This is a genomic window from Ruegeria sp. AP12 (assembly GCF_056540025.1).
Genome location: NZ_JBQFVZ010000005.1, coordinates 1 through 230,686, shown reverse-complemented (window position 1 = coordinate 230,686; position 230,686 = coordinate 1). Strand labels below are relative to the sequence as shown.

Here is a 230,686-nt window from a genome sequence, read left to right as displayed (position 1 = left end):
CCGATGAATACAAGGACAAGATCCTTGCGATCCGGCAGGGGCAGGGCGAACAATTGCGCAGTTCGATGAACGGTATGTTCCTGCCGCTGTCGCCGGATATCTATATCCCTATGCTGCCGGTTCTTGAAAACGCGCTCTACGGGCGGATCTCTCTGACCGCCGGCGTCCATGCGGGCGAGATCGAGGACGTTGTGGCCGAGGCTATGAACCAGGCCGGACTGCGGCGCCGCGCGGCGGCCATTATCTACGATCTGCCATCGGGTCTGGGCGGGAACAACCTGCCAACGGTGTTTCAGGAACGCGCCGCGTTTTCGCGCGCCGGTATCAAGCGGCCCGATGTTCTGATCCTCGACAAAGCACTGGCCAGCCACGATTCGGAAAGCCGCCTGCGCACCCGCCTGAAACTGCGCGAGCTGCTGCCGGACTCGATCATGATTTTCATGGAGGATCACTTTGCCCATCCCGAAGCCTATGATCTGTTCATCGAGATCAAGGATGGCCGGATTGACGGTGTGTCCCGCACGCAGACCCTGCACGAAGAAAGCGTCTCGGCCGATCTGAGCCGTAAGCTTGAAATCATATCGTCGACCGAGCTGTTCTCGGGCATCGACGCGCGAAACCAGCGCCTGCTGGCATTTTCGGCGCAATGGTATGATGTCGCCGCTGGTCAGATGATCTTTTCGCGCGGGCAGGTTCCGGATGCGGCGTATCTGTGCATCAAAGGCAAGGCCAATCTGGATTGGTCCGACGAGGATGGAAACCGCCGCACGATCTCGATCATCGAACCTGGTCGTCTGATCGGTGACCTGTCGATCATCACCGGAGATCTACGGCAGCTTGATCTGACCGCCACCGAGGATTGCACCTTCCTGCGCATCGGCGCGGAAGAATTGCGTGCCGTGATCGAAAGCGACGCCGGGGTTGCCGTGCAACTGTTGCAGACTGTGGCAGGTTATCTTTCCACGCTGTCCACGCGTATCAACAACGCCAAGGACCCATCGGAAATCTTCCCGGAAGTTGCGACGACGCTTCAGGATGAAAGTGCGGGCCCTGATGCCTGAGCCAACGGCCTATTCCGCGCATGCGCAACTGGTCAGCGATGCCCGTGACCGGCCCGAGCTGTGGCGGCTGCTGGCCGGGCTGGTCATCGTCATGGCGCTGTATCTGGCACTGAACTCGGTGTTGTTTGCCTTGATCGGGGGCCTGATCCCACCGTCCGAGGTCGAGGGGTTCTTGTTGGGAACCTCGACATCCGGTGCGCTTCTTTTGCTGGCCAGCTTTGGCTTTCTGACCCTGGGCGTAGCCGTTGCAGCCCGGGTGATGCAGCATCGCCCGCTCAGCGCGATTCTGGGGCCGCGACGTTTGGCCGTTCATCAGTTCTTGCGCGTGTTTGTGGCCCTTGTGCTGCTTGGAATTGCGATGGCTGTCCTGCCGCCTTATGGCATGGGCGATCCACTGACGCCGAATTTGCCATTATCTGTCTGGCTGATCGTGCTGCCTTTCGCCGCCTGCGCTGTACTGATCCAGACCAGCGCCGAAGAGATCCTGTTTCGCGGCTACCTGCAACAATCGCTTGCCGCGCGGTTCAGGTCTCCGCTGATCTGGATGGGGGTGCCATCGGCCCTGTTCGCCGCCGGTCACTACGCCCCGGGTCTTGCCGGTGACAACGCCCTGATCGTGGCAGTCTGGTCTTGTGTCTTTGGCTTGCTGGCCGCTGACCTGACGGCCCGGTCCGGCACTCTGGGCCCGGCTATCGCCTTGCACTTCTTCAACAATGCGGTTGCGCTGCTGTTTATCTCGCTGCCCGACACGCTGAGCGGGCTGGCCCTGTACCTGCTGCCTTATGACATGTCCGAAACCGGCATGTTGCGACAATGGCTGCTGGTGGATTTCGTCGCAATGTTTGTCGGTTGGCTTACAGCACGGCTTGCCATCAGGCGCTGATTGCATTTCTTTCCGTAGCGTCTTATTTGACGTCAACGCCGCACAAGCAAGGTTCCGACATGAACTGGATCACAAACTACGTCCGCCCCCGGATCAACTCGATCTTCTCGCGCCGCGAGGTGCCCGAAAACCTGTGGCACAAGTGCGACGAATGCGGCACGATGCTGTTCCACCGCGAGCTGGCGGAAAACCAGAATGTCTGTACCCAGTGCGGTCACCACATGGCGGTCACCCCGCGTGAGCGGTTCACCCATCTGTTCGACGGCGGTATCTTCACCGAGGTCGACGTGCCCGCACCCAAAGACGATCCGCTGCACTTCCGCGATCAGAAAAAATACCCCGATCGCATGAAAGCCGCGCAGAAAAGGACGGGCGAGAAAGAGGCGATGCTGGTGGCTTCGGGCGAAATCGGACGTACGCCGATCATTGCCGCCGCACAGGATTTCTCGTTCATGGGCGGGTCGATGGGCATGTATGTCGGCAACGCCATCATCGCCGCCGCGCAAGAGGCGGTGAAACTGAAGCGCCCGCTGATCCTGTTCTCAGCCGCTGGCGGCGCGCGGATGCAGGAGGGGATCCTGAGCCTGATGCAGATGCCGCGCACCACCGTCGCGGTCGAAATGCTGAAAGAGGCGAACCTGCCCTATATCGTCGTGCTGACGCACCCGACGACGGGCGGCGTAACCGCGTCTTACGCGATGCTGGGCGATGTGCACATTTCGGAACCCAACGCCCTGATCTGCTTTGCCGGCCCGCGCGTGATCGAACAGACGATCCGGGAAAAACTGCCCGAAGGCTTCCAGCGCGCCGAATACCTGCTGGACCACGGAATGCTGGACCGTGTGACCAAACGCACCGAGATGCGCGAGGAACTGATCACCATCACCCGGATGCTGATGAAACAGCCCCCCGCGATCAAGGGCGATCTGCCCGCACCGGACCCCGAAGCACCGGCGGCTGATGCCCCGGCTGAGGATACGGACAAGAAATGACCGCGCAGACATCGGACGCCATTCTCGACCGGATGATGGCGCTGCACCCCAAGATCATTGACCTGACCTTGGATCGCGTCTGGCGTCTGCTGGACGCGCTGGATAACCCACAAACCAAACTGCCGCTGGTGATCCACGTGGCCGGAACCAACGGCAAAGGCTCGACCCAGGCGATGATCCGCGCGGGGCTCGAAGGGGCAGGGCTGTCGGCGCATGCCTACACATCACCGCATCTGGCACGGTTCCACGAACGCATCCGTCTGGCCGGAGAACTGATCTCGGAACCCGATCTGACGGCCGTGCTTGATGAATGCTACGCGGCCAATGGCGGCGAAAACATCACCTATTTCGAGATCACAACCTGCGCCGCCCTGCTGGCCTTTGCCCGCGCGCAGGCGGACTATACCCTGCTTGAGGTCGGCTTGGGCGGTCGACTGGACGCCACCAACGTGATCGAACAGCCCGCGGTCACGGTGATCACACCGGTCTCCATCGACCACGAACAGTTTCTGGGTAACACGCTGGCGAAGATCGCGGCGGAGAAAGCCGGGATCATCAAGCGTGGTGTGCCCTGCATCGTCGGCCCGCAAGACGATGAGGCGATGGAGGTCATCGAACAGACCGCCGCCCGCCTCGGCGCGCCGCTGATTGCCCATGGCCAGCACTGGCACGTGGCCGAGGAGAACGGACGCCTGATCTATCAGGACGAAACCGGCCTGCGCGACCTGCCGTTGCCCAATCTGCTGGGCGCGCACCAGATCCAGAACGCGGGCGCCGCGCTGGCAGTTCTGCGGCACCTGAACCTGGGCGACGATGCCTATGAGGCTGCGGTGACCAAGGCCGAATGGCCCGCCCGGATGCAGCGCCTGAAAACCGGACCGTTGGTCGAAGCCGCCCCACAGGCCGAGCTTTGGCTGGATGGCGGGCACAACGCCGCCGCAGGCATTGCATTGGCGGATGTGCTGGCCAAACTGCCCAAACGCCCGACCCACATGATCTGCGGCATGCTGAACACCAAAGACGTGACCGGCTATCTCGCCCCGCTGGCGGCGCAGGCCGAAACCCTGACCGCCGTGTCGATCCCCGGTGAAACCGCCACGCTCAGCGCCGAAGACACCGCTGCGGCTGCGACGAAAGTCAGTCTGCCCGCCACCACAGCCAGCAGCGTTGCAGATGCGCTCAACTCCATCGTGGCCCAAGACCCGCAAGCCCGCATCCTGATCTGCGGCTCGCTCTACCTTGCGGGCAATATCCTGCGCGAAAACGGCTGAGGCGATCCGCCCGCAGGGCTTCATCTGGCTAAAAATACCTCGGGGGAGCCGCCAAAGGCGGCGGGGGCAGAGCCCCCTAGGCCCCCCAATCCTCAGCCTGCATCTCTCTCAGGCGCGAGGCGGTACGTTCAAACTCAAACGTCCCTTCACCCTCGACATACAGCATCTCGGGCTCGGCAGCAGCGGAACAGATCAGCCGCACCTTCGCCTCATACAAGGCGTCAATCAGCGTGACAAAGCGCTTGGCTTCATTGAAGTTGTTGCGCGACAGGCGGGGGATGTCTTCCAGCACCAGAACCTTCACCTCGGCGGCAATGGCCAGATAGTCCGCGGGGCCCAGCATCCGTCCGCAAAGATCATAAAACGAAGCCCGAGCGATCCCGTTGCGGAACTGCGGAAGCTCGACCGCCCGCCCCTTGACCTGCAACACCAGCGGATCGGCCGGACCACCGGCCAGATCGCTCCAGACCGCGCGGATGCTCTGCCGGGCTTCGGGGCCAATCGGCGTGAAATAGACCGGCGCACCTTCCAGCCGGTTCTGGCGGTAATCGGTGGGTGAGACCAGTTCCCACACCTGAAGCTGTTCCTTGATATGAGCGATAAACGGCAGGAACAGCTGCCGGTTCAGCCCGTCCTTATACAGATCATCCGGATGACGGTTCGAGGTCGTCACGACCACAACGCCGCCCTCATGCAGCAGATCGAACAACCGCCCGACGATCATGGCGTCGGTGATATCGGTGATCTGCATTTCATCAAAGGCCAGCAAACGCACGGATTTCACGACCGCTTGCGCGACAGGGGCAAGCGCATCCTCAACCCCGTCCTGCCGCGCCTTGTGCATCCCGGCATGAATTTCCTGCATGAAGGCATGGAAATGAACGCGCCGCGCGGGGATGTCCTGCAAACTGTCGACGAACATATCCATCAGCATGGACTTGCCACGCCCGACGCCGCCCCACAGGTACAATCCCTGCGGTGCAGGTGGCGCCTTGCGAAACAACCCGCGTTTCACTGGTGCGGCCAGCGCGGCACGGATCCGTTCGAAATGTGGCAGAACAGCCTCTTGCGCGTCGTCGCGGGTCAAAATGCCTTCGGCAATGCGGGTGTCGTAAAGCGAGATCAAATCCGTCATAAACCCGAGCCTTACCTTTGACCCCCAGGCTTGAAAAGCGTCATTTCGGACAATGCATCAATTTTGCGGGATCGTTGTGGTGCCCGGGTGAATGGCCCGTCCAATTGCCAGACGGTCACGGCGCAGGCGCAGGAATTCTGTTTCAGGCCAACATAACCCGACAGGGAAGAAATACCGAAACTACAGGTTTCGAACCCCGTCCGAAGTCAGGGAACTGACCAGATCGGCATAGTCTTCGCGGGCTTTTGGCCCCGCGCCGGAATTCCACATGTAATACCAGTTCAGCATCCCAAAGACAGACATGGTGGCCCCGCGCAGCTTGTCCTTGTCATCGCCAAAGGATTGAGGCGACAGGTCCCTCAGAATGTCGCGCATGAAATTCACCAAATCCTTCTGATAGCCGCGTAGCCGCTTCTGTTGATCATCGGTCAGGGCACTCATGCCGCTGATCTGGACCCGGTGTTCGTCATCCGCACCCTGATAGGCAAACAGGATCTCGCGCACGGCCTTGTGCAGCTTTTCCTCAGGGTCCAAGCCGTTCAGATCGACGTTGCAAATCCGGTCGCGCAGTTCCCGCAGATAGGTTTCAAGGATGTCATACAGGATGGCATCCTTGCCGTCGTAGTAATGATAGATGTTGGCCTTTGAGATCCCGCATTCCTTGGCCAGCAAGGTCATCGAGGCGCGGTCAAACCCCTGATCGGCAAACACTTTGGCCGCCATTTTCAGGATCTGCTTGCGTTTCTGGTCGTGGTCTTTGGCAATTGTCCGGGCCACGGCTTATTCCTTGTCGCGATTGTCGATGACGCGCTTCGCCTTGCCCTGAGAGCGTTCGACGTCGCCGGGGTCACCTACAACAATTTCCGTGGAAACGCCAACGACGTCCTTGATCCGCTTGGTCAGCATTCGCGCCGCGGCAGTCTTGGACAGCTCATCGGTGGAATCCAGCGCCGCCTCGACAAAGACACGCATGGCGTCCATGCGACCGGATTTATAGAGTTCGATCTGGTAGTAGGGCGCAAGGCCGCCGGTCGCCATCACCTGTTCCTCGATCTGGCTGGGGAAGACATTGACGCCGCGCAGGATCATCATGTCGTCGCTGCGCCCAGTGATCTTGGCCATCCGGCGCATGGACCGCGCCGTGCCCGGCAAAAGGCAGGTCAGGTCACGTGTGCGATAGCGGATCATCGGCAGACCTTCCTTGGTCAGGGTCGTGAACACCAGTTCTCCGGTTTCGCCGTCGGGCAGGACCTCGCCGGTTTCGGGGTTGATGATTTCGGGCAGGAAATGGTCCTCCCAGATCACCGGGCCATCCTTGGTTTCAACGCATTCATTGGCGACACCGGGACCCATGATTTCGGACAGGCCGTAGATATCGACCGCGTGCATGTCAAAGGCGGCCTCAACCTCGGCCCGCATGGCGTCCGTCCAGGGTTCTGCGCCGAATACACCCACCTTCAGCGAGCTTTCGCGCGGGTCCAGCCCCGCTTTGTGGAACTGTTCGAGGATATTGAGCATGTAGGACGGCGTCACCATGATCCCGTCGGGCCGGAAATCATGGATCAGGCTGACCTGCTTTTCGGTTTGCCCGCCTGACATGGGTACCACGGTCGCGCCCAGCCGTTCGATCCCGTAGTGGGCCCCAAGACCGCCGGTGAACAGCCCATAGCCATAGGCATTGTGCACCATGTCCCCCTTGCGCAGCCCCGACGCGCGCAGGGACCGTGCGCCCAGATCGGCCCAATTGTCGATGTCGGATTTTGTGTAACCCACCACGGTCGGTTTGCCCGTCGTGCCGGATGAGGCATGCAGGCGAATGATCTCGCTGCGTGGGACGGCGAACAGGCCAAACGGGTAATTGTCGCGCAGGTCGTTCTTGTAGGTAAACGGAAACTTCGCCAGATCGGAGAGCTGTTGCAGATCGTCAGGATGCACGCCCGCCTCGTCAAAGCGCTGCCGATACATCGGAACGTTGTCATAGGCGTGGCGTACCGACCATTTCAGGCGCTCAAGCTGTGTGGCGCGGATTTCGTCGATCGAGGCGATCTCGATCGGGTCCAGGTCCGCCCGGTTCGGGGAAAGGTCTTCCATCGCGTGCCTCCTCTGGTCGCGAAGCTATTCTTCGAAATTCTGACCACCAATCGCGCGGGACATGCCACGAAACTCGGCGATCAGAGTGTTGTCCTGGTTGGTAACGCGGACGTCGTAGATACCGTTGCGGCCCGCAACGGTGACTTCGGTCGCGGTCGCGGTCAATTGGTCGCCCTTTTTTCCGGGGGCGAGAAAGCTGATCGTCGTATGCTGCGCGACGGTTGCCGTGTTGCGGCTGTTGCAGGCAAAGGCAAAGGCGCTGTCGGCCAGCGCATGGGTGACGCCCCCGTGGCACATGCCGTGCCCGTTACAGTGATGGGGCGCGATGGTCAGGGTCAGGACTGCGCGGCCTTCATCGACCTCGGCGATCTCCATCCCGAACCATTTGCTGGCCTCATCATTGGCCCACATTGCGGCGGCGGATTTTTCGGCGCGTTCCTTTGGGGTCATCCTTAGCGTCCTTGAAAATTCGGTGCGCGTTTTTCCAGAAAGCTGGAAACACCCTCGGCATAATCCGCGCTTTCACCGCAGGTTTTCATCGCATCTGCTTCGATCTCAAGCTGATCGCTCAGGGATGTGGTGGCCGCAGTTTGAATGCAGTGTTTTGTCAGGCCAAGTCCAAGAGTGGGGCCGTTGGCGAGTTGCGCGGCAAGTGCGCGCGCCTCGTCCATCAGTTGGTCATCGGGCAGCGCCTTCCAGATCAGCCCCCAGTCTTCGGCCTGTTTCGCGGTAAGCGGTTGCGCCGTCAGCGCCAGACCCTTGGCGCGAGCCTCACCCAAAAGACGGGGCAGGTGCCAACTGCCGCCGGTATCCGGGATCAGCCCGACTTTGGAGAAGCTTTGGATGAATTTCGCGCTTTCCCCGGCCAGAACCATGTCGCAGGCCAGTGCCAGATTTGCGCCCGCGCCTGCGGCGACGCCGTTCACGGCGCAGATCACGGGAAAGTCCATCGACCGTATTAAACGGACCAGTGGCGCATAGAAACTGCGGACCGTTTTGCCCAGATCGGGCGGGCCATCCATTTTCGACGGGTCGCGGTCGCCGAGGTCCTGACCAGCACAGAAGCCACGCCCGGCTCCGGTCAGCAGGATCGCCCTCGCCCCGCTGTCGCGCGCAGATTTAATCGCGCCCTGCAAGGCAAAGTGCATCTCTTCGTTGAACGCATTCAGCTTGTCGGGACGGTTCAGGGTTATTTCGACCCAGTTCCCGTTGTCTTGCACAAGAATCGTATCGCTCATGACTGTCCTGCCCGGTCCCGTTTCAACTTAATCATTGCATTAACCGAACGGTTGGTCAATATATAAACCCGAACCGATTCCGGGCCGATCAAAGGAATAGCTCATGTCGCTGGTGCGTGTTGATTTCAGGGGGGACGTGGCCTGGGTCACGGTTGACAACCCGCCGGTGAACGCAACCTCGACCGGGGTGCGGCAGGGGCTGTCCGGCGCGGTTGACGCGGTCAAAGGTGCGCGCGTGGCGGTGCTGTGCTGCGTAGGCAGAACCTTTATCGCGGGCGGAGATATGTCCGAATTCGATGCGCCGCCGGTTGAGCCGCATTTGCCGGATGTTGTGCAGAAAATCGAAGACAGTCAGGTGCCGTTCATTGCCTGCATGCACGGCAATGTGCTGGGCGGCGGTTTTGAGGTTGCGATGGCCTGCGCCTGGCGGATTGCCGCGCCGGGTACAGGCTTTGGTCTGCCCGAGGTCAATGTGGGTCTGATCCCCGGCGCAGGGGGCACGCAACGCTTGCCGCGTCTTGTGGGGATGCAGGCTGCAATCGACATGGCCTGTTCTGGCAAAATACTGAAAGCCGAGGCTTTGGCCGAACTTGGGGGCGTGGATCTTGTCGCAGGGGACCCCAAGGCCGCGATCCCCGATTTTATCGCCAAGCTGCCCGAACGTCCGATCCCTGTCAGCCAGCGCCCCGTGGCAGATTTTGCGCCCGACCTGCTGGACATCAGCCGCCAGACCCTGAAGAAACGCGCCAAAGGGCAGCAATCGCCGCTGGAGAACCTGACCGCGCTGGAATGGTCTGCCGAGCCGTTTGCAACAGCACAGCCGAAAGAGCGTGCCCGCCATCTGGACCTGCGTCAAAGCGCAGAAAGCCGTGCCCTGCGCCACGCCTTTTTTGCGGAACGCAGCGTGGCGAAACCCGCGGTGATCAAAGGCGCAACCGCGCGCGACATAAGCCGGATCGCTGTTGTCGGCGGGGGGCTGATGGGGGCCGGAATTGCCACCGCTGCCCTGAACGGTGGCCTGTCGGTCACTTTGATCGAACGGGACTCGGTTGCGGCGGCAACGGCGCACAACCGGGTCGAGGGTTTGCTGCAGGGGGCCGTCAAACGGGGTAAGATGACCGAGGTGCAGCTTCGGGATCGCCTTGCCGCCTTCCGTGCCGTGGACAAGTACGCCGAGGCCGCCGATGCAGAACTTGCGATCGAGGCGGTATTCGAAGACCAGTCCGTCAAGCAACAGGTATTCGCGGAACTGGCCCGCCATATGCCCCAAGACGCAATTCTGGCGACCAACACGTCCTATCTGGACCCGCGTGAGATCTTCGAGGGCATTAAAAACCCGTCTCGCTGCATTGGTCTGCATTTCTTTAGCCCTGCCCATGTCATGAAGCTGTTGGAGATCGTGAAGACCCCGCACACCTCGGCCGAAGTGATCGCAACCGGGTTTGCGCTGGGTAAAAAGCTGCGCAAGATCTCGGTTCTGTCGGGCATTTGCGACGGGTTTATCGGCAACCGCATGCTGGCCGCTTACCGGCGCGAGGCCGATTATCTGCTGGCGGACGGGGCGCTGCCCTATCAGGTGGATCGGGCCATGCGGGCGCTTGGAATGCCCATGGGGCCGTATGAGTTGCAGGACTTGACCGGCCTTCAGATCGCCTGGGCCAATCGCAAGCGCAATGCTGCAACCCGCGATCCGGGCGAACGCTATGTGACCATCGCGGACCAGCTGTGTGAAATGGACCGGCTTGGCCAGCGCACGGGAAAAGGGTGGTATCGCTACGAAGATGGCAAGCGCGAGCCGATCCGCGATCCAGAGGTTGAGGCGCTGATCGAAGCCTATTCCGCGCAGCAGGGCATTACTCGCCGCGCTTTTTCGGATGACGGGATCACCTCGCGTATACTCGCCGTGCTGGCCAATGAGGGGGCGTTGATCCTCGAAGAGGGGATCGCGGAAAACGCCGAGGCCGTCGATATGGTACAAATCCAAGGATACGGCTTTCCGCGCTGGCGCGGTGGGCCGATGGCCTATTGCAAAGAGATCGGGCCGGACGTCACCCGCGCAACCATGGCAACCGTCGCTGCAGAAAGTCCGGGGTCTTGGCGCATCGCGGAAGGGCTTGAGGGTCTTTAACATGTTGATGGTTACAAAAGCGACCATTAACGCATTTGCGAGTCATGTTTCACAGGGAGGAGACAGAACCATGAAACTTACCAAGTTGAGCACGCTTTTGGCCTCGGCCGCGCTGGCCGTTTCAGGCACCGTAGCGTTGGCGGCGGATTACACGCTGACCATTTCCAGCTGGGCCCCGCCGACCCATGGCATCAACGCCAAGATGTGGCCGAAATTCGTCGAGATGGTTGAAGAGGCCACTGATGGTCAGGTGACTGCCGAATTGAAACTGGGTCTTGCCCCTCCGCCTGCGCAGATGGACCTGATCATGGACGGCGCGGCGGATGCCTCGATCATCTTCCACGGCTATCAGCCGGGCCGGTTCGTCACCACCAAGATGATTGAACTGCCCGGATATGAAGGCTCGGCCGAGGATGCCTCGGTTGCCTATTGGCGCACCTATGACCAGCACCTCAAGGCAGCGGATGAACATCGCGGTGTGAAAGTGATCGCCCTGCATACCCATGGCCCGGCGCAGCTGCATTCCAGCAGCCCGGTGACCGCGCTGGACGAGGTCTCGGGCCTCAAGGTTCGTATTCCGGGTGGTGTTGGCGGTGACGTCGGCACGGCGCTGGGGGCGACCGGTATTCAGGTGCCTGCGCCGAAAGTATACGAAACGCTGGCCTCGAAAGCGGCCGATGGCGTGGTCATGCCTTTTGAATCCCGCAAGGGCTTCAAGCTGACGGAAGTGGCGCAGAACGTTTACGAGGTTCCGGGTGGTCTGTATCGCGGGTCGTTCGCTTTCATCATGAACGAGGATACCTTTGCCGATCTGCCCGCCGACCTGCAGGCCGCGCTGGAAGAGAACGTCTTTGGCGAACCGCTCAGCCGCGAGATCGGCAAGATCTGGGATGAGATTGACGCGATTGGCCGGGAAGCCACCGAAGGGACCGAGGGCAACGCGATCAACACAGCCTCTGCCGAGGATCTGGAAAAGTTCAATGCGATTGCAGTGGATGTGCGCGCCAAGGTGATTGATGAGGTCAACGGCACCGGCGTCGATGCGCAGGCCGCCTATGACATGATCGTCAATGAAATGGCTGCGCAATAACGCGCTTTGGCTGGCGGGATCGATCCGCCAGCCAGTTTCACCCACCGGGGACCAATCATGCAATCTCTCGTGACCTTTGCGCGTCGCGTCAGCATCATTCCAACGGTGCTGGCCTGTGTGGCGCTGTTCATCCTGATGGTGATGACCTTTTTCGACGTCATCCTGCGCTCTGTCTTCAATGCTCCGATTGAGGCCGCGACCGAGCTGACGCGGATACTGATGGCGATCCTTGTGTTCTCGGTTCTGCCGATGATCTCGGCGGGGAAGGGGCAGATCGCGGTGGACTTGACGGATGGGATATTCTCGCGCCTGCGGCTGAGCCGGGTGCGCGATGCGATTGTCTATCTGGTGTCCGGCATCATGCTGATCTGGCCGATTCAGCGGGTCTGGGTTCTGGCGGAGCGCGCGCGGGATTATGGTGATGTCACCGAATACCTGTCGATCCCGGTTTTCTACGTGGGTTGGTTCATCGCCGGTTTCACTGCGATTACCGCCGTTGCAATGATCATCACCGGCCTTTTGCAGATCTTCGCCCCCCACGCCTTGTCGGAGCACGCCTGATGACTGCCGCACTGATCGGTTTTGCCCTTGTTCTTGTCCTCGTGCTGCTGAGGCTGCCCATCGTGTTTGCAATGGGCCTGGTCGGGACGCTGGGCTTTGCCTATGAACGCGGCGGCAGCATCCTGTCCGAGCGCGGGTTGAAGGCCGCGATGTCGATGGTTGGTCGCCAAATCACTGACACGGCGCAGGATTACGGTCTGTCGGTTGTCCCGTTGTTCATCCTTATGGGCCTGTTCGTGAACAAAGGCGGTCTGGCGCGTGAACTTTATGCGGTTTCGAACGCGTTTCTGGGGCACTTTCGCGGTGGTATCGCCATGGCGACCGTCGCGGCCTGCGGCGGGTTTTCCGCCATTTGTGGGTCTTCACTGGCGACGGCTGCTACCATGTCCAAAGTCGCCATGCCGGAAATGCGCCGCTACCGCTATTCGGATGAGCTGTCGACGGCGTCGATTGCGGCGGGCGGCACGCTGGGCATTTTGATCCCGCCGTCGGTGATCCTTGTGATCTATGGCCTGTTGACCGAAACCTCGATCGGCAAGCTGTTCGTCGCGGGTATCATTCCCGGCGTGCTGGGCATCCTGTTCTACCTGTTTGCCGTGCGCTGGACGGTTTGGCGCAGGCCCGAGTCCGGCCCGGCGGGCGAACGCCATGGCTGGGGCGAACGTCTGTCGGCGCTGCGTTCGGTCTGGGCCGTGTTGTTGCTGTTCTTTCTGGTGATCGGCGGCCTGTATGGCGTGTTCGATTTCTACCCGCTGAACCTGACCTTCAGCCCGACCGAGGCTGCGGGTATGGGTGCAATGGGCGCGTTCCTGATCGCTCTGTCCCGTGGTGGGCTTACGCTGGCGTCCACCTTTGAGGTGCTGAAAGAAACCTCATTTACGGCGGCGGCGCTGTTTTCGGTTCTGATCGGGGCGCAGATCTTTTCGAATTTCATCAACCTTGCCGGTCTGCCCGAAGCCTTGATCGCCTTGGTCACGGCGTATGAGGTGGATCCCTTCGTGGTCATCCTAATGGTCCTCGGGATCTACATCATTCTGGGCTGCGTCTTTGAATCTCTGTCGATGCTGCTGCTGACAGTGCCGATCTTTTTCCCGCTGGTCACGTCGCTGGGCTATGACCCGATCTGGTTCGGTATTGTCGTCGTTGTCGTCACCGAGATCAGCCTGATCACACCCCCTGTCGGTTTAAACGTGTTCATCCTGAAAGGCGTGGTCGGCGATGTGTCGACTGGGACAATCTTTAAAGGGGTCACGCCGTTCTGGGTGGCGGACATCTTCCGTCTGGCTCTGATCGTTCTTGTGCCCTGGCTGGTTCTGGTTCTTCCTGAACATATGGGGGCGATGGGTCACTGATGTTTTCCTTGACCGCATTGCCACAAGGGTTTCACGCGGACCCGTATCCAACCTACGCCACGCTGCGCGAGGCTACGCCGGTTTGCTGGCAGCCCGACGGATCTGTGGTTCTGTCGCGATATGATGATCTGGATCTGGTGTATCGGGATACGGACCGGTTTATCTCGGACAAAAAGGCGGTTTTTGGTCCTAAATACGGGATCAACAGCCCTTTGTTTGAACATCACACGACCAGCCTGGTGTTCAACGACCCGCCCCTGCACACCCGTGTCCGCAAAGTGATGGTCGGCGCGATGAACCCACGCGCTTTGGCGCAGATGGAGCCGGGCCTGATCCAGCTGGTCGACGGGTTGCTGGACGCGATGCAGGCGAAGGGCTCGGTGGAGTTGATCGAGGATTTTGCCGGTGCGATTCCGATTGAAATCATCGGCAACCTGCTGGGCATTCCCCGGTCCGAGCGGGGGCCGCTGCGCGATTGGTCTTTGGCCATTCTCGGCGCATTGGAGCCCAAATTGACGCCAGAGCAGGAAGAATGGGGCAATCGCTCGGTATCCGACTTCAAGAATTTCCTGAGGCATATCGTAGAAGACCGCCGCGCCAATCCCGGAGACCCCGCGACGGATGTCCTGACGCGGCTGATGCAGGACGACACCGATGGCGGGCTGACCGAGGTCGAGCTGTATCAGAACTGCATTTTCATCCTGAATGCGGGGCATGAGACCACCACCAACCTGATCGGCAACGCGTTGGAGCTGCTGGACCGCCACCCCGACAAACGGGCCGAGTTGCTGGCTGACCCCGATCTGATCAATACCGCAGTGGATGAGTTTCTGCGGCTGGAAAGCCCGAACCAGTTCGGCAATCGTTTGACCACCCAAGACGTGTCGTTTCACGGAGAAACAATCCCGGTCGGGACCGACATTCACCTGTGCATCGGCGCGGCCAACCGCGACCCGCGGCAGTTCGACCGGCCCGATGCTGCCCTGTTGAACCGCCGCCCCAACAAACATCACGCCTTTGCCGGTGGACCCCATACCTGCGTCGGCCTGACTTTGGCGCGGATGGAGGGGCGCGTTGCCGTTGGGCGGTTTCTGGCTCGCTTCCCCAACTATCGTATCACGGAAGGTGCCGAACGCGGCGGGCGGATCCGGTTTCGCGGCTTCGCACGACTGCCCGCGCAGGTTTGAGATGCTTGGTTCAGGGGTATCGGCTCGGGAGTTTATTGACCGACCGTACGGTTTAAAATATAATTTCGTCAGACCGGCAAAGGGCTGCGCGAAGATCGCCATGCAGATGAGGAGACGCTCATGACCATCCAACAGATTTCCAGCTTCGCCGCCGGTGAGTGGGTTTCGCCCGGCGAAGGGGCCCGCACCATTGCCAGTGCTGTCACGGGCGAGGTGATCGCCACGGCGGGCAACAACGCGTTGGACGTGCAGGCGATGTTGGACCACGCGCGCAACGTCGGCGGCCCGGCCTTGCGAAAGATGACGTTTCACGAGCGGGCCAAGATGCTCAAGGCGCTGTCTCTGCATTTGGGTCAGCACAAGCAGGCCCTTTATGACCTGTCCTTCAACACGGGTGCCACGCAGTCGGATCACCTGATCGACATCGACGGCGGTATCGGCACGATGTTCGTCTTCGCCTCGAAAGGCCGGCGCGAGATGCCGGACGGGCATGTGTATCTGGACGGTGAGGTCGAGCAGCTTTCGCGCAATGGCACCTTTCTGGGTCAGCACATCTGCACCCCGCTGCATGGCGTGGCGGTTCATATCAACGCGTTCAACTTTCCTGTCTGGGGGATGTTGGAAAAGCTGGCACCGACCCTGTTGGCGGGTGTTCCGGCGATTGTGAAACCGGCGACGAATTCCTGCTATGTGACTGAACTCTGTGTCCGGCTGATGTTGGACTCGGGCATTTTGCCAGTGGGCGCGCTGCAACTGGTCTCGGGCGGGCTGGGCGATATGCTGGATCGCCTGACCATGCAGGACGTGGTCAGTTTCACCGGATCTGCCGATACCGCTCTGAACCTGCGGTCCAACCCTGTGATCTTGCAGAACTCGGTGCGGTTTGTGGCGGAACAGGACAGCCTGAACTGTTCGATCCTCGGCCCCGATGCACAGCCGGGCACGCCGGAATTTGACCTGTTCGTCAAGGAAGTTCAGCGTGAAATGACCACGAAAGCGGGTCAGAAATGCACCGCAATCCGCCGGATCATCGCGCCCGAGTCGCAAGTGCAGGCGGTGATCGAGGCGCTGTCCGCGCGGCTGGCCAAAACGGCCATCGGAGACCCAAAGCTGGAGACCACGCGCATGGGCGCGCTGGTCTCGACCAGTCAGAAACGCGACGTTCTGGAAAAGGCCGCGATCATCGGGCAAGAGGCCGAGCGTGTCTTTGGCGACCCGGATGATTTCACGGTCGATGGCGCGGATGCCGAGAAAGGCGCGTTTCTGCCGCCCATGCTGTACCACTGCGCCAACCCGGACACGGCACAGCGCGTGCACGACACCGAAGCCTTTGGTCCGGTCAGCACAGTGATGGGGTATCGCGATCTCGACCATGCGATCGAACTGGCGAACCGGGGGCAGGGGTCGCTGGTGGCGTCGGTTATCACCCATGACCCGGATGTGGCGGGGCAGGTTGCGATGGGGGCGGGGGCCTATCATGGGCGGCTTTACTTCAACAATCGCGACTCGATGACCGAATCCACCGGCCACGGCTCACCCTTGCCGCATATGGTCCATGGCGGACCCGGTCGCGCCGGGGGCGGCGAAGAAATGGGCGGCGTGCGCGGTGTGAAACACTATATGCAGCGCACCGCCATTCAGGGTTCACCCGATCTGCTGACTGCGATCGGCGGCAAATGGGTGCCGGGTGCTGCTGAAATCGAAGGTCCCGCACATCCCTTTACCCGCAGGTTCCACGACCTTGCGATTGGTGAGACCATCCACACCGACCCGCGCACCATCACGCTGGAGGACATCGAACATTTTGCCCATTTCACCGGTGATACGTTCTACGCCCATATGGATCAGGCCGCAGCGGAACGAAACCCGTTCTTCCCGGGCCGTGTCGCGCATGGCTATCTGCTGCTGTCCTTTGCTGCGGGGTTGTTTGTTGAGCCGAACGAAGGGCCGGTTCTGGCCAATACCGGCCTGGACGGGTTGCGCTTCATGAAACCGGTCGAGGCGGGGGATACGATCAAGGTGCGCCTGACGGTCAAAAGCAAGACCAAGCGCAATGACGAATATGGCGAGGTTCGCTGGCATGTCACCCTGACCCAGCAGGATGATGATATGGTCGCAGAGTACGAATTGCTGACCATGGTCGCCTACTAGACCCACAAGGCCGGATGGAAATTCCGTCCGGCCCGATTATACTTGGCCTATGAAAGATACGGCTCCTGATTGGTTCGAAACCTGCGTCAGCCAACTGACCAACACGGGCACGCAGCGGGTGTGGTCGGTTCTGGTTACGATTTTTGGCGATCTGGCGCAGAACGGGTCGGATCAGGTGAGTGGTGCGCTGATTACCACGCTCACCGCTCTGGCCGGGATCAAGGCCGAAGCGACGCGTGTCGCGCTGCACCGGTTGCGCAAGGAAGGTTGGATCGAAAGTACGCGGGTGGGGCGGAACAGTGTGCATCGCCTCACCGAATTCGGCCGCAGCCAAAGCGCGGCTGCCGCGCCGCGTATCTATGCCCGCGAAACGACTAAGCCTGATGTGTGGCATGTGCTGATTGCCAGCAATACCGAGAGTTCCCGGAAAGAATTGTCGGATTTGATGCTGACCGGAGATTATATCTCGGTGAATCCCACAACAGCCATGGCGCCCGGCCCGATCCCGGACGGGCTGGAGGAGTTGCTGGGCATCGAAAGCAGCACCATCGCGGCACCCGATTGGCTGCGTGATCTGTGCGGGCCAGAGGCCCTGAAAACGGCGTATGACCAGTTCTGGAACTCGATTCAGGGTGTCGAACACCTTCTGCCCGCAAAAGGGGTGAACGATGTGCTGCGAACTGCCGTGTTGCGCGTTTTGATCGTGCACGGGTGGCGGCGTCTGATCCTGCGCCACCCGGCCCTGCCACCTGCGTTTCTGCCTTCGGATTGGAAGGGGGAAGAGTGCCGCGAGGCGGTCTTTCGGTTGCTGGACAAGCTGCCCCGCCCCGATCTTGCAACATTGGAAGCCGCGCTGGACGATTGACGCAGGGCCGGTTGCCCAGACCTGTGAAGGCACAAAACCAGCGGCTTGGGTTGGTTCGACCATTGTGGCGGCATAGGCATGGATAATCATGTTACACAATATGCGAAGCAGGCGATGATATGGTAACATAAGGCTTGCCTCGAATCGGATCTGCATTTATTAACCGACCAGACGGTTAATGACGGTTCCTGCGAACAGGAGACATTACAGATGGACGCATTCATTTGCGACGCGACGCGCACTCCGATTGGACGGTATGGCGGAGCGTTGTCTTCTGTGCGCACGGATGATCTGGCCGCCATCCCGCTGGCCGCCCTGAAGGCCCGCAATCCCCAGGTTGACTGGGCCAGCGTGGATGATGTGATCTATGGCGACGCCAATCAGGCAGGTGAAAGCAACCGCAATGTGGCACGCATGGCCGCGCTATTGGCCGGGTTGCCGATTGACGTTCCCGGAACAACGATAAACCGCCTGTGTGCAAGCGGCATGGATGCGGTCGGAATGGCCGCGCGCGGGATCAAGGCGGGGGATTACGATCTGGCCATTGCGGGTGGTGTAGAAAGCATGTCTCGCGCGCCGTTTGTGATGCCCAAGGCGACGTCCGCCTTCACGCGCAGCAATGTGGTGTATGACACCACGATTGGCTGGCGCTTTGTGAACCCTAAGATGCAGCAGGATTACGGGATCGATTCCATGCCGCAAACCGCTGATAACGTGGCCGAGGATTACGGGATCAGCCGCGAGGATCAGGATGCCTTTGCCGCGCGCAGCCAGGCCCGTTGGCAGGCCGCGCATGCCGCCGGAGTGTTCAGCGACGAAATCACCCCGGTCTCGATCCCGCAGCGCAAGGGCGATCCGATCGTCTTGGACACCGACGAACATCCGCGACCGGGAACAACGGCAGAAAAGCTTTCGGGCCTCAAGGGAGTGAACGGACCGGACAAGACGGTTACGGCGGGAAATGCCTCGGGCGTGAATGATGGGGCCGCTGCGATCCTGATGGCGAATGAGGCGGCAGCGGCAAAGAACGATCTGACCCCAATGGCCCGCGTGGTAGGCATGTCGGTCGCGGGGGTAGAGCCGCGTGTCATGGGGATCGGTCCGGTGCCTGCCAGCCGCAAGGTTCTGGCCCGTGCGGGGCTGAGCATCGATCAGATGGACGTGATAGAGTTGAACGAAGCCTTCGCCTCTCAGGGGTTGGCGACACTGCGGGAACTGGGCGTGGCCGATGATGCACCGCACGTCAACCCGAATGGCGGCGCGATTGCGATTGGCCACCCCTTGGGAATGAGCGGCGCGCGGCTGGTACTGACCGCGGCCTATCAGTTGAAACGAACCGGGGGCCGCTATGCGCTGTGCACCATGTGTGTGGGTGTCGGGCAGGGCGCAGCCCTAATTCTTGAACGCGTGTGACGGAGGAGACGGAACATGTACGCTCAGATGGTAAAATCCGAAGCGTCGGACGACGATCCGGAAAAGCTGGCGGAATTTCAGGCGCGGATCGACGCGGATATCAAGATCGAACCCAAGGATTGGATGCCTCAGGCCTATCGCAAGACTCTGATCCGCCAGATCGGGCAGCACGCGCATTCCGAGATTGTCGGTCAATTGCCCGAAGGCAACTGGATCACGCGCGCGCCAACGCTGGAGCGTAAGGCGATCCTTTTGGCCAAGGTGCAGGACGAAGCCGGGCATGGCCTGTATCTGTACTGCGCTGCCGAAACGCTGGGCGTCAGCCGCGACGAGATCACCGAGATGCTGCTGGACGGGCGCATGAAATACTCGTCAATCTTCAACTATCCGACCTTGAACTGGGCCGATATCGGGGCGGTCGGGTGGTTGGTCGATGGGGCCGCGATCATGAATCAGGTGCCGCTGCAGCGCACGTCTTATGGCCCCTATTCCCGCGCCATGATCCGCATCTGCAAGGAAGAAAGCTTTCACCAGCGTCAGGGCTATGATGCGATCCGCAAGATGGCCGAAGGCACGCCCGAGCAGCGCAGGATGGCGCAGGACGCGCTGAACCGGTTCTGGTTCCCGTCGCTTATGATGTTTGGACCGTCCGACAAGGATTCCGTGCATTCGGCGCAGTCGATGGCGTGGAAGATCAAGATCAACACCAATGACGAACTGCGCCAGAAATTTGTCGACCAGACCGTGCCGCAGGCCGAGTATCTGGGCCTGACCATCCCCGACCCGGACCTGAAATGGAACGAGAACCGCGGGCATTACGATTTCTCGGAACCCGACTGGTCCGAGTTCTTCGACGTGCTCAAAGGCAACGGCCCCTGCAACGTGGATCGTCTGGCCGCGCGCAACAAGGCCTGGGATGACGGCCAGTGGGTCCGCGACGGGCTGCTGGCCCATGCCCGCAAGAAACGCGCTGGCAATCTGGCGGCGGAATAAGCTTGCCCAAAGGAGGAAACCCGATGAACAACGAATGGCCCCTGTGGGAAATCTTCATCCGCGGCCAGCATGGGATGAGCCACCGGCATGTCGGTTCGCTTCATGCGCCCGATGCGGAAATGGCGATCAAGAACGCGCGGGATGTTTACACCCGCCGCAACGAAGGCGTTTCGATCTGGGTGGTCGAAGCCAACAACATCTCGGCCTCGTCACCTAGCGACAAAGGCCCGCTGTATGAACCCAGCGAAAGCAAAGTGTACCGCCATCCGACCTTCTTCGACATTCCCGAAGACGTGGGGGCGATGTAATGAGTGTTTCGGTTTCCAACGACGCTTTGCTGCAATTCCTGCTGAGGATGGGGGACAATACCTTGATCCTGGGTCACCGCGTCAGCGAGTGGTGCGGCCATGCGCCGGTGTTGGAGGAGGACATCGCGCTGGCCAATACCGCGCTGGACCTGATCGGACAGACCCAGATGTGGCTTGGCCTTGCGGGCGAGGTTGATGGCGGCAAAAGCGCCGATGATCTGGCCTTTCTGCGCGATGCCTGGGATTTCCGCAATGTGCTGCTGGTCGAGGTGCCGAACGGCGATTTCGGTCGTACGCTGATGCGCCAGTTCCTGTTCGACGCGTGGCACTCGATCATGCTGGGGCGTCTGATGACATCCTCGGACGAGCGGGTTGCGGCCATCGCCGCGAAGGCCAGCAAAGAAGTTACCTATCATCTGGAACGCTCAGGCGATACGGTGGTGGGCCTTGGTGACGGGACCGAGGAAAGCCACGCAAGGATGCAGCAGGCGCTGGATTACCTGTGGCCTTACGTGGGTGAGATGTTTGTCAGCGACGATATCGATGCCCAGATGGTTGCAGCGGGGATCGCGCCGAACCCGTCCGATCTGCGCGCCGAATATGACGCTTTGGTTGAACTTGTTTTGACCAAGGCAACGCTGACCATTCCGGACAGCCGTTTTACCCATAAGGGCGGGCGCGATGGGCGGATGCATACCGAGCATCTGGGCCACCTGCTGACACAGATGCAATGGCTGCAACGCGCCTATCCCGGCGCGAAGTGGTGAGATGTGATGCAGGCCTCGACCGACCAGATCTGGGGCTGGCTGGATGCCGTTCCCGACCCCGAAATCCCGGTAATCTCGGTCGTCGATCTGGGCATTGTCCGTGACGTGCGGTGGGAGGCTGAAACGTTGGTCGTTACGGTCACACCAACTTATTCCGGCTGTCCGGCGACGTCGGTTATCAGCATGGATATCGAAACCGCCCTGCGCGATCACGGGATCGGGGATGTCCGGATCGAAACCAGCATCGCCCCCGCCTGGACCACCGATTGGCTGAGCGATAAGGGCCGTGCCCGGTTGGAAGACTATGGCATTGCACCGCCGCAACCGGCGGGCGGCCCGGACCGGTGCCCCCATTGCGGCAGCAAGGCGGTCGAGAAGGTCAGCCAGTTCGGCTCGACCCCCTGCAAGGCCCATTGGCGCTGCACCGATTGCCTGGAACCCTTTGACTATTTCAAGTGCATCTGAGGAGGAGCACCGGATGGCACGTTTTCATGATCTGAAAGTCACCGACATCCACAAGACCATCCGCGATGCGGTAGTGGTGACGCTTGAGCCCGTAAACGGTGCGGCGGATCAGTTCGACTTTACTGCAGGTCAGTACCTGACCTTCCGGCGTGATTTTGACGGTGAGGAACTGCGCCGTTCGTATTCGATCTGCGCGGGCAAGGATGACGGTGTTTTGCAGGTTGGGATCAAACGCGTCGAGGGCGGTGCCTTTTCAAGCTGGGCCAATGCAGAACTTACCGTTGGCGACGTCGTGCAGGCGATGCCACCTATGGGCAGCTTCCACGCGCCCATCGATGCCGATGCAGAGAAACAGTATATTGGCTTTGCCGGCGGCTCGGGCATCACGCCGGTTCTGTCGATCCTGAAAACCACGCTGGCCCGCGAGCCCAAATCCCGTTTCACGCTGATCTATGCCAACAAAGGCATCAACACGATCATGTTCCGGGAAGAGCTGGAGGACCTGAAAAACCTCTATATGGGCCGCCTGAACGTGATCCACATCCTCGAAGCCGACGCGCAAGAGATTGACTTGTTCACCGGTCTGGTCACGCAGGACAAATGCGGCCAGCTTTTCAAGCATTGGATCGATATCACAAACGTGGACACCGCTTTTATCTGCGGACCGGAACCGATGATGCTGGGGATTGCCGCCGCTTTGCGCGACCACGGGCTGGAAGACAGCCAGATCAAGTTCGAGCTTTTCGCCAGCGCCCAACCGGGCCGGGCCAAGCGCAAGGCAAGCGCTGCGCAGGCGGGCACGCAGGCCAACCAGACCAGTGCGTCGATCACGCTGGACGGGGCCACCCAGACCATGACCCTACCCAAGGATCAGTCCATTCTTGAAGCCGCGCTGGAAAACGCCATGGACGCGCCATACGCCTGCAAGGCAGGAGTTTGTTCCACCTGCCGCTGTCGCGTGCTCGAGGGCGAGGTCGAAATGCTCGCCAATCACGCGCTTGAGGATTACGAGGTCGAAAAGGGCTATGTCCTAAGCTGTCAGGCCTATCCGGTGACCGACCGCGTCGTCGTCGACTACGATCAGTGACAGGAGAGGAGTGATGAGCGATACCATGACACTCGACAGCTATCTGGCCGCAGGCGGGGTACTGACCAATCCAACCAATGTCCCGCCGCGATACCGGGCCGAACTGATGAAGCTGATGGCCACTTTCGTGGATAGCGAACTGGCCGGGGCCGCCGGGTTTGCCGACATTATCAATCAGGGGCCGGGCATCAAGGAACGCATCGCGGCCGCCAAGATCGTGCTTGAAAAAACCGACAACGCGGATCGCGTCCTGAAGATTATGGGTGAGTTCGGGGCAGACACCGAAAGATACGCCACCCATCACCCCTGGACCGCGCGTCTGGACCGTGATGCCGACATTGGCGCGACCCGCAGCAAACACGACATGCGCCTTGCGGTGTTCAACTACCCGATCAGCGGCTGGACAGATGCCGTCGTCATGAACCTGCTGATGAGCCGAGCCGTCGCCGAGCAACTGGCCGAGTTTTCGACGATCTCGTATCAGCCGCTGGCCGAGGCTTTCCGGATCATCGCGCCTATCGAGGCGAACCACGGCGATCTGGCCTTGGAGGGCGCAACCAAGCTGATCGCTGCGGGCGAGGCGGACGCGATGCAAAGCTCGGTCGATTATTGGTGGCCCCGCGTGGCAGCCTCGTTCGGGGGCGATGATCCGAAACGGTTCGAGCTTCTGAAATCCATGAACCTGAGACGCACCGAAAACCACATGCTGCGAGAGCGGTGGAACCATGCGATGGGCGAGACCTTGGCGACGTTGAACCTTAGAAAGCCCGTCTAGACCCTGTCATGCGACCTGGCCGCTCGTAATTCGCGACCAGACGGCCCTTTGCTTTCGAGGTTGGTTAGCGCATCAATATTTCTGATGCGTAACCGCAAATCTGTTGAATTGACGGGCCGTCTGAATCCGCTAACGTCTGCCGGATCAATGCGCCCCGAGGTCCCCATGCCGCAATCCGCCCGACTGTTGAATCCGATCCTGATCGTGGGGTGTATCATCATCACGGTCAGCTTCGCTGTGCGCGCCTCGTTTGGGGTGTTTCAGATCCCGATTGCGGATGAGTTCGGCTGGCTGCGCACCGATTTTTCCCTGGCCATTGCGATCCAGAACCTGGCCTGGGGCATTGGGCAACCGATCTTTGCTGCGATTGCCGAAAAGATCGGTGATCGAAAGGCAATCATCCTGGGTGCATTGACCTATGCCGCAGGTATGGTTCTGTCGGCCTGGTCGATCACGCCCTTTGGGCACCAGATGTATGCATGGCTGGTCGGCTTTGGTATCGCAGGCACCGGGTTCGGCGTTGTTCTGGCTGTGGTTGGCCGCGCCTCATCCGACAAGAACCGGTCGATGTCTCTGGCGATTGTGACTGCTGCGGGCAGTTTTGGTCAGGTGATCGGCGCGCCAACTGCGGAATGGTTGCTCACCTTCCTGCCGTGGCAACAGGTGTTTATCGTGTTCGCCGTTGCGATCCTTGCGCTTGTTCTGACGCTGCCCTTCATGCGCGCGCCGCAACCGGTCAGCAAGGCCGAGCTGGAAGAAAGCATGAGCCAGATCCTGGGCCGCGCCTTCCGGGACCCATCCTACGCTTTGATCTTCTTGGGTTTTTTCAGTTGCGGCTATCAACTGGCCTTCATCACCGCCCATTTCCCGGCTTTCGTGACCGAGATGTGCGGCCCCATCCAACCCGGGGGTGTTCTGCATTCGCTGGGCATTACCACCACTTCTGCCTTGGGTGCGGTGGCGATTTCGCTTGTGGGTCTTGCCAATATCGGCGGTACGCTGTTGGCGGGCTGGGCGGGCAATCATTTCCCCAAGAAATACCTGCTCGCCGCGATCTACACAGCCAGAACCCTCGCGGCTGCGGCGTTTATTCTGATGCCGATCACGCCAACCTCGGTGATCGTCTTCTCAATCGTCATGGGATCGCTCTGGCTGGCCACGGTGCCGCTGACTTCGGGCCTTGTCGCGCATCTGTATGGGCTGCGCTACATGGGCACGCTTTACGGCTTCATCTTCCTCAGCCACCAGATCGGAGGATTCCTTGGCGTCTGGCTGGGCGGGCGGATGTATGACGTCTATGGCGACTACACCATGGTGTGGTGGATCGGCGTCGCGGTCGGAGCGTTCAGTGCTATCGTCCACCTGCCGATCCGCGAAAACCGGGGCGCAACACCCGCTGCAGCCTAGCGGGCTTCTTCTTCGGTCAGCAAGCCTTCGGCCACCAGGCGATCAGCCCAGACTTGCGGGCCGATGAAGTGATGCGTCTGCCAACCGCGGGACCGCGCGGTTTCGATGTTGTCGATCCGGTCGTCCGCGAACAGCAATGTCTCGGGCGGCAGACCACAATCGGCCTCGACCTGCGCATAGATCGGCACATGGGGCTTCACCATCTTCATCCGGCCCGAGACATAGTGCCGGTCAAACTCGTTCAGAAACGGATAAACGGTGGTGGCGTAGTCGAAATTCTGCACACCGAAATTCGTCAGTGCAAAAACGGGCACGCCCTTGGCGCGCAATGCCCGTTGCAACCGGACCGAATGCGGGATCTCGGGCGCGGCAAGCTCGATCCATTTGTCGTGCCACATGCGAATCTCGTCGCGCCAATTGGGATATTTCTCGGCCCAATTGTAGATTGTATCGGTGAAGTGATGGCCCTGATCCACCAGATCGTTCATGCCGTGCAGATCGACCTCGTCGAACATCGCGCGGCGGCGATCCTCTCCGATCACGCGGTCATAGTAGCGCTCGGGCTGCCATTCGATCAGTACATTGCCGATGTCGAAAATGACCGCTTGGATGGGCATGTTGTGTTCCTGCTTCAAATTCCTGCTGGGCCGACTGAACCAAGCTCGGCGTCCAAGTTCAAGCACCAACCGCCGCGCGCAGTGCTGCCCGGCCCAACCGGAGAAGATGCATCCTTGATGCATCGCCGACGGGCGGGAGGGCTATGCCCGTTTTGCAGCCCTCAGTTCCCGTTCCAAGGCGTCCAGAAACCGGGACCGGTCGGCCTTGCCGAAGGGTTTGCCGCCGCCCCCTGCACCCAACGGGTTTGCCGCGCGCAGGTCGGCCATCAGGTCGCGCATCGCCAGTTGCTGACCAATATTGGCGGCGGTGAACGCCTCGCCATTGGGGCGCAGTACGCGCGCGCCGGCCTCGACACATTTTGCGGCCAAGGGGATGTCGGATGTGACCACCACATCTCCCGGCCCGCAGCGTTCGGCGATCCACTTGTCGGCCTCATCAGCCCCTTCCGAGACAATGACCACCTGCACCAAAGGGTTTGCCGAAGGCCGCAGCCCGCCATTCGACACCAGCGCCATCGGAACCTTGTGCCGGGTCGCCACCCGCTCGGCCTCGGCCTTCACGGGGCAGGCATCGCCATCGATATAGAGCGTTGTCACGCCTTCTTTGCCTCTTTCGTCGCCGCTGGCTTCTTTTTCACCTTGAACTCTTCCGGGATCGGCATCCGGTTGAACGCATCCAGACCGGCGATCTTGTAGGCTTCGGCCAGCGTTGGATAATTGAACGTGTTCTGGACAAAGTAGTCCACGGTGCCTTTCAGGTTCAGCACGGCCTGCGCGATATGGATCAGCTCGGTCGCGCCTTCACCGACGATCTGCACGCCCAGAACCCGGCGGGTTTTCAGCGAGAACAGCATCTTCAGCATGCCATGTTCCAACCCCATGATATGCCCGCGCGAGGTTTCGCGGAACCGCGCCACGCCGACCTCATAGGGAATGCCACGCTCCTGCAACTCCTCCTCGGACATGCCGCAGGTGGAAATCTCGGGTACCGAATAGATGCCATAAGGATACCAGGGGCTCTCAGGCAAGGTCGGTGTTTCCAGCGCGTGACAGGCGGCGACCCGACCCTGTTGCAAAGACGTAGAGGCCAGCGAGGGGTGCCCGATCACATCGCCGGTTGCGTAGATATGCGGCACCGAGGTTTGATAGGTCTTGCGATCCACCTTGATCCGGTTGCGGTGGTCTGTTTCCAGCCCGACCGCGTCCAGATTCAACGCCGAGGTCGCGCCCATGCGGCCCGCTGCAAACAGCAGCATCTCGGCCCGGACGTGCCGCCCGTTTTCCAGCGTGACTTCAACGTGGTCGCCGGTGTCTTCGATTTTCTCGACCGCAGAGCCCAGCCGCAGATCGACACCGTTCTCGCGGATCTGATGGGTGAAATCGTGGATCAACCGGCTGTCGATGAAATCGAGGAAGGTTTCCCGTGGTTCGATCAACGTCACCCGCACATCCAGCGCCGAGAACATGGTGGCGTATTCCACCCCGATCACCCCAGCCCCGATGACGACCAGCGAGCGTGGAATCTCGGCCATCTCAAGAAAATCGTCACCATCCACGACGGTCTTGCCGTTGAAGGGCACATAATCGGGGCGATAGGTTTTGGTTCCGGTGGCGATCAGAAACTTGGCTGCGGTCAGGCGCGTTTTCTCACCGGCATCGGTGGCAACTTCGATCTCATGCGGGCCAACGAACGAGGCCAACCCGTTCAGGGTTTCCACGTGGTTGCGATTGAACTGGTGTTCCAGCACATCGACCTCATGATCCAGCGTCATATGCAGACGGGCCTTGAGGTCTTCGGCGCGGATCTGGTCCTTGACGCGATAGGACCGCCCATAAAAGCTGCGCTCGCGCCAGCCGGACAGGTTCAGCACCGTCTCGCGCAGGGTTTTCGACGGGATGGTGCCGGTATGGACCGACACGCCGCCAAACCGATCCTTGCGGTCGATCACCAACACGCGGCGCTTCAGCTTACCGGCCTGAATCGCGGCGGACCGCCCCGAGGGACCGGACCCGATGATGATCAGGTCGTAGTCATAATCGCTCATGCCTCAGTCTCCGTACAGCGCTTCGGCATGGAAGGTGATGTGGTCTTCCATGAAGGTGGACACAAAGAAATAGGAATGATCATAGCCCGGTTGCAGGCGATAAGTGGCCTGCTGGCGACGCTCGGCGATGGCGGCGGCCAGCGCTTCGGGGCGCAGCAGGTCGATGAACTGGTCGCTTGCACCGGTGTCGATCAGGATCGGGCCATCAAACCCCTTTTCCTTCATCAGCAGGGACGCATCATGTTTCGCCCAGGCCGCTTCGTCATCGCCCAGATAGGCGCTCAGTTGTTTGCGGCCCCATTCGGCCCCGGTGGGGTTCGAGATCGGCGCAAAGGCCGACACCGACCGGAAACGTCCCGGCAGGTTCATCGCCAGCGTCAGCGCACCGTGGCCGCCCATCGAATGACCGGTGATGGCTTGACGGTCCATGTCGATGGCAAAATTCTCGGCCACCAAGGCGGGCAACTCCTCGGCCACATAATCCCACATGTTGAAATGCGGGGCCCAGGGGGATTGCGTAGCGTTCACATAGAACCCGGCACCCTGGCCCAGATCGTAATCCTCGTGATCGGCCACGCCTTCGCCGCGCGGCGAGGTGTCGGGGAAGATGACTGCGATGCCCTGTTCAGCAGCCCAGGCTTGCGCCCCCGCCTTGGTCATCGCGTTTTCATGGGTGCAGGTCAGGCCCGACAGATACCACAGGATCGGAACCGGGCCGTCCTTTGCCTCGGCCGGAAGAAACAGGCCAAAGGTCATGTCGCATTGGCACGCGGTCGAAGCATGGCGGTAAACGCCCTGCACGCCACCGAAACAGGCATTTTCCGAAAGGGTTTCCATCAGGTCTTTTCCTTACGTTAGGGTTCGCCCATGGCTAACGGTCCAAGGCCCCTACGTAAAGTCCGGGCACCTTCGTCGCGCGTATTTTTCGAAAAGGTGAAGATCAGAAGGTGCCGACCCAGGCAATGACCACGGGGACGGTCAGGATGCTGGCCACAGTAGACAACAAAATCGCGGCTGACGCGCGGTGCGGAGCGACATTATAATGCGCGGCCAGCATGTAGACATTGCCCGCCACGGGCAGTGCCGCCGCAGCGATTGCGACCGCCGCCGGAAAGGCTTCGACGGGCACCAGCCATATTGCGGCCACGGCCACGCAGGCGGGATGGATGACCAGCTTGCAAAAGCTGAGCCAGGCGGCGATGTGGACGCGCTCGGCGGATTTTCCGGCCAGAGAGGCTCCGATGGCGAACAGCGCGCCAGGCGTTGCGGCCCCGCCCAGAATGGTCAGGAAATCATTCAGGGGGCCGGGTACCGGCACTTGCAAGGCTGACCAGATCAGACCGGCGGAAATGGACACGATCATCGGGTTTTTCAGCAATCCGATCCCGATCAGGCGCAGCGTTGAAGGGGTCAGTTTCCCGTCCCGCCCACCGTTGATCAGTATGACAATCAGTGAGGAAAACACCACCAGATCAACCGCCAGCACCAGCATCACCGGGCCAATTGCGGCCTCGGTCAGCAGCAGGGCCAGCATCGGCAGGCCCAGAAATCCGACATTGCCAATGGCGGCACATTGCGCCTCGACCGCTGCGGTGGGGATGTCCATGCCGCGCAACCACGCGACAAAGGTGGCAAGGGAATAGACCGCCAGCGTTCCGATCAGGTAACCGATGATCAGGCGGCCGTTGAAAATCTCGGCAAAGGGCAGGGTGGCTGCGAACCTGAACAGCATTGCCGACAGTGCGAAAAAGAACACGAACTTGGTCAGATAGGCGGTGGCCTCGGCCGAGAAAAACCGGGTGCGCCCGGCCCAATAGCCCAGGCCGATGATCGCAAAGAAGGGCAGCGTGCGCAGAAAGACCTCGACCATGGGTCTTGTCCTAGCATGGTTTGGGCCTGCTGCAAGCCCGGTCTTGGGACAGGGGTGACCGTGCTGGGAGTGCCGGATTTCACAGGATCGTGACGTCAAACTGCGCGCAATGGCCAAGAATCCTTGTATCTGAACCGAACGGTTTATAAACTCGGACCACCTCAAGCATCAGGAGACGACATGACCCAGACCGCTACCATCCTGCGCACCGGCCGAAAATTCGACCAGGTTCTGCGCGGGGCCCGAGAGGTTTTCATGGCGGATGGGTTCGAAGGCGCAAGTGTGGACGACATCGCCCGTGCGGCGGGTGTGTCCAAGGCGACGCTGTACAGCTACTTCCCGGACAAGCGGCTTTTGTTTGTCGAGGTGGCACAGACCGAGTGCCGGCTTATGGCCGAGCGTGTTCTGTCGATGATCGATGAAACCAAGCCAGCACGTGAGGTGTTGACCATCACCGCAACACAGTTGGTCGGGTTTTTTGTATCGGACTTTAATCAACAGGTCTTCCGGGTCTGTGTCGCAGAACGGGATCGGTTCCCGGAACTGGGGCAGGCATTTTATGAGGCCGGACCTCAGAACGGACAGCGCAAGATTGCAGAGTATCTGGAAAAGGCCGTTGTCAGAGGTGAACTTGCGATTGAAGATGTCCAGATTGCCGCCGAGCAATTTGCCGAACTGTGCAAGGTTCGGCTGTGGGTGCGCGCTGCCTTTGGCATCCAGAAAGAGTTCAGCCAGGCCGAGATTGACGAAGTCGCGCTGCATGCCGTGGATATGTTCCTGGCCCGCTATGGTGCCTGAAAATTGATGGCCTGCACCGGGGCTTGCGGTGCAGGCCATCCTTCACTCATTAAAATGGCACTCGGTAAGTATTGGGTCTAAGGCACAGGTCTTTGGAAATCCTTTATTCGATGAAAGTTCGTGCCAGCCGGTCGCTGATGGGTTGCGCCAGATAGGCGATCACCGTGCGCTCGCCGGTATTGACGAACAGATCGGCAGGCATGCCCGGAACAAGATCGAGCGCGGTAACCGGCGCGGGTTGATCCGCATCCAGCCTGACGCGGGCCTGGTAATAGGGCTCGCCCGTCCGTTCATCCTCCAGCACGTCCGCTGATATATCGAAGATCTGGCCATGGGCTTCGGGTACATCGGCCTGCGCAAAGGCCGACAGGCGGATGCGCGTGGATTGTCCGACATGCAGCTTGTCGATGTCAGCGGTTTTCACCCGCGCTTCGACGATCAGCGCTTGGTCGGCGGGAACAATGTCCATGATATGCTCACCCGGCCGGATCACACCGCCCGTGGTCGAGGCGGTCAGGTTCACCACGCGCCCGCTGGCCGGGGCCACAAGCTCGATCCGGCTGCGTCGTTCGGCGGTGCCTGCATATTGCGGGCGGATCAGGTCCAGTTGCGCCTCGACCACCGCAAGTTCACCGGCAATGACCTCATCGCGCAGCTTTTGCTGGCTGAGCAGGGTCAGTTGTAGCTCATGAATCTGGTTCTCAGCCTGCGCCATCTGCGTCCGAAGCGAGGCATCGACGCCCGAAAGACGCTCAAGCTCGATCTGCCGGGCGCTGACACGGGTTGCGGCAACCAGACCCTTGTCCAGCAAGCCCTGCAGGTTGTCCAATTCGACCTGCGTGATCGTGATCTGGTTTTGGGTGCTCAGGCGCTGTTCGCTCAGCCCGGCGATCTGATCGCGCAGCCCTGTGATGCGTTGGGCATTGATGTCCGCCTCGGTCCGGCGGGCGCGGGCTTCGGCGTCGAACAGTTGTTTCTGGGTCAGATAGGCCGGGAACCAGTGCAGCCGGTTCATGTTGGTCGAGAACTGGGCAAGGGCTGCGGCCTCGTCAAAGCTGGTCTCGCCTGTCATCTGCGCGATCAACCGCGCGCGGCGGACCGACAGCTCGCCCAATTGGCTGCCCAACACGTTCAGATCGACTTCGATCTCGGTGCTGTCGAGCCGGATCAGAGGCTGTCCCTGTTCGACGAAATCCCCGTCCGCGATCAGGATCGAGCGGATGATGCCGCCGTCCAGATGCTCGACCGTCTTGCGGTCGCCCTCGACCACGAAAGAGGCCGGGGCCACCACCGCCCCGTCGAGTTTCGAGGCAAATGCCCAGTAGACGCTACCAGCCCCAAAAGCCACCATGGCCAGCAGTCCAAACAGGACATAGCGCGCAATACCGGGCGATGTTTCGGTGATGTCGATCATCTGCCCGTCATTCAGGGTCAGAGTGTTCTGCGATTGGGTGTGTGGAAAAAGCTGTCTCATTGTGCGGCTCCTGTGACTTGGGGGGCTGGGGCGGGCTGGGGTGTGGGTTTCGCTTGCGTCTCCAATACGTTGCGGCGGTTGACCTTCAGCACATCCTCTTTGTCACCAAACTGAGTCTGGGCCCCGTTGCGCATGACCATGACCTTGTTTGCGGCCTGAAGGGTGGCGGGGCGATGGGTCATCACGATGGCAATGGCACCGCGCGCCTGAGCGGCCAGAATAGCCTCACGCAATGCGTGTTCGCCTTCGGCATCCAGATCGGAATTGGGCTCGTCCAGGACCAGTACAAACGGATCGCCATAGAGCGCGCGGGCCAGTGCCAGACGTTGCCTCTGACCGCCGGACAGGAAGAATCCCTGACCGATGCGCGTTTCATAGCCGTCGGGCAGGGCGTTGATCATCTCGTGAATGCCCGCCTCGCGCGCGGCGCGCAGAACCTCGGCATCGTCGATGGCGACCGAGAAGCGCGCGATGTTTTCGCGGATCGTTCCGTCGAATAGCTCAACGTCTTGTGGCAGATAGCCGATCTGCTTGCCCAGATCCTCGGCATTCCATTTGGCCATCGGGCTGCCGTCCAGCAGAACCTCGCCCCGTTGCGGATGCCAGATGCCCGCCAGCATCTTGCCCAGCGTGGTCTTGCCCGAGCCGCTATGGCCGATGACCGCCAGCACATCGCCCGCGTCCAGGGCGAAATCGATCGATCGGATCGTGGCGTTGATGGCGCGGGGCGGCCCGGCCTGCGCGATGCGGACGTTCAGGGATTTGAACGCGCGGGGCAGATGCAGGTTGGGCGGGGTCTCGGCAAATTCGTCGGTCAGGGCCTTGATCTTGGCATAGGACCCGCGCGCCGCCAGAAAGCCGCGCCATTGGCCGATCAACTGGTCGATGGGCGACAGGGCGCGGGCCAGAACAATTGTGGCGGCGATCATCACGCCTGCGGTGGATTCGCCGGTAATCGCAAGGGCGGCCCCCAGTCCGAGAATCGCGGATTGCAGGCCCATGCGAATGGTTTTGGACATGACCGAAAAGCTGGCGATCCGGTCAGCGGCCTTGGTCTTGTGCCTGTGCGCATCGATCTGCAGCGCGGTCCAGCGGCGCACCAGATCGGATTTCATCCCCAGCGCATGGACCAGTTCCGCGTTGCGGTCGCTGGTGTCGAACAACGCATCCGACCGTCCCCGCGCCTGCGCGGCGTTTTGCATCGGAGTATGGGCGCGGGCGTTGTTGATCAGCGCCATGAGGGTCAGGGTTACGGCTCCGGCCAGCCCCAACAGACCCAGCAGCGGGTGCAAGACGTAAAGGACCAGCAGATAGATCGGGATCCATGGCGCATCAAAAAAGGCAGTCAGGGTGCTGCCCGAAATGAATTCGCGAAATCCGTTGACGTCTTCGACCAGATTTTCACCGGCCTGACCGTGGCCCTGAACCCGGCGGCGCATGGCCGCACCAAGGACTGGGGCGCCGACAGACATCTCGAACCGGGCGGCAAGACGGCCAAGGATGCGCATCCGCATCAGGTCGAGGCAGGCGATCACGACAAACACGCCGCCCAACAGCAGGGTCAGTGCGATCAGCGTGTCAATGTTCTGGCTGGTCAGTACACGGTCATAGACCTGAAGCATGTAAAGCGGCCCGGCCAGCATCAGCAGATTCAGAAACAGGCTGAACAGCGCGACGGCGACAAAGCCTTTGCGCAGCGCGGCCCAAGCGGTTTCGACGGGGTTGGATTTCTTGAACATCGGATAGCCCTTTCCGGTTGATCAAAAACGGGGCGACCCGAGGGCCGCCCCGATTGGAGTTGGTTACGCGACGAAGTCGTCGTCACTCAGGTCGGTGCTGTTGACACCGGCCAGACGGACCGAGCCTTCGCCTCCGAACGAGATGACAGCGTCGTTGCCATCCTGCGCGACACTCAGCGCGCCGCCGAAGTCCGGACCGAAGTCACCGAACTGGAGCTGGTCGAGACCAACTTCGAAGTCCTGGATCACGTCGTTGCCGAAGTTCGAACCGAACGAGAAGGTGTCTGCACCTGCGCCGCCGATCAGGATGTCATCGCCACCCTCACCGTTCAGCAGGTCGTCGCCTTCGCCACCGTTCAGAACGTTGGACAGATCGCTGCCAAAGATCACATCACCATCGTCCGAGCCGATGACGTTCTCGATGGATTGCAGGATGTCTGTCTCGATCTGGTTCTCGATGACGTCCTGACCGATGACACCGATGCCACCCACGGCATTGACGTCCAGCGTGGCGCCCGCGTCCACCAGCGTGTCCTGCACGACCGGGCCATTCGCGCCCGCCGGTGCATTGTGCAGGTGGATGGCAGAGACAACACCCGGGATCGGCGTGTTCAGGTCGGCTTCGTTCAGACCCACAACGCTGAGTTCGCTAGAATAGGTGACCTCGCCTGTCGCTAGGTTCTGGGTGATGACAACGGTTGCGTCACCAGTGGCGTCGCTGTCCGAGGTCGGCCCAGGCTCTTGCGCCGCGTCCAGACCGCCGCTCAGAGATACGGTACGGATGCCGTTCTCGGTCACGTCGCTATCGACCAGCAGTTGCCCGCGGATTTCACCGCCCGGGAACTCAGAGGTGTGGATGTTGTAGTACAGGTTGCCCTGAACCGCTTGTTCCACGAACTGAGCGCCATCTTCGATAGCCGACCCGAACTGACCCGGTGCTGCGACAACCGCATCGACGACCGAGATGTTGAAGCCCGTATCGCGTGTGGCGGTGCCGTTGCCGTTGGCGTCCAGACGAACCTCGACCGCGACATCCAGATCCGAGAAATCGGCTGTGTCGATGCCGTCGCCACCGTCGATGAAGTCATTGCCCAGACCGCCGGTCAGAACATTGTCCCCATCGCCTGCGATCAGCACGTCATCCCCTGCGCCGCCAACGATGTCACCGTTGGTGGTACCCAGATCGACAAAGATGTCGTCGCCATCGCTCAGCAGAACGTTGCCGTTGATCACACCTTCGTCGTCGTTGACGATGGTCACGCTGGCTGCGTCCGAGGCGTCGATTGCATTGACCGTGCCGCGAATCTCACCTTCGTTCAGGATCGCACCCAGCAGGTTCAGGCCGCCATCGATACGAATACCGGCTGCCGCGTCCGAGTCCTCGGACCCTGCGATCAGGCCTTCGTTGACAACAACACCGGCGAAAGAGGCATCATCCTGGCTGGTGAACAGGCGCAGACCGTCGCCGACCTGATTGCCCTCGACCGCGTCGCCACGACCTTGCAGCGTGCCTTCGTTCAGGATCGCGGCCGAAACCACATCGCCCGAGACGTCACCGGTTTGCAGCGAAACGGCAGACCCGTTGTTGCCGTCACCCGCATCCACCAGACCGGAGTTGTTGAAGGTGTAGTTGTCGGCGGTGCCATCAGCGTAGACAGTCCCGTTGCGCTGGTTGCCAGTGCCGAGGATTTCGCCTTCGTTGACAACTTCCAGACCTTCACCATCGATATTCAGCGCGCGGCTGTCCGAGGTGACGGTGCCACGGTTCACAAAGGAACCGCCTGTGTGATCACCGGTGCCAAAGTACACACCGTTCTGGCCACCTTCGAACAGACCGCCTTCTTCGTTGATCAACTGACCTTGGAAGTTGACGTTGTTCACCGCGCGGAATGCGCCGACGGTGCCGTTAGCCCCTTCCGAGGCGACCACGCCCGCGTTGGTGATGGTGCCCGAGAAAGTCCCGGCGTTGCCAACATTACCAATGCGGATACCGTCACCGGCTGCGTTGGTGCCTGCAGCGGCGTTGCCACGACCCTGGATGGTGCCGTCGTTGTTCAGCTCGAACGAAATCTCGCCTGCAATCTCAGCGCCAAAGCCCGAGCCTTCGTTGCCTTCGCCTGCATCAACAACACCGGTTTCCAGGTTGTTGAAGGTGAAGTCTTGCGCGGTGCCATCTGCGTAAACAGTGCCGTTGCGCTGGCTGTCGGTGCCGACGATGTCACCGGCGTTGTTCACTTCAAGGCCAATGCCATCGATGTTGAACGCCCGGCTGTCCGACGAAATGGTTCCGCCTTCCAGGTTGTTGAACACACCGCCGGTGTGATCCGCGCCTTCGCCTGCGACCGGGTTGCCAAAATAGACACCGTTCTGAACGCCCGAGATATCGCCCGAGTTGTTGAACTCACCCTGGAACGACACACCGTTTACGAAACGCACACCCGCAACAGTTCCGTTTGCGCCTTCCGAGTCGATGGTGCCAGTGTTGTTGATGATCGCGTCGGTGGTGCCGACATTGCCAACATTGCCAATCCGGATACCGTCACCAGCAGCATTTGTACCTGCTGCGGCATTGCCACGGCCCTGGATGGTGCCGGCGTTGTCCAGCGTGAAGGAGTTCGCGCCGTCCGCAGCTCCGCCGATTTCAACACCAAAGCCCGAGCCCTGATTGTGCTCGCCAGCGTCGATGGTCCCGGTAGCCAGGTTGTTGACCGAAAAGTCGTCTGCGGTCCCGTCGGCATAAACGGTGCCGTTGCGCTGATCGTCAGTGCCGAGGATGTCGCCGCCGTTGATCAGGTTGACACCGGTGCCGTCGATGTTCACCGCGCGGCTGTCCGACTGGATCGTGCCGAAGTTCAGCACATCCAGATCATGCGCGCCCTGACCGATATACAGGCCATTTGCAGCGCCTTCGATCACACCGGTCGAGGTGTTCAGAATCTCGCCTTCGGTGTTTGCACCGTCAGCGATACGGATACCAGCAGCGGTGCCTTGGGTGCTTTCCGAAGAAATCAGGCCGCTGTTGACGATCTCGGTGTCCAGAATGGTGCCTTCGGCGCCATTGTCGATGCGGATGCCGTCGCCCGCCAGCGCAGTGTTCGACGCCGCCTGACCCCGGCCCTGAATGGTCGCGCCAAAGCCGTTGAATACATCGGTTTCCACACGGTCGCCGATCTCATCACCGATCTGAAGCGAAACGCCTGCGCCCTGATTGCCTTCACCGGCATCCACGGTCCCGCCCGCGAAGTTCGAGATCGAGATATCCTCGGCCGTACTGTTGGTATAGATCGTGCCATTGCGCTGGTCGCCGGTGCCGAGGATGTCACCGAAATTGCGCACATCGATGCCTTGGCCCTGAATGTCCACGGCACGGCTGTCGGAACTGATCACGCCGCCCCGGAAATTGTCCAGGCTGCCCGAGCTGTCTGCGCCCAGGAATTGAACACCGTTGAAGTCGCCCGAGATTGCACCAAAGTTGCGCACTGCGGCGCTGCCGGTGACCTGAATACCGGTTGCCAGCGCGTCCGGGCCGCTATTGGCGTCGATCACGCCCGAGCGGAAGTTGAAGATGTCAACATCCTGCCCCTGCGCCTGAACAGCCGCGACGGCGTTGTTGGTGACGATCTCGCCAAAGTTCAGCAGGCGCGAGAAATCATTGGCCAGAACAAAAGCGGGTGTGTCATCGACCACCGTGCTCTGGAAGAAGTTGTTGAAAAGGGTTTGGCCGTCGCGGGTCGTCTCTTGCGCCAGGGTTGACGTGGTCAAGAGACGGGCGCGCAGGCTTTCTACGAATTGGGACAGCATGGGTCACTCCGTCAGGTTTGTTGCGTGGTGCAGGCGGCCCGAATGCTTGGGCAGCCGACGCATCAAAGGAGTAGGCCCCACCCCGAGGCGGCGGAAATTCATGGTCCAAATCGGGGCTATAACCGATGCAAATAGTCACAAAACGCGTGAGGTCTGAAACCTTCAAACCCCGAAAAACAAGGCGCTTCACGCATACACGCCACGCGGTTTGCCCTATTCATTTTCGAAAGTTGACAGATTTGTTAACGGAAGTGAGCGTTTATCCCCCCGGATTTCGGGCGCAGGTCTTCTGAATCCGGCCCCTCAGGCGTATTTTGACGGCATGATTGTTCCCATTTCCAATTGTGACGTTTGCCAAAATGAATATCCGTGATCTGGAATACGTCCTTGCGATTGCCAAGCACGGTCAGTTCAGTCAGGCCGCGCAGGCATGCAACGTGTCTCAGCCGGCGATGTCCAACCAGATCAAGAAGCTGGAGAACGAGCTTGGCACTGAATTGTTCCTGCGGCTGAACAATGAAGTACGCCCGACCGCCTGCGGTGCGCGGATCGTGGACATCGCAGCGCGCATTCTGGCCGACGCGCAAAAGATCCGCGATACCGCGACCGAGTTCCGCGACCCCGAGGCTGTGCCCTTCACCATCGGCATGACCCCCACGCTGGCCCCCTATCTGACGCAGTATTTCTCAGAGCTGTTCAACACGTTGTTCCCGCGCATGCGTGTCACCATGATCGAGGACCTGCCGCAGAACATGCTGCAAATGGTCGAAGATCATGCGCTGGACATGGCTTTGGTGGCCAAGATCAACAATAGTGCCGCGTTGGATTTCACCTCGATCTGGTCCGAGCCGCTGTTTCTGGCGCTGCGACAGGGGCATCCGCTGTGCACCTTACCCTCGATCGCACCGGAAGACGTGCCGCCGCATGATTTCATCCGCCTGCCGCACAGTTTTGGCTATGAGCTTGAGGAGCGGTTGCCCAAACATGACCCCTCAACCCGGATCAGCAAGCGCTTTGACCTGACTGCCCTGCGGTTCGAAACGATCTGCCGCCATATCTGCCATTCGGATGACTGCACCATTGTCTCGGCTTTGGCGGCCGAACAATTCAAGCGCGACAACTGGCCGTTGTGCTTTATTCCGTTCGACGCGCCCGGTCATCTGCGCGATCTGGGGGCTGCTACACGCCCCAATTGCCCGAGAAAACCGATGTTGGCGCGGATAGGGGAATACATCCGGGAAAAGCCGCCGGTTGGGGTTATTCCGACCTATCGGTCCGAGCTTCCCGCCGATCAGGGGCAGTGCCCCGCACTTGCCCAAGCCTGAGTTTTCTCGAAACCGATTGTTGACGCAGGGCGGAGGGCAGTTCTATCCGTTGACCCGTGGCAATTGGGGTAGGCAGATGGCAGTGGACATTCGGAACGAAGGCATGCGCATCGGCGGGCAGGTGGTGTTCTCTGAGGCCACCATTCCGGTTCATTATCCCTACACGAACAAGGTCGTCGGCACTGTTCCCGCAGGCACGGTCGATCACGTTCGGCAGGCCTTCGAGATTGCCGCCAATTACACACCCCACCTGACCCGCTATGAGCGCAGTCAGATCTTGCAGCGTGCAGGTGACCTGATCGGTGAGCGGCGCGAGTACCTCGCGAAATGGCTGACGCTGGAGCTTGGGATTTGCCATCAGCACGCGATCTATGAGACCAAACGGGCGCAGGATGTGTTTCAGTTCGCTGCCTCTGAGGCGCTGCGCGATGATGCCGAGGTCTTTTCCTGCGACCTGACCCCCAACGGCAAGGCCCGCAAGATTTTCACCAAGCGCGAACCCGTCCGCGCGATCAGTGCGATCACGCCGTTCAACCACCCTTTGAACATGGTCGCCCACAAGATCGCGCCGTCGATTGCGACGAATAATTGCATGGTCTGCAAGCCGACCGAACTGACCCCCCTGACCGCGCTCAGCCTGGCCGACATTCTGTATGAAGCCGGTTTGCCGCCCGAGATGTTTCAGGTTGTCACGGGCTGGCCGCAAGAGATCGGGGATGAGATGGTCACCAATGACCATATCGACATCATTACCTTCACCGGGGGCGTTCCCGTCGGCAAAAGTATCGCGGCCAAGGCGGGGTACAAACGGCAGGCCTTGGAACTGGGTGGAAACGACCCGCTGATCGTGCTGAACGATCTGGGCGACGCCGATCTGGACAGGGCCGCGGCCATCGCGGTTGCCGGGGCAACGGGCAATTCCGGGCAACGCTGCACCGCCATCAAACGTATTCTGGTTCAAAACAGCGTGGCAGATCGTTTTGTGCCCTTCGTGCTGGACAAGGCCAAAGCCATCCGTTTCGGCGACCCGCAGGACCCGGAAACGGAACTGGGCTGCGTGATCCATGCCGAGGCTGCGGCGCTGTTTGAAACCCGCGTGATGGATGCCGAACGGCAGGGCGCGCAAGTTCTGTATCACCCCGGACGACAGGGGGCCTTACTGCCACCAATCGTGGTTGATCACGTGCCTTATGGCAGCGCCTTGGTGATGGAGGAAACCTTCGGCCCCATCATCCCCATCCTGCGTGTTCCCGACGACGATGAAGCGGTGATGGCGATTTCCAATGGCACACCGTTTGGCCTATCCTCGGGCGTTTGCACAAATGATCTGAACCGCGCGATTGCCTATATCAACGGGCTGCACGTCGGCACCTGCAATATCTGGGAGCAACCGGGCTACCGGATCGAGATGTCTCCGTTCGGGGGAATAAAGGACAGCGGCAATGGTGTGAAAGAAGGCGTCATCGAAGCGATGAAGTTCTTCACCAATGTCAAAACCTACTCGCTGCCCTGGCCTCAGTAAGTGGTTCGCATCTGGTATCCCTGATGGAACGTCATGCGCACGAATGTCACCGGTTTGGCCTGAAACCATGTCGTGCGCTCCAACTGGAACAGGGGCGTTCCGGGCGGGACGGACAGGAAATCTTGCAAGTGCCCCGTGGCCGGAACCGCCGACAGGGCGATCTCCGCGTTTGAAAAGGGCACCTCGGCCAGCAGCCATTCGTTGGGTCCGGTTGCAAGGAAATCCTCGTCCACCACATGGGGGACCGCCTCGACATTGATCCAGCGTTCCTCGAACTGAAAGGGGCGGTTGTCGGCGTGGTGCATGCAGTGCAGGTGAAGGACCTGAGCCCCCTCGGCCAGACCCAGCTTGGCCTGCAACCATGCGGGACAATCAATCAGGGTCCGACTGACCAGAGCATAGCGGTATTCGGCATTCATATCCTCGATGGTTTGGCGAACCACGGTGATCGGCAGCTTGGCCTGCTTGACCGGAGTGGTCACGACCCGCGTGCCACCCTTGCGCTTGCGGGTGATGATCCCTTGCTCGGACAGTTCCCGCAAGGCGCGGTTGACCGTCGCGCGGGCGCAACCGAATTCGGCTGCAAGTTCCAACTCGGTCGGCAACAGGCTGCCTTGTGGCCAGATGCGGGTTTGGATGCGGTTCAGAACCTCGTCGCGGATGTCCTGAAAGCCCATTGTCTTTGGCACGGTCACGGGTTGCTCACTTAATATCTGCCTTTATTCATATTATGTCCGGATTAAATCTGGATGCAAAGCTATCAACCTAATCACAGCGCGGACAAAAGCCCCGCTATCGCGGTTCGGTAAGTGGCGATGATCTGGTCGCGATGGATATGGCGACCGTTGCGCACCTGATGCCGCCCGGCGGACCAAAGGTCGGTCACGACCGAGTCCCTGGCCGCAAAGATCAGCCCGTCCAGCACCTGATCGGGTCGCAGTGCACACAGCGCCGGGTCTTGACTGTCTATGGCGACCAGATCGGCCAGCTTGCCCTCGGCGATCTGTCCTGCATCGCGATCCAAAGCCTGCGCGCCACCCATGGCCGCGCCGCAATAGAGCGTTTGCCCGACCGAGCCTTCACCCACAACCAGCACATTGCGCGACAGATCACGCAGCCGCTGGGAATATTCCAACGTGCGTAGTTCTTCGGTCAGGGAAATCAGCACATTGGAATCTGACCCCACGCCGAAGGCCCCATTGGCTTGCAGATAGGTGGGGCCGTTAAACGGACCATCACCCAGATTGGCCTCGGTGATGGGGCACAGGCCTGCGACGGCCCCGCTGGCGGCCATGGCGCGGGTCTCGGCCTCGGTCATATGCGTGGCGTGGATCAGGCACCAATTGGCATCGACGGGGGCATTGGCCAGCAGCCATTCTACCGGGCGCGCGCCCAGACCGGCCTGTACTTCGGCCACCTCTTTGGGTTGCTCGGCGATGTGGATGTGGATCGGACCAGTGCCTTGCGCTGCCACAGCCTGTGCCAGATCGTGGGGAGATGTGGCGCGCAGGGAATGCGGCGCAATTCCAATTCGGCAGTCCGGTGGCAGTTCACCAAGCGCGTCGCGCGCCTGATCGACCAACGCACAGAACCGGTCCACATCATTGCCGAACCGGGCCTGTCCGGCCTCAAGAGGTTTTTCCCCGACGCCCGCGTAGCTGTATAGCACCGGCAGGTGGGTCAGCCCGATCCCAGTCTCACCAGCGGCAGCCATGATCCGGTCGCTGAGTTCGGCAAGCCGGTCATAGGGCTGCCCGCCGGGTTGGTGATGCAGATAATGGAACTCTCCGACTGCGGCATATCCGGCCTCCTGCATCTCAAGATACACGAGCGCGGCGATGGCCTGCACCTGATCCGGGGTCAGATGCGCGGTAAAGCGGTACATCAGCTCGCGCCAGGTCCAGAAACTGTCGCGACCCGCCAAACGGTATTCGGTCATCCCGGCCATCGCGCGTTGAAAGGCGTGGCTGTGCAGATTGGACAGCGCGGGCAGCAGAGTATCGACGCGGGTGTCTCCCTGCATGGCCGCCGCGTTTGGTGTCAGGCGTGAAATGCGCCCGTCCCGAACCTCCAGCCGCAGATTTTCGGCCCATCCATCCGCCAGCAGGGCGCGGTTTGCGAATATGGTGGTCATATTTGCCTCCGGCTTTATGGATAGACATAAAACACAAACACCTGTACCAGAAAAGAGAGAATTTCACGAGAGGGATTCGAATGCAGGCCCGCGACCACCTGTTCACCGATCTGAATGCCGCGACCATGGTGGGTGAGGCCGCGTACGGGCTGATCCATGGGGCCGCGATTGCCGTTCAGGGCGGTCGGATCGTTTGCGTTGGTGCTCAGACGGAATTGCCTGCCCAGTATTCGGCGCTGCCCAGAACCTCACTGGAGGGCCGTTTGGTGACGCCAGCACTGATCGACTGCCACACCCATGTGGTGCATGGTGGCCATCGCGCGGCCGAATTCGAAATGCGCCTGAACGGGGCCAGTTATGAACAGGTCGCGCGGGCCGGGGGTGGCATCATCTCAACCGTGAAGGCGACGCGAGCGGCCAGTGTCGATGACCTGATCGCGCAGGCGCTACCCCGCGTCGACGCGATGCTGGCCGAGGGCGTTTCGGTGATCGAGGTCAAATCGGGTTACGGGTTGGATCACGAAACCGAGTTGACCATGCTGCGCGCGGCCAGGGCTTTGCCCGAACACCGCCCGGTGCGGGTTGTCACCAGTTTTCTGGGTGCCCATGCTGTGCCTGCGGACTATGCCGGTCGGCCCAAAGATTACATCGCCGAAATCTGCATTCCGACCCTGCGTGCCGCCCATGCCGAGGGTCTGGTCGATGCGGTGGATGCGTTCAGCGAAGGAATAGCCTTCCTGCCCGACCAGTTGGTGCCGTTGTTCGATGTGGCGCAGCAGCTTGGTCTGCCGATCAAGGTTCACGCCGAGCAACTGTCCAATCTGGGTGGTGCAAAGCTGGCCGCCTCATATGGCGCGTTGTCCGCTGATCACATCGAGTATCTGGATGAAGACGGCGTTCAGGCCATGGCCGAGGCAGGCACCGTGGGCGTCATCCTGCCCGGAGCGTTCTATACGCTGCGCGAGACACAGGCCCCGCCGATCGACCTGCTGCGCAAATACAATGTGCCGATGGCGCTGGCGACCGATTGCAATCCGGGCTCTGCCCCGATGACGTCTTTGCTGCTGGCGATGAACATGGCCTGCACCTTGTTTCGCATGACGCCCGAAGAGGCATTGCAAGGAGTCACCACCAACGCTGCCCGCGCGCTGGGTCTGAGCGATTGCGGCCAGATCTCCCCCGGCCTGCGCGCCGATTTCGCGGTCTGGAACGTCTCGCACCCGGCGGAACTCGCCTATCGCATCAGCTTCAACCCGCTTCACGCCCGCATCATCGGAGGTGCATTTTGACCCCGCTGACACTGACCCCCGGCGCTGTCTCGCTGGCGCAATTGGAACAGGTTTACCGCGAGGAATGCGCGGTGCGGCTGGACCCTGCCTGCCGCCCCGGAATCGAAGCGGCGCAGGCGCGCATCGCCGAGGCGGCGGCGGGTGAGGCTGCGGTTTACGGGGTCAATACCGGCTTCGGCAAACTGGCCAGCGTCAAGATCGCCGCTGAGGATACCGCGACCCTGCAACGCAATCTTATCCTGTCTCATTGCTGCGGAGTGGGTCCGGCGATCCCGCGCGCGGTCGCGCGGCTGATGATGGTGTTGAAGCTGCTCAGTCTAGGACGGGGTGCCTCGGGTGTGCGGTTGGAACTGATCGACCTGCTTGAAGCCATGTTCGACAAAGGCGTCACCCCGGTGATCCCGGCACAGGGCTCGGTGGGCGCTTCGGGCGATCTGGCGCCGCTGTCGCACATGGCCGCCGTCATGATGGGTGCGGGTGAAGCCGAATATGGCGGCGAGGCGATGCCCGGCCACAAGGCGCTGATCGCCGCCGGTTTGACCCCGGTGGAACTCGGCCCCAAGGAAGGGCTGGCGCTGATCAACGGCACGCAGTTCTCGACCGCTTTTGCGCTGGCGGGTCTGTTTGGTGCGTGGCAGGCGGCGCAAAGCGCGTTGGTGACTTCGGCGCTGACCACGGATGCGATCATGGGGTCCACGGCCCCATTGCAACCGGAAATCCATACGTTGCGCGGCCATCGCGGCCAGATCGAGGCCGGGGCCACCATGCGCGCGCTGCTGGCCGGGTCGGTGATCCGCGAAAGCCATCGTGAGGGCGACACACGGGTTCAGGACCCTTATTGCATTCGCTGCCAACCGCAGGTGGTGGGCGCGGCGATGGATGTGCTGCGTCAGGCGGCCACCACGCTGGAGATCGAGGCAAATGCCGCCACCGACAACCCTCTGGTCCTGTCCGGGGCCGGGCTGATCGTCTCCGGCGGCAATTTCCACGCCGAACCGGTGGGCTTTGCCGCCGACATGATCGCGCTGGCCGTGGCCGAGATCGGGGCGATTGCCCAACGCCGCATCGCGCTGATTGTCGATCCGGTGCTCAGCTTTGATCTGCCGCCCTTCCTGACGCCCAATCCGGGGCTGAACTCGGGCCTGATGATTGCCGAAGTCACTACGGCCGCGCTGATGAGCGAGAACAAGCATCTGGCCAATCCTTGCGTCACGGACTCAACGCCAACCTCGGCCAATCAGGAGGATCACGTCTCGATGGCCGCCCATGGCGCGCGGCGTCTGGGACAGATGGTGACCAATCTGGAACGCATTCTTGGGGTCGAACTGCTCTGTGCTACGCAGGGCGTTGAATTCCGCGCGCCGCTGCCCACCAGCGAGGCCCTGCAGTGCGTGATGGCCCGGCTGCGCGCGGTGGTGCCGCCCCTGGGCGACGACCGCTATACCGCACCGGATATCGAAGCCGCCCATGCTCTGATTGCCCGCGGTGAGATTGCCCATGGCACAGGCATAGACATGCCGGAGCTTGGCGCATGATCGATCCGGTTGAGGTCACGCGGGGCGACAGCCCCATCGTGCTGGGCCTGCCTCATACCGGCACCTATGTTCCGCCCGAGATCGAGGCCAGGTTGAATGACCGGGGCAGGGGGCTGGCCGATACCGACTGGTATATCCATCAGCTTTATGACGGGTTGCTGCCCGGTGCCACAACGGTGCGCGCCACTTTCCATCGTTATGTGATCGACGCCAACCGCGACCCGTCGGGCGTGTCGCTTTACCCCGGACAGAACACCACGACGCTGGTGCCGCTGACGGATTTTGACGGGCAGGATATCTGGGATGATCCGCCGTCCGAGGCAGACATCGCAGAGCGCCGCGCCGCCTTCCACGCGCCTTATCACGCCGCCCTTGAGGCTGAACTGGCGCGGGTCAAGGCGATCCACGGTGTTGCGGTGCTGTATGATTGCCACTCGATCCGCAGTCATATCCCCTTCCTGTTTGACGGAACGCTGCCGGACATGAACCTGGGCACGAATAACGGCACGACCTGCGCGCCCGAGATTGAGGCCATCGCCCATGAGTTTGCGGCCTCATCGCCCTATGGCACAGTGCTGAACGGGCGGTTCAAGGGCGGCTGGACGACCCGCCATTATGGCCGCCCTGCCGAGGGGCTGCACGCCATTCAGATGGAATTGGCCCAATCCACCTACCTGACCGCCGAGCGCCCGCCGTGGTCCTATGACGAACGCAAAGCCACGCGCCTGCGCCGCTGGTTGAAAGATATTCTCGACGCTATCCACGATACCGCATTGGAGCTTGCCCGATGACTGACCCTCGCAAAAACACCCGTGACGTGTACCCGCCCACCGGGCCTGAACTGAACGCCAAAAGCTGGATGACCGAGGCTCCGCTGCGGATGTTGATGAACAACCTGCACCCGGACGTGGCCGAAAACCCGCATGAGCTGGTGGTCTATGGCGGCATTGGCCGCGCGGCGCGGACGTGGAGGGATTTCGACACCATCGTCGCCAGCCTCAAGGATCTGGAAGAGGATGAAACGCTGGTGGTGCAATCCGGCAAGCCGGTGGCGATTGTGCGGACCCATTCGGATGCGCCTCGGGTGCTGATCGCGAACTCGAATCTGGTGCCGCATTGGGCGAACTGGGATCACTTCAACGAGCTCGATAAGAAGGGTCTGATGATGTACGGCCAGATGACCGCTGGGTCGTGGATCTATATCGGCACGCAGGGCATCGTTCAGGGCACCTACGAGACCTTTGCCGAGGCCGGGCGTCAGCATTATGACGGCGACCTGACCGGCAAGTGGATTCTGACCGGCGGTTTGGGCGGCATGGGCGGCGCGCAGCCTTTGGCGGCGGTCTTTGCCGGGGCCTGCTGTCTGGCGGTCGAGTGCAACCCGGACAGCATCGATTTCCGTCTGCGCACCAGATATCTGGATGAGAAGGCCGAGACGCTGGACGAAGCGTTGGAAATGATCGACCGCTGGACCAAGGCGGGTGAGGCGAAATCGGTCGGCCTGCTGGGCAACGCAGCCGAAATCTTCCCCGAAATCTATCGGCGGATGCAGGAAGGCGGCATGCGCCCCGACATCGTCACAGACCAGACCAGCGCCCATGATCCGGTCAACGGCTATCTGCCGCTGGGCTGGACCATGGCGCAGTGGAAAGACAAGCGCGAAAGCGATCCCAAGTCGGTTGAAAAAGCCTCGCGCGCGTCGATGAAACAACACGTGGCGGCGATGGTCGATTTCTGGAACGCAGGCGTGCCGACGCTGGATTACGGCAACAACATCCGTCAGGTGGCGCAGGATGAGGGGCTGGAAAACGCCTTTGCCTTCCCCGGCTTTGTCCCCGCCTATATCCGCCCGCTGTTCTGCCGTGGCATCGGCCCGTTCCGCTGGTGCGCGCTGTCGGGCGACCCGGAAGATATCTACAAGACCGACGCCAAGATGAAAGAGCTGTTCCCCGAGAACACCCATCTGCACAACTGGCTCGACATGGCGCAGGAGCGGATCGCCTTTCAGGGCCTGCCCGCTCGCATCTGCTGGATCGGCCTGGGCGACCGCCACAAGGCGGGTCTGGCCTTCAACGAAATGGTGCGCACTGGCGAGTTGAAAGCCCCCGTGGTGATCGGACGGGATCATCTGGATTCGGGCTCGGTCGCAAGCCCGAACCGTGAGACCGAGGCGATGAAGGACGGCTCGGATGCGGTTAGCGACTGGCCCTTACTGAACGCGCTGGTCAACACCGCCTCAGGGGCGACATGGGTGTCGCTGCACCATGGCGGCGGGGTTGGCATGGGGTTTAGCCAGCACGCGGGCGTGGTGATCTGCGCCGACGGTACGGATGAGGCCGCAAAACGCCTTGAGCGGGTCCTGTGGAACGATCCGGCCTCGGGTGTCTGGCGGCATGCCGATGCGGGGTACGAGGATGCCAAAGCCTGCGCGCGCGATCACGGGTTGCGGCTGCCGGGCATTTTGGGCTGACACCCTGTTTCTCAATTGCGTACGAGATCGTCACAGAAAGACGATGCGTCATATTGGGGTGATTGGCGTATAGAGTGTTGCGTCAACACATTTTATCGATAATAACTCCAAAGCAACGCAAGCTGCAGGAAATTTTATAGATAAAATGATCATCCCCCACTCCGGCTGGACCCGCAAAACTGCGCAAGCTGTCTATGACCTTCCGTTGATGGATCTTCTGTTCCGGGCACAAACCGTGCATCGCGAGAACTTTGATCCCAACAAGGTCCAGACCTCAAAGCTGTTGTCGATCAAAACCGGCGGCTGCGCCGAGGATTGCGCCTATTGCTCGCAATCGGCCCGCAACGGCTCGACCCTGCCGGCGTCGAAACTGATCGAGATCCAGCGCGTTCTGGCCGAGGCGAAGAAAGCCAAGGATGGCGGCGCGACGCGGTTCTGCATGGGGGCGGCGTGGCGCGAGCCCAAGCCCCGCGACATGCCTGCGCTGGTCGCCATGGTCGAAGGCGTCAAGGCGATGGGTATGGAAACCTGCATGACGCTGGGCATGCTGGATGACACTCAGGTCGTACAACTGCGCGATGCCGGGCTGGACTATTACAACCACAATATCGACACGTCGGAACGCTATTATTCCGAAGTCATCACCACCCGCACCTTCAGCGACCGGATCGACACCATGAACCGGGTGCAGGAAGCCGGGATCAAGGTCTGCTCGGGTGGTATTCTGGGCATGGGTGAGCATTCGGGCGACCGCATCGACATGTTGCTGACGCTGGCCAACATGCAGCCCGCACCGGATTCGGTTCCGATCAACATGCTGATGCCGCAGGCGGATACGCCCCTGGCCGATGCCGAGCCGATTGACCCGATTGAGTTTGTGCGGATCATCGCTCTGGCCCGGATCCTGATGCCGAAATCCTATGTGCGTCTGTCCGCCGGTCGCAGCGACATGAGCGATGAGATGCAGGCCATGTGTTTCTTTGCCGGTGCGAACTCGATCTTTGTGGGTGAGACGCTGCTGACGGCCGAAAACCCCGAAGAGGATGTGGATTCGATCCTGTTCGCCAAGCTGGGTATTCAGCCCGAGACGGCAGAAGATCACGCGCAGACGGAAGCTGCCGAATGACAGCAGTCGATCGGCTGGAGTCGATGCTTGGCACGCTGGATGCGCGCCATCGTCGTCGCCATTTGGCGGCGGCGAAAGGGCTGGACTTTGCGTCGAACGACTATCTGGGGCTGGCGAGCTCGCAACTGTTGCGGGACGCCGCGCAGGACGCGGTGGCGCGTGGCGTGCCAGTGGGGTCCGGCGGGTCGCGCCTGCTGCGCGGCAACCACCCCGAACACGAAGTGCTGGAGCATGAGGCCGCCGCGTTTTTCGGTGCCGAGGCTGCCCTGTTCATGGGCGGCGGGTTTCAGGCCAATCAGGCGATCTTTTCCACCCTTCCGGCGGCAGATGATCTGGTTCTGCACGACGCGCTGGTCCATGCCAGCGCCCATGAAGGGATGCGCGCCAGCCGCGCGGATCTGCGATCGTTCCGGCACAATGATGTAAGCGATGCCTGGGCGGTGGCTGCAGAATGGCGCGCGGCAGGGGGCACCGGGCAAATCTGGCTGGCCGTCGAAAGTGTCTATTCGATGGAGGGTGATCTTGCCCCGCTATCGGACTTCGCGACCCTTGCAAAGGAGTTCGATGCGGTTCTCGTTGTGGACGAAGCGCACGCCACTGGCGTCTATGGCGCGCACGGAGAAGGTCTGGCGCATGATCTGGACGCGCAACTGTTGACATTGCACACCTGCGGCAAAGGGTTGGGTGTTGCCGGGGGGGTGATCTGCGGACCTCGGGTGATGATCGACGCGTTGATCAACCGCGCACGACCGTTCATCTTCGCAACCGCTCCTTCGCCGCTGAATGCAGCGCTGGTGCGCGCGGCTTTGCAGGCGCTGGTCTCGGACGAAGGGCTGATACAGGCCGCGAAGAACCGCATTCGCCATACGCATTCGGTTGCGCGCCAGCAGGGCGTCGCCGAAACCGCGCTGAACAGCCAGATCATCCCGGTCATTCTGGGCGATGAGGCGCGCACGATGGCTATGGCCTTGGCCCTGCAAGAGCGAGGCTTTGACGTGCGCGGCATCCGCCCGCCCACCGTTCCGCGCGGCACGTCACGCCTGAGGATCTCGATCACCGGCAATGTGGATCATGCCGACATCTCGGCCCTGTTCACCGCGCTGGCCCAACAGCAATCGGAGGCCGCATGAGCGCGGTGATCGTCACCGGCACCGATACGGGTGTCGGCAAAACCGTCTTCTCTGCCGGGCTGACCGCTGCCTTGGGTGCGACATACTGGAAGCCGGTGCAGTCGGGGCTGGAAGACGCGACTGACACCGACATCGTTCGGGACCTGTCCGGTGCCGAGGTTCTGCCCGAGGCGTATCGCCTGAACATGCCCGCCTCGCCCCACCTGTCCGCCGAGGATATGGGGCTGGAAATCGATGCAAAGCGCCTGTCTCTGCCGCAGGTTGACGGGCCCTTGGTTGTCGAAGGGGCAGGGGGCCTGATGGTGCCGCTGAACCGCAAGCTGTTCTATCTGGACCTGATCGCGCAATGGGAGGCCCCGGTTGTACTGGTCGCGCGGACCGCTTTGGGCACGATTAACCACACCACTTTGTCTCTGATGGCGCTGCGAAATGCAGGGTGCCGCGTGGTGGGCGTGGCTTTTGTGGGTGAGCCCGAGCCGGATGTGGAACAGACCATCGTCCAGATGTGCGATGTGCGCCATCTGGGGCGTCTGCCCATGCTGCCCGACCTGTCGCGTGACGCTCTGGCCAACGCATTCCAGGCCATCGATGTCGATGCCATCCGGGGGGCGCTATGACTCCGCTGGATTTTGACGCCCGCCACCTGTGGCACCCCTATACCAACGTGGCCGATCCCGGCCCGATGCACCTGATCGACCGGGCCGAGGGGGTGTATCTGTACCGCGAAGACGGGGCGAAGATGATCGACGCCATGTCCTCATGGTGGTGCGCGATCCATGGGCATAAGCACCCCGATATCACCTCGGCCATGCAGCACCAGCTGGAGAAGATGCCGCATGTGATGTTCGGCGGTCTGACCCATCACCCGGCCATCGATCTGGGGCGCAGGATGGTTGACATGCTGCCCGAGGGGTTGGACCGGATATTCTACTGCGACAGCGGCTCGGTCTCGGTCGAAGTGTCGATGAAAATGGCAGTGCAGTATCAGATGGCGCATGGCCGCACCGGCAAGGTCGAGTTTGCGACCGTGCGGGGCGGCTATCACGGCGACACCTGGAAAGCGATGAGCGTCTGTGACCCGGTCACCGGGATGCATGGGCTGTTCCGAGGTGCCTTGTCGATCCAGCACTTCCTGCCGCGTCCGCATGTGCGGCTGGATGAAGACTGGCCTGAGGATTCGGCGCAAAACGGGCTTGAGCCGTTGGAACGCCTGCTTGACGAAAAGGGCGACCAGCTTGCGGCACTGATCCTTGAACCCGTCGTGCAGGGCACTGGGGGGATGTATTTCTATCACCCCGAATGGCTGCGCGCGGCGCGGGCCTTGTGTGTCGCCCACAACGTTCTGATCATCTTTGACGAGATCGCAACCGGCTTTGGCCGCACCGGCAAGCTGTTTGCCATTGATCATGCGGGTGTCACACCGGATATCCTGTGTCTGGGCAAAGCGCTGACGGGCGGGCATATTTCGTTCGCGGCGACGGTGACCAGCGAGAAGATCGCCTATGGCATCGGCAACAGCGAGGCGGGTGTGTTCATGCACGGTCCAACCTATATGGCCAACCCGTTGGCCTGTGTCGCGGGTTCGGCCAGCCTTAGCCTTCTGGCCGAAGGTCAGTGGACCGGGCAGGTGGCTGCCATCGAAAACCAGATACGGGCTGAACTGGAACCCGCCCGCCACTTGCCGGGTGTTGCCGATGTCAGGGTCCTGGGCGCGATTGGTGTGATCGAGATGAAGGATACGGTTGATCCCCGGGTCGCGCACCGCCTTGCCCCGCAAACCGGCGTCTGGCTGCGCCCCTTTGCGCGCAACATCTACACGATGCCGCCTTACATCATCTCGGCTGATGACCTGAGCCGCGTCACGGCGGCCATGGTCGCGCTGGCCGGAGGTGCGCAGTGAAGCATCAGTGGCTGTCACGCTTGGACGGGACCGACCTGACCCTTGTCTTCGGGGGCTGGGCACTTGGGGCTGCGCCTTTCGATGGTCTGACCGATGCGGACAACCTGTTGCTTGTTCAGGATTACACGCAAATCGATGCGCCACTACCGTTGGATGGGTTTGATCGCGTTCGCCTTTTGGCGTTTTCTTTCGGGGTTGCCTCGGCAGCGCATTGGCTGGCGCAGACCGGTTTCCGGCCTGACCGGCTGGTTGCCGTCAGCGGGACGCTGAACCCGGCCAGCGCCGAATTTGGCATCGCACCCGACCTGATCCGCGCAACGGCGACCAACTTGTCAGAGGCGAGTTTCACCAAATTCTGCCGCCGGGCCGGATTGATTGGGCAGGCACCCGCGCTGGACATTGCCGCCGCACGTGCCGAACTGCTTGCCGTGATCGACAGGGGCGCGGCCCACGATCCCGGCTTTGACCGCATCTGGATACCGCAGCGGGATCGTGTGATCCCCACCACCGCGCAAGAGGCCGCATGGGCGGATCGGTCAGACATTGTCCGGCGCGTCGATACCCCTCATGTCCCGTTTGCGGCGGGTCAAAGCTGGGCGGGGTGGTTTGCATGACAGCCCATCTAACAGACAAGGTGCAACGCAGTTTCAGCCGCAGTTTTCACACCTATCACGATGCGGCAAACCAGCAGGCCTGGGTGGCCGAGAAGCTGGTGGACGAGTTACACCGGCTGGGCGCGCCCAAACGGTATCGGGCGGGCTTCGAACTGGGCTGTGGCACCGGTCATCTGAGCCGTTTGTTGCGCGCGCAGTTCTCGGTTGATCACCTGAGCCTGAACGACATCGCCCCGCAGGCCCGCGAAACGGCACATGCGGTGGATGCCGGGTTTGTCGAAGGTGATGCGCGGCAGGTATCCTGGCCCGCGCATATCGATCTGTTGGTATCTGCCTCGATGATCCAGTGGATGGAGAACCCGGCTGATCTGTTGCGCAAAGCGGCCAAGGCTCTGGCCCCCGGCGGTTGGCTAGCCGTATCGGGTTTCGGCCCGAAACAGTATCAGGAGTTGCGGCAGATCGGATCCGCTGCGCAGGCACCGGGCCTGTGTGGGGCGGAGGAAATGCGCGCAGCTATCGAAGATGTACTGATCGTCAAATCCGCCGGTGAGAGCCTGCGGCCCTCCTACTTTGCCACCCCGCGCGACGTGCTGCGGCACCTGCGCAACACCGGCGTGAACGGTCGCGCGCAACGTGCCTGGACCAAATCAACGCTGGCCCGGTTCGAACAGGACTATTGGACAGAATTCGGCGATGGGCAGGGTGTGCCGCTGACCTACCATCCGGTCTGGATCATTGCCCAGAAACGCGAAGGCTAATCCTTTACCACCAGATCGATTTCGTTCTCGGCCAACATGTCGCGAATGCCCTGCGACGGCTGGGTGTCGGTGAAAAACAGGTTGATCTTCGTCGGAACCTCAAGCGTCACGGGCGCCCGTTTGCCCAGCTTTTCGCCATCGGCCACCACCACACGCACCTGAGCGTTGTCGATTGCGATCCGCGCCAGGTTGGCCTCTTGCAAATCATGCAGCATGAAGCCCAGATCGGCGTTTACCGCCCCAACCGACAGGATCGCAAAGCGGACGTTCAATCGCCTGATCAACTCCTGCGCTTCCACCCCGAACGCGCCGCCGTCGTGGGGGCGCAACTCACCCCCGGCCATGAACACGCGGTTGTTGTTATGCGCGGCCAGCGTGTTGGCCACGACAACTGAATTTGTCACCACAAACAGGTCCTTATGATCCCGAAGGGCCTGCGCCACATAGGCTGTCGTCGACCCGATATCGAGGAACAGGGAATCCCCGTCACTGATGATCTCGGCGACGGCTTTGGCCAGCTTTTCCTTGGCGTCGACCTTGCTGTCCAACCGGCTTTCCAGCGAAGGTTCCAGCAGGTTTTCGACCAGATGAACGCCGCCATGGACTTTGCGGACGATACTGCGCTCTTCCAGATTGCGCACATTGCGGCGGATGGTTTCCAGCGTCACGCCAAGTTCATTGGCCAGCACGCTGACCCGACAGGATCCGCCCGACCGGAACAGGGCGCGCAAAATCTCATCTTCTCGCTGATTTGTGGTTTTCAGGTTCATTGGGTCCATGGTGATGGCAGTAGTTGGCACTAGGGGTACCACAACTACCACATAAAGCAACGAAATTGCCAGAATTTGCGCGGTTAGGTTTTAACTTGAGAGTAATTGTGTGGCTTAACGTGGTTTTTATTGACACAAAACCCCACAATGTGGTCGTCTTTCAATAATACCACCGATTCACAAAGAAAAACCACGACAGGGAGATGGTATAATGCAACTCAAACTGGGACTTAGCGTATTGGCTTTGGCGGTTGCGGGCGTGACCTCGGCGGGGGCTGTGGAATCCTCGGACCCGATCAAGCTGACGCTGCATGACTGGTCAGGGCAATTGATCAACACCAAGATCATGGGCTCGATCCTGCAAGAGGCAGGGTATAACGTCGAATATGTGCAGGCCGACTACATCGCCCAATTTGCGGGTCTGAAAACCGGCGATCTGCATCTGGCGATGGAGATCTGGGAAACCACCGGGCGCGAGGCGCTGGATGAGGCGACAGCCTCGGGCAATGTGGTCAATGTGGGCGAAACCGGGCTGATGGCGATCGAGGAATGGTGGTATCCGACTTACATGAAAGACCGCTGCCCTGGCCTGCCGAACTGGGAGGCGCTGAAAGACTGCGCCGAGGAATTTGCCACCGCCGAAACCGCGCCAAACGGGCGCTATGTAGGTGGTCCTGTGACCTGGGGCGGGTTCGACGAAGAGCGTGTCGAAGCGCTGGAGCTTGAGTTCGAGGTTGTCCACGCGGGCACCGATGCGGCCTTGTTTGCCGAATTGGAATCCGCCTATCAGCGCGAAGATCCAATCATGCTGTGGGTCTACGTTCCTCATTGGGCACCGGCAAAATACGACGGTGAATTCGTTGAATTCCCGCCGTTTTCCCCGGAATGCTACGCCGATCCGTCCGTGGGGGTGAATCCCGATCTGGCCTATGACTGCGGCAAGCCGCGCGGCCCGATCTGGAAGGCGGCCTGGTCCGGTTTGCAGGAAAAATGGCCGGGTGCGTATGACATCATCGAAGCCTACAGCATCAATAACGATGAGATGAGCGCGATGGTCGGCAAGGCAGATCTGGACGGTGTCGAGATTGATACCGTTGTTGCAGATTGGATGGGGGCCAATAAAGACCGCTGGTCTGGCTGGATCTCCAAGTAATCTGCATTGGCCGGAGCGGTCACCCTGTTCTCCCCAACCGCTCCGGCTTACTCGGCCTTTCAATCGGACGTCCCAGATGACCCCCAAGACCAAATTGTCCTGCCGTAACGTGTGGAAACTCTACGGTCCGAATGCGGATGCGCCGCTGCGGCAAAATCCGAACCCGTCGGCTGATGACATCAGAAAGGCGGGTGTGATCGGCGCGGTGCGAAACGCCAATATCGACATCGCTGAGGGTGAGATTTTCATCATCATGGGCCTGTCCGGCTCGGGCAAATCCACTCTGGTCCGCTGCCTGTCGCGGCTGATCGAGCCCACGGGCGGAGAGGTTCTGTTTGACGATGCCGATCTGCTGCGCGCCAGCGACAAGGAGTTGATCGAGATCCGCCGCCACAAGATGGGCATGGTGTTCCAGCATTTCGCCCTGCTGCCGCATCTGACCGTTTTGCAGAACGTGATGTTCCCGCTGACCATTCAGGCCACACCCAGGGCTGAGGCCGAGGTCAAAGCCCGCGATGTGGTGGAACTGGTCGGGCTGAAAGGGCGCGAGGATTATTATCCGCGCGAGCTTTCGGGCGGTCAGCAGCAGCGCGTTGGCATCGCCCGCTCGCTGGTGACCGAACCGGACCTGTGGTTTCTGGACGAGCCGTTCTCGGCCCTCGATCCGCTGATCCGGCGCGAGATGCAGGATGAGTTTCTGCGCCTGCAAGAGCGGCTGCACAAGACCATCGTCTTCATCACCCACGACTTCGAAGAGGCCGTCCGTCTGGCCGACCGCATTGCCATCATGAAGGACGGCGAGGTGATCCAGATCGCCACCCCGGAAGAGCTGGTGATGCACCCGGCCACCGATTATGTGGCTGAATTTACGAAACATATACCCCGTTCGAAGGTTCTGACCGTTGGCGGGGTGATGACCCCCGGCGCGGAGGGCGAGGGCGACCCGATCCCGCAATCCACCCGCGTCTCGGACGTGGCGGAACGGATCATCGCCGCCGATGCGCCGATCCCGGTTTCAGACGATACCGGCCAGATCGTCGGAGCCATCGACCGCAAGGCGGTGGCGCATGTGCTGTTCGGTGACGGGGACGCCGCATGATCCGCCCAAGCCGCAGCCAGATCGTCATCTTGTCGCTTGTGTTGCTCACGGTCCTGCTGGGTTGGTTCGGCCGCGATCTGGGCAAGGCTCTGGATGCGCGCTGGTTGACCAAATTCCCTTCGGCCTGGGTGATCCCGTTCAAGACCTATATTTCGTCGGCAATGACCTGGCTGATCGAGGATGCCGCGATTGGCCAGGTCTCGTTCACCGATGTCACTCGCGCCATCGCGTGGCTGATCGAGCAACCCTATAATCTGGTGCTGGCCCTGCTGGCCGATGGGTTTGTCAGCGGTCAGGGCAATGACGCGCAGATCATCCTGCCCGCGATCAGCTGGATCGTGGTGATCACCGCCGTGATTGCCTTGGGTCAGTACTGCCGCGATTGGGGACTGGCCGCGCTGGTCGGGGCCTGTTTCATCTATCTCGCCGTCTTTGGACAATGGGACAGTGCGATGGTGACGCTGGCGTCAGTCCTGATCGCCGTGCCGATTGGCGCAGGCGGAGGGCTGTTGCTGGGCATTCTCGCCTATCGCCATCCGTTGTTCGAAAAGATCATCTCACCCATTCTGGACCTGATGCAGACGATCCCGATCTTTGCCTATCTGGTGCCGATCCTGTTCATGTTCGGCTTTGGTCCGATCTCGGCGCTGGTTGCTACGATCATCTACGCCACCCCGCCGATGGTGCGGATCACGACGCTGGCGCTGAAGGGCGTGGACCCCGAGATTTTGGATTTTGGCCGCATGGCAGGTACAACCCAGCGGCAGCTGATGTGGCGCGTGCTGGTGCCCTCGGCCAGTCACAGCCTGATGGTGGGCGTCAATCAGGTGATTATGCTGACGCTGAACATGGTCATCATCGCCTCGATGATCGGGGCCGGAGGGCTGGGGTTCGACGTCCTCGCCGCGCTGCGCCGTCTGGATATTGGAGCGGGGTTCGAGGCAGGGATTGCCATCGTGGTTCTGGCCATTGCCGTTGATCGACTGAGCCAGGCTTTCGCCGAGCGCATGGGGCAGGTGCATCATGAACAGCTGGGCGCGTGGATCGCGCGCCATCGCCGCACGGTTCTGGTGCTGATCCTGCTGGTGCTGACATGGGTGCTGGGCCAGTTCTCGCCATTGCTGCTGGAATATCCCGAAGGTCAGACCATCACGACGGGCGCGTTCTGGGACAACACGGTCGAATACCTGAACGTCAACTATTTCGACATGTTCGAGGCGATCAAGGTCTTTTTCCTGACGTGGTTCATGATCCCGATCAAGACGGTGCTGCTGGGCATCCCGTGGCCCTGGGCGATCGCGATGCTGACCCTGCTGGGCTGGCACGCAGGCGGCTGGCGGCTGGCGCTGCTCTGCGGTGGCATGGCCTCGCTGATCCTTGTGTCGGGTCTGTGGTCCAAGGCGATGGTGACGGTCTATCTGTGCGGCGCGTCGGTGATTTTGGCGACGCTGATCGGGGTGCCTTTGGGCGTGCTGGCGGCGTTGAACAAACGGGCCGGGACGGTCATCAACCTGCTGATCGACACGCTGCAAACCCTGCCCAGCTTTGTCTACCTGATCCCCGTTGTGATGTTGTTCCGGGTCGGCGATTTCACCGCCCTGATCGCTATCGTCCTCTATGCGCTGGCCCCGGCGGTGCGCTATGCCGCGCACGGAGTACGTTCCGTCAGTGAGGAACTGATTGAGGCCGGTCTGGTCTCGGGTTGCACCCGTGCGCAACTGTTGCGCCATATCCGTCTGCCGATGGCCTTGCCCGAGATTCTGCTGGGCATCAACCAGACCATCATGCTGGCGCTGTCGATGCTGGTGATCACCGCCCTCGTCGGCACCCGAGATCTGGGGCAAGAGGTCTATATCGCGCTGACCAAGGCCGATACAGGCCGGGGTCTGGTGGCCGGTCTGTCGATTGCCTTCATCGCCATCATCGCCGACCGGCTGATCAACGCCAGCGCCCGTCAGGCCCGCATCCGCTTTGGACTGGAGAGTTGACATGAACCATTCCGACCTGATGACTCGCATCCGCGCTCTGCCGATCTGGCAGGGTGAGATCGCAGCCGAACCGCTGACCGGTGGCATCACCAATGTGAATTACAAAGTGACGGATACCAGCGGATCTTATGTGGTCCGTGTCGGCGACGACATCCCGCTGCATCAGGTGATGCGCTTCAACGAGCTCGCCGCGACGAAAGCCGCCCACGCCGCAGGTCTTTCCCCTGCGGTGGTCCATGCCTCGGGCGATCTGACGGTGCTGGAATTCATCGAAAGCCGCACCCTGACGGAAGAGGACGTGCGCCACCCCGACATGCTGCCTCGTGTGCTGGATCTGGTAAAGCGATGCCATATCGAGGTGCCCAAATACCTGCGCGGCCCGTCACTGGTGTTCTGGGTGTTCCACGTCATCCGCGACTATGCCGCCACGCTTGCGGAACGCGGCAGCGCCCACGTGGCCCTGATCCCGGAGTTGGTGCAAACGGGTAACGATCTGGAAACCGAGGCCGGGCCATATGACATGGCCTTTGGCCATAACGATCTGCTCTGCGGCAACTTTCTGGACGATGGCACCCGCCTGTGGCTGATCGATTTCGACTATGCCGGGTTCAACTCGCCGCTGTTCGATCTGGGCGGGCTGGCCTCGAACAACGGGCTTTCACCGGATCAAGAAGATTGGATGCTGGAGGCCTATTTCCAGACCCCCGTCACCGACGACCTGCGCCACCGCTATACGGCGATGAAATGCGCCTCGCTGCTGCGCGAAACGATGTGGAGCATGGTGTCCGAGATCACCTCGGATATCGACTTTGACTATGCGGCCTACACGGCTGAAAACCTCGCGCGGTTCCGCGCGGCCCTTACCGATTTCAAAAATACCTGAGGACAGACATGACCGACCTTCCGACAACAGCCAAAGCCGTCATTATCGGCGGCGGGATCATCGGCTGCTCGACCGCGTATCACCTGGCCAAGCTGGGCTGGACCGACACGGTGCTGCTGGAACGCAAGAAACTGACCTCGGGCACCACCTTTCACGCCGCCGGGCTGGTGGGGCAATTGCGTTCGAACGCCAATATCACGCAATTGCTGGGCTATTCGGTCGATCTGTATAACAAGATCGAAGAAGAAACCGGCCTCGGTACCGGCTGGAAAATGAACGGTGGCCTGCGGCTGGCCTGTAACGAGGAACGCTGGACCGAGGTCAAACGACAGGCCACCACCGCGCATTCCTTTGGTCTGGACATGCAATTGCTCACGCCCTCCGAGGCGCAGGAACTGTGGCCGCTGATGGACGTCTCGGACGTGATCGGTGCGGCCTATCTGCCGACGGATGGGCAGGCGAACCCCTCAGACATCACGCAGGCGCTGGCCAAAGGTGCCCGCATGGCCGGAGCGAAGATTTTCGAGGACACCAAGGTCACCGATATCGAGATCGAAGATGGCAAGATCCGCGCCGTGATCACCGAACATGGCCGCATCGAATGCGAAAAGGTAATCTGCTGTGCCGGTCAGTGGACCCGCACCTTTGCCGGGCGCTTTGGGGTGAACGTGCCACTGGTGCCGATGGAGCATCAGTATATGGTGACTGAGCCCTTTGACGTGCCCGGTAACCTGCCGACCCTGCGCGACCCCGACCGGCTGACCTACTACAAGGAAGAAGTCGGCGGGCTGGTCATGGGCGGGTACGAGCCGAACCCGATCCCGTGGGCCACGAAGGGCATTCCGCAGGGCTTCCACTACACGCTGCTCGACAGCAATTTCGACCATTTCGAACAGTTGATGGAACTGGCGCTGGGTCGTGTGCCCGCTTTGGAAAACGCAGGGGTCAAAACCCTGACCAACGGGCCGGAAAGCTTTACGCCTGACGGCAATTTCATCATCGGCGAAGCGCCCGAATTGAACAATTTCTTCGTCGGCGCGGGCTTCAACGCCTTTGGCATCGCCGCAGGCGGCGGCGCGGGTATGGCGCTGGCTGAATGGGTGCACAAGGGCGAGCCGCCGTTCGACCTGTGGTCTGCCGATATTCGCCGCTTTGGCCGCCCGCATTTCGACACCGACTGGGTCCGCACCCGCACGATTGAGGCATACGGCAAGCACTACACAATGGGCTGGCCGCATGAGGAGCATGACTCGGGCCGCCCCTGCCGCAAGTCGCCGCTCTATGACACGCTGAAATCACAGGGCGCGTGTTTTGGTGAGAAACTGGGGTGGGAGCGTCCCAATTGGTATGCGGATACCTCGCTGGGTGAGACGCCCAAAGACGCATACAGCTTTGGTCGCCAGAACTGGTTCGCCGCTGTGGGCCGGGAACACAAGGCAGCGCGGGAGGCAGCGGTGCTGTTCGACCAGACCTCATTTGCCAAATTTGCCCTGAAGGGGCCGGATGCACTGGCCGCGATGAACTGGATCTGCGCCAATGACGTGGACAAGCCGGTGGGTGCGCTGACCTATACTCAGATGCTGAACGACAAGGGCGGGATCGAATGTGACCTGACCGTGGGCCGCGTCGCGCATGATGAGTTCTACATCGTCACCGGCACCGGCTTTGCCACCCATGATTTCGACTGGATCAGCCGCAATATCCCCGATGGCATGAACTGCCAGCTGTTCGACATCACTTCATCCAATGCAGTGCTGTCACTGATGGGACCAAAGGCGCGGGATATTCTGGCGGCAGTGACGCGGGATGATGTCTCGAATGACGGGTTCAAATTCGGCACGGTCCGCACCATCGGCATCGCCGGTTGCCCGGTCAAAGCCCTGCGCGTGACCTATGTGGGCGAACTGGGCTGGGAATTGCACCTGCCGGTGGAATACGCCCAGACGGTATACGCCGCGCTGATGCAGGCGGGTCAGCCCCATGGTCTGGTCAACGCAGGCTACCGCGCCATTGAATCGCTGCGGCTTGAGAAAGGCTATCGCGCCTGGGGGGCCGAGATTGGGCCGGATCACACGCCGTTCGAAAGCGGGCTGGGTTGGGCCGTGAAACTGCGCAAGGATGTCGATTTCAAAGGCCGCGCGGCGTCTGAAAAACAAAAATCCGCGGGCGTCAAAAAGATGCTCGCCTGTTTCACCGTCGATCCGGATGTAGTGCTGCTGGGGCGCGAGACGATCTATCGCGACGGTAAACGCGTCGGTTGGCTGACCTCGGGCGGCTATGGCTACATGGTGGGTAAATCCATCGGCTACGGCTATGTCCGCAATCCGGATGGGGTCGATGCGGAGTTTGTCACCTCTGGCACCTATGAGCTTGAGGTTGCGACCCGACGCGTGCCGTGTCAGGTCTCGCTACAGCCGCTTTACGATCCGAAAATGGAGCGGATCAAGGCGTGACCCGAATGCAGTCAAAAGGAACCTGACATGCTGGATGCCATGGCGCTTGAAGACCACGCAAAGGCGATCTCGGATATCGCGTCGCAGGCGGCGATGCGGTATTTCCGGGGCACGCTGGGGGTGGAATTCAAACAGGATGAAAGCCCTGTTACCCAGGCCGACCGGGGCGTGGAAGCCGAGGTGCGGACCTATCTGCGCCAGCACTTCCCGGATCACGGCATATTCGGTGAGGAACAGGGCAAGGAAGACGGTGATGGGCGGCATCTGTGGGTGATTGACCCGATTGACGGCACACGTTCGTTCCTGTCCGGGCATCCCCTGTTCGGGTTCCTGCTGGCGCATCTTGTCGATGGTCAGCCGCAGCTTGGCATCGTTGGTATGCCCGCGATGAATGAAACCTTTGTGGGCGCGCGTGGCAGCGGGGCCACGCTGAACGATCGGGCCATTCAGACCTCGGACGTGACACGTCTGGAACAGGCGATCCTGTATGTGAATGAGGGCGACAAGATATACCGCGATCAACCGTCGGTCTTTGACCGTCTGATGCGGGCCGGGCAGACCCGCCGCTTTGCGTATGATTGCTACCCTCATGCGCTGTTGGCAGCCGGGCATGTGGATGCAGTGGTGGATTATGAGCTTCAACCCTATGATTACCTTGCACTCTGCCCGCTGATCGAGGCGGCTGGCGGGGTGATGACCGATTGGAAGGGGCAGGCCCTGACCATGCAATCCGACGTGGCGGTTGTGTCAGCCGCAACCCCCGAATTGCACGCCGAGCTTTTGAGCCTTTTGAAAGCCTAACCGATGGAGCCGAGAATTGAAAAGCCGCCCTACTGTTGAGATCATTAACCCCGATGGGGCGGGGCGCGTGGTGTTGCTGTGCGAACATGCCAGCGCGTTTATCCCGCCGTATTACGACGAGTTGGGACTGGCCGAGGCGGATCGCGAAAGTCACGCTGCCTGGGATCCCGGTGCGCGCGACCTGACAGTACGGTTATCACAGGCGCTGGATGCGCCCGCTGTGGCCTCGACCGTGTCGCGGCTGGTTTATGACTGCAACCGCCCGCCCGAAGCCGCCAGTGCCATGCCGGTGAAATCCGAGCTGATCGAGGTGCCGGGCAATGTTGATCTGAGCCCTGAACAGCGCAGGCTGCGCACGGCGACCGTGTATGATCCGTTCTGCGACGCCGTCGCGCGGGTTCTGGGCGTGCGCGGGCCTGATACGGTGCTGGTTACGGTCCATTCGTTTACGCCCATTTATTTCGGCCAACCCCGCGCCGTCGAAATCGGCTTGCTGCATGATGAGGACAGCCGTCTGGTCGATCTGATGCTGGATCACGTGGATCAGGTTTCGGGCCGCCGGATCGAGCGGAACGAGCCCTATGGGCCGTTGGACGGTGTAACCCATTCCCTGCGCCTGCACGCGATCAGCCGGGGACTGGCGAACGTCATGATCGAAGTGCGCAACGATCTGTTGCGTTCGGATCAACAGGTTGCCACGGTGGCGGATGAATTACTGGCGCTGCTCAGACCCGCCATTCAGGAACTCAGGGAGGACGCAACTTGACCGCAACACTTACCTTCGAACATCTCAAGACGCAGGTCGCTGCGGGCGAAGTGGATACGGTTCTGGTCTGCATGGTCGATATGCAGGGCCGCCTGATGGGCAAGCGGTTCCATGCGGGCCACTTTGTTGCGGGCGCGTGGGAAGAGACCCATTGCTGCAATTACCTACTGGCGACCGATCTTGAGATGGGCACACCGGACGGCTACGCCTCGACCAGTTGGGAGAGGGGCTATGGCGATTATGTCATGAAGCCGGACCTGAGCACGCTGCGCCCGGTGCCGTGGCTTGAGGGCACCGCAATGGTTATGTGCGATGTGCTGGATCATCATACGCATGAAGAGGTGCCGCACGCGCCGCGTTCGATCCTGAAGAAACAGGTGAACCGCCTGAAAGCCATGGGCTATGAGGCGATGTGCGCGACCGAACTGGAGTTTTTCCTGTTCGAAAAGAGTTTTGACCAGATCCGCAAGGAAGGCTTTCGCGATCTGGAGCCAATCTCGGGTTACAACGAAGATTACCACATCCTTCAGACCACCAAGGAAGAGCATGTGATGCGCCCGATCCGCAACCATTTGTGGGATGCGGGCATTCCGGTCGAGAATTCGAAAGGTGAGGCCGAGACCGGGCAGGAAGAGTTGAACATCAAATACGCACCGGCGATGGCGACAGCGGAATATCACTCGATTGCCAAAAACGCGGTGAAAGAGATCGCGTGGCAGCATGGGCACGCAGCGACCTTCCTGCCGAAATGGCATCATGAAAAGGTGGGCAGTTCTTCGCATGTGCATCAGTCGCTGTGGAAGGATGGGCAGCCTGCGTTTTATGACCAGTCGGATGCGTTGGGCATGTCGGCGCTGATGAAAAGCTACATGGCGGGTCTTTTGAAATACGCCGCCGATTACACTTATTTCATGGCGCCTTACATCAACAGCTACAAGCGGTTCATGAAGGGGAGCTTTGCGCCGACGCGGATCATCTGGTCGGTGGACAACCGCACCGCCGGATTCCGTCTGTGCGGCGATGGCACCAAGGCGGTTCGGGTGGAATGTCGAATTCCGGGCTCAGACATGAACCCCTATCTGGCGATGGCCGGGATGCTGGCCGCCGGGATTGCGGGGATCGAGGAAGGATTGGAGTTACAGCCGCCCGCCACAGGTGACGTCTATCAGGGCGATACGGGCATGATCCCGGGCAACCTGCGCGCGGCGCGGGATGCGTTGCATGGGTCGGCCATGCTGCGGGCTGCTATGGGGGATGAGGTGGTGGATCACTATGCGCGCGCGGCTGAGGTTGAGATCGAAGAGTTCGAGCGTGTGGTGACCGATTGGGAAATTGCGCGCGGGTTTGAGCGGGCGTAAAGGGCAGGAGCGAGGGGCCAGCCCCTCGCGCTCCCCGAGGTATTTTTGAACAGAAGAAGCAGGGGACCCTGCGTTTCTGGTAGATGGAGTGGATATGGGGCAGATGTTGCGATGTGTCTCGCCGATTGATGGGTCAGTTTTTGCGGAACGCGAGGTGCTGTCGCCGGAGGCGGCGTTTGAGGATGCTGGCCGGGCACGGGCGGCGCAGGCTGGCTGGGCGGCGCGACCATTGCAGGAGCGAATTGATCTGGTGATGGCCGGTGTCGCCGCTGTCGGCGCGATGAATGAGCAGATCGTGCCGGAACTGGCGCATATGATGGGCCGGCCGGTGCGCTATGGCGGTGAGTTTGGCGGCTTTAACGAGCGGGCCAGCCATATGGCGGAGATTGCTGAAGCGTCTCTGGCGGATATCGCGGTGGGCGAGGATGAGACGTTCAGGCGCTATATCAAGCGCATTCCGCATGGGGTGGTGTTTGTGGTGGCGCCCTGGAACTACCCTTACATGACCGCGATCAACACGGTCGCTCCGGCGTTGATCGCAGGCAATACGGTGGTGTTGAAACACGCCACGCAGACCCTGTTGGTGGGTGAACGTATGGCGCAGGCCTTCCATGCGGCGGGTGTGCCCGAGGATGTGTTCCAGAACGTGTTTCTGAGCCATGACGTGACCAATGATCTGATCGCAGGCAATGCGTTTGATTTTGTGAACTTCACCGGCTCGGTCGGTGGTGGTCAGGCGATGGAGCGCGCGGCGGCGGGGACATTTACCGGCGTCGGAACCGAGTTGGGCGGCAAGGACCCCGGCTATGTCATAGAGGATGCCGATCTGGATGCTGCGGTCGATACGCTGATTGACGGGGCGATGTTCAACTCGGGCCAGTGTTGCTGTGGGATCGAGCGGATTTACGTGCATGAGAGTCTTTATGATGATTTTGTCGCCAAGGCGGTTGAGATCGTAAAGGGCTATAAGCTGGGCAATCCGCTGGATAGTGAAACGACGCTTGGTCCGATGGCCAATGTGCGCTTTGCCGATGAAGTGCGGGAGCAGATTGCCGAGGCCGTGGCCGATGGCGCTGTGGCCCATATCGACACTTTCGCCGAAGATGATGGCGGCGCCTATCTGACCCCTCAGATCCTGACCAATGTGACCCACGAGATGCGGGTGATGCGGGATGAAAGCTTTGGTCCCGTGGTGGGCATCATGAAAGTGTCTGGCGACGAAGAAGCGATCGCGCTGATGAATGACAGTGAGTTCGGCCTGACCGCCAGCCTGTGGACCCGCGACGTGGACCGCGCGGCACGGGTGGGGGACCAGATCGAGACTGGTACCGTGTTCATGAACCGGGCCGATTATCTGGACCCCGGCCTGTGCTGGACCGGTTGCAAGAATACCGGGCGGGGCGGTGGCCTTTCGGTCATCGGCTATCACAACCTGACCCGCCCCAAATCCTACCATCTGAAGAAGGTGACATCATGAGCCTTGTTGGAAACTGGTCCTACCCGACCGCGATAAAATTCGGTGCTGGCCGCATCCGGGAGCTGCCCGAGGCCTGCGCGGCGGCCGGGATGAAGCGCCCTCTGCTGGTGACCGACAAGGGGTTGGCTGATCTGCCGATTACCGTCGCAACGCTGGATATCATGGAGGCCGCCGGTCTGGGGCGCGGGTTGTTTGCGGATGTGGATCCGAACCCGAATGAAAAGAACCTCGACGCCGGGGTTGTGGCCTATCAGGCGGGTGGCCATGACGGGGTGATCGCCTTTGGCGGCGGTTCGGGGTTGGATCTGGGCAAGATGGTGGCCTTCATGGCCGGTCAGACGCGGCCCGTCTGGGATTTCGAGGATATTGGCGACTGGTGGACCCGCGCCAATGCCGACGTGATTGCGCCGATCATTGCGGTACCGACCACCGCCGGGACCGGGTCCGAAGTGGGCCGCGCCAGCGTCATCACCAATTCCGAAACCCATGTGAAGAAGATCATCTTCCATCCCAAAGTGCTGCCCTCGGTGGTGATCTGCGACCCGGAACTGACCGTGGGGATGCCCAAGTTCATCACAGCAGGTACCGGTTTGGATGCCTTTGCCCATTGTGTCGAGGCGTTTTCCAGCCCGCACTACCACCCGATGTCTCAGGGTATTGCGCTGGAGGGGATGCGGCTGGTCAAGGACTACTTGCCGCGTGCCTATGCCGATGGAACCGATATCGAAGCCCGCGCCCAGATGATGAGTGCGGCAGCCATGGGCGCGACCGCATTTCAGAAGGGTCTGGGTGCGATTCACGCCATGAGTCACCCGATCGGCGCGCATTTCAACACCCATCACGGGACCACCAACGCCGTCTGCATGCCCAGCGTTCTGGAGTTCAATGCCCCTGCCATTGCTGACCGGTTCCAGTCGGCTGCAGCCTATCTGGGCATCGAAGGCGGGTTCGACGGGTTCAGGGACTTTGTGCAGGAATTCAACGACTCGCTCGGCATCCCACGCACGTTGTCCGAACTGGGTGTGACCGAGGCGGTGATCCCGGAACTGGTCGAAGGTGCGATCATTGATCCGTCCTGTGGCGGCAATCCGATCAATCTGACCAGGGAAAACCTGACCCAGCTGTTCAAAGCGGCGCTGTAAAGCACAAGGCCCGGCGGGGAAACACGCCGGGCCTTTCATGCGATGCGGTTATTCCGCTGCGATGGCGTTTTCGCTGATCTCGGACTTCACCATAGGGACCCATTCAAGGTCTTTCGTGTAGCGCCAGGCAAGATCGCCGTTTTCGTCCATGGCGATCAGGTGCAGCCAGCGGTTGTCGAACAGCTCTTTGACGCTTTGATGGCGTCTCAGGATGTCGTTCATTGCTTCACGCGGGGCTTCGATGACCACCGACAGGCGCAGCGGGTCGTGCTGATAGGTTTCGCCATCATGCACCGATTGCCAAGGCAGGCCGTGGCGCAGCGCACCGCCATTGCCTTCGACCACGCCGATGCCTCCTACCACGTTGTGCAGCAGCTTGTTGCCGCCGCCGAACAGGGTCGGCGCAACGGTCGAGCCATAATATTGCAGGCTGATCCAGCTTGCGACCACGACCGGGGCGGTCATGATCAGTTCCAACACGCCAAACCCGGTATCGTCCCGCCAGTCATAGCTGTGCAGGAAGGTTTGACCTGACAGGCCGGTTCCATCCGTCCGGGACCGGGGTGCGGCGATGAAGGCCCGGCATCCGGCCAGACCCCATTCGGGGCGCAACTCGGCCCAGTCTGTGGCGCGGCGGGCGATGTCGCGGGCCCCTCGGGCCCGAGGCAGACGTGCTGAGCGTTCGGTCCGGGCAAGCCGCCCCGCCGATTGCAGCCACATCTTCAGTTGCGCGATATTCTGCGCCCATTGCCCGGTTGGCTGGTCCTGTTCGAACAGTGTCACCTCATCCGTCGTCGTGTGGTGCATGGCGGCCAGGAACAGCGTGTCCCTGGGGATATCGATCCCTTCTTCGCGCAGCCCGTTGCGCACGGCTGGATCGTTCAAAAGACCTGCCAGAAGGCGGGCGCTGACATCTCCGGCATGGCCGCCGCACGCGCCGCATTGCAAGGCGCTTTCATGCGGGTTGTTGGTCACATCCGCGCCATGACCGGTCAGCATGACGATGTGGCCAAAGTTACTGGTCAGGGACATGGCACCAAGGATGGCTTTTGCCGATGCGATCCGTGTGGGCAGGTCAATTGATGGATCCAGCTTGGGTGCAGGATCGAACGCAGCCCCTCCATGCCTTTTCCCCAGCGCATCCCGCAGCAGCTTTCCGGCATAGACCGGCCCCGTCGCTTCGACAAAGGCAAAAGAGGACACCGCGGCCAGCTTAAACCGGCCCCAGGCGCGCTTGGCCCGTGCGGAGTAGCGGCGGTTGAGGTCGGCCTGCGTTTCCTCAGCCGCATGCGAGCAGACACCGGGGTTTAGCAGCACGGGCCCCCGCAATTCGGTCACATCAGAACCCGCCGCCTTGTGGGCGCTGGCGAGGCCGAAGAAGCCTGCGAAACCGAGGGTTTCGATCCCTTCGCCCTGCGCTTCCAGGGCGCGGCGAAAGACCTCTGACCGGACGTCGATGCAGAACGCGGCCTGAACCATCGGGCGGCCCGCGATCTTGCGCGGTTGCCGCTTGGCAAGCGACTGTCCCAACTGGCGTTGTTGCGCGCGTTCAGCGGCATCCTGCAGCACTGCGTCGATCACCATATCGCGGGATGGTGTAACCGGAGTTTCGTGTTGCGCGACGGTCTCGGCCCAGCGTTCGGCAATCTGATCGCGATAAAGGTCGAACAGCGCCTCTTCAAACACCATGCGGATGGCCAGCAACTCGGTCGTGGTGGTGTCGGTCTTGCCTTCAAGCTCGGCCTGCCACAGCAGATAGCGCGCATATTGCGCCCATCCGCCCAGCGTCATCAGCCAGCGGTGGAAGGCGGTTCCAGCGGCTTTGGGCGTCACCCCCAGCGCCTCGGACGCCCGGCCAATCGCCCGCCATTGCGAGCGGTTGGTGCCGGCGACAAAAGCACCAAAACCTTTCAGGCCGTGTATCTCGAGCGTCAGATCACGTGTGGCGAATTCACGCCAGGCAATATAGGCCCCGCCGGTGCGGTTGGCCTGCCACAGCGCCTGACCCTGATCAAAGTGGCTGGCGGCCCAGGCTCCGATCCGTTCGTCAATCAGGCCGGGCCAGTCGATCCCCGAAACTTCTGCGGCCAGATCAGCGACAGTGGGCAGAGGTGCGGGATGTGCCGCCTGGGTTTCAAGCGCTGCTGCCAAATCCTCTGGCGACGGTGTGTCAAACGGGCTGTCGATATGGGCCAGTGCTTCAAGCAGATCACCCTCGGTGATCTCTCCGGCGTTCAACTTTTCTGCAAACGCCGTGCGATCCGGCATGATCCGCGTTCCCGCAACCCGGCCAAGTCGGGCGGCGGTGACGGCCAAAGGCTCGTTGGTTTGCCCAAGAAACGGGTTCACCGCAACATTCGAGGACAGGGGAAACAGCGGCGGGATCTGACGGGCCGCGTCATTGGCCAGTGCGACCAGTTCCAAAAGGGCTGCGGGATAGCTTTCGTGTTTCATGTACATCTTGGGGAACCCCTCTTACACAGTCTGCCGCTTGGACCATCCGTCCAGCAGCCGATCAAAGATTGCATTGGCATAAAGCCCGTTCGACAAATGCACCCGGATGCCCGCCGCAGCAGGATGCGAGGCCCAAAGCGGGAAGGTGGATTGCGCCAGCGCGACCGCGCCAAAGCTGATCAAGGCGAGGATGATCAGCGCCCATTCCAACGGTCCCGGAGCTGGGGTCGCGGGCAGGGTGCCTGCGGTCAGTTTTTGCGCGATGATCTGAAGCACGAAGTAGCTGACCGAGGTGACGCTGGCGTAGATCACCGTGCGACGGGTCAGTGCTCCGGGCGCTGCATCCGCGAAACCCTGCGCCAACAGGTAGGCGACGCCGAAGATCAGGATGACGCCAAGCGCAATGGCCTGGACCGACTTGCCGTCGATGCCAAACACCGCCGCCACGATGCCGTAGATCAGAATGCCCGTGGCAAAGGCCAGCACCACATTCCTTGCGCTTGGCACCGCGACCGGGCCGGGGCGGCGAATTGCGGCCACGTTCCGCACGGCCTCACCCGCGCTGAGAAAGGCGTGCGCCTTGTACAGTGAGTGCGCCACGATATGCAGCAGGGCCAGCGGGAACAGGGCCAGACCGCACTGCATGATCATGAAGGCCATCTGCGCGATGGTGGACCACGCCAGCGAGGTTTTTACAGCCGGTTGCGTCAGCATGACCAACCCGCCGAACAGCGCGGTGAATCCACCCAGCATGACCAGCATTGCCATGATCCCCGGGGCGACCAGCATGACGTCGGCGAAGCGGATCAGCAGGAAGCCACCGGAATTGATGACGCCTGCATGCAACAGGGCGGATACCGGGGTCGGGGCCTCCATTACTTCGGTCAGCCAGCCGTGGATCGGGAACTGGGCCGAGGCCATGACCGCAGCCAACGCGATCAGCAAGGCCGCGACGATGGTCAGGGCGTTTCCTTGGGCCGAAGACAGGATCGTCGCAATGTCGGTGGTGCCGTAGCTGGCAAGCAGCAGTACGACCGCAACGGCCAGCGCACCTTCGCTGATCCGCGCCACCACGGCCTTTTTACGAGCAGCACGTCGAGCGGTGGTGCGTTCTGGATAAAACAAAAGCAACTGGTGCAGCATCAGGCTGGTCGCGATCCAAGCCGCCAACAGTTGGACCAGATTGCCCGACATCACCAACAGCAGAACGGCCGCAAGCGTGGCAGACATCCAGCCTGTGAACGCACCTTGCCGTGCTTCGCCGTCCATATAAGTGGCCGAGTAGCGCAACACGATCCAGCCGATAAAGCTGACCAGAACCAGCATGATGGCGCTGACTGCATCCAGTCGCACTGATAACCCTAAACCCAAAAAGCCAATCAGCGGCGATGTGCCGGAACCCTGCGTCACCAGCAGCAGCGCCGAGATAGCAGCCACCGCAAAGGCGGCCAGGGCGGCCCATTCGGACAGTTTCGCGACATTGCCCGGCCGTAACCCCGGATGACGACTGGCGTAATACGCCGATGCCAGCAGAATCAGCGGGCTCAACAATGGAAGAAAAAGATGAAGCATTTTGCGCGTCCCTTTTGGTCTTGGGCTGACTCGGCCCGTTTCGCAGGACATATTGCGCGTGCAGCTCAATAAAAAATTCATTGTTCTGAGGTTTTCGTTCATTTAAATAGAACGATATGCCGTTGAACTATCATCACCTGCGCTATTTCTGGGCCGTCGCCCACGATGGGAACCTGACCCGAACAGCCCAGCGACTGAACCTGTCGCAATCGGCGCTTTCGGTTCAGATCAAAGAACTGGAGGAGAGGCTGGGCCACCCGCTATTCGAACGACGCGGGCGCAAGCTGCACCTGACCGAGGCCGGGCACATCGCCCTGGACCACGCGGACGCAATTTTTGCGGCAGGGCAAGAGCTTGTGGCAACGTTGCAGGATGCCGGAAACGCCAGGCAGGCGCTGCGTGTCGGCGCACAGTCGACCTTGTCGCGCAACTTTCAGATCGGGTTTCTGCGGCCCATTCTGGCCCGTACGGATGTCGAGGTCATCTTGCGTTCCGGCAGCCCCAGTGAGTTGCTTGAGGGGCTTGAGACACTGAATTTCGATCTGGTCCTGATGAGCCACGAACCGGCCAGTGACAGCTTGACCAGCTTCGTCACCCATCATCTGGCGGAACAACCGGTCAGCATTGTCGGCACCCCGGCGCGGCTGGATCCCAAGCGCCCCATCAAGGCGCTGCTCGAAGAACAACCGTTCATCTTGCCGACCAGCAAAAACAGTGTGCGCACGGCTTTTGACGCAATGGCCAGCCGGATGTCCGTTCGTCCACAGGTGGTGGCCGAAGTGGATGACATGGCGATGATGCGCCTGCTGGCACGTGAAGATATTGGGCTGGCCCTTGTGGCCCCGATTGTGGTGCGGGATGAGTTGTCCTCGGGCCGGTTGATCGAAGCGCAAGAGCATCCGCGTATCAAAGAGAACTTTCACGCAGTCACGTTCAAGAGACGGTTCCCCAATTCGCTTGTGCAGGAATTACTGTCGAACAGTCAGGGTCTGGACGGCGCAGCAGTGCGGGAAAAGGCCGGGGGTTAACCCGGCCATTGTCCAAATCGTCTAAAGGCTGGCGCGACACCAGACGCAGTCATGATCGGACAGCGGCGTGCCCTCATCCGAGATTGATGTCAGCAGCCCTTTGTCGATGCAGCTCAGATCCCGGCCTGCGAGCCAATCAAGTTTCATCACCCGCTGCGGGTGCGGGGTGATCAGGCTGGGCCGTGTGGTGGGGCCATCGATCGTAAAACCCCAGTCGTATCCGTGCGTTTCGGCCAAGCTGAACAGGCTTTCGTCCTGCCAGTTGAAATCCGGGGGCAGGTGGTTGCCGGTGTTCAGGTCGCCACCGATCAGAACCGGCAGACCCGGTGCAAACCTGTCGATTGCATCCAGCAGAAGAACGAATTGGGTGTGCCGGTGCGCAGCATCCGCATTGCTTTCCAGATGGGTCGAGATCACACAGATTGGTCCGTTTTCCGTCGGCACGATGGCAGCGAGTGCCATACGGCCCCCGACGCGTGGCTGGTCGGGGTCGGCAGCTCCTTCGTCGCAGGAAAACCAATGGCCGTGATCGTCCAGACGGATCAGGGCTGTGCGCTGGAACGGAACCGAAGACAGAATGGCGTTGCCATGCCAACCCAGCGTGTTGAAGTCGTCTTTGCAAAAACTGCGTTCGGTCGGGCCGCCAAGGTCCAGTTCGTGGAATTCGACACCAAAGGCATAGACCATGCCCAAGGCCTCGGCCATGGCTTCGGTCGTGTGCCGTTGCGAGGTGCGGGCCATGCCGTGATCAACCTCGGACAGCAAAACAATGTCCGGTCGGATCGGGCGCAGATGGGCTGCGGTGGCCTCGGGGAAGAGGCACCGTTCCACATTCCATGCCGCGACATTGAATTGTGCCGGCAAACGCGTGGCGGTTGCCTGACCGCCCATTTGCAATGCGTTCATCGCGGGTATGTCACCCAGCAATTCGCGATGCGCGGCAGCCGTGCGGGGTGCCGACAGGATGCGCGCCCGTTGATCCGCTGTCACCGCGGGCAGGGCGTCCAAAACGTCTGTAATCAAATGACTTTTCCCGTTTCCACATCAAACAGACGCAGCGCGTCGGGTTTCAGGGTGATATGTGTTTCGCCTGTCTGTGCATCGTGGTCCTTGCTGACCAGAACGGTAAAGGGCTGCCCGCCCAACTGACCGTGCAGCAGCCGGTGCGCGCCCAGTTCTTCCAGGATGTCGACCTGAAACGGAACCGAGCCCTGACCGTCGAGTTCAATATCTTCGGGCCGGATGCCCAGCGTCACAGGGCCATTGGCCGAGGCCGGGGCAGTCATAATCCCGTCATAGCCATTGATCCGCACCTGCCCGTGATCCACTTGCGCCTCGATCAGGTTCATTGGCGGCGCGCCCATAAACGAGGCCACGAAGGTCGAGGCCGGGTTGTGATAAATCTCGGACGGGGTGCCGATCTGTTCGATCTTGCCTGCGTTCAGGACGATGATGCGGTCGGCCATGGTCATGGCTTCGACCTGATCGTGGGTCACGTAAACCGCCGTCGTACCAAGGCGGCGTTGCAGGGCCTTGATCTCGATCCGCATCTGATTGCGCAGTTTGGCGTCGAGATTGGACAGAGGTTCATCAAATAGGAACAGCGCCGGATCGCGCACAACGGCGCGGCCCATGGCAACGCGCTGACGCTGACCACCGGACAGTTGCGCCGGTTTGCGGTCCAGATATTCGGTCAGATTCAGCATCTTGGCGGCGTCTTCGACCTTGGCCGCAATCTCGGACGCGGGCGTGCCCCGGTTTTTCAGCCCATAACCGATATTCTTGCGCACGGTCATATGCGGATACAAAGCGTAGTTCTGGAACACCATCGCAATGTCGCGATCCGCTGGGTCCACATCGTTCACCACCCGGTCGCCGATTTTCAGCGTGCCTTCGGTGATATCCTCCAGCCCCGCGATCATCCGCAGAAGCGTGGACTTGCCACAGCCCGAGGGGCCGACCAGAACGACAAACTCGCCGTCCTGAATGGTGAAATTGGTGGTCTCAACCGCCTGAAAGCCGTTGGGATAGACCTTGCGGATGCCCTCTAACGAGACCTGAGCCATGCGCGTGTTTCCTTATTTATCGGATTCTGTGAGGCCCTTGACGAACCAATTCTGGAAGAAGATGACGATGGCCACCGGCGGGATCATTGCAACGATCGCCAGCGCCAAGGCCTGCCCGTGTTCGGGGATCTGACTGTCGGTATAGGTCAGCACGATCTGCTTGATGCCCCGGACCAGCGTGAAGAAGCTTTCATCCGTAGTGATCAGCGTTGGCCACAGATACTGGTTCCAGCCGAAGACGAACATGATGATGAAGATCGCGGCGATCATCGTCCGGCTGAGCGGGACGAGGATGTCGATGAAGAACTTCCACGGCCCCGCGCCATCGATCCGGGCGGCCTCGGCCAGTTCCTCGGGGACGGACATAAAGAACTGTCGGAAGAAGAATGTGCCGGTCGCTGACGCGATCAGCGGGACGATCAGGCCGGTATAGGTGTTCGTCAGGCCCAGTTTCTGGATCGCTTCGTAGGAGGGCAGAATCCGCACCTCAAGCGGCAGCAGCAGCGTGGTGAAGATGATCCAAAAGGCCAGCGTGGCAAAACGCAGGCGGAAATAGACAATGGCATAAGCGGCCATCATCGAGATGATGATCTTGCCCACGGCAAAGCCAATGCCAAGGATGAACGAGTTCATTAGCATCAGCGTGCCATCGACGGTTTGGGTAAAGCCGCCTTTCTCGAACATGGCGGCGTTGAAGTTCTTGCCGAGATCATCGCCAAGGCCCAGTTGAATGCCCTGCCGGTGGATGGTCACCGCATCATGGCTGGCCGTGGTCAGCGCCAACAACGGCGGCAGCATCATCAGCAGCGAGCCCAGGATCAGGACGGTGTGATCGCCAACCGCGCTCCATTTGATCTTGCGGGGGCGGCGGGTGGTTTGGGTTGTCTCAAGGGTTGTGTCAGCCATTTTGCGCCCCCATCACGTGTAGTGAATCCGGCGTTCAACCAGCCGGAACTGAAAGACGGTCAGGATCAGAACAAGAACCATCAGGACAACGGATTGCGCGGATGAGCCGCCAAGGTCATTGCCCCGGAACCCGTCCAGATAGACCTTGTAGACCAGCGTCATCGGGTTGTTCCCCGGCTCGCCCTTCATCAGCGCATCGATGATGCCGAACGTGTCGAACAGTGCGTAGGTGATGTTGATGATCAGCAGGAAGAAGGCGGTCGGGGCCAGCAACGGGAAGGTCACCTGCCAGAACCGACCGGTGGCCGAGCGGTTGTCGATCATCGCCGCCTCGCGGACCGAACGCGGGATGGATTGCAGGCCGGACAGGAAGAAGATGAAATTGACCGGGATCTGTTTCCAGACAGCCACGATGATCATCGCGGTTGCGGTGGCGTTGTAATCCACGCCCAGCTTGAAATCCCAGCCAAACATCTGGAAGAACTTGGTCATCGGGCCGGTGCTTTGGTCGAAGAACAGGATGCCCAAGAACCCGGCGACCGGTGGCGCGATGGCGTAGACCCACATCAGAAGCGTGCGATAGGATTTGGCACCCCGGATCACCTTGTCGGCCTTGACCGCCAGCAGCAGGGCGATGGACAGCGAAAAGAATGTGACCAGGACCGAGAAGACAATCGTGAACCACGCGATGCGCTTGTACTGATCGTTACCCAGCAACGAGGTGTAGTTATCCGCCCCTACAAAGGTCGAACCGAAGCCAAACGGGTCCTGCAGAAAGAAGGACGATTGCAACGCCCAACCCGCAGGCCAGTAGAAGAAGATTGCGATGATCATCAGCTGTGGCAGCAGCAATGCCACAGGAAGCCAGATAGTGTCGAAGCCCGCGCGTTTCATGACCCGTCCAGTTGCGAAAATGGGGGATGGCCGCGCCCGAAGGCGCGACCATCTTGGGGGTGATCCCGGGGTTTAGCCCTGGGTTTTTGCGAAGCGGGCCAGCAATTCGTTGGCTTCGTCTTCGATGTTCTGGAACGCGGTGTCCACGTCGGTTTCACCAGTCAGGATACGGCCATATTCGCGGTTCATGATATCGCGGATCTGCACGTAGAAGCCCATGCGATAGCCTTTGGTGTTGTCACCGGCTTTGGCCTGCAACTGGTTCACACCGACTTCGGCTGCCGGGAAACGCTCATAATGGCCGTCTTTCTTGGCAACGTCATAGGCGGCCTCGGTGATCGGCACATAGCCGGTTTCCTGATGCCAGAAATACTGGGTTTCAGGCGCGGTCAGGAAACGGAAGAACTCGGCAGTTGCCTTGTTTTCTTCGTCCGATTTGCCGGCCATCGCGAACAGGGCGGCACCACCGATGAAGGTCTGGGTCGGCTCGGGCGTCACGGCTTCCCAATAGGGCAGTTCAACCGCGCTGAATTCAAAGCCCAGATTTTTCTGCAACAGGCCACCGAACGAACCGGACGAGCCCAGCCACATGGCAACTTTGCCCTCTTCAAACGGCTTGGCGTTGTCACCCCAACCGGTGCCGTACCACTCGAACAGGCCATTGTCCTTCCACTCGGTCACGGCGGTGAAGTGCGCCTTGATCGCGTCGTTGTTCACCAGAATCTCGGTATCCATGCCGTCATAGCCGTTGTTGTTGGTCGCAAACGGCAGGTTGTGGCGCGACATGAAGTTCTCGGTGAAGATCCAGGGCAGGTGCGACTGGCTGAGCGGGATATAGCCCGCCTCTTTCAACGCCGGGGCGGTGGTCGACTGGAATTCTTCCCATGTCTTCGGCGGGGTCACGCCAGCGGCTTCCAGCGCGTCGACGTTGTAGTACAGAATCGGGGTCGACGAGTTGAAGGGCATCCCGATCATCTTGCCATCGCTGTCGGCATAGAAATAACGCACACCGGCGATGTAGTCGTTGATGTCGAACTCGACACCGTTTTCGGCCAGCAGGTCCTGTACCGGAACGGTTGCGCCCTTGGCGGCGATCACGGTTGCAGCGCCCGCGTCAAAGACCTGCATGATGTTCGGCTGCTCACCGGCGCGGAAGGCCGCGATACCAGCGGTCAGCGTCTCTTCGTAGCTGCCTTTGTAGATCGGAGTGATTGTGTATTCGTCCTGCGACGCGTTGAATTTCTCGGCCACCTTGTTGACGGTCTCGCCCAATTGCCCGCCATGTGCGTGCCACCAGGTGATTTCGGTTTCTGCAAAGACTGTGGTCGCGGTGAACGCGAGTGCGGCAGCCGTTGCGCAAAACTTCAGTTTGGTCATTTCGATCCTCCGGTTCGGTGTCGGCCCCTTGCAGCTAAGGGACCGGTGGCAAATTTGTGCCAGGTTATTGTGCAGGCTCCCCTGCGGCGTTTGATGCGCGCAGCCTCCGACCTGCATCATGGACCCGTCTGGAATCTGCACACGTGCCCACATAGTGTTAACGTATGACAGTTCGGTGAAAGATTTCTAGCAATATTGACAAATTCCACCAAATCGAAGGACAGGTTGAGCGTGGTTCAGGATCGTGACAAACCCGCCGAAAGGCGCCGCAGGGTCACTGCGCAGGCCGTCGCAGACGCGGCTGGGGTGTCTCGTTCGGCCGTTTCCCGCGCTTTTACGCCCGGCGCGTATCTTGATGAAAATAAAAGAAAAATAATCGAGGATATGGCTGAACGTATGGGCTATCAGCCAAACGCTTTGGCCGCTGGTCTGAAGGACGGACGCTCGCACCTTGTGGCGGTGTTTGTCGGCAATATGCGCAGCGATTTTGATTCCGAATTTGTCCGCGCTTTGGTCGGCAAACTGAACGCGTTGAACAAATGGCCGATTCTCATTGACGGTGGGGATCAGCGTGCAGAAGACGCGATCGAGCAGGTTTTGCGCTATCCGCTTGATGCTTTGATCCTGCGCGGGGGCAGTATGCCTCAGGCGCTGGTCAAACGATGCAGCAAGCTGGGCGTGCCAATGATTTCTGCCGGGCGCATTGTGAAGGCGCCAGGGGTCGACAACGTGTGCTGCCGCAATGCCGAAGGTACGCGACTTGCGACCGAAGCGTTGATCCGGAAAGGTCGGACACGGTTTGGATTTCTGGGTGGTGCGCCCAGTTTCTCATCCTCGGCCGAGCGCAGGGCAGGTGTGATCGAGGTGCTGGAACGCGCGGGCCTTGGACTGGTGGCGGAAGAGACCGGAGATTTCACGGTCGAGACCGGGCGGGACATCGCGCTTACCTTGCTGGGTCAGCACAGGCTGGACGCGCTGATCTGCGCCAATGATGCCAGCGCAATCGGGGCGCTGACAGCGGCGCGCGAGATGGGTCTGGACGTTCCAAACGCGCTGTCGCTGGTCGGGTTCGACGACATCGAAATGGCCAGATGGCCGATCTTCAACCTGAGCACGGTCAACAACCCGATTGCTGAGGCTGTCGATCAGGTCATTGCGCAGCTGGAACGCAGGCTGGCCGATCCCGCAAAAGCCAGCGAGACGATCATGGTCGATCCCTATTTCGTACCACGCGGCACGCACTAGGCTTAGTCGTTTCGGGCGGATTTGAACAGGTACAGGAAGACGAACAGCGATCCGATGGATGTGGTGACGATGCCCACCGGCAATTCCTGCGGGGCCAGCAGCAAGCGTGACAGGATGTCAGACAGGGTCAGAAGGATCGCGCCCACGATGGCCGAGGTTACCAGCAGATTGCGGTGCAGCGTTCCGGCAATGCCTCGGGCGATGTGAGGGACCATCAGGCCGACAAAGCCAATGACGCCCGCGACCGAGACAAAGCTTGCCGTGGCCAAAGCCGCAACAAAGAACATCCGAAACCGCAGGCCCTGAACCGGGATACCCAGCGTCGCGGCTGTGAAATCCCCGGTCAGCAACGCGTCCAGCCAGCGGCTGCGGTAGAGCGAATAGCCCAGGATCATCGCAAGCCCGATCAGGACAAGGGGAAAGGTCTCCCACCGCGCGAGGCCAAGACCGCCCAGCATCCAGAAGATCACCGAATGCGCAGCACGACTGTCGCCGGAAAAGATCAGATAGTTGGTGATGGCAGAAAACAGGAACGAGACCGCAAGCCCCGCAAGGATCAGCTTTTCCGGCGCGCTTGTGCGCAGGCCCTGAACCAGCGCGAGAACGATGCCTGACGCGATCAAGCCGCCACAGAAGGCAGCAAGCGGCAGGGTCCAGATGCCAAGCACGTCCCCGGTTACCGTGATGACCAGAACCGCCCCGGCGGCTGCGCCCGAAGACAGGCCAAACAGAAACGGGTCGGCCAGATCGTTGCGCGTGGTCGTTTGCAGCACCACGCCGACCACACCCAGACCAGCGCCAATGACCGCCGCGAATAGGGCGCGGGGCAGGCGCAGGTCGAACACGATCCGATGCAGGGGGGACATCTCGCCTTCGGTCAATCCGGTGCCCAGCATGATCGCTGTCGCCACGTCGGCGACGGGAATGGATGTCGTGCCATAGACGACCGACAGCAGCAAAAGGGCGGTCAGAATGACCGCCCCCAGCAGGACCGCGCGGCCCGTTTGAGCCATGTTAGTTCAGCTCCGGGTGCATGGCCGAAACCATCTTTTCGATGGCGTCTATGTTTGCCGGTCCCGGCGTCAGCTCTTCATAGCGCAGGCCGATCCAGCGTTCGTTCTTGACGGCATCGATCAGGGACATGGCCGGATGCTCTTGCAGGAACTTGAACGTGTCTTCGGCACCGTTTCCGGTCTGATAGTCGAGCAGGACCAGAAATTCGGGGTTTGCGGCGGCCACTGCTTCCCATGAGGTGCGACCCCAGCTGGTGTCCATGTCGTGGGTGACGCTGACACCGCCTGCGGCCTCGATCATGGCGTCGGGAATGGCGAATTTACCGGCGGTAAAGGGCGCATCGGCGGGACCGTCCAGCAGGAAGACGCGGGGTTTCGGCAGGTCTGCGGTTTTGGATTCGATGGCCGCCAGCTGGTCTTTCCAGTCTGAGACCAGCGCTTCGGCCCTGTCTTCCACATGCATCACCTTGCCCAGACGCAGCACGTCATCGAACAGAAGGTCCATGCTGGCTTCGGGGCGGTCCTTGTTCAGGTGTACGCAGCTTTCGGTCAGAACCATGGTCTTGATACCAAAGGGTTCCAGCGTGTCTGGGGTCACTTCACCACCCGGCTGCAAGCCGTAATACCAACCGGCAAAGAACATATCCGGCTCGACCGCGACCAGATTTTCGACGGTGGGGTATTTGGGCGCCAGTTCCGGGATGTCACCGCGTTTTGCATCGAAATCCGGGCTGGTCTTGTACCAGCCGGTAATGCCGGTCAGGCCGACAATCTTGTCCTGCAAACCCAGCGCAAAGGCCATGTCGGTCATGTTCATGTCGTGCACGACAATCCGCTCGGGCGTGCCGTCGAACACCAGTGGTTCGCCGCAATTGTCGACGGTCACTTCATGCGCCGCCGCACCACTTGCGAGGCCCGAAACAAGGACCACGGACCAGAATTTCTGCATTATCAAATTCTCCTGTTATGATGACAGCTTTCGTTTTCGGATATCCAGCGCCGGGATCACGCGCCCTTCGTGCTGGAAACACAGGTAGTCAACGCCAAACGTATCGCGCACACGCTCGGGTGTCAGAACTTCGGGAACCGGGCCGAAGCCGGTCATGCGGGTTGCCTTCATCAAAGCGACATGGGTGGCGAATTCGGGGATCATGACCAGATCATGCACGATCATCACAACCGTCACGCCCAGTTCGGCCACCAGCGACAGCATGTGGCCCTTGGCGTCGGGGTCGAGGTGGTTTGTCGGCTCGTCCAGAAACAGCAGCGATGGCCTTTGCGCCAGGGCCCGTGCGATATGCGCCCGCTGACGTTCGCCGCCGGACAGACGTTGCATCGGTTTATCGGCCAGCGGGACCAGTTCGGTGATCTCAAGCACCCGCTCAAGATCGGCCTTATGATCCTCGGCTGACCGGTCGGCCTGAATCGGGATTTGCCCAAGGGCCACATAGTCGCGCAGTTTCAGCCTGCCGTCAGGCAGTTCCTGCTGCCCGACCACGGCGATGGTGCGTGCCCGTTCAGGGGCAGATAATTGACGCAGGCTTTGCCCCTTGATCGTCACATCGCCCAAGGCCAGACGTTCGAGGCCACAAAGCAGGTTCAACAGCGTGGTTTTCCCGGCCCCGTTTGGCCCGGCAATGGCCAGGATCGACCCCTCATCCAATGAGAAGGAGACATCCTGTAGCAACACATCCCCATTCAGGGCGTAGTATTCGAGCCCCTTGGCAACCAGAAAACTCATTTCTCGCCCTCTGTCGAAAGGCGCGGCAGACGGGCCAGAGTTTTGAAAAGCAGGGCAGGGGGCCGATCGGTTGCACTGGTCCAGCCGTCGTCACTGTCGCGGAATTGGCGGGCGAAGGCGGCAATCGCGTCCAGATCGGCGGGGCTTTGGATATCGCCGAACAGATACTGCGCCTTGCCTTCGGCTTGCAGCCCAACGGTCATGGGGCGTTCGCACCCTGCCATGCAGGCAATCATTCGGGTCGCAAACCCTTGCGGCAGGGTTGCGTCCAAACTGGCCTTGGCTGCCTTGGCTTCGATTTCACCCTGACAGGTCGAACAGATCAGGACGAAGTGGTCAGCTTGGGATGACATGGCTGTTCCCGCTGCGGAAACCGCGCGAAAAGAAGAAGCCACGCCCGCAGGCGAAAAATTGAGCCATCAAATCCTCCTTCCAGGACACCCCGCCCCGGGTTGGTTGCACAGGTGATGGCAGGTCTCCTGACTTGCGGGTCATGGCTTGGCCAACCTTCCCGACCTGTTCAGGCCAGTGGTGATTTGGCGTCGCTCTCCGCTTACAGTTGCGGGGGCAGTCACGGATTTGGCCGCAGGGCCGCACCGTATTCCCATTTTCATCCCGCAGGCATCGCTACGGGAACCATCGCTGGTCAGCTAGTCTGTCGAGGATTTAATTGTCAAGCGCTCTGGTCGAGATTTTGGCGGCGCGGACTGAGTGTTTAGTAATCCGCAACCAGCAAAAATTCCGGCGCTGCGTCCTCTTCAATGGTCGCGAACCGGGGGATCGGTTGCTCGAACACATTGTCGGTGCGGTCGTCATTGACGGTTGAGACTTCACCGATCAGACAATCCCCACGCTCGGCCCAAAAAGCATGCCAGATACCGGGCATCAGGGTCACGCTTTCACCGGGTTTCAGGCGCAGCAACTCGCCGGGGGTGATGGTGACATCGCAGCCGTCGCTGGGCACAACCACCGGATTGTCGCGATCAATGCCGCCTTCGGGGTCCGAGGCGTAGATCTCCATCACCAGATCACCGCCGCCCCGGTTGATAATGTCCTCGGCCTTGATGATATGGCGGTGCATCGGAGACAATTGTTTGTCGCGCGAAATCAGCAGTTTCTCGGCATAGAGCATACCGCGACCCTGGTTCAGATCATTCACGTCGCCATTGCGCAGGGTGAACAGGAACAGGCCCAGCTCATCAAACTTGCCCTGACCGTAATCGGTAATGTCCCAGCCCAACCCTCGGGCGCGGATCGTGTCGGCCTTTGCGCTGCGCATCTGATCAGGGGACCAGTCGGCGAAGGGCGGCAGGACCGCGCCGAAGGATTTGATGAAGGCCTGCGCCTCGGTCTTGATGTCGTTGATGTCGGATCGTTTCATGTCGGTTCCCTCGGGGGATCAAAGCTCATGCGCCCAGGGCGGGTTTGCCCCGGCGCGGGATACGGTGACGGCGGCGACTTCTGCGCCCAGGGACAAAGCCGCGCGCAGGCTATCAGGTGTCAAGGCGCGCAGGCCCTCTTTGCTCAGGTGCCCGGCGCGGTGGAGTTCGGCCAAAACGCCCGCGTTGAACGTATCGCCAGCCCCGACCGTATCGACAACCTGCACCGGTTTGACCGCCACCGAGGTCTCGGACCCGTCCGCCAGATAGCCCGAGGCCCCCTGACTGCCCCGCGTCACAATCACCACCGACGGCCCGGCCTTCAGCAACAAGGGCACCTTCTCGGCATGGGTTTCCGGCCCGGGAATGATCCAATCCAGATCCTCGTCCGAAACCTTGACGATATCGGCCTGCGCGATCATGCGGTTCAGGCGGGTGCGATAGCGGGTCTGATCTTTGATAAAACCCGGCCGGATATTTGGGTCCAGCATCACCGCGCGGTCGCCGCCATGACGGTCGAGCAGCGCGGCATAGGCATCGGCACAGGGTTCACAGGCCAGGCTGATCCCCCCCAGATACAGGGTCGAGGTCGCCAGCAATTGCTGTGGCATATCCTCGGGCTGCAACATTCGCCCCGCCGTGTTTTCATCAACAAAATTGTACGAAGCATGCCCATCCACCAGCTTCACAAAAGCCAAAGTGGTCGGGCGGTCGCTGGCAATCACATGCGAGGTGTCCACATGGCTTGCCTTCAGCGTGTCCGCCAATTGCGCGCCAAACATATCCGAGGACAAGCCCGTCAGCATCCCCACCGGCGCGCCCAAGCGCCCCAGCGCGATGGCCGTGTTGAAAATTGCGCCGCCGGAATGGGGCACATAGCCCTGCGCGCCCGAATTGGTCGGTTCGGCGATCATGTCGATCAGGGCTTCGCCACAACACAGGATCATCCCGCGGTCCTTCTTTGGAAATGGTCACACGATTTTACCGCATGAGCGCATTTTTACAGAAGTTGTTAGCGCCAACAATGCCAAATTCGATCTGTTCCGAGATATAAAGGTTCATCCCTTGCCGCAAATCGCTGAATCGCCCACCTTGATTGAAGGCGTCCAGAAAACGCTCGCCAAACAGCCAGCGGTTCTTCTCTGCCACGCCGCCCACCAGGAACACGCCGCCCCGGGGGATCAAGGTGACGGCCAGATCACCCAGCAGAGCGCCCAGATGGGTCGTGAACATCTCGGCTGCTTTGATGGCATGGGCATCCGATCCGTTGCGGGCGTCGTGAAGAATATCCTTTGCCGGGCGGTGCGCTGCGTCAGTCTGACCGGCGGCCAGTGCGATGGATTGATAGAGGACAGGCAGACCTGTTCCGCTCAGAAACATTTCAGCTTCAAGCGTCAGGCTATCGCCAAAGAAACAGTCCGGCGCGATGTGGCGGGCAGCTTCGAAAATATCAACCTCGTCCCGGTGGCGCGGGGAGACACCGACATGACCGCCTTCGCCCGAGGCTGTGTGGTAATGTCTTTCCGAATACAACAGCGCCCCGACACCCAGCCCGGTTCCCGGGCCAACGACCAGACGGGTGCCGGTTGGCGGTGTAGGGTCGCCTTGCAGCACGGCCACATCGGCCTTCGTTGCCTCGGCCACGGACCATGCCGCAGCGGTGAAGTCGTTGATCACATAGGTATGCCGCGCACCTGTGGCCTTGGCTAACTCGGCCTCGGACAGGTCCAGATGGGCGTTTGTCAGTTGGATGACGCCATCCCGAACCGGGCCTGCACCTGCGGCGACAACGGCCTGAGGGTCGGTGCCGATGTCATCGCGCAGGCTGTGGAACGCGTCAAGCAGGTCGGGCAGAGTCCCTGTCGGATGCTTGCGCAGATCCGTCAACTCTCCGTTTGTGATGACCCCAAGCCGGGTGTTGGTACCGCCGATATCTGCCACCAGGTTCCAATGCGCGTGCACCGCACCTGCCGGTTGTGCCAGGGGCACCGCAACGGGTTCACCTTGCGCCAGCGCCGATTTCAGCGCGTTAAACGAGGCTTTGGGTCTGCGCTCCAGCGTGTCGAAATCCACGTCGACCAGCCCGAACCGCTTTTCATATCCAAACGCCCATTCGTAATTGTCCAGCAGCGACCAGATGAAGTAACCCTTGACCGGAACGCCCTGTTCCAGCGCAGTTTGCACCGCCGTAAGATGCTGATTCAAATACTCTATCCGGTCGTCATCCTGCTGCCGCTCGGGGCTGGCCATGCCGTTTTCGGTGACATAGATCGGCAGATCCCCGGTGTAGTCCCGCGCCGTGCGGGTCAGAAAACGAGAAAGGGCCGTCGGCTCGATCTCCCACCCCATCTGCGTTTTTGGCAGCGGGCCGGGCACCTCTTTCAGGCTGGGCCATGCGGTGTCGGACGGGGCGATCAGCTTGCGGGTGTAATAGTTCAGCCCACACCAATCGACTGGCGTTCCGATGATTTCGAAATCGTCCTGCCAGCCGGTTGGCAAGTGCTTTTCCAGCCCGTCCAGCACATTCTGCGGGTAGGCTTTTTTGAAGACGCCACCCAGAAAGAACCGGTTGTAAATCCCATCATAAAGATCGGCGGCCTCGCGCGCCTTTGGGCTGCTGTCGGCGGGTTCGGCCCATTCCAGATTGAACACCGCACCCAGATTGTTCATCCCCAGCCCCCGCATGGCCTGAATGGCGCGCCCATGGGCCAGCAGAACATGGTGCATGGCGCGCGCCGCCGCACGAATGTCGCGCATGCCGGGGGCGTGGTGCCCTTCGAAATGGCTCAGCCAGCTCACGCACCAGGGCTCGTTGATCGGGGCGACGCTGTGCATGCGGTCGCCGATACGGCCCATGATGACCTCGGTGAAATCGGCGAACCACCCGGCAATATCGCGGTTGCGCCAGCCGCCGAGGTCGGCCAGGGCCGAGGGCAGTTCCCAATGATACAACGTGGCGCAGGGACGGATGCCGCGATCCAGCAGCGCATCGGTCAGCCGGTCGTAGTAGTCCAGCCCGGCCTGATTGACCTGACCGCGCCCCTCGGGCATGACCCGCGCCCAACTGGTTGAAAAGCGATAGCAATCAAACCCGGCCTCGCGCACCAGATCGAAATCTTTCGGGAACCGGTTCAGGTGATCGCAGGCCAGATCGCCGTTTTCGCAGCGCACGACATTGCCGGGCGAGGCGGCGAAGGTATCCCAATGGGTCTGGCCAGCGCCGCCCTTCGCGTGGCCTTCAATCTGATAGGCCGAGGTTGCCACACCAAAGAGAAAATCCTTGGGGAAATCAGCGCGGGTGTATTTCATTTTGTTACCTGCTTGGCACCGGGCCGGTTGATCTGCCCACGACCAGTTCCGCCTCGAGCAATTTGGTTTTGGTCGGATCGTTCGGGGACTTGATGCGCTCGATCAGCATGTCGGCGGCCAATTCCCCCGCCTGACGTACGGATGAGCGCGTGGCTGTGAAAATGGGCACGTCCTGCCCGTTCTTGAGGTAGGACAGGTCGTCATCATGGGCAATAACGGACACATCGCGGCCCATCTGCAAGCCAGCCTCCTCCAAAGCGCGGCGCACACCAATGGCCGAGATCATGGACGAGGTCAGGATTGCAGTGGGCGGATTGTCCAGCGCCAGCATGGCGCGGGTTTCGTGATGGCCGTAAACTTCGGTCATTTCGGCGCTGCGCATCAGTTCAAGATCCGGCTTCAACCCGGCCTGCGCCAGCGCAGCAAGATAGCCGTCGCGGCGGCGATGGGCGAAATCCATATCCTCAAGCCCGTTGATCAGCGCGATGCGGCGATGGCCCAGATCCAGCAAAAAGCGGGTCGCGCGCTGAAAAGAACTTTTGTTGTTCACGTCGATCCAGTCATAAGGCAGGTCCACCCCGGTTGCACGTCCGTGAACGATGAACGGCACGGACATGCGGCTGAGCACTGAAATCCGATGCTCGTTCACCTTGGGCCCTTGCAGCACGACCCCGTCCACCGCGCCGCGTTGAAACAGACTGCGATAAGCTTCTTCGATCGAGGTGTCGTCGGCGTTTGTGAACATCATGTCATAGCCATGCTCGGCATATTTCTTTGCAGCACCGGCGACGAAATCCCCAAAAATCGGGTTCACCATTTCATGCTGGGATGAGCTGGGGATCACATGCCCGATCACCATGGACTTGCCCGTCGCCAGCCCCTTGGCCCGGCTGTTCGGTCGGTATCCATGTTTCTGCGCAGCGGCCTGAACCCGGACCCTCGTATCCTCGCTCACCTCCGGATAGCCGTTCAGCGCGCGGCTGACGGTTGTCTGTGAAAGACCCAGGATTTCCGAGAGCTGTTTCAGGTTCATGAGCGGTTCAAAGCGCCTTCAAATGAGGTGTTAGACTTGTTTTGTGGCCAAATCGACCATTCGTCAACCTGTATTCCGTCAATTCGATCTCTGCCAAACATAGTGCAGTATCAGAAACAGATTGTTGACAGAGGCTGAATGTTAGCGGATAAAGTTCCGCATCCAAAGCGCTTTGAAAAACGAATCTCAGAAGCGCGTTGTTGTCTTGGGAGGATTATTGATGAAACACTCGCTATATGCAGGCGCGGCGGTGCTCGCCCTGATGGCCGGGTCCGTGCATGCCGAAGGTGAAATGATTCATGCTGTCGGCGATGGAAACTTTGATTGGGACGGGTTGCAGGCTTTTGCCGATGCTCATGACCTGACCGGTCAGGACCTGACGATTTTCGGGCCATGGCTGGCGGGTGAGGGCGATTCTTTCGAGAACCTTGTGGCCTATTTCGTCGACGCAACCGGCGCCAATGCCAGCTATGTCGGGTCGGATTCGCTGGAACAGCAGATCCTGATTGACGCTGCCGCCGGGTCGGCCCCCAACCTGACTGTCTTTCCGCAGCCCGGCCTTGCCGCCAATATGGCGAAAAACGGGTATCTGACACCTCTGGCCGAAGGGTCGGCAGATTGGATCAAAGAGAATTTTGCCGCCGGGCAGTCCTGGGTTGATCTTGGGACATTCGAGAATGCCGAAGGTGAAGACGGGTTCTACGGCTTCTTCTTCAATGTGAACGTGAAATCCCTGGTCTGGTACATCCCCGAGAATTTTGAGGATTTCGGCTACGAAGTGCCCCAGACCATGGAAGAGTTCAAAGCACTGATGGACCAGATGGTCGAGGACGGCGAAACGCCGCTTTGCGTTGGTCTGGCGTCTGGTGGTGCCACCGGCTGGCCTGCAACCGACTGGGTCGAGGACCTGATGCTGCGCACCCAACCGCCCGAGGTTTATGACCAGTGGGTTTCGAACGAAATGAAGTTCGACGATCCGCGCGTGATCGCCGCGATCGAGGAATATGGCAGCTTTACCCGCAATGACGACTACGTCGTGGGTGATGCCGATGACACCGCCGCGATTGATTTCCGCGACAGCCCCAAGGGCCTGTTCGACAGCCCGCCGGCCTGTATGATGCACCGTCAGGCCTCGTTCATTCCGGCCTACTTCCCGGAAGGGACCGAGTTGGGTGTGGATGCCGATTTCTTCTACTTCCCGGCCTATGCCGAGAAGGATCTGGGCACCCCGGTTCTGGGTGCGGGCACGCTGTTCACCATCACCAACCCGAACCCGGCGGCCGAGGCCTTCATGGAATTCCTCAAAACCCCCTTCGCGCATGAGATCATGATGTCGCAGGACGGGTTCCTGACCCCGCATCTGGGGGCAAACCCCGAGAACTACGCCAATGACACGCAGCGCGGACAGGGTGAGATTCTGACCAATGCCACCACCTTTCGCTTTGACGGCTCGGACCTGATGCCCGGTGCGGTCGGCGCGGGGACCTTCTGGACCGGTATGGTCGACTATTCGTCGGGCGCGAAAGATGCCGCCACAGTCACCGGCGAAATCCAGTCCTCGTGGGATGCCGCGAAGTAACTGATGTTATGGGGCGGCCCACCGGCTGCCCCGTTTCCAAACACATGAGGGCGTCATGACACCGGCACTTCAGGGCCTGCTGACCATCATCATCGGTGTGTCGGGTTGCGTGGGCTACTTCTACGTCTCGAACCAGTTTCTGGACAAAGTCCTGTTCCCGCCGCGCGGGCCGAATGCGGGACGCAACATCAACCGCGCGAACATGATCCGGCCCTGGCTGTTTCTGTTTCCCGCGCTGGCCGCACTTGGGCTGTATCTGGCCTATCCGGTGGTTGAAACCTTGCGTCTGTCCCTCACGGAACGCGTGCCCGGCGGCGGGTACAGATGGGTCGGGCTGGAAAACTACGGCCAGATGGCCGCCGAGCCGAAATTCTGGGAGGCCATGCGCAACAACATGCTGTGGCTGATCGTGGTGCCTGCGATGTCCACGGCCTTTGGTCTGCTGGTTGCGCAACTGACCGACCGCATCCGCTGGGGCAATCTTGCCAAGTCGCTGATCTTCATGCCGATGGCGATTTCCTTCGTCGGTGCATCGGTCATCTGGAAGCTGGTCTATGACGCCCGGCCAGCCGAACAGGACCAGATCGGCATCCTGAACGCGCTTTACATCTTCTTTGGTGGGACCGAGCCGCAGACATGGCTGACCGTTCCCTTCTGGAACAGTTTCTTCCTGATGATCGTCCTGATCTGGATCCAAACCGGCTTTGCCATGGTGATCCTGTCGGCAGCCCTGCGCGGTATTCCCGAAGAAACGATCGAGGCCGCCATTCTGGACGGGGCGAACCCGTTTCAGATTTTCTTCAAGATCAAGGTGCCGCAGATCAAGACAACCATTCTGGTGGTCTGGACGACGATCACGATCACTGTGCTGAAGGTCTTTGACATCGTTTTTGCCATGACCAACGGGCAGTGGGAGACGCAGGTCCTGGCCAACTACATGTATGACAAGCTGTTCCGGGGCGATGACTGGGGGGTCGGTTCGGCCTCGGCCATGGTCATCATGCTGCTGGTAACCCCGATCCTTGTCTGGAACGTGCGCAATGCGCGCAAGGAAATGGAGTAGCGGGTATGAGCGATATTGCAGGAACCAAACCCGCCCTCAGATGGGTGGTTCATGGCTCGGTCATTTTTCTGGTCGTGCTGTGGCTGGTGCCGACGCTGGGGCTGTTGATTTCTTCGTTCCGCACGGCGGATCAGATTTCCAGCAGCGGCTGGTGGCGCGCCATGTTCCCGTCGGAACAGAATCTGACCATCCGTGCCGCCGCGCCCGACACTCAGGTGCAACAGGGTGATCTCTACGTGATCGAGGGCAACCTGTTCGACGAAGCGCAGCAGGCGACGATTTCAAAATGGGGGATCAGCGCGCGTGAGATTGATGCCTTTGCACCCGGCGATGTGGCGGAGTTGCGCAGGGGCGGTACAATCACCGTGGACGCAGAGGGCAACTACCGAATGGAGAACTCCGAGGCGTTCACCGGCAATCGTGGCGCGCGTGTCTTTGTCACCGCCAAAGTACCGTCGGAATTCACGATGGAGAATTACGGCACCGTATTGCTGAGCAACAGCGGTGACGACAATATGGCCAAAGCGTTCTTCAATACGCTGACGGTGACGATCCCGGCGACGATCATCCCGATCCTTGTGGCGGCTTTTGCAGCCTATGCGCTGGCGTGGATGGATTTTCCGGGCCGGGCGCTGCTGATCGCGGCGGTGGTGGGCCTGCTGGTTGTGCCGTTGCAACTGGCGCTGATACCGCTGCTGAAATTCCACCTGAACATCGGGATCGGCAAAGGCTATCTGGGTGTCTGGCTGGCCCATACGGGCTTTGGGATGCCGTTGGCGATTTACCTGCTGCGCAACTACATGGCCGGATTGCCGCGTGATCTGATCGAAAACGCCCGCGTCGATGGCGCGACCGAGTTCCAGATCTTCACCAAGCTGATCCTGCCGCTGAGCTTCCCGGCGCTGGCTTCATTCGCGATCTTCCAGTTTCTGTGGACATGGAACGACCTGCTGGTCGCCAAGGTTTTCCTGATCGATGCAACCGGTCAGACCACCGTAATGACCAACCGGATTGTCGAGCTTTTGGGAACAAGGGGCGGCAATTGGGAAATCCTTGCGACAGCGGCCTTTGTGTCGATCTTCGTGCCGCTGGTCGTGTTCTTCGCAATGCAAAAATATCTGGTCCGGGGCCTGTTGGCCGGATCCGTCAAATAGAGGCGTCTGATGAACGTGCAAAACATCGTGGACATTTCCAAATCGACCAAAGCAACGTCCGAGTGGTGGCGCGGCGGTGTGATCTATCAGATCTATCCGCGCAGCTTTCAGGACAGCAATGGTGACGGGATCGGGGATCTGAAAGGCATCACCCAACGGTTGGATTACATCGCGTCGCTTGGCGTGGATGCGATCTGGATTTCGCCCTTCTTCAAATCCCCGATGAAGGATTTCGGTTACGATGTAAGCGACTATCGGGACGTGGACCCGATGTTCGGCACGCTGGCCGATTTTCAGGACCTGCTGGCCAAGGCCCATGCCAAGGGGCTGAAAGTCATGATCGATCTGGTGTTGTCGCACACCTCGGACCAGCATCCGTGGTTCAGCGAAAGCCGGGCCAGCCGAGACAATCCGAAATCCGATTGGTTTGTCTGGGCCGACCCCAAGCCGGACGGCACGCCGCCCAACAACTGGCTGTCGATTTTTGGCGGCTCGGCCTGGCAATGGGATTCCCGTCGTCTGCAATATTACCTGCACAACTTTCTGACCTCGCAGCCGGACCTGAATTTCCACTGCGTTGAAGTACAGGACGCGCTGCTGGACGTTGCCCGGTTCTGGCTGGATATGGGCGTTGACGGGTTCCGCCTGGATACCATCAATTTCTATTTCCACGACAAGCAGTTACGGGACAATCCGGCGCTGCCCGAGGATCAGCGCAATGCCTCGATCGCGCCTGCAGTGAATCCGTATAACCATCAGGATCACCTGTTCTCAAAAAGCCAACCGGAAAACATCGCGTTTCTGGAACGTCTCCGCGCCCTGACCGACGAATACGAGGGCCGCGCCTGTCTGGGTGAGATCGGGGATGCCCAACGCGGGCTTGAGATCATGGGCGAATACACAACCGGCGATAAGCGAATGCATATGTGCTACGCGTTCGAGTTTTTGGAGAAGCGCGCGCTGACGGCCGACTACGCCAAGCAGGTCTTTGATCAGTTGGAAACGAAAGCAGGCGACGCCTGGCCCTGCTGGGCGTTTTCGAACCACGATGTCGCCCGCCATGCCTCGCGCTGGAACCTGACCGAGGCTGCCGCCCGGCAACATGCTGTGTTGATGATGTGCCTGCGCGGTTCAGCCTGTCTGTATCAGGGTGAAGAGCTGGGTCTGCACGAAGCGGATGTGCCCTTTGAAAAACTGCAAGACCCTTACGGCATCGAGTTCTGGCCCGAATACAAGGGACGCGACGGTTGCCGGACGCCGATGGTCTGGGCCGCTCAGGATGAACATTCCGGTTTCAGCGCAACTGAGCCATGGCTGCCGGTCAGCGGGGCGCAGGCTGAACAGGCGGTGGACCGGTTGGAAAATGATCCGACGTCGATGCTGAACCACTATCGCCGTGCCATTGCCTTGCGTCAGTCGCATTCCGCGTTGGCCTCGGGCACGCAGACGCGGATGGAGCAGACCGGACCGATCCTGACTTTCCTGCGTGAAGATGAAACCGAACAGGTGTTCTGCGCCTTCAATCTGGGCTCGGACAGCGCCGATCTGCGTCTGCCAGAAGGTGACTGGCGGCCAATTGGTCAGGACCTTGGCGCGGTGGACGGCACCGGGCAAGTCACACTGAACGAAGCACAATTCTGTCTGATGATCAGGGAAAAGGGGTAAAGCCATGTCTGAACTCAAACTGACGGACGTTGCCAAGTCCTATGGTCCTGTTGATGTCCTGAAACATATCGATCTGGACATCGAACAGGGTGAGTTGATTGTCTTTGTCGGCCCCTCGGGCTGCGGTAAATCCACCTTGCTGCGGATGATCGCAGGGTTGGAAAAGATCTCTGGTGGCACGCTAGAGATCGAAGGGCAGGTCATGAACGAAGTCCCGCCGGCGCAGCGCGGTATCGCCATGGTGTTCCAATCCTATGCGCTCTATCCGCATATGACCGTGCGCGAGAATATGGCCTTTGCCCTGAAAATCGCCAAGATGCCAGCGTCCGAGATCGACGCCTCGGTCGAGCGCGCCGCCAAAATCTTGCAGCTAGAGCCGTTTCTGGATCGCTTGCCCAAAGCGCTGTCAGGCGGTCAGCGGCAACGGGTTGCTATCGGGCGCGCGATTGTGCGCGACCCGAAGGTGTATCTGTTCGATGAACCGCTTTCGAACCTCGACGCCGCCCTTCGCGTGGCCACAAGGATCGAGATCGCGCGCCTGAAAGAGGCGATGCCTGACAGCACGATGATCTACGTGACCCACGATCAGGTCGAGGCGATGACGCTGGCCAGCCGGATCGTGGTTCTGGCCAATAAAGGGATTGCGCAGGTCGGCACGCCGCTGGAGCTTTATGAAACGCCGGACAATGAGTTTGTGGCGCAGTTCATCGGCTCGCCTTCGATGAACCTGTTGCCGGGCACAATCACAGGCACCGGGCAAATGACGACCGTTTCGCTAGCCTCCGGCGGCACGGCGATTTCGACAATCCCGACCGAGGCTGGAGACGAAGGCAAACAGGTCAATATTGGCGTTCGGCCCGAAGATTTTGTCCTGACCGACAGCGATCCGATCCTGTCCGGCACCGTCGATTTCACCGAAGCCTTGGGCGAGGTCACACTGCTTTATTTCGAGAAATCCGAAGGGGCAGAATCGGTCATCGCCAAACTGCCCGGCGTGCAACGAAACCTGCGGGGCCAGACCGCGTCGGTGACCGCCGCCCCGGACAAGGTGCATTTGTTCCACAACGGAATGTCGATGCGAAAATAACCGAAAACAAGGGCCGTGCGGGGTGCTTGACAAGCGCGCCCCTCGTATTCCACCATATTTGAAACGTTTCAATGGTGGGATATGCGTATTTCCGCGCAGCTTTACACAGTCCGGCATTGCGGGGGTCTGGCCGATCAGCTGGACATGGCGGCGACCTGCGGTTTTGCGGATGTCGAGACGACGGGCTTACACGAACTGACGCCGTCCCAGATGGCAGAGATCGTTCAACGCTCGGGCCTGCGGGTTCGGTCTGCCCATTTTGACTGGGAAGAGTTCGAAGACCGGTTTGATGAGGTCGCAGCGGTTCTGAACCTGTTGGATTGCCCGGTGGCAATAATGCCCTGGCTGTCACCAGAGATGCGTCCAAAATCTCGTGAAGGCTGGTCCAAGGTGGCGCATCAGCTATCCGAGTGGGCCACCCGTTTGGCCGCGCAGGGTGTCAGGCTGGGGTATCACAACCATGATTTCGATCTGCAGGGCGAGGCGGGTGACACTCCGCTGGATATGATCCTGTCGCAAGGCAACATCTACTGGCAGCCCGATATTGGCTGGGTTGTGGCGGTGGGTCTGGATCCTGTGGACATGGTTCAGCGCCACGCGGGTTCGATCCTGTCCATCCATGCCAAGGATATCGATCCGACCGAGCAAGGCGATGATCGCTGGCGCGATCTGGGGCAGGGAAACGTTGATTGGGGGCCTTTATTGACGGCTCTTGCACGCACAGGCTGCGCGGATTTGTTTGTCGAACATGACGAAAGCCCCGACCTCAAGACCACACTGGAAACCGGGCGCAGGTTTCTGGAACAGCAGCTGAGGACAGCCGCGTAATGGCGCGGGCGACGATCAAATCGATTGCCCGTCAAACGGGCTATTCGGTGGGAACCGTCTCGAACGCCTTGCGCAATGACGCATCTGTCAGGCGCGAAACACGCGAGGCGATCCAGAAGGTTGCGCAAGAGCAGGGATACCGGGTCAATCTGGACGGCCTGAAACTGCGCACCAACAAATCCTATCGTATTGCGGTTCTGGTTGGCGTCTCGGCTCATGAGCCTGAGGAGTGGGAAGGTGTTGAATTCACACGTATTCTGTCCGGAATATCGGGCGCCCTGCAGGGCTCACGCTATCAACTGAGCGTATTCAGCGTCTCGGACCTGAACGGCGCCATGACGACTTTGCGCAATATCGTGCAAGAGGGTCTGGCCGATGGGGTGATCTTTTCGGGTACGCTCAGGAACGATCCGCGCATTGCGTATTTGCAAGCACAGAACTTTCCATTCGTGACATATGGGATGAGCGATGCCACCCAACCCCACCCCTATGTGGATTTCGACAGTCAGGCGGCAGCATTTGATGCGACCCGGCGACTGATCCGTTTGGGGCACCGCAGGATCGCGCTGGTCAATCCACCGTCCGAGTTGATCTATGCGTCGCAACGTGAAGAGGGGTATGTGCAGGCTCTGACCGCTGCGAAGATCGGATTTGCCGAAGACCTTGTATTCAACGGGCCGACTACGGCATTGTCGGGCGAAATGGCATTCCAGACATTTGCGCGGCTTTCAAACCCACCCACAGCAATCATCTGCGCCAATGAGGCGATGACGCTGGGCGTTTTGTCATCGGCTGCCAAATCCGGCGTGCAGGTCGGGCGGGATGTGGTGGTAATATCGACCGACGATCTGCAACTCAGCCAGTATTTCGTGCCGCCGCCCAGCACCTACTACCTGCCGATCAGCGAAACCAGCCGTCTGCTGGGCGAGTTCATGCTGAAATCCCTGGACGGGGCCGACCCGTCCGAGACCCAGAAAAAGATCAGGGCCACCTTAATCGAGCGGCAACCTGACACCCCCGCGCCAGAACTGGCGCAATCCAACTGATCCAACAAAGGAGAAACCGAACATGTTCAAACATCTATTTGCCGCAGCGGCCCTTGCCGCGATGACCGCGCCCGCAGCTTTTGCCGCTGATCTTGAAGGCCGCGTGCTGAAGATCGGGACAGATGCCACTTATCCGCCGATGGAAACCGTGGATGAAACAACGGGTGAGATCGTGGGCTTCGACGTGGATGTGATGAATGCGATCTGCGCCAAGGTCAATTGCGTGCCCAACTTCGTCAACACCGCCTGGGACGGCATCTTTGCCGCGCTTCAGCAGGGTGAGTTCGATCTGGTGATCTCGGGCGTGTCGATCACCGATGAACGCGAAGAGACCATGGATTTTTCCGAACCCTACATCATCGTCAGCCAGGCCATCCTGCTGCAGGTGGACAATGGCGACATGACGCTGGATGACTTCAAGGCCGGGGGTCAGAAACTGGCCGCGCAGACCGGCACCACCAACGCACAACTGGCCGAAGAACTGGTCGGGCGCGAGAATGTCAGCCTGTATGACAACTTCTCGGCCGCCATTCTGGCGCTGCAAAACGCCGATGTGCAGGGCGTGATCATCGACGGCACCTCGGCTTCGGCTTACGAGCAGGAGTTCGCCGGAGAGCTGACCGTGGGCATCACCGGCCTGCAATCCGACCCGCTGGGCATCGTGTTTCAGGAAGGCGACCCGACCGTGGATGCGATCAACACCGGGCTGGCCGCCATTCAGGAAGACGGCACTTTGGACGAACTGAAAGCGAAATACTGGGGCACCAACTAATCCCATAAGACACGAACAGCCCCGGCGGACCCAATCGCCGGGGCTTTGACTTAGCGGAGAACCCCATGTCGCGCCTCAGCTCGATCCGCCCGAGCAACCTTGTGTTGCTCGCCGCCGCGCCGTTTATCATTTACCTGTTCGCCACGTCGTCGAAATACCTGCGGTCCCTGGTGGCCATTCTGGGGATCGGCAACAATGCAGGGCCGATCTTTGTGGGCTTTCTGCTGGTCCTGACGGCCGCAATCCTTGGATACCTCTGCGCCCGGCACACCCGGTTCCAATCGCAAGCCCCCCTTTGGTTGCGCCTCGCCGCGCTGGCAGCGTTTCCGGTGGCGGTTGGCTTGTCGATACTGGCCCTTGTCGCACCGCAAATGCTGATGCCTTTCGCCGAATCCGTGTTCTTTCATGCCCTCAGCGAAAACACGTCGACCCTGATTGACCGGTCCAACCAAACCTGGGTGCTGTTCCCCGAGGTGGTCGCGCAGGTGCAGACGGGTTTACAGGTTTTGCTGGCAGCTTACGCAGTGATCATTGCGCTGTGTTCGGTCTCGGGCCGTTTGCCCAATCCGATGCGCGGGTATGTGCAGTTGGGGTTTGAAATCCTGACCGGGGCCGCATTGTTCTATCTGATGTTCATGGCCCATTGGCAGTTTGCCACCGGCGTCGCCATCACATTCCGCGCGGCGATCTTTGCCTACATATTTGCGGCCATCCTTGGGCTGATCTGGGTGGGGCTGCAATCGTTCAAGGCCAGGGCGCGTACGACGATGATCTACGGGGCGATCAGCCTGTCGTTGCTGGCCATTTCGACGTTTTTCTTCATGCAGCCAAAGGTGAGCTATATCCTCGTCGGCAGCACCGAGGCGCGGATCGCCATCGTGCGCGGCACGCCGCAAGCGCAGGCCGATATCATCCGGTTTGGCGAATTCGACGGCGGAGGAGATCAACAATACCGCATCCGCAGCGCAACCGATGCGGCCAGCGCGTTGGAGCAGATCGAAACCGTCGACAGCGTCTCGGGTGCGTTTGTGCCGGTCGAGGCGCATACACAAGGCTATCCGGTGTTGTGGCAGACCAGCTTTCTACCGGACAAGTTCCGCAATCCGGCGCTGGCCTTTGCGGTGTTCGGTTTCCTGCTACTGACCCTGACTATTGGTGGCGCGCAACACAAACTGCATCCGCTTGCGGTTGGGGCTGAGTTCTTTGTGGACACGATCCGGGGCATTCCGATGCTGGTGATCATCCTCTATATCGGTCTGCCTCTGGCCGGGGCCGTGAAAGATGCGACCGGCGGCGGTATCGACATGACCAACATGACGCGGGGGATTATCGCCATTTCGGTCGGATATTCCGCTTACATGGCCGAGATTTTCCGGTCCGGGATCGAAGCCATCCCCAAGGGACAGTTGGAGGCAGGCAGCACTCTGGGCCTGTCCCGTTGGCAAACAGCGCGGCTGATCGTGCTACCGCAGGCGCTGCGGATCGTGACGCCGCCTTTGGGCAACGAATTCATCGCGATGATCAAGGACACCTCGCTGCTGTCGATCCTGTCGGTGCGTGACATGACCCAGCGGATGCGAGAGTTTCAGGCCGCCAGCTTCCTGCCCTTTGCGCCCTTCAATACGGCGGCGATCCTGTATGTCGTGATCACTTTGGGCTGCGCCAGCTTCCTGAAATGGATCGAACGCCGCACCGCGAAGGACACCAGATGAGCCGGTTGGAACTTGGGGTTTGCTACTACCCCGAACAATGGGACCCGTCCCAATGGCGTGACGATGCGGCACGGATGGTCGAAATGGGGCTGGATTGGGTGCGCATTGCCGAATTCACCTGGGGGCTGATCGAGCCAAAACGCGATCAGTTCGAATGGGGCTGGCTGGATGAGGTGATCGGCATTCTGGGCGATGCGGGCCTGCGTGTGATGATGTCGACACCGACAGCCTCGCCGCCAAAATGGCTGATAGATGAGCACCCCGAGATCCTGCCCGTCGGCCCTGACGGCCGCGTGCGTGGGTTCGGGTCGCGCAGGCATTATTGTTTCTCCAGCGATGTTTATTTGGAAGAAGCCCGGCGTATCGCGACCGAATACGCGCGGCGGTACGGCCAGAACCCGCATGTTCATGCCTGGCAAATCGACAATGAATACAATGACCACGACACGGTGCTGAGCTATTCGGACGCCGCCCGCGACGGGTTCCGCCGCTGGTTGCGGGACCGTTACGGCTCGATTGAGGCATTGAACGAAAGATGGGGTACGGTGTTCTGGGGGATGCTCTATTCCAGCTTTGACCAGATCGAATTGCCCAACGGGCTGGTTGCGACGCCGAACCCGACCCATGCGCTGGATTTCGCGCGCTATTCTTCGGATCGGGTCCGGATTTTCAACAAGGCGCAGGCGGATATTCTGCGGGAATATGCGCCGGGCCGGGACATCACCCACAACTTCATGGCAGGTAGTTTCGAGTTCGATCACCACGCCGTTGCCAAGGATCTGGATATAGTCGGGTTTGACAGTTACCCGCTAGGCAACCTGTTGGGATCGACCCTGTCAGACAAGGAAAAGCACCGCTACCTTCGTAGCGGCGCGCCGGATTATCAGGGATTTCACTGCGACCTCTATCGCTCGCAAGGGCGGGGGCGGGTGTGGGTGCTGGAACAGCAGCCCGGCCCGGTGGACTGGGCCGAGAAGAACCCCTCGCCTGCGGATGGCATGATCCGGCTTTGGACCTGGGCCGCCTATGCCCATGGCGCGCAGGCCGTGATGTTCTTTCGCTGGCGGCAGGCCCGCTTCGCGCAAGAGCAATATCACACCGCGCTGCTTCGTTCCGATGGCAGCGCGGATCAGGCGGCAATTGAACTGGCGCAGGTGGCGGTCGAGCGCGATACGTTGCCTCCGGTACAGCGGGAAAGGGCGCAGGCGGCGATCCTGCTGGATTATACCTCGGTCTGGGCCGCCGATATTCTGCCCCATGATGACGCCTTTCCAAACGCCCATATCCTGCGGGAATGGTATGCCGGATTGCGCGCGCAGGGCGTTGATCTGGATTTTATAGGGCCAGATGACGACCTGTCCGGGTATCGCCTGATCGTAATCCCTCAGGCCATGATCGTTTCTGTTGCACTGGCGGAAAAGCTTCAGGCCAGCAAGGCCAAACTGCTGATCGGCGCGCGCGCTGGCAGCAAGACCGAGGACATGCACACGCCGCCAAATCTGGCCCCCGGCGTTCTGTCCGATCTGGCGGGTGTCCGGGTTCTGCGGGTGGAATCGCTTCCCGATCTGGCACAGGAATCCGTCCGGATGCCCGATGGAACAACGTATCCCTTCACGGGCTGGCGCGAGGTCATCGAGACCGGCGATCAGGTACTTGGCTGTTTTTCAAGCGCTTACCGGGACGGAAGCCCGGCGATTGTGCGGTCGGACCGGGCGACTTATCTGGCCATGATCCCGCGCGGCGACCTGTTACAGGCTGTTTTGGCAGACGTTCTGGACTGGGCCGGACTACGGAAAACTGACTGCGGGCCTGATCTGCGGATCACCCGCCGGGGTGATCTGTGCTTTGCCTTCAACTTCGGCCCCGATGAAAAGGATCTTAAATTCGACGATTCACGCCAGTACGTTATTGGTAGTTCGAGAATCCCGCCCTATGGTATCGCTGTCTGGCACGAGTCGTGACACCCTCACGGAAAACACCGGACGTGGCTGCAAACTGGACTCATGGAAACTGGCAACTGTCACTTTTGGACAAAAAGCTCTGCCGCAACATTCTGGCCTGCAATCACATAACAAAAACAAACGTCCAACTATGGGAGACATCAAAATGGTAGAACGGAAATCCCTTTCCAGACGCACGGTGCTAAAAGGCGCAGGCGCGGCTGCATTGGCCGCACCGCTTTACAGCAAAAGCGCGCTGGCGTCGTCGGGTGAGATCAATATCCTGATGTGGTCGGACTATCTTCCGCCCAGTTTCATTGAAGAGTTCGAGACCCTGACCGGGATCAAGGTGAACTACACCGGTATCGGGTCGAACGAAGAAATCATCAACAAGATGAAGGCCACCAAGGGCCAGGGCTTTGACATCGTGTCGCCCACCAACAACCGCTCGCTTCAGTGGGAGCCGCTGGAACTGCTGCAACCGTTCGACATGAACAAGGTTCCGGTTGATCTGGTGAACCCGGCAATGGCCAAGATCGGGACCGACGCCTGGAACTTTGGTGACAGCGGCGCACACTGGCTGCCGCATATCTGGGGCACCGAAGGCATCGCCTATCGCACCGACCTGTGGCTGCCGGAAGGCGACGCGCCGTCCTATGGCGACGTCTGGTCGGAAGAGAACGCGGGCAAGACCATGGGCCGTGCACATTCGATGATGCTGGGCGCGGGTCTCTACATGGAACGCTCGGGCGAGATGGAGCCGGGTTCGGTCTGGGCCGCTTATGGTGACGAAGACACCATGCGCAAGGTCTGGGGTCAGATCACCGATTGGTGCGTAGCGCGCAAGGATCGGATCAAGCTGATCTGGAACGACGCGGATACGCAGAAAAACGGCCTGCTGAACGAAGGCGTTGTGGTCGGCCAGACCTGGGACGGCCCGCCGCTGGCCCTGAAATCGGCCGGTGAGCCTGTGCACTATCAGGCACCGGTCGAAGGTGCGATGGCTTGGGTCGACGGTATCTCGATGCCAACGGGTGCTGCCAATATCGATCAGGTCTATGCCTTCATCGATTTTGCCTATCAGGCGAAGCCGGCCGGTGTTGCGATTGATAGCCACGGGTACAACTCGCCCGTTCTTGGTGCCGACCAGTATTCGGGCGACACCTACAAGAAGAACTTTGCCGAGGCCTATCCGGGCGACTCGCTGGCCAACCTCAACCCATGGCCTGCCGAAGCGCCCTGGTACGCGGAAACCCGCACCGAGTTCGTCAACAAGTTCAAAAGCGCCTAAGCATTTCGAACCCCGGCCCCTTGCAGATGCGGGGGGCTGATCCCTGCGCGCCCTTGTGGCGCGACAGGCCTATCAGGGTGCGAAAATCATGTGCCCCAGACGGAGATATCTAAAATGAGTGCAGGGGTCGGAGTAGATCTGGAAAACCTGTGGATCCGTTTCGGCGATTTCGTCGCCGTGCGCGATGCCAATGTGAACATCAACGGAGGCGATTTCTTTTCGTTTCTTGGCCCCTCGGGCTGTGGCAAGACAACGATCCTGCGCGCGGTTTCGGGGTTTCTTGACCCCAGCGAAGGCAAGGTGCTGATCGGTGGCAATGATATGCGCGGGATCGGACCCAACAAACGCCCGACAGCACTGATCTTCCAGAACCTCGCGTTGTTCCCGCTGATGAAAGTGTGGGAGAACATCACCTTCTCGTTGGAGATCAAGGGGGCCAGCGCCGCGCAACGCCGCAAACGCGCGGACGAGTTGCTGGACATGATCGCGCTGCCGGGGCAGGGCGACAAACTGCCCAGCGAGCTTTCGGGCGGTCAGCGTCAGCGCGTCGCCATTGCCCGCGCGCTGTGCGCCGAACCCGACGTGTTGCTGCTGGACGAACCGCTTTCGGCGCTGGACCTGAAACTGCGCCAGCACATGCGCACCGAGCTGCGTGAGATTCAACAGCGCGTCGGCATCACCTTCATCTACATTACCCACGATCAGGGAGAAGCGCTGACCATGTCGGACAATATCGCCGTCATGCGCGCCGGAGTGATCGACCAGATTGCCGATGGCAAAACGATTTACAACGATCCCAACACGGCCTTTGCGGCCTCATTCGTGGGCGAAAACAACGTGTTCCGTGGCAAGATCAAGCAGGTGATGGGCAACGAGGCGCTGATCGCGACCAACCGCTCGGGCGATCTGGTGGCGCGAATTTCGTCCGCCAATCAGGGCAAGATGAAAGAGGGCGACGACGCGATGATGTTCATCCGCCCCGAGGCATTTGCCATTGCCCCGGATGGCGCGACCGGAGATCACTTTGTCACCGCCCGCGTCAATCATGAGGAATTCGAGGGCAACGTTTTCAACATCTTCACCGAAGGGGATGGCGGGAAAGAGATCAAGGTATCTCTGCCAAACCTGGGGCAATCCTTCGAAGATCACACCGGCCAGACCATCACGCTGGAATACGAGGCCCGCAATGCGGTTCTGGTTCCTGCGGGTGAACTGGCGGCAGAGTAAGGGGTTCAACAGATGCCCCGATTTCTGAAAGACTTCTTCAACCGCAATGGCACCGGCATGGGGTTGATGATCCTTGGTCTGGTCCTGTTCTGGACCATTGGCCTGATCATCCTGCCGCAATTGTCGATGCTGGACTTTTCGTTCCGTCCCAACCTGCCGCCGCCTGAAATTGGTGGCCCCAAGGACGTCTATACGCTGGAGAACTACAAATACCTGATCTACGGCCCCGAAGGCGGCAGTCAGGCTTACAACGCGGTCGATCTGCGCGTGTTCTTCCGAACGTTGCTGGCGGCGGTCTGTGTGACGATCTTCAACCTGATCCTGTGCTACCCGATTGCCTATTACCTGGGTCAGTCCAAGGGCAATCACATCCGCATTTTCGCGATCATGCTGATCATCCCCTATTGGATCAACGAGATCCTGCGCGCCTTTGCCCTGCGGATCATCTTTGGTGAGACCGGGGTTCTGAACACCCTGTTCATGGGTCTGGGTATCTGGGATACGCCGTTCGATTTCATCCGCAACGACATCGCGCTCTATGCCGGTTTGGGCTACGCCTATATCCTGCTGATGATCTTCCCGATGTATAACGTGATCGAAAGTCTCGACGGCAATCAGATCGAGGCCGCGCGCGATCTGGGTGCCCCATGGTGGCGCATTCACTGGCGGGTCGTGATCCCCTATGCCAAGCCGGGCATCAGTTCGGGCTGTACGATGGTCTTCATGCTGTCCGCCGGTGCGCTGGCCGCGCCGCAAATTCTGGGCGGGCCGTCCAGCCTGTGGTTCACGCAGCTGATCTATCAGCAATTCAACGACAACAATGACTGGCCACAAGGGGCCGCCTACGCCATCGTGCTGCTGGTGACCTGTATCCTGTTCGTGCTGGCCGTGATGCGCCTGTTCAAGGTGAACATGGGGGATATCGGGAAATGAATAATTCCTTCCTCCGCATAAGTATCTGGGTCTATCTGACGATCTTCTTCCTGTACCTGCTGGGACCGCTGGTGATCATGTCGATTACCGCCTTCAACTCGCCCAGCTTCCCCAGGATGAGCCCGTGGGAATGCCTGACCTTCCAGTGGTTCGGAGAGCTGTTTCAGGATCAACGCATCCTGAACGGCATCAAGAACTCGCTGATCATCGGGGCCGGGACGGTTGTTCTGTCGGTGGCGATGGGTTTGGCCGGGGCGCTGCTGCTGACGCAGATCTGGCCCAAGCTGCGCGCCACCTACTACACGATCATCATCGCACCGATCCTGATCCCGGGTGTTGTTCTGGGTATCTCGACGCTGGTGTTCTGGGACCGGATCAACCGGATGCTGGGCCTGGGTGCGGACAGCGTGCTGTCGAACGGGATTTTCCTGACGGTGATCGGCCAGTCCACCTTTATCGCCAGCTATTGCATGCTGGTTCTGGTGGCGCGTCTGCAACGCTATGACGTGGCCCTGACCGAGGCGGCGCTGGACCTGGGTGCAACCCACGCGCAGGCGTTCCGCAAGATCCTGCTGCCCTTCATGCGCCCGGCGATTGCGTCGGCGGCGGTGCTGGCGTTTCTCGCCTCGTTCGAGAACTACAACACCACCACCTTCACCTTTGGCGAATACCCGACGCTGACCATCGAACTGGCGCAGAAGGTGCGTTATGGCATCACGCCTTCGATCTCGGCGCTGGCCTTTATCATCGTGGTTCTGACGGTGTTCTTTGCCCTGCTGAACGAGGCCAAGCTGAAGCGTCAGGAACTGGTGGCCGCAGCGCGCAAGAACGCCACTGTTGAAGAACTGGCAGGCAAGATCAAACTGCCCAGCTTCTTCGCGGGCAACATGGCCGCAGTTCTGCTGGTGGTCTTTGCGGTTGCGACGATCACGGTCGTGGGCACGGCTACGGCCTACAACCCCGGCCAGTGCATTGCCGACGTGCGCGAGCAAAAGCAGCTGGAAGCCGAACAGCGCATTCAGGAACTGCGCAAGCAGCGCGAGGAGCGCCGCAAACAGCGTGAGGCGGAAGAGGCCGAACAAGGCACAACGCAAACCGCGCCGAAACCGTCGAACAACAGCGGGTTCGGAAACGTGTTTGCCCCCAATGCGCTGGGTGGCGGAGAGGCCGAAGACGATGAGTCAGAGACCGAAGAGCAGCCATCAAACAATGGCGGCTTTGGCGGGGCCTTTGACCCCAACAGTCTGCAAAGCGACTAGTCGCAGGCTCTGAAAAACAGCCTCGGCCCGGACGGAAACTAGAACCGTTCGGACCGTTCGCGTTTCAGGATCAGGACATCGCAACCTGCAATGCGGTGACCGTTCCATTCAACGGCTTCGGCGTTGTAGTTGATCAGGAAAACCTGCTGGGCCGTTTCACGCTTTCGCAACCCGTCGGGCAGGGGATGCAGGGTCAGCCCTGTCGTTTCCGCAGCCATCGCAATGACGCGATCCCACAGCGCCTCATCCGGGAACCCGGCCAGATACCACAATCCACCGTCCCCTTTCAGGGCCGGGGTTCCATCCTCAAAGCTCAGCAGGTCGGGGGCGGCACCGGATACCCGGTCAATCCAGTGCTGTGCCGATCCGCCGCCTGCCACAGGGCGCTGGATACTCGGTGGCAGCGTCTCGACCAGATCGACGTCGCAGTCCAAACCGTTCAAACCGGGGCGGCCCGTCGTGGGGATTTGGAAATCGCTGGTGATGGCCCCGGCTCGCGGGCCGAGAATGGCCAGATCGCTGGCGTCTGACAGACGCTGTTCCAGGCCCTCATCCACCGTCGCCAACCCCGGCGCAAGGATCATCGCGTAGCCGTCGGGAATGGCGTTCGCCGGGACGAAATCCACCGACAACCCGGCCCGCCGCAGCGCGCGATAGGCCGAGAACACCAATCGGAAGTAATCAAACCCGGCACCCTGAGGTTGCGTTATCCACGCCCAGTCCGAGGCATAGTCGAACAGGATCGCCACGCGGGCCTGTTCCTGCTGAATCTCGCCCAAGGTGGCCAGATCATCGGCTGTCTGGCGCGCCTCGGCCAATGCCGGGGCAGGGCGATTGCCTGGCGTCAGTAATCCGGCATGCATTTGTTCCTGCGCAAAGGGTGCTTGCCGCCAGCGGAAGTAACTGACCACTTCGGCGCCATGCGCCACCGCCTCAAGCGACCACAGACGGACCATGCCGGGAAGGGGGGCCGGGTTGTACGGGGCCCAGTTCACCGGGCCGGGTTGCTGTTCCATCACCCACCAGCGGCCCCGCCCGACAGCGCGATACAGGTCATGATGGAAGGCCTGCATATCCGGGTCGCCCTGTTGCAGGTATTTGGTTTTGTGCTCCGCACCGTCCTCCAGCCGATCCGACAGGAACCCAAGCGGATAGCTGTCCCAGGTGGCGATATCCAGATCGGCGCCCACATCGAAATGGTCGAACTCCAGCACGCGGCCCATATAGTTGTGCAGCAGGGGCGCATCGGTCAGATCCCGCAGCACCTCCACCTGCGCCTTGTTGAACGCCACCACCTGATCCGAGCTAAAGCGGCGAAAGGCCAGAACATGAGCCGGATTGGGTTCCGTTACGGTCAGGTTGGGCAGGTCGATCTGGTCGAAACTGCTGTATTCCATCGACCAGAACACATTCCCCCACGCTTCGTTCAGCGCCTGGACCGAGCCATAGCGATCCGCCAACCAGCGCCGAAACGCGTTCAGGGCGGGGGGGCTGTAGCTGAGCGTGGTGTCATGACAGCCATATTCATTGTCGATCTGCCAGGCCGCAACATGCGGATTTCGGCCATAGCGCTCACCCATGATCCGGGTGATCCGCGCGCAGTCCTCAATGTATCCACGATGGCTGAAACAGTAATGCCGCCGCGAGCCGAACTTGCGAACCTGACCCTGAGCATCGACGGCCAACATATCCGGGTGTTTGTCCAGCATCCAGCGCGGGGGCGTGGCTGTTGGCGTACCAAGAACAACCTTCAGGCCCGCCGCGCCCAGCGTATCGATAGCGCGATCCAGCCAGTCGAATTGCAGGTCGCCCGGCGATGGCTCCATCCGGCTCCAGGCGAATTCACCGATCCGCACCCAGCGCAAGCCCGCCTCAATCATGCGCGCAACGTCTTCGGCCCAAACAGCCTCGGGCCAGTGTTCGGGGTAATAACAAACGCCAAGTTCTGGCTTCATAAGAGGACTCTGTGTTCTGCCTGACCCTGACCGGCATTCAGCGCGGTAAAGGTCATTCCGTTGGAAGGTTGGGTTTGGATCGCCTCGGCGCTCAGGCCTTCGCGGGCTGTGGTGCAAAAAAGCGTTGTCAGTTCAGCGCCGCCAAAGGCCGGGCATGAGGTATGGGCCGCATCGAAACGCACCGAATGCAGGTATTTGCCCGAGCGGTCATAGGCGGCAACCCGGTGGTCGCCCCATTGCGCGATCCAGATATTGCCCGCCGCATCGACCACAGCGCCATCCGGGTTCAGCCTGTCGGTCCACAGGTCCAGAAACACCGACGCCTCGCCTTCGGGCCATCCGGTTTCGGCGTTCAAAGGCCAGCGCATGACCTGCCGCGTCTTTGTGTCGGCATAGTAGGCGCATGAACGATCCGGCGCGAAACAGATCGCGTTCGAGATGGTCACATCGGGAACAAGGCGGCGCAACTCGCCCTGCCAAAAGCGGTAAATCGAACCGGCACCCGGCTCGGCCCGCTTGCCCATGGTGCCGATCCAGAACCCACCCCACGGGTCCGCGCGCCCGTCATTCGACCGGGTGATCGGGTTGTCGGCCTCCAGCGCCACCACCAGATCCTTGCGCCCCGTGGTCAGGGAAAACCGCCACAGCCCGGTTTCGGACGCGATCAGCAACGTATCGTGATCCACCCAACCCGCGGCTGAGACATGTTCGGAAAAGTCCCAACATTTCTGTTCGCCTGCTTCCTGGGTCATCAGACGCTTGTTCAGGATATCAAACCAGAATAGCTGTTGCCGTTCGGGATGCCACAACGGGCCTTCGCCCAATTCGCAGGGGCGGTTGTCGAAAACGGCGCTCATCCCACGGCCTCGTCATAGGCGGCAACAATCCGGATGGCCCGTTCCGAGATTTCGGCGATGTCCATACCCGGCTTAAACAGGGCCGACCCAATGCCGAACCCGTCTGCGCCTGCGGCGAGCCACTGATCGAAATTCTCGGGCCCTGCACCGCCGACGGCAAAAACCAGTGTCCCTTGCGGCAGAACCGGGCGCAGCGCGGCCAGACCGGATGGTCCGGCGGTGACGCCCGGAAACAACTTTAGACCGGTGGCCCCGGCTTTCAAGGCGGCAAAAGCTTCGGTCGGCGTGTATACACCCGGCCAGCTTTGCAGGTTTAGCGCAATCGTGCGCGCAATCACCTCGGCGTCGAAGTTCGGTGACACAATCAGTTTCCCACCGGCCTGTGCGACATCCTCTACCTGTTGAACGGTCAACACCGTCCCCGCACCTATTAACGCCTGCTCTCCGAAGGCAGCGGCCAATCGGGCGATGCTGTCCAGCGGGTCGGGTGAGTTCAGCGGCACCTCGATCCGGTCGATGCCCGCATCGATGATGACACGTCCGACGGTTTCAGCCTCCGATGGCTTCAACCCGCGCAGAATGGCGATGATCGGGCGGCTCATGCGGTTTCCTTCGTCAGCGTGCGGGCCAGTGCCAGACCGGCCAGAGTGGAGAGCGTGGCATCCGCCGTCTCGACGAATGCGCCCTGTTGCTGCAGGGCTTGCGCATAGATCTTCGAAACCTCGTCCGCGCCGATAATAGCCAGTTGCTGGCCCAGCCAATAAGGCCGGGTCGCAGCCAGTTCGGCCCCGATCAACAGGCCGGACAGACGCGCCCGGGCGATGGACTTGTCCTGCCCTTGCAACAGGTCCGCTGCGCGCAGACCAAACAAACGGCCCGCCAGATTTTCCGGTTTTGACAAGGTGTCTGCCACAGCCTCGGCAAAGGCCGTTTCATCCCAACCTTCGCCGACCGAATGTTTCAGAACCGATTGCCCGCACAGCAGGTCAAACATCTCGCCCGTCATGAAGGTGCGGAAGCTGATCACTTCGCCCGCGCTGACCTGCACCCATTTGGTATGGGTGCCGGGCAGGCACAGCACACCGTCCCAGTTCTGGTGCCCGGCCAGAAATCCGGCGATCTGGGTTTCTTCGCCCCGCATCACATCTGGCGGCGTCGCTTGTTTCAGACCCGGCACGATAAAGGCCCGGATACGCGGATCGGTGCCGGGAACACGAACCGGCGCATTTGGTACGGGGGCCGAGGGCACAGCGGCATAAGGCGCTTCGGCCCAGCCTTGCCGCGCGCCAACCATGCCACAGGCGACGACATCGACGGGCGCATCGCCCAGCCAATCTTGCACCAGCGCCAGCAGCGCAGATTGAAACGCGCCCGGCGCAACTCGGGCCATGCCCAGATCACTCTGCGCCTGATCCAGCACCGTGTCGCCCTGCATGGCCCAGGCCCGTAAGTGAGAGGTTCCCCAATCGACAGCAATCCATTCGGTCTTCATCGCGTCACCCCGATACCACTACGCCGCCGTCAACGGCCATGCACTGCCCGGTCATGGCGCGGCTGGCCTGAGACGCCAGAAACAGGGTCGGTGCGATCATGTCCTCGGGCGTCAAGTGTTCTTTCAGGCATTGGCGATCCATATGGGCGGCCAGATCTTCGGGCGTGGCCCACATATCCAGTTGTTTCTGTGTCAGCACCCAGCCCGGGGCCAAGGCGTTGACGCGGATGTTCTGCGGCCCCAACTCGCGCGCCAAGGACCGCGTCATGCCGGTGATCCCGGCATTCGAGGTCGTGTAGATCGGATAGCCCGCATTGCCCATCATGTAACTGATCGAGCTGAAATTGACGATGGCACCGCCCTTATCCTGCATTTGCCGCGCGGCTTCCTGACAGGCGAAGTAATAGGCCTTGAGGTTGACCTCGATCATCCAGTCCCAGAAATCGGTTGTGGTTTCTTCCAGCGCGTGGCGTTTGTCATTGGCCGCGTTGTTGATCAGCACATTCAGGGGTCCCTGCGCCTCGGCGGCTTTTTGCATGGTGGCGTGCAACAATTCGGTGTCGGTCATGTCGCCCTGCATGAACAGCGGGGCGCGACCGTGTTTATCACGCATTTCTTCGACAAAAGCGCTGGCGTCCGAGCGGCCGATGAAGGCAACGTTCGCCCCTTGCGCCAGGAACCCGTCGGTCAGGGCTGCACCGACGCCCGAGCCGCCGCCGGTGATGTAGACAGACGCCCCGTTCAGGTCGTGGAATGTGGCGGATTGGGTCATCAATGGCTCTCTCTGGTCACAAGGCGGGTATCCTTGCCGACAAGGAAATCAAGGTCTGCGCCCTGATCGGCTTGCAGCACGTGGTCGATATAGAGTTTTGCATAGCCGCGGGTGTAGTGCGGGTCGTCCGGTTGCCATGCCGCGCGGCGAGCGTCCAGTTCCTTTTCATCGACCAGAAGTTCCAGTTCGCCCTTACTGGTCGAAACGCGGATACGGTCGCCGGTTTTGACCAGCGCCAGAGTGCCACCCGCCTGCGCCTCGGGGCTGACATGCAGGATCACAGTGCCATAGGCGGTGCCCGACATGCGCGCGTCCGAAATGCGGATCATGTCGCGCACGCCCTCTTTCACCAGCTTGGCCGGGATCGGCATGTTGCCGACTTCGGGCATACCGGGATAGCCCTTGGGGCCGCAGCCTTTGAGCACGAGAATGGTCTCGGGCGTTACCGGCAGATCGTCGCGGTCGATATTGGCTTTCAGGTCTTCGATGTTTTCGAAAACGTAAGCTTCGGCTTCAGTTTCCAGTAACTCATCTGTCGCCGCGGAAGGCTTTACGATTGCTCCGTTCGGCGCGAGGTTGCCACGCAGAACGCGTAGGCCAGCGGCGGGTTTCACCGGATCGTTGAACGGTCGAATGACGTCTGTGTTGAAACACTCGGCCCCTTCGTAATGGGCCGAGATGTCTTTGTTCAGCACCGTCTTGGCCGGACGCAGGAAGGGTTTGAGTTCGCTCAACACGACCGGCACGCCGCCTGCGTAACAGAAATCCTCCATCAGGTATTTGCCCGAGGGCATACAGTTCACCAGCAGGGGGATTTCGGACCCGATCTCAAAGTCTTTCAACGTCAGATCGACGCCGACACGACCCGCCAACGCGAGCAGGTGAACCACCGCGTTGGTGGAACCTCCAACGGCTGCGTTGGCGAGGATGGCGTTTTCAAACGCCTCTTTGCTCAGAATGTCGGATGGTTTGAGGTCTTCATCCACCATCTCGACAATCCGCTTGCCGGTCAGATGCGCCAGCGCCATGCGGCGGGCGTCAACTGCGGGCAGGGCGGCATTGGTGGGCAGGGACATGCCCATCGCCTCGACCAGCGACGCCATAGTCGAAGCCGTGCCCATGGTCATGCAAACCCCGGCGCTGCGCGACATGCCGGATTCGGCGTTCATGAAATCTTGCAGCGTCATCTCTCCGGCGCGCACGGCCTCAGAGAATTTCCAGACATCGGTGCCCGAGCCGATATCCTGACCGCGATACTTGCCGTTCAGCATCGGGCCGGAACTGACCACGATTGAGGGCAGATCAACTGACGCAGCGCCCATCAACTGCCCCGGTGTGGTCTTGTCACAGCCGCCCAGCAGGACAACGCCGTCGATGCCATAGGCGCGGATCGACTCTTCTACATCCATGGCCAGCAGATTGCGGAACAGCATAGCCGTGGGTTTCATCTGAGTCTCGCCCAGAGACATGACGGGGAACTCGACAGGGAAGCCTCCGGCCTCCCACACACCGCGTTTCACGCCTTCGGCCAGATCGCGCAGACCCGAATTGCACGGCGTTAGTTCCGACCAGGTGTTGCAGATGCCAATGATGGGCCGCCCGTCAAAGGCGTGATCGGGAAAACCCTGGTTTTTCATCCATGAGCGGTGGATGAACCCATCCTTGTCGAGTTTACCGTACCAATGTTGTGAGCGGCGTTTTGTCATTCTGGTTTGCTTCTTCGTGGCTCGGGTTGGAAGTGAGTATTTGAAAAAAGATGAAGATCACGCTGCCTTGGCCGGGCGGCACCAATCGGGCAGCCAGTCCGCATGTGCCGTCAAAAGGTCCGTGACAAGGCTGCGGATCTGACGCAGGTCCAGCTCTGCGGCGGTGTGCGGGTCCATCACGGCGGCGTGGTATATATATTCCGGGTTCTGATCGACCAGCGCGCGAACCGTCAGTTCCTGCACGTTGATCTGGCTGCGCATCAGCGCGATCAGTTGCGGCGGGATGTCGGTAACGACCGAGGGCTGAACGCCGTTGCTGTCCACCAGACAGGGGGTCTCGACCGCAGCGCCAAGGGGCAGTTGCGGGATTTGGCCAGTGTTGGGCAGGTTGCCATAAGCCACATAGGGCGTGTCGGTGACGATAGCGTTCATGAGATCGGCGGCGAATTCATGGCTGCGGGTGACAGTGATGTCACGGCCATCGGTCAGCGTCTTGGCCTGCTCTTTCCAGTTGGCGACCTGTTCAATGCAGCGGGTGGGGTATTCGTCCAGCGGGATCGAGAATTGCTCGATCAGATCCGAGCGCCCGTCCTTGATGAACCACGGAACGTATTCGGCCAGATGTTCCGAGCTTTCGGTGCAGAAATAGCCAAGATGGTCCATAACCTCATAACGCACCTTGTTGGGACAACGCGGCATCAGCAATGGCGGTTTGGGCAGGCGACCGCTGGCATAGCCTTGCCGCAGCGCGGGGTAAAGGTCGCGGCCTTGATGTTCCAGTTTCAGGAAAAAAGCGACGTGATTGACGCCCGCAACCTTGTAGCGGAATTCGTCCTTGGGCAGGTCCAGATCATGGGCCAGTTCCTCGACCGTGTTCTGGACCGAGTGGCACAGGCCCACCTGTTTAAGCGCCGGGAATTGTTCCGCCAGCGCCCATGTGTTGATCGCCATCGGATTGACGTATTGCAGCAGCGTCGCGTTGGGGCAAAGCTGCATCATATCTCGCGCCACGTCCCACAGAACTGGAACCGTGCGGAGCCCGCGCATGATGCCACCGACTCCCAGCGTGTCGGCAATGGTCTGGCGCAGGCCGTATTGTTTGGGAATCTCGAAATCGGTGACCGTGCAGGGCTCATACCCGCCGATCTGGAAGGCGGTTATGACAAAGTCGGCCCCGTCCAGCGCGGCGCGGCGGTCAATATGCGTTGAAACGGTTGCGCCCGTACCGACCGAGCCGATCATCGCGCGGGCCACCGCTTCGCTTTCTGCCAGACGTTCGGGATTGATATCCATCAGCGCAAAGTGGCTGTCGGCCAGCGCAGGGGTCAGCAGCGCGTCGCCCACGATGTTCTGCATGAAGATCGTTGAGCCCGCTCCGACAAAGGCGATTTTGGTCATTTTGCAAACCTTTGGTTTGACGTTATTTTACGGCACCGAGGGTCAGGCCCGCGATGAAGTGTTTCTGCATCAGGAAGAACATGGCCACCGGCGGCAGAGCCGCGACGATGGAACCGGCACTCATCAATTGATAGGCGGCGCGGAATTGCGCGTTGAAACTGGTGATACCTGCGGTGACAGGCTGGCTTTCGGCACCCTGGGTCAGGACCACGGCCCAAAAATAGTCGTTCCAGATAAAGGTGAAAATTAGCACGCTGAGCGCCGCGATCGCGGGCTTCATCAGTGGCAGAACCACGTACCAGAAGATGCGCCATTCGCTGATACCCTCGACCCGCGCAGCCTCGATCAGTTCAAAAGGCAGGGCGCGGATGAAATTGCGCATGAACAGGGTACAGAATCCGGTCTGGAAGGCGATGTGGAACAAGACCAGCCCGGTTTTGGTGTTGTAGAGACCTAATTCCAGCGTCAGGTCGCGTACGGGAACCATCAGAATCTGGAACGGCACGAAATTGCCCGCGACAAACATGAAGAAGATCCAGAGGTTCGATTTGAACTTGTATATCCCCAGCGCGAACCCGGTCATGCAGCTAAGCGCGACACATCCGATCACCGTTGGGATGGTGATCAGGAAAGAGTTCATCAGATAGCGCGGCATGTCCGAGTTGAAGAAGACCTGGCCGTAGTTGAACGCGCCTTCAAAGCTCGACGGCATGCCCCAATAGTTCGCATTGGTAAAATCCGCAGCGGGTTTGACCGAGAACAAGGCGACCGCCAGCAGAGGGCCAAGCCACAGCAGAAGGGCGACTGGCAACATGGCCTGATAGGTGATCTGCGCCGCGCGCGGTTGTTTTTCTATGGGTTTGGGAAACATCTCAGTGCCCCCTTTCTTCGCGATACATCGACCACAGGAAGTAGGCGATGAAGCAGAGCATGATCAGGAACAGGATCACCGCGATGGCAGCGCCGTATCCCATGCGGAAGCCGTATTCGGACAGGGCGACCTCGAACATATAATAGGCCAACACGCGGGACGACCCGAACGGCCCCCCTTGGGTCATGATCGAAATCAGGTCGAACGACCGCAGTGCTCCGATGATAGTGACGACGAAGGCGATAAAGGTGGCCGGGCGCAGTTGCGGCAGGATGATGTGCCACAGCATCCGCGCGCCCTTTGCGCCGTCCAGCCGTCCGGCCTCGATCTGTTCGGGGTCCACGGCGTTCAGCCCGGTCAGGTAGAGGATCATGCAGTACGCGGTCTGCGGCCAAAGGCCCGCGAAGATGATGCCGTAGGTGACGAACCTCTCATCGCCCAGCACGTTGAGCGGGCCCATGCCAAAGAAGCCAAGAAACTCGTTCAGCAGACCAAAGGTCGGATCATAGAACCATGTGAAAACGAGGCCGACGACGACCTGTGAAATGACAAACGGGAAGAAGAACAGGGACTTATACAGGCGGATGCCCCAGACTGTTTGGTTCAGGAACAGCGCAATGAACAGGCCCGCCGGGATTGCCAGCAAGTAAAGGAGCAGCCAGATCAGGTTGTTTTTCAGCGAGATATAGAACGCATCCCGATCAACCCATTCCCAGTAGAGGTCCTCGTAGTTGCGGAAGCCCACATATTCCGCCGCGCCCAGCCCGTCCCATTCATAAAGCGACAGGTTGAAGGACTGGAAAACCGGGATGATCACATAGACCATAAAGAACAGCAGACCCGGGGCCAGAAACAGCCACGGCGCGATACGCTGTTGGTTGCGGTGGAACCAGCTTTCCTGTTCTGGGGCGTCTGCGGCAATGGTCATGGCGGCATTCCGGCTGAGGGGTGGCGGGCTGAAGCCCGCCCTACATTTGCAGTTTGGCGTAGGCCGGGCTTCAGCCCGGCCCTGTCCGTTTAGTTGTCGTAGATGCGCTGACGTGCGCGCTCCAGCTTGGCCAGGATACGATCAGCATTTTCCGGCTTGACCATGAATTCCTGGAAGCCTTCCATCGACACCTTTGCCATTTCGGCAGGCGCGTCACGATCCCAGAACTGGGCAACGCCGCCCGGACTGTTCGACGACAGCATGGTAAAGCCCTGCTGCAGGAACTTGTCGTCATCCACCGAGGACTGGGCGTTCACGGGAAGCTGACCAAGGTTCGCACCGTTGTTGATCTCGGTCTGTTCATCCGCCGAAACCACAAAGCGCAGGAATTCACGCGCGGCTTCCTTGTTCGACGCATTGGCCGGGATGTGGAACGTGTCGGTTGGCGCATCTTCGGCCAGTTCGACATCGGGGTTGATGGCAACAAACTGGTAGAAGTCCAGTTGATCGTCCGTCAGACCTGCCTCGCGCAGCGGAGCCACGGCGAAGTTACCCATCAGATAAGCAGCGGCTTCGCCATTGACCATGAAGGGCAGGGCCTCTTGCCAGCTATAGGTCTGGTGGTTGTCGATGAACGCGCCCATGTCGATCAGCTGCTTCCAGTTGGCGAAGGTCTGTTTGACCCGGTCGTCCTCCCAGCTGATTTCGCCATTGGCGAGCTGGTTGTGGAAGTCGAAGCCGTTGGTGCGCATGTTCAGGTAGTCGAACCAGCCACCGGCGGTCCACAGGAACTTGGTGCCGATGGTATAGCAGGCACGACCGGAATCGACGATCTTCTGGCAGTTGGCCAGTTCTTCTTCCCAGGTGGTCGGCTCGCTCAGGCCCAGTTCGTCAAAGATGTCTTTGCGATAGTAAACGCCCCACTGGTAGTAGGTATAGGGCACGCCCCACTGCTTGCCGTCGATGGTCATCGCGCCCTTGGTCGAGGCCAGATTGTCGGCAATCTCAGGTTCGGCCCACAGGTCGGACACATCTTCGAACAGACCTGCCTCGACATAAGGCTTCATCCGGTTGGCCGCGTACCAGGTGGCCACATCAGGCGTATCCGCCGTCAGGAAGTTGCGGATCTGGGTCTTGTAGGCTTCGCGGTCGATCACGGTGGTCTCGATCTCCAGCCCCGGGTGCTGCTCTCCGAACCGCTCGATCATCGCTTCCATCGTCGCGCGCGGCGCCGGGTTCGATGTATCGAGGAAGATTCGCAGTTCACCGGTCAACTCGGCCGCAACAGGCGCGGCAAGTGCCACACTGGCCGCCAAAGCAGCCGCAGTGCGCTTGAACATGGAATGCATGGTTTCCTCCCTTAAGCTTCCATTTTGTAGTTCCAAATATTGAAACCTAGTTTTATATATTGAAAACTACACATCGACTCGGCTAGTCTTGTCAAGACCCTGATGAGGATGGCGGCGGTCAAACGGAGGAGAACAGGCACCCGTGGCTGGTGACGGAACAATAGGCAAAGCATGTGATGTGCTGGATCAGGTGGCGTCGTTCGGGCGCCCCGTGCGGTTTGCGGAATTGCTGGACCGTAGCACCTTTCCCAAGGCGACACTGTATCGGTTTCTGCAAACCCTGACCAATCAGGGCATGCTGTCTTATGAGCCCGAACGTCAGACGTATACACCCGGTTTGCGGCTGGTGCGGTTGGCACATGCGGCCTGGACCCAAAGCTCTCTGGCCCCGATTGCGCGGCCGTTTTTGGATGCGCTCAGCCAGGAAACGGGCGAGACGGTGCATCTGGCCCAGCTTGATTCCAGTCAGGTCCTGTATGTCGACAAGCGCAATGCCGCGCAGCCGGTCGAGATGTATTCGCAGGCTGGCAAGGTTGGACCGGCCTATTGCACAGGTGTTGGCAAGGCGATGATGGCCTTTCTGGACGACGAGGCGCTGAACAAGGCGGTGTCGCAGCAAAGCTATCACCGTTTCACGGACAAAACGCTTGCGTCCGAGCAGGCGCTGCGGGCTGATCTAGACCTGATCCGCCAGCGCGGTTTCGCCGTGGATGACGAAGAACACGAGCCCGGCATTATCTGTATCGCTTGCCCGATTCTGACCTCGGGCGGGCGGATGCTGGGTGCGATTTCCGTGACCGGTTCAACAGATCGAATGAATTTTGAGCAATTGGAAGCCTGGGTTCCCCGGGTTCGGCGCGTTGCCGAACAGATCGGGGCCGAGGCGCAGGCGTGGCGGTTCCCCGAAACCCGCCGGAATGCCTATAGCGATAGGATGCAAGGGACATGACAGGTGTAACTCTGAACCAGGCGATCAAGCGGTATGGCCAAACTCAGGTCATTCACGGCATTGATCTGCAGATCGAAGATGGCGAATTCTGCGTGTTCGTCGGCCCCTCGGGCTGTGGCAAGTCCACGCTGTTACGGATGATCGCTGGGCTTGAGGAAACATCCGAAGGCCAAATCCATATCGGCGCGCGCGAGGTGACCCATATGGACCCGGCCAAGCGCGGCGTGGCAATGGTGTTTCAGACCTACGCGCTCTATCCGCATATGACTGTCGCCGAGAATATGGGGTTTGGTCTGCGCATGAACGGCGTGGCCAAGGGTGAGATCGACAAGAAGGTTCAGGAAGCCTCGAACATCCTGAAACTGGATCAATACCTGAAACGCAAGCCCAAGGCCCTGTCCGGCGGGCAGCGTCAGCGCGTTGCCATCGGTCGTGCGATCGTGCGCGGCCCCGAGGTGTTTCTGTTTGACGAACCGCTGTCGAACCTCGACGCCGAATTGCGGGTCGAAATGCGGGTCGAAATCGCCCGTCTGCATCAGGAAATCGGCGCGACGATGATCTACGTAACCCACGATCAGGTCGAGGCGATGACAATGGCGGACAAGATCGTCGTTCTGCGCGATGGCCGGATCGAGCAGGTGGGTGCCCCCATGGATCTGTACCGCGATCCTGATAACCGCTTTGTTGCCGGTTTCATCGGCTCACCCGCAATGAACTTCCTGGAATGCGACTATGCCGACGGCCATGTCACGCACCCCGCACTTAGCCAGCCCTTGCCGGTTTCCGCCTCGGTTCCTGCTGGTCTGTCCAAGGTCACCTTGGGCATGCGCCCGGAACACATCCAGATCGACCGCTCTGCCGAAACCTGCACGGTTGATCTGACCGAAGCACTGGGTGGGGTGTCGTACTCCTATCTGCTGACACCCAATGGCGACAAACTGATCGTCGAGGAACGCGACGACCAGCGCAGCACAACGGGCGAGCGCATCGGCATCTCGGTCCAGCCCGAACGTGCGATGGTGTTTGATCCTGAGACAGGTCAGCGGTTTCGGTAAGCGGCGGGCGCGTCGCTTGCATCTTACATCCTTCGTGACCTGATCCTACCACCCGTGGCAAAACGCGCGCCCATGGGTGATTGATTCCAATCCAAACCTCATTTATGGGAGGCTCTGTCAAAACAGAGTCACCCAGGGGCGATAGTATTGGTCTGCCCCTACCGCGCCACGCTGATGTGGCCCCAACTCTTGGATCGCACGCCCCGAAAGGCTTAAAAAAGGTAAAAGAATATGGCAGATAAATCGAACTTCGACATATTGTATACCATTGTAGACGAAGCGCCTGAACTGGCCAGCGCGTCGTTTCTGCCCATCATTCGCAAGTTCGCCTCGGCGGCGGGTGTCAGTGTTGGCACCAAGGATATTTCGCTGGCAGGCCGTATTCTGGCAACCTTCCCGGAAAACCTGACAGACGCGCAGCGCATCACCGATGATTTGGCCGCTCTGGGTGAGTTGGTGAAGACACCGGATGCCAATGTGATCAAGCTGCCGAACATCTCGGCCTCGGTGCCCCAGCTTGTGGCGGCCATCGAGGAACTGCAGTCGCAGGGCTATGACATTCCGAACTACCCCGAAGAACCCTCGACCGATGAGGAAAAGGCGATCCGCGCGCGGTATGACGCGATTAAAGGCTCGGCTGTGAACCCGGTTCTGCGTGAAGGCAACAGTGACCGCCGCGCGGCGCGGGCGGTGAAGAACTATGCCCAGAAGAACCCGCATTCGATGGGTGAGTGGTCGTCGGACAGCAAAACCAAAGTGTCGTCGATGCCGGGTAACGATTTCTACGCAAACGAGAAATCGGCGACCATTACTGCGGCACAAGCCGGTGATGCCAAGATCGAGTTCGTGGGAAAAGACGACAGCGTGACCGTTCTGAAAGACGGCTGGCCGCTGGCTGAGGGCACCGTGGCCGACGCGTCGTTCATGTCGGTCAAGGCGCTGTCTGCGTTCCTGGCAGACGCGATCGAGGACACCAAGACAGACGGCACCATGTTCTCGCTACATATGAAGGCCACGATGATGAAGGTCAGCGACCCGATCATCTTTGGTTATGCGGTCAAGGCGTGGCTGGCCCCGGTGTTCGAAAAATTCGGTGCCGAGCTGGACGCACTGGGCGTGAACCCCAACTCGGGTCTGGGCGACCTGTTGGAGCGTGTTCAAGGCAATGCCGACATCATGGCCGCCATTGACGCGATCAAGGGCGACCGCCCGTCCATGTATATGGTCGACAGCGACAAAGGCATCACAAACCTGCACGTTCCGTCGGACGTGATCATCGACGCCTCGATGCCCGCCGTGATCCGCGCAGGCGGCAAGGGCTGGGACGAGACCGGTGCCAAGGGCGACACCAATTGCGTGATCCCCGACCGCTGCTATGCGTCGGTTTACGATGAATCCATCAAGTTCTTCAAAACCAACGGCGCGCTGAACCCGGCCACTGCCGGTGCGGTCGCAAACGTCGGCCTGATGGCACAGAAGGCCGAGGAATATGGCTCGCACCCGACCACATTCCAGGCCCCTGCTGATGGCACCATCCGCATCGTTCTGGCCAATGGCGAGACGCTGCATTCGCATGAGGTCGAACAGGGCGACATCTGGCGGTCCTGCACCGTCAAGAAGGCCCCCATCGAGAACTGGATCCAACTGGCGATGGATCGTCAGCGCCTGACGGGGTCCGAGGCGATTTTCTGGCTGGACGCCAACCGCGCCCATGACGCCGAGCTGATCAAATACGTGACACCAGTGCTGGAAGCTGCAGGCGTAGCGGACAAGTTCCAGATCATGGCCCCGCGCGAGGCGACCCGCCAGTCGTTGGAAACCATCACGGCAGGCAATGACTCGATTGCCATCACCGGCAACGTGCTGCGCGACTACCTGACCGACCTGTTCCCGATCCTGGAACTGGGCACCTCGGCCAAGATGCTGTCCATCGTCAAGCTGATGAATGGCGGCGGTCTGTTCGAAACCGGCGCGGGGGGTTCGGCCCCGAAACACGTGCAGCAGCTGGTTGAGGAAAACCACCTGCGCTGGGATTCGATGGGTGAGTTCTGCGCGCTGGGTGAATCCCTGAACTTCCTGGCCGACAACAAGGGCAACGCCAAGGCGGGTGTACTGGGTGCCGCAGCCGAGGCCGCGACGCAGGGCATTCTGGACAACAACCGCTCGCCCAGCCGCAAGGTCGGCCAGCCCGACAACCGCGACAGCCACTATTGGTTCGCGCGCTACTGGGCCGAAGCACTGTCCGCGCAGTCGGACGATGCGGAACTGGCGGCAGAGTTCGCACCCGTCGCGGCAGACCTGGCAGCGAAGGAAGAGCAAATCCTTAGCGAATTGGCCAGCGCGCAAGGTGCAGCGGCTGACCTGGGCGGTTACTACCATACCGATCCGACAAAAACCGCTGCGGTGATGCGCCCCAGCGCAACACTCAACGCGATCATAGGCTAAACCAAAGCCGACCGGATAACCGTGCTTCGGCCCGGTCACTGATCGAGCAAAACCAAAAAGGGCGGGCCTTTATCGGCCTGCCCTTTGTTTTTCGTTTCCAAATTAATTAAGGTTTAAGGAAAAAGCACAACTCAAGGTTCAGTTTGGCAACACTCACGCAGCCGTTGAAAAAGCTTGAACGACTTGTCTTGCATTTCAGGAATGCGTGCAGATTATCAGAGACTTAACGCCCATGCGCCTCGGTCGCTGGGCCAAGGGCAGAGTTTCTACATGAACGGGAGCAATCATTTGGACAGCGTTGGGCGTGGCGAACGGTTAGGCCGGATTCTGTGCTTGATCCCGGCTTTGTACTTTTTTGCCACGGCGGCTTACGCTCTGGTCAACTTCGCCGAATACGCCGCCGGCACCGCGCGGTTGCTGCGCTATGTTCTGATTCCGGCTGCATTGGGCCTGTTTTTGGTGCTTGCTGCAGTGTTCACACGACGCGACACACGGCTGATGGTCGGGATTTGCATGTCCACCTTGTTGGCGACGCTATTTCTGTTCGAAGGCTATATCAGCGTCAAATCTCTACAAGGCGAATTGGGGTCGGTCGGCATTGTGAAGGACGATGTTGATCTGGCACCGTATCTGCAAAACCTGCCGCCCGCTGCGACGTTGAAAAGCGTCAATAACGCAGTCGAACTGAAACAGTTGAGCAAGGCGGTTTTGGCACCGCAGCCCAAGAACCAGATGTTTCTGTGTTCGCTGGATGGCCAGCCGGTCACGTATGAGCCCGACAGGTTAGGGTTCCGGAATCCCGACTCTGTCTATGATGGCGACATTGAGGTTTTGGTGCTGGGGGACTCGTTTGTTGAGGGGTTCTGCCTGCAAGACGGTGAACACCTTGCGGACCAGTTGCGCGCCTATTCCCCCAACTTGTTGAATCTGGGGCACCGCAGCGCCGGGCCCTTGTTCGAACTGGCGGTCTTGGGGCGCTATGGCCCGGCCTTTGAGCCGGATTTGACGATAATGGTGTTCTTTGCAGGCAATGACTGGCGAAACCTGAACCGCGAACTGACAATGCCGTGGCTTGCACAAGCTCTGGAAGACGGGGTGGATTTCGGGCCTGTCGCCAAATCGGATCAACAGATTGCAACGCTGACAGATCAGATTGATCAACAGTGGGGCAGCATGGACTTGTCCCTGAGCCACTATTTCCAATCCAGACGTGTTGTTCGAAACTTCCTCGCCTTGCAAAAAACGGCCAAGCTGTTGGGGCTTCACTACCCGCAGGCGGTCGCGCCACAACCCGAGTACAAGGATATTCTCAGCCTCGCTGAGGACATAGTGGCGCAATGGGGGGGCGAGCTTGTTATCGTCTTCGTGCCCCCGGTCGACCGTTTTAGTGGTTTGATTTCGCAGGACTTCCTGCACGACCCGCTCAGAGACTTGGTTCAAAGCGCCGCCGACGAGGTTGGGCTGGCGGTGATCGACCTGACAGATCAGTTTGAAGCGCATCCCAGGCCCAAGGATTTGTACGCGTCAGACGCGCATTTCAGCCCGGCCGGGGCGTCGCTGGCGGCCGAGGCCATCGCAGCAGGATTGCAACAAAGGGGGTTTATGAACTGAGCCGTTGGTGACGGTGCTGCTTATGGAAGCGCACATAACGCTTTAAGTATTTGTAATTAATTGTCAATTTATAGCCGATGTGAGTTCAAATAGGTGATGCTGACGATCAAAGTAGATTCGAAATGATTGAAGCTATTCCTTCAACAATAATCTGGAAACCGCACTTTCCGTCACAAACCAGTGGCAATCCAAGACTTCGCAGGCTCATTCTTTAGAATTGTGAACTACATCATTGTTCCGTTGTTTGATTTGTAGCAGGTATTTTTAATGAAAGTTGTTCATGTGATTACGGGCACCAATGTTGGGGGTGCCCAAATTATGTTGCAAAGATATTTAGCGGCGTTGGGATCTGACGCCCGCGATCATTCGGTGGTCTCGTTGATGGGTGACGGTGTTATTGCAGAGCCGATCCGCTCTTTGGGGGTCAATGTCACTTCGCTGAATTTGCGGGAAGGGCAGGTGACGCCGGGCTCGCTGGTGAACCTGCGCCGTGCGGTCAGGGAACTCGCTCCGGACGTCGTGCATGGATGGATGTATCACGGATGCATGGCGGCCTGGGCCGCAATTGCCGGGCGCATCACTTCGAAACCCGGGCTTGTCTGGGCGGTGCACCATTCCTTGCAGGACATTCAGAACGAGAAACGCTCAAACCGCATTCTGATACGCGCGCTGGCCAAACTGTCAGGCTTCGCCGGGCAGATTACCTATTGTTCGGACGTATCGCGCAAACAGCACGAGGCTATTGGGTTCTCGGGCGCGAATTCGGCGCTTATCCCCAATGCGATCGACACCAATATGTTTCGCCCGGACGATGCGGCGCGCAAGCGGCTTGAGGATCTGTGCGGCGTGAATGACGGCAGGTTTTTTGTCGGCAATTTTGCCCGCAGCCATCCGATGAAGGATCATGTTTCGATGGTCAGGGCAACGGCAAAGCTGCTTGAATCCGGCTACGATGTGCATGCGGTGATCTTTGGGCAGGGCACCACGACAAGCCCTGCGGTGGCCGAGGCCAACGCTTTGGGCATCAGCGATAGGGTCAGCGCCTTCGAAGGCCGACCCGATGTGGAAAAACTGGTGCCGGGTCTCGATATTTTTCTGCTGTCCTCAGCCTGGGGCGAAGCCTTCCCACTGGCGGTGGCCGAGGCAATGGCATGCCAGGTTCCCTGCGTCGTAACGGATGTGGGTGACAGCGGCTTTCTTGTCGGCAACTCCGGGCTTGTCGTTCCACCGGCTGATCCGGACGCTCAGGCCGGGGCCGTGGCGCAACTTCTGGATGCGGGACCGGACAAGCGCGCGGAGTTGGGCCAACTGGCCCGTGAAAGAATTAAGTCGGAATTTTCTGCCGAGAGGTATATACAGTTGCACGAGGTTGCCTATCTTAAGGCGATGTATGTTAAGGCGTCGAGCAATAGTGGTTTGTCGAAGTCTGCCTAGGTTTGTGTGAACTCAGGCTGGCGGGCTCGGTTTTTCGGCAAATGCACGTTCGAGCCCCGGAAGTTTTAAGAGTGAGTGTACCGCTATTGCGGTAAAAGGGTTTGAATATGACGGTTCAAGAGAGAATTGAACATACAGTTGTGTCGCAAAGTGAAGGTCGCGTCGGATTAGATGGCGTTTCGCACATTGTGCGAAGACATATGCCAATGATGCTGGCCATTGTTGCGGTGGTCGTCGGGATTACATTCCTGGCGGTTCGCCTGCTCGAGCCACGCTACCGCACAGTTTCAACCGTTGTCATGACGATGCTCGAGACCCGGGTCAGCGCGACCGAGGTTGAACTGGAAACCTTTGAACTGACCCGCGCGGTTATCGAAACCGAGATGGATATTCTGCGGTCCCGCGAGTTTGCGGCGGATGTGGCCGAAGCAATGTCATTGTTCAATGATCCGACCTTTGTGCCATATGCAGACCCTGGAACGCCCGGCTCAACAGCAGATCGCAGAGAAAAGGTCATCGACAAAACGCTGGGGTCCTACAAGGTGGTTCGCCGGGGCGAAAGCCTGGCCATCGAGATTATCGCAACATCCAACGACCCGCTTCTGGCCGCCAAATTCTCGAACACCGTTGCCGAGACCTATATCCTGCGCTCAAAGCTGAAGCGGACCGAGCTGATTTCGGATTCCATCACCTTCCTGCGGACGCGGGTCAGTGAATTGGGCGAAGAACTCTCGCAATCCGAACTGCAACTGGCGGCGTTCATTCGGCAAAACAAACTGGATGATTTGACCCTGCCTGACAGGTTGCGTGCCGAGAACGACCGTCTGTCTTCGATCTATGATGCCGTCAAGGACGACGAGGCGCTGAAAGACGAATCCGACCGTGTGGCGAAGGAACTGGCCGAGATTCAGGTCGCCCTGCATGAGCGCACACGCTCGGAACTGGCCTTGATGCGGATGGAACGGTCGATTGAACTGCTGCGCCTCAGGTATCAGAACTCAATCGAAAAGCTGAATGAGCTTGAGACACAGTTGGAGTTTGCCGGTCAAGGCGCGCGTCAGGTCTCATTCGCGCGCATTCCTGTTGAGCCGTATTGGCCAAACCCGCGTGTTGCGGTTGCGGTCAGCGGTGTTGCCGGTCTGGCCTTGGCCTTTATCGCAGCGCTGTTACTGGAAGGCCTGAACTACCGTCTTTGGAGCGAACGCCAGACCGCCCGAATTTCCGGCCTTGCGAATTTTGGGTTCCTGCCAAGCATCAAGGAACGCACATTTTTCAGTCGCGAGAATACGTCATCCTGGTTCCTTGAGGGCGACGCGACCCCGTCCTTCTTTCAGGCGCTGCGCGGGTTCCTGACGCTTTGGTTCAATCTGGTCACGGATGGCAAGATCGTCATGATCACATCCGGCCTTCCCGGCGAAGGCAAATCCACCGTCGCCGTTTCCATCGCTGCGGCCGCTGCAAAAGAGCAGATGAAAGTTCTGGTCCTTGATCTGGACAACCACAAAAGAGGCGCGACCAAGCTTGTTGGATCGGATGCCAAACCCGCCAGCGCCGCGGATGTTTTGGCGGATAAAGTTGTGCCTCAGCCGGTTGTCGTCAACGGCGAGACTGCGTTCCACCTTCTGTCGCTGCACATGCTGGACGATCAGTCGCCGGCCAATGCAAAAAGCACGCTCAAGCGCCTGAACACCAAGCTGCGCAAGCATTTCGATCTGGTAATCGTGGACACTCCGCCAACTCTGATCGTGCATGATGCGTGCCGGTTGGGCGACCTTGTCGACAAAACCCTGATCGTTGTGCGTTGGGGCAATACCAGCGAGGCCGTCCTGCGCGACACCGTGGACAAGCTGGAGCGTAACGGAATTGACGTCACGGGAACAATTATCAACGACGTGAACACCCGCAAGCACAGGAGATATGGTTATGGCGGTGGCGCCGACTATTATTCCTACAATAAGTCAGGCTACTACTAAGCTGATTGCGCGCGCGTCGACCGTCATTGCCCTGAGCGTTGCTTTGTTTTTGGCGCAAGATGTCGCGGCAGAGTCTGCCTTTCCGGGTGCCGTAGGCTATGGCGCTGGTGCTGTCGGCTGGAAGGGCGGCAGTGTTCTGACTGTGACCAACCTGAACGACAGTGGTCCGGGGTCGCTTCGGGATTGTGCCGAAGGCAACGGCCCCCCACGCATATGTGTCTTTGCGGTTAGCGGGACTATCGACCTGACGAACGCAATTTGGGTTGGACCAAACACCTATATCGCCGGACAGACTGCCCCCGGGGATGGCATACAGCTGCGGATTGTCGAAGGGAAAGTCGGCACGCTGATATTGAAGAACGTGAACGATGTCGTGGTGCGCTTTCTGAAAGCGCGTCCCGGGGTCACGGATGAACAGTCATCGGTTGTGGATGCGGTAACGGTAGAAAACGGTCAGCGCGTCTATCTTGGCAACCTGTCCCTGGCGTTCGCCTCGGACGAGACGGTCAACATTCACGTATCGAACGCGACCGCGCAGGACATAACACTGGCGGACAGTATTGTTGCGCTTAGCCTGGATCGTTCGAACCATCCCAAGGGGCGTCACTCCAAAGGGGCGCTGATCTGCTCGGACGAAGGTCCCACGAATGCGTGCGGCCGGATCTCGTTGATCCGAAATCTGTTTGCGCATCACCGTGACCGGCAGCCGGACATCAAGGCAACTGATATTGGCCCGGTCGAGGTCATCAACAACGTTTTCTACAATCCAATCAGCCAGTTTGGCGAGTTCTACGACCTGCTGGGCGACGCTGCTGTCGCCTATATCGGGAATGTCGCCCTGACCGGCCCCGATACCATCCGCAAAACGCCCGAAGCCGTTCAGGTGTTCGAGTGGGAGGATGACTATGCCGTTGCCCTTTGGGCCGAGGGCAACATTGCAGGCACGCCCGACGGCTGCCGCGCGCGCCGGTTCGAGGTTTTGGACGTGGTCGCCATGCAGCAACAGGTTCCTCCCGGAAGCTGGCCTTTGACGACAGATCCCCTCCCGGCCGCCGAAGCGCTTGAAACGGTGCTGAGCCGTTCAGGGGATCGGATCGAAGGGCACCGCGAACCGGATAAGCTGGATGGGGCTATCATCGGGGATGTTCAAAACTGCACCGGTCAGATCATCGACAAGGTCGAGCAAGTTGGCGGCTGGCCCGATATTGCGTCTGCCAATCCGGTCGCCGACAGCGATCTGGACGGTTTGCCCGATGCTTGGGAAGAAACCCGCGATGGGCTGGATCCCAACCGCATTGATGATCCGTGGGCTTTGGATCCGCAAACGGGGTTGAGCCATGTTGAAACATGGCTTGCCATCATGGCCGGAGACCTGTCTTGACTGCGCGCCTGTCATCCGGGCTTCGCGATGAGCCGTTGAAAAAGCGCCTTCTGCGCAATCTCAAGTGGATTTTCTCGGCACAGGTTGCGGTTGCTCTGCTTGGAATGGTCTATCTTGCCTTTGGCGCGCGCGCATTGGGTGCGGCGGGGCTGGGGCTGATTGCTGTTCTGGAGGCCTACAGCCGAATTATGGCCAGATTGCTGCATCTGGAGCCGTGGCAGGCCGTCATTCGACATGCCAGTACGGCGCTGGAAAACGATGAGGTGGATCGCTTCGGACGGTTGATCGGCCTGTCCGTGCTCGTGGACTTGGCTGGCGGAGTGCTAGCGGCCACCGTGGCATTTCTTCTCGCGCCCATTTTGGCACCATTGCTTGGACTGGAAGACACCTATTTCTGGCTGTTGCCGGTCGGGGCGGCAGCCTGTGTCCTGTCGCTGCGGGCGACAGGTATTTCACTGCTTCGCATCTATGACCGCTTTGACATTCTGGCCAAACTGGACAGTGCAACAGCGGCGTTTCGGGCGTTTCTGGCAATCATGGCCTGGGTATTGGACTTGGGTCTTGTGGGGTTTGCCGCGATTTTCGTTCTCATAAGTCTGCTGGACGGCACATTGGCCTATCTGGTGGGCCTGACCCAGATGCGAAAACGCGGACATCGGTTGCAGTTTGGCGGTATCCGGGAAACGCTGGCCGAGAATCCGGGATTCCTGCGGTTCATGTGGAACAGCAACCTCTCGGTCATTTTACGCCAAACCTCGCAACGGTTGGACGTCATTATTCTTGCCGCAATGGTTCCGGCAACTGCGGTTGGCTACTACCATATCGCGCGGCGCTGCGGAGATGCGGCACTGCGACTGGGTCGCCCGCTCAGCCAAACGATCTACCCGGAATTCACGCGGCTTTCGGCACGCGGACAAGTCGCGAAGCTGGGGAAAATCCTGCGCAACATAAGCGCCGGATTTGCGGTGGTGCTGGTGCTGGTGCTGACACCGGTCATCTGGCAGCTGGATAAGATCATACTGGCGTTCTTCGGGCCGGAATTCGGCCCTGCAGTTCCTGTTGTTGCAATTCAGGCTGTGGCCGTTGGGTTCTATCTGTTTGGCTGCATCGTCAACCCCGCGCTGCTGAGCCTGGAACAGGACCGCGCGATGGTCAGGATCGGTGCCCTAATTACCGGGCTGTTTTTTGTCCTGATATACCCGATGGTCACAACTTTCGGGGTAGCCGGGGCTGCTGCGTCGCACTTGATTTGTAACGCCATTTGGTTGGTTTTGTGTAGTATCGTGTTGAAACGGGCTGTCAGTGCAGCCGTCAACAAGGGGGTGCCTCGTGAAAGCTGACGCTTTGCACCAACCCGTCAAACCGGCTCAACACAGCGGTTTTCAGGTGCCGGATGTCTTCGGTTTCAGACGCGCCGGTTTGACAGGGCTGGAAGGGTTCTTTCTGTTCCTTGTGGTTGCTTTGGCACCCATCAATTACCTGCGCTTGCAAGCGGTCTATTTCACAGCCTCTGACGCCTGCGCGGTGATCGCCGTTATTGTTCTGGTGTCTCAGCAACGTCTGCCTCTCAACTACTTTGGCCGCGCCAGTGGCATGTGGTATCTGTCCTTTTTCCTTTTCGCCGGGGGGCTGACTATAAGCTCGCTGGTAAACGGCAATCCGGTCGAACTGGTCACCGTGGTATCGCAGTATTTCTTTTCGCTGATGCTGCTACCCTTGTTGCTGGGGGCACGAAGCTACCCGCAGGTGATCGCATTGCTGCGGGTGCTGATCGTGTCCATCACCTTTGTGATGGTATTCGGCGCCTATATCGTTCACTTCGTCGAAGACGCGGGGCCGCGCCTGCTGTCTTACAACGGCAGGATGCGATCTCTGATCGAGCGTGAAAACGAATGTGCCACACTGGCCGCGATCGCGATCATCCTTACGTTGGGCTTGTACTATCTGAAAGAAATCAAGGCCATCTGGTTGGTCATATGTCTGCCGGCGCTCTATTACGGGGTCATTCTGACCGGATCGAACAGTGGCCTGCTGATCAGCACGCTTGGCACCATCATCATCGTTTTCCTATGCGGAACGAGGCGCAGCATTGTGATCACCCTGGTCGGGTTCCTGATCGCCCTGTTCTCGATGCTTGAATTTGGCCAGTATTTCCTGCCCGAAGTGTTTCAGGACCGGGTCCTTGGCGCGTTGGTTGATGGCGACATCAGCGAAGCCGGCACATTCGATGGCCGGTATTTCTTGATCCAAGAGGCATTGCATGTCGCGCAGGATACTCTGTTCCTAGGGCTGGGTGCCGAACAATACCGTACCGTCAGCGACCATGGCGCACCGGTTCACAGCATGTATCTTCTTGCGTTGACCGAGGGTGGGTTGATCTCGCTCCTCGGGCTTGTCGGCTTTATCCTGACAGGTATCTATCTTGCATGGCTGGCATTTGCATCCAACGGGTCCCGCAAGGTACCCGCGATCACACTGACCATCCTGATGGTCTACAGCGTCATGCTGAACATGTTTCCGGCCTTTTATCCCCGGTTCTGGAATGTTCCTCTGATCCTTGCACTATCGCTAAGCGCATCGTGCATGGCCGAGTTCAGAACCGGTCTGGCCAATCACCAAAACAATACTGCAACACCGCGTACCGGGAGGATCACGCATTGAAATTCATAAGACTTATTTTGTGCTGCGCCCTGATGTCGATGGGCTACGTCCCGGCAGTTGCGCATGCTGAAAGCTATGAGCTTCTTGAACATGACCGCCTGTTGCTGCGCGCGATGCGCTGGGATCCTGTCGTGTCGTCATTTGTTCAATGGGACGGGGTCTCGGGCGAATACAAAATCGGCCCGGACGGAACCCTGATGGTGCCGCTGGCGGGACAGATTCAAGCCAGTGGGAACACGCTGGAGTCCTTGTCCAAACTGATCGAAACGCGTTTGCGGCGGCAGGTGGGACTTGCTGAACCGCCACATGTCGCGATTGAGGTGATCGACCATCTGCCCGTCTATGTTCTGGGCGATGTCACGGCCCCCGGTGCCTATCCGTTCCGGCCCGGTTTGACGGCACAGCAGGCTTTGGCCCTGGCTGGCGGCCCCTTGCGACCGCCATTGCAGCTGGGGTCCGGGAATGACTTCCAAACACTCAGCCTGGGCGGCGAAATCCGTTTGCTGACCACGCAAATCGCAGCTTTGGAAAACGAGCACGAGCGTCTTACGACCGATCTCGATGCCCTGTCTTCCGAGGATCAGGATGCAACCGCCGAGATCGGCGGGCTGGAAGGTCAAATCCTTGCGGCCACCCAGACGGCCCGCAGCGGGCAGGGAGTCAGCCTTCGCGAATTGCAGGAGGTTCAGGAGCAGCAGATCAAAAGCCTGGAAGAACAGCTGAAGCTGCGCGAAGAACAGATCGAGTTTACGCGGAAAGATCTGGAAAGCGTGAATGAACTGAAGGAACGGGGGCTGGCGGTCAATGCGCGGGTCACGGCGCTGAATATCTCGCTCAGCAACCTGATATCCGAGCGGCTCAATCTGGAGATTGCGCTGCTGAACGCCAAGCAACAGCTCAACCGCGCGCAACGGGACGAATTGGCTCTGGTAGATACGGCCAGATCACAGGCCCTGACCCGCCTCAATCAGGTTGAACAAGAATTGCTCACGTTGCGCACGCGGCTTGCGACGGCACAGACCCTACATAATGAGGTGGTCGCGGCGGGTCTTGCAACTGATGCCGAGCCGGTGGGCGAAACCGTTATTGAATACAGTGTAACCAGAGAATCCAAGCTGTTGTCCGACGCATTTGATGCTGTTGGCGCATTGCTTCCCGGCGACACATTGGTCGTTAGCCGGACCGTTATTTTATCACCAAACACTGAATAGTCAGGAATATTGTTATGCCAAATCCCATCCGGGTGTTTTTCCCCTATGTCGGCGGGGATCAGATCGGGGGCAGTCATATCTCATCGCTGAGCCTTGTGGCGGCCCTTGATCGCGCGCGGTTTGAGCCCATCATTGCCTTGCATCGCGAAGCCGGTGATCTGGGGGAATATATCTCGTCCCTTGGGCTGGATTATCAGTTGATCACCGAGCCCGGCATTATTGCACCGTCTTACAGCCGCTCGGACAGTGACGCCTCGCTGCCGAAATATCTAACCCGCTCGGTGCCCCGCTTTGTTCGAATTCTGAAACAGCTTAACATTGACATCGTCACCACAAATGACGGGCGCATGCATGCCAACTGGGCGCTTCCGGCGCGTTTGGCGGGGACCCGGTTTGTTTGGTATCACCGACAGGGCCCTGATGCCTCGGGCATCAACAAGATTGCGCCGATCTTTGCCAACAAGATCCTCTCGGTTTCCGAATTTGCCCGTCCCATTAAACCGATCCGGCCAATAGATGACCGGTTCGAAGTTGTGCGCAGCCCGTTCGATTTTTCCAGCGATCCGCCCGAACATTCGACCTGTCACGCAGCCTTGTGCACGGAATTGGGCCTGCCCGAGAATGCGGTCTTGCTGGGGTATTTTGGCCTGCTCAACACAAGAAAACGGCCAGATCACTTCGTCCGCGCAGTGGCAGAGATTTCTGCCGCCATTCCGGACCGCCCCGTGCACGGGGTGGTGTTTGGTCAGGAAGAGACAGCCGATATAGGTTTGGCAGACACATGCCGGGATTTGGCGCGCACTTTGGGCATTACCGAACAAATCCACCTGATGGGTCACAGGTCGCCCATTGCTGAGGCCATGGCAGGTGTCGACGCGCTGTTGGTCACGGCACTGGACGAACCCTTTGGCCGGACATTGATCGAAGCCATGCATCTGGGAACACCTGTTGTGGCGACCAACCATGGCGGCAATCCCGAGGCAATCGAAAACGGTCGCAGCGGGTTTTTGGTGGATCCCTATGACCCGTCCGCATTTGTTGACCCCGTACGACAGCTTCTGGAGTCGCCGGACCTGAAAAAGTCAGTGACGGCAGCGGCACGAGATAACGTGCACCAAAGCATGAGCCGCGATGTGCATGTCGCTCGGGTCAGTTCAATTTATGAAAGCATTGTTAAGCGAAGGGGCCTGATTAATGCCGCTTGAAAGACAAATGGATTTTCTGATCATCGGTGCCGCAAAATGCGCGACGACCTGGTTGCAGATGTCGCTGATGGAGACGGAGGAAATTTTCATGCCGGATCCGGAACTGCATTATTTCTCTCGTGAATACGAACGCGGGCCGGATTGGTATGGCAGTTATTTTGGGGCCACGGGCGGCGCTCAGCTGGTTGGTGAGAAATCGAACTCTTATATGACGGCACCCAAGGCGGCCGAGCGGATCAAACGCGATTGTCCGGGTGTGCGGCTGATCGTTCAGATGCGCGATCCTGTGCAACGTGCCTATTCGGACTATTGCATGCTGTTTCGTCGGGGTGAGGTGAATGACGACATCTACGCTCATCTGGACCCGGACCGCGCCGCCGATCAACGGTTTTTGAATGACGGGCTATATGCCTTCCACCTGCGGCGCTTTTACGAACTGTTTCCGGCAGATCACGTTTTGCTGCTGGCTTACGAAGACGTCCGGACCGCTGCGCAAGAGCAGCTGGCAAAGGTCAGCGGCCATATCGGATTTGCGGGTACGCTGAACCCTCCGCTACAAACGCGCGTGAAGGATAAGGAAATTCCCTTGGTTCCGCGCGGGTTGCGCCGGGTGCTTGGCCCGGTAAGGCCGTTGCTGGATCCTGTCCGAAATACCTGGCCGGTGCAGGCCGTGCGCAATGCCTTGGCGCGAAAGGTGGAATACCCCCCATTGCCGGCCGATCTGTCCCGGAAAATGGCAGAGTTTTTTGCCAAGGACGCTGATGAACTGAATGGATATATGCCGGGAATATCGCGGCAATGGACCAGCCTGCAGGAGTTTGTGAAAACCGACGAGCCAGCGGTTCGCTCCGGTTCCCCTGACCCTTCGGTTGCTTAACAGGCTCTACGCCTCGTTTGCCGCCATTTGGATCGACAGTCCTGATGGCGGCAAGCTTTCGTGTTCGCTCATCAGTCCCATTTTCCGCAGCAATATCGTGTTGACCCGCGCGACATCGAACTCATTTTCCGCCCGATGACGCGCCTCACGACCCATAGTCGCAATCAGGCCCTGGTCTTCGACAAAGCGCTGCATCGCGTCAGCAAGTTTCTGAGAGTTCCGCATCGGAACAATAAAGCCCGTTTGCCCGTCAGACACCGCATCTTCACAACCCGGCGCATCGGTAGTTATGACCGCACGCCCGGTTGACATCGCCTCGAGGATCGAACGCGGAATACCTTCGCGATACGCCGTCGGCAGCACAAAGACCGAGCAATCCCGCAGATAGGGGCGTACGTCATCCGTTTCCCCCAGATATTCAATATCTCCGTCCTTTTGCCATTGGGACAATTGCTCGGCACTGACCGAATTGGGGTTGTCGTCTAGCGGGCCCAAAAGCTGGCACCGCGCGTCCGGGTATTTCTGCCGCAGCATCCGGGCGGCCTCGACATATTCGAACACGCCTTTGTACCGCAGCAGGCGCGCAACCATTAGAAAGACGGGCGGGCCGCTGGGTGGTTCAGAATGCTGGTAATGTTCCAGATTGACGCCCGAGCCGGGAATCTGAAGCATGGGCACGTCAGCCGCGATCAGGCGTCGGGATCGAAACTCTGCCGCGTCGACAGAGTTGTAGACAAAAACCTCATCCACGTCTTTCAGTGAAATGCGGTACAGGGCGACGGACAGTTTGCGCAACAGATTTCGGAAGAACGATTGATCGTCTTCCGAGAACACATATCCAAGCCCGGTACACATCGCATAGTTTTGCGGCACACCGGTCAGCCGCGCGGCAAGCCCGCTAAAGATCATCGGTTTCATGGTGTACGAGACCACCATGTCCGGCCGTTCGTCCCGGCAGATCCGGATCAGGGACCGAAGCGACGACAGATCCTGAAACGGGTTCAACCCGGCTCGCGACAAAGGAAATTGTCGGAACTCAATTCCCAAATCGGCCAAGGTAGCTTCGGTCTTGGGGTGCCGTTCCGGGCCGCAGGCAATAACATCTGCGCGTTGGGACAGTTCCTTGAGAATGTCATAGCGGAAGTTGGTCAGCGACGTCGTCAGGCTGCCGACGAACACGATTTTGGGTTTTCTTGTATGTGAATGCGGGCCCACTGACGGATCACAACCCGAACCGGGCGAGAGGTTAGAAAAGTCACTCATCAACAAATGTTCACACTAAGATCTGACGTTAATTTGATGCTGGTTTAGGCTGTCTTTCATGTCAAGCGAACCAAGTATGGGGCCGAGTTCACAGTTAGGCGAACATCGCGAAAAAAGGCAGCGCACGAACAGATCGCAGCCCGCATCAAGCTTTTGGATCGCGTCGATTTCTTGTTCAAAAACAGAGCGATGGGAATATGACCCGAGCAGGCGAAAATCAGCTGAACTTGGATCAGTATCGATTTGACGGTTCACGCGATTGTTAAGTCTTCGGAGACAGCGCCGCGCCTTCTTCGGATTGTTGAAACGGTGCCGCCCGATTTGCGAACATTGTCCTGCTATTCCCACTTGGATGATTTAAGACTTGGCGTTTATGCTGCACGCAGGCAATTCTATTAGCCGTTGTGTAACGTATAGCGTTTGAAGTTGGGAAAGCCTTCGGTCGTCCCGGGTCTTTCAGTTTCATAGGAAGAGTAATGAGTCAGATTTGGCCAGTTTTTGATGAAGAACAGATCTCTGCGGTTGAACGGGTTCTGCGGTCCGGGCGCGTCAATGCGTGGACGGGACCGGATGTAAACGCCTTCGAGCAAGAGTATCGCGCCTACACCGGTTCATCCCATGCGATTGCCATGGCAAATGGCACCGTGACGTTGGACGCAGCCTTGCAGGTGCTTGACGTGCAGCCGGGCGACGAAGTCATTGTGACGCCCCGCAGCTTTATCGCCTCGGTCAGCACCGTGCTGATGGCCGGGGCCACACCGGTTTTTGCGGATGTGGACCGCGACACTCAGAACCTCTCACCCGAGACGATTGCAGCGGTGCTGACGGAAAAGACACGCGGCATCATATTGGTCCACCTTGCGGGTTGGCCCGCGGATATGCCCGCAATCATGGAGCTTGCGAAAGCTCACAACCTGTGGGTGATCGAGGATTGCGCGCAGGCGCATGGCGCGATGATCGAGGACCGTCACGTCGGAACATTCGGCACGTTTGGGTCTTTTTCCTTCTGTCAGGACAAGATCATTTCGACCGGGGGTGAAGGCGGTTTGCTGGTCACGGATGACGATGATCTGTGGTCCCGCGCCTGGAGCCATAAGGACCACGGCAAAAGCTATGATCAGGTCCATCGCAAGGACCATCCTCCCGGCTTCCGTTGGCTGCACAGTGCCGAACCGGGGACAAATTTGCGGATGACCGGAATGTCGGCGGCCATAGGCCGGGTGCAGCTGAAAAGGTTGGACGGCTGGCGCCAGCACAGGACGGAAAACGCAACGATTCTGGCAAACGCTTTGACGGCCTGTCCGGCGTTTCGTGTGCCGATGCCCCCGGAGGATCTGACGCATGCCTACTATCGGTTTTATGCGTTTGTCGAACCTCAGGCCCTGAGCGCCGGCTGGAGCCGCGACAGAATAATCGCGGAAGTGTCAGAGGCCGGGTTCCCCATATTCAGCGGAAGCTGTTCAGAGATTTACCGGGAAGGCGTTTTCGAAAGATACAACTTGACGCCTGACAAACCGCTACCGGTGGCGCAGGAACTGGGACAGACCAGTCTGGCGTTTCTGGTGGACCCGACCTGGTCGCCGGATCGAACCCACCAATTGGCGGAAACCGTGGTGAAGATCGGCAATGCGGCGTTACGGCAAAGCGTGAACGCTTAGGTCACGGACCGAACCAGAACAAACCCCTCGGCGGCGTGGCGATGTACGGTCGCGCCGCGCAAGGTCGCCAATGCTCTCAAACTGGCCACGGAACGCTCATGCGGTGGCTGTTTGACCTGACTGGCAAAGCACTGGAATGCATCAAGCTTGCGCTCCAGCGTGTCTGAAATGTCCACAAAAACGTTGGGAACAAAGGCCGGTGTCAGGTAGGGCGCGTTCCAGTTGGTTTCGGACAGCGTCTCATATGCTGCAATGGTCGCCGGATACGCGGATTGATACGGGCGACTTGCAACCAGGGTCGACAGGAACGTCAGTTGGTGATCCAGATGAATGTCACCCGGATGTGGCGCCAAAACAAGTGAAGGGTCGAGATTGCGAATGAGCTCTCCCAGCCCCGCATTCAATGCACCATGCGGATGTTCGGCCAGTTCTGCTGCAGGGAAGTCCATCCAGTGGGTCTCGGTCACGCCCAGCACATTATGGGCGGCGCGCGCCTCGGCCCTCACGCCAGCGATTTGTTCTTCGCTAAAACGGGGGGGTTGGCCCTTGGTTACGATGGCAACATGAACGGCGCGGCCTTCATCAGCTAGCCGGGCAATGGTGCCGCCCGCGCCCAGCACCTCGTCATCGGGGTGGGGGGCAACGACCAGAACGGGCCCTTGGTCTGCGGTTGAAAATCCGGGGAAACTCATACTTTAAATCCAAGTTTTGAATGAAGGGCAGGGGGTGTCTCGGCACCCGACCAGCCGGTTATGTCCAGACACTGACCATCGCCGCAATAGACGGTGAACACATGCCCATCGACAGCCTGAACCTGCCCGGGCAGGCCGATATAATACCCTTTAAGGGGTGAAAAGCGGGCCTCGGTAATGACCAGTTCAGTATCGTCCGAGCCATGCGTGAACGCCCCCGGGTAGGGGGGACCAACGGCCCGAATCAAACGATGGATCTCTGCGGCGGGTTGGGTCCAGTCGATCCGGCCATCTTCCGGACGACGACGGGCGCAGATACTGATCCCTGTTTCGGGCTGAGGGGCTGCCGGAACATCCCCTTCCTCTATTTGAGCCAACAGCTTTGGCAGCAACTCTGTCAGGGCTTGCAGGGCGCGGTCATAGAGCTCGCGCGCGGTGACCGTGTCCGGGTCCACGGCATACCGGGCCTGGGCTGCAATCGGGCCATCATCAGCCCCTTCACCCAACCAGAACAGCGAGGCACCAACATCGCGTTCCCCCAGCAAGACGGTCCAAGGAATGACACCCCGTCCCCGCAAACGCGGCAGCGCGGAGGGGTGAAAGCCCACGCACCCAATCTTGGCCAGAGCGCGAAATTCCGGCCCACAGAGCTGCGACCATCCGATCACCAGAATCAAATCGGGGTTCACCGCGCGGATCGCATTCAGGGTTCCGGCAGAATCGCTTTTGGCGGTGTAGTGAACCGGAATGTCATAGCGCTCGGCCACCGGGGTCAGGTCCGCGAAATCGGAATGCCGATGCGCCAGTTCGCGCGGCAGTGTCACCACCATTTCCGGAACAAAGCCGGTTGCGCAAATTGCTGACAAGGCGACGTGGGATCCTTCGACCGCACCAACAAAAACAGTTTTCATGCGGTCGTCTCCTTCAATTCAAAGGACGTACTGGCGTTGACCCAGGATTCGGCGGCCTGAATTCGATCAGGGCGGCGATGTTCGCCCCGGATCGCCACACGGATTGTTTCGGCCATGATCTGAAGGTCCAAACCAAAAGATCGGTGGGCGACATACCACAAATCAAGCTGCAGTTTTTCCTGATTGGACAGTGTTGTATTGCCGCTTACCTGCGCCCATCCGGTCAGCCCCGGTCTTTGGGTGCACCGCATCTGCCCGGCTTCGCCAAAGGCTTGGATCGTTTCCGGCAGCAACGGGCGCGGGCCCACAAGGGCCATATCGCCGCGCAGGATCATCAGCAGCTGCGGCGCCTCATCCAGCCGCAAGCGCCGCAACATGGCCGTCGCACGGGTTTGCCGCTCGCTGTCGGGCAGCAGATTACCTGCCGAGTCGCGGTCGTCTGTCATTGTCCTGAGTTTGTAGATGCTAAAAACCCCGCCCGACTTACCGGCGCGTGTTTGCTTGAAAAACAAGGGAAAGCCCAGATTCATCATAACGATCAGGCAGGCAATGACGAAGAACGGTGCAGCCAGCAAAGCAGCCAGAATGCAAACGAAGACTTCGAAAACTCTATTCACGACCAAGCTCACTGTTTCACTACGGCGGAACGCCTAAATAACTAGCACACGGATCAATTTAATTTAAACGTCGACCTTCACAGCGGTTTCGTCCAACAAAGTGACTCGAACTGCGTGTTACCTTGTCCGCAAAGTGGAAGGCCTTGCAAGGTTCTCGTGAATTCAAGGCGTGGAAATTTTCAGTCTGACCAGCGAAGCGTGAAAGACACTGAGTTCGCCCGAGGACATTACATCTTTCGCGAGAGACAATTAAGATATTGAAACGATATAATAAAATCACGGCCGCCGCAGCGAGAGAGTCCCGTAAACCTTTGGCTGCCGAGTCGCCCAGTGGCCTAATAAAGTGACACATGGCACCCCTGTTTCCGGAAAGGAAACGGACCCGGCCAAGCATCAAAACTGTTCTCGGCTTTTTTGAGCAAATCATATTCAAAAAACGCTCTTTGAATGACCAAAAATCAGACATAAAAATGTTCTTTACCAGTGTTTTACATCAAATTTTCGGGGTCAGACCCCCTCACGGGTCCTTGTGTGAAAAAATTACTTTTTGTTCCGCCTTGCCCTGTGGTAACGTCAGGGCATAGTTAGAACCAGAGATGGTTGTTTGTAAGCCGATTGTCGGCAGCTGCGAGTGAGATGGTTAATCAAGCCTGGGCGAGGTTTTTAGGGCGCACAGGTGGAGGGGGTAAGACAGTACGATTCATAAAATCGACCAGCTGGCGTTTAGTCGGTTGTTTTTTTTGAGTTCTATGTCTGCGGTGCGAAAATTGCGCCGATACCAATATCCGTCAAACCAGCAGTAAGAGGTGTGTAGCAGCGCGGGAGCGTTCGTATGAGTGACTTCGATTATGTTTCTTCCGGGGCTGGGTCTCAGGGAAATAAATTTAAGGAAAGTGGGGGATTGCTGTCGGGGTTCCAGTCTTGGCAGTCTCAAATCTTCAACGAGCTAAGAGCAAATCACCGGCTTGTCATCGGTGACCTTGTCGCGTCCGCATTTGCGGTGATTGTCGCGCTGAACCTGGCCGGTGGCGGGTCCATCGCTGAAAATCTGGTTCCGGCAACCGGACCGTTGGCCATTCTGTCATGTATTATTGGCTTGGTGGTTTTCCCCTTGGCCGGTGTCTACCGTCGTCATGCGCGCTCGACCTCGCTTCGGGATATTGTGTTGATCATGCGTGGCGCGGGGCTGGCAGCGTGCTGTCTTGCGGCGATCGGGTCGATCCTGACCGTCACGGCAAGCGTTCCGTTTGCGGTTTACGTCATTCAGTTTGGTGTCATGATCCTGTGCTTCAGCGCATTGCGGGTTGTCGCGCGCAGCCGCGAGCTGACACGGCAAAACGCCAGCCTGATGGCCCATTGCCAGGCGCAGACGAAAGTGCCGGTTCTTTTGGTCGGAACGGGCGCTGCGTGCGACTTGTTTGTTCGGTCCCTGCGCAACACCGACTCCAAATTCCAGCCGGTTGGCATTATCGATGACGCCCGCAACACACAGGGCCTGTATTTCCACGATGTGCAGATCATTGGCACCTTGCTGGACTCTGAGAAAGTCATCGAGAAACTCGAAACCTGGAACAATCTGCCCCGGCGCCTGTTTCTGACCGAGCCCGTGACGCATTTCGAAAGCGACGGCATTCGTCGGATCACACGTTGGTGCGAAGCCAACGGGATTTCCGTTTCGCGCGTTCCCGGTCTGGAAGATCACGACACCGGAAAGGGTCAGGATGTTGACCCCGAAGAAATCCTGGATCGTCCGCAAAAAGAAGTCGAACGGTCGATGCTGCGCGAGATGTTCAAGGGTCGCCGCGTTCTGGTGACGGGCGCGGGCGGATCGATTGGCAGCGAACTCAGCCGTCAGATCGCTTCGTTTGATCCGGCAGAGCTGGTCATGATCGATAACTGCGAATTCAACGCCTACTCGATCGACATGGATCTGTCGCAGAATTTCGCCGACGTTCCGCGCCGGATGTATGTCGCCAGCATTCGCGACAAAACCCGTGTGAACGCAATCTTCGAACGGCACCGCCCGGAACTGGTGTTTAACGCCGCCGCATTGAAACATGTGCCGATGGTCGAGTTGAACCCCTGCGAAGGTGTTCTGACGAACGTGATCGGCACGCGCAATGTGGCCGACGCAGCCCGCAATGTTGGCGCGATTGCCATGGTTCAGGTCTCGACTGACAAAGCGGTCAACACGACCAATGTCATGGGCGCGACGAAACGGGTGGCTGAATTCTATGTTCAGGCGCAGGACAGAATTACCAATGAGACGGAAGAACAATCCCGGTTCTTCTCGGTCCGATTTGGCAACGTTCTGGGGTCGTCCGGCTCGCTCATCCCGCTGTTCCAGCGGCAAATCTCGAACGGTGGACCGCTGACGGTCACGGACAAGCGCATGGAGAGATACTTCATGACCATCCGCGAAGCCGTGCAGTTGACTCTGGTCGCGGCTGCCAGTGGCCTGAAACAAGACACAAGCCATGGCGAGATCTTTGTTCTGGATATGGGTCGCCCGGTAAAAATCGTTGATCTGGCCGAGCGGATGATCCGTTTGGCAGGCCTGAAGCCGTATGAGGACATCGACATCAAGTTCATCGGTGCCCGTCCGGGTGAAAAACTGTTCGAAGAACTGTTTGACGCGTCCGAACAGCGCCATGACAGCGGTATTCCGGGTGTCGGTTCGGCGCGCCCGGAAGGTGTTCCGGCTGCGAGACTGCGGGCCATGATCCGCAAGCTGGAAGCGGCGGCAATCGAATGTGACGAGCTGACCGCCAAACGGCTTCTGAAAGAGCTTGTGCCAGGTTATGGCGTGAACGGGCTGCGCCCGATTGACGTCTCGGACCTGAAAAACAAGCCGGCCCGTGTATCTGTTGCACCTGCTGTCGCTGGTATGAAAGGGAAGGCTCCTCTGCCTCAAACTGGGGAATTTGCTACTACGGGCAGCTGATTGGCTGCCCGGTTTTTTGTTCTCGTCATAGTTTTGACGAATATTGGTTAAATGGTTTGAATACGTTGTTTAGTGATCGTAGCAAAACTGCAGGATCCTATCTGAGTCCAGTGGAGTCACCGCCGGAAATGCGATCCAGGCTCATACGGTTCTTGGGAAGCGGTGTGGTAAACACAGCGTTCGGGTACCTTGTGTTCGCCGCGCTGGTTGTTCTGAACGTCCCGGCCCAGCTTGCGCTATTGCTGCAGTTCACCCTGTGTGTCTTGTGGAATTTCCGCATTCACAAACGCTATGTCTTTGGTGTGCAGGGATATGGACGTCTTCCCTATTATGCCTCTTCTTATGTTCTGATATACTTTGTGAACGCAGTGCTGCTGCACTGGCTGATGCAAGCGGGACTTGACGCCTATCTGGCTCAGGCAATCGCGTTGGGTCCGATTGTGGTGATGTCCTACCTCTTGATCTCATGGGCGCTGCAGGTCCGAGCTTTCGGAGAAGACCCGTCATGAGCGATCTTCAATACGAGACCTCAGGTGCAAGGGTTGCCCCTTCACGGCTGAACGTTTGGCGTCTGCTGCTGAATCTGGTGACGATCTCGGGCTTGGTGTTTCTGCTGGTCTCAGTGTTTGGTCGTTTGATGAGCTACGGGCTGCGCCGGGACGAGCTGATGTTTGTCCCCCCAAGCAGCCTGATGCAGGATCAAAGCCTGTATTCCGATTTTTTCTACAACCATGTGCCGTACTCAGCCTGGTATTTTCTTGGGTTCAACACCCTGTTCGAAGGGTTTGGCCTTTTGGGTTCGGCTCGGTTCGGGGTGTTTGCCGCGTGGATGTTGCTGTTGGTCGCCACGGGATGGCTGACCTACCGTTTGACCAGATCAGGATTTCTGGCGACGTTTTCGCTGGTTGCTCTGCTCACTAGTGAATCGTTCCTGACCGAGGCCGGGATGGCCGCAACCAACAACCTTCTGCCGTTGCCCTTTGCGGTTTTGGGTATTGGGCTTTTTGTCTGCGAGACGCTGGAAACCGAACTCAGACCCTGGCGCTTGGTGTTGGCTGGTGTCCTGTTGTCGATTGCCGCAGGCATGAAGGTCAGTGCGGTGATGTTCATTCCGCCGATCGCAATCGCCGCGTTCTTCCTGCCCGCAGGTTTCACGTTCAGCGAACGTCTGAAACGCGTTGTTCTGCCGTTGTTGGTTGGCGGATTGCTGGGGGCTGTGCCGTTGTTTTGGTACCTGCTGTCCGATCCTCAACTGTTCATCGCGCATGTCCTGCAGTTTCACACAGGCCCCCATATCGCGTATTGGGAGGCCAACGCCGCGTCCGAGCCGGAATTGGCGCTTGGGTTGTCAAGCAAGCTTCAACTTGCCTATTCCGCATGGCTTTCGGGGTCATCCCTTGTCCTGACTTTGGTGCTGCTAACTTTGGTATTGATGGTGGCAAGCCTGAGGGTTTCCTCGGGGGCGCTGGCAAATTCCGGGATTGGACAGGCCATTGTTGTTCTGGCCATCATGTGCCTTACGGCGGTGTTTGCATTTGTACCGACGCCGGGCTTTCCGCAATATTATGTCCAGCCGATCGTGTGCATTCCGATCCTGTTGGCGCTGATTTACCGCCTTTTGCCCGCCGCCAGCCGTCAGCAAGTCGTTCCAATGATCAGGGCGGGCATCCTTGTGATGCTGGTGCTGGGATTGCCGCGTCTTGGGTTGGGGATGCTCGCGGCCACAAACCCAAGCAAATTTACACCCCAGAAATTCGTTGAAGGCGGAGCCGCCCTGCAACAAGCCATCGCGCAAAGCGGTCAACCCGAAGGGCCTGTGGCAACATTGGTGCCGCTATACCCGCTGGAAGCGGATCTGCCTGTCTATCCTGAATTCGCGACCGGTCCATTTGCGTATCGCATCGCGCAATTTACGCCAACCGAGTTGGCGCAGCACTACCAGATTGTTGGTGACGACCAGATTGAAGATTTGTTTAACGAAACCCCGCCTGCCGCTTTCGTTTTAGGATACGATTCAACGCTGGAAGCATCATTGTTGCAGTACGCGTTGACGAATGGGTACCAAAAGGCCGAAATCGCGGGTCTTGAGAATCGCTACGGCCAAGGTGTGGTATACTTGAAGCCGAAGGAGGCGGGTCAATGAGCGCGAAAGGCTCGATTCGTTTCCCACGAAGTGACGATGTAACCGACGCGTCGGGCATCCTTCTGGGTGGTTCTCGATTTTTTAAGTTGATTTTAACAAGGAAGGAAAAACGATGAAAACGGTGCTTCTGGCTGGTGGACTGGGCTCACGTCTGGCCGAAGAGACGGTTTCGATCCCGAAACCCATGGTCGAGGTGGGCGGTCGTCCTATCATCGCGCGGGTCATGGATATTTACAGTCATTTCGGCCACAAGGATTTTGTGGTTGCAGCGGGCTACAAAGCGTTGCTGCTGAAACAGTTTTTCGCAAATTACCATCTTATCGCAAACAACATCTCGGTCGCTCTGGATACCGGAGAGCTCAAGCTTGTGCCCTCGGCCCCCGGCGGCTGGAACGTGTCGGTTGTCGACACGGGTGCGCACACAATGACAAGCGGTCGAATTCGCCGACTGAAAGAGTGGCTGGACCCGAATGAGCCGTTCATGTGCACCTATTCCGACGGGCTGGGCAATATCGACATCAATGCGCTGATCGATTTCCACAAAAGCCACGGGAAACTGGCGACTGTGACGGCCGTTCAACCTCCGGCGCGTTTTGGCAACATCGAAATCAAAGGCGACCGGGTCGAGGCGTTCACCGAAAAGGTGCGCAAGCGCGATACCTGGATCAATGGCGGCTACTTTGTCTTCGAACCCGGCGTTCTGGACTACATGGTCGACGACAATGAACCGCTGGAAATGACGCCGCTGACCCAGATGGCCCGCGACGGAGAGTTGATGGCCTTCCGCCATGACGGGTTCTGGCATCCGATGGACACCATTCGCGACCGAAACACGCTGAACGCCTTGTGCGACGATGAACTGCCGCCCTGGATGAATTTCAGCGACGAGGGCGACGAAAGCTATCCTGCACTGGCGATTTGAGATCGGAACATGACGGACCAAGTCGATCCTCAGTTTGACGCCGCTTTTGCCGGGCGGCGGGTTCTTGTAACCGGGCATTCCGGTTTCAAGGGCGGGTGGATTTGTGCCTGGCTCAGAAAGCTGGGGGCAGACGTCGTCGGACTTTCCCTGCCGCCTGAGCCGGGGCCGGGGTTCTTTGACCTGTGCAAGGTCGACGGTTTCACCGACAGTCGGTTTGCCGACATTCGCGATGCGGCAGCGGTTGACAAGGCGCTTGCGGATGTGGATGCCGATCTGGTCATTCACATGGCCGCGCAACCTTTGGTTCGCCGGTCTTACCGAAGCCCGGCTGAGACATTTGCCACCAACGTCTCGGGCACGGCGCATGTTCTGGACGCCGCGCTGCGGATGAAATCCTTGCAGGCGGTTGTCGTTGTCACCAGTGACAAATGCTATGACAACAAGGAATGGGTCTGGGGGTATCGCGAAAACGATCCCATGGGCGGCAAAGACCCGTATAGCGCCTCCAAGGGCTGTACTGAGCTGTTGGCGCAGTCCTACGCACATTCCTTCTTTGCCGACCCAGACGGCCCGCGTCTGGCCACCGTGCGGGCGGGCAACGTGTTTGGCGGCGGGGACTGGAGCGAGGATCGTTTGATCCCCGACATCATCCGCGCCGCGGCAGAGAACAAGCCGGTTCATATTCGCAACCCCAACAGCATCAGACCCTGGCAACATGTGCTTGAGCCGTTGTCAGGCTATCTGGCCCTGGCGGCACGGCTGCTGGGGTCCGGTCAGGATTTTGCGGGCGCGTGGAACTTCGGGCCGGATGTATCCGGCACAGTGAATGTCCGTAGCCTGTCGCAGATAATGACCGAGACCTGGGGGGACGGCGCGCCCAAGTTTACCTTTGGCACCCCGCCGGATGATTTGCACGAAGCCGGGCTGCTTCGGCTGGATAGCACCAAGGCCCAGTCACAGTTGGGCTGGCGGCCACAACTGGACCTGTCCGAAGCCATTCGAATGACGGTTGAATGGTACAAGGCTCAGCTTTCGGGCGAGGATATGGCGCGTCTGACCGATGCGCAGATCGATCACTACAGCAATTTGATGTCGTCGCAGCGGTACGCGCAACCGCCGCTTGCGGCCCAGTAGCAGTTTTCTAAGGAGACGACTTTAATGAGAGTGAATTACGGGCAAACAGTGCATGGCCAGGAAGAGATCGATGCCGTGGTCGAGGTGCTGAAAACATCCACGCAAATGGGCCCCAAAGTGCGCGAGATGCAGCAGCAGGTCTCGGCCCTGTTTGCCAAGCGCCATGGTGTGATGGTCAATTCCGGATCATCGGCCAACTACCTCGCCGTGGAAATCCTTGACCTGCCGAAAGGCAGTGAGGTCATTACGCCTGCGCTGACATTTGCGACAACCGTGGCCCCATTGGTCCGACAGGGCCTGATCCCCGCATTTGTCGATGCGGCCCCAGGGACTTACAATATCGATGTGGATGCCATCGAACGGATGATCACGCCGAAAACCTCGGCCATGATGATCCCATCGTTGATTGGCAACCTGCCCGATTGGCGCCGTATCCGCGAACTGGCCGATGCCCATGGTCTGAAAGTGATCGAAGACAGCGCCGATACGCTGGGCGCGACAATTGATGGAACCAGCACGGGTGTCTATTCCGACGTCTCAACCACCAGCTTCTATGGCAGCCATGTCATCAACGGTGCGGGCAATGGCGGCATGCTGTGCGTCAATGATGACGATCTGGGCCGCAAAGCGCTGTTGCTGCGCTCATGGGGGCGTTCGTCGTCCTTGTTTGTGGAATCCGAGGCCATCGAGAACCGCTTCAACGTGATGCTGGACGGTATCGAGTATGATGCGAAATTCCTGTTTGAAGATCTCGGCTACAATCTGGAACCGTCCGAGATCAGCGCCGCCTTTGGCTTGGTTCAACTGGGCAAACTGGACAACAATATTCAGGTTCGCGAAAAGGCATTTGCCGCGCATCGGGCGTTCTTTGCCCAGTATGAAGACTGGTTCATCCTGCCCGAACAACTGCCGGGTTCGCGGACCGGTTGGTTGGCCTTCCCATTGACCCTGCGCGAAGGCGCGCCGTTCACGCGCCGCGAATTGCAGATTTATCTTGAGAAGTCGGACATCCAGACCCGCCCCGTCTTTACCGGCAACATCCTGCGACAACCGGCCATGAAGAATGTCACGTGCCAAACCAGCCCCGACGGCTATCCCGCCGCCGATGCGGTGATGCGTGGCGGTATCCTTCTGGCGTGCCACCACGGTCTGGACGACGCGCAGATTGCCTATATGCATGAAACCTTTAACAAATTCGCCGAAACGCATGGCGCAAGGAAGGTCCCTGCATGACCGACGTCAGAGAGACCCAGGTTTCTCCGGAGATCGCCGCGCCTGCTGAGGGTTCAGCAAAGGCGCAGGCGGCACCGAAAGGGCATGCCGCGTCGTTCAATATGACGGTGCATGCCTTTCGGGGCGTAACCTCGCTGATGGTGTTCATTGCCCATCTGGCCGGGGGGACCGCACTGAACGCTTATGCAGATGATCCTTCTGTTTTCGCGGGTCTCGAACACTATTGGAACTTCGGAACCAATGTAGTGTTTTTCTTCTTTATCATCAGCGGCTTCGTTATCCTTCCCAGCTCGATCAAATATTCGCCGGGCGGGTTCGCTGCGCGACGTCTGATTCGGATCTATCCGCTGTTCTTTGCCATGACGATGTTGTTCATCGTGTTGAACGCGGTCACCAACACGGCGCCGGAACTGAAGGACCCGTGGAAGATCTTTCTGGCCTTAACGTTCTTGACCAATTTCACCAATACCGGGCAACTGACCCCCAACGCCTGGAGCATTGTCTATGAGATGTGGTTCTACCTTCTGACCGGGCTGGTCATGGCATTTGCCATCCATCGCCCATCGAAGATCGGTCTGGCGCTGTCTGTACTGGCTGCGGTGGCCTTCACACTCTATTTCCCGGCGACGCTGTTCTTCCTTGGCGGCGTGATGATCCGGCTGCTTGCAGATCGGGGCATGCTTCCAACCGGCAAACTGGTTCCGGTTGGCGAGATACTGGCATTTGGTGGCGCGGTCTATTTCCTGCAACTTGGCAAGGTTCTCTATATCCCGTCAGATTTCGTCGATCCGAATGTGACACTGACCATCGTGTTCTCGGTCTTGTATTTCATGCTGGCCATATCACCGGGCAGCATCAGTGGCCGCGTTTTTTCCAGCAAATGGATCTTCTATCTGGGCACGATCAGCTACAGCATGTTCCTGACACACCCCTACGTGTACCTGCCAATGCGCATGGTCTTCGAAAAGATGGGGTGGTTCGGTTCGAACTTTCCGCTGTCGGTTTCGATTTTTATCCTGGTGACAATTCCGCTGGGCGTACTGGTCGCGCATCTGGCGCACATAACGGTCGAAACCTGGCTGTATCAGAAGGTGTTCAAGCAAAAGGTGTTTTGATCCGAAATCATCGGGTCGCATTCGCCGAAAAGGAGGAAAGGAAAAAGACACAGGCACAGATTGGTAATACGCCCCCAAGGCAACGCTGTGTTTGAACCATCTGCTAAGCAATTCTGTGACGCAGAACTTCCTGAGATACCGGTTGCCGGACACATAACCGCAAACGGTACGCAACCTAAAACAGATAGCTGTCGCGCTTTTTGCGCATATTGAATTGAAATGAAGGTAGTGTGATGAATATGCAGAGTGTACGTCCAACATCCCGCACAACGTGCCGGGCCTGTAAATCAGAAAATCTGATGCTGGTATTGCCGATGGGCAATCACCCTCCGGCCAATATGTTCGCCAAAACGCAGGACTTGTCGGAACCGCAACCCGCATTTCCGCTGAACACGCAGGCCTGTCTGGACTGTGGCCTGATACAGGTCGCCGACCAGGTTCCGGCTGATTTCTTCACCGATTACCTCTACGTGCCGTCTGGCGCGGCTACGATGCATACCCATTTCGCGGGGCTCGCCCAGGTGGCGGTTGATCGCGCGCAAGGCGGTTTGATCGTGGATATCGGCTGTAACGACGGGCTTATGCTGTCCCATGCAAACGGGCTGGGCGGCAAGTGTCTGGGGATCGATCCGGCGGCGAACCTTGCCAAAATCGCGAATGAGCGTGGCGTGCGGGTCCATGTTGATTTCTTTAACCCGGAAACAGCCAAGACTGTGCGCGAACAGGAAGGCCCTGCAAGCGTCATCACGACAACAAATACCTTTAACCATATCGACGACCTGCACGGTTTCACCGCCGGTGTCCTTGATCTTTTGACCGACGATGGTGTGTTCATCATCGAGGTGCCTTGGGGCAAGGCCATTCTGGAAACCAATGAATTTGACAACGTGTATCACGAGCACGTCTCGGAACTGAGCTTGTTGTCCATCGTCAAGCTGGGAGAAGCGGTGGGTCTGGACGTTGTCGACGTGACCAAACTGCCGGTCCACGGCGGTTCTATGCGAGTGTTCATGCAGCGCGCGACTTTGAACAAAACGCCTGCGCCCATCGTAGCCGAAATGCTGGCCGACGAAGCGGCGGCAGGCATGACCGACCGCGCCAGTTATGAAGAGTTCGCCGATCGTGTGCACGAGTTGCGTGACAGCCTGCTGAAAATTCTGGCTGATCTGAAAGCCGACGGCAAGACAGTCGCAGGCTACGGCGCACCGGCCAAAGGCAACACGTTGCTGAACTATTTCGACATCGGGGTTGAGACGCTTGATTTCCTTGTCGACCGCAACCCGCTGAAGCAGGGGCTGTATTCGCCCGGCAAGCTGATCCCGGTTCTGCCGCCCGAAGCGGTTTTTGAACGCAAGCCCGATTACCTGCTGGTACTGGCCTGGAACTTCTTTGACGAGATCCGCGAACAAATGGCCGAGTTCGAAGCCCAGGGCGGAAAATTCATCGTCCCGCTGCCAATGCCGGTTATTCTTCCCTGAGGATCCGGCGATGGCACGTGTCCTCATAACAGGCGCATCAGGGTTCATCGGATCGCACCTCACTCGGGCCTGTCTGGACCGGGGGGATGAGGTTGCGATCCTGACACGACCGGGATCATCGCTCGGTCGTCTCGGGACCGCTGTGTCAGACGTTGCGACATATCGCTGCGCCTATTCTGACGAGAACGCGCTGCGCGATTGCTTTCAGGATTTTGCTCCGGACACGGTGTTTCACACAGCGGCACGAACACGGTTTTCGAACGCGCCAGACCTTTCGGACCTGGATCAGAGCATCGACGAAAACCTCAAGAGTTTGACCCGTCTGATCAAGGCGGCCGCGACCTGTGCGTCGCCGCCTCGGGCCTTTGTCCGAACCGGTACCATCGCAGAATACGGTGATGTTCCCCTGCCTTTTGTAGAAACAGAGCGGGAACATCCCATAAACGCGTACGGAACATCTCTTTTAGCGGGCACAAAATACCTTGAGATGGCGGCACCCAGATTGCCCTTTGTCGCCGTAACCACACGTCTGGCTTTGACCTACGGGCCGGGACAATCCGAAGACTTTCTGATCCCTCAGGTTATTGAAAACCTGCTCTGCAACAGACCCGTTCACCTTCGGCGGCCCCATGACAGGCGGGATCTAATCCATGTGGATGACGTCGTTCAGGGCCTGATGGAAATCGCAGACGCCCCTGAAAAGGCGGGCCCGGTCATCAACCTGTGCACGGGCCATGCGCCCGAGATGTCAGAGGTGGTTCAGCATCTAAGAACTTTGGCCGGAGCCGGTGAAAGCATGCTAAAATGCGATGCACCGGTTGATGAGCCAAATGTCCTGTTGCCCGACGCAAGCCAGATGAAGGCGCGATATGGTTGGCAACCCGCGATTTCACTGTTGGACGGCCTGACACGCACTTTTCAATGGGCAAAGCAGTTTAAAGCATCATCAGCGACGGCGGGAGCGCGCGCATGACACTGGTATCCATTCTAATTCCGGCCTTGAATGAGGAAGACAACGTCAAAACGGCCTATGACCGGGTTGTCAACGTCTTCGACAATCTGCCCGATTACGAGCCCGAGATCATCTTCACCGACAACCATTCGACGGACCGCACCTTTGACATTCTGTCCGAGATCGCAGCCGAGGATCACCGGGTCCGTGTAATCCGCTTTGCCCGAAACATGGGGTATCAATCGTCGGTTCTGACTGCGTATCGGTCTGCCAACGGCGCATGTTCGATTCAGCTGGATTGCGACATGCAGGACCCGCCCGAATTGATCCCGATGATGTTGGACTTGTGGCGGCAGGGCAATCACGTCGTCTATGGCATTCGCCGCAGCCTGCCCGACGGTCCGATTGTGGCCGCGGCCCGGCGGGGTTTCTATGCGTTGATCGACATGATCAGCAATGACGATCTACCCAGAAACGCGGGTGAGTTCCGCCTGACGGATCGCCGCATTCTGGACGAACTGCGCCTTGTAGACGACCGCTCGCCCTATGTGCGCGGATTGATCAGCGGCATGGGATTTCAGCAGGTCGGGTTTGAATATGATCGCGATGCCCGGACCGCAGGCGAGTCAAAGTTTCCGTTCAAGGCAATGCTGTCGCTGGCCATTGACGGGTTGATCAACCATTCGCTGCTGCCGTTGCGACTGGCCTCGATGATCAGCCTGACCGTGGGCCTGATGACCTTTTTGCTGATGATGGGCTACATCATCGGGAAGCTGTTTTTCGGGCAGGATTGGCCCGGCGGCTTTGCGACGACAACGATCCTGTTGCTGTTGTCGATGACCCTGAACGCCATGTTCCTTGGGATCCTGGGCGAATATATCGGCCGGATCTTCCTTCAATCCAAAGACCTGAACCGTCCGTTGATCGAGAAAGAGGTGAACGCGCCCCATCCGTTACACACCATCCCGGACACCCAATCGCAACACGCAGATTTGCCAGATAGCGGAATAAGTGGCCGTCTGCACAACGCGGCCGAGTAACCCCCATGAAGTTGTTAATGGTTCAAGGCGGTTTTGGTGCAGGTGGGGCGGAAAAGAACATCGCGATGATCGCCGAGCATCGGTTGAGCCTTGGGGATGAGGTGCATATCGTCGGGATGGCAACCCCCGACAACAGTTCGTATTTCGACTACCCCGAGGCGACGAACCTGCATGTTATTCACCCCGGCGACGGATTCTCAAAGCTGGTGCAATTTCGGCGATTGCTTCATATCCGGCAGACTGTACGGCAGGTGCAACCCGATCTGATTATGTCGTTCCTGACCAAGATCAACGTGCTGACCCTGTTGGCAAACACGGGTTTGAACGTCCCCATTTTGGTGTCAGAGCGTAACAATCCGCAAGCGCAGCACGCCCATCCGATCTGGTTGAAAGGGTTCAATACGCTGGCCCGCTCGGCCACGGCCATCGTGATGCAAACCGAGCGCGCCCGTCAGGATTTACCTGACGCTCTGGCGAATCACACGCATGTCATTCCCAATCCTTGCGCACCTTTTTTGGATGTCACGTTGGGGGAGGGGGCCACAAATTTGGTCGCCGTGGGCCGGTTGGAATGGCAAAAGGGGTTTGACCTGTTGCTGGATGCCATGCCCGAAATCATCAGCCGGGTGCCTGACGCCAAATTGACGATTTTTGGTGATGGCCCAAAACGCGATGAGCTTGAGCGTCAGGTTCAACGGCTGGGTCTGACCGACCGTGTTCAATTGCCCGGATCAAGCGCGCGACCCGGCGCGTGGATGCAGGACGCAGATGTGCTGGTGTTCCCGTCGCGGTTCGAAGGGTTTCCCAATGTGGTTGCCGAGGCAACCGTTTCCGGCTTGCCGGTTGTGGCCTTCGATTGCGCCTACGGCCCGCGAGAGATTGTCCGGGACGGAGAGAACGGTATCCTCGTTGCTCCGGAGGACACTCCGGCGTTGGCGAACGCTGTGGCAGGGCTGCTGACGGACAATGAAAGCCTTGCGAAAATGCGGCAATCTGCGGTGGAAAACCGGTACTGGCTGAAACCCTCTCGGGTGCTGAGTGACTGGGATCAGGTGATCGATCAAATTGTTCCAAGCCACTCGATGTTTCAGGAAAACTCGATAACGTCCGGCAACTGATCGAAGTCAATGATCCTTACCTGCGCGGCATGGGCCTGGTCCGGTGGGTTGGGATCGTGAACGGCTCCGGCCCGCAAAACCTGCACCGTTTGCCATCCCATCGCGTTCGGCGTCACGAAGTCTTTGGCCGGATTATCCGCGACATAGACCATTTTTGACCCGCCGGGGGCCAGGCTTTCCATTTCTTCAAATGCGCGGGGATGCGGTTTTCCAAACCCCTCGGGCCAAGCACCGGTGGGGCGAATATGCGCGATATGCGTTTCCAACCCCAGCGCGGCGATCTTGTTGCGCTGCATCCGCGCCGGCCCATCGGTGATCAACCCCATCGGATGGCTTGCGGCATTCAGAAACCGTTCCACGTCCGGGCTAAGCTGAATTTTTGGAACGTGCAGCCGGTATTCCTGCACCAGTCGATCAATGAAGTCCGGACTATCCGGCAGCCCGAGCAAAGCGCAGGCGGTATTGAAGATTTTCCGCCTGTCTCCGGTTGTAAAGATATTCTGACAGGCAGGTCCAAATCCTGAAACGCCGTAATGTTCTGCGACCCAACGTTCGAGATGCGCAAACCCGCTGAACGCAAAATCGCGTTCAAGATACAGGGTATCGTCCAGATCAAAAACCAGCATCAATCGATATACACGGCGCTGTCATACCGCATCATGCGCACCCCGTCGCGCCAATCGTTATGGGGGGACGATGGCAATCCGCCCACCTCTTCCAGCAGCCATTGCGCAAACGGCGCGCCTGCATGGTCTGCCAGCGGGTATCCACCCCCAAAACGCGCGTTTATTTCGATGACGCATGGCCCCAGTTTCGGGTCGTCAATGATCTGAAAGCACGCCACCCCTCGCAGGTCGGGCAGCGCGTGCACAATCCCCTCGGCAATTTTGTGCAGGTCAGCGCGGCGTTCCGTGCGGCCCTTTTCGACCTCGCCCGCCCTGATCTGGATCCGTTTGTGCGGTATCACCGTTTGCAGGCGGCCTTCCTGATCGACAAACATGTTAATCGTGTATTCCGGTCCGCTCAGATTGTCCTGAAAGATCATGGGTTCGGGGAAAACGGCGGGAACTTCGTCTATCGAATTGAAAACCTGAAGCCCGCGGCTGGCGCTGCCACCGCTTGGTTTCGCGAATGCTGGCCAGGACACACCGTCTGGATTTTCAAGAACTCCCGCGTGATCCAATGTGCGCGGAACGGGCACTCCGGCCGCTGCCAGAACGGCAGAGGTTTGATGCTTGTCCCGAACAACCTCGATCACATTCGGGGGCGAGACATGGACATGCGCGCCTGCGGCGGCGAATTCGTCCAGCGCCACGGACAGGGGCAACAGTTCGGGATCGATCGTGGGGACCACCAAATCCACACCATGATCGCGCACGATCTGTAAAACAGCAGGGATGTAACCGGGATCGTCGGTTCTTGGCACTGCAAACGCCTGATCAGCCAAAGCGCAGGCGGCGCTTTCATCCGGGTTCAAATCACATGCAAGAATTTCGAGATCACATTCAAGGCGTTCGGCGGCCGCACGAAAGCAGTTAAGCAATCCAACGCGACGACCAGCGGAACAAAGAAGAAGTTTCAAGGCGCGACGAGCCATGTTTACCTATAAAATATCAAACAACTACGCAGACCTACAGTTACATGGTTAAGGTAATTCTGTGAACGCTCATCGCGCCGTTGAGGCGAATTATTTTGCCCCCGTGCGGTTGTGATCAACCGTCGAAACATCCCGCCACCCCGCCGGCATGTACCAAACCGGCCAATAGGCTTAGATAACCGCGAAACACAGTGCAGATCGGCCAAAGAACCGACTTAAATGCGCACATAAACAAGCACTTGACTAGAATTTTACCGTTTCTACGGGATTCCCCTAATTCTCGTGCAGGGTTTATCTGTGTAATTTGAAGACAACAAAGTTTTACAACCGGTGAGGCCGCAAGGCTAAATCACTCACTCGTTGAATGGCCAGCATTTGGGGTGCTGGCCATTTGCCTTTCCGGCACCAAAAACACTCATTCATGGCTTTTGTACACTTGCCTGCGCAGGACGGCACGCAAGATCGCTGGGCATTGGCTGTGACCATCCACTTGCACGATCGGAATGGCCTGGAATTCGGCGGGCACGACCGGGATTCCAAAACAAAAAAGGGCCGGTCACAGGACCGGCCCAGTGAGTTCAGCTGAACCGAGGGATCAGTTCGAAGCTGCGTTCAGTTTTTCGTTCTGCTCGCGCAGCGAGTCCGAAATGATCGCGTACCATTCGCCGGACTCGCGCATTTCGTTCAGACCCTTGTTCATCATCGCAATGTATTCGCGCGCGAACGGGTTGGTGCGGTGCGCCAGGAAGCTCATCGACGACAGGGTCGAAACATATGGGTTTTCAATGATGTCAGCCGAGGTCAGGCCCATGTCGTTCATGGTAGATGCAAACAGATCAACTTCGAACGCCGCCACATCCGCGGTGCCGGTCAGAACTGCATCCAGACATTCACGCGCAGAGCTGGGCTGAACGACGGTTGTGTTCTCACGGTTCAAGCCAACTTCTTCCAGAACAACCATGCTCCAACCCGCCATCCGGCAAATGGTGGACCCTTCAAGATCACTGAAATCCGTCGCGCTTGCATACTGGCTTTCGGGCAGAGTGAAGAAGCCTCCGACGACGTCGTAGACCGGAACAGACGCAACAAACTGGGTGCAGCGCGCCGTTGTTTCAGCCGACCATTCGTATGTGCGGTTTGTGCAATCCGGAACGGTCCAGGCGATCGAGATATCAAATGCCCCAAGCGGCAACAGGGTCTCCAGGTGCGAGCTCCAGTCGTCTACGAAGCTGACCGAATAATCGCGGCTGTTGCCAGCCCGCTGCAGGCTGGTGGTTGCCAGACGGGTCATGATGCCGCCGCCGCTCAGCGCCTCGGTTGTGAACGGCTCCCAGCCGTTACCGGCAACCATCTTAATCGGCGGGGCGTAGACGTTCGAACGCTTGACGCTGGCCGCGCGCTGTTCTTCCGCTGCGATGATTTCCTGCGCCGATTGGCCGTTTGGCAGGCTGCCATCTTCACAGGGCAGAGCAAGGACCAGGCCAGGCTCAAGCGCGTTGGGGTTGTTGATGATGTTACGGTTCGCGTTGAAGATCGGCTGATAGTTCGAGGTGCCATAGGCGGCAATCGCGATGGTCGCCATCGTGTCGCCGTCTGCAACGGTGTAGTTGGTGCAGGCCTCTTGTGCTGCGGCAGCACCGGCGCTGAGCGCGGTAACGGCGCCGGCCGACATTACAACTTTCTTCAGATTAAATTCAAACATGTCCACTTCCTCCAGACTATTCGTTTGTCAGGCCATTTGGGGCCTTAGCCATTTTCCATTTGATGCCGCAGTGCAGACGACACGATGTCGCGCCATTCGCCGGATTGCTGCATGATTGTCAGACCCTGATTCAGCGTCTCAAGGATCGCTTCCCCATCAGGATTATCTTTGTGGGTCATGACGTTAAGCGACTTGATCGCCGCAAGGTTGGGGTTTTCGATGATGCGATGCTCGTAGCCCAGCCGCGAGATTGCCTCGACTGCCAGATGGGCTTCGATTGCGACGATATCCGCGCGCCCTTCGATGACCGCGTGAAAACAGTCATCTGGCGAAACGGGACGCATCAGGCTGATGACCGGCTCGTACAGGCTGACCGCATCCATGTGCGACAGCGACCAGCCTTCGGGGCGGCAGATGGTCGTGCCCGCGAAATCGGAATAGGTCAGCGTTTGTTCGTAGCCCGATCCTTCAAGGGCAAAGAACGTATCCACAACTTCGTAGAACGGGTTCGAGAAATTGTAGGTCTCACAGCGTTCACGGTCGCTTTCAGACAGGGCTGCCGCCTCTTCGCAATTGGGGCGCGACCATGGGAAGGTTCCGTCAAAGGCCAGCGTTGGCATCAGCAGGTCCAGATGCGAGGACCAGTCGTTGACGAACTGAATTTTATACGCCTGCTCGGGCGCGGCGCGCAGCATCGCAGTTTCGACCAGACGGGTGTAAAGTCCACGGTTCGGCAATTCCTCGTCGGTGAACGGCGCGTAGTTGCCGCCTGTGATCAGCAGAATCTGCCTGTCGCGGATCTCGGGGAGGTCGTCCGACCGGGCCTCTCGGATCAACGCAGCACCTTCGGCGCGGGCCGCTTCAATCTCTTCCACCGCCGACGCTTTGGCCGCCGAAACGGCGTCTTCGCTGGCTTTCTTGGCTTCGGCCTCGGCCGCTGCAACGCGGGCTTCGGCATCGGCAATCGCCTTTGCGGCACGCTCTTCTGCGGCTTTCACCAATTCCGATGCCATTTCGGCGGCCAGACGTTCCGCCTCGGTTTCTGGCGGAGCAACCGCACGGCCGACTTCTTCGAGGCAGGGCAGGGTCAGAACGTCACCGACACGGATGATGTTGGGGTTGGACCCGATGACATCGCGGTTTGCATCGTAAATGATGCGGAAATCCTCGGTCGAATAGACCTGGATCGTCAGTTCCCGCAGGCTGTCGCCGCGCTGAATCTCGTAGGTCGAACATGCCTCTTGCGCCGAGGCCGCGCCGGTGGCGGCGGCAAGGGCAAGGCTTGATATGATTAGGTGCTTTCTCATGGGTCCTGTTGCTTTGCCTGTTAGGGTCGTGTCGGTTTCGCGATTGCGATTGTCAGGTTGTCCTGATCTGGATTGGCCTTGGCCAGAACGGCCCGCAGCAAGGCGTCCGCGATTTCCTGTGCCAAAGCGGTTTTGTGTTCGCGCAGAACAGCTTCGATTTCGCTGTCCGAGAGGGTCTGCAACCCGTCGCTGCCAAGGATCACAACATCGCCCGAGCTCAGCGTCAGCGGCGTTTCAGGGCAGTCAACCTTGGGGATCGCACCACCCATGACAACCGACGTCAGCTGATTGCGATCCGGATGGGACAGCGCCTGCGCTTCGGTCAGCTTCCCTTCGGCCACTTGCGCATCGATCACGGGGGCCATCGAATGGTCTTCGTTGACCTGTGTCAGAACACCTTCCCGAAACAGATAAAGCGGGCTGTCACCGATTGAAATCCAGTACATTCGCTGGTCGAGGAAAAGCGCCCCCAGCAGCGTTGACCCCATATTGAAGCCGCCGCCTTTTTCTTCGTTGTGGTTCGCAATCGCCGTGTTGGCCAGCATCGCAGCCAGGGGCAATGCATCAACCGCTGCGGGTTCGGCCAGGGTTTCACCGCTCAGCTCCGCATCCAGAGACTCGCGCCAGGATGCGATTACCAGCTCCGAGGCGACCTCGCCCGCTTCATGACCGCCCATGCCGTCAGCGATCACGATGTAACCCGCGTCGACCGCATCGAACATCCGTGCAGCCACGGCATCTTCCTGCGTGTCTCGCTGACCCTGGTTCAGGATCAGCGCAATATCATATGCCGGAGTCGCCAGCATCTATTACGAATCCCGCCAGTCAAAGCCATCGTCGCAGAAGGCTGCAAACCGGATCGAGGTTTCGCTGATGCGGATCAGGTCGCCGCTGGACAGCGCCACAGTGCTTAGCACCGGTTTGCCGTTCAGGCGCACAAGGTTGGCCTTGCCGCCATGGCCCAGATAGCATTTGCGATCTTCCGGATCATAGGCAATCACCGCGTGGTTCGAGCGGGAAATCCCCGTATCGCCAAAGTCCAGCTGAATCGCCTGATCGTCGTTGCGGCCAATCTGCATCAGACCTTCTGTCAGGGTGATGCTGGCCCCACGTCCGGGCCCAGAGGTGACAACCAGCCACCCGACAGGGAAGGTCTCTTGCGCGGCCTCGGCTTTAGCGACCGGCTCAGCGGTTTCCATCAGGTCCTGAACATGCGTGTCGGCACGCTCGAACCCAAGGAACGTGGTCTTGACGCGCGAACGGCGATCCTGTGCCGGGGCAGGCTGTGGCGCCGCCTCAACTTCCTGCGCCACTTCAGGCGCGGCTTCAGCCACCGGGGCGGGGGTTTCAACGACCTCTGCCACTGGTTCTTCCGCGACCGGTTCCTCAACGGGGGTCTGCACCGGTTCCTCAGCAATCGCTTCCGGCTCAGAGGGTGCTTCTTCGATTGGCTCAACCGCGTCTTCGGTGGTCAGGCGCAGGGTCACGATCTGCTCATCCGCGACCGGTGCGGGCGTTTCTTCCTCTGCACCCATGTCAGCCGTTTCGGCCTCGTCTTCCACGAAGATCGACTGCTCAACCGGTTCCTCAACCTCTGCGGTATCTTCCTCAGCAAAGTCCGGCATCTTTTCTTCCGGCATCAATTCATCCGTTTCCTCATAGGAATCGGATGACATATTCCCGCCAGCCAGCGCCGCACGCAGGGCGTTGAAATCTGCGATCGGCTGTTCCTGCTTTTCCTCGATGGGATCTTCGCTGGCCGCTGCCGACGTGGTTTCCGAGGCTTCGTCTTCTTTGGCTTTGCCGGCGCCTTCGAGAAGCCGGCTAAGAGGGCTTTTGTATTTGAACATGGCGTCGACACCTTCAATCTTTTGGCACGCAACATGTGTGCCGGGGGCTGCAACATACCTCTGTGCAAGACAGCACAGCGGCTTTCATCATATTGAAAAACCAGGAAAACTCTTACATTCTGCGGCGGGCCGGTCCCCGTCAGGATGGCCTGAAAGGCGGCCATCCTCAGCAAATACACACTGGCAGATCACATTCGAACCGGTCAGATCACTCCTGCGATAGCGGCATCACAGCGGCCGTCTCACTTCCGTTTCGTGTCACTGTGAAACGGGCCTGGGATTTTTCTTCGGCAACAAGCGCGGCCAGCAACTCGTCCAGGCTCTCTGCGCCGTTGAGTGCGACACCACCCTGCGCCTCGCTCAGCAGAACATCGCCTTTCTGCAGGTCGCCCGCAGTCTCGGCTGGAACGTCTGACACAACGGTCTGCCAACTCTCGTCACCCGTGCTGCGGATTGTGAACATATAGCCGTTTTCCAATCCGACCGAGCGGATGGCGGGCAGGGCCAACAAACCGTTCTGCGCCCGTGTTTCACCCAAGGGGCGATACCGGGCCGCAACACGGATATAGCCGTCCGGGTCAACATTGAGGTTGTCGAGAACATGCGTTGCAAAGGACGCATCACCCCGAACCGGGCTGCCATTGAGCGTAAAGATCGTCGAACCGCGCTGAACCCAATCACCGATGACCGACATGTCCTGATTCTGATCAACGCCGGTTATCGAAAACGTATGCCCGGTCGACGCGCGGCGGCGCGAGATCGAGAAAGGAATATCCACATCCCAATGCGAGAATGCGATCTGGTTCTCGGCCAGATCCACCGGACCAGCCGGTTCCGCAACAGCGGTCTCGGCGGGGGCCGGATCATTGACCGCCGCGTCCGGTTCTGCGGCGGCTGCTTCTGTGGCAGCCGCTTCCGCAGCGTCGGAACTTGCCTGCTCGACAGGCGGCTCTGAAATTTCTTCTGGTGCAGGTGTGGCCACCGTTTCGGAGGCGGCTTCGGGTGTTTCTACAACCGTTTCCTCGGCGGGTTCAGACTCAACCACTGCTGGCTGTGCATCTGTGGCAACCACCGACGCAGTTTGCGTGTCATCCGCTTTGTCGCCACCCGACAAGACAAAGAAGCCACCCGCGGCAACTGCCAATGCAACCACAGCCACACCGGCCAACAGCTTGCCGCTGCCGCCAGACCCGCTCTGAACCACGGTGTCCACCGCGACCGGAGTGTCTTCTTTTGCGGCGAACTTGGCCCGTTCATCGTCTTTTTTGTCTTCGTTCCCCAGCGCAATATCGGCGTTTCCAGCCAGCAGCGCCGTCACGACCGCTTCGGCATTTTCGGTCTCGGCCTTGATCCGGGCTTTTTCCGCCTCTTTATCCGTGCGATCCATCCCGACGATGACCGAAACCGGGCGGTAGGCAAACGTATCGAACATCACGCCGGGGCCACGGAACATCCGCAACCAGTCCAGAGCGCTTTGCAGGCGGTCGGTAGCGTGAACCTCCATCGCCTTGTCGATGGCCTCAAGGAACCCTTCGGGGTAGCCGTCAAACCGACCGGCCAGCGGCGCGTAGGGATCATCCTGCCCATTGTTGAAGGCGTTCAGGCGGGATTGGCCATCAATCGGGCGCTCTCCGCTGATCGCGTGATACAAGGTCGCGGCCAGAACATAGAGGTCGCTGCTTGGGCCTTGCTCGGCCCCGCGCACGTAGAACTCGTGCGGAGAGTATCCGTCCTTGATCACCCGCAAGGTCAGCAGCGCCGCGGACTTGTTGGCCGCCTGTTCCCGTGCAGCGCCAAAGTCGATCAGAACCGGGTCGCCATTTTCGTCAATCAGTATGTTGTCCGGCGAAATATCCCGGTGCAGCATCCCGCTTTGGTGAATGAACGACACCGCCGACAGCATCTTTTCGGTCACCTGAACGATAAAGTCCGGGCCGCTTTCGTTTTCGGGGTTCTCGACGTAATCCAGCAGGTCACACCCCCGGATCAGGTCCATCGCGATATAGGCGGTGTCGTTGTCTTCGAACACCTGATGCACATCGACGATATTGGGATGCACAAGCCGCGCGTGGTTGCGGGCTTCCTGAATGAACAGGTCGATGATGGCGCGCAGGTCGTCTTTGTATGCCGGATCGTTCGGCGCCACCAGATCACCGTTACGGCGGCACAGGGCACCGGGAAAACACTCTTTGATCACCACGTCACGCTCCAGGCTGTCGCGCGCCAGATAGGTGATTCCAAATCCACCATTGCTGAGATATTTCAGGATTTCATACTGCCCGCGCAAAAGCTTTGCGCCGGGTTGAAGTCCTTCGATCTGAGGTTCGTCGTGCGATGCACCGACCGCCTGGTTGTGGCTCATTTCATTCCGCCCGTTCTACTCGTTTTGCGGTACAATAACCGGGCAAATCGCCCACGAACTCACAACCAAAAACAACCGCAGGACACTTGAGAACGGTTAGACGTTTCAAATTTGACTTTATTGGGGCCGCCTGATGGCTTCACTATGGATCGTTTTTGTGTGATGTCTATATTTAGACGCCTCACTATCTCCCAACACAATATGTTGTCTCTATGGCTAAGAAACATGAAAACTGACGCCCCGATTTGAGACGCTTGGTCTACGATTTCGAAACAATTAAGAATCGGTTTTCGCTGTTTTCGAATCGCCGCAATGCAGCTCAATCTATGCGAGAACGGCTCAGGTTCCGGTTTTTGGCTGCGCCGCAGCAACCGTGCTGCCAGCCCAGGCGAGGTTATCGCCCAGCTGTACCAGAATGCTGATCGCATCCTTCAACGGCGCATCGCCACTTTCGAATTGCAGCAACAGCAGCAGGTCCGTGGCCTTTTCGAACTCGGCCGGAATCCAGTCAGCCTCGGGGTCGATTTCACCGCCTTGCTCCAACCGTTCGGCGAAATCTTCGACGATTTCCTGACAGCTTTGCAGAAAGGCCGCAGGTTCGATTGATGAGGAATCGCGCAGGTCCTCATAGATGCTGGCAATTGCCGCCAGCCAATCTTCCAGAATCGGATTGTTCAAGGGCGGCAGGGCAGAGCCCAGCGTCGCTTGCATCGATGGCGCGTCAGACTGTTCAGGCTCGGCATCGGGGCCTTGCAGGGCTTCGAGATAAGGCAGAAAGTCCCGTTTCAGATCTTCGCGTGCAGCGTTCAGGTCGTGTTTGCGTCGGTCCGAGGCAGCCTCAAGAACCTGTTCGGCCAGATTCTGACCACCACAGGTTTCCCACAGGTCAAAGTCTGGCTCGGGCTCCTGCGCCATGGCGCGGACCGCGACCGGGGTGCCAATCGGAACAACCGCGCGGAACAGGCCGTCCTTGTCCTTGTTCAACCGCGCCAAAACCCGGTCCAGCGCATCGCGCACGGGCGGCAGGTCGGCATGGGTCACGGCAAGCAGGCTATTGTCGCGCAGCTCGGCGGGAACCTGTGCCCACAAATGACGCTCGGTCTCGCGCCAGGCGTTGGTTCCGTTGGTGCACCAGATCGCGCAGTCCACGAATTTCAGCAATTCGAGCGTTTGCTTGTACGTATCATCCAAAGCGCCCGATCCGGGCAGATCAAACAGTGAGATTTCCCGAAGGGCAGGGGTGTTCAGCCCAACCGAGATGAAATCAGGCTCATCCGCCGCTGCCTTTTCCAGCGCGATGCCGGAGTAGGTTTTGGGCTGCCTGTCCCACCATCCAACGGTTGTCTCGGGCGCGTCGGCATAGGCGACGATCACCAGCGGCAGCTTCAGGTGCTGCGGCCCCGTGGGCAGAATATCCGCACCGGCCAGCATATTGGCGAGGCTGGATTTACCCGCCCCGAACTCCCCCGCGAAACCGATATTGACCGCGTTTGACAGACGTTCAGCATGGGCCAGGGCGCGCGCGCGCATATCTTCCAACGCGGCGTCGGGCTCCATGTTTTCTGTCGCGGTCAGAAAGCGCTCAAGCTGGCGCACTTCCTGTTCGGTTCCGGGAAAGTCGATCATTCCGCAGCCTCTGCCTGTCTTTCTTCCGAATGGCCGGGTCCAAAGATGGTCTCCAGCTCATCCCTGATGCGCCGCGCCCGGTCAAAGGCTGTTTGCGCCTCGGCAACGGCATTGGTTTCACCTGCGCCGCTTCTGTGTTCAAGATGCCCGGCCAACAGGGCCAGGTAGTGATCCAGCACGGTATTCAGCCGTTCCAGCAAATCGTCCCGCGTGGTGTCGATCAGATCGTCGCCGATCAGTTCGAACTCTTGCACAATCATCCGCTCGGCCCGTGACACGACGCTGTTGCGCGAGATCAGGCGCGACAACCAGTTTACACGCAACTCAACCGTGATGCCACGGGTCAGCGCGGTTGTGTCCGGGCGGAACCAACGCACGGCACTGGTGTTCATGCGATTGTCGACCGGCTCCTGCCAACCGGGCAAAGCGCGCAGCGCCGCGTTGCACCGCATGTCGATGGCATAAAGCTCACTGAGCATCCGTTGACGCACCACTTGCGAGGCCCCCTGAACCAGTTCCCGCATCCGGTCGCGCAGGGGCGTAAAGTTCAGCTCGGTATCGCCTTTGGCCAGCAAGGGCGATTTACCCTCGGGACCACGCACAACGACCGAGACCGCCTCGGCCACGGTATCATCCATCACGCCACGCAAGTTGGACAGGATGTCGTCCATGTCGCGGGTAATGTCCTGTGTTTTTTCTGCGATGAGACCGCGCAGTTCGCCAAGAGTTTTGTCGTTTTCATCCGCGCTGGCCGTCGCATTGCCGGTTTCGTCCTCAAGCGCGCGCAGATGCGCCTGCGAGCGTTCGAACTCGCCCTGCGCAAAGCTGTTCAGGTGCTGCCACGCCATGCGCAATTGCTCATCCCGCGGCCCGTCGATCAACGCTTGCGTCACGTGACGGCGCAGGTCCGGCAGGCCCGATGCGATCATGGCCGCAAAGCGCAAGACAGCCTCGCGGCTGATCGGGCCGGGGCCTTGCTTGATCTCTTCCACCCCGTCCAGATACTGCCGCATCTGCTCGGGATGTGCGCGCAGCCAGGCCAGAACGTCATCGTGGTTGACGCCGGTTTCATCGCCCGTCAGCGCGTAGTGCGCCCATTGTGCGCTGCCCATCAGCACGTCGATATTCGAGTTTCCAAGCGCCTGTTCCAACCCGTCCAGAACGTCGGCACGGACCTTAGTAGCATCCCCGGCACCCCCGCCCAGTTCATCCACGCGGTTGATAAAGACCACGATCTGCCCAAGCTCCAACGCCTGCATCAGGCGGAACAGTTTCAGATCGGCACGCGACAGGGCCTGATGCGCCGACAGAACCACCACAAAGAAATCGGATTCCTTGAGGTACTGGCGCGAGATTTCTTCGCGGATCAACAGCGGGTCGTTGACCCCCGGCGTGTCCGTCACCGTGAGTGGGAAAGGAAAGTGACCGATATCAAAATAAACCTCGGCCTTGCGGGTGATGTCGCTGTAAAGACCCCGGTCGCTGCCGGGATCCAACGGGCCATCCTCGGTCGGGTCATCTCCGGCGCAGACATAGCGCGCCAGATCGTCCGAGGTCAGCTCTTCCAGATCGTGATGCTGGCCCAAAAGCTGTTCGTAGCTGTCGCCAAGACGCCGCTGCGCGCGGGTTTTCATCGCCTCGACCTGCTCTTCGATCATCTCGCGCTTATAGCTGTCCTCGTCATCGGGGAACATGTTGCGCAATTCTTCACCCTCGGCGATCAGCGATTGCCACTGGTGGTTGTCGAAGAAATGAAACTCGGCCCCTTCGGTCCGGCCCGAGGGGTGGCCAAAGTGCATATCCGTGATCACCGTGGTCCACGGGTTCACATCCGAGGGCAGATATTCGGCCTGCCCGGTGAACCCGTTGATCAAACGGGATTTGCCCGCCTTGATCTGCCCGACAAAGGCAATCGACGGTTTCAGATTGGACAGATCGCCGACAATGCGCGAGATGAACTGACGGGTCTCGTCATGGCTCGTCTCATTCATGTCCTCGGCTATGCGGATTAACTCGCGACGATTGGATTCACTCATACTCGTTACCCTGATAAAACTACACGACTTGAATTATTAGAAAATTTGAATGTTTTGGAGGCGATCATCCGTCCGCCTCCTGCAACGCAGTCCAAAGATTGACAACCGCCCCGAGTTTTCGGGCTTCATGCACAGCGATTGCGATCTGCTGGCCGTCATTCACAACGGCCAAACCAGCACCCTTGCCGCCGGACGGGCGCATGACGATCAGTTGGGGATGATCCAGCGCGGGCTGAGTGTCCTTGTCCCATCCAGCCAAATCGGCCGCAAACTGCGCCAGCAGCGCCTGATCCGGAGACAACGGCCCGCCTGGGGCGCACTCTTCGGCCATGTGAGAGATATCGCCGTCCTGCGCCGAGGCCAGAACGGACCCAAGCGCAAAGCGTTCTGCGCCTGCAAAAAACGTCTGGGCGAGTGTGCCGGTTGATTGCTGCTCGGGCAGTTCGGCAACAGGTTCTGAGTCATCGGGTACCACCGAAACAATCGGTTCCGCCGGAAGATCGATCTTGGCACAGGCGTTTTCGATTTCCCGCAGGGTAACGCCGACATCGTCAGCCTCCAGCGCCCTGTCCGGTTGCAGAGACAGCAACTCCAGCGGAGCAGGGGCAGATGCAATATCCGTCACCAGCCGCGCCATGTTTTCAATCAATTCGTCACGCGCCGCTGTATCGAAGTGGGGCACGGGGCCCGAGACAACGCGGAATACATCGGTCACGCGCGAGCTGTTCACCTCGATCGCCAGACAATCGCCATTGACGGCCGTGAACTCCAGACGGCGTGGCAGAATCGTGCCACGGATCACCCGCAAGACCTCGGCCCGGCGCGCAGCAGCCGTGTCCCCCGCGATCACCACCGCCGGGGACAATCGGGCAACAGACGACCGCCCGATATCTTCGAGCATGTCGAGTATGTCCGTGTCCATCATGCCGTGACCCCCTCTGGTCCCGTTCACACTGCGGCCGCAACCGGCCCCAGGCTTAGATGCGATTTCGTCAACGCCAGCCCGACATTCGCGCTGTTGCGACAGATGTAGCAGACCACATGATCGGGATATTCCCGGGTCCGCAGAAAGATGTTCAACCGGTCTTTCGAGAACACCGCGATTTCCCCAAATCCCGGATTGTCCTCGTCTTCTGTTCCAGCCTGACGCAAAAGCGCCTCAAAACCCGCCACCCCGCGCCCCTGAAACAGGTTCGCCACGGCGATTGCCAGTGAATCCAGATCAACCGCGCCGTCTGGATCGGCCGTGCTGGTGCCCAGCAGCATCCCCGTTTCCATGTCGATATACCCGGCTGCAATGCAGTCGGGTATCGTTTCAATCGTGGTGTTCAAGGCAGCCTGAATTGACATTTAACTAACTGTTTTACCTCACTAATAGGCGGTTAGCCCAATCCGATTTCGATTACAAGACATGCCATTCCGCCCCGCTGTTATCGCTGGTTTTAGGGATCGAGCGCAGCGTTTCCCTGGCTTGCTTAGCATTATGCTCGACCGCGATCTGATCGAACTCGGACAGAAAGGACTGAAAGACCTTGATCAAGGCTTCTGCGTCCGTTGGCAGATCCTCGTTTTTGGTCACTTCCTCCCACATGGCCGCGGCGCTTAAGGGCGCGCCAACCGCCACTTCGGTCAGATCATTCAGATCGACCACATGGGCTTCTGGACCATTGACCAAATCGGCTGATGCCTTGATCTCGACCAGACCGCTGGTTTCGGGCTCGGGCTCGTATTCCTCTGCGCCCTCGTCCTGTTGTTCGGCCATCAGTGCCGTGATCGAGGATACCGAGACCTCGATGCTGCGCTCTTCAGGTTGCGCCTGATCTTGCGCAGGGTCTGCAATCGCTTCGGGTGTTTCGTTCAACGTATTCGTCAGTGATGACAGCAGATCCTCGGACTCATCCGATGCGTCGTCTGCCAGGATGTTTTCAACTTCATCATCCAGTTCCGCGTCATCCAGAAGATCATAGTCTTCCAAATCGGCCTCGGGATCGGGAACAGCTTCGATGTCCAGCGGATCATTGGCCGTGTCCCGGAAATAGGCGCGCAGCTCGTCCTCATTGCTTTCGTCAATCTCGGGCGTCGACTCGGGCACCATTTCGGCGCGCAAACGCTCGGCCTCGGCTGCGTCGATACGTGTGCGATCCGCATCTTCGGGGCGACGTTCCACGCGCGCCGGACGAACCGGAAAGCTGGTCACGACCGAGGCATCTTCGCCCGCATCCGTCAACGGGTTCACAAGTTTGAGCGGGGCCGAACCATCGGGCGCTGCCGTTTCGGCGGTCTTCGACGGGCGCAGCGGCTGCACCTTGGGCGCGTCGGACAGGCTTTTGTCGATCTGATAGCGCGCCAGTTGATCGGCGCGGTTGTCCATGATCTGCTCGGTGATCTCCAGAAAGCTGTCGATCATCTTGCCGCCGCCGCTGCGCGACCACATCTCGGCATCCCCCGTCTTGTCGCGCGCTTCAATCGCGTCACGTGCGGAAAACAGGATCGAGCGGTTGAACAGATGCCCGGCCTCGCGGTTCACGCGGCGCAGAACCTTTTGCCGGTCCTTGGCGCTCAGCGCGTCTGCCCGTGTCACCAGCAGCAGCGAATTGTGCTGCAACCGTTCGGGCAAGGACACCCAGGTCGCCCGCTCGGTCTCGCGCCAGGCTTGCGTGGCATGGGTGCACCACAAAACCCCATTGGCCTGACCAACGGCACGTTGCCATACATCGGTCGAGATTTTGGGGTCTGAAATACCCGGCGTATCGATCAGATCGACCGCCTCCAGAATATCCGCCTCAAGAAAGATGCGAATGAACTGCGCATCGTTGACGCCGACGGTTTCCAGCTGATCCAGCTCGATTTGTTCGGTGCTGCCGTCATGCCGTTTGACATAGGCCGGACGATTGCCCCAGCTAAACCAGACCGGAGGCAACTGCGTTGCCGTCACCTGCGTCGGCAAAGTGTGCGTGCGCAGCAAAAAGTTCATCAGGGTGGATTTCCCGGCACTGAATTCACCCATGAGGGCAAATACAGGCTTCCGGCGCGACCAATGCTCGATACGCTCCCATGCCTTGGGGGAAACGAAACGGTTATGTGTATCTTTTGCCATTTTTCTACTTATGCCGCTTCGTTGCTAAGGTCTTTCAGGATGTCGCCCAGAATCTCGTCCCGCGATTTCTGCAATTGCAGATTCGCCATCAGAGCCGGAGTCTGCCCGCCTTTTTCAGCCGAGGCCGAAATATTCAGCAGAGTCTCTTTCTGCTCGCGCATGAAATCGGCCAGCCCGGCGCGGACGTTTTCCAGAACCGCTGCGATCTGGTTTTCCTCGATGTCCTTGGTGATCGAGTTCGCCTCGGACGCGATCAAACGGGTATAGTCGGCGGCATAGGCCTCGAACCCTTTTCGGCGTTGCCACCACCTGCGCCACCAGGTGCTTTGCAGATCCAGCGCGATGGTGCGCCCGATGCCCAATGGGGGTGGCACGCGGGGTACGATGGGCGCTTCGATACTGAACTCACCCAGATGGTTGCCCAGCAGCTTGTGATACAGCGCCTCGACATCCGCTGTGGCCGCGGAATAAAGCGCCCCGGCCTCTTTCTTCATGGACCGGGCAAAGCTGAAATAGGCCGCCTTTTGCAGCGTTCGCAGACCCGCCGGATCGTATTGCCAGGTACCTTGTTCGCCATTCTCCTCAAGATGCGCGATCAACGAGTCGGTGGCGCGTTTGACAAAATTGGCCTCGGCCGCGTTCAGACGTTCCAGCACCTTGTCGCGCAGCGAGGCGGTCAGGTCGGCGACTTTCTTTTCATATTCCGAGGCCACAGTGGCAATGGCGTCCTCGGGCGAGGCCCCATCCAAATCGCGAACAACGCCTTCGCCACCCGACAGGGTCTTGGCAACGGCCGTTGCGCGGATCTGGCTGGCGATGTTGCGCGCGCGGTGGCGTACCCGGTCCAGCAAACGCGCACCTGCGCCTTCGGCGATGCGTTCATTCATCGCCAGCAGCAGGTCCGGCAAGCCAGACAGCGCCCAGATCTTGTCCAGCGAGGGGGCCTGATCGCCAAACCCGGCAGCTAGATAGAACGTGTTCAGCGTCTGCCGGGATTCTTCGGTCAGAATGTCCGGGTTGCCGGTCAAAGCAGCTTCGGCCCACAGGGCGCTGCCGAACACAACGCTGGTATTGGCGTCGATATTGTTCTGTTTCAGGGTGTCCTGAATGCGATCCCGAATTTCAGGAACCTGATTGACTGGGTCCGCCAGCTCGTCGATCCGGTTGACAAACAGAATGATCTGGCGGTTTTCGAATTGCGCGATGATCCGCATCAGCGCCATGTCCATGGTGGTCAGCGCCTGGCTGGCGGCCAGAACCACAACACAGACCTCGGACCCGCGCAGGCTGCGCAGCGTGATCTGTTCGCGCACCATGAAGGTATCGTTCACACCGGGCGTGTCGCACAGCTTCAGCGAGATCGGATATTGCGGGATATCCATGAACAGCTCGGCCGATTTCGTCACATCGGCAAAACGACCCGTTTTCGGGTCGATATCCGGGTCGTCCTCGTCACCCAGACAGACATAGCGCTGGATCAGTTTTTCGTCAAAATAGTCGTATTGGTGGCTTTGACCCAGAATCAGGTCGAAATGCTTGCCCAGACGGTCTTCGGACTTGGCCTTCATCTCGGCGATCTGACGGCGGATATCGTCCATCTCGTCATCAGCACCGGCCCGGTTCGCCAGTTCACCCAACCGACCCCCGCCGACCATCAGATTGTCCCATTCTTCCTGCTCGAAGAACGTGAACTTGGATTTCGTATCACCGGGGGGGCGCGTGTTGATATTCAGCGTCGTCACCACCGAGGTCCACGGGTTCACATCCGAGGGCAACAGGGCAGGGCGGCCTGCCAGAATATTCACGATCGAGGACTTACCCGCCTTGACCTGCCCAACCATGGTGATGCTGGCGGTGAAATTCTCCATCCGCGTCTTGAGCGTGGCCAGCCGGGCCGAAGACCGCGCATCGGCCACCTCTGTCAATTGGTCGATCTGTGCCGTCAAAGACGACATTGCCGAGGTCATCGGCGCAAGGGCTTCGTTTCCGACAGACAAAAGGTGGTCATTGCGCGCCATGGGTCAGCCTCCGGTTCCGGTGGCAGCAATCTGCGGCTCATGCGACATGCGGCCCGCAGGAAGGCTGGTCAGGGTGTCGATACGGGCGATCAGGTCCAGCGCGTTCCCCAGAATCTCGGCCTCGGCGCGAGGGGAAATTGTTTCATAAGCCACGGAATCGGCCAGAACTTCGATGGAGCTAAAGCGGTCGCCATTTTCAAGGCAGGCCACGCGCCGGCCCGTCGGGAACCCGTCGGACTTGGCAGCGGGCAGGGGCATACGCGCGTTGGCCAGCAGGTAATGCTCGCCCGAATGGGTGCGCAGGGAAATGCCAAAGCCTGTATCGGGATGATCGCGGTTCAGGGTCTTGAGTTCACCCAAAAAACTTTCACGAGCAAAAAAGATCGCATCTTGCTCGGCGGCAGCGGAGTTGTTCAGATTGGTCACGGCAAAGAACCTTGTACTGGAGTTGAGCGGAAAACTCGTACGGTGCCAAGGCGGCGAAAAAGACTCATTAACTCCTGCGCTCAACAAGCCCGGCCAAGGCGGTGTTAATTTGACGCGAATAAGATTTTTTGGTGCTTGAAATGTGGCGCAAATGTGATGCGGCGTGCGCAGGAATGCCTCAACCTTTGAGTGTATTACGGGGTTCCGAAGATTTTTTCGGCCGAGTAGAACGCTGCTTTCAAACCTGACGCAAGGTGAGGTGGAAAAGATGCGATTGGAGTTTCAATCATCTTAAAATATTGTTTTATTTATATTATTTCCGGCCACGTCGAATTTTCTTCGCCCAAAGCCCTGGCAGACAACACCGCTCTGGGCTGGAGGCTGTCCGCGACTTAGGGTGAAAAGACGTTCCGTTTTGCACCCTCAGTGTTGACTGACACAACGTAAACGCGTTTTCCCAAGGCGAACACTGACGAACCATTGTGTCGCCGATCAGAACAATTGTGGCACCCGGAATCCGTCGGCTCATCGACATCAAGATACGTTCCAAATCGTGGAATTTCTGCCAGAGAAACTTACTCAGCCGTCGCTGGGATCGAACGCCAAGCAGTGTCTTTCGCGGCCAAAACCCCTGCCAATCAGAGGGGTTTGGTCCGATCATGACAAACTTGCCTTCGGATCAAATTTACCCCTCGCACTCGGCCACAAGCTTTGTTATGCAGCGCCTCAGTCCGGCACGCAGGTGCCCGGTTGCGGGTGTGGCGAAATTGGTAGACGCACCAGATTTAGGTTCTGGCGCCGCAAGGCGTGGGGGTTCAAGTCCCTCCACCCGCACCATCAAAAATCGAAACAACAATCCGATACGGCCGTCCTGAATTGCCTTCGTGCATGCAATCGCCGGGTGATCACCGGATCTGCAACACGCCGCAGCCCTAGCGCAGGGCAATCTCGGACAACCCAAGCTTGCCCAGCAGAATTTTAACAATACCAACCACGTCGTATTTGTCTTCGACGCGGGCCCGTGACGCCGCGCCCATCTCGGGGACAAGGCTTTCATCTTCGACAAACCGAAGCATCGCCTGCGCCAGATCATCCGGGGAACGTACCGGAGTGACAAATCCCGTGACGCCTTCGACAACCGGATCGGGGCATCCCGGCGCGTCAGAGGTTACGATGGCTCGCCCGGTGGCCATGGCTTCCAGCACCGTCCGGGACAATCCTTCGCGGTAGGAGGGCAGCACAAACACCGAGCAAGCAGCCAGATACGGGCTCACATCGTTTGTTTCACCAAGGTATTCCACGATGCCTTCCGACCGCCACATCTCAAGATCCTGCGGCTGAACCGAGGCGGGGTTCGCATCAAGGGGACCCAGCAATTGACACCGGATTTCCGGATGGATGGCGCGCAGCTGTCTGGCAGCCTCGACATAGTCGAAAACGCCCTTGTCGCGAAGCAACCTTGCGACCATCAGAAATACAGGAGGTCCTTTCGGCGGAGGTGAGCTGGGAAAGTTTGAAAGGTTGACGCCGGATCCGTGAACAATGGTCACTTTGGTCTCAGGCCCAACCAAGCGTTTGGATCTGAACTCGGCCGCATCATCCTGGTTGTAAACAAGAACCTCTGGCACGCGTTTCAGCGCATGTCGGTACAGACGCACGGCACCGGCTTTCAGAACCCGCTTGTGCAGCTTGTGTTCCAGATCCACAAACACATAGCCCAACCCCGTACACATCGGCAGAAACTGTTTCACGCCCGCCATGCGCGCGGCCAAACCACCGTAGATGATCGGCTTCATTGTATAGGCAAACACAGTGTCCGGAGAATACGAGCGCATCGCCCGCACCAATCCAAGCAGTGTCTGCACATCCTTTGCGGGGCTTGTGCCCGTTCGATCCATCGGAACGCGCAGAAACTCGACCCCAATCTCGGACAGGCGGGCCTGGGTTTCGGGGTCATCATCAGGCGCGCAGGCCAGAACGTCCGCACGCTTGGCCATTTCCTTCAACAGATCAAAGCGGAAATTCACCAGTGAAGATGTCAGGCTGGCAATCACCATCACTTTGGGCAGTCTTCCGCTGCGGCACTGGCTCTGACCGTTGGACGGATCCATCAGATCCGAAACCGCAACCCCGGACTGCTGGGATATCGCAGATGATTGACTTATTTTCCGTGTCAAATCCGGCATTCCTGTCGCCCCATCAACCCGCAACCGGTTCTGTTCTCAGGGCAAGACTGGCCGCGTCCGCCATCGTCAAAGATGGCCAGTCATACTCGGATTTCAGTACTTCATATTCGCTCAGAATGCGACTGAGCATTAAGATGTTGTCTTCGGTGTTCACGCCAAAATTGTGAGGGTGAAACCAAAGATGGAACAATTGCCTACCCTTGGCCGCGCTGCGCATTTCGCGCCGGATTGCGCTGGTTTGCAGCCGCGCGGCACTGGGAAATCTGTTTGAATAGGGTCTTAAAAACCGGCTGGCCGGAACGTTGCACAAACCAGCCTCGCGCTTTGCATCGACCGAGGTTGTGTGCGGTCTGGGGACATAGCTGTTGGCCAACCTTGATGCGCGGCGCATCAAACCTTCGTCGCGTCGCGCGCTTGGTGTATCAAAGCCAAACGGGCCCGGACCGCGGAACACATCGATGCCTCGGTCACGACAGACGTCCAGCGCCTTGTCACAAACCTGGTTTCTGGGAAACACGATGCTTCTTGGGCGGCTCTGCACCCGGGCCGAGGCTGCAATCGACGCATCTAGATCGGCCTTGAACGCAGCCTGATCCAGCGGCTCTTCCAGACAGAAGTAATGCGAAAATGTGTGCGTGCCAATTTCCTGACCCGGGCAACCAACGACCTGCCGGACCAGCGACAGGCCAAAATGATAGGGGTCCTTTTTTTCGTTTTCGCCCAGCTGTTCGAGAAAGGAATATGTTGTGTTTCTCTTGTCGCGAAATTTCGGCTTGCGCTCGGGCAGGGCGGCCAAAAGCTCATCCCGGTCGTCAAAAAACAGGAACCCGACGGTTGCCCAAGTGGCCTTGATCCCGAAGCTGGAAAGCAAGTCCAACAGTTGCGGGACAACGTTTCGAACGCCAAGGACGTTGGCGCCGTAGCTTTCCACTGTTTGCGAAGGATAGACGCCCCACATCAACTCAAAGTCGAGTGAAAGAACAAATCCCCCGTTGGATTGTGACCCCGATAACACCAGCTTTTTACCCGTTTAACTTTTACTAAAATACAAAATCGTTCTGATAACCGTCGGTTGATAGACGCGACACAAGAACGCCTAACACGATTAATTGCTAACACGGCCCGGAAAAACTTGCTATACATTCCGAAAATGAATTTTAACCATTGCAATAGTTAAGAATGTCCAAATCACTCAGCGACAGCACAAGCATCCCCGATACGATTATCATTGGCGCGGGCCCGTCGGGCCTGAGCGCGGCGTTGGAACTTCAGGCAGCCGGGCAATCATCGATCATTCTCGAACAAGGCACCGAGGTTGGCGGCCTGATGCGGTCCCCCCGCTGGGGGGACTTCATTCTCGATTTGGGGCGCAAAGAGCTATACGCCCGCTTTCCCGAGATTGATGATCTTTGGAGCAAAATGCTTGGCGATGACTACAGGGATTACCCGCACCGCGTTGGCAGCCTGTATCAGGGCAGGATCGTTGAAATGTCTGGCGGGTATCGGGGCGCAACGCGCGGCATGCCTGTAACATGGCTGGCGACGGGCGGGGCTGCGATGCTGAAGGGTTGGATCAAGGGAATGGTCAAACAACCCCAGACATATCAGGACTTTTGGTATTCCCGCGTTGGCAGCAAATTCGCAAAATTGCTGGCCCAAGGGTATTGGGAAAAGTTCCGCGGTGCCCGATGGGCTGACATGCCGCCACCCGAGGCGGATCCGACCGGGAACGGCACCAAATCCGGGCGTTTGGCCTCTGTCAAACAGGCTTTTACGATGGCGCGACGTGGGGGCGTTTCAAAACAGCTTGCCTGGCGACACCCGTATTTCGGCACTGGTCAACTTTTTGAAAAGCTTGCAGCCACCTATGACGACAAAGGCGGCCAGATACAGTTCGGAGCCACAGTCACCGATCTGAAACCGATCAATGGCGAGCAGGTGCTTGTCCGTTGGATCCAAGATGAGGTCGAGCACGAAGCGACCGTTCGCAACGTTGTGTCCAGCATGACGATCGAAAACCTGTGGGGCATGCTGAAAAAGCATGCCGACAGTGACGTCCAGACCCCACAGCCCAAGCCCGAGGCGGATCGGTCAGTGCTACTGGTCTACCTGTTCCTGAAGGCACCTCACAGTTTTCCGCACGCGTGGCTCGAAGTGAACGATCCCAATCTGGATTGCGGGCGCATAACCAATTTTGGGGCCTTTGGTGGCGGGATGGTTCCCGAAGGGCAGGGCGTTTACTGCGTTGAGTATTTCTGTGCCGCGAACGCGCCCATCCTGCAGCTCAGCGAGGAAGATCAGGTCAAAAAAGCGATCTCGGAACTCGAAGGCGCAGGCCTTGTGAAATCCAGCGACATGCTGGGCTCAAAAGTGATTCATTTCCCGCGTACCAATGCGGCTGCCAGTTGGCGTGAACAACAGACGAACTACCGAACCGCCGTGTTTCAGGAAGTTAAGAAGTTTTCTTCAATCTACCATGTGAACCGTCCCGGAGCCGATTGGGCCAGCCTGACCGGCATACAAGCCGCCCGCGCGATTTCCTCGCAAGATCGCAACGGGTTTGATTTGATCGCTGACCCGACCATTCGGCAAAAGGACAACATACCGACCGAGGCCACATCTTCACGTGTTTAGGGTGTCCTGGCTGCAATCTGTCTGATTTTGTTACGGCAACGACGTTGATTTTGTCAGATCCAAGCAAATGAAATTAACATAATCATAGTTATAAGTCTTTTAGAACGCCTCAAGATTACCCAACAGAATTGACGTCATGTCCGCCTCGATCACCCCATCAATGGCGACCACATCCACACCTGTTTCATAGTCGACATTGGACGCGGTAATGCCGGAAAGATCCGCGTCGGCATCCAGGAAGACCCATTTCGCGTCATGTGCTGACGGTTGCCCAACAGCCACTTGCAGAATCGCCAGCGCGTCCAGCGCGTTGATCGCACCGTCCTGTGTAATATCAGCAGCGATCAGGTTTTCCGGCGCGGCGGGCCCGAATGTCGGTTCAAGCCCGACCGCAATCCGCAACACCTGAAGCGCATCCAGCGCTGTGATTTCGGCGCTGGCGGTCGAATACCCTTTGGTGATGTCCAACTCGCCAGTGTAGGTCCCTGTAGGCAGGCCCAAGTCGAACCTGCCATCCTCATCCGCTGTGGTGCTGATCGTGCTGTTGCCGTCGGGAGTGAAATGAATTTCGGCATCTCCCAGCCCCGGATTGGCCCCCTCGGAATCAATCGAAACGCTGCCCTGAATGCCATCAGAACTCGGCGGATCGGTCACTCCAAGATCGCTGAAATCGACGGGGATATGGTCCGGCCCGCCAAAACCGGCACCAAAGATTTCATTGCTCGTCAAAGGACCGCCCGAGGCTGATGTGAGTTGAACAACCTCGTCGCGATAGGTGATCTCGGCCCCGTCGGCGGTTGAGGTGACGGTCAGCTGCGCGGGGGATCGCAGCAACAGATAATCAAACAGGTCCAACCGATCCACGCCTGCCTGAAAGTCGGTGATCGTTGTCGGGCCGCTGCCCGATTGCATGACAAAGATGTCGGCCCCTGCCCCGCCCGTCATGGTGGTCGCCCCTGCCCCGGCGATCAGAATGTCATCGCCCGCACCGCCCGACAGGTCAGTGTTCAGTACGCCACCGCTCAGCATATCATCCAGCGCAGTGCCGGTTACGGTACCAAAGCCTTCGCTCACCACACCCAGATCAGCGACGGACACCGTAAAAAGGTTCACACCCGCGTCGATCTGGCTGGTTGCAAGAATCTGCAACTCGTCCCCGACATGCGCAACGCTCAGGCTTTCGACATTCTGCAGCCCGCTGTCCAAAGTGTCTGCATAGCTGTCCAGATGCACCAACTGCCCGTTCGGGGTCATGGTGAACAATGTGATACCGTCATCGCCGCCACCGGCGACCACAAACACCCGGCCGTCCACCTCGATCACCGACAGATCCTGTACCGAGGCGAACCGGGTATCCAGCGAATCCAGCACATGGTCAGTCGGGATCAGACTGCCATCGCTGTGCAGCTTCATGACGCTTAGTGAGTTGCTGCCCGACCCGGCAACAATCACCCAGGATTCGCCGAACGCTTCAACACCCTCGACCGCCGTTGGCGTCGCGATGCCCAACGTTGCCGTGGCCGCGCTGTTGTCGACAGCGCTCAGCGTTCCGGTCCCTGCGACCGTGTATGTCGTGATGCTGTTGCTGGCGGCGTCTGTGGCAATCACGATCTGGTTTGCCCCAACCTGAATCGCCTGCATCGAATCGGCAGCCCCTGTGATGAGACCGGCAAGGCTCAGCGTGCCGTCGCCATTGGTGACATAGGTCCCGATCTGGCCGGTATCCTCATGCGCCATCGCCAAAAGGTCGGTCGCGCCAACGGATAAATGCACCAAAGCGGACAGATCCCCTCCGCCGCTCAGGGTTCCTGTTTCCTGCAGATCACCGATGGTGCCATCCGGGTTCAAATCGTAGCCCACAAGCCCCGTGGCGGTATCTATATCTAACGCCAATTGGTCGGTTCCTGCCAAGGAAACAGGCGTTCCCGAGCGTCCCACCTGAAACGTGATTGTGCCGCTGTAATACTCGGTGTCGACCAGCTGAGGGATGGACCCATCCACCAGACGCCAGACCGCGATCCCCCCTGCCGGGCCCGTCACGGTGTAGAGATACGTGTCCCCGTTAAACGTTTTTAAAGCCGTATCGCCGATACCTGAATCGAGCGCCGTGCTCCCCGTTGCGACCAAAGTTTCGAATTGCACCATCATTGCCATCACCCCACCGCCACCTCTGGCGTTGCGAACAGGATCAACTGATGCCCGGACCGAAACCAAAGCAGGAATGTGGTGAAAACGAGGAGTTCGGCTTCAGTTTAGTTCAATTTTTTCGGGTTCGATCGCCGCAGAAACCAAAGGGAAAGACAGATGAGCAAAAGCCTAAACGGGGCGCACTGTCCCCCTTCCGAAACCGCGGAAAACACATGTGAGGGTAAGATGACCAAAGCACCTGAGTCCCAATCTCATCCGGGCGCAGATCGCAAACAGCACATTCGTCAGTGGATCGACGGCAAGATGAAACGCTGGGCCGGGCGCGGTCTGGCGGGCGGTCTGGGTTCCACGCTGATGGCGCTGCCCGCCCTGTCTCAGGCCACGATTGAAGAGCTGTACGCCTTTCAGTTTGCCGAAACCATCCCCGGCGTGCAGTCGGCCAAGCTGTTGAAAAACGGCGACGTCCTGCTGAAAATGGCGGATGGCCGCAGCTTGATTGTCGCCGCTGAAAACGTTCAGATTTTGGACAGCGGCGCGATTATGATTGCCGAGGCAACGGTTGCCGAAATCGCTCAGTTCAGCATTGCCGAGGCTGGCGGTGCTGCCGCAGGCGGCATCAGTGGCGCAGGGGCGGCCTTGGGTGGTCTTGGCCTTGCCGGAGCCGCCGCAGCAGCGGGCGGTGGAGGCGGCGGCGGTGGCGACGACACCGAACCTGCGCCAACCGCCCCAACTCCTGCGCCGCCGCCTGCACCCAGCTACCCAAGTCTGAATCTTGCCGATTTGCAGGGTACGGCGCTCAATAGCGCCAGCACCGACGTCACCGCGCCCGATGGGACCAGCACGGTCGAGGTGACCATCGGATCACTGGTGACTACAGCGACGCCCAACGCCGATGGCAGTTGGAGCATTTCCCTGACCCCATCTGAGGTCAGCGGCCTGCCGCAGGGGGTCTCAGAAATCACAATCCGCAACCTGGATGGCACGGGTGAGGAATTGTCGACTGAGACCGTCACATTCGACATCGATACCGTGCCGCCCACCGTGTCGGTGACAGGCTTCTCGGACGGCGCTGTCCTGAACAGCGCCGAGCAGGCAACGGATTTGACAATCACTGGTACAACCGATGCAGAAAACGGACAAACCGTTACGGTTTCCCTGAATGGGCAAACCTACACCGGCACAGTCTCTGGCGGCACCTGGAGTGTCACGGTTCCTGCGGTGGACCTCGCGTCGCTTCCAGATGGCGCGACGATTTCGGTCACAGCAGATGTCTCGGATCAGGCCGGGAACCCCGCGCCTCAGGCCAGCAGCAGCTTTGATACTGATTTCAGCGCGCCAACCTTGACACTGGATCCGGTCGCCGGGGGATCGATTGATCTGGTCGACACAACTGGTGATCTGACCCTGACGGGCGCCACCACAGCCGAAGATGGCCAGACCGTTACCGTCACGCTGGATGGGCAGACCTACACCGGCACAGCGACCGGCGGCAACTGGAGCGTGACGGTCCCTAACGCTGACCTGTCCAGCCTGACCACAGGCGTTCCCGCCGACATCAGCGTGACGGTTGACGATACAGCGGGCAACCCTTCTGTCCCCGTCACGGTCTCGGTACCGGTCGATCTGACAGGTCCATCAATCAATATCTCACCTCTTGCCGTCGGGTCCGTTCTGAACGCAGTTGAGGTCGGGTCGGATCTGACTATTTCCGGCACAACCGGGAATGTCGGCGACGGTCAGACGGTTACGGTCACATTGGACGGGCAAACCTATACCGGCACAGTCTCTGGCGACACCTGGAGCGTCACTGTCCCAACCGCAGATTTGACCGCACTGGCGGACGGGGGCGACTTCACGATCACGGCTGATGTTTCGGACGCAGACGGACTGGCCGCCCCGCAAGCGGATGTAAACCTGTCGAAGGATGTCACCGCGCCGACGCTGAGCATCGACAATTTCTCGGACGGGGCAGTCATGAGCGCTGCGGAACAAGCCACAGACCTGACCATCTTAGGGTCCACATCGGCTGAGGATGGGCAAGTCGTTTCGGTCACTCTGAACGATGTGACATATACCGGAACCGCCTCTGGCGGAGGGTGGAGCGTCACAGTTCCCGCAGCCGATCTGGCAATCCTGTCGGACGCTGCGACAATTTCCGTCATAGCTGACGTGTCCGATGTTGCGGGCAATCCGGCGGTTCAGGCCAGCAGCAGTTTCGACACGGATTTTACTGCGCCCACGATTGCGATATCCACCCTCTCTGACGGGGCCGTTATGAACGCCTCCGAACAGGGAACCGATCTGAGCGTATCGGGAACATCCGACGCACCTAGTGGAACTGTCATAACCGTAGAGATCGCCCGCCCCGACGGCACCGTGGACATAAGCGGCACCGCAACCGTGTCCGGGGGGAGCTGGACCTTCACTGCCCCTGCCTCCGATCTGAGTGGGCTGCAAGACGCTGTGACCTATGACGTCACTGCGTCGGTCGAGGACGCGGCTGGAAACGGCAACCAAGCAACCACAACCTTTGCCACCGATTTCTCGGCACCGTCCATCACGATGGATGCCCTGCCGGTTGGCGCAACGCTGGACGTGATCGAGCGCGACAGTGACCTAACCATCTCGGGCACCACAACGGCTGAGAACGGCCAGACCGTTTCGGTCACGCTGGGCACCGAGACATACACTGCAACCGTGACCGGGGGCACCTGGACCACAACCGTCCCGGCCTCGGACCTGGCAGCCCTGTCGGATGCGGGGACTTTCCCAATTGCGGCAACGGTGTCGGACGATGCCGGGAATGCCTCAGCCCCGGCCACAACCTCCATCACCACGGATTTCCGACCGCTTTTGAACCTGAATTCACTTGGCACCAACGGCTCTGTTTCGCTGGCCGACGCGCAAACATCCGGCCTTGTTGTCAGCGGCACGTCTGTTGGGCTAAGCGCGGGTCAATCGGTTGACGTCTTGCTCGGAAACAGCTCTGTCGGAACCGCAACGGTCGCTGCCGACGGGACCTGGTCTCTGACGGTTCCGGCCGCCGAGTTTTCGGGCACCGAGGCCGGTGATGACCTGAGTTTCACCGCTCAGGCAACTGTCTCCGGCGGGCCTGATCCTGTGCCCGCAACCGGCGAGACAACGGCGCATGTTCCCGCGGCGTATGTCATCTCGGAAATCGGGCAGTCCGGATCAGTAGTGACCTTTGCGATTTACGCCGACAGTGATCGCGATATCTCAAGCGGTCTGGCGATGACTGCAGATCTTGAGTTTGACTCGTCCGTTGTCACATACGACACCGGATCGGATACCGAGAATGGTGAGTTCGACCTGTTCCTGGCCAGCCCGGGAACCGGCGACGTCATTCGATTTGGCGGCGCGGCAACCACGTTCACGGACCTGTCGCAACCGCTGGTCACCTTCACGATGACGGTGCAAGACCCGACCCAACCCATTGAACTGACGATCACCACCCCGGATGGAGGACCGACGTTTTTTCAACTGGGAACAAACGGTGCCGATACCCTGACCGCCGCAGGCATCGACACAATTGTGCGCGGAGGCGACGGCGATGACATGATCGACCTCAGCGATGCGGGTCGCGATGTCGTCGTGTTCGAGGCTGATCCGGCAGAAAACGGGGTTGATACGATCACCGGGTTCTCGCTTGGCTCAGAGGCCGATGTCTCGGACGCTTTGATGTTCAATGGTTTGGATGTGCTGACGTTGCGCGGCAACGGCACAAATTTCGAAACCCTTGCGACAGGCGATGCTTTGGGCGCGGATACCGGGTTTGTCGGCCTGACAACAGTTCTGACAGATCTCACTGCTGGTTCCATCGAAGCCGCAGTTGAGAGCTTTTCGGGCGCGCTGGCGGGGGATGAGCTTTATGTGCTGGCAACCGACGGTACCGACAGCGCCTTGGTCAAAGTGGACTATTCGGCACCGGATACAGCCTCGGTTGAAACTGTTGCGATTTTTGACGGGCTGGACGATCTGAGCGGGCTGACTGCTGACAACATCCTGCACACAGACCCCACAGGGGCGACCGCATAGGTCGTCCCCGCAGGGCACAAATCTCGGCAAAAGGCTGGAAACCAAACAGAACGAGGGGGCAGTTATGGTGCAGAACGGCTTAACTCCGGTCACGCGTCTCAACTTCGGGCATCAGTATTGGCGGCGATTCACATCCTTTGAATTTGCCCGGCATCTTCCTGAATGCCCGGTGGTTGAGCCGGAAATCCTTCAGGCCGCGGCCGCTTTTCCAATCGCGTTTCGCGTCGTCTCGGGTGAAGTCGAAACAGTTGCCTTACTGTCTTTGCACGCCGAGGGGTCAACGCCATTTGTGTCGGACGAAGGAACCTGGTTGGCGCAATATTTGCCGTCAGCACTCCGCTGCCCGCCGTTTCAAGTAGACCAGACAGACGCGCAGTCCGAACCCCAACCGGCGGGTTGCCTGATGGTCGACGAAACCCTTGGGCTTGTCACTGACGACCCGCGCGACGAGTGTTTTTTTGACACGGACGGCAAGCTGACACCCGAGTTGGCAAAGGTGCAGCGTTTTCTTTGCCAACGCGCCGCCGCCAAGCAGAACACACTGACTTTGTGCCGGGTCATTCAGGGTATGCATCTATTTAGACCCCTGGATCAGCTTACCAGTGTCGAGTGCCCGGATGGTTTGCTGGGCGTCAGCTTGCAGGCCGTGCACTCTCTGCCCCAAAGCCACAAATCGCTTCTGACCAATAGTGGTGCCTTGCGGCTGATCCATGCTCATCAGGTGTCGCTGTCTCACGTTGCCTGGCTGACGCAAGCACAGCGTCAGATGGTAGATCGCGGGAGTGGGCGCGCCTCATCCGAGATTTCCGGATTTTTGGACGCTGTTGTCGGTGCGCAAGCCAAAGAACACGCTTTTGGCCTTAATCAACCGGAAGGTGTCCAAGCACATGTTTAAATTTATTGTTCAAATCGCTGGCTGCATTCTCATCGCACTCCACGTGTCCGGCTGCACGCAGCCCCCCGATTTGTCGGGCGTTGAATTTTCGTTCTCCGGGGGCACCGCTGGTGCCGGGGCGACCAAACCCTCTGCCCCGCTGACGCAAAGCGCCTTCGGCCAAAGGATTCGAAACGCCGTCGAAACAAGCCCGACGCTGGCGCAAAGCGAAACGCGAATGGAAGTTGCAGCCGCCAATCAGGATGCGGCAAGGGGGGCGTTTCTGCCTCAGGTCTCATTGGGCGTGAACGCGCGGTCCGAGCGGATCGACTCGGACATTGCGGATGTATCGCCTTATCTGCGCGTATCGCAACTGGTGTATGACGGTGGCGCAGCAAGGGGTGAACTAACCGCCGCCAAGGCTCGGGTTTACGAAAGCCATGGCGATCAGTTGCAGACGGCAGCAGCTACCGCGCTTGCCGCCATCGAAGCCTATGTGGTGGTGCTGGACCGGCGCGAAATTCGCGACGTCAATTCGCAGAATGTCACCGCGCACGAAGATCTTGTCCGCCAGATTTCTGAACGCGCGGCCAGTGGTGCCGGGTCTAACGCGGATGTGTTGACGGCCCGTTCGCGCATGGCAGATGCCCGCACCCGCCTAGCCGATGCGATCGCCCAAGTTGACCGGGCCGAAGCCCGGTTCCGCGAGGTGTTTGGGACCCCGGCCGGGCCGTTGCCGCAGCCCATTCCGGCACCCGATCTGAACCGGACCGATGCGCAGATCTTGATGAACAGCCCGCAGGTCCGCCGGGCAGACGCAAGCCTGTTGGCTGCCAAGGCAGAATGGACCGCCGCGCAGGCGCGTCGGCAGCCTGACATTCGGGTCGCTGCTTTTGCCAATCAGGACACGGATCGCGACGCAAATTTCGGTGTGGATCTGTCCTTCAACTATGAACTCGACAGCACCGGCCAAAGGCGCGCCGCCATCACAGCCGCGCAAGCTCGGGTCAAAGACGCAGAATTCGCGCGCGAAGCGCTGATCCGGGAAATCACGCGCGAGCTCGGGTTCATCCGCTCGGACCAGAAAGCTGGGGCCGAACGATTGCGCGCGGCCAGAATCGCGGTCGAGGCAAATGCCGAAAGCGTTCAGGCAACGCGGGCGCAATTCACCATAGGCCGTCGCAGCCTGATCGAAATCCTGGATGCGCAAAGGGATTACGTGAACGCTCAGGAACGTCTGATCCTGGCCGAACAGAGCTTTTTCCTGACCAACTATGCCGCGCTTAGCCTGACAGGCGACATACTCGACCTGCTGGGGCTGTCCTTCAACACTTGGGGCACACCATGATGGATCACAGCGACAGGCCATCGACCCAAGAGCAGGTATCGGCAATTGAAGCCTGCATGCTGAACATCGCCGAAACGTTAGAGCGGCCCATCACTCTGGCCGCACTTCATTCGGCGCAATCCGGACAGAATGGCGATTTGAGCGTGCGAGACATTCTCAGCGTTGCCCAACGGGCCGGGCTGCAAGCGGGATACGGTGCCCAGAACCTCAAAGCCTTTGACGACACCCTTGTCCCCGCGATGCTGTTACTGGATGGGGGCAAGGCCGTCACCTACCACGGGCGCGCGCCCGGTGGGGCCTTGCTTATCTTCGATCCCGAAATCGGTACAGGCCTGTGCGAAGTGGCCGAACAGGCTCTTGCAAAAGCCTATACCGGACACGCGATCCTGTTCCGGCGCGATCACAAGGCGGAGTTGAGCACAAACACCCCCGGCCGTGCCGGCCACTGGTTCTGGTCCGCTCTGGCGGCCAACCGGTGGTCTTACATTCAGGTAGCCCTTGCCGCAGCGCTGGCCAATCTGCTGGGCCTTTCGACTTCTATATTTATCATGGTGGTCTATGACCGCGTTCTTCCCAACGAAGCAACCGAGTCCCTGATCGCATTAACCATCGGCGTGGGCTTGGCCTTGCTGTTTGACTTCATTCTCAAGCTGCTGCGGGCGGGTTTCATTGATCGGGCAGGCCAGAATGCCGACCTGTTCATGGGGCGGCGCGTTTTTGATCACCTTCTCAACATCCAGATGAGGTCGCGCACCGGTTCGACCGGTGCAATGACCAGCACGGTGCGCGAGTTTGAAACGTTGCGCGAGTTTTTCACCTCGGCCACGTTGGTCGCTGTGGTCGACCTGCCGTTCATCGGCCTGTTCGTCTTTGTCATTTATATGGTGGGTGGCGATCTGGCGCTGATCCCCGCGCTTGCCGTCCCTGTTGTGTTGCTGACCGGGCTGGCCGTGCAACCGATCCTGTCACGCATGGCCGAAAAAAGCCTTAAGGACGGACAATCAAAGCAATCTGTATTGGTCGAAGCTGTAACGGGTTTGGAAACCATCAAAACCACGGCCGCCGGACGACAGATGCGCAATCGATGGGAACATGCGATTGAACGGCAATCGTCGCATGGTGCCAAAAGTCGGGCGGTCACTCAGTTCGCTTTGAACCTGACGGGGTTCACGCAGCAGGCGGCTCAGGTTCTGATCGTGTTTTACGGTGTTTTCCTGATCACCGAAGGTCAGGCCAGCATGGGCGCCTTGGTTGCATCCGTCATGCTGACGGGCCGCGCGCTGGCTCCTTTGGGTCAACTGGCCCAGACGCTGACTCGGGTGAATCAAGCGCGCAGCGCCTATCGCCACCTGAACGCATTGATGCAGGCCGAAAGCGAGCGGCCCGAAGGCCGTAGTTGGATATCCCGAACCGGCGTCAAGGGTGCCATTTCCTTCAGCAATGTTCACTTTGCCTATCCCGATCAGAGTGAAGACATCCTGAACGGCGTATCTTTCACCGTGAACCAAGGTGAAAAGGTCGCCATTCTGGGGCAAATCGGCTCGGGCAAAAGCACAATCGCGCGGCTGATTTTGGGGCTCTACACGCCCCGAGTGGGCTCGGTCATGCTGGATGGTCTGGACATCCGCCAGATTGATCCCGGCGACCTGCGCCGCAATGTCGGTTCGGTTTTGCAGGATGTGTGGCTGTTCTCAGGCTCCATTCGGGACAACATTGTCAGCGGAGCGATCCGGCCCAGCGACGCGGACCTGATCGAGGCCGGGCGTGTTGCCGGGGTAGAGGATTTCGTCGCGCGCCACCCCGGAGGATATGATCAACAACTGGCAGAACGGGGCGAGGGTTTGTCGGGCGGGCAAAAACAGGCCATAGCTCTGGCGCGCGCGTTGATCGGCAAACCGCCCGTATTGCTGCTGGACGAACCAACCAGCGCGATGGATGTAAAGACCGAGGCGCAGGTGATCCAGCGTCTGAAAGAGGCAACCAAGGACACGACTATGATCATTGTCACCCATCGGACCAGTTTGCTGGAACTGGTCGACAGGGTGATTGTGATTGAGGGTGGCAAGATCGGCGCGGACGGACCCAAAAGCCTGCTGGCGCAGCACGCGCGTCGGGTGGGGAGGCATCTGAATGTCGCAGCATCCTGACCTGGCCCAACTCGCGCGTGAAATGCGCGGGCGCTCGCCGTTGCGCGGATCTTTGTTGCTGATCGTGATCCTGGCCTGCCTGCTTGCGGCGGGGACATGGGCCTATCTGACAGAGCTCGACGACGTCACGCGGGTGGACGGGCGCATTGTGCCTTCAGGCGACCTGCAAATGATCGAAGCGACCGAGCCCGGAGTGCTGCAGGCGCTTCACGTGCGCGAAGGTGAGGTTGTCGAAACAGGCACGTTGCTTATGGAACTCGACACCACGCAGATCGAAAGCCAGCTGAGTCAGGAACAGCAGCGTGCCTATGGTCTCATGGCGCGCGTGCAACGTTTGCAGGCTGAAATCGAAGGAACAGATCTTCGTTTTGACGCAAAGCTGATCACTGGTGCACCAAATGTCGTGAAGTCGGAAACCGCCTTGTATCAGGGTCGCCAAGCCGAACTAAGCGCGGAAGTCGCGATCCTCGAACGTCAAAGACAACAGAAACATCAGGAATACGAAGAAGGGCTGGTCGATCAGGTAACCGCCGACGCAACGCTGAAAGTGTTGGCCGAAGAGCGGGCAATCATGGCCCCTTTGGTCGAACAACGGATGGAGCCTGCCACCACCCTGCTGACCTTGCGCCGCAGCGAGGCGGAATGGCAGGGTCGCAAGGTTCGGGCCGAGGCGGCGACAAGCCGGTTGAGAACAGGGCTGGACGAAATCGACGACCGTATCAAAGCCACGCGCAGCCGGTTTCGAACCGCGGCCCTGACCGATCTGGCGCTGGCCACAGCCGAGCTTGCGGCGCTGGAGCCTGCCCTTCCCGCCCTGCGCGACCGGGCATCGCGGGCGCAGGTACGCTCACCCGTTCGGGGGATCGTAAACCGTATCCATCGCACCACGATTGGCGGTCTGGCCAGAAGCGGCGAGGATCTGATCGAGATTGTTCCGCTGGATGACTCGTTACTGGTCGAAGCCTATGTTCGACCCGAGGACATTGCCTTTCTGCACGCAGGCCAGCCGGTAAAAGTGAAGATCACGGCCTATGATTTTGCGCGTTATGGCGGCCTGGATGGGGAAATTCTTCGCATAGGCGCAGATACAATCACCCGGTCCGAGCGCAACGACGAAGAGGTATTTGTTGTTGAGATCAGAACCAGCAGCACCATGCTGGACGCGCAGGGTATTGCGGTCGAGATCATCCCCGGCATGATCGCCGAAGTGGACATCCTGTCCGGCAAGAAATCTGTTCTGGACTACATTCTGCAGCCCGTTGTGAAGATCAAAGATCAGGCGCTGCGAGAGTAACCCGGGTTTCGTTAAGAACGATGGTCGATTGCGCCATTCCCCTTCGGGGAAATGGAAGTTATTTCCAGGTTACGTCACCCACAAAAATATATCCCGCGCCGTAGATAGTTTTGATCAATCGCGGGTTCTTGGGGTCCTCTCCCAGCTTGGTCCGCAGCCGAGAGATACGAACATCCATCGCGCGGTCAAAACTGTCACCGGCCCCACCGCCCAGTGACTCCTGCATCTGGGCGCGGCTGATCAAACGTTTGGGGCTTTCCAGAAACAGGCGCAGAACCTCGCCCTCGGCATGGCTGAACGGTGTCTCGACGCCTGAGCCATCCTCAAGAACATAACGATCGAAATACGCCGTCCATCCGTTGAACGTCGCGACGTCGGAATTCGGCGCCTGCCCGCGCGGAGACCGCAGCCGGGCGCGGATGCGCGCCACAACTTCGGTCGGGTCGAATGGCTTGGTGATGTAGTCATCTGCCCCAAGTTCCAGCCCCGTGACCCGGTCCTGTACCTGAGCCCGGCCCGAAATGATGATCACCGCCGCCCCTTGTTCAAGCGCCAGCCTGTGGACCAGTGCCAACCCGTCCGTATCCGGCAGAGACAAGTCCACCAGACAGACATCCGGTGTGACGCGTTTCAACGCAGCCTCGAACTCGCGCGCGCGGGAAAAACTTTGGGTGCGGAATCCGGCCTCTTCCAGCGCATCTGTCAGGATGCGACGGATTTCGGGCTCATCATCCAGAATGGTCACCAACGGCTGGGTCATCAAGCGGCCTCGGTTCGGATCAGCGCGGACAATTGCGCCTGCGAGAAGGGTTTACTCAGCACGGGCGCTTTGGCAAGGGCCTGCCGATGCAGCGGGTCGGAATAAGGCAAAGAAGTCATAAGGATACAGGGCAATTCCGTTGGAAGCTGCGCCAACATGTCCAAACCCGTAGCGGGCCCTTCAAGCCGAATGTCGGACAGCACCATGACAATCCCTTCCACATTTGCAGTCAACGCAAGCGCCTCATCGGCCGAGGTCGCCTCGATCACCGAATGGCCAAGATCGATCAGCATATCCCGGAACTGTCCGCGCAGGTCATCGCTGTCTTCGACCAAAAGCACCAGACCATCCTGTTCAGGGGGGGCAGGCCGGTAGGGCAGCCGCAGCACGACCGATGCGCCAGAGGGCGTATTGCGCAGGTTCAGATCACCGCCTGCCAGCTTAACCGTGTCGTAAACCATCGGCAGACCAAGGCCCGAGCCATCGCTGCCTTTGGTGGTGAAGAACGGGTTCAGCGCTTTGTCCAGCGCTTCTGACGAAAAGCCGGGACCTGTGTCTGACACTGTGATCTCGACCCAGATATTGCCGACCGTGTGGGCGCTGATCGTGACCTGACCAGACGTGCCGCAAGCATCCCGCGCGTTCAGCACAAGGTTCAGCAACGCGTCCTGCAACATACCCGGATCCAGCATAAGGGCCTGATCCGGCAAGGTATTGACAACCGACAGGCCAACACCGCGCGGCAAAGACGGGGTGGCGACAATCCGCAAATCCTCGAGCAGACGGCGCATATCGGTGGCTTTGGGCTGCGGCGTGCGATTGCCCGTCATATCGGCGATCCGGTTCAGCAACTGACCACCCCGCCGCGCCGTTTTCTGGGTTGCGGCGACCAGAGCGCGGGCGTCCTCGGGCAGGTCCATCTTGGTCAGCTGGGACTGCATCCCAAGGATGATCGTCAGCAGGTTGGAAAAGTCATGCGCCAGCCCGTTGGTCATCTGCGCGGCCATCTCGCGGCGGCGGGTCTGTTGCAGGGCAACGCGGGCCTGCGTTTCTTCGGTTATATCCACCGACATGACGTAAACACCCCCTGCCCCGTCCGGCGTGAATGAGACTCGGATACGGCGGGAATCCTGATCTTCGGTGAATTCAAAAACAGACGTATTGCCGTCATACGCCCTTTGCAGATGGCTTTCGACGCGGGCAAAGGCGCTGGTCCCCAATGCCTGCGAGATATGCAGACCCAGAATATCCGATGGCCGCCCGGGCATGACCGAACTGAGACGCCGGTTCGAGTAATCGTATCGTCCTTCGGTGTTCAGATGAGCAATATGGGCCGGCATCATTTCGGTGGTCATCCGCGTGCGGGCTTCGATTTCGGTCAGCTCGCGCTTGGCCTCTTCCAGCGCTGTGATCGTGGCCGCCAACTGGCGGTTGGTGGCTGACAATTCCTCGGCATGGGTCAACAATTGGCCGGACAGTTCCTCGGACCGGGCGCGCAGCAGGTTTTCAGCGCGTTTTGCTCCGGTAATGTCCGTGTAAACGGCCACCCAACCACCTTGCGGCAATGGCGCACCTTCGATTGAGATCACCTGACCATTTGGACGCACGCGCTCCATATAGTGCGGTTCGAAGGCCAGAGCCTGATTGACCCGCACCTTGACCATTTCCTCGACGCTGTCCTCGTCGCCGTATTCCCCTCGGCTGGCCAGACAATAGATCGTGTCACGGAACAAAGCGCCCGGTTGCACCAGCTCGTCGGGAAGGTCGAACATCTCTTGAAACCGGCGGTTGCTGAGAACCAGCCGCAACTGGCTGTCATAGATCGACAGGGCCTGACCAATCAGGTTCAGCCCGGCGGTTGTCATCGCCTTGATGCGTTGTTCCGAAATGTCCAAAATCACCCTCCCCCGCAGGTTATCCGTAGCACCAGACAGCCCGCAGGTGTAGAGGGCTGATTACCCGTGCAGGGGTTTGTTATTGGCGGCCCTGTAGGCTTCGACATATCCACGCGCGACGGCCCGGACGGCGCGGCCAATCTGCGAATAGGCCTCGTCCGGAAGGTTGGCAAAGGACACGCGCGCCGACCAGCCCGGGGCGTCGAACCCGCTACCGTTCAGCAGGACGATGCCGTGATCCTCGGCCAGTTTGAACGCGATATCCAGCGGGTGGACGTTCTGCTTGATCCAGTCCACGACCTCTTCGCCGACATATTTCCGCAGCCAGAATTCGAAGTCGATGATCCCGTAATAGGCGTCATAGTTCTCGCCTGCATCGACATCGATGCCCAAAGCCTCGGTCAGCATTTTGAAGCGGCGATGGACCAGTTCCATGCAGGCGGCCTGATAGTCCTTTTTGGTATCCACCAGTTCGACCAGCGAAAACAGGGTCATCATCACCTGCTGCGGCAGGGACAGCCCAGCCGTGTGGTTCAGCGCCACATCACGGCTGTCTGCGACCAGGCGGTCGATGAACCGAATGTCGCGCGGCGTCAGGCTGAGCGTGCCATAGCGTTTGTCCAACGTCTCTTTGATCTCATCAGGATGGTCAGACAGTTTCAGGTCAAAGATATTGTCCTGCGCGACCGCGATCACGCCTAGACGCCAGCCGGTACAGCCGAAATATTTCGAGTAGGAATAGACCCCGATCGTATTGCGCGGCACGAATCCCATGACCGAGGTGAAATCGTGCACGAAGGTGCCGTAAACGTCGTCGGTCAGCATGATCAGATCGGGTCGGTCATTTTCGATCAGATCCGCCAGTTTTTGCAGCGAGGCCTTGTTCAATGCAACCGATGACGGATTGCCCGGATTGACCAGAAAGAAGGCTTTGACCTTCGGGTCCTTCAGCTTTTCCACCGCTGCATCGGTCAGTTGAAAACCGTCCTCTTCATCGGTTTCGACATGCACGGATTCGAGGCTGTAATCCTCAAGCTCGGGCATCTCCAGATATGGCGTGAAGATCGGTGTGCATAGGGCGATGGTGTCGCCGGGGTTTAGCAACCGGTTCGCCTTGAGCGTTTTGAAGATGTAGCACATGGCCGCCGTGCCGCCTTCGACCGCAAACAGATCGAATTTCGCATCCGGTTGATGGCCGGAACACATGGCCCACATCAGGTATTCATGCGCGATGATCGCGTTGTGTTTCAGGATGCGATCCGGCACCGGGTAGTTGTCGCCGATGATCGAATCCGTCAGTTCATGCACAAACGCATCCGCGTCAAAGTCGAAGGCGAAGATCGCGTGTTTGACCACCTCCAGCAGCGTATCGACGCCCGGCGTTTCGGCGTGCGCTTCGGCCCATTTCAACAGACGCTCATGGCATCCGTTCTGCGCGGGCATCCCGCCCAGACCCGCCGGGTGGTTCATGACGCGTTTGGCTTCGGTCACAGCGAACTGACCCAGTGCAAAAAACGCCTCGCGCGGGCGGGTCGCGATCCAGTTGGGGTTGCCACGGCCTGCGTTCAGAAAGGCCGAGTTCGACTTGTGCGCCTCGTCCGAGGCGAGTTTGATCAGCTCATCCTTGATCTGAAAGGGGCTGAGCGCTTCGTAGTCATGCAGTTTCAGTCTGTCCATGAATCCAACCTTTCCAAATCAGCTGAGGATCAAAACGACGACCATACCAAAGATGGTCAGCAGCGTGTTTCCGATGGCATAGGGCATCCCGTATCCCAGCGCGGGAATTCGGCTTTGGGCCGCTTCCTGTATCATCCCCAGCGCCGCCGTGGTGGTACGCGCCCCGGCGCAGGCCCCGAACAGGATGGCCGGGTGAAACTTGAAGACGTAATGCCCGACATAGACCGAGAAGATCATCGGCAAGGACGTCGCCACGATCCCCCACAGCAGCAAGGCAATACCCGCCTGTTGCAGCCCGGCGATAAAGCCCGGCCCGGCGGTGATTCCGATCACGGCAATAAAGACATTCAGGCCGAGTGTATTCATCAACCACAATGACGGGCCGGGAATGCGCCCAAATGTGGGATGCACCGTACGCAACCAACCCAGCAAGAGACCTGACAGCAATGCGCCGCCCGTGGTCGACAGGCTGATCGGAAACCCGCCCATCGTGATGGCCAGCGTCCCGACCAACCCACCAAGGAAAATGCCCCAGCCGACAAAGGCCAGATCAGTTGTATCTACGGGCCGGTCTGCATACCCGATTTCGGCTATAACAGCCTCGACATGACGTTTGCTGCCCAGCACGGTCAGAATGTCACCGCGACGCAGCACGGTGCCCGGCAATAGAGGCAATTCAACCATGTTGCGCATCAGTTTCGAGACATAGACGCCGCGCGCCATGGACAGCTTGCCCAACTCCTCAAGCGTTTTTCCGTGCACCTCTTTGTTGGTGATCAGAACATCCAGCTTTTCGGAAGGGATGCTCAGCAGTTCCGGCGCGTCGGCCTCTTTCAGCTTGGCTTCGAGCAATCCCACAAGGTCAGCCCGCCGGCCCGAGAACATGACCGTGTCTCCGGCCTGCAGGATCGTATCATCTTCGACCTCGACGATCTGGTCGCCACGTTTGATCCGCTCGGCATAGATGCGGACGCCGGGCATAAGGTCTTTGACGGGTTGCCCCAGAAGATCGCTGCCCTCGGGGATCACGAAGGCGCGGGATTCGATGGCGCGATAGCCTGAAACGATCCCCTCGCCTGTGTCCACTGCCGCACCACCACCCAGCTTGGCCTCGTACTCCTTGCAGGCGGCGACCAGATCAACGCCGATCAGACGCGGCCCGATCTTGGCCAGAATGATGGCCGAGCCGATGGTGCCGTAGATATAGGTGACCGCATAGGCAATGGGGATCTGGTTGGCATAGGTTTGCGCCTGTTCAGACGACAGACCCAGTTGATTGATCTGATCCGTCGCCACCCCAATCGCAGCCGAGATTGTCTGGGAACCGGCATAGAGACCGGCGGCAAAACCCAGTTCCAGCCCTGCGATCTTGGCCGCCACAACCGGGACGATCAGGCACAGGGCCAGCACGCTAAGCGCAAACAGAACCTCGCGCGCGCCATCGGCCTTGAGCCCTCGGATGAACTGCGGCCCGACGCCGTATCCGACGGCAAAGATAAACATGATGAAAAACGTTGATTTGACCGCCGAGTCGACCTCGATATGCGCCTGCCCGATCACGACAGCAGCCAGCAAAGTTGCGGTCACGGTGCCCAGACTGAACCCGAACAGTTTCCACGGACCGACCAGAAACCCGATGCCGATGGACAGGAACACCGCCAGTTCTGGATAGCTGCGCAAGACATTCACAAACCAGTCGATCATCGCCCATCTCCTGTAACCAGGTCATCCCGTACGAAGGGATGCCGTTCATATGAGAAGCCGCAGGCGTTCACGCAGGACAATCAACCAATCAAACCGTCACTCTGCCTGGCGGAAAAGAAATCAAATGCATCAAGTCAAGGCGACGATATCGTAAGATATGAATTTGTCTAGGATTTTTCCGAGAGCCTAACCCTAGTACCTATTGCGGGACTTTGCCCCTTCGTGCGTGATGGAATGCAGCGAGAGTGTGTGATCCATGTTCCGCATCCGATGCCGCAGCATCTGCCGGCACAACCGGGCAAGATCATCTGCATAGGCCGGGTCACCGGCGACGTTCTCGAACTCTCCCTTGTCGTGATGGTCGAACAGGATCGGCGGCAGGTCGGCGGCAAACTCGATCAACGTGAAGCGATCATCGCGCAGGATGCCCAGACATGAGTCGCTGTTTCCCGTTCCCAACCGTTGTTGCCAAAGGGTCGGGTTCTCTGGCTCGGAAAAATCAAGCTCGCTGAAGGAATAGCTGCGCCAATCGTCGGGCACGTCGCCCCGCAATAAGGGGATCAGAGACCGGCCATCCATCTCATTCGGGGCGGGTTGCCCGACCCATTGCAGAATGGTCGGCGTGATGTCGATGGATTCGGTAGGAACCGTCACCTCAGCCCCCGCCCGCGCCTGATTGCCCGGCATGCGGATCATCAACGGCGTGTGATAGGCCGCGTCATAGACCGCCATCTTGCCCCAGCTGTGCCGGTCGCCCAGCATCTCGCCGTGATCCGCCGTCAGTACGATCAGCGTGTCGTCGTATTGCCCGCTGTCCTTGAGGTACTGGACCACGCGGCCAATGTGGTGATCCACCTCGGTCGCCAACCCAAAATAGATCGAGCGCAGGGTCCGGATGTTCTCATCCGTTGGTTCGACCGCGTCAAAGCCTTGAACAAACTCTTTCTCGGTGTAGACGTCCAGCTTGGGGCCAAAGAACGGGTGCAGGGATTTTTCGGCCTCGGGCGTGGCCAGCCGGTCAGGCAAAGGCACGCTGTCCGGGTCATACATGGTGTTGTACGGCGCTGGGGCCACCAGCGGAGGATGCGGGCGGATATAGGTCAGATGGGCAAACCAGTTCTGATCGTGATGCGACGCGATACCTTCAAGAAACGCGTCGGTCAGAAAGGCCGTGTCACTGTCCTCGGCCCGATACATCGCCGGGTCGTTTAGTTTGGGCGGCCCACCCGACGGCGAAACCGGCTTGTAGACGTCCATATAACTGTCGAACGCATAGCCCTTTTTCATCAGATGCGCGCGCCAGGGATAGGATTCCTCCAACCGCATCTCGACAACTTCAAGGAAGCCTTCCATCGACTGTTCATAGGTCCGCAGGATCGGATCATTCGGGTCGTAGGCACGCGGGTCTGCCGGGGTGTCGGTATAGCCGAACAGCATCGGCAGATAGCCAGCCTTGCGCATTTCGGTCGCGATATTGGGAATATCGTGGCGCAGCGGCGTACCGTTACGGACCGAGCGGTGGTTCATCGCGTATTGCCCGGTCAACAGCGATGCGCGTGACGGGCCACAGGGGTTGGTCACCGAATAGTGCCGTTTGAACGTCACCGCCTCGGCCATGAAGGATCGCAGATTTGGCAGGTTTACATGATCCGCCAACGCTCCGAACAGGCAATCTGCCCGAAGCTGGTCGATTATGATGAACAGAACTTTCCCAGCCTGACCCATGTCGCGCACCTCGATTCCGCACCCGAGTTTCTGGTGCGGACTGTGTCGCGGAACGACTGACCTCGCAAGAACTTAGTCGAGCTCGTACTTGGTCTCGTAATTTTCCCTCAGCGCCGAGTCCTGATCTTCTTTGCGCAACAGGCAGTTGCCGATCGACAGAACCTCGATATCCGTACCCATGAAGCAGCGGAACGCATCGGTCGGAGTGCAGACAATCGGCTCGCCCCGCACGTTGAACGAGGTGTTCACGACCAAAGAGCATCCGGTCAGGTCTTTGAACTTGGAAATCAGCGCGTGATAGGCCGGGTTCGTGTCCTGATGCACGGTCTGAATGCGGGCAGAGTAATCCACATGGGTCACCGCCGGGATCTCGGATCGTTTGACGTTCAGCTTGTCGATGCCAAACAGATCGTTTTCCTCATCCGTCATCTGGCGGCGGATTTTTTCCTGAACATCGGCCACGATCAGCATATAGGGGCTGTCGCCGTCCAGCTCGAACCAATCCGCGACGTCCTCGCGCAGGACAGACGGCGCGAAGGGGCGGAAGCTTTCGCGGTATTTGACCTTCAGGTTCAGGGTTTTCTGCATCGACTCGGATCGTGGATCCCCCAGGATCGAGCGTGCGCCCAAGGCGCGTGGCCCGAACTCCATCCGACCCTGAAACCATCCGACCGCTTTTCCGTCCGCCAGCGCCTGCGCAGTCTGGTCGACCAGTTCACCGTTTTCGTAGGTGGTGAATTTGGCCCCCGCGCGGGTCAGTTCCTTGGCAATCTCATCATCTTCGAAACGTGGGCCCAGATAGGCCCCCTGCATCTGATCGCCCGAGGTGACCTGTCGTGGGTTCCCCAATTCCTGATGCCACGCAGCGCAGGCGGCCCCTAGTGCCCCGCCTGCGTCCCCGGCGGCAGGCTGAACCCAGACGCTATCAAACGCGCCGTCCCGCAGAATCTTGCCGTTTGCCACGCAGTTCAGGGCGACACCGCCCGCCATGCACAGATTTCGGATGCCGTGTTCGCGCGCCAGATCGCGGGTGATACGCAACATGATCTCTTCGGTCACGGCCTGAACGGATGCAGCGATATCCATATGAAACTGCGTCAATTGATCGGTTTCGGGCTTGCGCACCGGCTGGCCAAACAAATCCTCAAGCGCCTTGCTGGTCATGGTCAGACCGGCCGTATAATTAAAGTACTTCTGGTTCAGCCGGAATGAGCCGTCCTCTTTCAGATCAACCAGATGTTCGAGGATCAGATCCTTGTATTTCGGCATACCGTACGGGGCCAAACCCATGACCTTGTATTCGCCGGAATTGACCTTGAACCCGGTGTAATAGGTGAAGGCGGAATAAAGCAGACCCAGCGAATGCGGGAAATGCAGTTCCTTGACCATCGTCAGCTCATTGCCGCGCCCGATGCCAACCGTTGTCGTGGCCCATTCACCGACACCATCCACCGTCAGCACAATCGCCTCTTCAAAGGGTGAGGGGTAAAACGCGCTGGCGGCGTGGCTGACATGATGTTCCGAGAACAGGATCTTATCGACGGTAAAACCGGGATCGATTTTGCGAAACTGTTTGTTCAGCAAATCCTTCAGAAATAGCTTCTCACGCAACCAGACCGGCATGGCCATTCGGAACGAATTGAACCCGCGCGGCGCGACTGCGATGTAAGTTTCGATCAAACGTTCGAATTTCAGAAACGGTTTATCGTAGAACACAACATTGTCCACGTCCGCCAATGTGATGCCTGATTCGGCCAGCACGTATTGGATCGCCTTTTCCGGAAATCCGGGGTCGTGTTTTTTGCGGGTAAACCGTTCCTCTTGCGCGGCGGCCACGATCTGGCCGTCGCGCAACAGTGCTGCGGCGCTGTCGTGATACAGCGCGGAAATGCCCAAAATATACGTCATAAGATCAGAACAGCGTGTAAACGAACGGCGCAATGGCCGAACCTTGGCTAAGGACGATCAGCCCTCCGAATACACCCAACATGACAAAGATGGGCAGCAGCCAAAACTTCTTTCTGACCCTCAAAAACGACCAGAGCTCGGAAACGAATGTCACGTCTGGTACTCCCTTCTTTAAAACTGTTGTTTCATGCTGCCAGGCTGGTCCTTGCGGACAACCCAATAGCTTTCTGCACTGCTGTCTAGCCTTTCGGACAATAGATCTTTGCCCAACAAACGCGCCACAAGGCCAAACGGCACAAAGGTGGTGATGAAGACCAGAAACATCACGACGGGCGCGACAATGGCCCCCAATAGCATGCCAAACTTGAACCAAAGCCGGTTCGGTTTGGCCAAAACCTGCGGGGCAAGAAAGGTCAGCGCAAGGATGATCCCAGCAATCGCAAGCAGTATCCAACGCGGGGACCCGCCGCCAAATACAGGCCACAGGGCAATGATCAGAAAAACCGCTGTGAAGACAAATCCGAACCCGCGCTCGGACCCGATTTCGACATCAACATTCGCGTGATGGTCAGACATGACACACAACCAAACAACTAAAACTCAACCACATGTAATAAGGTAGCATTACCTTCGGTTGAAACAAGTGAATTGGGTCACAATGCGACCGGGAATCTGCCATCTGACGCCAAGCAGTGTCACACCCAGGCCATTCTGATCCCCCAAATCCCCGCGAAAGCGCACAAAGCCGTTGCAGCCCGTGGGCGTTTTCCGTCACATGTCCTCATGACGCCGCCCAAGATCACCTCTGAGCGCGAAAGCACCGGCACACATGTGCGCATTTCGGGCGCGCTGTTGACGCAGTCCTTGGAAACGGTCGAACGCGACTTCGCCGCGGTTCAGCCAGTTGGCGGCGACGTGACCGTGGACCTGTCGGAAATCGAGGCGTTGGATACCGGTGGCGCGTGGCTGGTGGCGGACCTGTCGCGGCGGTTCACGGCCAATGGCGCGCAGCTTCAGTTTCTGGGGTTGAAACCGGCACATGCCGCTTTGATCGATACCGTATCGCACAACATCCCAGACAAGCCGGGGCGGCTGGCCAAACCAAGGACTTTCGCCGATTGGGTCGAGAGCGTTGGCCGCAGCACCTTCGGGGCCTGGAAGGATACGCTGTCGATCCTCGGGTTTCTGGGTCTGACCCTGCACCGGCTGGCCCGCACAATTGCGATGCCATGGCGGCTGCGACGGGCGGCCCTGTTCACGCACATGGAAGAAACCGGGTTCAAGGCCCTGCCCATCGTGGCGCTGATGGGGTTTCTGATCGGCGTTGTTCTGGCCTTTCAGGGCGCCACGCAGCTGAAACAGTTCGGGGCCGAGATTTTTGTGGTCGAACTGATCTCAATCTCGGTTCTGCGCGAGTTGGGGATTTTGCTGACCGCGATCATCGTCGCGGGCCGGTCAGGCTCGGCCTTTACCGCCTCAATCGGGTCGATGAAGGTGCAGGAAGAGATTGACGCCATGCGCACGCTGGGTCTGGACCCGATCGAGGTTCTGGTGGTGCCACGTGTTCTGGCCCTGCTGATCATGTTGCCAATTCTCGGCTTTGTTGCCGATATGGCCGGGCTGTTCGGCGGCGCGTTGATGAGTTGGATCGATCTGGGCATCAGCCCCGGCATGTTCATCACGCGCCTGAACGAAAGCACCGATGTCTGGCAACTGGCCGTTGGCCTGATCAAGGCCCCGTTCTTTGCGCTGGTCATCGGGGTCATCGCCTGCTGGCAGGCCATGCAGGTCAAAGGGTCGGCGCAAAGCGTTGGGCAACGCACCACCGCCTCGGTGGTGCAGTCGATTTTCATGGTGATCGCCATCGACGCGCTGTTTTCGATCTTCTTCTCAGAGCTGGGGATCTGACATGGACGGCACCGTGCAGCATCAGACAACCCCGGTGGACGTACAGCGCGAGGCGGTGATCCGTGTGCGTGGGCTGCGCAATCAGTTCGGGCCGCAAGTGGTACATGACGACCTGAATCTGGATGTCTGGCGGGGTGAGGTTCTGGGTATCGTCGGCGGCTCGGGCACCGGTAAATCGGTACTGTTGCGCACGATTGTTGGGCTCAACACACCTGCGGCGGGCAGTATCGAGGTTCTGGGCGTCGATGTTCTGAACGGCCCCGAAGAAGATCGCCGCCGCATTGAACGCCACTGGGGTGTCGCCTTTCAGGATGGCGCGCTGTTTTCTTCGCTGACTGTGCTGCAAAACGTCATGGCCCCGCTGCGCGAACATACCGGTATCAGCGAACGGTTGATGGAGTCGCTGGGCGCATTGAAAATCAGCCTGGTCGGGCTGCCACAGCTGAGTTGCGGCAAGTTCCCGTCGGAACTGTCGGGCGGTATGCGCAAACGGGCCGCACTGGCGCGGGCGCTGTCGCTGGACCCCGAGATCGTGTTTCTGGACGAACCCACCGCCGGGTTGGACCCCATCGGTGCGGCAGCCTATGACGCGCTGATCCGCGAGTTGCAGCAGGCGCTGGGACTGACCGTCTTTATGGTCACGCACGATCTGGACAGCCTTTATGCCATCTGCGACCGGGTCGCCGTGCTTGCAGAAAAGCGCGTGCTGGTCGAAGGTCCGATTGAAGAGATGACCAAGGTCGATCATCCTTGGGTGCAGGAATACTTCACAGGCCCCCGCGCCCGCGCGGCGCAGGACAAAGGGCAGGACAGGTAGAGGCGATGGAAACCCGGGCGAATTACATTCTGATCGGCGCGTTCACCCTTGCGGGCATTCTGGGGGCGTTCGGCTTCTTCCTGTGGCTCGCCAAATTCGAAGTGACCCGCCAATACGCCTATTACGATGTGCTGTTCGACAATGTCTCGGGCCTGTCGGCGGCGGGCGGCGTCAGCTATAATGGCCTGCCGGTCGGGCAGGTGATCTCGTTGAACCTGGATGAGGACGATCCGTCGAAGGTTCGTGTGCGCATCGAGGTGGACGCCGATATTCCGGTTACCGAAGAAACCATTGCGCAGCTGCAATCGCTGGGGGTGACCGGAGTGGGCTATGTCGAGCTAACCGGCGGCTCCACCTCGGCAGCGCGTTTGCCGCAGGACAGCGTGATCAAAAGCAAACGCAGCACCATTCAGTCCCTGTTTGAAGGCGCGCCCAAAGTGCTGGACGAGGCTGTGACCCTGCTGCAGGAACTGAACTCGGTCGTGGATGAGAAGAACCGGAAGGCCGTGTCCGACATTCTGGACAACCTCGCCTCGGCAACCGGTCGGCTGGACAAGACGCTTTCGGATTTCGAATCCGTCTCGGCCAATATCGGCAATGCGGCGCAGGATATCGGGGTCTTCACCAAAAAGCTGGACCCGTTGATCAGTTCCGCTGAATCCACCCTTGAAACCGGTACGGACACATTGAAGTCGATCAAAACCGCTTCCGACACCGCAAAAGAGGCGCTGGATGAGGCCAAGGTGACCCTGACGACGACCAACCGCGTGATCGAACAGGATATCCGCCCGTTCATCGAACGCGGCTCGGATCTGGCCGAGAACCTCACCCGGTTGTCACAGGAGGCTGGCGCATCCCTCAGCGTGATCACCGAGACCGTTCTGAACGCCAACACGACGCTTGGATCGATCACCTCGACCATGGACTCGGCTAAGAGGGCGCTGGCCTCGGCAGAGCGGGCTTTTGACTCGGCCAATCAGGTGATCGAAACCGACGTCGCCCCGGTGGCGCAGGATATTCGCCGGGCCGCCAATCAGGTGACCGAGACCGTCGCAGGCATTACCGACAAGATCGACAAGATCTCTGACGACGTGCTCAGCGCGTCGAATTCCGCGAAAGAGCTGCTGGGCACCATCGACGGGGTGGTGCAGGACAATCGCCGTCAGGTGTCTGATTTCCTGCGGGTCGGATTACCGCAGTTCATTCGGTTTATTGAAGAATCCCAGCGTCTGGTCATCAGCCTTGATCGCCTGGTCGACAAGGTCGAACGCGACCCGGCACGCTTTTTGCTGGGCACCCAAGCATCGGAGTTCCGTCAATGATAAGGCCCCTTATTCTATCCCTGGTGGCTGTGATACTGGGCGGTTGCGCCGGTTTGGGCACGTTGCAGCAGGCCTCAAAACCGAACGATTTGTATCTTTTGACGCCCAAAAGCACGTTCGCATCCTCGCTGCCGCGTATCCAGAAGCAGATCGTGGTTGAAGAACCCACCGCAACAGCGGCTGTGAACACCGACCAGATCGCGGTGCAACCGACCCCTTTGCAGGTTCAGTACCTGCCGCGCGCGCGATGGGTGGATCGGGCCCCGCTGATCGTGCAGGCGCTGCTGGTCGAAAGCTATGAGAATTCGGGCAAGGTCGCGGCCGTTGGTCGATCAACCGTGGGTCTTCGCGCCGATTACGTCATCGCGCCGGACCTGCGCGAATTTCAGGGCATCGTGGTGTCCGAGACCGAAAACGGCAAAACCGTCCGCATCGAAGTCCGTATGAACATCAAGATCATCGATGAATATGAAGACAAGATCATTGCCTCAAGCTCGTTTCAGGAAAACGTAGTGGCCGCCAGCGATCAGACGCCCGATCTGGTCAATGCCTTCGACGTCGCATTGGGACGAACGATGCGGGACGCGGTGGAATGGAGCGTGCGCCGGATCAATACGCACGCTGCCAATAACCCCCGTTCGACCGTTAACTGACGCCGTCAGAAATGCGCGGCTGACGCGCGCTGCCAATCCGCTGCATATTCGGCCGGAATTGTGTCGGACAGAAACGCGCCTTCATCGACCAGCGTGTATAGTTCGGCGTAAGAATACTCCCGTTCGTCGGCTGTACGGCGGCGGATATCAGCGAGTGTCAGTTCGGACACGGTCTGTTTTCCCATCGCGCCCAGCAACTCGCGGAAGCTTTCCAATGTGGCGTCATGATAGCGATGCACCCGCTGGCGTTTTTGCGGAACATTCACCGCACGGCCCCGGATCGGGTCCTGTGTGGCCACGCCCGAGGGGCAGCGGTTGGTGTTGCAGTGCAGCGCCTGTATGCAGCCCACCGCAAACATCATCGCGCGCGCGGCATTACACATATCCGCGCCAAGGGCGAATTTTTCGACCATGTCGTAGCCGGTAGCCACTTTGCCCGAGCACATGATCCGGATCTTGTCGCGCAGCCCGGCACCGCGCAGGCAGTTGTTCACGAAGATCAACGCCTCGTTCAGCGGCATTCCCAGACGGTTGGTGAATTCAACCGGGGCAGCCCCGGTACCGCCTTCCGAGCCATCAATGGTGATGAAATCGGGCAGAATACCGGTTTCCAGCATGGCCTTGCAGATCGCCATAAACTCGGACGGGTTGCCGATGCACAGTTTGAAGCCGATCGGCTTACCGCCCGACATCTCGCGCAGATGCTGCACGAATTCGATCAACCCGGTGGGGCCGTCGAAAGCGGAATGAACGGGGGGTGAAATCACATCCTGATGTTCGGGCACGCCGCGGATCTCGGCGATTTCCTTGTCAACCTTCGCGGCCGGAAGCACCCCGCCATGTGATGGCTTTGCCCCTTGCGAGAGCTTGATTTCAATCGCTTTGACGACGTCTTTCTTGGCTTTCTCCGCGAACTTGTCCTTGTCAAACCCACCTTCGGGCGTGCGACAGCCGAAATAGCCGGTGCCGATCTGCCAGATGATATCGCCACCTTCGGCCAGATGATGCGGTGACAGCCCGCCTTCGCCCGTGTTGTGCGCAAACCCGCCATCCTTCGCCCCGCCGTTCAGGGCCCGGATCGCATTGGCGCTGAGCGCGCCAAAGCTCATGGCCGACACATTCAGGCGCGACGCGTCATAGGGTTTTTCGCATTGCGGCCCGCCCAGCATCACCCTTTCTTCGCTTTCGTGTACATCCTTGGGCACAAGCGAGTGGTTGGCCCGATGGTAGCCCACAGTCAGGATGTCATATTGGGTACCAAACGCCTGCGTATCGACCTGACCTTTGGCGCGGGAATAGACAAGGCTGCGAATGATCCGGTTGTAGGGCCGCCCGCTTTCGTTGGTTTCCACGAAATATTGCCGGATTTCGGGGCTGACGAATTCCAGCATGTACCGAAAATGCCCCAGCACCGGATAGTTGTTCAGCACGTTATGCTTGGTGGTCAGCATGTCGTACATCCCGATCACAGCGTACGGGATCAAAATGACCAGAAGCCAATGCGCCGGGGACCAGAAAAAGCCCAAAACCGCCACCAAGGGCAGACAGACGAAACTCAGAAAATAATAGAGCCTGCGTACAACCATTCCTGATCTCCTTGGGTGGGTTGTTGGTGGGGGCGGTCTGAACCCATGTGATTTAGACCGAAGGCATTGACGCCAAAGTGAAACATCTTGGCTTTTGATTGCAAGCCCTTAGGTGTCGCGGAAACAAACCGGTCGGGAATGTGAAACCACGTTACAGGTTTGATTGATCCCGCGGTTCGCGCACAGTATGCCAGTCAAGCGACAGCAATAGGCGGGACGGGTGGCAGGACCAAACGGCAAGACTGCGAAACATGGGCGTTTCCTGATGTTCTTGTCCGTATTTGTGGGCGGGGCGCTTGGGTCGCTGCTGCGCGGACTGTTTACGCTGGACATTCCCGGCGTGCCTGTCCTGACTGCAACCTTTGGTATCAACATCTTCGCGTGTTTTGTGCTGGGCTGGCTGTATGCCATCCGGCACCGGGTCCACGCGCATGTTCTGCACCTGGGGGCCGTCGGGTTCTGCGGCGGGCTGTCGACGTTTTCCTCATTCGTGGCAGAACTTGACCGGCTGGCCCAAACCGCGCTTTGGACGGCCCCCGCTGCTGCGGCGCTTGAGATCGCGTTTGGTCTGACGGCGGCTCTTGTGGGTGAGGCATTGGGGCGGCGGTTTCATGCAATAGGTGGGCGGCAATGACTGACCTGTACCTGCATGCGATGTTCGGCTTGGGCGGCGGGCTTGGTGCGGTTCTGCGCCATTGGCTGGCATTGCGGGTCACCCATGCCCTGCCCCTGTCCACGCTGATCGTGAACGTACTGGGCAGTCTGCTGCTGGGCCTGTGGATCGGCTATCTGGGCGGTCCGGTCGAGATGGGGGAAGAGCAGAAACGCTTGGTTTTCGGCTTTTGCGGCGGATTCACCACGTTTTCTAGCTTTGCCTATCAAACGCTGGAATTGCGCCGCGAGCGCACGCTTGCACTGGCAGCAGGTAATATCATGGTCAGCCTTATTCTGTGCTGGGGGGCCTTGTGGCTGGGGTTGGTGCTAACCCGCTAATGGGCATGTACCTGAGCCGTTGTGCCCGGCTTCGGGGCCCGGCAGAAAAACAACAACGGCAAGGTCGCCAGCGCCAGCAGCCCCAGATTGTTGAACACGGTCAGGTACGAGATCATCTCGGCCTGTCGCGCGATCTCTTGCCCCAGAATGGCCGCGCCTTGGGCACTGTCCGGTGTCAGCCCCAAGGGCGCCAGATAAGCCTGTGCCGCCGGGTTATAGGGCGTGACGTTCTGGCTCAGCACCGCGGTATTGGTCTGCAATCCCCGCACGACCCAAGTCCCGACCAGTGAAATACCAACCGATGAGCCCAACTGACGGGTGACGTTGAACAGGCCCGAGGCCTCGTCCTGCCGCGCTTTGCTGATGCTCTCGAAGGCCAGAATGGACATCGGGACAAAGACAAGCCCCATACCCAGACCGCTGATGATGCCGGGAATGGCCAGTTCCCAGAATCCTGCATTCAAGTTCAGCATCCCCATCATGAAATTGCTGATTGCGGTCAGCGTCATTCCGACCCCGGCCAGCACACGGGGGTCTAACCGTTTCACCAGCAGGGCACCGGTTGCGACCATGGACACTCCGGCCGCAAGACCACGCGGGATGAACAGGTGGCCGGATTCGATGACCGGATAGTCCAGCAGCGTCTGAACAAAGGTCGGTAAAATGGCGATGCCGCCATAGAGCGACACCGCAAACCCCACGATCACCAGATTACACAGGGCAAAGTTGCGGTCCGCGAAAAGGCGCAGATCAACAACCGGAGTTTTTGCTGTCAGGCAATGTACGATCAACCCCAGCGCGCCCAGAACCGACGCAACAAGCGCAACCTGAATAATGCGCGAGGACAGCCAGTCCTTGGTCTCACCCTGATCCAGGATGAATTGCAGGCACCCGATGCCAAGGGCCAGAAGCGCAAGGCCCTGCCAATCGATCTTCACCTCTTCGGTCTCGTCCTTCGGCAGCTCTCCGGCCAGCAACAGCAGCGCCATGGCCGCAATCGGCAGGTTCACGAAAAAGACCATCCGCCACGAGAAATACTCGGTCAGGATCGCGCCCACCGTAGGGCCCAGAACCGGGGCCACGACTACACCGAGGCCAAATACGGCCATCGCCTCGCCCCGTTTTTCGCGCGGGAAGGCGTCGAACAGAATGGATTGCGAAAGGGGGATCAGGAAGGCCCCGAACATGCCTTGCGCCAGTCGGAAGAACACGATGGTCTCAAGGCTCCAGGACAGGCCGCACATGATCGACATGCAGGCAAAGCCGGTCACGGCGGTCAGGATCAAGCGGCGTCGCCCGACCCGGCGCGCGACAAAGCCGGTCAACGGCATTACCACTACCGCCGAGACGATATAACTGGTCAGGATCCACGTGGCCTGATCGGTTGTGGCTCCGAATGCGGCCTGAATATGCGGCAGGGCCACGTTGACGATTGTGCTGTCCAGAACTTCCAGAATGGCACTGCAGACCACAGCAACCACGATCACCGGATTGACGTGGCTGCTTGTCATGCCGGTCATTGCGTTGCTGCTGTCGTGTCCACGACCACCTTGCTGCTGCCACCAACACGCAGGGGCGCATCGGTCGGATCAAGCTCAATCCGAACGGGGAAGCGGCGGGTGACCTTGACCCAGTTGCCGCTGGAATTCTCGGAGGGCAGCAGCGAGAATGTATCCCCCGACCCGCGCCCGATCGAGGCGACTTTGCCCGTCAAAGTCACTCCCGGCAGCATGTCGATCTGAACCGTCACCGGCTGACCGGGACGAATGCGCGGCAGCGCGGTTTCCTTGAAATTCGCATCGACCCACCAGTCGGCGGATTCGACGATGGAAAACTGCGGCGCATTGGCAGACACCGACGATCCGGGCCGCAGGGTCAGGTTGGCAATCCAGCCATCGGCGGAAGCAAAGACTTTGGTCCAGGCCAGATTGGCCTTGTCGATTTCCAGCTGGGCGCGTGCTGACAGTATATCGTCCTGCTTCGCCGCCAGCCCGCTTTGCAAGGCCAAAAGGCTGGACTGGCTGCTGGTCAACTGTGCCGAAGCCTGCGCGAAATCCGAGGTTGTCTGATCCAGCGAAGACTGCGCCACATCCCCTGTCGAGAACAGAACCTTGGCGCGTTCCAGCGCCTTTTGCGCTGTGTCATAAGCGGATTGCGCGCTTGCGACCGATGCCTCGGCGGCCGCAATCTGAGTTGCGTATGATTTGGCCTGCTGCTCGGCGCTGTCCAGATTGGCCTTGGACTGATCCACCGACGCCTTGAACTGCGTGTCATCTATGGTGAACAGCAGATCGCCGCTTTTGACCGCTTGGTTTTCGTCAACATGTACCTTGGCCACCTGCCCGGTCACCTGCGGCGCGATGTAGATGATATTCGCGCCGACATAGGCGTCTTGCGTGGACGGATACCTCTCTTCATGTCGCCAGAACAGGAACAGCCCCGCACCAATCGCGGCAAGCATGACAAGAATTGCGACAAGCTTCAGCGACTTCATAACTCAGACCTTCTTACATCGGGTGCACATGCATACGGATCGCCAGATTGCCCAAAATCCAGACTGTGCCCAGAATGATGATCAGCAGAACAAGGGTTGAGAACAGGATCAGATCCAGATCCTCTCGGCTGCTGCGACGGCGGTCGATATGCAGGAAGTAAACAAGTTGGAAAATAAGCTGGGCCAGCCCCAGCAGACCGATGGTCAGATACACTCCGGTCGTTTCAATCCCCCAGCGATAGGCCACGCCGAACATGGCAAACGTCAGCAGCAGTGACCCGCCATAGCCAATCACATAGCGCCGCCGCTCGCGCCGGTGCATTTCAGAGCGTTTATCCATAGGTCAGCCCTCCGAAATAGACGATTGTGATGATGCCGATCCAGATCAGGTCGAGAAAGTGCCAGAACAGCGCCAGCCGCACCACGCGCGAGATCACCAGATCGGTCATGCCCATCACCCGCAACTGGATGCCCAGCACCACCAGCCACACGCAGCCGGCGGCCACGTGAAGGCCATGCAATGGAACCAGACCGTAGAAGGCCGACAGAAACCCACTGCGCTGCGGGATGCCGCCCTTTTCGGCCATTGCCATAAAGTCCCGGATTTCCAGAACAAGGAAGCTGATGCCCAAAAACAGCGTCACGCCGAACCACAGAATGATCCTTGGCCGGGGCAGGTTGTATTTCAGGGCCAGCATTGCCAACCCAACGGTCAGGCTGCTGGTCAACAGGATCATCGTCTGGGCGAAGATGCTGGTCAGATCGAACAAATCATGCGGTCCCGGCCCGCCCGCCTGCGCATCGATCATGGTGATGTAGATAGCAAACATCAGGCCGAAATAGACCAGATCGCTCATCAAAAAGACCCAGAAGCCGAAGGTTACGACCTCGGATGCCTTGTGGGCGCTGGCGTGGCGGTCGCCGAGGTTGATCCCCGGATAGCTGTGCGTTGGCGCGCGCTTCATGTGACCGCCTCCAAATCCGGGCGGGCGAGGCCGCGGTTTTCCGGCGCGGTCTCATGGTCACGGTCCACGGCGGCTTCGCTATGGACCAGAGCAAGCCAGGCCTCGTGCTCTTTGCGCACCTCTTCGGCTGGAATCGTGATCTCGGTGCTGGTGTCGAAAGTCCAGAGGATGAAGGCCAGGATCATCGCAACGGTCATCAGCGCAGCCAGCCACCAGATCCACCAGACCAAGGCGAACATCCAGATGCCACTAGCTACGCAGAGGATGAAGCCGATGCCTGTGTTGCGTGGCATTTCGATGTCTTCATAGGCCTCAGGCTTGGGATAAGCTGCTCTGCGTTCCTTGGCGATGGCAAAGTTATCCCGGTCCGTCACCTGCGGAATGATGGCAAAGTTATAGGGCGGCGGCGGCGCCGGGATCGACCATTCCAGAGTGCGCCCATCCCAAGGGTCCCCTACAGGCACGCGGGTCTTATCCCGGTCGCGGATGCTGATCCAAAGCTGGACCAGAACTGAAAACAGAGCCGCCGTTATGACCAGCGCTCCGATAACGGCGACAATCATATAGGGGTGAAAGCTGGGGTCTTCCCAACTGTAGGACCGGCGCGGCATGCCCATCAGGCCGACAAAGTACAGCGGCAGGAAGGTCAGCATGAACCCAATGGTCCAAAGCGCAACCGTCGCCCTGCCCCAGCCTTCGTGCAGGCGGAACCCGAAGGCCTTGGGGAACCAGTAATTATAGGCGGCCAGCAAACCGAACAGCACGCCCGGCAGCAGCACATTGTGGAAATGAGCCACCAGAAACAGCGTGTTATGCACCTGATAGTCGACAGTCGGGTTGGCCAGGATCACGCCGCTGAGCCCGCCGATCACAAAAAGCATCAGGAAGGCCAGACCATACAGCATCGGCACCGAGAACCGGATCCGCCCACGCCACAGGGTTGCCATCCAGTCATAAACCTTCACTCCGGTCGGGATCGCGATCAGCATGGTTGCAATGCCAAACACCGCATTGATCAGCGCGCTTTGGCCCATGGTAAAGAAGTGATGCAGCCAGACCGTAAAGGACAGTACCGCAATCGACATGGTGGCGATGACCAGCGAGGCGTAGCCATAAAGTCGTTTGGCCGAGAAGGTCGCGAAGATCTCGGAGTAGATGCCATAGGCGGGCAGCACCAGCAGATAGACCTCGGGGTGGCCGAACAGCCAGAACAGGTTGGCGTAGTTCATCATGTTGCCGCCAAGGTCATTGGTGAAAAAGTGGAAATCCAGATAGCGGTCAGCGGCCAGCAACAGGGCCGCAACGCCCAGGGGCGGCATGGCAAAGACGATCAGGATCGAGCTGCAGATGATCGTCCAGCAATACATCGGCAGCCGCATGAAGGTCATGCCCGGTGCACGCAGCTTGTAGATCGTGACGGCAAAGTTGATCCCGGTCAGCGTGGTTCCTATCCCAGAGACGACAATGGCCCAGATCCAGTAATCCGGCCCAACGCCGGGATTAAACGCGGCCCCTGTATAGGGCGGATAGGCCGTCCAACCTCCGGTCGAGAAATGGCCCACAACCAGCGACACCATCAGCATCATGCCTGCTGAAACGGTCAGGCCTAGGCTGATCTGATTCATCACCGGGAAGGCCACATCCCGCGCGCCGATCATCAGCGGGACGACATAGTTGGCGATACCAAACACAAAGGGCACGGCCACGAAGAAGATCATGATCGTGCCATGGGTGCTGAACAGTTCAGCGAAGTGCTCGGCCTCAAGGAACCCCTCGCCCGGTCCTGCGGCCTGTTGCGCGCGCATGACAACGCCTTCCAGCACGCCCCGCGCCAGCATAACTATGGCGAAGACGACATACATGATGCCGATTTTCTTGTGGTCAGCGCTGGTCAGCCAATCGCGCCAGAGCGGACCCCACAGGCGGAACCATGACAGCAGGGCAACCACCGCAACCGCGCCAACGATAACCACCGCTGCGGCGGCATTGGCGACGATCTCATTTGCGTTCGGGTTCTGGATCAGACCCGTGATGGGAAGCGCATCCCAGCTGAGGCGACCGAAAAAGCCGGACTCTGATGTCATTGCCCGACCTCCTGCCCGTAAGCGGTTGTTCCCGGTTGTTGATCCAATGGCAAAGCCTGCCCCGAGTGATAGCGATGCAGGATCGTCTGAAACAGATCACCGTCGTCCAGCCGGAAATACAGCGCGTTCTCAGGCATTTGCGGAGTACCAAGTGCCGCCTGCACTTCATCCCGGTCTGTGCGCATGGCGAGGGTCTGATAGGTCGCCTGATCCAACACGATGCCATTTTGCCGGACACTTTCGACCCATGTCTCGAATTCGTCAGGCTGCATGGCAAGCGTTTCGAATTTCTGCTTGGTGAAGCCGCGCCCGTTATATTGGGTGTTCTCGCCCTGCATCGTCTCGGGCCGGTCCGCGACCAGATGCAGCTGAGTTGTCATGCCCGGCATCGCATAAATCTGACCCGCAAGCGCCGGGATCATGAAGGATTGCATCACCGTATCCGTCGTCAGCGTCATGGCGATCTGCTGTTTTACCGGAATGCCCAGTTCACCCACGCTGGCGATGCCCAGTTCGGGATAGATGAACAGCCATTTCCAATCCAGACCCACAACCTGAACCTGCACGGCGGGCTCGTCCCCGAAAGGTGCAGCATAGGGATCCAGCCTGTGGGTCGCCTTCCACAGATAGAAGGACAGGATCGCCACGATCACGACCGGGATACCCCACATCAGCATCTCAAGCCGGCCGGAAAAGTCCCAATTCGGGCTGTAAGCCGCAGTGCCACCCTTTCGGCGGCGATAGCGCAGCGCAATCAGAGGGACCAGCACCAGAACAGGCACAACCGCCACAAGGATCAGCACCGTCGCCCGCAACAGGTGTGTTTTCTGAACGGCCGCTATAGGGCCCTGAGGGTCCATGAAACTGTCGCTGGCACCCGCAATCTGGGCCGAGGCAACCAGCATAGCCACCGCGATCAGCGCCAAAACCGACCCGAGGGGCATTCTGATGGTACTCATACCTGCCTGTCCTCTGTGGCCCCCGATTAGCGTCAACTATCGGCAAGTGCAGGACAATTCTCAAGGTTTTTTCGAGAACGTAGAGGATTCGTCTATCGGAAGAGCAGGAATGGATTTATTTGCCCATTTCCTGCATCTTTGATGGCAAGAACTTTGGGTTTAACCAGACAGGCACAGGGCAGCAAACATCCGATGCGCGCATTTCTTTCCATCCTTCTGTTGGTCTTTGCGGCCAGCAGCGCCAATGCGCAGGATCGCGCAGCGGTTGAGCGGCAATTTCAGTCCTGGCTGAACCAAACGATCTGGCCGCAGGCCCGTGCCAAGGGTGTCTCTCGTGACACCATGAACCGCGCCTTTTCGGGTGTCACTTTGAACTGGGACTTGCCCGATCTTGTCCCGCCCGGCAGCAAGGCGAAGACGCCAAAGAAGCAGAAGCAGGCCGAGTTCGGCTCGCCCGGGCGGTATTTCAACGCGGGCTCGGTTCAGGGGGCAACGTCTGTCGGGCGGCAAATGGCGACACGTCATGCCGCAACCCTCGCGCGGGTCGAGGCGCAGACCGGCGTGCCCGCGCGCATCCTTCTGGCCATTTGGGGCCGGGAAAGCGGATATGGACAGGTCCCGATCCGACATGACGCCTTTCAGGTGCTGGCCACCAAAGGGTTCATGAGTACACGGGCGGACTATTTTACCGGTGAATTGATCGCCGCATTGCAGATTGCCGAGGCCGGGCATGTCCGGGACATGAAAAGCTCGTGGGCCGGGGCTTTGGGGCAGCCGCAATTCATGCCATCCAGCTTTCTGACCTATGCCGCCGACGGAAATGGCGACGGGCGGGCGGATATCTGGGGTTCTGCCGATGACACGCTGGCCTCGATTGCGAATTATCTGGCCCGGCATGGCTGGGTCACTGGTCGAGACTGGGGGTTCGAGGTGACGGTGCCCAACACAGTGTCCTGCGCGCTGGAAGGGCCGGATCAGGGACGGGTCATTCGCGATTGGGCGGCAATGGGCATCACGCGCGTCTCGGGCAAGCCCTTCCCGGCCCATGAACTGGTGGGTGAGGGCTATCTGATGATGCCCGCCGGGCGCAACGGACCTGCCTTTGTGGTAACGCCGAATTTCTACGTGCTGAAAGAGTACAACAAAAGCGACCTCTATGCCCTGTTTGTCGGCCATGTCGGAGACCGGATCCAGTTTGGCGTCGGCGATTTCTCTGGCCGCTGGGGGAAGGTTGGCGGCCTCTACCGCTCGGACATTGCGGCGATGCAACGCGCGCTCGAAGCGCAAGGCCATGACGTCGGCGGGGCGGACGGGCTACCGGGGTTCAAAACCCGCCGATCAATTGGACGCTGGCAAGAGGCGACCGGCCAAAGCGCGACTTGTTTTCCGGAACAGCACATGAAGGTCAGCCTGAAAAACTGATCGGGGCATATGCAATGCACAATGGATAAACTCCGGATGACAAATCCTTCACGTTAACGATTGGATTTTGACTCTGACCCTTCCAAATGGCACGATTTATCCTATTCACGCCCATAAGGACGGGCATCATTGATTGATCTGGTTTCGCAGCCTATGAGGAAATGCCGGACGCGCTGCGACCTTCCGGCCGAATTACGAATTGAGAGGCACTATGACACGTAAGGTCACCAAAGCGATTTTTCCCGTAGCCGGGCTGGGCACCCGATTTCTGCCAGCAACGAAATCGGTTCCAAAGGAAATCATGACCCTCGTTGACCGTCCCCTGGTGCAATATGCCATCGACGAAGCACGCGCTGCCGGGATTAAGGAATTCATCTTTGTAACCTCGCGCGGGAAATCCGCGCTTGAGGATTATTTCGACCACAATCTGGTGCTGGAACAGGCGTTAGAGGCCAAAGGCAAACACGATCTGTTGGAAACGCTGAACGCCACCAACATGGAAAGCGGCGCGATTGCCTATATACGTCAGCACAAGGCGTTAGGGCTGGGCCACGCGGTCTGGTGCGCGCGGCGTCTGATCGGGGATGAGCCCTTTGCCGTGATGCTGCCCGACGACGTCATCGCCGCCGACAAACCGTGTTTGCAGCAGATGATCGAAGCCTATGAGGAAACAGGCGGCAACATGGTCGCCGCGATGGAAGTTCCGCATGAACAAACAAGCTCGTATGGGGTTCTGGATGTGGGCGACAATGTGGGCACCGTTGTGCGCACGCGGGGTATGGTTGAAAAACCCAAGCCGGATGAGGCGCCTTCGAACCTGGCCGTGATCGGGCGCTATGTGCTTGGCCCGTCGGTCCTCTATAACCTGAATTCGATGAAATCCGGCAGCGGTGGCGAGATTCAACTGACCGATGCGATCGCGGAAGACATCCGCAACGGCGTACCGGTCTTTGGCTACAAGTTCGACGGGCAGCGCTTCGATTGCGGCTCGAAAGCCGGGTTTTTGCAGGCCACAGTGGCCTTTGCGCTGGCCCGCGACGATCTGCGCGGCGATCTGAGCCAGTATCTGAATGACATCGTTGCCACGGGGAAAGCGGCCCAATAATCACAGGCCCTTTCCCTTGACTGCAATTAAGGCGATACCGTCGGGTACTTGCAGTTCAAAGGCGTGCGCATCATGAATACTGTCTATCCCGTCATTCTGTGCGGTGGGTCAGGCACCCGACTGTGGCCCCTGTCGCGCAAAAGCTACCCCAAGCAGTTCGTGCCGCTGGTGGGTGAGACGAGCCTGTTGCAGGATTGCGCCCAGCGGATGCGCGGGCCGGACGGCGCGCCGTATGCCAAGCCCTTGATTCTGACCAACGAAACCTTCCGCTTTGTTGTGCCCGAGCAGTTGGGGGCCGTTGGCATCGACCCCGGCCCGATTCTGATCGAGCCCGAAGGGCGCAACACTGCGCCTGCGGTTCTGGCGGCTGCGTTGTATCTGGCCAACAGCGATCCAGAGGCGATCATGCTTGTCGCTCCGTCTGATCACGTGGTCCCAGACAAATCCGCCTTTCATGCCGCCGTGGCGCAAGGCGTGAACGCGATTTCTGACCGCGGGGATCTGGTGACATTCGGCATCACGCCGGACCGGCCTGAAACGGGCTACGGCTACTTGAAGCTGAGCCAGACGCCTGACACATCCGGCGCGGCCGTGCCGCTGGATCGGTTTGTAGAAAAGCCGGATTTGGACAATGCCAAGGCCATGCTGGCCGATGGCAGCTATCTGTGGAATTCAGGGATTTTCCTGTTCGCCGTGCGCGACATCGTTGCTGCGTTCGAAGAACACGCACCGGGATTGATCGCCCCCGTCAAACAAGCTGTCGAGCAAGCAAAAACCGATCTGGGCTTTCTGCGGCTGGATGCCGGAGAATGGGCGCAGGCTGACGACATTTCGATCGACTATGCGGTGATGGAAAAGGCCCAAAACCTCAGCGTTGTCCCATATGCCGCTGGCTGGTCCGATGTGGGAAGCTGGACCGCCGTGCACGAATTGAGCCAACCCGACGCAGACGGCGTGGCCACGACCGGAGAGGTCACGACCATCGATTGCCACAACGTCTTAATCCGCTCGGAATCCCCGGCGCAAGAGGTGGTGGCCATGGGTCTTGAAAACATCATCACCGTCGCCATGCCCGATGCGGTTCTGGTCGCCAGCATGGACCGGGCTCAGGACGTCAAACAGGCGGTCAGCGCTTTGAAGGCCAAGGGCGCCAGTCAGGCGGAATCTCTGCCCGTCGATCACCGTCCGTGGGGGTGGTTTGAAAGCCTTGTGGTCGATGACCGGTTTCAGGTCAAACGCATCCACGTCAATCCCGGCGCAGCGCTGAGCCTGCAATCCCATCACCACCGGTCCGAACACTGGATTGTCGTCAAGGGCACGGCCAAGGTCACCATCGACGATGAGGTCCGCCTGGTGTCGGAAAACCAGTCGGTCTACATTCCGTTGGGCGCGGTTCACAGGATGGAAAACCCCGGCAAGGTTCCGATGGTTTTAATCGAAGTTCAGACCGGCAGCTATCTGGGCGAGGATGACATCATCCGGTACGAAGATATCTACGCGCGCAGCTAACTGCGTCTGAAAGGTGGGTTCACAGAATCACCCACCCGGAACACCCTTGGCGAATGCCTGAACAGATCAGCGCTCAGTCAAGGTTTGTCCCCAAATTGGAAACCACCTGTTAGCGGCGGGTAAATCGGGCGTTCGGCCCGGTCAGACGGGATTCACGCGCCTCGCGGCAGGGTGGCGCGCAACAGAAACGTCGGACCGACAGCTACAGGAGGACGCGCCCCGTGTCTCAGAACTCACCCCGATTGAACCTGCCTTTCCTGCAACCGTCGCAGGCACAGAAACACGTCACCCATAACGAGGCGCTGCGCGAGCTGGATCTGGTTGTTCAGTTGACCGTCGCATCTGTCGATGCAATCACGCCACCACCCGCACCCGAACAGGGGGAAATCCACGCATTGGGTGCGACACCCGGCGGGGATTGGTCGGGGCATGGCGGTGAGCTGGCCGCCTGGCTGGACAACGCCTGGCGTTTTGTCGCCCCTCAACCGGGATGGCGCGCTTGGGATCTGGCCAGCGCGCAATTGAAGATTTGGGATGGCAACGCGTGGGTTACTCCTCCGATTGCGACGCAAAATCTGGATGGCGTGGGTGTCGCCACCAGTTATGACAGCACCAACCGATTGTCTGTTCGCAGCCCGGCCACGTTGCTGAGCCATGATGGCGGCGGTCACCAGCTAAAGATCAACAAATCCGGCGCGTCCGAGACCGCATCCCTGCTGTTCCAGTCCAATTGGACGGGCCATGCAGAGATGGGGCTTTCCGGCAGCACTGGCTTTTCGATCAAAGTGTCCCCGGATGGCGGGACATGGACCGAAGCGCTGAGCTTTGATCCCGCCACCGGCCACGCAGCTGGGTCGGCGGTCCAGAGCAGCCCCGATGACACAACCTCGGGTCGCCTGATGCGCGCGGATTACGGCTATGGGCCGGGCAACCTGCTGGGCACAGTGTCAGAAGCGGCAGGCACCCCGACCGGCGCAGTGATCGAACGCGGCAGCAGCGCAACCGGGGACTATGTGCGCTTTGCCGACGGGACCCAAATCTGCACCGCCACATTGCCCGCGACCGATTGCACAAATGTCGAGGGTGCGCTGTTTGCCAGCGCCACCGCGACATGGGCCTTCCCTGCAACCTTCGCGAACACACCCGCGATCAGCGGCGGCGGCGGCGCTTTGGCGCGGTTTGTGGGCTTCGACACCCCATCCGGTTCACAAGCAGCCTACAAGGTGCTGTCCGCAACCTCGGACAGCGCAACCGTGTCACCAACTGCCATCGCTGTCGGGCGCTGGTTCTGACGTAACGCCCTTTCGTTACCCGGCGCAGACTGAACGGGTTGAGTGGATTTGCCTCAACCCGTTCTCTGCGCGCCCAGAGATTGAATCCTCTGCACCAAATCACACCGTCAGAACAGCAAGAAACTGTCGAATGCCGGTCAAAGCCCCTGTCAGGCATTGAAACTGGGCGCAGTTTCTTTGATGGTATCCGCGCCGCAGGCGGTAATTGGTGAGAAGGATTTTTTAGAATGCGTATTGCGATGATCGGCACCGGCTATGTGGGCCTGGTGTCGGGGGTGTGTTTCTCGGATTTTGGCCATGACGTGATTTGTGTCGACAAGGCCGAAGCAAAGATTGAGATGCTGCGGGCCGGAGACGTTCCGATTTACGAGCCCGGCCTTGATGTGCTGATGGCCAAAAACGTAGCCGCAGGACGGCTGAGTTTCACCACCGATCTGGCCGTAGCCGTGGACGGCGCGGATGCAGTTTTCATCGCCGTGGGCACGCCGACGCGTCGCGGCGATGGCCACGCAGACCTGACCTATGTGATGGCCGCCGCGGAAGAGATTGCTCAGGCCGTCACCGGCTACACCGTCATCGTCACCAAATCGACGGTGCCCGTGGGGACCAACCGCAAGGTGCATTCGGTTGTCTCTGCCGCCAATCCGGATGCGGATTTCGATGTCGCCTCGAACCCGGAATTCCTGCGCGAAGGTGCGGCGATTGACGATTTTATGCGCCCCGACCGAGTGGTGGTTGGTGTTGAAAACGACCGCGCCGCCGAAGTGATGGCCGAGATCTACCGCCCGCTCTATCTGCGCGATTTTCCGATCCTGACCACCGATCTGGAAAGCGCCGAGATGATCAAATATGCCGCCAACGCATTTCTGGCGACCAAGATCACCTTCATCAACGAAATCGCGGGCCTGTGCGAACGGGTGGGCGGCGATGTGAAAGAGGTCGCGCGCGGCATTGGCCTGGACGGGCGTATCGGCAACAAGTTCCTGCATGCAGGGCCGGGCTATGGCGGCTCGTGTTTCCCGAAAGACACCGCCGCACTGGCGCGGATCGGTCAGGAGCATGCTCATCCCATGCAGATCACCGAAACCGTCATACGCGTGAATGATGAGGTGAAGAAGCGGATGATCGAGAAAATCCGCGAGGCCTGCAATGACAGTTTCAACGGCAAAACCGTTGCGATGCTGGGCGTCACCTTCAAGCCCAACACCGATGACATGCGCGATGCACCATCGCTGACCATCGTCCCGGCCCTGATCGGCGGCGGGGCCAAGGTGCGCGTGGTCGACCCGCAAGGCAAATCCGAAGGTGAGGCCCTGTTGCCCGGTGTTGACTGGTGCGAGGATCCCTATGCCGCCGCAAAAGGGGCCGACGTCGTGGTTCTGCTGACCGAATGGAACGAGTTCCGCGCGCTGAACCTGAACGATCTGGCCGAGGCGATGAACACGCCCCGGATGGTCGATCTGCGCAACATCTATTCTGAAAGCAAAGTGCTGAAATCCGGCTTTGAAACTTATGTGGGGGTCGGGCGCTGAGCGCCCGATGAACTCGCCCTCACTTCGCAGCGTATAGCGGAACCGAGTTGCTGGCCCCGTCGGTCAATGCCTTGCTCTGATCGCGGCGCACTTGTTCATAGATCGCCAGAGACTCGGATGAGAACAATTCGGTCGGCGGCTGAACCGGGATGAAATTGCTGTGGGCATCAGACCCTCGTGCCAGCAGCGCATAGTCTTTGTCGGCCACCAATTGCCGGGCGCCGGGGCTGAGATAACGGATCGCCAGGCCGATCCGCCGATCTTCGGACTGGTTCGGCCCAGACCCATGGATCGTCAACCCGTGATGAAGCGACATCTGGCCGGGTGCAAGCTCGACATGGGTTTTGTCACTGTCCGCAACGTCTACGGCTACCTCCTGACCACGAGACAATAGGTTGGTGTCCGAATAGGTATCCGTATGCGGCAGGATCGGGTTCTTGTGGCTGGCGCGCACGAAATCCATGCACCCGCTTTCAACCGTTGCCGGTGACAGCGCAATCCAGGCCGTGACCTGATCGGGCGTCTCACCCATGCCCCAATAGGTCAGATCCTGATGCATACCAACCGTGTGCTTGGTATTCGGCTCTTTGATGAAGAACTCGGCCGACCATATCAGAATATCGGGGCCAAGAACGCCTTCGACCACATCCAGAACGCGCGGGTCCTGCGCAATCTGCGCGGTAAGTGGAACGACCAGATGTGCGTTGATCCGCTTATAGGTGTTCAGCGGCAAGGGCAGATCTGCGGCCAGCCAGTCGCGCTCGATCTGCTCCAGTTCCGCCCGATACCCGGCGGCTTCGTCTTTGGAAAAGACGGAAAGAGGAAACAGAAAGCCGTCCTGCCAATACTGGTCGGCCTGTTCTTGGGTCAAAGTGGTATTCATAGACATCCGGTCACCTGTTCGCTTTGCGCGTTCAGCCTATCCCGGCTTTTGAACATTCCATAACTGAACCTCTTGCCTGTCAGGCTAAGCTTGACTTAGCCTGCGCCCATGTCTCGCCGCATTCCCTCTCTCAACTGGTTGCGCGTGTTCGAAGCTGCGGCGCGAACCGAAAGCTTTGCGCGGGCCGCCGCGCAGTTGAACATGTCCGCCGCTGCCGTCAGCCAGCAGGTCAAAGCGCTGGAAACCCGGCTGGGCACGCCTTTGTTCCACCGTCACGCCCATGCGGTTACGCTGACCGAAGCAGGTCGGGCCTATCTGCCATCGGTTCAGCAATCCCTTCTGATGCTGGAAACCGCGACCTCGGGCCTGTTCGGAGAAACCCGCGAGCAGCGGCTTTATGTGCAATCCATTTTGCTGTTCGCCCATGGGATTTTGGCCAAAGGCGTGCCTGCGTTTCAGGCCGCGCAACCGCAGATCAACCTGTCGCTGGCCACCGGGAATATTGCGTCGGACTTCGCCAACCGATTCACGGATCTGCAAATCGTCTTCGGCAACCCCGCCCTGTTCGGCAATGAAGGCGATGAACTGCTGCGCGAGGTTTTGTACCCCGTCGCGCCGCCAGAGATTGCCGCCCGGATTCAAACCCCCCAGGATCTGTTTCAGTTCACTTTGATCGAGGTTTCGACCCATCGCGTAAGCTGGCCGCATTGGTTCGAAACCACGCGTTTACCCGCCGGGCAAGCCCGGTTCTTTTTTGCTGACAATTCGATCATGGCTGCCGAGCTGTCGGCCAGTGGTACCGGGATTGCACTGGCCCGCGCGCCCGCGTCGGATCGGATCATGCAGGTTTCGGGGCTGGTGCCCTGCCTTCCCGACGCTCAGGTCGCCGGGCAAGAGGCCTATCACCTGATCTACCCGTCCCGCACCGACCTGCGACCTCCGGCGCGCGTTTTTCGCGAATGGCTTCTGGACTACAGCGCTGCCGTCCAGACGCGGTAACGTCCCTGCCCTGTGACCTCGCGGATCAGGCCGCGCCGCATGAAGCGGTCGATATTGCGCTGAACCGCCGCGCGCGAGGCTTTGGTGAGTTCCTCGGCCAGCGGGGCCGACACCATCGGCCAGGCGGTCAGCACATCGATCAACACCGGCGGCGTGCGCCCGGACAGGTCCTGCGTGGCTTCACGGGCACGCACCTCCCACGCGCTGACGCGATCCAGATGCAACAGAGCCGCCAGCGCCGCCTGCCCTGCCCCGGTGATCCACGCCGAAAGTTTTGCTTCCGGCTCGCCAACCCCGCGCAAGGCGCCGGGACCGGACAGCGCCAGCGGCATGAACAGCGCCCCGCCCCGCCCCATCGAGGCGGCGTGCCGCGCAGCAATGATTGCGGCCTCGGTATCTTGACCAATTCCTGCGGATAGCGCGCGCCAGGCGTGAAACGCGATTGCCGCCTGCGTTACCGGGTGCAACCCTTCGGCATTGCGCATAACCTCGGCCAGATCGGCAACGGCTTCGGGCACCTCTTCGATCCCCTGCGCCATCCGGTCGAGAAATGCGGCCAGACCGGTCTCCCAGCCTTGCGCCGAGGGCGCCGCGCCAGATGTAAGACGCCGCACGGCCCAACCTGCCCGGAACAGCGCCTGTACATCATCACTGGTCGCGCCGATCCGCAGACCCGTCCACAGGGCCAGCCGGTCGACGCTGATGCGATCCCCGGTCCACCAGCCAAGATCGGATACATCCATCAGCGCAAGACGATGGGTCCACCCCTCGGGTCCGGCCCGCAAGCGCTCGTCCAACGCCCCGAAGGTGACAGCCAGATCCGCCAGTTCGGCGGACAGTTCTGATTGCGCTCTGCGCCAATCGCGCGGATCAAACAAAACCCGCGTATCTGCCCGAGGACCGGGGGGCAGGAAATCGTCGCGTGGTTCATCGTCTTCAGGCGGCAGGAACCACAGATCATCGTCATCCGGAGGGTCGGCGTCATAGATGCTGCGCGGTGTGGCGTCTTCGGCCTCATCCTCAGGCGCAGGTATGACATGTTTCGACTTCATGCCCGCATTCTTTGGGCATTTTGGACGGTTCACAAGGGGTTTCTTCTACAGCGTTTTGCGTTTTGTCTGAGGCACATTCATCGGAATGCGCGATCGACCAAAGGGAGAGGCAGCGCATTCCGCTTCAAGTTAAACGCAAGGCGCTTTAACCCGCAAATGTCTGGGTCAGCACGCCCAATTCACCGCTCAGATCCGTCTGGGGATCGCTGCCCAGCAGCATATAGCCATACCCGCCCTGCGCCCATGTCGCGGTGGCCAGACCGCTCAGCACCGCCTGCTTGACGTCCTTGGCGGGGGCAGCCGGACCCTGCCGGATCACGCAGAAGGCCAGCGGCTGGCCCTGTTCATCCGCGAACACGATCTGAACCAGCGGCTTGCCCTTGAACGAGAGGATCTGTGCCCGCTTCAACTCGAGCCCCGGCAGGGATTCGAGCGTTTCGCGGTTCAAAGACCGGCCCAACGTCTCTTCAGCCTCGGCGATCTGCGCATCCAGCGTGGCAGGCGAGACATCCAGCCCAGCGATGGTTTCCGGCACATATAACGACTGGTAGATCGCCGCCTGCTGCGCCCAACCCAACTCGGCCGGGCGCGTGGCCCAGAAGGTTACTGCAAAGGCAGCAATTGCGGCGGATGCGGCCACGGCAAACAACCGCACCACACCGCCCGACCGTTCAGGGGCAGAGGGCGCAGGCAGGTCAATCTCCGGGGCAACGGCGGGCAGGCCCTCGAACACCTGCTGCACGACGGGCGCAAACGGGTCAAGCGCCATCAGGCGGCCTTCCAGCGCGGCGTCCTGCTCAACCGCTGCTTCGATGGCCCGAGACTGCGCCTCGTCCAGTGTGCCTTCCAGATACGCCTGCAGCGTCTCGTCGGAAAACGTCATTTGCCACTCCGTTGCGCGGTGCCTGCCGCATCATGTTGCATTACGGTCTTCAATTTCTGCCGGGCGCTGGACAACCGGCTCATGATCGTGCCGATGGGAACGTCCAGCAAAGCAGCAGCCTCGCGGTAGCTGTACCCCTCGACGAACACAAGCATCACCGTCTCGCGCTGCGCCTCTGGCAGTTGCATCACTTGTGTAAACACTTCAGCGGCGAAAATATTCGTTTCTGAATCCGGGCCGGTTGCGACAAGCTCGGCCTCGGGCGTCACCGACAACGCCTGCGCCCGTCGCACCGCACGCGAGCGCACCTCATTCAACCAGATCGAGCGGCAGATTGTCATCAGCCAGGAATCCAGCCGATCCTGCGATGTCACCTGATGGTGGCGTTCCAGCGCGCGCAGGCATGTGGCCTGCACCAGATCATCCGCCACATCCGACGCGCCCGACAACGCCAGCGCAAAGCGCCAGACACGTTTGGAATGCGTCTGCACGGCGGTCCGCACCGCCTGTTCCGAGCTCATTTCACCAGCCATCGAATAAAATGCGACCTGTGTGTGTTTCTCCTCCACGGACCGGGCCCGCGTGCTCAGGACTGGCATAACCCGAGGAGGAATGAAATGAAACATCTCATACAGGCAGTCACGTTTGCGTCGGCAATTGTTGCAGGCCCGGCCTTTGCGGCAAGTTGGACATTGGTGCCCGAAAGCTCTCATCTTGCATATGGAAGCATCAAGAAAGACACGGTGGGCGAGGTCAACAGCTTCACCTCGCTTAGCGGTCAGGTCAGCCCGGATGGGCAGGTCGAGGTCGAGATCGACCTGTCCTCGGTCGAGACAAACATCGATATCCGCAACGAACGGATGATCGAATACGTCTTTCGCAAAGCGGGCACCGCAATCCTGACCGCCAAGATCGATATGGACAACCTGACCGCATTGGAGGTCGGCCAAACCATCACGCTGGACAGCCAAGCCGCCCTGTCGCTGGTCGGAACAGATGTCGAATTTGACGCAGAGCTTTTTGTCGCGCGCCTGACGGAGAACTCGGTGCTGGTGACAACAAGCGACATGGTATTCGTCAGCACCGAAGATGCGGGCGTGAATGCGGGCATCGACAAGCTGATGGAACTGGCCGATCTGCCGGGCATCACCCGCACCGTTCCCGTCACCGCGCGGTTTGTCTTTCATTTGGATGACGAACAGGCCAGCATTGCGCCCGTATCCTCGCCTCAGGTCGCTGCCGTCGCGCTGGACGGCGACGTCAAAGCCGGTAAAAAGGTATTTCGTAAATGCAGCGCCTGCCATCAGGTGAAAGAGGGGCGCAACGGCGTTGGCCCATCGCTGTTCGGAATCATCGGCGCCCAGGCCGCACAGGTCGACGGGTTCCGATACTCAGAGGCCTTGCAGGAGTCCGGCATCACCTGGACATCCGAGACCCTATCCACCTTTCTGCGCGACCCAAGGGGCGTGGTTCTGGGCAACAAAATGCAGTTTCCGGGCCTCAAAAAGGACGAAGATATCGTGAATCTTCTGGCGTATTTGAGGGATCAGGCGACAGGATGACGCCGGAGGCGCATACCTGCAGGGAAAACGCTTCTACATGAGCTTAGCTGACGGATAGTCGCCTGAGGCTCAGGGTCAGGCGACAGCCCGCTTATACTTACCAACGCTTGGCCACATAGCCTTTGCCGCCGTCGGCATTCATCGGAATATTTGCCTCCAGCGTTCTCTAAACTTTTTCGAACAGGCCTCTGTTTTGAGGCCCCGCGAAGAAGCTAGAATTTTATTCTTAGTTATTAGCACCTTGACGCAACCCAAAACACGCAAGTAACCCACGATCGCGCAGGATAGTGCCCTGCAGCAGTAAGCTTCTTGGCACGACACAGCAACGTCGCGCGCATTGAATTCAGTCGCGGATGCCCACTTGGTTCGCGAAATTGACTCTTTCGCCAAAGCAGCTCGGTTGATACGATGTTGCACCCACTTTCAAAAATGTTAGACAATTTTAGTCGTTAGAGCGGCGAGCCTTAGGCTTAGGGCAAACGCCGAACGAACTCGCGCAAGGACTTTCAAGCCAGTGAACCGAATGAACATCAGCGTAACCAAGTCAATCCAAGGCCAAAAAGACCTGGTCGATGAAGTGATCGCCAGCTTCGCTCAGAAAGGTCGCATATTGGACATCGGTACTGGATCTGGTCTGGCAGCCCGCAGCTTTTTCAGTGCAGGTTGGGATGTTCTGGCATCCGGCATGGACATGGAAGCTTATTTGGACGAAGACCAAGGGGGCTTTCCGGAGGGCATTGAACTGCTGCCCGATCTGGATATTTGCGACATGCAATCGATCGCCACGTCCAGTCTCGATTGCGTTTGGTGTGCTCATGTTCTGGAACATGTCTCTGACACCGGCCGCGCGCTAGGTGAAATCCGGCGTGTGCTGAAACCTGATGGCCACCTCTTTATAGCCGTTCCGCCATTCAAACATCAGGTCGTGGGGGGGCATGTCAACTCGGGCTGGAACCTCGGCACCTTGATGTATGTCCTTGCTGACGCCGGGTTCGATCTGTCCGAAGGACGGTTCATTCACCACGGCTACAATCTGTTCGGAATCGCTCAGCGTGGCCCCGGCCCGTTACCAAAGGGCGCATTGCACAGGGCAAATGGAGACCTTGAAACGCTGCGGGATGCAGGGCGTTTCCCGAAAGGTTTCGATGCGAAGCAACGATTCGAAGGGCAGCTGACCCAAGTCAACTGGAAGTGGAATACGATACCCGAACAGGTTCCTGTATCTCGAAAAACACTGAGAACTCCTCCGCCAATCGCGAAGATGCGGATCGCATTCTTCGTCCCGTGGATCACGAAAGGGCGCGGAGGCACTGAAAATGTCGGTCAAATGATGGCCAACGCGATGGCGCGGCGCGGCCACGCAGTCATGGTCCTCACTTTCGATGACGACAAACAACCGTCTCGCTGGGAGTTGGATCCGTCGATCAACCTCGTTCACTTGAGCGAGGCAGATACGGAACGAAACCACCAACAAATGCTTCTCGAAGTTGCCCGCTGGAACCCCAGTGTACTGGTTGGGCTGCATATGAATCGTAGTTATTTGCGGTACGTCCGTTGCGCCGGAAAGCTGGGCCTACCCTTGGTTTTGTCGGAGCACTCTGAACCGAAGGACGTATTTGACCGCGGAACAAACTCGAAATGGGAGCGCGAGTTGGCGTTTACGGGGGCCACCCGGATTCATTTGGTCAACCCATCACTTCTAGACGATTTGCCCAAGTTTATCGCTGACAAGACCAAGTTCATTCCCAATACCGTGAACCAAGCGACTCAACTTGCTGAACCTGCAGGCTCAACTGGTCGCAAGGTCCTCCTGTGCGTCGCGCGATTGGTTCCCAGAAAGAACTTGTCGGTCCTCCTAAGAGCATTTGCCACCGCCGTAGCGAAACAACCGGAATGGCATCTTCAGATTGTGGGGGGTGGTCCCGAGTTAGAATCGCTTCAGAAGCTGACGTCGAGCTTGCGGATTTCCAAAAACGTGGAATTTGTTGGTCATCAGGATAACGTCGCCCGTTTTTACCAAAACGCGCACCTTTTTACATTGCCATCGGTGTCCGAGGTATTCGGATTGGTGACCCTCGAAGCCATGGCACATGGGTTGCCGGTGGTCGCAATGCGAACATCAATCGGTGCATCGTTGCTTGTAGAAAACGAAAAAACCGGACTCCTTTCGTCGGGACCATTTGGTCTCGGAAGTTATCCGGAAGACTTGGAACGCTTAATGTCAAATTCTGACCTTCGTTCCACAATGGGTCAGAACGCAATCGAACGGTATCGCCAATTTTTTGCGCCGGACATTGTTGAAGATCAATGGGAAGAACTTATCAGTGAAGCCGTTGAAAACAAACGAACACGTGCACGACCGACAGCCGAAGACTATCTTACCGCCCGTGTTGATGATCTTATTTTCGGCGATATGAGTCGCGTGGGTAAAAGCTGATTAGGTCGCAAAGCATGTCACAAAGCCATACAGATAAATACCTCCGGTTCAGAGGATTTTTGACCTCCCAGCAGAAAGACTGCAACGATGAGGTTGATATACGCTCAAAGGTCCTCGGATTACGCGAGTCCAAGCTGACCATCGGCTATGTAGAAAGCTCCCTGAAGTCGGGAAATGGTGCAAATCTACGCCTGCTCTTTCCGAACTCATTGGCGTTGGACAACCCAAACTGGAAGAAAAGCCAGAACTTCTTGATCACCGGTAACCTCTTCGAAGACGAGGAACACAGCCACCGTGCGACAATGCGGCTATTCAATGAGCAGATCCCTCTGGATGGCGCTATACTATTTGAGCTCGGATTCCTCGCTTCGACTCACAGTTGGTCGCACGCTTTTAAGTCCGGCGATCCGAAGATGGCTTGCCTGGGCTATGTGTACGACGACCTTGCTCACTACTATATGGCGGATTATCCGAACCGTCTGATCCGAAAGCTGAATAGCGACGACGAGCCGACTGAGGATGAAATTGCAAGGTCGCGGCGATTGATTGAACGCATCGTTCAACAGCGCATCAGTAAGTACAATGCTCAGCCAATGGAACCCCCGGCGCTTAGGCAGTCATTTACGCGCCGTGTCTTGGTTTGCGATCAGTCTTTTGCAGACGCTTCAACTCTCTACGGAAAGATTGACGAAGCCGGTTTCGAGCGAATGCTTCTTTCCGCAATTCAGGAAAATCCTGGCGCTGAAATCATTGTTAAATCTCATCCGGACACATCTTGGGAAAAAGAAAAGAGGGTCGGTTACTATTCACACCTTCAAAGCACAGGTCGCATCCGGATACTGCGAGAGCCAGTCAATCCGTTTACTCTGTTCGAGTTGGTCGACACTGTATATGTCGGGTCCAGTCAACTGGGACTCGAAGCGCTCTTTGCTGGAAAGAAAGTAGTTTGTTTTGGCGCTCCTTTCTATTCCGGCTGGGGATTAACTGATGATCGTCAACCGATTCCGCACCGGCATCGGAGCCGGACGCTAGAGGAAGTTTTTCACTACTTCTATATCTGGTACACCATCTATCATGTGCCGGGATACTCAGCACCCAGTCAGATCGAAGATGTACTGGACTTTATCGAAGAAAACAGGCCCTTTAGCCTGCCATGTGCCGCGTCGGATGCCGAAGAAACACCAAAAGTTTCGATTGTTATCCCTGTATATGGCGTAGAAAACTATATCGAGAAGTGCATTACTTCAGTTCAAAAGCAAACTCTGCGTGACATAGAAATAATCCCGGTAAACGACTGTTCACCGGATGCAAGCCAGGACGTAATTGATCGCCTGGCAACTCACGATGCAAGAATACGTCCAATTTTATTGGACAAAAACGTTGGCCAGGGCTTTGCGCGTAACGAGGCTATCAAAGCGGCGCGTGGAGACTATGTTTGGTTTCTCGACGGTGACGACTGGCTGGAAAACCCCAGGGTCTTGAGTGAACTCTATAATCGCGCAATATCAGAGAACTTTGACATGGTGCGCGGCCGTAAGGCTTATGAGGCTATTTTTGTCGGCGATGAACTGGTTGAAAAGAAGCAGGACAGAGCCGAACGTTTCTTTGAGGACGACGTCTATCGAACGACTTACGCGGATACGCCAAATATTCTGAATAACAGGCATTTCTGGGTCTGGCTGTATCGCCGGGAATTCTTGCTGCAGAACGATATCCACTTCCGGACTACGCAGTGGGAAGAGAGAGCTTTTCTTGTGAAAGCCCTTGTGAACGCAGAAAAAATCAGCCTGCGCAACATAGATTCTACGGCGTATCGAATTCGAGTTGGCTCTACGGCCCGTCGCGTTCGTACCGCTCGAGACTTCGAGCTAATGTTGCAGAACTTCAAATTCACGCTCGATACCCTGCTCGATGCCGGTGCGGGCGATGCCAGCAGCCCGCTACGCGAACATCTTCGCTACAACGTGTCACAATTGCTCGCTCAATTGGTCGATGGTGAAGCCTATCGGTTTGCCGTTTCTGAAGGGCCGGGTAAGCGTGACGCGTTCATAAAAAGCGTGAAGCAGATCCTTGAGCATTGCCAAATCTCACCGGACGAAGTCCTCTCGGAGTTTGTACATAATAACAAATCGCTTGCGAGAGCTTCGGCTTATCCATTGATTGCCGCAAGTATTTTGGCAGAACGTGCTGACATACTGGACTATGTGATCAACAGAGAGCCGATACCACAGGACAAGTTGTACGAGGTCACATTAAAGGAAACGCAGGCAGCCACACCCCAGCGGGACCTGCAGACCGCCTTGAATACCTACGCGCGTAACGAACGCGTGACGATTGCCAAGCCAGCGGCCAGCAAACCTTTCGACAAGCCCCGGATTGTTGTTCATATCGGCTCAACAAAAACCGGCAGCACCTACATTCAACACCTGTTAGAGCAGAACCGACCTGAATTGATGCGTAATGGGGTGTGGTATCCCGAAGTCGGTCTGTTCTGGCAGGAGTCGAGACCGCACAAACAGGCGGGACACGCGGGCGTTGTGCCTTATATCGTGTCAGACGATCGCTTTTTCCTGCAATATATTGAACGCGGCCTTCAACTTATGGAAGGGCGCATTCATACCATTGTCCTTTCCAGCGAAGCGTATTTCTTACAAAAGAACGCGCATAAAATTCCAGAGTACTTCTCTGGCTATGATGTTGAGATGATCGTCTATCTGCGCGATCAGGTCGAATGGGCCAACGCGCAATATTGCGAGTTTGTGGCCGGCGGAGCAATCGGCAGAGTTGAAGACCCGATTTCCAACTGGTTGGAAAGCGCCGAGGTTGCCCGTTTCCTGGACTACCGAAACGTGTTGAACGCCTGGGCCAGCACGATTGAGCGGGAGAAGATAACCATTCGTCTTTTCCAGAAGTCCGAGTTGATAGACAACGATCTTGTTACGGATTTTTCCCAATCGACAGATTTGGAACTGTTGACCAGGCTTCCCATGCCATCGAAATCTCAGACCAATTCCGTTCAACTGTCCGGGCCGCATGTTGAGTTAATCCGAAGCTACAACTCAAGACCATTTCGAACAAAAGAGGCATATCTGGACTTCATCGAAGAGGCGACGACAGGCCTTAGCAACTGGAGGAAGTCGCGCGACCTGCCAATGCCAAAACCTTGGCTGCTGACCCCTGACAACGAAGACTGGATCAGATCTGCCTGTCAGGAGACGAATGCAAACATCGCACAGCTGTGGCTTGGACGATCGACAGGCACGTTGTTTGGCGGCGACAAGGCCAAACCGGCCGAAACCGCTTTGTATCAAGACGAAATTGCGATCGTCTCCAAAGCCTATGATCGCTTCAAGCCGGTCCAAGAACTCGAAGCAGAGCCAATGCAGAATGCTGTAGGTCGATCCAAGATTCTCGTCAACTATGGTATATTTGGCTGGCGGCTTTGGTTGCTGTCTCCGGTCTTGCGCCGGGTCTGGAAAAACCGCCTTACGCCCCAGACCAAGGCAATTTACAAGCGAAACCCTGCAAGGTTCGCGCGTGAGAAGTGGACGCGGAAAAAGCGTGACAAACTCATCGTTGACCTGATCTTTCCTGATTGGAACGTTATGGGTCCATTTGGAGTTTTGCGTGCTTGGCGGCCGATTGTCCGGCCCGTACTCAAATCGAAGCGTCACCCTGAACGGCTGGAACAATTCGACGCTGACCCTGTCCTGTTTGCACGCAATCAAGACAATAAACTGCACCGGATAGTTGGGCGTTTGTTGTATCCCATGGGTGAATTGAGGGAAAAATAATGTCGCCGACAGACGCTGAAGTCATTCTGGAACTGTCCGATGGCCACCTTACCAATCCGTCTGATGGCGACAGGCACCGCTTGTTCTATTCTTCGGTCATGTTGGCATTAAGCGATCTCTCTGTTCGTGTGCGGCCCGTGCGTTTGCCCTTTGGCGCTGACAAGAGCCCGCGCCTTTACAAACCAGGTCAATTGGTCATCAGTTTCCATTCCATTGGCCGGGCGGGAAATGTTCTGCGCTTCAAAGAAAGCTACGTTCCACCTTATTACACTTTGGACAGGCTCGGATATTCCGGCTTCTCGGAATTGGCGACCCATCCGTCAAACTTCCTGGATCGTATTGAGCGGACTTCGTCAAAGGAAGCAGAGCGTTTTGTAGCGGGTCTGGCCAAATCGCAAGCTGAAGGGAACGCATCAAAGTACAAGCAGTCAAAGATCAAGTCGCACCCGCCGGGGCAATTCATCTTCATGCCGCTGCAAACAGTCGAAGATACCGTAGCCGAGCTCAACCACATCAAACCGCCTCAGGTTGCGTTTGCGTTGGCGGATTATTGTGAGAAAGTTGGCCAGACTCTGGTCATAAAACGCCACCCTTCATGCAAATCCCGTGCCGTAGAAAAAATGCTGATTGACTTGCAGCGCAAGTTCGAAAGCGTTTATCTGACGGACGGTTCGATCCATGGGCTGATTAACAAGGCGTCCTGTGTGGTTGGAGGAAACTCCGGTGTCCTATTCGAGGCTTTGCTGCAAGGGGCCAATGTGATCACCTTCGCGAAATCGGATTTCGCGTTGGCCACGACACATGTAACCGAACTTGACAGCTTGCTGAAAGCTTGTGGAAAACCTTCGCCGATTGATCCGGCTTTTCAGAAAAAATTTTTGACCTGGTACCTCACTAAATACTGTGTTCTGGCCGATGACGTGCCGGAAATCAGATTGCGTATCGCCAAGGCGCTGGCCCAGCTGGATATCCCCGCAAACCTGGTCAATGTAGAGCAGCAAAGCCTGTATGACGAATATGCGTCATCCGAGATGCAACGGCGAAAGAGGTTTTTGAAATCTTCCGAGCCCTACTCAACCTAGCGCTCAGAGTTCCACCTGGCCCTGACGCGGCTCAGTCGAAAGACAAAAATTGGTCTGGAACGCCGGCAACTGCGTGATTGAACCCGGAAATCTGCAATTGCTTCAGATTTTGGAGCGACGCCACAGGACGGCACCGCTCCAATCGTTTCAGAGCAGGAAAACGTCATCTTCCAAAATGTTCGCGATACCCAGATCGCCACCGCTATCAACTATGTCAATCGACACCGGCTCCGATGTACCGTCCAAGCCCAACCGCTCGGAAAGATCGAAGCCATTTGCCAGCAATTCTTCGCCCTCAGTGGCGTGGTCCGTATCCAAGGGAACAAAATCGAATTCCGGTTCATCTGACAAACTGTCCGAAATCGGCGCAAGGAAGGCCATCTTTTGTTGGGCAACTTTTGGCGCGGGACCAATAAAGCCGCTTCCATCCAGATCAACGCCATAGAACACCTCGACATCAACGACGTTGGTGATCGGCTGGCCGCTCACACGCACGCCTTGATCGTCAAGCGTCCATTCCGCATAGCGGCCATCTTCATGCTGCAGCAGGAGCAGGTAACCCGGACCGTTGCTTTCAACCTGAATCGCGCTCCAGCCGGGCAGGCTGTCAGGGCCGATCTGGTCCCCTCTCCATGTCACTTCCGTGCTGCCGTCGATCAGGTAAACCCCACGCGTCGACGAGGCCAGCGTTGTCGCGCCGTCATCTTCAACGGTCGTCGTGAAATGACCAATCGTGCCATCATTGTTCAGATCAGCACCATAGAACACCTCGACATCAATGACGTTGGTGATCGGC

General features: G+C 59.2%; 186 protein-coding genes, 1 tRNA gene, 1 pseudogene and 1 riboswitch (1 of these 189 cut by a window edge). Of the genes and pseudogenes, 105 read left to right on the top strand and 83 right to left on the bottom strand.

The window, feature by feature from the left end:
- The 4 genes in view from ACR0E6_RS15165 to ACR0E6_RS15150 are tightly spaced (at most 59 nt apart) and all read left to right on the top strand, a layout consistent with a single transcriptional unit that may run on beyond the window.
- On the top strand, positions 1 to 1,061 hold the 3' end of the coding sequence (locus ACR0E6_RS15165; protein ID WP_480584837.1) for an ABC transporter transmembrane domain-containing protein. The gene continues 2,047 nt to the left of window position 1, outside the view; 1,061 of the gene's 3,108 nt are visible here — the last part of the coding sequence; its start codon lies off the left edge, out of view; its stop codon occupies positions 1,059 to 1,061.
- Positions 1,054 to 1,944 (top strand): CPBP family intramembrane glutamic endopeptidase, encoded by an 891-nt coding sequence (locus tag ACR0E6_RS15160; RefSeq protein ID WP_480584833.1) that lies wholly within the window; start codon positions 1,054 to 1,056, stop codon positions 1,942 to 1,944. Before ACR0E6_RS15165 ends, ACR0E6_RS15160 begins: the two co-directional genes overlap by 8 nt.
- A gap of 59 nt (positions 1,945 to 2,003) precedes the next feature.
- Positions 2,004 to 2,936 (top strand): acetyl-CoA carboxylase, carboxyltransferase subunit beta, encoded by a 933-nt coding sequence (accD, locus tag ACR0E6_RS15155; RefSeq protein ID WP_480584830.1) that lies wholly within the window; start codon positions 2,004 to 2,006, stop codon positions 2,934 to 2,936.
- On the top strand, positions 2,933 to 4,207 hold the full coding sequence (locus ACR0E6_RS15150; protein ID WP_480584827.1) for a bifunctional folylpolyglutamate synthase/dihydrofolate synthase: 1,275 nt from the start codon (positions 2,933 to 2,935) through the stop codon (positions 4,205 to 4,207). The genes accD and ACR0E6_RS15150 overlap by 4 nt, the downstream gene beginning before the upstream one ends.
- Positions 4,208 to 4,283: 76 nt before the next feature.
- Here the strand turns inward: ACR0E6_RS15150 and zapE are convergent, their stop codons facing one another.
- From zapE to paaG, 5 genes are all read right to left on the bottom strand, one after another.
- Positions 4,284 to 5,342, bottom strand: a complete 1,059-nt coding sequence (zapE, locus tag ACR0E6_RS15145) for a cell division protein ZapE (RefSeq protein ID WP_170632501.1) — start codon at positions 5,340 to 5,342, stop codon at positions 4,284 to 4,286.
- A gap of 180 nt (positions 5,343 to 5,522) precedes the next feature.
- Complete coding sequence (locus ACR0E6_RS15140) at positions 5,523 to 6,119, bottom strand: TetR/AcrR family transcriptional regulator (protein ID WP_480584824.1); 597 nt, start codon at positions 6,117 to 6,119, stop codon at positions 5,523 to 5,525.
- Positions 6,120 to 6,122: 3 nt separating this feature from the next.
- Positions 6,123 to 7,433, bottom strand: coding sequence for a phenylacetate--CoA ligase PaaK (paaK, locus tag ACR0E6_RS15135; RefSeq protein ID WP_170736007.1), 1,311 nt, complete (start codon positions 7,431 to 7,433; stop codon positions 6,123 to 6,125).
- 24 nt (positions 7,434 to 7,457) lie between these two features.
- Positions 7,458 to 7,883, bottom strand: coding sequence for a hydroxyphenylacetyl-CoA thioesterase PaaI (gene paaI, locus ACR0E6_RS15130; protein WP_170453890.1), 426 nt, complete (start codon positions 7,881 to 7,883; stop codon positions 7,458 to 7,460).
- Positions 7,884 to 7,885: 2 nt separating this feature from the next.
- Positions 7,886 to 8,671, bottom strand: a complete 786-nt coding sequence (paaG, locus tag ACR0E6_RS15125) for a 2-(1,2-epoxy-1,2-dihydrophenyl)acetyl-CoA isomerase PaaG (RefSeq protein ID WP_480584820.1) — start codon at positions 8,669 to 8,671, stop codon at positions 7,886 to 7,888.
- A 103-nt stretch (positions 8,672 to 8,774) separates the two neighbouring features.
- Here paaG and ACR0E6_RS15120 point away from each other — a divergent pair, with 103 nt between their 5' ends.
- The 15 genes from ACR0E6_RS15120 (at position 8,775) to ACR0E6_RS15050 (ending at position 25,220) form a co-directional block, all read left to right on the top strand.
- The gene (locus tag ACR0E6_RS15120; protein ID WP_480584817.1) at positions 8,775 to 10,799 is read left to right on the top strand and encodes an FAD-dependent oxidoreductase; all 2,025 of its coding nucleotides are present in this window, start codon (positions 8,775 to 8,777) and stop codon (positions 10,797 to 10,799) included.
- 70 nt (positions 10,800 to 10,869) lie between these two features.
- Positions 10,870 to 11,889 carry a TRAP transporter substrate-binding protein gene (locus ACR0E6_RS15115; RefSeq protein WP_170453887.1) on the top strand — a complete coding sequence of 340 codons (1,020 nt, stop codon included), beginning with the start codon at positions 10,870 to 10,872 and terminating at the stop codon, positions 11,887 to 11,889.
- A 57-nt stretch (positions 11,890 to 11,946) separates the two neighbouring features.
- Positions 11,947 to 12,450, top strand: a complete 504-nt coding sequence (locus ACR0E6_RS15110) for a TRAP transporter small permease (RefSeq protein ID WP_480584814.1) — start codon at positions 11,947 to 11,949, stop codon at positions 12,448 to 12,450.
- Positions 12,450 to 13,802, top strand: coding sequence for a TRAP transporter large permease (locus tag ACR0E6_RS15105; protein ID WP_480584811.1), 1,353 nt, complete (start codon positions 12,450 to 12,452; stop codon positions 13,800 to 13,802). The genes ACR0E6_RS15110 and ACR0E6_RS15105 overlap by 1 nt, the downstream gene beginning before the upstream one ends.
- Complete coding sequence (locus ACR0E6_RS15100; protein WP_480584808.1) at positions 13,802 to 14,989, top strand: cytochrome P450; 1,188 nt, start codon at positions 13,802 to 13,804, stop codon at positions 14,987 to 14,989. The genes ACR0E6_RS15105 and ACR0E6_RS15100 overlap by 1 nt, the downstream gene beginning before the upstream one ends.
- Before the next feature lie 120 nt (positions 14,990 to 15,109).
- On the top strand, positions 15,110 to 17,140 hold the full coding sequence (gene paaZ / locus ACR0E6_RS15095) for a phenylacetic acid degradation bifunctional protein PaaZ (RefSeq protein WP_480584805.1): 2,031 nt from the start codon (positions 15,110 to 15,112) through the stop codon (positions 17,138 to 17,140).
- 49 nt (positions 17,141 to 17,189) lie between these two features.
- Positions 17,190 to 18,005, top strand: coding sequence for a PaaX family transcriptional regulator C-terminal domain-containing protein (locus ACR0E6_RS15090; protein WP_170522622.1), 816 nt, complete (start codon positions 17,190 to 17,192; stop codon positions 18,003 to 18,005).
- A gap of 210 nt (positions 18,006 to 18,215) precedes the next feature.
- Entirely contained in the window at positions 18,216 to 19,418 is a 1,203-nt protein-coding gene (gene pcaF, locus ACR0E6_RS15085) for a 3-oxoadipyl-CoA thiolase (RefSeq protein WP_480584801.1), read from the top strand.
- A 15-nt stretch (positions 19,419 to 19,433) separates the two neighbouring features.
- Positions 19,434 to 20,411, top strand: coding sequence for a 1,2-phenylacetyl-CoA epoxidase subunit PaaA (gene paaA / locus ACR0E6_RS15080; protein ID WP_170736023.1), 978 nt, complete (start codon positions 19,434 to 19,436; stop codon positions 20,409 to 20,411).
- A gap of 23 nt (positions 20,412 to 20,434) precedes the next feature.
- Complete coding sequence (gene paaB, locus ACR0E6_RS15075) at positions 20,435 to 20,719, top strand: 1,2-phenylacetyl-CoA epoxidase subunit PaaB (protein ID WP_170453879.1); 285 nt, start codon at positions 20,435 to 20,437, stop codon at positions 20,717 to 20,719.
- On the top strand, positions 20,719 to 21,486 hold the full coding sequence (paaC, locus tag ACR0E6_RS15070; RefSeq protein ID WP_480584796.1) for a 1,2-phenylacetyl-CoA epoxidase subunit PaaC: 768 nt from the start codon (positions 20,719 to 20,721) through the stop codon (positions 21,484 to 21,486). The genes paaB and paaC overlap by 1 nt, the downstream gene beginning before the upstream one ends.
- 6 nt (positions 21,487 to 21,492) lie before the next feature.
- Complete coding sequence (gene paaD, locus ACR0E6_RS15065) at positions 21,493 to 21,951, top strand: 1,2-phenylacetyl-CoA epoxidase subunit PaaD (protein ID WP_480584794.1); 459 nt, start codon at positions 21,493 to 21,495, stop codon at positions 21,949 to 21,951.
- A 13-nt stretch (positions 21,952 to 21,964) separates the two neighbouring features.
- On the top strand, positions 21,965 to 23,038 hold the full coding sequence (locus tag ACR0E6_RS15060; protein WP_170632476.1) for a 2Fe-2S iron-sulfur cluster-binding protein: 1,074 nt from the start codon (positions 21,965 to 21,967) through the stop codon (positions 23,036 to 23,038).
- Between the two features lie 13 nt (positions 23,039 to 23,051).
- Positions 23,052 to 23,813, top strand: coding sequence for a Phenylacetic acid catabolic protein (locus ACR0E6_RS15055; protein ID WP_480584791.1), 762 nt, complete (start codon positions 23,052 to 23,054; stop codon positions 23,811 to 23,813).
- A gap of 165 nt (positions 23,814 to 23,978) precedes the next feature.
- Positions 23,979 to 25,220: an MFS transporter gene (locus tag ACR0E6_RS15050; RefSeq protein WP_170523024.1), complete on the top strand. Its 1,242-nt coding sequence runs from the start codon at positions 23,979 to 23,981 to the stop codon at positions 25,218 to 25,220.
- On the opposite strand, the gene ACR0E6_RS15045 is transcribed toward ACR0E6_RS15050, so the two are convergent.
- From ACR0E6_RS15045 to ACR0E6_RS15025, 5 genes are all read right to left on the bottom strand, one after another.
- Positions 25,217 to 25,837 (bottom strand): HAD family hydrolase, encoded by a 621-nt coding sequence (locus ACR0E6_RS15045; RefSeq protein ID WP_480584786.1) that lies wholly within the window; start codon positions 25,835 to 25,837, stop codon positions 25,217 to 25,219. The two genes, ACR0E6_RS15050 and ACR0E6_RS15045, sit on opposite strands and share 4 nt — an antisense overlap.
- A gap of 141 nt (positions 25,838 to 25,978) precedes the next feature.
- The gene (locus tag ACR0E6_RS15040; RefSeq protein ID WP_170453873.1) at positions 25,979 to 26,434 is read right to left on the bottom strand and encodes a YaiI/YqxD family protein; all 456 of its coding nucleotides are present in this window, start codon (positions 26,432 to 26,434) and stop codon (positions 25,979 to 25,981) included.
- A complete protein-coding gene (sthA, locus tag ACR0E6_RS15035) occupies positions 26,431 to 27,882 on the bottom strand; it encodes a Si-specific NAD(P)(+) transhydrogenase (RefSeq protein ID WP_170632466.1) in 1,452 nt (483 codons plus the stop codon). The genes ACR0E6_RS15040 and sthA overlap by 4 nt, the downstream gene beginning before the upstream one ends.
- A 3-nt stretch (positions 27,883 to 27,885) precedes the next feature.
- Complete coding sequence (gene fghA, locus ACR0E6_RS15030; RefSeq protein WP_480584781.1) at positions 27,886 to 28,719, bottom strand: S-formylglutathione hydrolase; 834 nt, start codon at positions 28,717 to 28,719, stop codon at positions 27,886 to 27,888.
- Positions 28,720 to 28,822: 103 nt separating this feature from the next.
- Positions 28,823 to 29,752, bottom strand: a complete 930-nt coding sequence (locus ACR0E6_RS15025) for an AEC family transporter (RefSeq protein ID WP_480584778.1) — start codon at positions 29,750 to 29,752, stop codon at positions 28,823 to 28,825.
- 180 nt (positions 29,753 to 29,932) lie between these two features.
- On the opposite strand from ACR0E6_RS15025, the gene ACR0E6_RS15020 reads away from it, so the two are divergent.
- Complete coding sequence (locus tag ACR0E6_RS15020; protein WP_170453869.1) at positions 29,933 to 30,550, top strand: TetR/AcrR family transcriptional regulator; 618 nt, start codon at positions 29,933 to 29,935, stop codon at positions 30,548 to 30,550.
- Between the two features lie 103 nt (positions 30,551 to 30,653).
- Here the strand turns inward: ACR0E6_RS15020 and ACR0E6_RS15015 are convergent, their stop codons facing one another.
- From ACR0E6_RS15015 to ACR0E6_RS15005, 3 genes are all read right to left on the bottom strand, one after another.
- Positions 30,654 to 32,024, bottom strand: coding sequence for an HlyD family type I secretion periplasmic adaptor subunit (locus ACR0E6_RS15015; protein ID WP_480584775.1), 1,371 nt, complete (start codon positions 32,022 to 32,024; stop codon positions 30,654 to 30,656).
- Positions 32,021 to 33,763, bottom strand: coding sequence for a type I secretion system permease/ATPase (locus tag ACR0E6_RS15010; protein WP_480584772.1), 1,743 nt, complete (start codon positions 33,761 to 33,763; stop codon positions 32,021 to 32,023). The genes ACR0E6_RS15015 and ACR0E6_RS15010 overlap by 4 nt, the downstream gene beginning before the upstream one ends.
- A gap of 63 nt (positions 33,764 to 33,826) precedes the next feature.
- Positions 33,827 to 37,564, bottom strand: coding sequence for a beta strand repeat-containing protein (locus tag ACR0E6_RS15005; RefSeq protein WP_480584770.1), 3,738 nt, complete (start codon positions 37,562 to 37,564; stop codon positions 33,827 to 33,829).
- Positions 37,565 to 37,923: 359 nt separating this feature from the next.
- Between ACR0E6_RS15005 and ACR0E6_RS15000 the strand changes: the two genes are divergently transcribed.
- Positions 37,924 to 38,889 carry a LysR substrate-binding domain-containing protein gene (locus ACR0E6_RS15000; RefSeq protein ID WP_170453865.1) on the top strand — a complete coding sequence of 322 codons (966 nt, stop codon included), beginning with the start codon at positions 37,924 to 37,926 and terminating at the stop codon, positions 38,887 to 38,889.
- A 76-nt stretch (positions 38,890 to 38,965) separates the two neighbouring features.
- Positions 38,966 to 40,411, top strand: coding sequence for a phosphonoacetaldehyde dehydrogenase (gene phnY / locus ACR0E6_RS14995; RefSeq protein ID WP_480584766.1), 1,446 nt, complete (start codon positions 38,966 to 38,968; stop codon positions 40,409 to 40,411).
- Here the strand turns inward: phnY and ACR0E6_RS14990 are convergent.
- Together ACR0E6_RS14990 and ACR0E6_RS14985 are read right to left on the bottom strand one after the other, a co-directional pair.
- Positions 40,405 to 41,106, bottom strand: coding sequence for a GntR family transcriptional regulator (locus tag ACR0E6_RS14990; RefSeq protein WP_480584762.1), 702 nt, complete (start codon positions 41,104 to 41,106; stop codon positions 40,405 to 40,407). The genes phnY and ACR0E6_RS14990 overlap by 7 nt on opposite strands.
- 74 nt (positions 41,107 to 41,180) lie before the next feature.
- Positions 41,181 to 42,545, bottom strand: a complete 1,365-nt coding sequence (locus ACR0E6_RS14985) for a formimidoylglutamate deiminase (RefSeq protein WP_480584760.1) — start codon at positions 42,543 to 42,545, stop codon at positions 41,181 to 41,183.
- A gap of 80 nt (positions 42,546 to 42,625) precedes the next feature.
- On the opposite strand from ACR0E6_RS14985, the gene hutI reads away from it, so the two are divergent.
- The 10 genes from hutI to ACR0E6_RS14935 all read left to right on the top strand — a co-directional run bounded on the left by hutI (position 42,626) and on the right by ACR0E6_RS14935 (position 53,367).
- Positions 42,626 to 43,834, top strand: a complete 1,209-nt coding sequence (gene hutI, locus ACR0E6_RS14980; protein WP_480584758.1) for an imidazolonepropionase — start codon at positions 42,626 to 42,628, stop codon at positions 43,832 to 43,834.
- Positions 43,831 to 45,369: a histidine ammonia-lyase gene (gene hutH / locus ACR0E6_RS14975; protein ID WP_480584755.1), complete on the top strand. Its 1,539-nt coding sequence runs from the start codon at positions 43,831 to 43,833 to the stop codon at positions 45,367 to 45,369. Before hutI ends, hutH begins: the two co-directional genes overlap by 4 nt.
- Entirely contained in the window at positions 45,366 to 46,160 is a 795-nt protein-coding gene (gene hutG / locus ACR0E6_RS14970) for an N-formylglutamate deformylase (RefSeq protein ID WP_170522681.1), read from the top strand. The genes hutH and hutG overlap by 4 nt, the downstream gene beginning before the upstream one ends.
- Positions 46,157 to 47,839, top strand: a complete 1,683-nt coding sequence (gene hutU, locus ACR0E6_RS14965; RefSeq protein WP_480584753.1) for a urocanate hydratase — start codon at positions 46,157 to 46,159, stop codon at positions 47,837 to 47,839. Before hutG ends, hutU begins: the two co-directional genes overlap by 4 nt.
- A 145-nt stretch (positions 47,840 to 47,984) precedes the next feature.
- A complete protein-coding gene (gene bioB / locus ACR0E6_RS14960; protein ID WP_170453854.1) occupies positions 47,985 to 48,965 on the top strand; it encodes a biotin synthase BioB in 981 nt (326 codons plus the stop codon).
- Complete coding sequence (locus tag ACR0E6_RS14955; RefSeq protein WP_480584750.1) at positions 48,962 to 50,095, top strand: 8-amino-7-oxononanoate synthase; 1,134 nt, start codon at positions 48,962 to 48,964, stop codon at positions 50,093 to 50,095. Before bioB ends, ACR0E6_RS14955 begins: the two co-directional genes overlap by 4 nt.
- Complete coding sequence (gene bioD, locus ACR0E6_RS14950) at positions 50,092 to 50,712, top strand: dethiobiotin synthase (RefSeq protein ID WP_480584748.1); 621 nt, start codon at positions 50,092 to 50,094, stop codon at positions 50,710 to 50,712. The genes ACR0E6_RS14955 and bioD overlap by 4 nt, the downstream gene beginning before the upstream one ends.
- A complete protein-coding gene (gene bioA, locus ACR0E6_RS14945) occupies positions 50,709 to 51,995 on the top strand; it encodes an adenosylmethionine--8-amino-7-oxononanoate transaminase (protein ID WP_480584745.1) in 1,287 nt (428 codons plus the stop codon). The genes bioD and bioA overlap by 4 nt, the downstream gene beginning before the upstream one ends.
- The gene (locus ACR0E6_RS14940; RefSeq protein ID WP_480584742.1) at positions 51,992 to 52,609 is read left to right on the top strand and encodes a pimeloyl-ACP methyl esterase BioG family protein; all 618 of its coding nucleotides are present in this window, start codon (positions 51,992 to 51,994) and stop codon (positions 52,607 to 52,609) included. Before bioA ends, ACR0E6_RS14940 begins: the two co-directional genes overlap by 4 nt.
- Positions 52,606 to 53,367 carry a methyltransferase domain-containing protein gene (locus tag ACR0E6_RS14935; RefSeq protein WP_480584739.1) on the top strand — a complete coding sequence of 254 codons (762 nt, stop codon included), beginning with the start codon at positions 52,606 to 52,608 and terminating at the stop codon, positions 53,365 to 53,367. The genes ACR0E6_RS14940 and ACR0E6_RS14935 overlap by 4 nt, the downstream gene beginning before the upstream one ends.
- On the opposite strand, the gene ACR0E6_RS14930 is transcribed toward ACR0E6_RS14935, so the two are convergent.
- The gene (locus ACR0E6_RS14930; RefSeq protein ID WP_480584736.1) at positions 53,364 to 54,167 is read right to left on the bottom strand and encodes a DeoR/GlpR family DNA-binding transcription regulator; all 804 of its coding nucleotides are present in this window, start codon (positions 54,165 to 54,167) and stop codon (positions 53,364 to 53,366) included. The two genes, ACR0E6_RS14935 and ACR0E6_RS14930, sit on opposite strands and share 4 nt — an antisense overlap.
- Before the next feature lie 181 nt (positions 54,168 to 54,348).
- On the opposite strand from ACR0E6_RS14930, the gene ACR0E6_RS14925 reads away from it, so the two are divergent.
- From ACR0E6_RS14925 to ACR0E6_RS14880, 10 genes are all read left to right on the top strand, one after another.
- Positions 54,349 to 55,290, top strand: a complete 942-nt coding sequence (locus ACR0E6_RS14925) for an ABC transporter substrate-binding protein (RefSeq protein ID WP_170453845.1) — start codon at positions 54,349 to 54,351, stop codon at positions 55,288 to 55,290.
- A gap of 76 nt (positions 55,291 to 55,366) precedes the next feature.
- A complete protein-coding gene (locus tag ACR0E6_RS14920) occupies positions 55,367 to 56,389 on the top strand; it encodes a quaternary amine ABC transporter ATP-binding protein (protein WP_480584733.1) in 1,023 nt (340 codons plus the stop codon).
- Positions 56,386 to 58,377 carry an ABC transporter permease subunit gene (locus ACR0E6_RS14915; RefSeq protein WP_170453841.1) on the top strand — a complete coding sequence of 664 codons (1,992 nt, stop codon included), beginning with the start codon at positions 56,386 to 56,388 and terminating at the stop codon, positions 58,375 to 58,377. The genes ACR0E6_RS14920 and ACR0E6_RS14915 overlap by 4 nt, the downstream gene beginning before the upstream one ends.
- Position 58,378: 1 nt before the next feature.
- Positions 58,379 to 59,260: a choline/ethanolamine kinase family protein gene (locus ACR0E6_RS14910; RefSeq protein WP_480584728.1), complete on the top strand. Its 882-nt coding sequence runs from the start codon at positions 58,379 to 58,381 to the stop codon at positions 59,258 to 59,260.
- Positions 59,261 to 59,268: 8 nt separating this feature from the next.
- A complete protein-coding gene (locus ACR0E6_RS14905) occupies positions 59,269 to 61,713 on the top strand; it encodes a GcvT family protein (protein ID WP_480584725.1) in 2,445 nt (814 codons plus the stop codon).
- A gap of 27 nt (positions 61,714 to 61,740) precedes the next feature.
- Positions 61,741 to 62,514 carry an inositol monophosphatase family protein gene (locus ACR0E6_RS14900; RefSeq protein WP_480584723.1) on the top strand — a complete coding sequence of 258 codons (774 nt, stop codon included), beginning with the start codon at positions 61,741 to 61,743 and terminating at the stop codon, positions 62,512 to 62,514.
- A 16-nt stretch (positions 62,515 to 62,530) separates the two neighbouring features.
- A complete protein-coding gene (locus ACR0E6_RS14895; protein ID WP_480584720.1) occupies positions 62,531 to 63,280 on the top strand; it encodes an N-formylglutamate amidohydrolase in 750 nt (249 codons plus the stop codon).
- Positions 63,277 to 64,638 carry a glutamine synthetase family protein gene (locus ACR0E6_RS14890; protein ID WP_480584717.1) on the top strand — a complete coding sequence of 454 codons (1,362 nt, stop codon included), beginning with the start codon at positions 63,277 to 63,279 and terminating at the stop codon, positions 64,636 to 64,638. Before ACR0E6_RS14895 ends, ACR0E6_RS14890 begins: the two co-directional genes overlap by 4 nt.
- Before the next feature lie 94 nt (positions 64,639 to 64,732).
- Positions 64,733 to 66,115 carry an aldehyde dehydrogenase family protein gene (locus ACR0E6_RS14885; RefSeq protein ID WP_480584714.1) on the top strand — a complete coding sequence of 461 codons (1,383 nt, stop codon included), beginning with the start codon at positions 64,733 to 64,735 and terminating at the stop codon, positions 66,113 to 66,115.
- Entirely contained in the window at positions 66,112 to 67,257 is a 1,146-nt protein-coding gene (locus tag ACR0E6_RS14880) for an iron-containing alcohol dehydrogenase (protein WP_480584711.1), read from the top strand. Before ACR0E6_RS14885 ends, ACR0E6_RS14880 begins: the two co-directional genes overlap by 4 nt.
- Positions 67,258 to 67,305: 48 nt before the next feature.
- Here ACR0E6_RS14880 and ACR0E6_RS14875 read toward each other — a convergent pair whose 3' ends face one another.
- Both ACR0E6_RS14875 and ACR0E6_RS14870 read right to left on the bottom strand, forming a co-directional pair.
- The gene (locus ACR0E6_RS14875; protein WP_480584708.1) at positions 67,306 to 69,717 is read right to left on the bottom strand and encodes a YbcC family protein; all 2,412 of its coding nucleotides are present in this window, start codon (positions 69,715 to 69,717) and stop codon (positions 67,306 to 67,308) included.
- A 15-nt stretch (positions 69,718 to 69,732) separates the two neighbouring features.
- Positions 69,733 to 71,283, bottom strand: coding sequence for a proton-conducting transporter transmembrane domain-containing protein (locus ACR0E6_RS14870; RefSeq protein WP_170736068.1), 1,551 nt, complete (start codon positions 71,281 to 71,283; stop codon positions 69,733 to 69,735).
- A 116-nt stretch (positions 71,284 to 71,399) separates the two neighbouring features.
- Here ACR0E6_RS14870 and ACR0E6_RS14865 point away from each other — a divergent pair, with 116 nt between their 5' ends.
- Entirely contained in the window at positions 71,400 to 72,311 is a 912-nt protein-coding gene (locus tag ACR0E6_RS14865) for a LysR family transcriptional regulator (RefSeq protein ID WP_480584705.1), read from the top strand.
- Between the two features lie 21 nt (positions 72,312 to 72,332).
- Here the strand turns inward: ACR0E6_RS14865 and ACR0E6_RS14860 are convergent, their stop codons facing one another.
- The 5 genes from ACR0E6_RS14860 to ACR0E6_RS14840 form a co-directional block, all read right to left on the bottom strand.
- Positions 72,333 to 73,334 carry an endonuclease/exonuclease/phosphatase family protein gene (locus ACR0E6_RS14860; protein ID WP_480584702.1) on the bottom strand — a complete coding sequence of 334 codons (1,002 nt, stop codon included), beginning with the start codon at positions 73,332 to 73,334 and terminating at the stop codon, positions 72,333 to 72,335.
- On the bottom strand, positions 73,331 to 74,377 hold the full coding sequence (locus ACR0E6_RS14855) for an ABC transporter ATP-binding protein (RefSeq protein WP_480584698.1): 1,047 nt from the start codon (positions 74,375 to 74,377) through the stop codon (positions 73,331 to 73,333). The genes ACR0E6_RS14860 and ACR0E6_RS14855 overlap by 4 nt, the downstream gene beginning before the upstream one ends.
- A 12-nt stretch (positions 74,378 to 74,389) precedes the next feature.
- Positions 74,390 to 75,283, bottom strand: a complete 894-nt coding sequence (locus ACR0E6_RS14850; protein ID WP_170453822.1) for an ABC transporter permease subunit — start codon at positions 75,281 to 75,283, stop codon at positions 74,390 to 74,392.
- A gap of 12 nt (positions 75,284 to 75,295) precedes the next feature.
- Positions 75,296 to 76,177, bottom strand: a complete 882-nt coding sequence (locus tag ACR0E6_RS14845; RefSeq protein ID WP_170453821.1) for an ABC transporter permease subunit — start codon at positions 76,175 to 76,177, stop codon at positions 75,296 to 75,298.
- A 72-nt stretch (positions 76,178 to 76,249) separates the two neighbouring features.
- Positions 76,250 to 77,554 (bottom strand): extracellular solute-binding protein, encoded by a 1,305-nt coding sequence (locus ACR0E6_RS14840; protein WP_170453820.1) that lies wholly within the window; start codon positions 77,552 to 77,554, stop codon positions 76,250 to 76,252.
- 231 nt (positions 77,555 to 77,785) lie between these two features.
- On the opposite strand from ACR0E6_RS14840, the gene ACR0E6_RS14835 reads away from it, so the two are divergent.
- Positions 77,786 to 78,799, top strand: a complete 1,014-nt coding sequence (locus ACR0E6_RS14835; protein ID WP_480584696.1) for a LacI family DNA-binding transcriptional regulator — start codon at positions 77,786 to 77,788, stop codon at positions 78,797 to 78,799.
- Positions 78,800 to 78,801: 2 nt separating this feature from the next.
- Here the strand turns inward: ACR0E6_RS14835 and ACR0E6_RS14830 are convergent, their stop codons facing one another.
- The 9 genes and pseudogenes from ACR0E6_RS14830 to ACR0E6_RS14790 all read right to left on the bottom strand — a co-directional run bounded on the left by ACR0E6_RS14830 (position 78,802) and on the right by ACR0E6_RS14790 (position 87,274).
- On the bottom strand, positions 78,802 to 79,812 hold the full coding sequence (locus ACR0E6_RS14830) for a FecCD family ABC transporter permease (RefSeq protein WP_480584693.1): 1,011 nt from the start codon (positions 79,810 to 79,812) through the stop codon (positions 78,802 to 78,804).
- Position 79,813: 1 nt separating this feature from the next.
- Positions 79,814 to 80,761, bottom strand: a complete 948-nt coding sequence (locus tag ACR0E6_RS14825) for an ABC transporter substrate-binding protein (RefSeq protein ID WP_480584690.1) — start codon at positions 80,759 to 80,761, stop codon at positions 79,814 to 79,816.
- Positions 80,762 to 80,776: 15 nt separating this feature from the next.
- Positions 80,777 to 81,553 (bottom strand): ABC transporter ATP-binding protein, encoded by a 777-nt coding sequence (locus tag ACR0E6_RS14820; protein ID WP_170622183.1) that lies wholly within the window; start codon positions 81,551 to 81,553, stop codon positions 80,777 to 80,779.
- A complete protein-coding gene (locus ACR0E6_RS14815; protein ID WP_480584688.1) occupies positions 81,550 to 81,906 on the bottom strand; it encodes a DUF1636 family protein in 357 nt (118 codons plus the stop codon). The genes ACR0E6_RS14820 and ACR0E6_RS14815 overlap by 4 nt, the downstream gene beginning before the upstream one ends.
- Before the next feature lie 99 nt (positions 81,907 to 82,005).
- Positions 82,006 to 82,209, bottom strand: a riboswitch (cobalamin riboswitch).
- Between the two features lie 59 nt (positions 82,210 to 82,268).
- Positions 82,269 to 82,934 carry a D-lyxose/D-mannose family sugar isomerase gene (locus ACR0E6_RS14810; RefSeq protein ID WP_170453815.1) on the bottom strand — a complete coding sequence of 222 codons (666 nt, stop codon included), beginning with the start codon at positions 82,932 to 82,934 and terminating at the stop codon, positions 82,269 to 82,271.
- A gap of 18 nt (positions 82,935 to 82,952) precedes the next feature.
- Positions 82,953 to 83,879, bottom strand: coding sequence for a carbohydrate kinase family protein (locus ACR0E6_RS14805; protein WP_480584685.1), 927 nt, complete (start codon positions 83,877 to 83,879; stop codon positions 82,953 to 82,955).
- A 34-nt stretch (positions 83,880 to 83,913) separates the two neighbouring features.
- A complete protein-coding gene (locus tag ACR0E6_RS14800) occupies positions 83,914 to 84,873 on the bottom strand; it encodes a glucokinase (RefSeq protein ID WP_480584980.1) in 960 nt (319 codons plus the stop codon).
- A gap of 63 nt (positions 84,874 to 84,936) precedes the next feature.
- Positions 84,937 to 86,241, bottom strand: a pseudogene (locus ACR0E6_RS14795) (GH1 family beta-glucosidase); the annotation flags it as partial.
- A 4-nt stretch (positions 86,242 to 86,245) separates the two neighbouring features.
- Complete coding sequence (locus tag ACR0E6_RS14790) at positions 86,246 to 87,274, bottom strand: LacI family DNA-binding transcriptional regulator (RefSeq protein WP_480584682.1); 1,029 nt, start codon at positions 87,272 to 87,274, stop codon at positions 86,246 to 86,248.
- A 220-nt stretch (positions 87,275 to 87,494) separates the two neighbouring features.
- Here ACR0E6_RS14790 and ACR0E6_RS14785 point away from each other — a divergent pair, with 220 nt between their 5' ends.
- From ACR0E6_RS14785 to ACR0E6_RS14720, 14 genes are all read left to right on the top strand, one after another.
- Positions 87,495 to 88,853 (top strand): ABC transporter substrate-binding protein, encoded by a 1,359-nt coding sequence (locus ACR0E6_RS14785; protein ID WP_170622177.1) that lies wholly within the window; start codon positions 87,495 to 87,497, stop codon positions 88,851 to 88,853.
- Between the two features lie 55 nt (positions 88,854 to 88,908).
- A complete protein-coding gene (locus ACR0E6_RS14780) occupies positions 88,909 to 89,916 on the top strand; it encodes a carbohydrate ABC transporter permease (RefSeq protein WP_480584678.1) in 1,008 nt (335 codons plus the stop codon).
- A 5-nt stretch (positions 89,917 to 89,921) separates the two neighbouring features.
- Complete coding sequence (locus tag ACR0E6_RS14775) at positions 89,922 to 91,070, top strand: carbohydrate ABC transporter permease (protein ID WP_480584676.1); 1,149 nt, start codon at positions 89,922 to 89,924, stop codon at positions 91,068 to 91,070.
- A gap of 9 nt (positions 91,071 to 91,079) precedes the next feature.
- The gene (locus ACR0E6_RS14770; RefSeq protein WP_480584673.1) at positions 91,080 to 92,735 is read left to right on the top strand and encodes an alpha-glucosidase; all 1,656 of its coding nucleotides are present in this window, start codon (positions 91,080 to 91,082) and stop codon (positions 92,733 to 92,735) included.
- Positions 92,736 to 92,739: 4 nt separating this feature from the next.
- Positions 92,740 to 93,822 (top strand): sn-glycerol-3-phosphate ABC transporter ATP-binding protein UgpC, encoded by a 1,083-nt coding sequence (locus ACR0E6_RS14765; RefSeq protein ID WP_170522770.1) that lies wholly within the window; start codon positions 92,740 to 92,742, stop codon positions 93,820 to 93,822.
- A gap of 81 nt (positions 93,823 to 93,903) precedes the next feature.
- A complete protein-coding gene (locus tag ACR0E6_RS14760) occupies positions 93,904 to 94,650 on the top strand; it encodes a sugar phosphate isomerase/epimerase family protein (RefSeq protein WP_480584669.1) in 747 nt (248 codons plus the stop codon).
- Complete coding sequence (locus ACR0E6_RS14755; RefSeq protein ID WP_480584666.1) at positions 94,650 to 95,696, top strand: LacI family DNA-binding transcriptional regulator; 1,047 nt, start codon at positions 94,650 to 94,652, stop codon at positions 95,694 to 95,696. Before ACR0E6_RS14760 ends, ACR0E6_RS14755 begins: the two co-directional genes overlap by 1 nt.
- A gap of 22 nt (positions 95,697 to 95,718) precedes the next feature.
- Positions 95,719 to 96,468, top strand: coding sequence for a basic amino acid ABC transporter substrate-binding protein (locus ACR0E6_RS14750; protein ID WP_170522780.1), 750 nt, complete (start codon positions 95,719 to 95,721; stop codon positions 96,466 to 96,468).
- Positions 96,469 to 96,533: 65 nt separating this feature from the next.
- On the top strand, positions 96,534 to 98,180 hold the full coding sequence (locus tag ACR0E6_RS14745) for an amino acid ABC transporter permease (protein WP_480584664.1): 1,647 nt from the start codon (positions 96,534 to 96,536) through the stop codon (positions 98,178 to 98,180).
- Complete coding sequence (locus tag ACR0E6_RS14740) at positions 98,177 to 100,141, top strand: beta-galactosidase (RefSeq protein WP_480584661.1); 1,965 nt, start codon at positions 98,177 to 98,179, stop codon at positions 100,139 to 100,141. The genes ACR0E6_RS14745 and ACR0E6_RS14740 overlap by 4 nt, the downstream gene beginning before the upstream one ends.
- A gap of 145 nt (positions 100,142 to 100,286) precedes the next feature.
- Entirely contained in the window at positions 100,287 to 101,411 is a 1,125-nt protein-coding gene (locus ACR0E6_RS14735) for an extracellular solute-binding protein (RefSeq protein WP_170523054.1), read from the top strand.
- 114 nt (positions 101,412 to 101,525) lie between these two features.
- A complete protein-coding gene (locus ACR0E6_RS14730) occupies positions 101,526 to 102,638 on the top strand; it encodes an ABC transporter ATP-binding protein (RefSeq protein ID WP_480584658.1) in 1,113 nt (370 codons plus the stop codon).
- Positions 102,639 to 102,650: 12 nt separating this feature from the next.
- Positions 102,651 to 103,571: an ABC transporter permease gene (locus tag ACR0E6_RS14725; protein WP_170453799.1), complete on the top strand. Its 921-nt coding sequence runs from the start codon at positions 102,651 to 102,653 to the stop codon at positions 103,569 to 103,571.
- Positions 103,568 to 104,830 (top strand): ABC transporter permease subunit, encoded by a 1,263-nt coding sequence (locus ACR0E6_RS14720; protein WP_170632371.1) that lies wholly within the window; start codon positions 103,568 to 103,570, stop codon positions 104,828 to 104,830. Before ACR0E6_RS14725 ends, ACR0E6_RS14720 begins: the two co-directional genes overlap by 4 nt.
- A 38-nt stretch (positions 104,831 to 104,868) precedes the next feature.
- Here ACR0E6_RS14720 and ACR0E6_RS14715 read toward each other — a convergent pair whose 3' ends face one another.
- From ACR0E6_RS14715 to ACR0E6_RS14670, 10 genes are all read right to left on the bottom strand, one after another.
- Positions 104,869 to 106,785, bottom strand: a complete 1,917-nt coding sequence (locus ACR0E6_RS14715) for a beta-galactosidase (RefSeq protein WP_480584654.1) — start codon at positions 106,783 to 106,785, stop codon at positions 104,869 to 104,871.
- Positions 106,782 to 107,642, bottom strand: coding sequence for an SMP-30/gluconolactonase/LRE family protein (locus tag ACR0E6_RS14710; protein WP_170453796.1), 861 nt, complete (start codon positions 107,640 to 107,642; stop codon positions 106,782 to 106,784). Before ACR0E6_RS14710 ends, ACR0E6_RS14715 begins: the two co-directional genes overlap by 4 nt.
- On the bottom strand, positions 107,639 to 108,244 hold the full coding sequence (locus tag ACR0E6_RS14705) for a 2-dehydro-3-deoxy-6-phosphogalactonate aldolase (RefSeq protein WP_480584651.1): 606 nt from the start codon (positions 108,242 to 108,244) through the stop codon (positions 107,639 to 107,641). Before ACR0E6_RS14705 ends, ACR0E6_RS14710 begins: the two co-directional genes overlap by 4 nt.
- Entirely contained in the window at positions 108,241 to 109,134 is an 894-nt protein-coding gene (locus ACR0E6_RS14700) for a 2-dehydro-3-deoxygalactonokinase (protein WP_480584648.1), read from the bottom strand. The genes ACR0E6_RS14705 and ACR0E6_RS14700 overlap by 4 nt, the downstream gene beginning before the upstream one ends.
- 4 nt (positions 109,135 to 109,138) lie before the next feature.
- A complete protein-coding gene (locus ACR0E6_RS14695) occupies positions 109,139 to 109,906 on the bottom strand; it encodes an SDR family NAD(P)-dependent oxidoreductase (protein ID WP_480584646.1) in 768 nt (255 codons plus the stop codon).
- On the bottom strand, positions 109,906 to 111,612 hold the full coding sequence (locus tag ACR0E6_RS14690) for an IlvD/Edd family dehydratase (protein ID WP_480584643.1): 1,707 nt from the start codon (positions 111,610 to 111,612) through the stop codon (positions 109,906 to 109,908). Before ACR0E6_RS14690 ends, ACR0E6_RS14695 begins: the two co-directional genes overlap by 1 nt.
- Positions 111,613 to 111,669: 57 nt before the next feature.
- The gene (gene melA / locus ACR0E6_RS14685) at positions 111,670 to 113,010 is read right to left on the bottom strand and encodes an alpha-galactosidase (protein ID WP_480584640.1); all 1,341 of its coding nucleotides are present in this window, start codon (positions 113,008 to 113,010) and stop codon (positions 111,670 to 111,672) included.
- Positions 113,011 to 113,032: 22 nt separating this feature from the next.
- A complete protein-coding gene (locus ACR0E6_RS14680; RefSeq protein WP_170453790.1) occupies positions 113,033 to 113,881 on the bottom strand; it encodes a carbohydrate ABC transporter permease in 849 nt (282 codons plus the stop codon).
- A 1-nt stretch (position 113,882) separates the two neighbouring features.
- On the bottom strand, positions 113,883 to 114,809 hold the full coding sequence (locus tag ACR0E6_RS14675) for a carbohydrate ABC transporter permease (RefSeq protein WP_170622165.1): 927 nt from the start codon (positions 114,807 to 114,809) through the stop codon (positions 113,883 to 113,885).
- A gap of 89 nt (positions 114,810 to 114,898) precedes the next feature.
- Positions 114,899 to 116,158 carry an ABC transporter substrate-binding protein gene (locus tag ACR0E6_RS14670; RefSeq protein WP_480584637.1) on the bottom strand — a complete coding sequence of 420 codons (1,260 nt, stop codon included), beginning with the start codon at positions 116,156 to 116,158 and terminating at the stop codon, positions 114,899 to 114,901.
- 142 nt (positions 116,159 to 116,300) lie between these two features.
- Here ACR0E6_RS14670 and ACR0E6_RS14665 point away from each other — a divergent pair, with 142 nt between their 5' ends.
- The 12 genes from ACR0E6_RS14665 (at position 116,301) to ACR0E6_RS14610 (ending at position 132,960) form a co-directional block, all read left to right on the top strand.
- Positions 116,301 to 117,107 carry an IclR family transcriptional regulator gene (locus ACR0E6_RS14665; RefSeq protein WP_480584634.1) on the top strand — a complete coding sequence of 269 codons (807 nt, stop codon included), beginning with the start codon at positions 116,301 to 116,303 and terminating at the stop codon, positions 117,105 to 117,107.
- Positions 117,104 to 118,162, top strand: coding sequence for an ABC transporter ATP-binding protein (locus tag ACR0E6_RS14660; protein WP_480584632.1), 1,059 nt, complete (start codon positions 117,104 to 117,106; stop codon positions 118,160 to 118,162). Before ACR0E6_RS14665 ends, ACR0E6_RS14660 begins: the two co-directional genes overlap by 4 nt.
- A gap of 231 nt (positions 118,163 to 118,393) precedes the next feature.
- Positions 118,394 to 120,607, top strand: a complete 2,214-nt coding sequence (locus ACR0E6_RS14655; protein ID WP_480584629.1) for an NADP-dependent isocitrate dehydrogenase — start codon at positions 118,394 to 118,396, stop codon at positions 120,605 to 120,607.
- A gap of 270 nt (positions 120,608 to 120,877) precedes the next feature.
- Positions 120,878 to 122,218, top strand: a complete 1,341-nt coding sequence (locus ACR0E6_RS14650; protein ID WP_480584626.1) for a GDSL-type esterase/lipase family protein — start codon at positions 120,878 to 120,880, stop codon at positions 122,216 to 122,218.
- Positions 122,219 to 122,485: 267 nt separating this feature from the next.
- Positions 122,486 to 123,652: a glycosyltransferase gene (locus ACR0E6_RS14645; protein WP_480584623.1), complete on the top strand. Its 1,167-nt coding sequence runs from the start codon at positions 122,486 to 122,488 to the stop codon at positions 123,650 to 123,652.
- A 206-nt stretch (positions 123,653 to 123,858) separates the two neighbouring features.
- Positions 123,859 to 125,625 carry a polysaccharide biosynthesis tyrosine autokinase gene (locus ACR0E6_RS14640; RefSeq protein ID WP_170453782.1) on the top strand — a complete coding sequence of 589 codons (1,767 nt, stop codon included), beginning with the start codon at positions 123,859 to 123,861 and terminating at the stop codon, positions 125,623 to 125,625.
- A complete protein-coding gene (locus tag ACR0E6_RS14635; protein WP_480584621.1) occupies positions 125,576 to 127,006 on the top strand; it encodes a pectate lyase family protein in 1,431 nt (476 codons plus the stop codon). The genes ACR0E6_RS14640 and ACR0E6_RS14635 overlap by 50 nt, the downstream gene beginning before the upstream one ends.
- Positions 127,003 to 128,346 (top strand): lipopolysaccharide biosynthesis protein, encoded by a 1,344-nt coding sequence (locus tag ACR0E6_RS14630; protein WP_170453780.1) that lies wholly within the window; start codon positions 127,003 to 127,005, stop codon positions 128,344 to 128,346. Before ACR0E6_RS14635 ends, ACR0E6_RS14630 begins: the two co-directional genes overlap by 4 nt.
- Entirely contained in the window at positions 128,336 to 129,667 is a 1,332-nt protein-coding gene (locus ACR0E6_RS14625) for an O-antigen ligase family protein (protein WP_170453779.1), read from the top strand. The genes ACR0E6_RS14630 and ACR0E6_RS14625 overlap by 11 nt, the downstream gene beginning before the upstream one ends.
- Complete coding sequence (locus ACR0E6_RS14620) at positions 129,664 to 130,878, top strand: polysaccharide biosynthesis/export family protein (protein ID WP_480584618.1); 1,215 nt, start codon at positions 129,664 to 129,666, stop codon at positions 130,876 to 130,878. The genes ACR0E6_RS14625 and ACR0E6_RS14620 overlap by 4 nt, the downstream gene beginning before the upstream one ends.
- A 14-nt stretch (positions 130,879 to 130,892) precedes the next feature.
- Positions 130,893 to 132,083 carry a glycosyltransferase family 4 protein gene (locus ACR0E6_RS14615; protein ID WP_170453777.1) on the top strand — a complete coding sequence of 397 codons (1,191 nt, stop codon included), beginning with the start codon at positions 130,893 to 130,895 and terminating at the stop codon, positions 132,081 to 132,083.
- A gap of 7 nt (positions 132,084 to 132,090) precedes the next feature.
- A complete protein-coding gene (locus tag ACR0E6_RS14610) occupies positions 132,091 to 132,960 on the top strand; it encodes a sulfotransferase (RefSeq protein WP_480584616.1) in 870 nt (289 codons plus the stop codon).
- A 6-nt stretch (positions 132,961 to 132,966) separates the two neighbouring features.
- On the opposite strand, the gene ACR0E6_RS14605 is transcribed toward ACR0E6_RS14610, so the two are convergent.
- Positions 132,967 to 134,139 carry a glycosyltransferase family 4 protein gene (locus ACR0E6_RS14605; protein WP_480584614.1) on the bottom strand — a complete coding sequence of 391 codons (1,173 nt, stop codon included), beginning with the start codon at positions 134,137 to 134,139 and terminating at the stop codon, positions 132,967 to 132,969.
- Positions 134,140 to 134,699: 560 nt separating this feature from the next.
- Between ACR0E6_RS14605 and ACR0E6_RS14600 the strand changes: the two genes are divergently transcribed.
- Entirely contained in the window at positions 134,700 to 135,881 is a 1,182-nt protein-coding gene (locus ACR0E6_RS14600) for a DegT/DnrJ/EryC1/StrS family aminotransferase (protein ID WP_480584612.1), read from the top strand.
- Here the strand turns inward: ACR0E6_RS14600 and ACR0E6_RS14595 are convergent.
- The 3 genes from ACR0E6_RS14595 to ACR0E6_RS14585 are packed head-to-tail and all read right to left on the bottom strand — an operon-like array spanning position 135,878 to position 138,101.
- Positions 135,878 to 136,573, bottom strand: coding sequence for a PIG-L deacetylase family protein (locus tag ACR0E6_RS14595; protein ID WP_170522852.1), 696 nt, complete (start codon positions 136,571 to 136,573; stop codon positions 135,878 to 135,880). The two genes, ACR0E6_RS14600 and ACR0E6_RS14595, sit on opposite strands and share 4 nt — an antisense overlap.
- Positions 136,570 to 137,484, bottom strand: a complete 915-nt coding sequence (locus ACR0E6_RS14590; RefSeq protein ID WP_170736143.1) for a formyltransferase family protein — start codon at positions 137,482 to 137,484, stop codon at positions 136,570 to 136,572. The genes ACR0E6_RS14595 and ACR0E6_RS14590 overlap by 4 nt, the downstream gene beginning before the upstream one ends.
- Complete coding sequence (locus ACR0E6_RS14585; protein ID WP_480584610.1) at positions 137,481 to 138,101, bottom strand: sugar transferase; 621 nt, start codon at positions 138,099 to 138,101, stop codon at positions 137,481 to 137,483. Before ACR0E6_RS14585 ends, ACR0E6_RS14590 begins: the two co-directional genes overlap by 4 nt.
- Before the next feature lie 832 nt (positions 138,102 to 138,933).
- Between ACR0E6_RS14585 and ACR0E6_RS14580 the strand changes: the two genes are divergently transcribed.
- The 11 genes from ACR0E6_RS14580 (at position 138,934) to ACR0E6_RS14530 (ending at position 152,180) form a co-directional block, all read left to right on the top strand.
- Entirely contained in the window at positions 138,934 to 141,045 is a 2,112-nt protein-coding gene (locus tag ACR0E6_RS14580) for a polysaccharide biosynthesis protein (RefSeq protein ID WP_480584608.1), read from the top strand.
- Between the two features lie 128 nt (positions 141,046 to 141,173).
- Positions 141,174 to 141,554, top strand: coding sequence for a GtrA family protein (locus ACR0E6_RS14575; protein ID WP_480584606.1), 381 nt, complete (start codon positions 141,174 to 141,176; stop codon positions 141,552 to 141,554).
- Complete coding sequence (locus ACR0E6_RS14570) at positions 141,551 to 143,188, top strand: hypothetical protein (protein WP_480584604.1); 1,638 nt, start codon at positions 141,551 to 141,553, stop codon at positions 143,186 to 143,188. Before ACR0E6_RS14575 ends, ACR0E6_RS14570 begins: the two co-directional genes overlap by 4 nt.
- Positions 143,189 to 143,300: 112 nt before the next feature.
- On the top strand, positions 143,301 to 144,110 hold the full coding sequence (rfbF, locus tag ACR0E6_RS14565) for a glucose-1-phosphate cytidylyltransferase (RefSeq protein ID WP_170453768.1): 810 nt from the start codon (positions 143,301 to 143,303) through the stop codon (positions 144,108 to 144,110).
- Between the two features lie 9 nt (positions 144,111 to 144,119).
- On the top strand, positions 144,120 to 145,244 hold the full coding sequence (rfbG, locus tag ACR0E6_RS14560) for a CDP-glucose 4,6-dehydratase (protein ID WP_480584601.1): 1,125 nt from the start codon (positions 144,120 to 144,122) through the stop codon (positions 145,242 to 145,244).
- Positions 145,245 to 145,268: 24 nt separating this feature from the next.
- The gene (locus ACR0E6_RS14555) at positions 145,269 to 146,477 is read left to right on the top strand and encodes a DegT/DnrJ/EryC1/StrS family aminotransferase (protein ID WP_170453766.1); all 1,209 of its coding nucleotides are present in this window, start codon (positions 145,269 to 145,271) and stop codon (positions 146,475 to 146,477) included.
- Positions 146,474 to 147,592, top strand: coding sequence for an acyltransferase family protein (locus tag ACR0E6_RS14550; protein ID WP_170453765.1), 1,119 nt, complete (start codon positions 146,474 to 146,476; stop codon positions 147,590 to 147,592). Before ACR0E6_RS14555 ends, ACR0E6_RS14550 begins: the two co-directional genes overlap by 4 nt.
- Before the next feature lie 233 nt (positions 147,593 to 147,825).
- Complete coding sequence (locus ACR0E6_RS14545) at positions 147,826 to 149,070, top strand: class I SAM-dependent methyltransferase (protein ID WP_170632315.1); 1,245 nt, start codon at positions 147,826 to 147,828, stop codon at positions 149,068 to 149,070.
- 10 nt (positions 149,071 to 149,080) lie between these two features.
- Complete coding sequence (locus ACR0E6_RS14540; RefSeq protein ID WP_480584598.1) at positions 149,081 to 150,043, top strand: NAD-dependent epimerase/dehydratase family protein; 963 nt, start codon at positions 149,081 to 149,083, stop codon at positions 150,041 to 150,043.
- Positions 150,040 to 151,062, top strand: coding sequence for a glycosyltransferase family 2 protein (locus ACR0E6_RS14535; RefSeq protein WP_170522875.1), 1,023 nt, complete (start codon positions 150,040 to 150,042; stop codon positions 151,060 to 151,062). The genes ACR0E6_RS14540 and ACR0E6_RS14535 overlap by 4 nt, the downstream gene beginning before the upstream one ends.
- Positions 151,063 to 151,067: 5 nt before the next feature.
- Entirely contained in the window at positions 151,068 to 152,180 is a 1,113-nt protein-coding gene (locus tag ACR0E6_RS14530) for a glycosyltransferase family 4 protein (protein WP_480584596.1), read from the top strand.
- Here ACR0E6_RS14530 and ACR0E6_RS14525 read toward each other — a convergent pair.
- The 14 genes from ACR0E6_RS14525 to ACR0E6_RS14460 form a co-directional block, all read right to left on the bottom strand.
- Positions 152,150 to 152,806: an HAD family hydrolase gene (locus ACR0E6_RS14525; protein WP_480584594.1), complete on the bottom strand. Its 657-nt coding sequence runs from the start codon at positions 152,804 to 152,806 to the stop codon at positions 152,150 to 152,152. The genes ACR0E6_RS14530 and ACR0E6_RS14525 overlap by 31 nt on opposite strands.
- On the bottom strand, positions 152,806 to 153,777 hold the full coding sequence (locus tag ACR0E6_RS14520) for an ATP-grasp domain-containing protein (protein WP_170453759.1): 972 nt from the start codon (positions 153,775 to 153,777) through the stop codon (positions 152,806 to 152,808). Before ACR0E6_RS14520 ends, ACR0E6_RS14525 begins: the two co-directional genes overlap by 1 nt.
- 595 nt (positions 153,778 to 154,372) lie before the next feature.
- Positions 154,373 to 155,479 (bottom strand): transporter substrate-binding domain-containing protein, encoded by a 1,107-nt coding sequence (locus ACR0E6_RS14515; protein ID WP_170453758.1) that lies wholly within the window; start codon positions 155,477 to 155,479, stop codon positions 154,373 to 154,375.
- Between the two features lie 44 nt (positions 155,480 to 155,523).
- Complete coding sequence (locus tag ACR0E6_RS14510; protein WP_480584592.1) at positions 155,524 to 156,786, bottom strand: type 2 periplasmic-binding domain-containing protein; 1,263 nt, start codon at positions 156,784 to 156,786, stop codon at positions 155,524 to 155,526.
- A gap of 20 nt (positions 156,787 to 156,806) precedes the next feature.
- Positions 156,807 to 157,592: a PP2C family protein-serine/threonine phosphatase gene (locus tag ACR0E6_RS14505; protein ID WP_480584590.1), complete on the bottom strand. Its 786-nt coding sequence runs from the start codon at positions 157,590 to 157,592 to the stop codon at positions 156,807 to 156,809.
- Between the two features lie 3 nt (positions 157,593 to 157,595).
- Positions 157,596 to 158,636, bottom strand: a complete 1,041-nt coding sequence (locus ACR0E6_RS14500) for an FHA domain-containing protein (protein ID WP_480584588.1) — start codon at positions 158,634 to 158,636, stop codon at positions 157,596 to 157,598.
- A 208-nt stretch (positions 158,637 to 158,844) separates the two neighbouring features.
- Complete coding sequence (locus ACR0E6_RS14495; protein WP_170453754.1) at positions 158,845 to 160,998, bottom strand: serine/threonine protein kinase; 2,154 nt, start codon at positions 160,996 to 160,998, stop codon at positions 158,845 to 158,847.
- Between the two features lie 339 nt (positions 160,999 to 161,337).
- On the bottom strand, positions 161,338 to 162,624 hold the full coding sequence (locus ACR0E6_RS14490; protein ID WP_480584586.1) for a dynamin family protein: 1,287 nt from the start codon (positions 162,622 to 162,624) through the stop codon (positions 161,338 to 161,340).
- Entirely contained in the window at positions 162,621 to 164,660 is a 2,040-nt protein-coding gene (locus ACR0E6_RS14485) for a dynamin family protein (protein ID WP_480584584.1), read from the bottom strand. The genes ACR0E6_RS14490 and ACR0E6_RS14485 overlap by 4 nt, the downstream gene beginning before the upstream one ends.
- A gap of 64 nt (positions 164,661 to 164,724) precedes the next feature.
- A complete protein-coding gene (locus ACR0E6_RS14480; protein ID WP_480584582.1) occupies positions 164,725 to 165,585 on the bottom strand; it encodes a hypothetical protein in 861 nt (286 codons plus the stop codon).
- A gap of 23 nt (positions 165,586 to 165,608) precedes the next feature.
- Positions 165,609 to 166,010: a hypothetical protein gene (locus ACR0E6_RS14475; protein WP_480584580.1), complete on the bottom strand. Its 402-nt coding sequence runs from the start codon at positions 166,008 to 166,010 to the stop codon at positions 165,609 to 165,611.
- Between the two features lie 52 nt (positions 166,011 to 166,062).
- Complete coding sequence (locus ACR0E6_RS14470; RefSeq protein WP_480584578.1) at positions 166,063 to 167,757, bottom strand: dynamin family protein; 1,695 nt, start codon at positions 167,755 to 167,757, stop codon at positions 166,063 to 166,065.
- Between the two features lie 8 nt (positions 167,758 to 167,765).
- Positions 167,766 to 169,775 carry a dynamin family protein gene (locus ACR0E6_RS14465; protein ID WP_480584576.1) on the bottom strand — a complete coding sequence of 670 codons (2,010 nt, stop codon included), beginning with the start codon at positions 169,773 to 169,775 and terminating at the stop codon, positions 167,766 to 167,768.
- A 3-nt stretch (positions 169,776 to 169,778) separates the two neighbouring features.
- Positions 169,779 to 170,201, bottom strand: coding sequence for a hypothetical protein (locus ACR0E6_RS14460; protein WP_170453747.1), 423 nt, complete (start codon positions 170,199 to 170,201; stop codon positions 169,779 to 169,781).
- A 752-nt stretch (positions 170,202 to 170,953) separates the two neighbouring features.
- Here ACR0E6_RS14460 and ACR0E6_RS14455 point away from each other — a divergent pair.
- Positions 170,954 to 171,038: transfer RNA gene (locus tag ACR0E6_RS14455), tRNA-Leu, on the top strand.
- Positions 171,039 to 171,133: 95 nt separating this feature from the next.
- Here the strand turns inward: ACR0E6_RS14455 and ACR0E6_RS14450 are convergent.
- Both ACR0E6_RS14450 and ACR0E6_RS14445 read right to left on the bottom strand, forming a co-directional pair.
- Positions 171,134 to 172,312, bottom strand: coding sequence for a glycosyltransferase family 4 protein (locus ACR0E6_RS14450; protein ID WP_480584574.1), 1,179 nt, complete (start codon positions 172,310 to 172,312; stop codon positions 171,134 to 171,136).
- An 88-nt stretch (positions 172,313 to 172,400) separates the two neighbouring features.
- The gene (locus ACR0E6_RS14445; RefSeq protein ID WP_480584572.1) at positions 172,401 to 173,345 is read right to left on the bottom strand and encodes a polysaccharide deacetylase family protein; all 945 of its coding nucleotides are present in this window, start codon (positions 173,343 to 173,345) and stop codon (positions 172,401 to 172,403) included.
- Between the two features lie 221 nt (positions 173,346 to 173,566).
- Here ACR0E6_RS14445 and ACR0E6_RS14440 point away from each other — a divergent pair, with 221 nt between their 5' ends.
- Complete coding sequence (locus ACR0E6_RS14440; protein WP_480584570.1) at positions 173,567 to 175,021, top strand: FAD-dependent oxidoreductase; 1,455 nt, start codon at positions 173,567 to 173,569, stop codon at positions 175,019 to 175,021.
- A 99-nt stretch (positions 175,022 to 175,120) separates the two neighbouring features.
- On the opposite strand, the gene ACR0E6_RS14435 is transcribed toward ACR0E6_RS14440, so the two are convergent.
- Entirely contained in the window at positions 175,121 to 177,169 is a 2,049-nt protein-coding gene (locus ACR0E6_RS14435) for a dockerin type I domain-containing protein (RefSeq protein WP_480584568.1), read from the bottom strand.
- 225 nt (positions 177,170 to 177,394) lie between these two features.
- Between ACR0E6_RS14435 and ACR0E6_RS14430 the strand changes: the two genes are divergently transcribed.
- From ACR0E6_RS14430 to ACR0E6_RS14410, 5 genes are all read left to right on the top strand, one after another.
- Positions 177,395 to 181,225 (top strand): beta strand repeat-containing protein, encoded by a 3,831-nt coding sequence (locus ACR0E6_RS14430; protein ID WP_480584566.1) that lies wholly within the window; start codon positions 177,395 to 177,397, stop codon positions 181,223 to 181,225.
- A gap of 64 nt (positions 181,226 to 181,289) precedes the next feature.
- A complete protein-coding gene (locus tag ACR0E6_RS14425; protein WP_480584564.1) occupies positions 181,290 to 182,120 on the top strand; it encodes a SapC family protein in 831 nt (276 codons plus the stop codon).
- Complete coding sequence (locus tag ACR0E6_RS14420; protein ID WP_480584562.1) at positions 182,113 to 183,447, top strand: TolC family protein; 1,335 nt, start codon at positions 182,113 to 182,115, stop codon at positions 183,445 to 183,447. Before ACR0E6_RS14425 ends, ACR0E6_RS14420 begins: the two co-directional genes overlap by 8 nt.
- Positions 183,444 to 185,594, top strand: a complete 2,151-nt coding sequence (locus ACR0E6_RS14415) for a type I secretion system permease/ATPase (protein WP_480584560.1) — start codon at positions 183,444 to 183,446, stop codon at positions 185,592 to 185,594. Before ACR0E6_RS14420 ends, ACR0E6_RS14415 begins: the two co-directional genes overlap by 4 nt.
- Positions 185,578 to 186,888 (top strand): HlyD family type I secretion periplasmic adaptor subunit, encoded by a 1,311-nt coding sequence (locus ACR0E6_RS14410; RefSeq protein ID WP_480584558.1) that lies wholly within the window; start codon positions 185,578 to 185,580, stop codon positions 186,886 to 186,888. The genes ACR0E6_RS14415 and ACR0E6_RS14410 overlap by 17 nt, the downstream gene beginning before the upstream one ends.
- A gap of 58 nt (positions 186,889 to 186,946) precedes the next feature.
- On the opposite strand, the gene ACR0E6_RS14405 is transcribed toward ACR0E6_RS14410, so the two are convergent.
- The 8 genes from ACR0E6_RS14405 to ACR0E6_RS14370 all read right to left on the bottom strand — a co-directional run bounded on the left by ACR0E6_RS14405 (position 186,947) and on the right by ACR0E6_RS14370 (position 197,133).
- Entirely contained in the window at positions 186,947 to 187,648 is a 702-nt protein-coding gene (locus tag ACR0E6_RS14405) for a response regulator transcription factor (RefSeq protein ID WP_170453739.1), read from the bottom strand.
- Entirely contained in the window at positions 187,648 to 189,543 is a 1,896-nt protein-coding gene (locus tag ACR0E6_RS14400; protein WP_480584556.1) for a hybrid sensor histidine kinase/response regulator, read from the bottom strand. The genes ACR0E6_RS14405 and ACR0E6_RS14400 overlap by 1 nt, the downstream gene beginning before the upstream one ends.
- Before the next feature lie 60 nt (positions 189,544 to 189,603).
- Entirely contained in the window at positions 189,604 to 191,220 is a 1,617-nt protein-coding gene (locus ACR0E6_RS14395; RefSeq protein WP_480584554.1) for a bifunctional aspartate transaminase/aspartate 4-decarboxylase, read from the bottom strand.
- Positions 191,221 to 191,238: 18 nt separating this feature from the next.
- Complete coding sequence (gene aspT / locus ACR0E6_RS14390; RefSeq protein WP_480584551.1) at positions 191,239 to 192,924, bottom strand: aspartate-alanine antiporter; 1,686 nt, start codon at positions 192,922 to 192,924, stop codon at positions 191,239 to 191,241.
- Between the two features lie 192 nt (positions 192,925 to 193,116).
- Positions 193,117 to 194,649 (bottom strand): alkaline phosphatase family protein, encoded by a 1,533-nt coding sequence (locus tag ACR0E6_RS14385; RefSeq protein WP_480584549.1) that lies wholly within the window; start codon positions 194,647 to 194,649, stop codon positions 193,117 to 193,119.
- Positions 194,650 to 194,721: 72 nt separating this feature from the next.
- Entirely contained in the window at positions 194,722 to 196,557 is a 1,836-nt protein-coding gene (locus tag ACR0E6_RS14380) for a carbamoyltransferase family protein (protein ID WP_480584547.1), read from the bottom strand.
- 4 nt (positions 196,558 to 196,561) lie between these two features.
- Positions 196,562 to 196,711, bottom strand: a complete 150-nt coding sequence (locus ACR0E6_RS14375) for a DUF5989 family protein (protein WP_170453733.1) — start codon at positions 196,709 to 196,711, stop codon at positions 196,562 to 196,564.
- A 17-nt stretch (positions 196,712 to 196,728) separates the two neighbouring features.
- Positions 196,729 to 197,133 (bottom strand): SxtJ family membrane protein, encoded by a 405-nt coding sequence (locus ACR0E6_RS14370; protein WP_480584545.1) that lies wholly within the window; start codon positions 197,131 to 197,133, stop codon positions 196,729 to 196,731.
- 207 nt (positions 197,134 to 197,340) lie between these two features.
- Here ACR0E6_RS14370 and ACR0E6_RS14365 point away from each other — a divergent pair, with 207 nt between their 5' ends.
- The 4 genes from ACR0E6_RS14365 to ACR0E6_RS14350 are packed head-to-tail and all read left to right on the top strand — an operon-like array spanning position 197,341 to position 201,257.
- A complete protein-coding gene (locus ACR0E6_RS14365; protein WP_480584543.1) occupies positions 197,341 to 198,465 on the top strand; it encodes an ABC transporter permease in 1,125 nt (374 codons plus the stop codon).
- Position 198,466: 1 nt separating this feature from the next.
- Complete coding sequence (locus ACR0E6_RS14360; protein WP_170622119.1) at positions 198,467 to 199,282, top strand: ABC transporter ATP-binding protein; 816 nt, start codon at positions 198,467 to 198,469, stop codon at positions 199,280 to 199,282.
- Between the two features lie 5 nt (positions 199,283 to 199,287).
- The gene (locus ACR0E6_RS14355; protein WP_480584541.1) at positions 199,288 to 200,604 is read left to right on the top strand and encodes an MlaD family protein; all 1,317 of its coding nucleotides are present in this window, start codon (positions 199,288 to 199,290) and stop codon (positions 200,602 to 200,604) included.
- Positions 200,601 to 201,257 (top strand): ABC-type transport auxiliary lipoprotein family protein, encoded by a 657-nt coding sequence (locus ACR0E6_RS14350; protein WP_170453728.1) that lies wholly within the window; start codon positions 200,601 to 200,603, stop codon positions 201,255 to 201,257. The genes ACR0E6_RS14355 and ACR0E6_RS14350 overlap by 4 nt, the downstream gene beginning before the upstream one ends.
- A gap of 5 nt (positions 201,258 to 201,262) precedes the next feature.
- Here ACR0E6_RS14350 and ACR0E6_RS14345 read toward each other — a convergent pair whose 3' ends face one another.
- Entirely contained in the window at positions 201,263 to 202,843 is a 1,581-nt protein-coding gene (locus tag ACR0E6_RS14345) for an FMN-binding glutamate synthase family protein (protein WP_480584538.1), read from the bottom strand.
- Between the two features lie 220 nt (positions 202,844 to 203,063).
- On the opposite strand from ACR0E6_RS14345, the gene ACR0E6_RS14340 reads away from it, so the two are divergent.
- Both ACR0E6_RS14340 and crcB read left to right on the top strand, forming a co-directional pair.
- Positions 203,064 to 203,477: a fluoride efflux transporter FluC gene (locus tag ACR0E6_RS14340; RefSeq protein WP_480584536.1), complete on the top strand. Its 414-nt coding sequence runs from the start codon at positions 203,064 to 203,066 to the stop codon at positions 203,475 to 203,477.
- Entirely contained in the window at positions 203,474 to 203,836 is a 363-nt protein-coding gene (crcB, locus tag ACR0E6_RS14335; protein ID WP_170736202.1) for a fluoride efflux transporter CrcB, read from the top strand. The genes ACR0E6_RS14340 and crcB overlap by 4 nt, the downstream gene beginning before the upstream one ends.
- Here crcB and ACR0E6_RS14330 read toward each other — a convergent pair.
- The 6 genes from ACR0E6_RS14330 to ACR0E6_RS14305 are packed head-to-tail and all read right to left on the bottom strand — an operon-like array spanning position 203,833 to position 210,338.
- Positions 203,833 to 205,356: a DHA2 family efflux MFS transporter permease subunit gene (locus ACR0E6_RS14330; RefSeq protein ID WP_480584534.1), complete on the bottom strand. Its 1,524-nt coding sequence runs from the start codon at positions 205,354 to 205,356 to the stop codon at positions 203,833 to 203,835. The two genes, crcB and ACR0E6_RS14330, sit on opposite strands and share 4 nt — an antisense overlap.
- The gene (locus ACR0E6_RS14325; RefSeq protein WP_170522980.1) at positions 205,353 to 206,330 is read right to left on the bottom strand and encodes an HlyD family secretion protein; all 978 of its coding nucleotides are present in this window, start codon (positions 206,328 to 206,330) and stop codon (positions 205,353 to 205,355) included. The genes ACR0E6_RS14330 and ACR0E6_RS14325 overlap by 4 nt, the downstream gene beginning before the upstream one ends.
- A 13-nt stretch (positions 206,331 to 206,343) precedes the next feature.
- Positions 206,344 to 206,670, bottom strand: coding sequence for a cytochrome o ubiquinol oxidase subunit IV (locus ACR0E6_RS14320; RefSeq protein ID WP_480584532.1), 327 nt, complete (start codon positions 206,668 to 206,670; stop codon positions 206,344 to 206,346).
- A complete protein-coding gene (locus tag ACR0E6_RS14315) occupies positions 206,663 to 207,295 on the bottom strand; it encodes a cytochrome c oxidase subunit 3 (RefSeq protein WP_480584530.1) in 633 nt (210 codons plus the stop codon). The genes ACR0E6_RS14320 and ACR0E6_RS14315 overlap by 8 nt, the downstream gene beginning before the upstream one ends.
- Positions 207,292 to 209,379, bottom strand: coding sequence for a cbb3-type cytochrome c oxidase subunit I (locus ACR0E6_RS14310; RefSeq protein WP_480584528.1), 2,088 nt, complete (start codon positions 209,377 to 209,379; stop codon positions 207,292 to 207,294). Before ACR0E6_RS14310 ends, ACR0E6_RS14315 begins: the two co-directional genes overlap by 4 nt.
- Positions 209,376 to 210,338 carry a cytochrome ubiquinol oxidase subunit II family protein gene (locus tag ACR0E6_RS14305; RefSeq protein WP_170453721.1) on the bottom strand — a complete coding sequence of 321 codons (963 nt, stop codon included), beginning with the start codon at positions 210,336 to 210,338 and terminating at the stop codon, positions 209,376 to 209,378. Before ACR0E6_RS14305 ends, ACR0E6_RS14310 begins: the two co-directional genes overlap by 4 nt.
- A 192-nt stretch (positions 210,339 to 210,530) precedes the next feature.
- Here ACR0E6_RS14305 and ACR0E6_RS14300 point away from each other — a divergent pair, with 192 nt between their 5' ends.
- The 5 genes from ACR0E6_RS14300 to ACR0E6_RS14280 all read left to right on the top strand — a co-directional run bounded on the left by ACR0E6_RS14300 (position 210,531) and on the right by ACR0E6_RS14280 (position 217,198).
- Positions 210,531 to 211,760: a lytic murein transglycosylase gene (locus ACR0E6_RS14300; RefSeq protein ID WP_480584526.1), complete on the top strand. Its 1,230-nt coding sequence runs from the start codon at positions 210,531 to 210,533 to the stop codon at positions 211,758 to 211,760.
- A 211-nt stretch (positions 211,761 to 211,971) separates the two neighbouring features.
- On the top strand, positions 211,972 to 212,865 hold the full coding sequence (galU, locus tag ACR0E6_RS14295; protein WP_170453719.1) for a UTP--glucose-1-phosphate uridylyltransferase GalU: 894 nt from the start codon (positions 211,972 to 211,974) through the stop codon (positions 212,863 to 212,865).
- 72 nt (positions 212,866 to 212,937) lie between these two features.
- On the top strand, positions 212,938 to 214,374 hold the full coding sequence (locus tag ACR0E6_RS14290) for a mannose-1-phosphate guanylyltransferase/mannose-6-phosphate isomerase (protein WP_480584524.1): 1,437 nt from the start codon (positions 212,938 to 212,940) through the stop codon (positions 214,372 to 214,374).
- Positions 214,375 to 214,595: 221 nt separating this feature from the next.
- On the top strand, positions 214,596 to 215,666 hold the full coding sequence (locus ACR0E6_RS14285) for a DUF2793 domain-containing protein (RefSeq protein ID WP_480584522.1): 1,071 nt from the start codon (positions 214,596 to 214,598) through the stop codon (positions 215,664 to 215,666).
- A gap of 227 nt (positions 215,667 to 215,893) precedes the next feature.
- A complete protein-coding gene (locus ACR0E6_RS14280) occupies positions 215,894 to 217,198 on the top strand; it encodes a UDP-glucose dehydrogenase family protein (protein ID WP_480584520.1) in 1,305 nt (434 codons plus the stop codon).
- 19 nt (positions 217,199 to 217,217) lie between these two features.
- On the opposite strand, the gene ACR0E6_RS14275 is transcribed toward ACR0E6_RS14280, so the two are convergent.
- A complete protein-coding gene (locus ACR0E6_RS14275; protein WP_480584518.1) occupies positions 217,218 to 218,081 on the bottom strand; it encodes a phytanoyl-CoA dioxygenase family protein in 864 nt (287 codons plus the stop codon).
- 108 nt (positions 218,082 to 218,189) lie between these two features.
- Here ACR0E6_RS14275 and ACR0E6_RS14270 point away from each other — a divergent pair, with 108 nt between their 5' ends.
- Positions 218,190 to 219,080: a LysR family transcriptional regulator gene (locus ACR0E6_RS14270; RefSeq protein ID WP_480584516.1), complete on the top strand. Its 891-nt coding sequence runs from the start codon at positions 218,190 to 218,192 to the stop codon at positions 219,078 to 219,080.
- Here the strand turns inward: ACR0E6_RS14270 and ACR0E6_RS14265 are convergent.
- The 3 genes from ACR0E6_RS14265 to ACR0E6_RS14255 all read right to left on the bottom strand — a co-directional run bounded on the left by ACR0E6_RS14265 (position 219,053) and on the right by ACR0E6_RS14255 (position 221,548).
- Complete coding sequence (locus ACR0E6_RS14265) at positions 219,053 to 220,132, bottom strand: helix-turn-helix domain-containing protein (protein ID WP_480584514.1); 1,080 nt, start codon at positions 220,130 to 220,132, stop codon at positions 219,053 to 219,055. The genes ACR0E6_RS14270 and ACR0E6_RS14265 overlap by 28 nt on opposite strands.
- 145 nt (positions 220,133 to 220,277) lie before the next feature.
- Positions 220,278 to 221,015 (bottom strand): anti-sigma factor, encoded by a 738-nt coding sequence (locus ACR0E6_RS14260; RefSeq protein ID WP_480584512.1) that lies wholly within the window; start codon positions 221,013 to 221,015, stop codon positions 220,278 to 220,280.
- Complete coding sequence (locus ACR0E6_RS14255; protein WP_170453711.1) at positions 221,012 to 221,548, bottom strand: RNA polymerase sigma factor; 537 nt, start codon at positions 221,546 to 221,548, stop codon at positions 221,012 to 221,014. The genes ACR0E6_RS14260 and ACR0E6_RS14255 overlap by 4 nt, the downstream gene beginning before the upstream one ends.
- Positions 221,549 to 221,632: 84 nt before the next feature.
- Between ACR0E6_RS14255 and ACR0E6_RS14250 the strand changes: the two genes are divergently transcribed.
- The 4 genes from ACR0E6_RS14250 (at position 221,633) to ACR0E6_RS14235 (ending at position 229,890) form a co-directional block, all read left to right on the top strand.
- Entirely contained in the window at positions 221,633 to 222,577 is a 945-nt protein-coding gene (locus tag ACR0E6_RS14250; RefSeq protein WP_480584510.1) for a c-type cytochrome, read from the top strand.
- Positions 222,578 to 223,100: 523 nt separating this feature from the next.
- A complete protein-coding gene (locus ACR0E6_RS14245) occupies positions 223,101 to 225,014 on the top strand; it encodes a glycosyltransferase (RefSeq protein WP_480584508.1) in 1,914 nt (637 codons plus the stop codon).
- A 14-nt stretch (positions 225,015 to 225,028) separates the two neighbouring features.
- Positions 225,029 to 228,808: a glycosyltransferase gene (locus tag ACR0E6_RS14240; protein ID WP_480584506.1), complete on the top strand. Its 3,780-nt coding sequence runs from the start codon at positions 225,029 to 225,031 to the stop codon at positions 228,806 to 228,808.
- On the top strand, positions 228,808 to 229,890 hold the full coding sequence (locus tag ACR0E6_RS14235) for a capsular polysaccharide export protein, LipB/KpsS family (RefSeq protein ID WP_480584504.1): 1,083 nt from the start codon (positions 228,808 to 228,810) through the stop codon (positions 229,888 to 229,890). The genes ACR0E6_RS14240 and ACR0E6_RS14235 overlap by 1 nt, the downstream gene beginning before the upstream one ends.
- Positions 229,891 to 230,037: 147 nt before the next feature.
- On the opposite strand, the gene ACR0E6_RS14230 is transcribed toward ACR0E6_RS14235, so the two are convergent.
- On the bottom strand, positions 230,038 to 230,686 hold a 649-nt coding region (locus ACR0E6_RS14230), incomplete at its 5' end, for a hypothetical protein (RefSeq protein WP_480584502.1).

What these genes read in the sequence shown, in the direction of transcription:
- ACR0E6_RS15160 (WP_480584833.1), top strand. Translation starts at nt 1,054, where the DNA reads ATGCCTGAGCCAACGGCCTATTCCGCGCATGCGCAACTGGTCAGCGAT.
- accD (WP_480584830.1), top strand. Translation starts at nt 2,004, where the DNA reads ATGAACTGGATCACAAACTACGTCCGCCCCCGGATCAACTCGATCTTC.
- ACR0E6_RS15150 (WP_480584827.1), top strand. Translation starts at nt 2,933, where the DNA reads ATGACCGCGCAGACATCGGACGCCATTCTCGACCGGATGATGGCGCTG.
- zapE (WP_170632501.1), bottom strand. Translation starts at nt 5,342, where the DNA reads ATGACGGATTTGATCTCGCTTTACGACACCCGCATTGCCGAAGGCATT.
- paaK (WP_170736007.1), bottom strand. Translation starts at nt 7,433, where the DNA reads ATGGAAGACCTTTCCCCGAACCGGGCGGACCTGGACCCGATCGAGATC.
- paaI (WP_170453890.1), bottom strand. Translation starts at nt 7,883, where the DNA reads ATGACCCCAAAGGAACGCGCCGAAAAATCCGCCGCCGCAATGTGGGCC.
- paaG (WP_480584820.1), bottom strand. Translation starts at nt 8,671, where the DNA reads ATGAGCGATACGATTCTTGTGCAAGACAACGGGAACTGGGTCGAAATA.
- ACR0E6_RS15120 (WP_480584817.1), top strand. Translation starts at nt 8,775, where the DNA reads ATGTCGCTGGTGCGTGTTGATTTCAGGGGGGACGTGGCCTGGGTCACG.
- ACR0E6_RS15115 (WP_170453887.1), top strand. Translation starts at nt 10,870, where the DNA reads ATGAAACTTACCAAGTTGAGCACGCTTTTGGCCTCGGCCGCGCTGGCC.
- ACR0E6_RS15110 (WP_480584814.1), top strand. Translation starts at nt 11,947, where the DNA reads ATGCAATCTCTCGTGACCTTTGCGCGTCGCGTCAGCATCATTCCAACG.
- ACR0E6_RS15105 (WP_480584811.1), top strand. Translation starts at nt 12,450, where the DNA reads ATGACTGCCGCACTGATCGGTTTTGCCCTTGTTCTTGTCCTCGTGCTG.
- ACR0E6_RS15100 (WP_480584808.1), top strand. Translation starts at nt 13,802, where the DNA reads ATGTTTTCCTTGACCGCATTGCCACAAGGGTTTCACGCGGACCCGTAT.
- paaZ (WP_480584805.1), top strand. Translation starts at nt 15,110, where the DNA reads ATGACCATCCAACAGATTTCCAGCTTCGCCGCCGGTGAGTGGGTTTCG.
- ACR0E6_RS15090 (WP_170522622.1), top strand. Translation starts at nt 17,190, where the DNA reads ATGAAAGATACGGCTCCTGATTGGTTCGAAACCTGCGTCAGCCAACTG.
- pcaF (WP_480584801.1), top strand. Translation starts at nt 18,216, where the DNA reads ATGGACGCATTCATTTGCGACGCGACGCGCACTCCGATTGGACGGTAT.
- paaA (WP_170736023.1), top strand. Translation starts at nt 19,434, where the DNA reads ATGTACGCTCAGATGGTAAAATCCGAAGCGTCGGACGACGATCCGGAA.
- paaB (WP_170453879.1), top strand. Translation starts at nt 20,435, where the DNA reads ATGAACAACGAATGGCCCCTGTGGGAAATCTTCATCCGCGGCCAGCAT.
- paaC (WP_480584796.1), top strand. Translation starts at nt 20,719, where the DNA reads ATGAGTGTTTCGGTTTCCAACGACGCTTTGCTGCAATTCCTGCTGAGG.
- paaD (WP_480584794.1), top strand. Translation starts at nt 21,493, where the DNA reads ATGCAGGCCTCGACCGACCAGATCTGGGGCTGGCTGGATGCCGTTCCC.
- ACR0E6_RS15060 (WP_170632476.1), top strand. Translation starts at nt 21,965, where the DNA reads ATGGCACGTTTTCATGATCTGAAAGTCACCGACATCCACAAGACCATC.
- ACR0E6_RS15055 (WP_480584791.1), top strand. Translation starts at nt 23,052, where the DNA reads ATGAGCGATACCATGACACTCGACAGCTATCTGGCCGCAGGCGGGGTA.
- ACR0E6_RS15050 (WP_170523024.1), top strand. Translation starts at nt 23,979, where the DNA reads ATGCCGCAATCCGCCCGACTGTTGAATCCGATCCTGATCGTGGGGTGT.
- ACR0E6_RS15045 (WP_480584786.1), bottom strand. Translation starts at nt 25,837, where the DNA reads ATGCCCATCCAAGCGGTCATTTTCGACATCGGCAATGTACTGATCGAA.
- sthA (WP_170632466.1), bottom strand. Translation starts at nt 27,882, where the DNA reads ATGAGCGATTATGACTACGACCTGATCATCATCGGGTCCGGTCCCTCG.
- fghA (WP_480584781.1), bottom strand. Translation starts at nt 28,719, where the DNA reads ATGGAAACCCTTTCGGAAAATGCCTGTTTCGGTGGCGTGCAGGGCGTT.
- ACR0E6_RS15025 (WP_480584778.1), bottom strand. Translation starts at nt 29,752, where the DNA reads ATGGTCGAGGTCTTTCTGCGCACGCTGCCCTTCTTTGCGATCATCGGC.
- ACR0E6_RS15020 (WP_170453869.1), top strand. Translation starts at nt 29,933, where the DNA reads ATGACCCAGACCGCTACCATCCTGCGCACCGGCCGAAAATTCGACCAG.
- ACR0E6_RS15015 (WP_480584775.1), bottom strand. Translation starts at nt 32,024, where the DNA reads ATGAGACAGCTTTTTCCACACACCCAATCGCAGAACACTCTGACCCTG.
- ACR0E6_RS15010 (WP_480584772.1), bottom strand. Translation starts at nt 33,763, where the DNA reads ATGTTCAAGAAATCCAACCCCGTCGAAACCGCTTGGGCCGCGCTGCGC.
- ACR0E6_RS15005 (WP_480584770.1), bottom strand. Translation starts at nt 37,564, where the DNA reads ATGCTGTCCCAATTCGTAGAAAGCCTGCGCGCCCGTCTCTTGACCACG.
- ACR0E6_RS15000 (WP_170453865.1), top strand. Translation starts at nt 37,924, where the DNA reads ATGAATATCCGTGATCTGGAATACGTCCTTGCGATTGCCAAGCACGGT.
- phnY (WP_480584766.1), top strand. Translation starts at nt 38,966, where the DNA reads ATGGCAGTGGACATTCGGAACGAAGGCATGCGCATCGGCGGGCAGGTG.
- ACR0E6_RS14985 (WP_480584760.1), bottom strand. Translation starts at nt 42,545, where the DNA reads ATGACCACCATATTCGCAAACCGCGCCCTGCTGGCGGATGGATGGGCC.
- hutI (WP_480584758.1), top strand. Translation starts at nt 42,626, where the DNA reads ATGCAGGCCCGCGACCACCTGTTCACCGATCTGAATGCCGCGACCATG.
- hutG (WP_170522681.1), top strand. Translation starts at nt 45,366, where the DNA reads ATGATCGATCCGGTTGAGGTCACGCGGGGCGACAGCCCCATCGTGCTG.
- hutU (WP_480584753.1), top strand. Translation starts at nt 46,157, where the DNA reads ATGACTGACCCTCGCAAAAACACCCGTGACGTGTACCCGCCCACCGGG.
- bioB (WP_170453854.1), top strand. Translation starts at nt 47,985, where the DNA reads ATGATCATCCCCCACTCCGGCTGGACCCGCAAAACTGCGCAAGCTGTC.
- ACR0E6_RS14955 (WP_480584750.1), top strand. Translation starts at nt 48,962, where the DNA reads ATGACAGCAGTCGATCGGCTGGAGTCGATGCTTGGCACGCTGGATGCG.
- bioD (WP_480584748.1), top strand. Translation starts at nt 50,092, where the DNA reads ATGAGCGCGGTGATCGTCACCGGCACCGATACGGGTGTCGGCAAAACC.
- bioA (WP_480584745.1), top strand. Translation starts at nt 50,709, where the DNA reads ATGACTCCGCTGGATTTTGACGCCCGCCACCTGTGGCACCCCTATACC.
- ACR0E6_RS14935 (WP_480584739.1), top strand. Translation starts at nt 52,606, where the DNA reads ATGACAGCCCATCTAACAGACAAGGTGCAACGCAGTTTCAGCCGCAGT.
- ACR0E6_RS14925 (WP_170453845.1), top strand. Translation starts at nt 54,349, where the DNA reads ATGCAACTCAAACTGGGACTTAGCGTATTGGCTTTGGCGGTTGCGGGC.
- ACR0E6_RS14920 (WP_480584733.1), top strand. Translation starts at nt 55,367, where the DNA reads ATGACCCCCAAGACCAAATTGTCCTGCCGTAACGTGTGGAAACTCTAC.
- ACR0E6_RS14915 (WP_170453841.1), top strand. Translation starts at nt 56,386, where the DNA reads ATGATCCGCCCAAGCCGCAGCCAGATCGTCATCTTGTCGCTTGTGTTG.
- ACR0E6_RS14910 (WP_480584728.1), top strand. Translation starts at nt 58,379, where the DNA reads ATGAACCATTCCGACCTGATGACTCGCATCCGCGCTCTGCCGATCTGG.
- ACR0E6_RS14905 (WP_480584725.1), top strand. Translation starts at nt 59,269, where the DNA reads ATGACCGACCTTCCGACAACAGCCAAAGCCGTCATTATCGGCGGCGGG.
- ACR0E6_RS14900 (WP_480584723.1), top strand. Translation starts at nt 61,741, where the DNA reads ATGCTGGATGCCATGGCGCTTGAAGACCACGCAAAGGCGATCTCGGAT.
- ACR0E6_RS14885 (WP_480584714.1), top strand. Translation starts at nt 64,733, where the DNA reads ATGGGGCAGATGTTGCGATGTGTCTCGCCGATTGATGGGTCAGTTTTT.
- ACR0E6_RS14880 (WP_480584711.1), top strand. Translation starts at nt 66,112, where the DNA reads ATGAGCCTTGTTGGAAACTGGTCCTACCCGACCGCGATAAAATTCGGT.
- ACR0E6_RS14875 (WP_480584708.1), bottom strand. Translation starts at nt 69,717, where the DNA reads ATGTACATGAAACACGAAAGCTATCCCGCAGCCCTTTTGGAACTGGTC.
- ACR0E6_RS14870 (WP_170736068.1), bottom strand. Translation starts at nt 71,283, where the DNA reads ATGCTTCATCTTTTTCTTCCATTGTTGAGCCCGCTGATTCTGCTGGCA.
- ACR0E6_RS14865 (WP_480584705.1), top strand. Translation starts at nt 71,400, where the DNA reads ATGCCGTTGAACTATCATCACCTGCGCTATTTCTGGGCCGTCGCCCAC.
- ACR0E6_RS14855 (WP_480584698.1), bottom strand. Translation starts at nt 74,377, where the DNA reads ATGGCTCAGGTCTCGTTAGAGGGCATCCGCAAGGTCTATCCCAACGGC.
- ACR0E6_RS14850 (WP_170453822.1), bottom strand. Translation starts at nt 75,283, where the DNA reads ATGGCTGACACAACCCTTGAGACAACCCAAACCACCCGCCGCCCCCGC.
- ACR0E6_RS14845 (WP_170453821.1), bottom strand. Translation starts at nt 76,177, where the DNA reads ATGAAACGCGCGGGCTTCGACACTATCTGGCTTCCTGTGGCATTGCTG.
- ACR0E6_RS14840 (WP_170453820.1), bottom strand. Translation starts at nt 77,554, where the DNA reads ATGACCAAACTGAAGTTTTGCGCAACGGCTGCCGCACTCGCGTTCACC.
- ACR0E6_RS14830 (WP_480584693.1), bottom strand. Translation starts at nt 79,812, where the DNA reads ATGGCTCAAACGGGCCGCGCGGTCCTGCTGGGGGCGGTCATTCTGACC.
- ACR0E6_RS14825 (WP_480584690.1), bottom strand. Translation starts at nt 80,761, where the DNA reads ATGCAGAAATTCTGGTCCGTGGTCCTTGTTTCGGGCCTCGCAAGTGGT.
- ACR0E6_RS14820 (WP_170622183.1), bottom strand. Translation starts at nt 81,553, where the DNA reads ATGAGTTTTCTGGTTGCCAAGGGGCTCGAATACTACGCCCTGAATGGG.
- ACR0E6_RS14815 (WP_480584688.1), bottom strand. Translation starts at nt 81,906, where the DNA reads ATGTCATCCCAAGCTGACCACTTCGTCCTGATCTGTTCGACCTGTCAG.
- ACR0E6_RS14810 (WP_170453815.1), bottom strand. Translation starts at nt 82,934, where the DNA reads ATGAAACGATCCGACATCAACGACATCAAGACCGAGGCGCAGGCCTTC.
- ACR0E6_RS14805 (WP_480584685.1), bottom strand. Translation starts at nt 83,879, where the DNA reads ATGATCCTGTGTTGTGGCGAAGCCCTGATCGACATGATCGCCGAACCG.
- ACR0E6_RS14790 (WP_480584682.1), bottom strand. Translation starts at nt 87,274, where the DNA reads ATGAACCTGAAACAGCTCTCGGAAATCCTGGGTCTTTCACAGACAACC.
- ACR0E6_RS14785 (WP_170622177.1), top strand. Translation starts at nt 87,495, where the DNA reads ATGAAACACTCGCTATATGCAGGCGCGGCGGTGCTCGCCCTGATGGCC.
- ACR0E6_RS14780 (WP_480584678.1), top strand. Translation starts at nt 88,909, where the DNA reads ATGACACCGGCACTTCAGGGCCTGCTGACCATCATCATCGGTGTGTCG.
- ACR0E6_RS14775 (WP_480584676.1), top strand. Translation starts at nt 89,922, where the DNA reads ATGAGCGATATTGCAGGAACCAAACCCGCCCTCAGATGGGTGGTTCAT.
- ACR0E6_RS14770 (WP_480584673.1), top strand. Translation starts at nt 91,080, where the DNA reads ATGAACGTGCAAAACATCGTGGACATTTCCAAATCGACCAAAGCAACG.
- ACR0E6_RS14765 (WP_170522770.1), top strand. Translation starts at nt 92,740, where the DNA reads ATGTCTGAACTCAAACTGACGGACGTTGCCAAGTCCTATGGTCCTGTT.
- ACR0E6_RS14760 (WP_480584669.1), top strand. Translation starts at nt 93,904, where the DNA reads ATGCGTATTTCCGCGCAGCTTTACACAGTCCGGCATTGCGGGGGTCTG.
- ACR0E6_RS14755 (WP_480584666.1), top strand. Translation starts at nt 94,650, where the DNA reads ATGGCGCGGGCGACGATCAAATCGATTGCCCGTCAAACGGGCTATTCG.
- ACR0E6_RS14750 (WP_170522780.1), top strand. Translation starts at nt 95,719, where the DNA reads ATGTTCAAACATCTATTTGCCGCAGCGGCCCTTGCCGCGATGACCGCG.
- ACR0E6_RS14745 (WP_480584664.1), top strand. Translation starts at nt 96,534, where the DNA reads ATGTCGCGCCTCAGCTCGATCCGCCCGAGCAACCTTGTGTTGCTCGCC.
- ACR0E6_RS14740 (WP_480584661.1), top strand. Translation starts at nt 98,177, where the DNA reads ATGAGCCGGTTGGAACTTGGGGTTTGCTACTACCCCGAACAATGGGAC.
- ACR0E6_RS14735 (WP_170523054.1), top strand. Translation starts at nt 100,287, where the DNA reads ATGGTAGAACGGAAATCCCTTTCCAGACGCACGGTGCTAAAAGGCGCA.
- ACR0E6_RS14730 (WP_480584658.1), top strand. Translation starts at nt 101,526, where the DNA reads ATGAGTGCAGGGGTCGGAGTAGATCTGGAAAACCTGTGGATCCGTTTC.
- ACR0E6_RS14725 (WP_170453799.1), top strand. Translation starts at nt 102,651, where the DNA reads ATGCCCCGATTTCTGAAAGACTTCTTCAACCGCAATGGCACCGGCATG.
- ACR0E6_RS14720 (WP_170632371.1), top strand. Translation starts at nt 103,568, where the DNA reads ATGAATAATTCCTTCCTCCGCATAAGTATCTGGGTCTATCTGACGATC.
- ACR0E6_RS14715 (WP_480584654.1), bottom strand. Translation starts at nt 106,785, where the DNA reads ATGAAGCCAGAACTTGGCGTTTGTTATTACCCCGAACACTGGCCCGAG.
- ACR0E6_RS14710 (WP_170453796.1), bottom strand. Translation starts at nt 107,642, where the DNA reads ATGAGCGCCGTTTTCGACAACCGCCCCTGCGAATTGGGCGAAGGCCCG.
- ACR0E6_RS14705 (WP_480584651.1), bottom strand. Translation starts at nt 108,244, where the DNA reads ATGAGCCGCCCGATCATCGCCATTCTGCGCGGGTTGAAGCCATCGGAG.
- ACR0E6_RS14700 (WP_480584648.1), bottom strand. Translation starts at nt 109,134, where the DNA reads ATGAAGACCGAATGGATTGCTGTCGATTGGGGAACCTCTCACTTACGG.
- ACR0E6_RS14695 (WP_480584646.1), bottom strand. Translation starts at nt 109,906, where the DNA reads ATGACCCAATCCGCCACATTCCACGACCTGAACGGGGCGTCTGTCTAC.
- ACR0E6_RS14690 (WP_480584643.1), bottom strand. Translation starts at nt 111,612, where the DNA reads ATGACAAAACGCCGCTCACAACATTGGTACGGTAAACTCGACAAGGAT.
- melA (WP_480584640.1), bottom strand. Translation starts at nt 113,010, where the DNA reads ATGACCAAAATCGCCTTTGTCGGAGCGGGCTCAACGATCTTCATGCAG.
- ACR0E6_RS14680 (WP_170453790.1), bottom strand. Translation starts at nt 113,881, where the DNA reads ATGTTTCCCAAACCCATAGAAAAACAACCGCGCGCGGCGCAGATCACC.
- ACR0E6_RS14675 (WP_170622165.1), bottom strand. Translation starts at nt 114,809, where the DNA reads ATGACCATTGCCGCAGACGCCCCAGAACAGGAAAGCTGGTTCCACCGC.
- ACR0E6_RS14670 (WP_480584637.1), bottom strand. Translation starts at nt 116,158, where the DNA reads ATGCATTCCATGTTCAAGCGCACTGCGGCTGCTTTGGCGGCCAGTGTG.
- ACR0E6_RS14660 (WP_480584632.1), top strand. Translation starts at nt 117,104, where the DNA reads ATGACAGGTGTAACTCTGAACCAGGCGATCAAGCGGTATGGCCAAACT.
- ACR0E6_RS14655 (WP_480584629.1), top strand. Translation starts at nt 118,394, where the DNA reads ATGGCAGATAAATCGAACTTCGACATATTGTATACCATTGTAGACGAA.
- ACR0E6_RS14650 (WP_480584626.1), top strand. Translation starts at nt 120,878, where the DNA reads ATGAACGGGAGCAATCATTTGGACAGCGTTGGGCGTGGCGAACGGTTA.
- ACR0E6_RS14645 (WP_480584623.1), top strand. Translation starts at nt 122,486, where the DNA reads ATGAAAGTTGTTCATGTGATTACGGGCACCAATGTTGGGGGTGCCCAA.
- ACR0E6_RS14640 (WP_170453782.1), top strand. Translation starts at nt 123,859, where the DNA reads ATGATGCTGGCCATTGTTGCGGTGGTCGTCGGGATTACATTCCTGGCG.
- ACR0E6_RS14635 (WP_480584621.1), top strand. Translation starts at nt 125,576, where the DNA reads ATGGCGGTGGCGCCGACTATTATTCCTACAATAAGTCAGGCTACTACT.
- ACR0E6_RS14615 (WP_170453777.1), top strand. Translation starts at nt 130,893, where the DNA reads ATGCCAAATCCCATCCGGGTGTTTTTCCCCTATGTCGGCGGGGATCAG.
- ACR0E6_RS14610 (WP_480584616.1), top strand. Translation starts at nt 132,091, where the DNA reads ATGGATTTTCTGATCATCGGTGCCGCAAAATGCGCGACGACCTGGTTG.
- ACR0E6_RS14600 (WP_480584612.1), top strand. Translation starts at nt 134,700, where the DNA reads ATGAGTCAGATTTGGCCAGTTTTTGATGAAGAACAGATCTCTGCGGTT.
- ACR0E6_RS14595 (WP_170522852.1), bottom strand. Translation starts at nt 136,573, where the DNA reads ATGAGTTTCCCCGGATTTTCAACCGCAGACCAAGGGCCCGTTCTGGTC.
- ACR0E6_RS14590 (WP_170736143.1), bottom strand. Translation starts at nt 137,484, where the DNA reads ATGAAAACTGTTTTTGTTGGTGCGGTCGAAGGATCCCACGTCGCCTTG.
- ACR0E6_RS14580 (WP_480584608.1), top strand. Translation starts at nt 138,934, where the DNA reads ATGAGTGACTTCGATTATGTTTCTTCCGGGGCTGGGTCTCAGGGAAAT.
- ACR0E6_RS14575 (WP_480584606.1), top strand. Translation starts at nt 141,174, where the DNA reads ATGCGATCCAGGCTCATACGGTTCTTGGGAAGCGGTGTGGTAAACACA.
- ACR0E6_RS14570 (WP_480584604.1), top strand. Translation starts at nt 141,551, where the DNA reads ATGAGCGATCTTCAATACGAGACCTCAGGTGCAAGGGTTGCCCCTTCA.
- rfbF (WP_170453768.1), top strand. Translation starts at nt 143,301, where the DNA reads ATGAAAACGGTGCTTCTGGCTGGTGGACTGGGCTCACGTCTGGCCGAA.
- rfbG (WP_480584601.1), top strand. Translation starts at nt 144,120, where the DNA reads ATGACGGACCAAGTCGATCCTCAGTTTGACGCCGCTTTTGCCGGGCGG.
- ACR0E6_RS14555 (WP_170453766.1), top strand. Translation starts at nt 145,269, where the DNA reads ATGAGAGTGAATTACGGGCAAACAGTGCATGGCCAGGAAGAGATCGAT.
- ACR0E6_RS14550 (WP_170453765.1), top strand. Translation starts at nt 146,474, where the DNA reads ATGACCGACGTCAGAGAGACCCAGGTTTCTCCGGAGATCGCCGCGCCT.
- ACR0E6_RS14545 (WP_170632315.1), top strand. Translation starts at nt 147,826, where the DNA reads ATGAATATGCAGAGTGTACGTCCAACATCCCGCACAACGTGCCGGGCC.
- ACR0E6_RS14540 (WP_480584598.1), top strand. Translation starts at nt 149,081, where the DNA reads ATGGCACGTGTCCTCATAACAGGCGCATCAGGGTTCATCGGATCGCAC.
- ACR0E6_RS14535 (WP_170522875.1), top strand. Translation starts at nt 150,040, where the DNA reads ATGACACTGGTATCCATTCTAATTCCGGCCTTGAATGAGGAAGACAAC.
- ACR0E6_RS14530 (WP_480584596.1), top strand. Translation starts at nt 151,068, where the DNA reads ATGAAGTTGTTAATGGTTCAAGGCGGTTTTGGTGCAGGTGGGGCGGAA.
- ACR0E6_RS14525 (WP_480584594.1), bottom strand. Translation starts at nt 152,806, where the DNA reads ATGCTGGTTTTTGATCTGGACGATACCCTGTATCTTGAACGCGATTTT.
- ACR0E6_RS14520 (WP_170453759.1), bottom strand. Translation starts at nt 153,777, where the DNA reads ATGGCTCGTCGCGCCTTGAAACTTCTTCTTTGTTCCGCTGGTCGTCGC.
- ACR0E6_RS14515 (WP_170453758.1), bottom strand. Translation starts at nt 155,479, where the DNA reads ATGTTTGAATTTAATCTGAAGAAAGTTGTAATGTCGGCCGGCGCCGTT.
- ACR0E6_RS14510 (WP_480584592.1), bottom strand. Translation starts at nt 156,786, where the DNA reads ATGAGAAAGCACCTAATCATATCAAGCCTTGCCCTTGCCGCCGCCACC.
- ACR0E6_RS14505 (WP_480584590.1), bottom strand. Translation starts at nt 157,592, where the DNA reads ATGCTGGCGACTCCGGCATATGATATTGCGCTGATCCTGAACCAGGGT.
- ACR0E6_RS14500 (WP_480584588.1), bottom strand. Translation starts at nt 158,636, where the DNA reads ATGTTCAAATACAAAAGCCCTCTTAGCCGGCTTCTCGAAGGCGCCGGC.
- ACR0E6_RS14495 (WP_170453754.1), bottom strand. Translation starts at nt 160,998, where the DNA reads ATGAGCCACAACCAGGCGGTCGGTGCATCGCACGACGAACCTCAGATC.
- ACR0E6_RS14490 (WP_480584586.1), bottom strand. Translation starts at nt 162,624, where the DNA reads ATGATCGACTTTCCCGGAACCGAACAGGAAGTGCGCCAGCTTGAGCGC.
- ACR0E6_RS14485 (WP_480584584.1), bottom strand. Translation starts at nt 164,660, where the DNA reads ATGAGTGAATCCAATCGTCGCGAGTTAATCCGCATAGCCGAGGACATG.
- ACR0E6_RS14480 (WP_480584582.1), bottom strand. Translation starts at nt 165,585, where the DNA reads ATGATGGACACGGACATACTCGACATGCTCGAAGATATCGGGCGGTCG.
- ACR0E6_RS14475 (WP_480584580.1), bottom strand. Translation starts at nt 166,010, where the DNA reads ATGTCAATTCAGGCTGCCTTGAACACCACGATTGAAACGATACCCGAC.
- ACR0E6_RS14470 (WP_480584578.1), bottom strand. Translation starts at nt 167,757, where the DNA reads ATGGCAAAAGATACACATAACCGTTTCGTTTCCCCCAAGGCATGGGAG.
- ACR0E6_RS14465 (WP_480584576.1), bottom strand. Translation starts at nt 169,775, where the DNA reads ATGGCGCGCAATGACCACCTTTTGTCTGTCGGAAACGAAGCCCTTGCG.
- ACR0E6_RS14450 (WP_480584574.1), bottom strand. Translation starts at nt 172,312, where the DNA reads ATGGATCCGTCCAACGGTCAGAGCCAGTGCCGCAGCGGAAGACTGCCC.
- ACR0E6_RS14445 (WP_480584572.1), bottom strand. Translation starts at nt 173,345, where the DNA reads ATGTGGGGCGTCTATCCTTCGCAAACAGTGGAAAGCTACGGCGCCAAC.
- ACR0E6_RS14440 (WP_480584570.1), top strand. Translation starts at nt 173,567, where the DNA reads ATGTCCAAATCACTCAGCGACAGCACAAGCATCCCCGATACGATTATC.
- ACR0E6_RS14435 (WP_480584568.1), bottom strand. Translation starts at nt 177,169, where the DNA reads ATGATGGTGCAATTCGAAACTTTGGTCGCAACGGGGAGCACGGCGCTC.
- ACR0E6_RS14430 (WP_480584566.1), top strand. Translation starts at nt 177,395, where the DNA reads ATGACCAAAGCACCTGAGTCCCAATCTCATCCGGGCGCAGATCGCAAA.
- ACR0E6_RS14425 (WP_480584564.1), top strand. Translation starts at nt 181,290, where the DNA reads ATGGTGCAGAACGGCTTAACTCCGGTCACGCGTCTCAACTTCGGGCAT.
- ACR0E6_RS14420 (WP_480584562.1), top strand. Translation starts at nt 182,113, where the DNA reads ATGTTTAAATTTATTGTTCAAATCGCTGGCTGCATTCTCATCGCACTC.
- ACR0E6_RS14415 (WP_480584560.1), top strand. Translation starts at nt 183,444, where the DNA reads ATGATGGATCACAGCGACAGGCCATCGACCCAAGAGCAGGTATCGGCA.
- ACR0E6_RS14410 (WP_480584558.1), top strand. Translation starts at nt 185,578, where the DNA reads ATGTCGCAGCATCCTGACCTGGCCCAACTCGCGCGTGAAATGCGCGGG.
- ACR0E6_RS14405 (WP_170453739.1), bottom strand. Translation starts at nt 187,648, where the DNA reads ATGACCCAGCCGTTGGTGACCATTCTGGATGATGAGCCCGAAATCCGT.
- ACR0E6_RS14395 (WP_480584554.1), bottom strand. Translation starts at nt 191,220, where the DNA reads ATGGACAGACTGAAACTGCATGACTACGAAGCGCTCAGCCCCTTTCAG.
- aspT (WP_480584551.1), bottom strand. Translation starts at nt 192,924, where the DNA reads ATGATCGACTGGTTTGTGAATGTCTTGCGCAGCTATCCAGAACTGGCG.
- ACR0E6_RS14385 (WP_480584549.1), bottom strand. Translation starts at nt 194,649, where the DNA reads ATGGGTCAGGCTGGGAAAGTTCTGTTCATCATAATCGACCAGCTTCGG.
- ACR0E6_RS14380 (WP_480584547.1), bottom strand. Translation starts at nt 196,557, where the DNA reads ATGACGTATATTTTGGGCATTTCCGCGCTGTATCACGACAGCGCCGCA.
- ACR0E6_RS14370 (WP_480584545.1), bottom strand. Translation starts at nt 197,133, where the DNA reads ATGTCTGACCATCACGCGAATGTTGATGTCGAAATCGGGTCCGAGCGC.
- ACR0E6_RS14365 (WP_480584543.1), top strand. Translation starts at nt 197,341, where the DNA reads ATGACGCCGCCCAAGATCACCTCTGAGCGCGAAAGCACCGGCACACAT.
- ACR0E6_RS14360 (WP_170622119.1), top strand. Translation starts at nt 198,467, where the DNA reads ATGGACGGCACCGTGCAGCATCAGACAACCCCGGTGGACGTACAGCGC.
- ACR0E6_RS14355 (WP_480584541.1), top strand. Translation starts at nt 199,288, where the DNA reads ATGGAAACCCGGGCGAATTACATTCTGATCGGCGCGTTCACCCTTGCG.
- ACR0E6_RS14350 (WP_170453728.1), top strand. Translation starts at nt 200,601, where the DNA reads ATGATAAGGCCCCTTATTCTATCCCTGGTGGCTGTGATACTGGGCGGT.
- ACR0E6_RS14345 (WP_480584538.1), bottom strand. Translation starts at nt 202,843, where the DNA reads ATGGTTGTACGCAGGCTCTATTATTTTCTGAGTTTCGTCTGTCTGCCC.
- crcB (WP_170736202.1), top strand. Translation starts at nt 203,474, where the DNA reads ATGACTGACCTGTACCTGCATGCGATGTTCGGCTTGGGCGGCGGGCTT.
- ACR0E6_RS14330 (WP_480584534.1), bottom strand. Translation starts at nt 205,356, where the DNA reads ATGACCGGCATGACAAGCAGCCACGTCAATCCGGTGATCGTGGTTGCT.
- ACR0E6_RS14325 (WP_170522980.1), bottom strand. Translation starts at nt 206,330, where the DNA reads ATGAAGTCGCTGAAGCTTGTCGCAATTCTTGTCATGCTTGCCGCGATT.
- ACR0E6_RS14320 (WP_480584532.1), bottom strand. Translation starts at nt 206,670, where the DNA reads ATGGATAAACGCTCTGAAATGCACCGGCGCGAGCGGCGGCGCTATGTG.
- ACR0E6_RS14315 (WP_480584530.1), bottom strand. Translation starts at nt 207,295, where the DNA reads ATGAAGCGCGCGCCAACGCACAGCTATCCGGGGATCAACCTCGGCGAC.
- ACR0E6_RS14310 (WP_480584528.1), bottom strand. Translation starts at nt 209,379, where the DNA reads ATGACATCAGAGTCCGGCTTTTTCGGTCGCCTCAGCTGGGATGCGCTT.
- ACR0E6_RS14305 (WP_170453721.1), bottom strand. Translation starts at nt 210,338, where the DNA reads ATGAGTACCATCAGAATGCCCCTCGGGTCGGTTTTGGCGCTGATCGCG.
- ACR0E6_RS14300 (WP_480584526.1), top strand. Translation starts at nt 210,531, where the DNA reads ATGCGCGCATTTCTTTCCATCCTTCTGTTGGTCTTTGCGGCCAGCAGC.
- galU (WP_170453719.1), top strand. Translation starts at nt 211,972, where the DNA reads ATGACACGTAAGGTCACCAAAGCGATTTTTCCCGTAGCCGGGCTGGGC.
- ACR0E6_RS14290 (WP_480584524.1), top strand. Translation starts at nt 212,938, where the DNA reads ATGAATACTGTCTATCCCGTCATTCTGTGCGGTGGGTCAGGCACCCGA.
- ACR0E6_RS14280 (WP_480584520.1), top strand. Translation starts at nt 215,894, where the DNA reads ATGCGTATTGCGATGATCGGCACCGGCTATGTGGGCCTGGTGTCGGGG.
- ACR0E6_RS14275 (WP_480584518.1), bottom strand. Translation starts at nt 218,081, where the DNA reads ATGAATACCACTTTGACCCAAGAACAGGCCGACCAGTATTGGCAGGAC.
- ACR0E6_RS14270 (WP_480584516.1), top strand. Translation starts at nt 218,190, where the DNA reads ATGTCTCGCCGCATTCCCTCTCTCAACTGGTTGCGCGTGTTCGAAGCT.
- ACR0E6_RS14265 (WP_480584514.1), bottom strand. Translation starts at nt 220,132, where the DNA reads ATGAAGTCGAAACATGTCATACCTGCGCCTGAGGATGAGGCCGAAGAC.
- ACR0E6_RS14260 (WP_480584512.1), bottom strand. Translation starts at nt 221,015, where the DNA reads ATGACGTTTTCCGACGAGACGCTGCAGGCGTATCTGGAAGGCACACTG.
- ACR0E6_RS14255 (WP_170453711.1), bottom strand. Translation starts at nt 221,548, where the DNA reads ATGGCTGGTGAAATGAGCTCGGAACAGGCGGTGCGGACCGCCGTGCAG.
- ACR0E6_RS14250 (WP_480584510.1), top strand. Translation starts at nt 221,633, where the DNA reads ATGAAACATCTCATACAGGCAGTCACGTTTGCGTCGGCAATTGTTGCA.
- ACR0E6_RS14245 (WP_480584508.1), top strand. Translation starts at nt 223,101, where the DNA reads ATGAACATCAGCGTAACCAAGTCAATCCAAGGCCAAAAAGACCTGGTC.
- ACR0E6_RS14240 (WP_480584506.1), top strand. Translation starts at nt 225,029, where the DNA reads ATGTCACAAAGCCATACAGATAAATACCTCCGGTTCAGAGGATTTTTG.
- ACR0E6_RS14235 (WP_480584504.1), top strand. Translation starts at nt 228,808, where the DNA reads ATGTCGCCGACAGACGCTGAAGTCATTCTGGAACTGTCCGATGGCCAC.